Source organism: Curtobacterium sp. BH-2-1-1, assembly GCF_001806325.1.
Classification (GTDB): Bacteria; Actinomycetota; Actinomycetes; order Actinomycetales; family Microbacteriaceae; genus Curtobacterium.
In genome coordinates, this window is record NZ_CP017580.1 from 1700579 (window position 1) to 1924878 (window position 224300).

228 protein-coding genes, 2 tRNA genes and 4 pseudogenes (2 of these 234 running past the window's edge) are annotated in these 224300 nt (G+C 70.7%); 142 read left to right on the forward strand and 92 right to left on the reverse strand.

The genetic code is table 11. The features are described from left to right. Positions 1–1646 carry the 3' portion of a protein kinase gene (locus tag BJK06_RS08020; RefSeq protein WP_070417456.1) on the forward strand. Its footprint begins 112 nt before the window's first position, so only the last 1646 of its 1758 coding nucleotides appear in the window; the start codon falls outside the window, past its left edge; the stop codon is at positions 1644–1646. A 199-nt stretch (positions 1647–1845) separates the two neighbouring features. After that, positions 1846–3564 carry a Stk1 family PASTA domain-containing Ser/Thr kinase gene (gene pknB, locus BJK06_RS08025; protein ID WP_258027748.1) on the forward strand — a complete coding sequence of 573 codons (1719 nt, stop codon included), beginning with the start codon at positions 1846–1848 and terminating at the stop codon, positions 3562–3564. A 148-nt stretch (positions 3565–3712) separates the two neighbouring features. Here pknB and BJK06_RS08030 read toward each other — a convergent pair whose 3' ends face one another. Next, positions 3713–4357 carry an aminodeoxychorismate/anthranilate synthase component II gene (locus tag BJK06_RS08030; protein WP_070417458.1) on the reverse strand — a complete coding sequence of 215 codons (645 nt, stop codon included), beginning with the start codon at positions 4355–4357 and terminating at the stop codon, positions 3713–3715. A gap of 82 nt (positions 4358–4439) precedes the next feature. Between BJK06_RS08030 and BJK06_RS08035 the strand changes: the two genes are divergently transcribed. Beyond that, a complete protein-coding gene (locus BJK06_RS08035; RefSeq protein WP_070417459.1) occupies positions 4440–4694 on the forward strand; it encodes a cell division protein CrgA in 255 nt (84 codons plus the stop codon). A gap of 357 nt (positions 4695–5051) precedes the next feature. Here BJK06_RS08035 and BJK06_RS08040 read toward each other — a convergent pair whose 3' ends face one another. Further along, positions 5052–5906 carry a rhomboid family intramembrane serine protease gene (locus BJK06_RS08040; protein ID WP_070417460.1) on the reverse strand — a complete coding sequence of 285 codons (855 nt, stop codon included), beginning with the start codon at positions 5904–5906 and terminating at the stop codon, positions 5052–5054. Positions 5907–5914: 8 nt separating this feature from the next. After that, complete coding sequence (locus tag BJK06_RS08045) at positions 5915–6454, reverse strand: peptidylprolyl isomerase (protein ID WP_070417461.1); 540 nt, start codon at positions 6452–6454, stop codon at positions 5915–5917. Positions 6455–6571: 117 nt separating this feature from the next. Between BJK06_RS08045 and BJK06_RS08050 the strand changes: the two genes are divergently transcribed. After that, a complete protein-coding gene (locus tag BJK06_RS08050; RefSeq protein ID WP_083295136.1) occupies positions 6572–7144 on the forward strand; it encodes a hypothetical protein in 573 nt (190 codons plus the stop codon). Between the two features lie 503 nt (positions 7145–7647). Here the strand turns inward: BJK06_RS08050 and BJK06_RS08055 are convergent. The 10 genes from BJK06_RS08055 to dnaA form a co-directional block, all read right to left on the reverse strand. Then, positions 7648–7720: transfer RNA gene (locus BJK06_RS08055), tRNA-Ala, on the reverse strand. A gap of 32 nt (positions 7721–7752) precedes the next feature. Continuing rightward, positions 7753–7829: transfer RNA gene (locus BJK06_RS08060), tRNA-Ile, on the reverse strand. 76 nt (positions 7830–7905) lie between these two features. After that, positions 7906–8313, reverse strand: coding sequence for a DUF3566 domain-containing protein (locus BJK06_RS08065; protein WP_070417462.1), 408 nt, complete (start codon positions 8311–8313; stop codon positions 7906–7908). Next, positions 8306–10954 carry a DNA gyrase subunit A gene (gene gyrA / locus BJK06_RS08070; protein WP_070417463.1) on the reverse strand — a complete coding sequence of 883 codons (2649 nt, stop codon included), beginning with the start codon at positions 10952–10954 and terminating at the stop codon, positions 8306–8308. Before gyrA ends, BJK06_RS08065 begins: the two co-directional genes overlap by 8 nt. Positions 10955–11071: 117 nt before the next feature. Next, positions 11072–13075, reverse strand: coding sequence for a DNA topoisomerase (ATP-hydrolyzing) subunit B (gyrB, locus tag BJK06_RS08075; RefSeq protein WP_070417464.1), 2004 nt, complete (start codon positions 13073–13075; stop codon positions 11072–11074). Positions 13076–13207: 132 nt separating this feature from the next. After that, entirely contained in the window at positions 13208–13708 is a 501-nt protein-coding gene (locus BJK06_RS08080) for a DUF721 domain-containing protein (protein ID WP_070417465.1), read from the reverse strand. Further along, positions 13708–14958: a DNA replication/repair protein RecF gene (recF, locus tag BJK06_RS08085; RefSeq protein WP_070417466.1), complete on the reverse strand. Its 1251-nt coding sequence runs from the start codon at positions 14956–14958 to the stop codon at positions 13708–13710. The genes BJK06_RS08080 and recF overlap by 1 nt, the downstream gene beginning before the upstream one ends. A 30-nt stretch (positions 14959–14988) precedes the next feature. Beyond that, positions 14989–15876: a phosphogluconate dehydrogenase (NAD(+)-dependent, decarboxylating) gene (gnd, locus tag BJK06_RS08090; protein WP_099051919.1), complete on the reverse strand. Its 888-nt coding sequence runs from the start codon at positions 15874–15876 to the stop codon at positions 14989–14991. Between the two features lie 70 nt (positions 15877–15946). Then, on the reverse strand, positions 15947–17092 hold the full coding sequence (dnaN, locus tag BJK06_RS08095; RefSeq protein WP_070417468.1) for a DNA polymerase III subunit beta: 1146 nt from the start codon (positions 17090–17092) through the stop codon (positions 15947–15949). A 473-nt stretch (positions 17093–17565) separates the two neighbouring features. After that, positions 17566–19032, reverse strand: a complete 1467-nt coding sequence (gene dnaA, locus BJK06_RS08100; protein ID WP_070419317.1) for a chromosomal replication initiator protein DnaA — start codon at positions 19030–19032, stop codon at positions 17566–17568. 504 nt (positions 19033–19536) lie between these two features. Here dnaA and rpmH point away from each other — a divergent pair. From rpmH to BJK06_RS08140, 8 genes are all read left to right on the forward strand, one after another. Beyond that, positions 19537–19674, forward strand: coding sequence for a 50S ribosomal protein L34 (rpmH, locus tag BJK06_RS08105; RefSeq protein WP_058724833.1), 138 nt, complete (start codon positions 19537–19539; stop codon positions 19672–19674). A 39-nt stretch (positions 19675–19713) separates the two neighbouring features. Beyond that, positions 19714–20076 (forward strand): ribonuclease P protein component, encoded by a 363-nt coding sequence (gene rnpA, locus BJK06_RS08110; protein WP_070417469.1) that lies wholly within the window; start codon positions 19714–19716, stop codon positions 20074–20076. Then, positions 20073–20453, forward strand: coding sequence for a membrane protein insertion efficiency factor YidD (gene yidD / locus BJK06_RS08115; protein ID WP_070417470.1), 381 nt, complete (start codon positions 20073–20075; stop codon positions 20451–20453). Before rnpA ends, yidD begins: the two co-directional genes overlap by 4 nt. Before the next feature lie 8 nt (positions 20454–20461). Continuing rightward, the gene (yidC, locus tag BJK06_RS08120) at positions 20462–21436 is read left to right on the forward strand and encodes a membrane protein insertase YidC (protein WP_070417471.1); all 975 of its coding nucleotides are present in this window, start codon (positions 20462–20464) and stop codon (positions 21434–21436) included. Continuing rightward, positions 21437–21952, forward strand: a complete 516-nt coding sequence (locus BJK06_RS08125; protein ID WP_175473651.1) for a R3H domain-containing nucleic acid-binding protein — start codon at positions 21437–21439, stop codon at positions 21950–21952. It abuts the gene before it with no gap. Further along, entirely contained in the window at positions 21949–22593 is a 645-nt protein-coding gene (gene rsmG, locus BJK06_RS08130; protein WP_070417472.1) for a 16S rRNA (guanine(527)-N(7))-methyltransferase RsmG, read from the forward strand. The genes BJK06_RS08125 and rsmG overlap by 4 nt, the downstream gene beginning before the upstream one ends. 81 nt (positions 22594–22674) lie before the next feature. Then, on the forward strand, positions 22675–23568 hold the full coding sequence (locus BJK06_RS08135) for a ParA family protein (RefSeq protein ID WP_070417473.1): 894 nt from the start codon (positions 22675–22677) through the stop codon (positions 23566–23568). Continuing rightward, entirely contained in the window at positions 23568–24548 is a 981-nt protein-coding gene (locus BJK06_RS08140) for a ParB/RepB/Spo0J family partition protein (RefSeq protein WP_070417474.1), read from the forward strand. Before BJK06_RS08135 ends, BJK06_RS08140 begins: the two co-directional genes overlap by 1 nt. A 915-nt stretch (positions 24549–25463) precedes the next feature. On the opposite strand, the gene BJK06_RS08145 is transcribed toward BJK06_RS08140, so the two are convergent. The 6 genes from BJK06_RS08145 to BJK06_RS18915 form a co-directional block, all read right to left on the reverse strand. After that, positions 25464–26099 (reverse strand): YdcF family protein, encoded by a 636-nt coding sequence (locus BJK06_RS08145; RefSeq protein ID WP_308447485.1) that lies wholly within the window; start codon positions 26097–26099, stop codon positions 25464–25466. A 10-nt stretch (positions 26100–26109) separates the two neighbouring features. After that, positions 26110–27072, reverse strand: coding sequence for a D-alanine--D-alanine ligase (locus BJK06_RS08150; RefSeq protein WP_070417475.1), 963 nt, complete (start codon positions 27070–27072; stop codon positions 26110–26112). A gap of 46 nt (positions 27073–27118) precedes the next feature. Next, a complete protein-coding gene (locus BJK06_RS08155) occupies positions 27119–28423 on the reverse strand; it encodes a PLP-dependent aminotransferase family protein (RefSeq protein WP_070417476.1) in 1305 nt (434 codons plus the stop codon). 168 nt (positions 28424–28591) lie between these two features. Then, a complete protein-coding gene (gene trxA, locus BJK06_RS08160; RefSeq protein ID WP_017887828.1) occupies positions 28592–28918 on the reverse strand; it encodes a thioredoxin in 327 nt (108 codons plus the stop codon). Positions 28919–28981: 63 nt separating this feature from the next. After that, positions 28982–29980, reverse strand: a complete 999-nt coding sequence (gene trxB, locus BJK06_RS08165; RefSeq protein WP_070417477.1) for a thioredoxin-disulfide reductase — start codon at positions 29978–29980, stop codon at positions 28982–28984. 79 nt (positions 29981–30059) lie between these two features. Continuing rightward, entirely contained in the window at positions 30060–34064 is a 4005-nt protein-coding gene (locus BJK06_RS18915; protein ID WP_219810666.1) for a DUF6049 family protein, read from the reverse strand. Positions 34065–34188: 124 nt separating this feature from the next. Between BJK06_RS18915 and BJK06_RS08175 the strand changes: the two genes are divergently transcribed. The 16 genes from BJK06_RS08175 to BJK06_RS18200 all read left to right on the forward strand — a co-directional run bounded on the left by BJK06_RS08175 (position 34189) and on the right by BJK06_RS18200 (position 52796). Next, entirely contained in the window at positions 34189–35625 is a 1437-nt protein-coding gene (locus BJK06_RS08175; RefSeq protein WP_070417478.1) for a CCA tRNA nucleotidyltransferase, read from the forward strand. A 159-nt stretch (positions 35626–35784) separates the two neighbouring features. Then, a complete protein-coding gene (rpsF, locus tag BJK06_RS08180; RefSeq protein WP_070417479.1) occupies positions 35785–36162 on the forward strand; it encodes a 30S ribosomal protein S6 in 378 nt (125 codons plus the stop codon). A gap of 3 nt (positions 36163–36165) precedes the next feature. After that, the gene (locus BJK06_RS08185) at positions 36166–36735 is read left to right on the forward strand and encodes a single-stranded DNA-binding protein (protein ID WP_070417480.1); all 570 of its coding nucleotides are present in this window, start codon (positions 36166–36168) and stop codon (positions 36733–36735) included. Between the two features lie 47 nt (positions 36736–36782). Beyond that, positions 36783–37040, forward strand: a complete 258-nt coding sequence (rpsR, locus tag BJK06_RS08190; RefSeq protein ID WP_017887834.1) for a 30S ribosomal protein S18 — start codon at positions 36783–36785, stop codon at positions 37038–37040. 14 nt (positions 37041–37054) lie between these two features. Next, positions 37055–37507 (forward strand): 50S ribosomal protein L9, encoded by a 453-nt coding sequence (gene rplI / locus BJK06_RS08195; protein ID WP_069712629.1) that lies wholly within the window; start codon positions 37055–37057, stop codon positions 37505–37507. A 559-nt stretch (positions 37508–38066) separates the two neighbouring features. Beyond that, positions 38067–39434 carry a replicative DNA helicase gene (gene dnaB / locus BJK06_RS08200; protein ID WP_070417481.1) on the forward strand — a complete coding sequence of 456 codons (1368 nt, stop codon included), beginning with the start codon at positions 38067–38069 and terminating at the stop codon, positions 39432–39434. A gap of 216 nt (positions 39435–39650) precedes the next feature. Next, positions 39651–40427, forward strand: a complete 777-nt coding sequence (locus BJK06_RS18920) for a DUF6414 family protein (RefSeq protein ID WP_219810667.1) — start codon at positions 39651–39653, stop codon at positions 40425–40427. Beyond that, positions 40417–41592, forward strand: a complete 1176-nt coding sequence (locus BJK06_RS08210; protein WP_070417482.1) for an AAA family ATPase — start codon at positions 40417–40419, stop codon at positions 41590–41592. Before BJK06_RS18920 ends, BJK06_RS08210 begins: the two co-directional genes overlap by 11 nt. A 397-nt stretch (positions 41593–41989) precedes the next feature. Further along, a complete protein-coding gene (locus tag BJK06_RS08215) occupies positions 41990–43267 on the forward strand; it encodes an ImmA/IrrE family metallo-endopeptidase (protein ID WP_070417483.1) in 1278 nt (425 codons plus the stop codon). 7 nt (positions 43268–43274) lie between these two features. Further along, positions 43275–43820: a hypothetical protein gene (locus BJK06_RS08220; protein WP_070417484.1), complete on the forward strand. Its 546-nt coding sequence runs from the start codon at positions 43275–43277 to the stop codon at positions 43818–43820. Positions 43821–46338: 2518 nt separating this feature from the next. Then, positions 46339–46929: a TnsA-like heteromeric transposase endonuclease subunit gene (locus BJK06_RS18195; protein ID WP_070417486.1), complete on the forward strand. Its 591-nt coding sequence runs from the start codon at positions 46339–46341 to the stop codon at positions 46927–46929. After that, positions 46926–47126, forward strand: a complete 201-nt coding sequence (locus BJK06_RS08235; RefSeq protein WP_070417487.1) for a hypothetical protein — start codon at positions 46926–46928, stop codon at positions 47124–47126. Before BJK06_RS18195 ends, BJK06_RS08235 begins: the two co-directional genes overlap by 4 nt. Positions 47127–47131: 5 nt before the next feature. Continuing rightward, the gene (locus BJK06_RS18545) at positions 47132–47290 is read left to right on the forward strand and encodes a hypothetical protein (protein WP_156794804.1); all 159 of its coding nucleotides are present in this window, start codon (positions 47132–47134) and stop codon (positions 47288–47290) included. Positions 47291–47418: 128 nt separating this feature from the next. Beyond that, complete coding sequence (locus BJK06_RS08240) at positions 47419–49620, forward strand: DDE-type integrase/transposase/recombinase (RefSeq protein ID WP_070417488.1); 2202 nt, start codon at positions 47419–47421, stop codon at positions 49618–49620. A gap of 19 nt (positions 49621–49639) precedes the next feature. After that, a complete protein-coding gene (locus tag BJK06_RS08245; RefSeq protein WP_083295138.1) occupies positions 49640–50863 on the forward strand; it encodes an AAA family ATPase in 1224 nt (407 codons plus the stop codon). Position 50864: 1 nt separating this feature from the next. Then, complete coding sequence (locus BJK06_RS18200) at positions 50865–52796, forward strand: TniQ family protein (RefSeq protein WP_083295139.1); 1932 nt, start codon at positions 50865–50867, stop codon at positions 52794–52796. 577 nt (positions 52797–53373) lie between these two features. On the opposite strand, the gene BJK06_RS18550 is transcribed toward BJK06_RS18200, so the two are convergent. Continuing rightward, complete coding sequence (locus tag BJK06_RS18550; protein WP_156794805.1) at positions 53374–54309, reverse strand: hypothetical protein; 936 nt, start codon at positions 54307–54309, stop codon at positions 53374–53376. A gap of 234 nt (positions 54310–54543) precedes the next feature. Here BJK06_RS18550 and BJK06_RS08260 point away from each other — a divergent pair, with 234 nt between their 5' ends. Then, entirely contained in the window at positions 54544–55401 is an 858-nt protein-coding gene (locus tag BJK06_RS08260; protein ID WP_070417492.1) for a metallophosphoesterase, read from the forward strand. A gap of 15 nt (positions 55402–55416) precedes the next feature. Next, the gene (locus BJK06_RS08265) at positions 55417–55737 is read left to right on the forward strand and encodes a MerR family DNA-binding protein (protein ID WP_156794806.1); all 321 of its coding nucleotides are present in this window, start codon (positions 55417–55419) and stop codon (positions 55735–55737) included. 98 nt (positions 55738–55835) lie between these two features. Here BJK06_RS08265 and BJK06_RS08270 read toward each other — a convergent pair whose 3' ends face one another. Beyond that, positions 55836–56189 carry a metalloregulator ArsR/SmtB family transcription factor gene (locus BJK06_RS08270; RefSeq protein ID WP_070417494.1) on the reverse strand — a complete coding sequence of 118 codons (354 nt, stop codon included), beginning with the start codon at positions 56187–56189 and terminating at the stop codon, positions 55836–55838. A 116-nt stretch (positions 56190–56305) separates the two neighbouring features. Here BJK06_RS08270 and BJK06_RS08275 point away from each other — a divergent pair, with 116 nt between their 5' ends. The 11 genes from BJK06_RS08275 to BJK06_RS18555 all read left to right on the forward strand — a co-directional run bounded on the left by BJK06_RS08275 (position 56306) and on the right by BJK06_RS18555 (position 66725). Then, positions 56306–57694, forward strand: a complete 1389-nt coding sequence (locus BJK06_RS08275) for an FAD-dependent oxidoreductase (RefSeq protein ID WP_070417495.1) — start codon at positions 56306–56308, stop codon at positions 57692–57694. Between the two features lie 5 nt (positions 57695–57699). Beyond that, entirely contained in the window at positions 57700–59097 is a 1398-nt protein-coding gene (locus BJK06_RS08280; RefSeq protein ID WP_070419322.1) for an arsenic transporter, read from the forward strand. Between the two features lie 20 nt (positions 59098–59117). Next, positions 59118–59534: an arsenate reductase ArsC gene (locus BJK06_RS08285; protein ID WP_070417496.1), complete on the forward strand. Its 417-nt coding sequence runs from the start codon at positions 59118–59120 to the stop codon at positions 59532–59534. Between the two features lie 20 nt (positions 59535–59554). After that, positions 59555–60949 (forward strand): FAD-dependent oxidoreductase, encoded by a 1395-nt coding sequence (locus tag BJK06_RS08290; RefSeq protein ID WP_070417497.1) that lies wholly within the window; start codon positions 59555–59557, stop codon positions 60947–60949. A gap of 12 nt (positions 60950–60961) precedes the next feature. Continuing rightward, positions 60962–61363 (forward strand): low molecular weight phosphatase family protein, encoded by a 402-nt coding sequence (locus tag BJK06_RS08295; RefSeq protein ID WP_070417498.1) that lies wholly within the window; start codon positions 60962–60964, stop codon positions 61361–61363. Then, positions 61360–61878, forward strand: coding sequence for a GNAT family N-acetyltransferase (locus BJK06_RS08300; protein WP_070417499.1), 519 nt, complete (start codon positions 61360–61362; stop codon positions 61876–61878). The genes BJK06_RS08295 and BJK06_RS08300 overlap by 4 nt, the downstream gene beginning before the upstream one ends. 811 nt (positions 61879–62689) lie before the next feature. After that, on the forward strand, positions 62690–63250 hold the full coding sequence (locus tag BJK06_RS19165) for an HIRAN domain-containing protein (protein ID WP_156794807.1): 561 nt from the start codon (positions 62690–62692) through the stop codon (positions 63248–63250). After that, the gene (locus tag BJK06_RS08305; RefSeq protein WP_070417500.1) at positions 63247–64494 is read left to right on the forward strand and encodes a hypothetical protein; all 1248 of its coding nucleotides are present in this window, start codon (positions 63247–63249) and stop codon (positions 64492–64494) included. Before BJK06_RS19165 ends, BJK06_RS08305 begins: the two co-directional genes overlap by 4 nt. A 218-nt stretch (positions 64495–64712) precedes the next feature. Beyond that, positions 64713–65615 (forward strand): TIR domain-containing protein, encoded by a 903-nt coding sequence (locus BJK06_RS08310; RefSeq protein WP_070417501.1) that lies wholly within the window; start codon positions 64713–64715, stop codon positions 65613–65615. A gap of 1 nt (position 65616) precedes the next feature. Continuing rightward, positions 65617–66087: a hypothetical protein gene (locus BJK06_RS08315; RefSeq protein ID WP_070417502.1), complete on the forward strand. Its 471-nt coding sequence runs from the start codon at positions 65617–65619 to the stop codon at positions 66085–66087. Between the two features lie 113 nt (positions 66088–66200). Then, positions 66201–66725 (forward strand): phosphoribosylamine--glycine ligase, encoded by a 525-nt coding sequence (locus BJK06_RS18555; protein WP_156794808.1) that lies wholly within the window; start codon positions 66201–66203, stop codon positions 66723–66725. Positions 66726–67097: 372 nt separating this feature from the next. Here BJK06_RS18555 and BJK06_RS08320 read toward each other — a convergent pair whose 3' ends face one another. Beyond that, complete coding sequence (locus BJK06_RS08320; RefSeq protein ID WP_070417503.1) at positions 67098–67313, reverse strand: hypothetical protein; 216 nt, start codon at positions 67311–67313, stop codon at positions 67098–67100. Positions 67314–67414: 101 nt separating this feature from the next. Here BJK06_RS08320 and BJK06_RS08325 point away from each other — a divergent pair, with 101 nt between their 5' ends. The 3 genes and pseudogenes from BJK06_RS08325 to BJK06_RS18210 all read left to right on the forward strand — a co-directional run. Continuing rightward, positions 67415–68077 carry a hypothetical protein gene (locus tag BJK06_RS08325; protein WP_070417504.1) on the forward strand — a complete coding sequence of 221 codons (663 nt, stop codon included), beginning with the start codon at positions 67415–67417 and terminating at the stop codon, positions 68075–68077. Between the two features lie 182 nt (positions 68078–68259). Beyond that, a complete protein-coding gene (locus BJK06_RS08330) occupies positions 68260–68625 on the forward strand; it encodes a hypothetical protein (RefSeq protein ID WP_070417505.1) in 366 nt (121 codons plus the stop codon). 87 nt (positions 68626–68712) lie between these two features. Then, positions 68713–68901: pseudogene (locus BJK06_RS18210) on the forward strand (DNA/RNA non-specific endonuclease); the annotation flags it as partial. A gap of 337 nt (positions 68902–69238) precedes the next feature. On the opposite strand, the gene BJK06_RS08335 reads toward BJK06_RS18210, so the two are convergent. Together BJK06_RS08335 and BJK06_RS08340 are read right to left on the reverse strand one after the other, a co-directional pair. Further along, positions 69239–69808: a GNAT family N-acetyltransferase gene (locus BJK06_RS08335; protein ID WP_070417506.1), complete on the reverse strand. Its 570-nt coding sequence runs from the start codon at positions 69806–69808 to the stop codon at positions 69239–69241. A 101-nt stretch (positions 69809–69909) separates the two neighbouring features. Next, positions 69910–70893 (reverse strand): aldo/keto reductase, encoded by a 984-nt coding sequence (locus BJK06_RS08340; protein ID WP_070417507.1) that lies wholly within the window; start codon positions 70891–70893, stop codon positions 69910–69912. A gap of 90 nt (positions 70894–70983) precedes the next feature. Here BJK06_RS08340 and BJK06_RS08345 point away from each other — a divergent pair, with 90 nt between their 5' ends. Continuing rightward, the gene (locus BJK06_RS08345) at positions 70984–71391 is read left to right on the forward strand and encodes a MerR family transcriptional regulator (RefSeq protein ID WP_070417508.1); all 408 of its coding nucleotides are present in this window, start codon (positions 70984–70986) and stop codon (positions 71389–71391) included. Positions 71392–71447: 56 nt separating this feature from the next. Here BJK06_RS08345 and BJK06_RS08350 read toward each other — a convergent pair whose 3' ends face one another. Next, positions 71448–71843, reverse strand: a complete 396-nt coding sequence (locus BJK06_RS08350) for an NUDIX domain-containing protein (protein ID WP_181015165.1) — start codon at positions 71841–71843, stop codon at positions 71448–71450. Positions 71844–71952: 109 nt separating this feature from the next. On the opposite strand from BJK06_RS08350, the gene BJK06_RS08355 reads away from it, so the two are divergent. Further along, a complete protein-coding gene (locus BJK06_RS08355) occupies positions 71953–72855 on the forward strand; it encodes a S9 family peptidase (RefSeq protein ID WP_070417510.1) in 903 nt (300 codons plus the stop codon). A gap of 40 nt (positions 72856–72895) precedes the next feature. Here the strand turns inward: BJK06_RS08355 and BJK06_RS08360 are convergent, their stop codons facing one another. From BJK06_RS08360 to BJK06_RS08385, 6 genes are all read right to left on the reverse strand, one after another. After that, positions 72896–73351, reverse strand: a complete 456-nt coding sequence (locus BJK06_RS08360; RefSeq protein WP_070417511.1) for an anthrone oxygenase family protein — start codon at positions 73349–73351, stop codon at positions 72896–72898. Positions 73352–73517: 166 nt separating this feature from the next. Further along, positions 73518–73898, reverse strand: a complete 381-nt coding sequence (locus BJK06_RS08365) for a hypothetical protein (RefSeq protein WP_156794810.1) — start codon at positions 73896–73898, stop codon at positions 73518–73520. A 414-nt stretch (positions 73899–74312) separates the two neighbouring features. Further along, positions 74313–75272 carry an NAD-dependent epimerase/dehydratase family protein gene (locus BJK06_RS08370; protein WP_070417513.1) on the reverse strand — a complete coding sequence of 320 codons (960 nt, stop codon included), beginning with the start codon at positions 75270–75272 and terminating at the stop codon, positions 74313–74315. Positions 75273–75280: 8 nt separating this feature from the next. Continuing rightward, positions 75281–76258: an alpha/beta hydrolase gene (locus BJK06_RS08375; RefSeq protein WP_070417514.1), complete on the reverse strand. Its 978-nt coding sequence runs from the start codon at positions 76256–76258 to the stop codon at positions 75281–75283. Between the two features lie 133 nt (positions 76259–76391). Continuing rightward, on the reverse strand, positions 76392–77360 hold the full coding sequence (locus BJK06_RS08380; RefSeq protein ID WP_070417515.1) for a hypothetical protein: 969 nt from the start codon (positions 77358–77360) through the stop codon (positions 76392–76394). Next, positions 77357–78907, reverse strand: a complete 1551-nt coding sequence (locus tag BJK06_RS08385) for an MFS transporter (RefSeq protein WP_156794811.1) — start codon at positions 78905–78907, stop codon at positions 77357–77359. Before BJK06_RS08385 ends, BJK06_RS08380 begins: the two co-directional genes overlap by 4 nt. Positions 78908–79019: 112 nt before the next feature. Here BJK06_RS08385 and BJK06_RS08390 point away from each other — a divergent pair, with 112 nt between their 5' ends. Next, positions 79020–79451, forward strand: coding sequence for a VOC family protein (locus BJK06_RS08390; protein ID WP_070419323.1), 432 nt, complete (start codon positions 79020–79022; stop codon positions 79449–79451). Between the two features lie 6 nt (positions 79452–79457). Here the strand turns inward: BJK06_RS08390 and BJK06_RS08395 are convergent, their stop codons facing one another. Further along, positions 79458–79907: a MarR family winged helix-turn-helix transcriptional regulator gene (locus BJK06_RS08395; protein ID WP_070417516.1), complete on the reverse strand. Its 450-nt coding sequence runs from the start codon at positions 79905–79907 to the stop codon at positions 79458–79460. A gap of 60 nt (positions 79908–79967) precedes the next feature. On the opposite strand from BJK06_RS08395, the gene BJK06_RS08400 reads away from it, so the two are divergent. Then, entirely contained in the window at positions 79968–80336 is a 369-nt protein-coding gene (locus tag BJK06_RS08400; protein WP_070417517.1) for a VOC family protein, read from the forward strand. Between the two features lie 40 nt (positions 80337–80376). Further along, a complete protein-coding gene (locus BJK06_RS08405) occupies positions 80377–80616 on the forward strand; it encodes a hypothetical protein (RefSeq protein WP_070417518.1) in 240 nt (79 codons plus the stop codon). An 18-nt stretch (positions 80617–80634) separates the two neighbouring features. Here BJK06_RS08405 and BJK06_RS08410 read toward each other — a convergent pair whose 3' ends face one another. Next, the gene (locus BJK06_RS08410; protein ID WP_070417519.1) at positions 80635–81255 is read right to left on the reverse strand and encodes a copper resistance CopC family protein; all 621 of its coding nucleotides are present in this window, start codon (positions 81253–81255) and stop codon (positions 80635–80637) included. A 67-nt stretch (positions 81256–81322) separates the two neighbouring features. Beyond that, positions 81323–81844 (reverse strand): MarR family winged helix-turn-helix transcriptional regulator, encoded by a 522-nt coding sequence (locus BJK06_RS08415; protein WP_229084766.1) that lies wholly within the window; start codon positions 81842–81844, stop codon positions 81323–81325. Between the two features lie 60 nt (positions 81845–81904). On the opposite strand from BJK06_RS08415, the gene BJK06_RS08420 reads away from it, so the two are divergent. The 3 genes from BJK06_RS08420 (at position 81905) to BJK06_RS08430 (ending at position 84692) form a co-directional block, all read left to right on the forward strand. Then, positions 81905–83122 carry an FAD-dependent monooxygenase gene (locus BJK06_RS08420; protein ID WP_070417520.1) on the forward strand — a complete coding sequence of 406 codons (1218 nt, stop codon included), beginning with the start codon at positions 81905–81907 and terminating at the stop codon, positions 83120–83122. Positions 83123–83217: 95 nt separating this feature from the next. Then, entirely contained in the window at positions 83218–83748 is a 531-nt protein-coding gene (locus BJK06_RS08425) for an AAA family ATPase (RefSeq protein WP_070419325.1), read from the forward strand. Then, positions 83745–84692, forward strand: a complete 948-nt coding sequence (locus tag BJK06_RS08430) for a helix-turn-helix domain-containing protein (protein WP_070417521.1) — start codon at positions 83745–83747, stop codon at positions 84690–84692. Before BJK06_RS08425 ends, BJK06_RS08430 begins: the two co-directional genes overlap by 4 nt. Positions 84693–84709: 17 nt before the next feature. Here BJK06_RS08430 and BJK06_RS08435 read toward each other — a convergent pair whose 3' ends face one another. Next, positions 84710–85096 carry a MerR family transcriptional regulator gene (locus BJK06_RS08435; protein WP_070417522.1) on the reverse strand — a complete coding sequence of 129 codons (387 nt, stop codon included), beginning with the start codon at positions 85094–85096 and terminating at the stop codon, positions 84710–84712. A gap of 86 nt (positions 85097–85182) precedes the next feature. Here BJK06_RS08435 and BJK06_RS08440 point away from each other — a divergent pair, with 86 nt between their 5' ends. The 3 genes and pseudogenes from BJK06_RS08440 to BJK06_RS08450 form a co-directional block, all read left to right on the forward strand. Further along, positions 85183–85884 (forward strand): SDR family oxidoreductase, encoded by a 702-nt coding sequence (locus BJK06_RS08440; RefSeq protein ID WP_070417523.1) that lies wholly within the window; start codon positions 85183–85185, stop codon positions 85882–85884. 201 nt (positions 85885–86085) lie between these two features. Then, a complete protein-coding gene (locus BJK06_RS08445) occupies positions 86086–86616 on the forward strand; it encodes a hypothetical protein (RefSeq protein ID WP_070419326.1) in 531 nt (176 codons plus the stop codon). Positions 86617–86741: 125 nt separating this feature from the next. Then, positions 86742–87176 (forward strand): annotated as a pseudogene (locus BJK06_RS08450) (DUF6611 family protein); the annotation flags it as partial. Here BJK06_RS08450 and BJK06_RS08455 read toward each other — a convergent pair. The 7 genes from BJK06_RS08455 to BJK06_RS08485 all read right to left on the reverse strand — a co-directional run bounded on the left by BJK06_RS08455 (position 87124) and on the right by BJK06_RS08485 (position 91645). Continuing rightward, positions 87124–87828 (reverse strand): alpha/beta hydrolase, encoded by a 705-nt coding sequence (locus BJK06_RS08455; RefSeq protein WP_070417525.1) that lies wholly within the window; start codon positions 87826–87828, stop codon positions 87124–87126. The pseudogene BJK06_RS08450 and the gene BJK06_RS08455 overlap by 53 nt on opposite strands. Next, the gene (locus BJK06_RS08460) at positions 87825–88568 is read right to left on the reverse strand and encodes an SDR family oxidoreductase (protein WP_219810668.1); all 744 of its coding nucleotides are present in this window, start codon (positions 88566–88568) and stop codon (positions 87825–87827) included. The genes BJK06_RS08455 and BJK06_RS08460 overlap by 4 nt, the downstream gene beginning before the upstream one ends. Before the next feature lie 45 nt (positions 88569–88613). After that, the gene (locus BJK06_RS08465) at positions 88614–89261 is read right to left on the reverse strand and encodes an SDR family oxidoreductase (RefSeq protein WP_070417526.1); all 648 of its coding nucleotides are present in this window, start codon (positions 89259–89261) and stop codon (positions 88614–88616) included. A gap of 113 nt (positions 89262–89374) precedes the next feature. Further along, positions 89375–90136, reverse strand: a complete 762-nt coding sequence (locus BJK06_RS08470; protein WP_070417527.1) for an ABC transporter permease — start codon at positions 90134–90136, stop codon at positions 89375–89377. Then, positions 90136–90930, reverse strand: a complete 795-nt coding sequence (locus BJK06_RS08475; protein ID WP_070417528.1) for an ABC transporter ATP-binding protein — start codon at positions 90928–90930, stop codon at positions 90136–90138. Before BJK06_RS08475 ends, BJK06_RS08470 begins: the two co-directional genes overlap by 1 nt. Next, positions 90927–91295 carry a DUF1048 domain-containing protein gene (locus tag BJK06_RS08480; RefSeq protein ID WP_070417529.1) on the reverse strand — a complete coding sequence of 123 codons (369 nt, stop codon included), beginning with the start codon at positions 91293–91295 and terminating at the stop codon, positions 90927–90929. Before BJK06_RS08480 ends, BJK06_RS08475 begins: the two co-directional genes overlap by 4 nt. Positions 91296–91297: 2 nt before the next feature. Continuing rightward, the gene (locus tag BJK06_RS08485) at positions 91298–91645 is read right to left on the reverse strand and encodes a PadR family transcriptional regulator (protein WP_070417530.1); all 348 of its coding nucleotides are present in this window, start codon (positions 91643–91645) and stop codon (positions 91298–91300) included. A 129-nt stretch (positions 91646–91774) separates the two neighbouring features. On the opposite strand from BJK06_RS08485, the gene BJK06_RS08490 reads away from it, so the two are divergent. The 3 genes from BJK06_RS08490 (at position 91775) to BJK06_RS08500 (ending at position 94506) form a co-directional block, all read left to right on the forward strand. After that, positions 91775–92263, forward strand: a complete 489-nt coding sequence (locus tag BJK06_RS08490; protein ID WP_070417531.1) for a DUF4126 family protein — start codon at positions 91775–91777, stop codon at positions 92261–92263. Further along, entirely contained in the window at positions 92260–93432 is a 1173-nt protein-coding gene (locus tag BJK06_RS08495) for an FAD-dependent monooxygenase (RefSeq protein ID WP_070417532.1), read from the forward strand. Before BJK06_RS08490 ends, BJK06_RS08495 begins: the two co-directional genes overlap by 4 nt. A gap of 102 nt (positions 93433–93534) precedes the next feature. Continuing rightward, positions 93535–94506, forward strand: coding sequence for an NAD(P)-dependent oxidoreductase (locus BJK06_RS08500; RefSeq protein WP_070417533.1), 972 nt, complete (start codon positions 93535–93537; stop codon positions 94504–94506). A 2-nt stretch (positions 94507–94508) separates the two neighbouring features. Here the strand turns inward: BJK06_RS08500 and BJK06_RS08505 are convergent, their stop codons facing one another. The 3 genes from BJK06_RS08505 to BJK06_RS08515 are packed head-to-tail and all read right to left on the reverse strand — an operon-like array spanning position 94509 to position 96771. Further along, the gene (locus BJK06_RS08505; protein WP_258027732.1) at positions 94509–95699 is read right to left on the reverse strand and encodes an MFS transporter; all 1191 of its coding nucleotides are present in this window, start codon (positions 95697–95699) and stop codon (positions 94509–94511) included. Then, a complete protein-coding gene (locus BJK06_RS08510; protein WP_070417535.1) occupies positions 95696–95902 on the reverse strand; it encodes a hypothetical protein in 207 nt (68 codons plus the stop codon). The genes BJK06_RS08505 and BJK06_RS08510 overlap by 4 nt, the downstream gene beginning before the upstream one ends. Further along, entirely contained in the window at positions 95899–96771 is an 873-nt protein-coding gene (locus BJK06_RS08515) for a helix-turn-helix domain-containing protein (protein ID WP_070417536.1), read from the reverse strand. Before BJK06_RS08515 ends, BJK06_RS08510 begins: the two co-directional genes overlap by 4 nt. Positions 96772–96858: 87 nt before the next feature. On the opposite strand from BJK06_RS08515, the gene BJK06_RS08520 reads away from it, so the two are divergent. Further along, entirely contained in the window at positions 96859–97743 is an 885-nt protein-coding gene (locus BJK06_RS08520) for an aldo/keto reductase (RefSeq protein ID WP_070419328.1), read from the forward strand. Between the two features lie 78 nt (positions 97744–97821). Here the strand turns inward: BJK06_RS08520 and BJK06_RS08525 are convergent, their stop codons facing one another. Both BJK06_RS08525 and BJK06_RS08530 read right to left on the reverse strand, forming a co-directional pair. Next, positions 97822–98700: a helix-turn-helix transcriptional regulator gene (locus tag BJK06_RS08525; RefSeq protein WP_070417537.1), complete on the reverse strand. Its 879-nt coding sequence runs from the start codon at positions 98698–98700 to the stop codon at positions 97822–97824. 95 nt (positions 98701–98795) lie between these two features. Further along, complete coding sequence (locus BJK06_RS08530; RefSeq protein ID WP_070417538.1) at positions 98796–99947, reverse strand: sorbosone dehydrogenase family protein; 1152 nt, start codon at positions 99945–99947, stop codon at positions 98796–98798. A gap of 130 nt (positions 99948–100077) precedes the next feature. Here BJK06_RS08530 and BJK06_RS08535 point away from each other — a divergent pair, with 130 nt between their 5' ends. Both BJK06_RS08535 and BJK06_RS08540 read left to right on the forward strand, forming a co-directional pair. Continuing rightward, a complete protein-coding gene (locus BJK06_RS08535) occupies positions 100078–101313 on the forward strand; it encodes a multidrug effflux MFS transporter (RefSeq protein WP_083295147.1) in 1236 nt (411 codons plus the stop codon). After that, positions 101310–101975 carry an SDR family oxidoreductase gene (locus BJK06_RS08540; RefSeq protein WP_070417539.1) on the forward strand — a complete coding sequence of 222 codons (666 nt, stop codon included), beginning with the start codon at positions 101310–101312 and terminating at the stop codon, positions 101973–101975. Before BJK06_RS08535 ends, BJK06_RS08540 begins: the two co-directional genes overlap by 4 nt. Before the next feature lie 126 nt (positions 101976–102101). Here the strand turns inward: BJK06_RS08540 and BJK06_RS18815 are convergent, their stop codons facing one another. The 5 genes from BJK06_RS18815 to BJK06_RS08565 all read right to left on the reverse strand — a co-directional run bounded on the left by BJK06_RS18815 (position 102102) and on the right by BJK06_RS08565 (position 108187). Then, complete coding sequence (locus tag BJK06_RS18815) at positions 102102–102899, reverse strand: SGNH/GDSL hydrolase family protein (protein WP_070417540.1); 798 nt, start codon at positions 102897–102899, stop codon at positions 102102–102104. A gap of 131 nt (positions 102900–103030) precedes the next feature. Continuing rightward, positions 103031–105868, reverse strand: a complete 2838-nt coding sequence (locus BJK06_RS18560; protein WP_070417541.1) for an ABC transporter permease — start codon at positions 105866–105868, stop codon at positions 103031–103033. Further along, positions 105865–106596, reverse strand: coding sequence for an ABC transporter ATP-binding protein (locus tag BJK06_RS08555; protein ID WP_070417542.1), 732 nt, complete (start codon positions 106594–106596; stop codon positions 105865–105867). Before BJK06_RS08555 ends, BJK06_RS18560 begins: the two co-directional genes overlap by 4 nt. Beyond that, the gene (locus tag BJK06_RS08560; protein ID WP_070417543.1) at positions 106593–107171 is read right to left on the reverse strand and encodes a PadR family transcriptional regulator; all 579 of its coding nucleotides are present in this window, start codon (positions 107169–107171) and stop codon (positions 106593–106595) included. Before BJK06_RS08560 ends, BJK06_RS08555 begins: the two co-directional genes overlap by 4 nt. Positions 107172–107305: 134 nt before the next feature. Continuing rightward, positions 107306–108187: an aldo/keto reductase gene (locus BJK06_RS08565; RefSeq protein WP_070417544.1), complete on the reverse strand. Its 882-nt coding sequence runs from the start codon at positions 108185–108187 to the stop codon at positions 107306–107308. 86 nt (positions 108188–108273) lie between these two features. On the opposite strand from BJK06_RS08565, the gene BJK06_RS08570 reads away from it, so the two are divergent. Beyond that, entirely contained in the window at positions 108274–109194 is a 921-nt protein-coding gene (locus BJK06_RS08570) for an endonuclease/exonuclease/phosphatase family protein (RefSeq protein ID WP_156794813.1), read from the forward strand. A 121-nt stretch (positions 109195–109315) separates the two neighbouring features. On the opposite strand, the gene BJK06_RS08575 is transcribed toward BJK06_RS08570, so the two are convergent. From BJK06_RS08575 to BJK06_RS08590, 4 genes are read right to left on the reverse strand one after another with little or no spacing between them, the layout of a single operon-like run. Further along, complete coding sequence (locus BJK06_RS08575; protein ID WP_070417546.1) at positions 109316–109897, reverse strand: YdeI family protein; 582 nt, start codon at positions 109895–109897, stop codon at positions 109316–109318. Positions 109898–109941: 44 nt separating this feature from the next. Continuing rightward, positions 109942–111480, reverse strand: a complete 1539-nt coding sequence (locus BJK06_RS08580; RefSeq protein WP_181015167.1) for an FAD-binding oxidoreductase — start codon at positions 111478–111480, stop codon at positions 109942–109944. Then, on the reverse strand, positions 111477–111713 hold the full coding sequence (locus BJK06_RS18820; protein WP_070417548.1) for a hypothetical protein: 237 nt from the start codon (positions 111711–111713) through the stop codon (positions 111477–111479). Before BJK06_RS18820 ends, BJK06_RS08580 begins: the two co-directional genes overlap by 4 nt. Then, positions 111710–112297, reverse strand: coding sequence for a thioesterase family protein (locus BJK06_RS08590; RefSeq protein WP_070417549.1), 588 nt, complete (start codon positions 112295–112297; stop codon positions 111710–111712). The genes BJK06_RS18820 and BJK06_RS08590 overlap by 4 nt, the downstream gene beginning before the upstream one ends. Before the next feature lie 130 nt (positions 112298–112427). On the opposite strand from BJK06_RS08590, the gene BJK06_RS08595 reads away from it, so the two are divergent. Continuing rightward, positions 112428–113414, forward strand: coding sequence for an aldo/keto reductase (locus tag BJK06_RS08595; RefSeq protein ID WP_070417550.1), 987 nt, complete (start codon positions 112428–112430; stop codon positions 113412–113414). A gap of 221 nt (positions 113415–113635) precedes the next feature. Here the strand turns inward: BJK06_RS08595 and BJK06_RS19030 are convergent, their stop codons facing one another. The 4 genes and pseudogenes from BJK06_RS19030 to BJK06_RS08610 all read right to left on the reverse strand — a co-directional run bounded on the left by BJK06_RS19030 (position 113636) and on the right by BJK06_RS08610 (position 116034). Continuing rightward, complete coding sequence (locus tag BJK06_RS19030; RefSeq protein WP_070419330.1) at positions 113636–113899, reverse strand: hydroxyisourate hydrolase; 264 nt, start codon at positions 113897–113899, stop codon at positions 113636–113638. A gap of 123 nt (positions 113900–114022) precedes the next feature. Beyond that, positions 114023–114433 (reverse strand): annotated as a pseudogene (locus BJK06_RS19035) (2-oxo-4-hydroxy-4-carboxy-5-ureidoimidazoline decarboxylase); the annotation flags it as partial. A 206-nt stretch (positions 114434–114639) separates the two neighbouring features. Then, positions 114640–115122: an FBP domain-containing protein gene (locus tag BJK06_RS08605; protein WP_070417551.1), complete on the reverse strand. Its 483-nt coding sequence runs from the start codon at positions 115120–115122 to the stop codon at positions 114640–114642. Between the two features lie 180 nt (positions 115123–115302). After that, a complete protein-coding gene (locus BJK06_RS08610; RefSeq protein ID WP_070417552.1) occupies positions 115303–116034 on the reverse strand; it encodes a class I SAM-dependent methyltransferase in 732 nt (243 codons plus the stop codon). Positions 116035–116072: 38 nt separating this feature from the next. On the opposite strand from BJK06_RS08610, the gene BJK06_RS08615 reads away from it, so the two are divergent. Beyond that, positions 116073–116309 carry a hypothetical protein gene (locus BJK06_RS08615; protein WP_070417553.1) on the forward strand — a complete coding sequence of 79 codons (237 nt, stop codon included), beginning with the start codon at positions 116073–116075 and terminating at the stop codon, positions 116307–116309. Positions 116310–116327: 18 nt separating this feature from the next. Here the strand turns inward: BJK06_RS08615 and BJK06_RS08620 are convergent, their stop codons facing one another. The 3 genes from BJK06_RS08620 to BJK06_RS08630 all read right to left on the reverse strand — a co-directional run bounded on the left by BJK06_RS08620 (position 116328) and on the right by BJK06_RS08630 (position 119735). Continuing rightward, entirely contained in the window at positions 116328–117233 is a 906-nt protein-coding gene (locus BJK06_RS08620) for a helix-turn-helix transcriptional regulator (RefSeq protein ID WP_070417554.1), read from the reverse strand. A gap of 169 nt (positions 117234–117402) precedes the next feature. After that, positions 117403–118662 (reverse strand): hemolysin family protein, encoded by a 1260-nt coding sequence (locus tag BJK06_RS08625; RefSeq protein WP_070417555.1) that lies wholly within the window; start codon positions 118660–118662, stop codon positions 117403–117405. An 83-nt stretch (positions 118663–118745) separates the two neighbouring features. Next, positions 118746–119735 carry a M23 family metallopeptidase gene (locus BJK06_RS08630; RefSeq protein ID WP_070417556.1) on the reverse strand — a complete coding sequence of 330 codons (990 nt, stop codon included), beginning with the start codon at positions 119733–119735 and terminating at the stop codon, positions 118746–118748. 162 nt (positions 119736–119897) lie between these two features. Here BJK06_RS08630 and BJK06_RS08635 point away from each other — a divergent pair, with 162 nt between their 5' ends. Continuing rightward, the gene (locus BJK06_RS08635; RefSeq protein ID WP_070417557.1) at positions 119898–120392 is read left to right on the forward strand and encodes a hypothetical protein; all 495 of its coding nucleotides are present in this window, start codon (positions 119898–119900) and stop codon (positions 120390–120392) included. Between the two features lie 3 nt (positions 120393–120395). Here the strand turns inward: BJK06_RS08635 and BJK06_RS08640 are convergent, their stop codons facing one another. Both BJK06_RS08640 and BJK06_RS08645 read right to left on the reverse strand, forming a co-directional pair. Beyond that, the gene (locus BJK06_RS08640) at positions 120396–122087 is read right to left on the reverse strand and encodes a sodium:proton antiporter (RefSeq protein WP_070417558.1); all 1692 of its coding nucleotides are present in this window, start codon (positions 122085–122087) and stop codon (positions 120396–120398) included. Positions 122088–122115: 28 nt separating this feature from the next. Next, a complete protein-coding gene (locus tag BJK06_RS08645) occupies positions 122116–122481 on the reverse strand; it encodes a hypothetical protein (RefSeq protein ID WP_139201798.1) in 366 nt (121 codons plus the stop codon). Positions 122482–122671: 190 nt separating this feature from the next. Here BJK06_RS08645 and BJK06_RS08650 point away from each other — a divergent pair, with 190 nt between their 5' ends. Then, positions 122672–124882 (forward strand): NADP-dependent isocitrate dehydrogenase, encoded by a 2211-nt coding sequence (locus BJK06_RS08650; protein ID WP_070417560.1) that lies wholly within the window; start codon positions 122672–122674, stop codon positions 124880–124882. Positions 124883–125030: 148 nt separating this feature from the next. On the opposite strand, the gene BJK06_RS08655 is transcribed toward BJK06_RS08650, so the two are convergent. Then, positions 125031–125486 carry a DUF3817 domain-containing protein gene (locus BJK06_RS08655; RefSeq protein ID WP_070417561.1) on the reverse strand — a complete coding sequence of 152 codons (456 nt, stop codon included), beginning with the start codon at positions 125484–125486 and terminating at the stop codon, positions 125031–125033. A gap of 89 nt (positions 125487–125575) precedes the next feature. Between BJK06_RS08655 and BJK06_RS08660 the strand changes: the two genes are divergently transcribed. Both BJK06_RS08660 and BJK06_RS08665 read left to right on the forward strand, forming a co-directional pair. Further along, positions 125576–126352, forward strand: coding sequence for a ThuA domain-containing protein (locus BJK06_RS08660; RefSeq protein WP_258027733.1), 777 nt, complete (start codon positions 125576–125578; stop codon positions 126350–126352). After that, positions 126349–127479, forward strand: a complete 1131-nt coding sequence (locus BJK06_RS08665) for a GAF domain-containing protein (protein ID WP_070417562.1) — start codon at positions 126349–126351, stop codon at positions 127477–127479. Before BJK06_RS08660 ends, BJK06_RS08665 begins: the two co-directional genes overlap by 4 nt. Before the next feature lie 70 nt (positions 127480–127549). On the opposite strand, the gene BJK06_RS08670 is transcribed toward BJK06_RS08665, so the two are convergent. Continuing rightward, the gene (locus tag BJK06_RS08670; protein ID WP_070417563.1) at positions 127550–127975 is read right to left on the reverse strand and encodes a hypothetical protein; all 426 of its coding nucleotides are present in this window, start codon (positions 127973–127975) and stop codon (positions 127550–127552) included. A gap of 90 nt (positions 127976–128065) precedes the next feature. Here BJK06_RS08670 and BJK06_RS08675 point away from each other — a divergent pair, with 90 nt between their 5' ends. From BJK06_RS08675 to BJK06_RS08710, 8 genes are all read left to right on the forward strand, one after another. Continuing rightward, positions 128066–128728, forward strand: coding sequence for a ScbR family autoregulator-binding transcription factor (locus tag BJK06_RS08675; protein ID WP_070417564.1), 663 nt, complete (start codon positions 128066–128068; stop codon positions 128726–128728). A 129-nt stretch (positions 128729–128857) separates the two neighbouring features. After that, entirely contained in the window at positions 128858–129736 is an 879-nt protein-coding gene (locus tag BJK06_RS08680; RefSeq protein WP_070417565.1) for an aminoglycoside phosphotransferase family protein, read from the forward strand. Positions 129737–129796: 60 nt separating this feature from the next. After that, positions 129797–130408 carry a hypothetical protein gene (locus tag BJK06_RS08685; protein ID WP_139199256.1) on the forward strand — a complete coding sequence of 204 codons (612 nt, stop codon included), beginning with the start codon at positions 129797–129799 and terminating at the stop codon, positions 130406–130408. Next, positions 130405–131100: a DinB family protein gene (locus BJK06_RS08690; RefSeq protein WP_070417567.1), complete on the forward strand. Its 696-nt coding sequence runs from the start codon at positions 130405–130407 to the stop codon at positions 131098–131100. The genes BJK06_RS08685 and BJK06_RS08690 overlap by 4 nt, the downstream gene beginning before the upstream one ends. A gap of 208 nt (positions 131101–131308) precedes the next feature. Continuing rightward, on the forward strand, positions 131309–131956 hold the full coding sequence (locus tag BJK06_RS08695; RefSeq protein ID WP_070417568.1) for an ABC transporter permease: 648 nt from the start codon (positions 131309–131311) through the stop codon (positions 131954–131956). Continuing rightward, a complete protein-coding gene (locus tag BJK06_RS08700) occupies positions 131943–133211 on the forward strand; it encodes an ABC transporter ATP-binding protein (RefSeq protein ID WP_070417569.1) in 1269 nt (422 codons plus the stop codon). Before BJK06_RS08695 ends, BJK06_RS08700 begins: the two co-directional genes overlap by 14 nt. Beyond that, entirely contained in the window at positions 133208–133969 is a 762-nt protein-coding gene (locus BJK06_RS08705; protein WP_070417570.1) for an ABC transporter permease, read from the forward strand. Before BJK06_RS08700 ends, BJK06_RS08705 begins: the two co-directional genes overlap by 4 nt. Beyond that, positions 133966–135063: a glycine betaine ABC transporter substrate-binding protein gene (locus BJK06_RS08710; RefSeq protein WP_083295151.1), complete on the forward strand. Its 1098-nt coding sequence runs from the start codon at positions 133966–133968 to the stop codon at positions 135061–135063. Before BJK06_RS08705 ends, BJK06_RS08710 begins: the two co-directional genes overlap by 4 nt. 165 nt (positions 135064–135228) lie before the next feature. Here BJK06_RS08710 and BJK06_RS08715 read toward each other — a convergent pair whose 3' ends face one another. Beyond that, entirely contained in the window at positions 135229–135858 is a 630-nt protein-coding gene (locus BJK06_RS08715; protein ID WP_070417571.1) for a TetR/AcrR family transcriptional regulator, read from the reverse strand. 80 nt (positions 135859–135938) lie between these two features. Between BJK06_RS08715 and BJK06_RS08720 the strand changes: the two genes are divergently transcribed. From BJK06_RS08720 to BJK06_RS08730, 3 genes are read left to right on the forward strand one after another with little or no spacing between them, the layout of a single operon-like run. Further along, positions 135939–136667: an ABC transporter ATP-binding protein gene (locus BJK06_RS08720; RefSeq protein ID WP_070417572.1), complete on the forward strand. Its 729-nt coding sequence runs from the start codon at positions 135939–135941 to the stop codon at positions 136665–136667. After that, complete coding sequence (locus BJK06_RS08725) at positions 136664–137941, forward strand: ABC transporter permease (RefSeq protein WP_070417573.1); 1278 nt, start codon at positions 136664–136666, stop codon at positions 137939–137941. The genes BJK06_RS08720 and BJK06_RS08725 overlap by 4 nt, the downstream gene beginning before the upstream one ends. A 26-nt stretch (positions 137942–137967) precedes the next feature. Next, positions 137968–138495, forward strand: coding sequence for a GNAT family N-acetyltransferase (locus BJK06_RS08730; RefSeq protein WP_070417574.1), 528 nt, complete (start codon positions 137968–137970; stop codon positions 138493–138495). Positions 138496–138527: 32 nt separating this feature from the next. On the opposite strand, the gene BJK06_RS08735 is transcribed toward BJK06_RS08730, so the two are convergent. Then, positions 138528–138803: a hypothetical protein gene (locus BJK06_RS08735; RefSeq protein WP_070417575.1), complete on the reverse strand. Its 276-nt coding sequence runs from the start codon at positions 138801–138803 to the stop codon at positions 138528–138530. Positions 138804–138906: 103 nt separating this feature from the next. Here BJK06_RS08735 and BJK06_RS08740 point away from each other — a divergent pair, with 103 nt between their 5' ends. The 10 genes from BJK06_RS08740 (at position 138907) to BJK06_RS18570 (ending at position 146439) form a co-directional block, all read left to right on the forward strand. Further along, a complete protein-coding gene (locus BJK06_RS08740; RefSeq protein ID WP_070417576.1) occupies positions 138907–139578 on the forward strand; it encodes a hypothetical protein in 672 nt (223 codons plus the stop codon). Positions 139579–139943: 365 nt separating this feature from the next. Further along, complete coding sequence (locus BJK06_RS08745; protein WP_070417577.1) at positions 139944–141389, forward strand: NAD(P)/FAD-dependent oxidoreductase; 1446 nt, start codon at positions 139944–139946, stop codon at positions 141387–141389. Between the two features lie 2 nt (positions 141390–141391). After that, a complete protein-coding gene (locus tag BJK06_RS08750; RefSeq protein ID WP_070417578.1) occupies positions 141392–141835 on the forward strand; it encodes an SRPBCC family protein in 444 nt (147 codons plus the stop codon). A gap of 122 nt (positions 141836–141957) precedes the next feature. Beyond that, positions 141958–142467 carry a hypothetical protein gene (locus tag BJK06_RS08755; RefSeq protein WP_156794814.1) on the forward strand — a complete coding sequence of 170 codons (510 nt, stop codon included), beginning with the start codon at positions 141958–141960 and terminating at the stop codon, positions 142465–142467. Between the two features lie 247 nt (positions 142468–142714). Further along, positions 142715–143446 (forward strand): bifunctional 2-polyprenyl-6-hydroxyphenol methylase/3-demethylubiquinol 3-O-methyltransferase UbiG, encoded by a 732-nt coding sequence (locus BJK06_RS08760; protein ID WP_070417580.1) that lies wholly within the window; start codon positions 142715–142717, stop codon positions 143444–143446. Beyond that, positions 143443–145251 carry an alpha/beta fold hydrolase gene (locus BJK06_RS08765; protein ID WP_070417581.1) on the forward strand — a complete coding sequence of 603 codons (1809 nt, stop codon included), beginning with the start codon at positions 143443–143445 and terminating at the stop codon, positions 145249–145251. Before BJK06_RS08760 ends, BJK06_RS08765 begins: the two co-directional genes overlap by 4 nt. Further along, a complete protein-coding gene (locus tag BJK06_RS08770; RefSeq protein WP_070417582.1) occupies positions 145248–145850 on the forward strand; it encodes a hypothetical protein in 603 nt (200 codons plus the stop codon). The genes BJK06_RS08765 and BJK06_RS08770 overlap by 4 nt, the downstream gene beginning before the upstream one ends. After that, positions 145847–146014 carry a hypothetical protein gene (locus tag BJK06_RS18565; protein WP_022905510.1) on the forward strand — a complete coding sequence of 56 codons (168 nt, stop codon included), beginning with the start codon at positions 145847–145849 and terminating at the stop codon, positions 146012–146014. Before BJK06_RS08770 ends, BJK06_RS18565 begins: the two co-directional genes overlap by 4 nt. Before the next feature lie 71 nt (positions 146015–146085). Beyond that, the gene (locus tag BJK06_RS08775) at positions 146086–146244 is read left to right on the forward strand and encodes a hypothetical protein (protein ID WP_156794815.1); all 159 of its coding nucleotides are present in this window, start codon (positions 146086–146088) and stop codon (positions 146242–146244) included. 30 nt (positions 146245–146274) lie between these two features. Continuing rightward, positions 146275–146439: a hypothetical protein gene (locus tag BJK06_RS18570; RefSeq protein WP_156794816.1), complete on the forward strand. Its 165-nt coding sequence runs from the start codon at positions 146275–146277 to the stop codon at positions 146437–146439. A gap of 145 nt (positions 146440–146584) precedes the next feature. Here the strand turns inward: BJK06_RS18570 and BJK06_RS08780 are convergent, their stop codons facing one another. After that, positions 146585–146947, reverse strand: a complete 363-nt coding sequence (locus BJK06_RS08780) for a hypothetical protein (RefSeq protein ID WP_070419333.1) — start codon at positions 146945–146947, stop codon at positions 146585–146587. Between the two features lie 231 nt (positions 146948–147178). On the opposite strand from BJK06_RS08780, the gene trpS reads away from it, so the two are divergent. Then, positions 147179–148219, forward strand: coding sequence for a tryptophan--tRNA ligase (trpS, locus tag BJK06_RS08785; protein WP_181015168.1), 1041 nt, complete (start codon positions 147179–147181; stop codon positions 148217–148219). On the opposite strand, the gene BJK06_RS08790 is transcribed toward trpS, so the two are convergent. Further along, entirely contained in the window at positions 148200–149021 is an 822-nt protein-coding gene (locus tag BJK06_RS08790; RefSeq protein WP_070417585.1) for a shikimate 5-dehydrogenase, read from the reverse strand. The genes trpS and BJK06_RS08790 overlap by 20 nt on opposite strands. Positions 149022–149156: 135 nt before the next feature. On the opposite strand from BJK06_RS08790, the gene BJK06_RS08795 reads away from it, so the two are divergent. After that, the gene (locus BJK06_RS08795) at positions 149157–149348 is read left to right on the forward strand and encodes a PspC domain-containing protein (RefSeq protein WP_070419334.1); all 192 of its coding nucleotides are present in this window, start codon (positions 149157–149159) and stop codon (positions 149346–149348) included. A gap of 34 nt (positions 149349–149382) precedes the next feature. Beyond that, the gene (locus BJK06_RS08800; RefSeq protein WP_070417586.1) at positions 149383–150756 is read left to right on the forward strand and encodes an L-serine ammonia-lyase; all 1374 of its coding nucleotides are present in this window, start codon (positions 149383–149385) and stop codon (positions 150754–150756) included. An 18-nt stretch (positions 150757–150774) separates the two neighbouring features. Here the strand turns inward: BJK06_RS08800 and BJK06_RS08805 are convergent, their stop codons facing one another. The 5 genes from BJK06_RS08805 to BJK06_RS08825 are packed head-to-tail and all read right to left on the reverse strand — an operon-like array spanning position 150775 to position 155531. After that, a complete protein-coding gene (locus BJK06_RS08805; protein WP_070417587.1) occupies positions 150775–151611 on the reverse strand; it encodes a class II fructose-bisphosphate aldolase in 837 nt (278 codons plus the stop codon). Next, entirely contained in the window at positions 151608–152606 is a 999-nt protein-coding gene (locus BJK06_RS08810; protein WP_070417588.1) for a 1-phosphofructokinase family hexose kinase, read from the reverse strand. Before BJK06_RS08810 ends, BJK06_RS08805 begins: the two co-directional genes overlap by 4 nt. Continuing rightward, positions 152603–153751 carry an N-acetylglucosamine-6-phosphate deacetylase gene (gene nagA, locus BJK06_RS08815; protein WP_070417589.1) on the reverse strand — a complete coding sequence of 383 codons (1149 nt, stop codon included), beginning with the start codon at positions 153749–153751 and terminating at the stop codon, positions 152603–152605. The genes BJK06_RS08810 and nagA overlap by 4 nt, the downstream gene beginning before the upstream one ends. Continuing rightward, positions 153748–154653: an ROK family protein gene (locus tag BJK06_RS08820; RefSeq protein WP_070417590.1), complete on the reverse strand. Its 906-nt coding sequence runs from the start codon at positions 154651–154653 to the stop codon at positions 153748–153750. The genes nagA and BJK06_RS08820 overlap by 4 nt, the downstream gene beginning before the upstream one ends. Then, a complete protein-coding gene (locus tag BJK06_RS08825; RefSeq protein ID WP_070417591.1) occupies positions 154653–155531 on the reverse strand; it encodes an SIS domain-containing protein in 879 nt (292 codons plus the stop codon). Before BJK06_RS08825 ends, BJK06_RS08820 begins: the two co-directional genes overlap by 1 nt. 132 nt (positions 155532–155663) lie before the next feature. On the opposite strand from BJK06_RS08825, the gene BJK06_RS08830 reads away from it, so the two are divergent. The 15 genes and pseudogenes from BJK06_RS08830 to BJK06_RS08900 all read left to right on the forward strand — a co-directional run bounded on the left by BJK06_RS08830 (position 155664) and on the right by BJK06_RS08900 (position 171676). Further along, positions 155664–156452 carry a DeoR/GlpR family DNA-binding transcription regulator gene (locus tag BJK06_RS08830; RefSeq protein ID WP_070419335.1) on the forward strand — a complete coding sequence of 263 codons (789 nt, stop codon included), beginning with the start codon at positions 155664–155666 and terminating at the stop codon, positions 156450–156452. A 160-nt stretch (positions 156453–156612) separates the two neighbouring features. Then, entirely contained in the window at positions 156613–157827 is a 1215-nt protein-coding gene (locus BJK06_RS08835; RefSeq protein ID WP_070417592.1) for a Gfo/Idh/MocA family protein, read from the forward strand. 22 nt (positions 157828–157849) lie between these two features. Continuing rightward, complete coding sequence (locus BJK06_RS08840) at positions 157850–159175, forward strand: sugar ABC transporter substrate-binding protein (RefSeq protein ID WP_070417593.1); 1326 nt, start codon at positions 157850–157852, stop codon at positions 159173–159175. Positions 159176–159347: 172 nt separating this feature from the next. Continuing rightward, positions 159348–160175, forward strand: a complete 828-nt coding sequence (locus BJK06_RS08845) for a carbohydrate ABC transporter permease (protein WP_258027734.1) — start codon at positions 159348–159350, stop codon at positions 160173–160175. Next, positions 160172–161032: a carbohydrate ABC transporter permease gene (locus BJK06_RS08850; protein ID WP_070417595.1), complete on the forward strand. Its 861-nt coding sequence runs from the start codon at positions 160172–160174 to the stop codon at positions 161030–161032. The genes BJK06_RS08845 and BJK06_RS08850 overlap by 4 nt, the downstream gene beginning before the upstream one ends. Continuing rightward, positions 161029–161940, forward strand: a complete 912-nt coding sequence (locus BJK06_RS08855) for a hypothetical protein (RefSeq protein WP_070417596.1) — start codon at positions 161029–161031, stop codon at positions 161938–161940. Before BJK06_RS08850 ends, BJK06_RS08855 begins: the two co-directional genes overlap by 4 nt. Next, positions 161937–162179, forward strand: a complete 243-nt coding sequence (locus tag BJK06_RS08860) for a hypothetical protein (protein WP_070417597.1) — start codon at positions 161937–161939, stop codon at positions 162177–162179. The genes BJK06_RS08855 and BJK06_RS08860 overlap by 4 nt, the downstream gene beginning before the upstream one ends. A 91-nt stretch (positions 162180–162270) precedes the next feature. Next, positions 162271–162420 (forward strand): annotated as a pseudogene (locus tag BJK06_RS08865) (YegP family protein); the annotation flags it as partial. Between the two features lie 55 nt (positions 162421–162475). Further along, entirely contained in the window at positions 162476–164161 is a 1686-nt protein-coding gene (locus BJK06_RS08870) for a bifunctional 3'-5' exonuclease/DNA polymerase (RefSeq protein WP_070417599.1), read from the forward strand. A gap of 95 nt (positions 164162–164256) precedes the next feature. After that, positions 164257–165447 carry a Fic family protein gene (locus tag BJK06_RS08875; RefSeq protein WP_070417600.1) on the forward strand — a complete coding sequence of 397 codons (1191 nt, stop codon included), beginning with the start codon at positions 164257–164259 and terminating at the stop codon, positions 165445–165447. A gap of 41 nt (positions 165448–165488) precedes the next feature. Then, on the forward strand, positions 165489–166295 hold the full coding sequence (locus BJK06_RS08880) for a phosphatase PAP2 family protein (RefSeq protein ID WP_070417601.1): 807 nt from the start codon (positions 165489–165491) through the stop codon (positions 166293–166295). 10 nt (positions 166296–166305) lie between these two features. Next, positions 166306–167937: a serine/threonine-protein kinase gene (locus BJK06_RS08885; RefSeq protein ID WP_070417602.1), complete on the forward strand. Its 1632-nt coding sequence runs from the start codon at positions 166306–166308 to the stop codon at positions 167935–167937. Between the two features lie 47 nt (positions 167938–167984). Continuing rightward, positions 167985–171149 carry a GH92 family glycosyl hydrolase gene (locus BJK06_RS08890; protein ID WP_258027735.1) on the forward strand — a complete coding sequence of 1055 codons (3165 nt, stop codon included), beginning with the start codon at positions 167985–167987 and terminating at the stop codon, positions 171147–171149. 34 nt (positions 171150–171183) lie between these two features. After that, on the forward strand, positions 171184–171414 hold the full coding sequence (locus BJK06_RS08895) for a hypothetical protein (RefSeq protein WP_070417603.1): 231 nt from the start codon (positions 171184–171186) through the stop codon (positions 171412–171414). Between the two features lie 46 nt (positions 171415–171460). Beyond that, complete coding sequence (locus BJK06_RS08900) at positions 171461–171676, forward strand: hypothetical protein (protein ID WP_156794817.1); 216 nt, start codon at positions 171461–171463, stop codon at positions 171674–171676. A gap of 93 nt (positions 171677–171769) precedes the next feature. Here the strand turns inward: BJK06_RS08900 and BJK06_RS08905 are convergent, their stop codons facing one another. The 4 genes from BJK06_RS08905 to BJK06_RS08920 all read right to left on the reverse strand — a co-directional run bounded on the left by BJK06_RS08905 (position 171770) and on the right by BJK06_RS08920 (position 174756). After that, a complete protein-coding gene (locus tag BJK06_RS08905) occupies positions 171770–172282 on the reverse strand; it encodes a GNAT family N-acetyltransferase (RefSeq protein WP_070419337.1) in 513 nt (170 codons plus the stop codon). Positions 172283–172305: 23 nt separating this feature from the next. Next, entirely contained in the window at positions 172306–173244 is a 939-nt protein-coding gene (locus BJK06_RS08910) for an aldo/keto reductase family oxidoreductase (RefSeq protein ID WP_156794818.1), read from the reverse strand. A gap of 126 nt (positions 173245–173370) precedes the next feature. After that, positions 173371–173982: a hypothetical protein gene (locus tag BJK06_RS08915; protein ID WP_070417605.1), complete on the reverse strand. Its 612-nt coding sequence runs from the start codon at positions 173980–173982 to the stop codon at positions 173371–173373. 18 nt (positions 173983–174000) lie between these two features. Next, the gene (locus BJK06_RS08920; RefSeq protein WP_070417606.1) at positions 174001–174756 is read right to left on the reverse strand and encodes an SDR family NAD(P)-dependent oxidoreductase; all 756 of its coding nucleotides are present in this window, start codon (positions 174754–174756) and stop codon (positions 174001–174003) included. Between the two features lie 35 nt (positions 174757–174791). On the opposite strand from BJK06_RS08920, the gene BJK06_RS08925 reads away from it, so the two are divergent. Next, the gene (locus BJK06_RS08925) at positions 174792–175601 is read left to right on the forward strand and encodes a putative RNA methyltransferase (RefSeq protein ID WP_083295155.1); all 810 of its coding nucleotides are present in this window, start codon (positions 174792–174794) and stop codon (positions 175599–175601) included. Between the two features lie 7 nt (positions 175602–175608). Here BJK06_RS08925 and BJK06_RS08930 read toward each other — a convergent pair whose 3' ends face one another. Both BJK06_RS08930 and BJK06_RS08935 read right to left on the reverse strand, forming a co-directional pair. Next, complete coding sequence (locus BJK06_RS08930) at positions 175609–176112, reverse strand: hypothetical protein (protein WP_070417607.1); 504 nt, start codon at positions 176110–176112, stop codon at positions 175609–175611. A gap of 50 nt (positions 176113–176162) precedes the next feature. After that, on the reverse strand, positions 176163–176570 hold the full coding sequence (locus BJK06_RS08935) for a VOC family protein (protein ID WP_070417608.1): 408 nt from the start codon (positions 176568–176570) through the stop codon (positions 176163–176165). A 61-nt stretch (positions 176571–176631) separates the two neighbouring features. Here BJK06_RS08935 and BJK06_RS08940 point away from each other — a divergent pair, with 61 nt between their 5' ends. The 7 genes from BJK06_RS08940 to BJK06_RS08970 all read left to right on the forward strand — a co-directional run bounded on the left by BJK06_RS08940 (position 176632) and on the right by BJK06_RS08970 (position 185644). After that, on the forward strand, positions 176632–177576 hold the full coding sequence (locus BJK06_RS08940) for a YafY family protein (RefSeq protein WP_070417609.1): 945 nt from the start codon (positions 176632–176634) through the stop codon (positions 177574–177576). 227 nt (positions 177577–177803) lie between these two features. Then, on the forward strand, positions 177804–177893 hold the full coding sequence (gene kdpF / locus BJK06_RS08945) for a K(+)-transporting ATPase subunit F (protein WP_070417610.1): 90 nt from the start codon (positions 177804–177806) through the stop codon (positions 177891–177893). Then, on the forward strand, positions 177893–179578 hold the full coding sequence (gene kdpA, locus BJK06_RS08950; protein ID WP_070417611.1) for a potassium-transporting ATPase subunit KdpA: 1686 nt from the start codon (positions 177893–177895) through the stop codon (positions 179576–179578). The genes kdpF and kdpA overlap by 1 nt, the downstream gene beginning before the upstream one ends. Positions 179579–179589: 11 nt before the next feature. Further along, positions 179590–181704 carry a potassium-transporting ATPase subunit KdpB gene (gene kdpB, locus BJK06_RS08955; RefSeq protein ID WP_156794819.1) on the forward strand — a complete coding sequence of 705 codons (2115 nt, stop codon included), beginning with the start codon at positions 179590–179592 and terminating at the stop codon, positions 181702–181704. Continuing rightward, complete coding sequence (gene kdpC / locus BJK06_RS08960; protein WP_070417613.1) at positions 181701–182309, forward strand: potassium-transporting ATPase subunit KdpC; 609 nt, start codon at positions 181701–181703, stop codon at positions 182307–182309. Before kdpB ends, kdpC begins: the two co-directional genes overlap by 4 nt. A gap of 121 nt (positions 182310–182430) precedes the next feature. Then, on the forward strand, positions 182431–184923 hold the full coding sequence (locus BJK06_RS08965) for an ATP-binding protein (RefSeq protein WP_070417614.1): 2493 nt from the start codon (positions 182431–182433) through the stop codon (positions 184921–184923). Between the two features lie 13 nt (positions 184924–184936). Continuing rightward, complete coding sequence (locus BJK06_RS08970; protein WP_070417615.1) at positions 184937–185644, forward strand: response regulator; 708 nt, start codon at positions 184937–184939, stop codon at positions 185642–185644. Here the strand turns inward: BJK06_RS08970 and BJK06_RS08975 are convergent. Continuing rightward, complete coding sequence (locus tag BJK06_RS08975; RefSeq protein ID WP_258027736.1) at positions 185628–186500, reverse strand: LuxR C-terminal-related transcriptional regulator; 873 nt, start codon at positions 186498–186500, stop codon at positions 185628–185630. The two genes, BJK06_RS08970 and BJK06_RS08975, sit on opposite strands and share 17 nt — an antisense overlap. Positions 186501–186610: 110 nt before the next feature. Here BJK06_RS08975 and hxlB point away from each other — a divergent pair, with 110 nt between their 5' ends. From hxlB to BJK06_RS09010, 7 genes are all read left to right on the forward strand, one after another. Further along, complete coding sequence (gene hxlB, locus BJK06_RS08980) at positions 186611–187171, forward strand: 6-phospho-3-hexuloisomerase (RefSeq protein ID WP_070417616.1); 561 nt, start codon at positions 186611–186613, stop codon at positions 187169–187171. 11 nt (positions 187172–187182) lie between these two features. Next, positions 187183–187821, forward strand: coding sequence for a 3-hexulose-6-phosphate synthase (gene hxlA / locus BJK06_RS08985; protein ID WP_070417617.1), 639 nt, complete (start codon positions 187183–187185; stop codon positions 187819–187821). 67 nt (positions 187822–187888) lie between these two features. After that, positions 187889–188977, forward strand: a complete 1089-nt coding sequence (locus BJK06_RS18825) for a bifunctional GNAT family N-acetyltransferase/class I SAM-dependent methyltransferase (protein WP_083295156.1) — start codon at positions 187889–187891, stop codon at positions 188975–188977. Further along, complete coding sequence (locus BJK06_RS08995) at positions 188974–189714, forward strand: alpha/beta hydrolase (RefSeq protein WP_070417618.1); 741 nt, start codon at positions 188974–188976, stop codon at positions 189712–189714. Before BJK06_RS18825 ends, BJK06_RS08995 begins: the two co-directional genes overlap by 4 nt. 130 nt (positions 189715–189844) lie before the next feature. Then, complete coding sequence (locus BJK06_RS09000) at positions 189845–190612, forward strand: HAD family phosphatase (RefSeq protein WP_070417619.1); 768 nt, start codon at positions 189845–189847, stop codon at positions 190610–190612. Positions 190613–190690: 78 nt separating this feature from the next. Next, positions 190691–193201, forward strand: coding sequence for a glycoside hydrolase family 65 protein (locus tag BJK06_RS09005; protein ID WP_070417620.1), 2511 nt, complete (start codon positions 190691–190693; stop codon positions 193199–193201). A 105-nt stretch (positions 193202–193306) separates the two neighbouring features. Continuing rightward, on the forward strand, positions 193307–194074 hold the full coding sequence (locus BJK06_RS09010; protein WP_070417621.1) for an SDR family NAD(P)-dependent oxidoreductase: 768 nt from the start codon (positions 193307–193309) through the stop codon (positions 194072–194074). 30 nt (positions 194075–194104) lie between these two features. On the opposite strand, the gene BJK06_RS09015 is transcribed toward BJK06_RS09010, so the two are convergent. Both BJK06_RS09015 and BJK06_RS09020 read right to left on the reverse strand, forming a co-directional pair. After that, entirely contained in the window at positions 194105–194491 is a 387-nt protein-coding gene (locus tag BJK06_RS09015; RefSeq protein ID WP_070417622.1) for a VOC family protein, read from the reverse strand. Beyond that, on the reverse strand, positions 194488–195003 hold the full coding sequence (locus BJK06_RS09020) for a DUF1697 domain-containing protein (RefSeq protein ID WP_070417623.1): 516 nt from the start codon (positions 195001–195003) through the stop codon (positions 194488–194490). Before BJK06_RS09020 ends, BJK06_RS09015 begins: the two co-directional genes overlap by 4 nt. Positions 195004–195123: 120 nt before the next feature. Between BJK06_RS09020 and BJK06_RS09025 the strand changes: the two genes are divergently transcribed. Genes BJK06_RS09025 through BJK06_RS09035 form a run of 3 tightly spaced genes read left to right on the forward strand, consistent with a single transcriptional unit; the run spans position 195124 to position 196409 of the window. Next, positions 195124–195552, forward strand: a complete 429-nt coding sequence (locus BJK06_RS09025) for a hypothetical protein (protein WP_083295157.1) — start codon at positions 195124–195126, stop codon at positions 195550–195552. A gap of 3 nt (positions 195553–195555) precedes the next feature. Further along, positions 195556–195897 carry a hypothetical protein gene (locus BJK06_RS09030; RefSeq protein WP_070417625.1) on the forward strand — a complete coding sequence of 114 codons (342 nt, stop codon included), beginning with the start codon at positions 195556–195558 and terminating at the stop codon, positions 195895–195897. A 44-nt stretch (positions 195898–195941) separates the two neighbouring features. Beyond that, on the forward strand, positions 195942–196409 hold the full coding sequence (locus BJK06_RS09035) for a hypothetical protein (protein WP_070417626.1): 468 nt from the start codon (positions 195942–195944) through the stop codon (positions 196407–196409). 18 nt (positions 196410–196427) lie between these two features. Here BJK06_RS09035 and BJK06_RS09040 read toward each other — a convergent pair whose 3' ends face one another. Continuing rightward, the gene (locus BJK06_RS09040) at positions 196428–197900 is read right to left on the reverse strand and encodes an NCS2 family permease (RefSeq protein WP_070417627.1); all 1473 of its coding nucleotides are present in this window, start codon (positions 197898–197900) and stop codon (positions 196428–196430) included. A gap of 145 nt (positions 197901–198045) precedes the next feature. Between BJK06_RS09040 and folE the strand changes: the two genes are divergently transcribed. The 5 genes from folE to BJK06_RS09065 all read left to right on the forward strand — a co-directional run bounded on the left by folE (position 198046) and on the right by BJK06_RS09065 (position 201754). Continuing rightward, positions 198046–198669, forward strand: a complete 624-nt coding sequence (gene folE / locus BJK06_RS09045) for a GTP cyclohydrolase I (RefSeq protein ID WP_258027607.1) — start codon at positions 198046–198048, stop codon at positions 198667–198669. Next, positions 198666–199604 (forward strand): dihydropteroate synthase, encoded by a 939-nt coding sequence (gene folP, locus BJK06_RS09050; RefSeq protein WP_070417628.1) that lies wholly within the window; start codon positions 198666–198668, stop codon positions 199602–199604. Before folE ends, folP begins: the two co-directional genes overlap by 4 nt. Continuing rightward, on the forward strand, positions 199601–200368 hold the full coding sequence (locus BJK06_RS09055) for a pyrimidine reductase family protein (RefSeq protein ID WP_070417629.1): 768 nt from the start codon (positions 199601–199603) through the stop codon (positions 200366–200368). Before folP ends, BJK06_RS09055 begins: the two co-directional genes overlap by 4 nt. Positions 200369–200457: 89 nt before the next feature. Further along, positions 200458–201111: an HAD-IA family hydrolase gene (locus tag BJK06_RS09060; protein WP_070417630.1), complete on the forward strand. Its 654-nt coding sequence runs from the start codon at positions 200458–200460 to the stop codon at positions 201109–201111. Between the two features lie 100 nt (positions 201112–201211). Further along, positions 201212–201754 (forward strand): type 1 glutamine amidotransferase domain-containing protein, encoded by a 543-nt coding sequence (locus BJK06_RS09065; RefSeq protein ID WP_070417631.1) that lies wholly within the window; start codon positions 201212–201214, stop codon positions 201752–201754. Between the two features lie 161 nt (positions 201755–201915). Here the strand turns inward: BJK06_RS09065 and BJK06_RS09070 are convergent, their stop codons facing one another. Further along, positions 201916–202485: an MOSC domain-containing protein gene (locus tag BJK06_RS09070; RefSeq protein WP_258027608.1), complete on the reverse strand. Its 570-nt coding sequence runs from the start codon at positions 202483–202485 to the stop codon at positions 201916–201918. A 110-nt stretch (positions 202486–202595) separates the two neighbouring features. Between BJK06_RS09070 and BJK06_RS09075 the strand changes: the two genes are divergently transcribed. From BJK06_RS09075 to BJK06_RS09095, 5 genes are all read left to right on the forward strand, one after another. Then, positions 202596–204155, forward strand: a complete 1560-nt coding sequence (locus BJK06_RS09075) for an AlkA N-terminal domain-containing protein (RefSeq protein ID WP_070419343.1) — start codon at positions 202596–202598, stop codon at positions 204153–204155. Next, a complete protein-coding gene (locus BJK06_RS09080) occupies positions 204152–204664 on the forward strand; it encodes a methylated-DNA--[protein]-cysteine S-methyltransferase (protein ID WP_070417632.1) in 513 nt (170 codons plus the stop codon). Before BJK06_RS09075 ends, BJK06_RS09080 begins: the two co-directional genes overlap by 4 nt. A gap of 159 nt (positions 204665–204823) precedes the next feature. Next, a complete protein-coding gene (locus BJK06_RS09085) occupies positions 204824–205642 on the forward strand; it encodes an alpha/beta fold hydrolase (RefSeq protein WP_070417633.1) in 819 nt (272 codons plus the stop codon). Positions 205643–205659: 17 nt separating this feature from the next. Continuing rightward, positions 205660–206541: a hypothetical protein gene (locus tag BJK06_RS09090; RefSeq protein ID WP_070417634.1), complete on the forward strand. Its 882-nt coding sequence runs from the start codon at positions 205660–205662 to the stop codon at positions 206539–206541. Between the two features lie 144 nt (positions 206542–206685). Beyond that, positions 206686–208161 carry an amino acid permease gene (locus BJK06_RS09095; protein WP_070417635.1) on the forward strand — a complete coding sequence of 492 codons (1476 nt, stop codon included), beginning with the start codon at positions 206686–206688 and terminating at the stop codon, positions 208159–208161. A gap of 157 nt (positions 208162–208318) precedes the next feature. On the opposite strand, the gene BJK06_RS09100 is transcribed toward BJK06_RS09095, so the two are convergent. Further along, positions 208319–209053 (reverse strand): LysE/ArgO family amino acid transporter, encoded by a 735-nt coding sequence (locus tag BJK06_RS09100; RefSeq protein WP_070417636.1) that lies wholly within the window; start codon positions 209051–209053, stop codon positions 208319–208321. 69 nt (positions 209054–209122) lie between these two features. Here BJK06_RS09100 and BJK06_RS09105 point away from each other — a divergent pair, with 69 nt between their 5' ends. After that, the gene (locus BJK06_RS09105) at positions 209123–210046 is read left to right on the forward strand and encodes a LysR family transcriptional regulator ArgP (protein ID WP_070419344.1); all 924 of its coding nucleotides are present in this window, start codon (positions 209123–209125) and stop codon (positions 210044–210046) included. On the opposite strand, the gene BJK06_RS09110 is transcribed toward BJK06_RS09105, so the two are convergent. Then, positions 210028–210573, reverse strand: coding sequence for a TetR/AcrR family transcriptional regulator (locus BJK06_RS09110; RefSeq protein WP_083295158.1), 546 nt, complete (start codon positions 210571–210573; stop codon positions 210028–210030). The two genes, BJK06_RS09105 and BJK06_RS09110, sit on opposite strands and share 19 nt — an antisense overlap. Positions 210574–210689: 116 nt before the next feature. Between BJK06_RS09110 and BJK06_RS09115 the strand changes: the two genes are divergently transcribed. The 4 genes from BJK06_RS09115 (at position 210690) to BJK06_RS09130 (ending at position 216676) form a co-directional block, all read left to right on the forward strand. Next, positions 210690–211724, forward strand: coding sequence for an aldo/keto reductase (locus BJK06_RS09115; protein WP_070417638.1), 1035 nt, complete (start codon positions 210690–210692; stop codon positions 211722–211724). Between the two features lie 344 nt (positions 211725–212068). Beyond that, positions 212069–213829, forward strand: coding sequence for a glycosyltransferase (locus BJK06_RS09120; RefSeq protein WP_070417639.1), 1761 nt, complete (start codon positions 212069–212071; stop codon positions 213827–213829). Further along, positions 213826–214566: an HlyD family efflux transporter periplasmic adaptor subunit gene (locus BJK06_RS09125; RefSeq protein ID WP_070417640.1), complete on the forward strand. Its 741-nt coding sequence runs from the start codon at positions 213826–213828 to the stop codon at positions 214564–214566. Before BJK06_RS09120 ends, BJK06_RS09125 begins: the two co-directional genes overlap by 4 nt. 4 nt (positions 214567–214570) lie before the next feature. Next, positions 214571–216676, forward strand: a complete 2106-nt coding sequence (locus BJK06_RS09130; RefSeq protein WP_070417641.1) for a glycosyl hydrolase — start codon at positions 214571–214573, stop codon at positions 216674–216676. Positions 216677–216700: 24 nt separating this feature from the next. On the opposite strand, the gene BJK06_RS09135 is transcribed toward BJK06_RS09130, so the two are convergent. After that, on the reverse strand, positions 216701–217480 hold the full coding sequence (locus BJK06_RS09135) for a DNA-formamidopyrimidine glycosylase family protein (RefSeq protein ID WP_070417642.1): 780 nt from the start codon (positions 217478–217480) through the stop codon (positions 216701–216703). 20 nt (positions 217481–217500) lie between these two features. Beyond that, entirely contained in the window at positions 217501–222285 is a 4785-nt protein-coding gene (locus tag BJK06_RS09140; protein ID WP_070417643.1) for a DEAD/DEAH box helicase, read from the reverse strand. A 170-nt stretch (positions 222286–222455) separates the two neighbouring features. Here BJK06_RS09140 and BJK06_RS09145 point away from each other — a divergent pair, with 170 nt between their 5' ends. Beyond that, on the forward strand, positions 222456–223094 hold the full coding sequence (locus tag BJK06_RS09145; RefSeq protein WP_070417644.1) for a PadR family transcriptional regulator: 639 nt from the start codon (positions 222456–222458) through the stop codon (positions 223092–223094). A 140-nt stretch (positions 223095–223234) separates the two neighbouring features. Here the strand turns inward: BJK06_RS09145 and BJK06_RS09150 are convergent, their stop codons facing one another. Continuing rightward, positions 223235–223852, reverse strand: a complete 618-nt coding sequence (locus BJK06_RS09150; protein ID WP_070417645.1) for an alpha/beta hydrolase — start codon at positions 223850–223852, stop codon at positions 223235–223237. 85 nt (positions 223853–223937) lie between these two features. Here BJK06_RS09150 and BJK06_RS09155 point away from each other — a divergent pair, with 85 nt between their 5' ends. Then, positions 223938–224300, forward strand: the 5' portion of a protein-coding gene (locus tag BJK06_RS09155; RefSeq protein WP_070417646.1) for an NUDIX hydrolase family protein. Its footprint extends 180 nt past the window's final position; only the first 363 of its 543 coding nucleotides appear in the window; it begins with the start codon at positions 223938–223940; its stop codon lies off the right edge, out of view.

Genomic DNA, 224300 nt, shown 5'->3' on the forward strand with positions numbered 1-224300 from the left:
CCGTCGCACTCAAGATCCTCAAGGACGAGTACCTCGGCGACCCGGGCTTCCTCGAGCGCTTCCGCGCCGAGGCCCGTCACGCTGCGCTCGTCAACCACGAGGGCATCGCCAACGTCTTCGACTACGGCGAGGAGGACGGCAGCGCCTACCTCGTGATGGAGCTCGTCCCCGGCGAGGCGCTCTCGACCATGATCGAGCGGGAGCACACGCTGCCGGTCGACAAGGTCCTCGACATCGTCGCGCAGACCGCGAACGCCCTGCAGGCCGCGCACGCCGTCGGGCTCGTGCACCGCGACATCAAGCCGGGCAACCTGCTCATCACGCCGGACGGCCGCGTCAAGATCACCGACTTCGGCATCGCGCGCATCGCCGACCAGGTGCCGCTCACCGCGACCGGACAGGTCATGGGCACCGTCCAGTACCTCTCGCCGGAGCAGGCGAGCGGGCACCCGGCGTCGCCGTCGACCGACATCTACTCGCTCGGCATCGTCGCGTACGAGTGCCTGGCGGGCCGTCGCCCGTTCACGGGCGAGTCGCAGGTCGCGATCGCCATGGCGCACATCAACGAGCAGCCGCCGGCGCTCCCGGGGGACATCCCGGAGCCGGTCTCCGCCCTCGTGATGTCGTGCATCGCCAAGAAGCCGGCCGACCGTCCGGCGACGGCGGCGAACCTGGCCCGTGCGGCGCAGGCGCTCCGCCGTGGGGACGTCGCGGCCGCCACCGTCGCCGTGCCGGCCATCGCCGCCGGCGGCACCGTGGCGTTCAACCCGCCGCAGACGCCGGGGAACGACGCTGCGACGGCGCTCATCGGCACCCAGGCGGGTGCGGCCACGGGCGGTCCGGGCACCCCGGGCTCGCCGGTCGACGGCGAGGACGAGGAACCGAAGAAGAAGCGCGCTTGGATCTGGTGGGTCGTGGGCATCGTCGCGGTGCTCATCATCGCCGGTGTGGTGATCGCCTTCGCGGTGACGAGCAACGGGAACGGCGGCGCCGACCCCTCGCCGTCGCAGTCGTCCGCCAAGCCGACACGCTCCCAGACGCCGACGCCGAGCGCGACCCCGACCGAGACCCGCGTGACCGTGAACTCGGCGGACTTCGTCGGGCTGTCGGTCGCCGACGCGCAGGCCAAGCTCGAGGCGCTGAACCTCACCTCCCGCGTCGAGGACGGCGACCCCGCCCCGAAGCCCGAGCAGGCGAACACCGTCCAGTCGATCAGCCCCACCGGCAGCCTGGCGCCCGGCTCGCTCGTCGTGCTGCAGCAGTACACGGCGCAGCCGACGGTCAACCAGCCGAACTCGGCGTCCCCGGGTGCGGTGTCCGCCGACGGCGTGGTGACCTTCAGCTGGGCGGCGGCGACGTGCCCGACCGGGTACACCGTGTCGTCGTACGCGTACACGATCACCGGCGGCAAGGACGCCTCGAGCCAGACCTCGGGCACGCTCGACGCCGACCACCGATCGGTCACCGTGCAGATCGACAAGATCGACACCTCGGCATCGCTGAGCTACACCGTGACGTGCGGCAACCTCGCGGCGTCGGCGGCGTCCGAGGCCGCGTCGAGCGACGCCTGGCAGGCCGCGGACGAGCCGACGACCGACCCGACCGACGGCAACAACCCGAGCGCTGGCCCGCAGGACGGCAACTGATCGACCCCCGGACGGGGGCTCGCGACACCGTTGCGTAACGGTTCGGTCGAGCCCCCCGTCACCAGCGTCTCACCAGCGAAGCCTGCCGTACACTTGCCCGGACGGACATTCGGAGGAGTACGTGCCAGAAGGTGTGACCGCGGGGATCACCCTCCTCGCCAACCGCTACGAGATCGGTGACGTCATCGGTCGGGGCGGCATGGCCACTGTGCATCTGGGCAACGACACCCGGCTCGGACGCAAGGTGGCAGTGAAGCTGCTGAAGCCCAGCCTCGCCAACGACCCGGCGTTCCGCACGCGCTTCCGGCAGGAAGCCCAGGCGGCCGCCCGCATGGCCCACCCCACCATCGTCCGCGTCTACGACGCCGGCGAAGAGACGGTCACCGAGACCTCCGGTGCCGAGGTGCAGGTGCCCTTCATCGTCATGGAGTACGTCGAGGGCCGTCCGCTCTCCGACATCATCGGCGAGGGCCCGGTCGCCCCGGACGAAGCCGTGCGCATCACCGAGGGCATCCTCACCGCGCTCGAGTACTCGCACCGTGCCGGCGTCGTGCACCGCGACATCAAGCCCGCGAACGTCATGGTGACGCACTCCGGCCAGGTCAAGGTCATGGACTTCGGCATCGCCCGCGCCATCACCGACACCTCCGCGACGGTCGCCCAGACGACCTCGATCCTCGGTACCGCGTCCTACTTCTCCCCGGAACAGGCCCGCGGCGAGACCGTCGACGCCCGTACCGACGTCTACTCCACCGGTGTCGTGTTCTTCGAGCTGCTCACCGGCCGCCCGCCGTTCCTCGGGGACACCCCCGTCGCTGTCGCGTACCAGCACGTCAGCGAACAGCCCGTCGCGCCGTCGTCCCTCATGCCCGAGGTCTCGCCGGCGCTCGACGCGGTCACGCTGCACGCCCTGGTGAAGGACCGCACGCGCCGCTACCAGAACGCGGCGGAGTTCCGGACGGAACTGCAGCAGGCCGCGGCGGGCAAGGTCCCCGCGTCGACCCGCAAGCTCCAGCAGCAGGCCGCCCACGATGCCTCGACGGTGCTGTTCGGTGTGAACCCCCGGACGACCTCGAACCCCGCGGTGGCCTTCCGCGAGCTCGACGACGACACCGCCGAGCACCGCCCGCAGCGCACCCAGAACCGGCCGCCCGTCGCCTGGATCTGGGTCGGCATCATCCTGACCGCGGCGGTCATCGTGGCGGTCGTGTTCTTCGTGGCGAACCTCGGTCCGGGCAAGCCTCCCGTCACGTCCTCGGTCAGCGTGCCGAACGTCGTCGGTGCGACCTACGACTCCGCGGCCTCCGCGCTCGGCAAGAAGGACCTCGTCCCCGTCAAGGTCGAGGAGAACTCCGACGACGTCGACCGGGGATCGGTCATCCGCACCGAGCCCGGCTCCGGCACGAACGTCGCGCGCAAGCAGAACGTCCGCGTGATCGTCTCGCTCGGCCCCGAACAGGTCGCCGTCCCGGACCTCGCGGGGCAGGCGCAGGACGCTGCGCAGAAGACCCTCGAGCAGGCGGGCTTCGCCGTCGGTGCGATCAACTCCGACTACTCGCCCGACGTGCCCGAGGGGACGGTCATGAGCACCGACCCCGCCGCTTCCTCGCAGCACACCAAGGGCACGGTGGTGAACCTGACGGTGTCGAACGGCAAGGTCGAGTTGCCGAACGTCACCCAGCAGCCGTTCTCCACGGCGAACGCGACCCTCGCCCAGCTGGGGCTGAAGGTCACGCCGGCGCCGTCGTACTCGTGCATCGGTGGCACCGTGACGCAGCAGAGCGCCCCCGCCGGCGACATCGCGCAGGGCAGCACCGTGACGCTCACGTACTGCGCCGGCTCGGCGCAGCCCTCGCAGCCGCCGGCGACGGATGCACCCGCCGACGGTGGCAAGGACGGCGGCGACGACGGTCAGTGATCTGACCGCGTCCTGACGGATGCTCCGCGGCAGGGGTGCGCCGCGCCTCCCGTCCGTCGTCGTGTCAGGCTGCCTTCCCGGAGGCGCGGCTCGACCCCGCCACGTCCCGACCGTCCCGCAGGGCGGTCACGTCAGTGGCGCGCCGCTGTCAGGCCCGGTGGGCCGCGATGAGCGGGTTCAGGCCCGCAGCGCGTTCTGCTGCACCGGCGAGGCCGGTCGTCTCGAGCCAGTTTCCGACCATCCGGTAGCCGCCCTCGGTGAGGACCGACTCCGGGTGGAACTGCACGCCGTACACGGGGTGCTCGCGGTGCTGCACGCCCATGATGACGCCACCACCGGTCCGGGCGGTCACGGTGAGCTCGTCGGGGACCGTGCCGTCGACGATCGCGAGCGAGTGGTACCGCGTCGCCGTGAACGGGTGCGGGACGCCCGCGAAGAGGGGGCTGTCGTCGTGGTCGACCTGCGAGGTCTTGCCGTGCATGAGTTCCTCGGCGTGGGTGACCGTCGCACCGAGCGCCTCGGCGATGGCCTGGTGGCCGAGGCACACACCGAGCAGGGGCTTGTCCGCGGCGATGGCGGCGTGCACGGTCTCGACGGAGACGCCTGCGTCCGCGGGCGTCCCGGGGCCGGGGGACAGCAGCACACCGTCGTACTCGGCGATGCGGTCGGCGATCTCGGATGCGGGGAAGGCGTCGTTCCGGACCACGTCGGTCTCCGCCCCGAGCTGCTGCACGTAGCCGTTCAGCGTGTAGACGAAGCTGTCGTAGTTGTCGACGACGAGGATCTTGGTCATGGTCGGTTCACCGTACTCGTGGGGGATGTGTGCGGCGGGCTGAGAGGCTTCCCACACCCGCGGTCACGGTAGGATACCGGCCATGGCCAAGGACAAGGACCGCACCAAGCCCGCCCGGACGACCCGAGCCGACTCGGTCGACACCGCGGGGGACCAGCCGAACCCCGTGTGGTTCAAGCCGGTCATGTTCGGTTTCATGCTCATCGGCCTCGCCTGGGTGATCGTCTTCTACATCTCGAACACGACGCTGCCGGTGCCGTCCCTCGGTTCGTGGAACATCCTCATCGGCTTCGGCATCATGTTCGTCGGCTTCCTGATGACCACGCGCTGGCGGTAGCACCCCGGCCACACACCTCTCGACGCCCGTCGCACCTGCTGGTGCGGCGGGCGTCGTCATTCGTGCCGTTGTCCACAGTGCAGTCGCCCCGCCGTGGCCCTTGTCCCCACCTCCGCGCGCGTTCTCCACAGTTCTCCACACTCTCCACACACCCATCCACACCCCCGTCCCGGAGTTATCCACAGCGGACTCCACAGTGGGGATAATCACATGCGTGTAACTCACCGCGTTCTCCACAGCTGTGGACAACTCAGTCGTGCACGTGTGGAAAAGCCCCCGGGGACGCACGAACGCCCCCGCCGCTGAGCGACGGGGCGTCCGGTGGTGCTGCTGTGCGGCTGTGCGGCTGTGCGGCTGTCAGCCGATCGTCACCGCGTACCCGACGGCGGTCAGGGCGATGCCCACGACCGCGGCGGCCACGAGCAGTGCGATCTGCAGCGAACGCTGGCGGATGTTGCGGGTCCGTGCGAACACGAACCCGACCACGAAGCCGCCGATGATCCCGCCGACGTGCGCCTGCCACGAGATGTTCGTGCCCGGCAGGAACCCCACGACGAGGTTGAGTCCCATGATGACCAGCAGCTGCACGGCGTTGTTGCCGAGACTGCGCTGCAGGACGAAGAACGCCGCGAACAGCCCGAAGATCGCGCCGGACGCTCCGACCACCCACGTGCCGGGGGCCAGGAACGTCACGAGCATCGACCCGAAGATCCCGGTGATGAAGTAGAGCGCCAGGAACCGCCACGCCCCGAGCATGTTCTCGAGCATCCGGCCGAAGATCCACAGCGCCCACATGTTGAACAGGATGTGGAAGAGGCCCGAGTGCACGAAGAGCACCGTCACCGCTCGCCACGGCTGCGAGGGCAGGAGCAACGAGTTGTAGGCGAACAGGTTCGTGAAGAACCCGCCCGAGACCTGGTCGAGCAACCAGATCGCGACCGAGACGGCGACGATCACGACCGTCGCCTTCTGGTCGAGCATGGCGAAGCGCCGCCGGGCGACCGTCAGGCCGCTGGGGCCTCCGGACGCCCGACGGTTCGCCTGGAACTGCGCACGCTGCTCGCGCACGCACTCAGGGCAGTGCACCCCGACCGCCGCCGGCGTCTGGCACTCCGGGCAGATCGTCCGCCCGCAGCGCTGGCAGAGCACGAAGCTCTGCCGGTCCGGATGCCGGTAGCAGGTGTTGTTCGGGTTGTACGCCTGATCGGTCACGTGGTGGCTCAGACGTCCTCGACGTCGATGCTCTGGATGACGACGTCCTCGAGCGGCTTGTCACGGCCGTCGGTCGCCACACCCTCGATCGCGTCGACGACCGCGCGGGACTCGTCGTCCGCGACCTCGCCGAAGATGGTGTGCTTGCCCTGCAGCCACGGCGTCGCCACCGTGGTGATGAAGAACTGCGAGCCGTTGGTGCCGCGGCCACCCTGGATGCCGGCGTTCGCCATGGCGAAGATGTACGGGTTCTGGAAGGTGAGCTCCGGGTGGATCTCGTCGTCGAAGCGGTAGCCCGGTCCGCCGATGCCCTGACCGAGCGGGTCGCCGCCCTGGATCATGAAGTCCTTGATGATGCGGTGGAAGACGACACCGTCGTACAGCTTGTCGGTCGAGACCTTGCCGGTGCCGGGGTGGGTCCACTCCTGCTTGCCCGTCGCGAGGTCGACGAAGTTCTTGACGGTCTTCGGAGCGTGGTTGCCGAACAGGTTGACGCGGATGTCGCCCTTGTTCGTGTGGATCGTTGCGACAGCGGTGTGCAGAGACATGTTCCGATTCTCGCATGTACTGCTGACGGTCAGACGGATCACACAGGTGAGGCTCCGTGACCTGTCAGGCACTGCGGTGGCAGGATGGGGGTCACGCCGTTCCGATGGAGGTACCAGATGACGACGATCGAGATCCCGCGCAAGCGCCGGAAGCAGATCAAGAAGCTCAAGGGCCAGACCGCCTCGCTCCTCGGCGAGCAGCGCAAGGTCCTCGAGCACGCGAACGCGATCCTTGCGGAGGCGCGGTCCCACGCCGTGGACACCGCTCGCAAGGACATCGCTCCGCGAGTGCAGAACGCGATCGACAACGGCATCCGTCCGGCTGTCGCCACGGGGGTGCACGCTGCCACGAGCGCAGCGCAGAGTGCTTCGCACCGCTTCCAGTCCGAGGTCGTCCCCGGACTCGTCGCGACGGCGGGCTCAGTCCTCAGCGTGGGTGACCTCGCGAAGGACCCCCGCGTCAAGAAGATCGTGAAGAACGCCCAGAAGAAGGGCAAGAAGGCCAAGAAGGCAGCGGAGAAGTACGTGCCGCACCAGAAGAAGGGCATCGGCTTCGGCGGTGTCGCGCTGATCGTGGTCGGTGTCGTGGCCGTGGCGGGCGCCGCCTACGCCGCGTACCAGACGCTCCGCGCGGACGACGACCTGTGGGTCGCCGACGACGCTGACACGGCGGAGAAGCCTGCCGCCTGACCTCCCGGTTCGCACGAAGGGCCCCGGCACGCGCCGGGGCCCTTCGTCGTCCGCGGTCGGAGCGGCGAGCGGGCAGAATACGTCCCGTTCACCGCGCCGAAGCGGCCGTTCGTGCCCACTCGGCGCCCGACGCACGGCATGTCGTGCCCACTCACCGGCCCGGCGACGGACGGGAGGCGCGGGTCGGCCCCGCCCCGCGCCTCCCGTACGCCGTCGCGTTCGGCCCACCCCGCCACCCGGCGAGGTCGCACAACCCAGCACGCACGTCCGCCGGGGTCCACCCGGAGCCGTGTCGCGGTCGCACGACGCACCACTCACGTCCGCCGAGGTCCCACGAACGGCCGTTCAGCCAGCGCGAGATGCCACAATCGGCAAACCTCGAGCCCGCAAGAACGTCGCGCAACGGAACCGATCGCGGAGCGGCGCGCCGAAGGCGCAGACGAACACGACGACCAAGCGAGGCGAAGCGAGGAACGAGCGGAGCATCGCTCACGCCGAGGGAGTGGAGCCTGGGAGAATCGAACTCCCGACATCCTGCTTGCAAAGCAGGCGCTCTACCAACTGAGCTAAGGCCCCGTGACACCCATCGTACGGAGTGTCGGAGGAAGTGGTGGGGCTACAAGGACTTGAACCTTGGACCTCTTCGTTATCAGCGAAGCGCTCTAACCGCCTGAGCTATAGCCCCTCAGACCGGATGAAAGCCTACCGTACGGATCTCGCAGAACGAAATCGAGACGGTCGGCCCATCCGGCCCGGGTGTGTCAGTTGTTCGTGAAGCCGACGAGCAAGCCGCCGGTGATCCGCACACTGAGGTTGTAGAGGACACTCACGATGGCGCCGAGCACGGTGCCGACGACCACGTTGAGGATGCCCACGACGATGGAGAACCCGAGCACCTGGCCCAGCGAGAACTGGTCCATGATCGAGTAGTTGTTCTGCCCGGTGACGTCCTTCAGCAGGGCGTCGATCTGGGTGAAGACACCGGTCTGGTTCAGGATGACCCACACCAGCGCGGTGGCGACGACGATCACGATCGAGCCGGCCAGGGCGATGAGGAAGCTGAGCTTCACCATCGACCAGAAGTCGACGTACACGAGCCGCAGCCGCACCTGACGGGTGCCGACGGGCCGCTTCGCCTTCTTCTGGAGCTTCTCGGCGACACTACTCATTGCTTGACTGGTCCTCTCCGGCCACGGTGTCCGTGGGCACTGTGTCGGCGGGGTCGGCGGCCGCTTCGTCCGGGCTGACCGTCTCCACCGGGCCCGCAGGCTCGATCTCGGCGTCGTCCTGGTCGTCCAGGTTCCGCTCTGTGTTCCGGGCCACCGCGATGATCCGGTCGTTCTCCGCGAACCTCGCGAAGACCACACCCATCGTGTCGCGACCCTTGGCGGGCACCTCGGCCACGGCAGACCTTACCACCTTGCCCGATTGCAGCACGACGAGCACCTCGTCGTCCTCGCCCACGATGAGAGCACCCACAAGGTCGCCTCGGTCAGCGGCCAGCTTGGCCACCTTGATGCCGAGACCACCACGGCCCTGCACGCGGTACTGGTCGACCGACGTGCGCTTGGCGTAGCCGCCCTCGGTCATGACCCAGACGTAGCCGTCGTCCGAGACGACCCGGGCTGCGAGCAGCGAGTCGTCGTCGCGGAAGGACATGCCCTTCACGCCGGAGGTCGATCGACCCATCGGGCGCAGGGTGTCGTTCGTCGCGGTGAAGCGCAGCGACATGCCGTGCTTCGACACGAGCAGGAGGTCGTCGTGCTCGTCGACGAGGAGTGCCTGCACCAGGGTGTCGCCGTCGCGCAGGTTGATCGCGATGATGCCGCCGGTGCGGTTCGTGTCGTACTCGGTGAGCGGGGTCTTCTTCACGAGACCGTGCGCCGTGGCGAGCACGAGGTACTGCGCCGCCTCGTAGTCGCGGATGTCGAGCACCTGCTGGATCTGCTCGTCCGGCTGCATGGCGAGCAGGTTCGCCACGTGCTGACCCTTGGCGTCGCGGCTGGCCTCCTGCAGCTCGTAGGCCTTGGCGCGGTAGACCCGCCCCTTGTCCGTGAGGAAGAGGAGCCAGTGGTGCGTCGTCGTCACGAAGAAGTGCTCGACGATGTCGTCGGCGCGCAGCTGCGCACCCTTGACCCCGCGTCCGCCGCGGTGCTGCGACCGGTAGTTGTCGCTGCGCGTCCGCTTGACGTACCCGCCGCGGGTGATGGTGACGACCATCTCCTCTTCGGGGATGAGGTCCTCGATGGACATGTCGCCGTCGAAGCCGAGCAGGATCTCGCTGCGGCGGTCGTCGCCGAACCGCTCGACGATCTCCTCGAGCTCGTCGCCGATGATCGTGCGCTGACGGGTCTCCGACGCCAGGATGTCCTGGAAGTCGGCGATCTTGCGCTCGAGCTCCTCGGCCTCGTCGTGGATCTTCTGCCGCTCGAGGGCGGCGAGACGACGGAGCTGGAGCTCGAGGATCGCGCGCGCCTGGATCTCGTCGACGGACAGCAGGTCCATCAGACCGGTGCGGGCCTCTTCGACGTCGGGCGACCGGCGGATGAGCGCGATGACCTCGTCGAGGGCGTCGAGCGCGGCCAGGTAGCCACGGAGGATGTGGGCGCGCTTCTCGGCCTCGCGCAGCCGGAACTGGGTGCGGCGGACGATGACGTCGATCTGGTGGTCGACCCACGCCGAGATGAACCCGTCGAGCGCGAGGGTGCGGGGCACGCCGTCGACGATCGCGAGCATGTTCGCGCCGAAGTTCTCCTGCAGCTGCGTGTGCTTGTACAGGTTGTTGAGGACGACCTTGGCGACGGCGTCGCGCTTGAGCACGATGACGAGACGCTGACCGGTACGACCCGAGGTCTCGTCGCGGATGTCCGCGATGCCGGCGAGCTTGCCGTCCTTCACACCCTCGGCGATGCGGATCGCGAGGTTGTCGGGGTTCACCTGGTACGGGAGCTCGGTGACGACGAGGCAGGTGCGGCCCTGGATCTCCTCGACGTTGACGACCGCACGCATCGTGATCGAGCCACGACCGGTGCGGTAGGCGTCCTGGATGCCCTTCGTGCCGAGGATCTGCGCCCCGGTCGGGAAGTCCGGGCCCTTGATCCGCTGCATGAGCGCGCCGAGGAGCTCTTCACGCGTGGCGTCGGGGTGCTCGAGCGCCCACTTGGCGCCCGCAGCGACCTCGCGCAGGTTGTGCGGCGGGATGTTCGTCGCCATGCCGACCGCGATGCCGACGGAGCCGTTGACCAGCAGGTTCGGGAACCGTGCCGGCAGGATCGCGGGCTCCTGCGTGCGACCGTCGTAGTTGTCCTGGAAGTCGACGGTGTCCTCGTCGATGTCCCGGACCATCTCCATGGCGAGCGGCGCCATCTTGGTCTCGGTGTACCGCGGGGCAGCGGCGCCGTCGTTGCCCGGGGAACCGAAGTTGCCCTGGCCGAGCGCGAGCGGGTACCGGAGCGACCACGGCTGCACCAGGCGGACGAGGGCGTCGTAGATCGCGCTGTCGCCGTGCGGGTGGAACTGCCCCATGACGTCGCCGACGACGCGCGAGCACTTCGAGAAGGCCCGGTCGGGACGGTAGCCGCCGTCGAACATCGCGTAGATCACGCGGCGGTGCACCGGCTTCAGTCCGTCACGGACCTCGGGCAGGGCACGACCGACGATGACGCTCATCGCGTAGTCGAGGTACGAGCGCTGCATCTCGAGCTGCAGGTCGACCTGCGAGATGCGGTCACCGGAGACGACGATGTCCCCGCTGTCGCCGTGGACGATCTCGGGCTGCTCGTCGGCGCCGTTCTCGTTGTCGTCAGCCATGTGGCTTCGTTCCCTTTCTGGACAGCCTGGAGGCTGTGGTTCCGTCAGTCGCGCCGGGCGCGACCACAGGTGGTCAGGACTGGTCCGCGCGGCTCACGCCGCGCCTCCAGGCCAGGATCAGATGTCCAAGAACCGGACGTCCTTCGCGTTCTGCTGGATGAACTGGCGACGGGACTCGACGTCCTCACCCATCAGCGTCGCGAAGACGCTGTCCACCGCGGCGGCGTCCTCGAGCGTGACCTGCAGGAGCGTCCGGGTGTCCGGGTTCATCGTGGTGTCCCACAGCTCCTTGTAGTCCATCTCGCCGAGACCCTTGTAGCGCTGGATCCCGTTGTCCTTCGGGATGCGCTTGCCGGCGGCGAGGCCGGCCTGCATCAGGGCGTCGCGCTCCCGGTCGCTGAACACGTACTCGTGCGCCGAGTTCGACCACTTCAGGCGGTAGAGCGGCGGCTGCGCGAGGTACACGTAGCCGCGCTCGATGAGCGGCCGCATGTAGCGGAACAGCAGGGTGAGGAGCAGGGTCGTGATGTGCTGGCCGTCGACGTCGGCATCGGCCATCAGCACGATCTTGTGGTAGCGGGCCTTGTCCGGGTCGAAGTCCTCGCCGATGCCGGCGCCGAACGCCGTGATCATCGACTGGATCTCCTGGTTGGCCAGGGCACGGTCGAGGCGGGCCTTCTCGACGTTGAGGATCTTGCCGCGCAGCGGCAGGATCGCCTGCGTCATCGGGTTGCGACCCTGCACGGCGGAACCACCGGCGGAGTCACCCTCGACCATGAAGATCTCGGAGACCGTCGGGTCCTTCGACTGGCAGTCCTTGAGCTTGCCGGGCATGCCGCCCGACTCGAGGAGGCCCTTGCGACGGGTGGTCTCGCGCGCCTTGCGTGCGGCGAGACGGGCCTGCGAGGCCTGGATCGCCTTGCGCACGACGTCGCGGGCCTGCGTCGGGTTGCTCTCGAACCAGTGGGTGAGCTCGGTGCCGACGACGCGCTGGACGAAGCCCTTCGCCTCGGTGTTGCCGAGCTTGGTCTTCGTCTGCCCCTCGAACTGCGGTTCGCCGAGCTTCACGGAGATGACGGCCGTCAGTCCTTCGCGGATGTCGTCACCCGTGAGGTTGTCGTCCTTCTCCTTGATGATCTTCGCCTCGCGCGCGTACTTGTTGACCAGGTACGTCAGCGCCGCGCGGAAGCCCTCTTCGTGGGTGCCGCCCTCGTGCGTGTTGATCGTGTTCGCGAAGGTGTGGACGCTCTCTTGGTAGGAGGTGTTCCACTGCATCGCGACCTCGAGCGCGATCTTGCGCTCCGGGTCCTCGGCCTCGAACCCGATGACGTCCGGGTGCACCAGGTCGGCCTTCTTCTGGGCGTTGAGGTACTCGACGTAGTCGGCGAGCCCGCGCTCGTAGAGGAAGGAGTCGTGCCGTGCCTCTTCACCCTCGGCCGGGGTGCGCTCGTCGGTCAGGGTGATCCGCAGGCCCTTGTTGAGGAAGGCCATCTGCTGGAAGCGCGTGCGCAGGGTCTCGTAGTCGAAGACGACGGTCTCGAAGATGTCGGCGTTCGGCCAGAACGTGATCGTGGTGCCGTGGCCGTCGTCTTCCTCGTCCTTCGACAGGGGCGCGACCGGGACACCGTCGGTGTAGCTCTGGCGCCAGACGTGGCCCTGCTGGCGAACCTCGACGTCGAGCTCGGAGCTCAGCGCGTTGACGACCGACGAACCGACGCCGTGCAGACCACCGGACACCGCGTACGCGCCGCCGCCGAACTTGCCGCCGGCGTGCAGGACGGTGAGCACGACCTGGACGGTCGAGACGCCCTCGGCAGCGTGGATCCCGACGGGGATGCCACGGCCGTTGTCGACCACGCGGACGCCGCCGTCTTCGCGGATGGTGACGTTGATCGTGTCGCAGTAGCCCGCGAGCGCTTCGTCGACGGAGTTGTCGACGATCTCCTGCACGAGGTGGTGCAGACCGCGGGGACCCGTCGACCCGATGTACATGCCCGGACGCTTCCGGACGGCTTCGAGTCCCTCGAGCACCTGGATCTGGTCTGCGCCGTACGCTGGATCGCTCTGCGGGGTCGCCTCGCCGGACGAGTTCTGTCGGTCGTCGTCAGATCCGGATGTCATTCGAAGGTGCTCCTGCCTGCGCGCGGAACACCCGCGCACTGCACCTCTCAGTCTACCGCAGGACCCCCTCCTCCGAGGGCGGATTCCGGCCGTGGACGGCCTTTTTTCGTCCTCCCGGACGATTTCGTCGCCCTACCCGTAAGTGTCGCGGGGACCGCGCCCCTGAACCGTCCTGGGACCGCGTTTCCAGGTGGGGGCGTCGGGGCCCGAAACCCGGATCGACTGCACCCCCGCCTCGGGGTGCCGCTCGGCGATGGTCGTCGTGACGGTGCTGCGCATCAGTCGGAGCTGGGTCGCCCAGGCCGTCGAGTCGCACCGGATGACGAGTGCACCGTCATCGATGGTCACGGGTCGGGAGTGCTTCGCGAGTTCCTCGCCCACCACGGCGGGCCAGTCCACGAACAGCTCGGACCGGGCGAGGGGCTCGGTCCAGCCCAGTTCCTGCGCGAGCGAACCGACGACGTCACCGAGTCCGGCGGGCTCGCGACCGCGACCGTAGGGCACGGAGTCGGGGTCGAGTCCCTTCATACGGCGCCGGCGCGCGTCGACGCCGCGCTTCGAGGGGTCGCCGAAGACGGCGCGGAGGTGCCGGTAGACCCGTGAGGGCTCGGTGGGTCTCGACGGCTTCGGCATCAGAGGCCCGCTCCGGTCGGGTCGGCTTCCGCCCGGTGGTCGTCCGGTTCTTCGGTCGGACTGGAGGCGCGGCTCGACTCCGCCTCGTCGGTCACGATCGTGCCAGCTTCGATCCGGACCGTGTGCGCGGCCAGCTGCTCGGGCACGTCACCGAACACCGCCGCGGTGATGAGCACCTGCTCGTAGTCGGCAACCGCCCCGGCCAGGCGTTCCCGGCGCGACTCGTCGAGTTCGGCGAACACGTCGTCGAGGATGATGATCGGATCCCCCAGGCTCGACTCGGCGCGGAGGATCGACGCACTGGCCAGCTGCACGGCGAGCGCGAACGACCACGATTCCCCGTGACTGGCGTAGCCGCGGGCAGGTAACCCGTTCAGCTGGAAGAGGACGTCGTCGCGGTGGGGACCGACGAGCGTCAGGCCGCGGTCGAGCTCGTCGCGTCGACGCCGTTCGAGTGCCGCGCGGAACGCATCGGCAGCCGCGGTGACGGTGACCGGCTCGTCGGGTGTCCCGAGGACGGGATCCGTCGCGGCCGCGTCCTCCGGGTCGCCGCCGCGGACGCTCAGGACGCCGGTGATCGACGCCTCGTGCCGTTCGCCGGCGACGGTCGCGTAGGCCTCGGCCACGAACGGGGCGAGCCGCCGGGTGAGGTGGTCACGGGCGGCGATGATCTCGGCGCCGAAGGCCACGAGACGCTCGTCCCAGACGTCGAGCGTCGCGAGCGAACCCGCCTTCGCACCGGTCGCCCGGGCCGACTTCAACAGGGTGTTGCGCTGCCGGAGCGTCCGGTCGTAGTCGGCGAGGACGCCCTGCATGCGCGGGGCGATCTGCCCGAGGAGCTCGTCGAGCATCCGGCGTCGGCCGGCCGGTTCGCCCCGGACCAGCGCGAGGTCCTCGGGAGCGAAGAGGACGCTCGTGCAGTAGCGCGGGAGCTCGCGGGGCTTGATGGCCGAGCGGTTCACCTGCGCCCGGTTCGAGCCGGTGCGGTTGATCTGGACCTCGGCGAGGATGCTGCGGTCCTCGTGCGCGAGCCGAGCGCGGACGATCGCCGCGTCGCAGCCCTGCCGCACGAGTGCCGCGTCCGTCGGGACCCGGTGCGATCCCAGGGTGGAGAGGTAGCCGATCGCCTCGACGAGGTTGGTCTTGCCCTGTCCATTCCGGCCGACGAACAGGTTCGGCCCGCGTGCGAGGTCGACCTCGGCCTCCCGGTAGTTCCGGAAGTCCGTGAGTTGCAGGTGGTCGACGTGCACGCGGGCCGTGGCCGGGTTGCCCCGGTTGGACTACGCCTTCTTGACGGCGTGGCCGCCGAACTGGTTGCGGAGCGCCGCGACGGCCTTCATCGTCGGGGACTCGCTGCCCTGACGCGAGACGAAGCGGGCAAACATCGCCGCGGAGAGCGCGGGCATCGGCACCGCGAGCTCGATCGCCTCTTCGAGGGTCCAGCGACCCTCGCCCGAATCGTCGACGTAGCCCTCGAGCTCGTCGAGCTTCGGGTCCTCGTTGATCGCGAGGACGAGGAGGTCGAGCAGCCAGGAGCGGACGACCGTACCGCGCTGCCATCCGGCGAAGACCGCCGGGACGTCGTGGACGATGTCCTTGGCCTCGAGGAGCTCGTAGCCCTCGCCGTAGGCCTGCATGATCGCGTACTCGATGCCGTTGTGGACCATCTTCGCGTAGTGGCCCGCGCCGACGCCGCCGGCGTGCGAGAAGCCCTCTTCGCGCGGGCCCTCGGGACGGAGCGCGTCGAAGACCGGCATGGCGAACTCGACGTCCTCGGGGGCGCCGCCCACCATGAGGCCGTAGCCGTTGTCCTTGCCCCAGACGCCACCGGAGACGCCGGCGTCCATGTAGCGGATGCCCTTGGCGTCGAGCTGCTTGGCGTGCACCTCGTCGTCGAGCCACTTCGAGTTGCCGCCGTCGATCACGAGGTCGCCCTCGCTCAGGACGTTCGACAGGTCGGTGATCACGTCGTCGGTGATCTTGCCGTGCGGGACCATGACCCACACGAGCTTCTTGCCCTCGGGGAGCGCCGCGGCGAGTGCGCCGAGGTCGGCGACGTCCGAGACGGCGGGGTTCGCGTCGTAGCCGGTGACCTCGATGCCTGCGTTGCGGAGACGGGCACGCATGTTGTTGCCCATGCGACCGAGGCCGACAAGACCGATGTGCATGATTTCCTCTTCTGTTCGTCGTCGCGCTGATGCAGGGATGGCGCGTCAGCGCAGTGTTCGGCTGTTGCGCTTACCGCAGCAGGAGATTGGGCTGCAGCAGGTACCGGTATCCGTCCGCGGCCGGGGCCTCTTGCGAGGTCTGCCCGGTGATGAGCACCGGGCCCGGCTTGTTGGGGTTCTCCGTCTTGGTGAAGGAGATCCGGACGAACTCGGAGTGCACCGCGTTCAACCCGTCCAGGAGGAAGGCGGGCTTCAGCGAGACCACCGTTTCCTCACCGGTCAGCAACGCACTGATCGACTCTGACGCCTGCGCTTGTTCGGAACCGATCGCTTCGAGCGTGAGCCCGTCGACCGTGAAGGAGAACCGGAGGGCGGCTTCGCGCTCCAGGACGAGGGAGACCCGTCGGACCGCCTCGACCAGTTCCGCGGTGTTGATCACCGCGTGGTCCTGGACGGTCTCGGGGAAGAGCCGGCGGACCGGCGGGTAGTTGCCCTTGATGAGCAGCGACGTGACGGTCTTGTCGTCCGCGTGGAACGCGATCAGCTCGCGGTCGGACGAGCCGCTGATCGACACCGAGACGGTGGATGCCGAACCGAACGTGCGGCCCACCTCTTGCAGGGTGCGGGCCGGGACGAGCGCGTGCAGCGGGTCCGACCCGACGCGGCCGGAGTCCCACGCGATGGTGCGGACGGCGACGCGGTAGCGGTCCGTCGCGATCAGCGAGAGGTCGTTGTCGCCGACTTCGAGCTGGACGCCGGTGATCACCGGGGTGACGTCGTCGCGGCTGGCGGCGACGGCGACCTGGGACACGGCTTCGGAGAAGGCGTCGCCGGGGATGACGCCGGTCTGCTCGCCGATCTCGGGGAGCGTCGGGTACTCCTCGACCGGCATGGACAGCAGCGTGAAGTGCGCCGACCCGCAGGTGACCGAGATCTTGGAGTCCTCGGTGGTGAAGGTGACCGGGGCGTTCGGCAGGCGGCTCGCGATGTCGTTGAGGAGCCGGCCGGAGACGAGCACCGTGCCGGGGTCGTCGATCTGCGCGGCGATGGACGTCTGCGCCGAGACCTCGTAGTCGAACGACGAGAGCGTGAGTCGATCGCCGTCGGCGTGGATGAGGACGCCCGAGAGGATCGGGAGGGTCGTGCGCTGTGGGAGGAGCTTCACCGCGAAGGAGACGGCTTCGGAGAAGACGTCCCGGTTGACCTCGAACTTCACAGCTGGAACCCCTGTCGATCGGTTGGACTGTCCGGCCGCCCCATTGTGGCACAGCCCGGCGAGGCCCGGATTTCTTGTCATCCCGCCGTCCACAAGGTTGGCCCGCTGAGATCAATCGTTAACCAGGAGTAATGGTGTTAACGCCTGTGCACACTGTGGATAACCCTGTTAACACCGCTTGTCCACAGGGAACTACACACGTGTGAGTTGTGAGCGGAGTGTGGGCGGCGTCTGGATGAATGAATCTCATCTATCCACTTCCATCCCCAGTCTCCACAGGTGGCCCCTCCGCTGTGAACAACCGACCGGCGTGTCCTCCACAGTTATCCACAGGCTTTCCACACTGTGTGAAGTCCGGCGCATGGAACCGTCTCAGATGGTGGATGCGCGCGGAAGCAGTCCGATCTGACGGTCGTCAGCCGCGCCTCCAGGGCCGTACCAGATGTGCGCAGTGCGACGCAACGCGACGTGCGTCAGCGGTAGCGGCGGTCCTGCTTGATGCGGCTGGTCAGCTCCGTGACCTGGTTGTAGATCGAGCGACGCTCCTTCATGAGCTCCGCGATCTTCTTGTTGGCGTACATGACCGTGGTGTGGTCCCGGTTGCCGAAGAGCTGTCCGATCTTCGGCAGCGACAGGCTCGTCATCTCACGGCAGAGGTACATCGCGATCTGCCGTGCCGTGGCGATCGCCTGCGAGCGGGAGGACCCGTAGAGGTCGTCGACGGAGAGCTTGAAGTACTCCGCGGTGTGGTTGATGATGTCCGTCGGCGCGATCACGTTGTCGTCGTCGAGCGTGATGAGGTCCTTGAGGACCGTCTGCACCAGGGCCATGTCGACGGCCGTCCGGTTCAGGCTCGCGAACGCCGTCACGCGGATCAGGGTGCCCTCGAGCTCGCGGATGTTGCTCGACACCTTCGACGCGATGAACTCGAGGATGTCGTCGGGCACCTGCAGGTGGTCGGACTGCGCCTTCTTGCGGAGGATCGCGATGCGGGTCTCGAGGTCCGGCGCCTGGACGTCCGTGATGAGGCCCCACTCGAAGCGGGAGCGCATCCGGTCCTCGAACCCGGTCAGGTGCTTCGGTGCGACGTCCGACGTGATGACGACCTGCTTGTTGTGGTCGTGCAGCGTGTTGAAGGTGTGGAAGAACGCCTCTTGCGTGGAGTCCTTGCCCTGCAGGAACTGGATGTCGTCGATCAGCAGGATGTCGATGTCGCGGTACCGCTGCTGGAACTGGTTCGACCGGTTGTTCGCGATCGAGTTGATGAAGTCGTTCGTGAACTCCTCGCTGGACACGTACCGCACCCGGATCCCCGGGTAGAGGCTCTCGGCGTAGTGGCCGATCGCGTGCAGGAGGTGGGTCTTGCCGAGGCCCGAGTCGCCGTAGATGAAGAGCGGGTTGTAGGCCTTCGCCGGCGCCTCGGCCACCGCGACCGCCGCCGCGTGGGCGAAGCGGTTCGACGAGCCGATGACGAAGTTGTCGAAGTTGTACTTGGGGTTGAGTCGGGACTCGGGGCGACCGCTGGTCCCCGGGGAGTCGATCTGGCTCGGGACGAACGGCGCCTCGATGTACTGGCGGGGGGCCGCACTCTGCTCGACGGCTTCCTGCACCGGCTCGGCGTACTCGGGGACGTTGCTGGTGACCTGCGTGTCGACCCGCGGCTCGGACGCCATGTCCGGGTTCACCGTGATGGCGAAGTTCGCGACGGTGTCGTCACCGATGCGGGAGACGGCCTCGGTGATCGGGATGCGGATCCGCTGCTCGAGCATGCCGCGGGTGAGGTCGTTCGGCACCTCGAGGTAGAGGGTGCCGGCGAGCACGCCCTTCGGCTCGACCAGGTTGAGGAAGCCGTGCAGCTGCGGGGTGATGCGGTCGTCCTCCGAGAGGAGTCCGAGGACGGATGACCAGAGGTCCTCGACGGGGTCGGCCGGCATCGTCATGTCGCGCTCGTCTCCTGATGTCGTGTCGTGCTCGTCGCTGGTGCTCGTCTGCACTGGGTGTCCACCGCCGCCGGACGGACCGGCGCAGCGTCGACCGCCGGATCGTTCCTGGCGGGTCGTCGTGAGTCCGGGTGGCATCGTCGACGTCCCGGACGCGTGTCGTCCCGCATGGTGGTCCACAGGGTTGTCCACAGTCTTGTCCACGACCGGCGCGAGCCGCACGACGAGGGGAATCCCCCGTCGTACCGGGCCGCTGGCCGGTCGATCTCCCCACTGTAAAGGACTCGAGCGCGTCGTACCGAACGCACGTTTTCCCCAATGTGGATAATGAACGTGCGCACCGCTCCCGCGGTCGGGTCGACGACGGCGTTTGACCTGCTCGCCCCTGTCACGTACCGTTAACCAGTTGACTGCGGCCGTTCGGTCGCGCCCATCTGCGTCGTTCGGCACCGAGCGACTACACATACGTGACGGCTCGCCGCGAGCAGCCGTGTGGAGAACATCATGAGCAAGCGCACCTTCCAGCCGAACAACCGCCGCCGCGCCAAGAAGCACGGCTTCCGCGCCCGCATGCGCACCCGTGCCGGCCGCGCCATCCTGGCCGCACGTCGCGCCAAGGGCCGCACCGAGCTCAGCGCCTGATCAGGCTCCCCGCCTGATCTCGTCCTCCGGTACCGACTCGTGTTGGCCCGCGCCAACCGGATCGTCCGAGGTGACGACTACCGGTCCGTCGTGCGTCGTGGTCGCAGAAGCGCCACGGCGCACGCCGTCGTATCGGTGGTTCGTCGCACCTCGGACGACCCGTCGAGCGGTACCGGTCCGACACGGTTCGGGTTCATCGTCGCGAAGACGGTGGGCAACGCCGTGACCCGGAACCTGGTCAGGCGTCGCCTCAAGGCGATCGCGCACGGACTGCTCGCCGACATCCCCGTCGGCTACGACGTGGTGGTCCGCGCACTGCCAGCCGCTGCGCAGGCCGGATGGCCTACCCTGCTCGAAGACGTCTCGCGCTCCTGTGCGCGTGGTGTGGAGAAGGCAGCATGAACCGCAACCTGTGGACCCGGCTCGCCTGGGCCGTCGCGTTGCTCCCGCGCAACGTGTGCGTCATCGTGCTGCGCGCCTACCGTGCCGTGATCTCACCGCTCTACGGCAACGTCTGTCGGTACCACCCCTCGTGCTCCCGGTACGCGCTCGAGGCGATCCAGCAGTACGGCGTCGTCCGCGGATCCGCCATGGGTGCATGGCGCATCGCACGGTGCAACCCCTGGGCAGCCGGGGGCATCGACGACGTCCGTGCACGGCGTCGCCCCTACGACGTCAACCGGTTCGGGTTCGTGCTCGCACCGTCCCAGCCGCAGCCGCAGCCCACGGGTGGTTCCACCCTGCCGGTCCTGCTCCCCCAGCGCACTCGAAAGGCGTGACAGTCCCCATGGACCTCGGATTCATCGGAACGATCCTCTGGCCGCTCAAGTGGGTGGTCTCGGCCATCCTCGTGGGCTTCCACTGGATCTTCGAGAGCATCGGCATGGACCCCGGAGCCGGCATCACCTGGGTGCTCTCCATCATCTTCCTGACCTTCGTGGTGCGCGCCGCGCTCATCCCGATCTTCGTGCGCCAGATCAAGTCGCAGCGCCGCATGCTCGAGGTGGCGCCGCAGCTCAAGAAGATCCAAGAGAAGTACAAGGGCAAGAAGGACCAGTTCTCGCGTGAGGCCATGAGCCGCGAGACCATGGCGCTGTACAAGGAGACCGGGACGAACCCGCTGAGCTCCTGCCTGCCGCTGCTGATCCAGATGCCGATCTTCTTCTCGCTGTACTCGGTGCTGCACGAGGCGCAGATCAACAAGACGGGCATCGGCCTGCTCACGAACGACCTCGCCGCGTCGTTCGGCAACGCATCGCTCTTCGGCGCTCCCCTGCACGAGACGTTCACGAACGCCTCCGGCTGGGAGGTCCGGGTCATCGCCGGCGTCATGATCGTCGTGATGACCGCCTCGCAGTTCATCACCCAGCTGCAGCTCGTCGCGAAGAACATGTCGCCGGAGACCAAGGAGTCTCCGATGTACCGCCAGCAGAAGATGATGCTGTACATCCTCCCGCTGGTCTTCGTCATCTCCGGTCTGTCGTTCCCCCTCGGCGTCATGTTCTACTGGCTCGCCTCGAACGTCTGGACGATGGCGCAGCAGTACTTCGTCATCCGCAGCATGCCGACCCCCGGTTCCGAGGCCGCACTCGCCCGCGAGGCACGTCTCGCGAAGAAGGCGCAGCGTCGCGGTGCCGCCACCCCGGTCCTCGCTGAGGCCGGCGCCGGGGCCGGTGCCGCCGAGATCGAGGCCGTCCGCGTGACGACCCAGCGGCAGCAGCCGGTCGGCAAGAACCGTGCCAAGAAGAACGGGAAGAAGTAAGTGACCGAGCAGGACACCGCGGACGCCGTGGACACCACCGTCGACACGTCGACCGCGACCGTCGACGACGACGCCCGCGACGAGGCCGACATCGCGGCGGACTACATCGAGGAACTCCTCGACATCTGCGACCTCGACGGCGACATCGAGATCGAGGAGCGTGCGGGTCGCGTGTACCTGTCCGTCACGGACGAGGGCGACGCGCTCCGCGTGCTGTCGAAGCCGGACACCGTGTCGGCCCTGCAGGAGCTCACGCGCATCGCCGTCCAGGCCGAGACCGGCGAGTTCAGCAGGCTGATCCTCGACGTCGGCGGCTCGCGCGATGCCCGTGCGTCCGAACTGCAGCGGCTCGTCGACACCGCCATCGAGCGCATCGAGGCGGGTTCGACCACGGCTGCACTGCCCGCGATGTCGTCGTACGAGCGCAAGCTGGTCCACGACTTGGTTGCCGAGAAGGGCTTCCACTCGGAGTCCGAGGGTGAGGGTCGGGACCGCCACACGGTCGTCACCCGATGACCGAGACCGCGCCTCCCGTCCTCGAGACGGAGCCGGCGGCTGCTGCGACGCTCTTCGGCGATCGACTCGACCTGGCGCGTTCCTTCACGCACGAGCTTGCTCGACGCGGTGAGGAGCTCGGCCTGATCGGCCCGCTCGAGCTGCCGCGGTTGTGGACGCGACACATCCTCAACTCTGCGGTGCTCGCTCCACTCCTGGAGGAACGGGGCCGGGTCGCGGACGTCGGTTCCGGTGCTGGACTCCCCGGCTTGGTGCTCGCGATCGCCCGGCCGGACGTTCACCTCACGCTCATCGAACCGATGGAACGGCGAGTGGATTGGCTGACGTCAGAGGCCTCGCGCCTCGGCCTCGACAACGTCGAGGTCGTCCGTGCCCGTGCTGAGGACGTCGCCGAGGACATCGTGGTCGACCAGGTGACTGCGCGGGCCGTCAGCGCGTTGTCGAAGCTGATCCCCCTGACCGTGCCCCTGGTTCGATCCGGTGGCCAGCTCATCCTGATGAAGGGCGCCCGCGTCGAGGACGAGATGGAGAAGGCCCGAAAGGTCATCCTCCGGAAGCGTCTCGCCGATGTCGAGGTGCTCGAGCTCGGAGTCGGTGTGGTCGAGGAGACCACGCGCGTCTTCCGGGCTACAGTTGACTGACGCTGCGGCTCGGGCCGGTTCGACCGGCCACCAGTGGCTCCGCGTTCCACGTGAAACACCGAACCGGGGAAGAGGCACTCGTTGAGTTCATCGACCGATTACGACGCGTCGACACCGCTCGCCCGTGAGATCGCTGATCTGAACCGTCGCCGCCGTGCGATCGCGACGCAGCAGTTCCCGCTGCCGCCGAAGACGCGTGTCTTCACGGTGTCGAACCAGAAGGGTGGCGTCGGCAAGACCACCACCACGGTCAACCTCGCCGCTGCGTTGGCGCACGGCGGAGCGCGCGTGCTGGTGATCGACCTCGACCCCCAGGGCAACGCCTCCACGGCGCTCGGTGTCAACCACCAGGCCGAGGTCCCGAGCATCTACGACGTGATCGTCGACGAGGCACCGATCGCCGACACGGTCCAGCGCTCCCCCGAGTCCGACACACTCTGGTGCGTCCCGGCCACGATCCACCTCGCCGGCGCCGAGATCGAACTGGTGTCGCTCGTCGCACGCGAACAGCGACTGCGGACCGCGCTGGACCACTACCTCGAGTCGCTGGACGAGCCGTACCACTACGTGTTCATCGACTGCCCCCCGTCGCTCGGGCTGCTCACGATCAACGCCTTCGTCGCAGCGCGCGAAGTCCTGATCCCGATCCAGTGCGAGTACTACGCGCTCGAAGGGTTGAGTCAGCTGCTCCGGAACATCGAGCTCATCGAGCGGCACCTGAACCCGAACCTCGCGGTGTCGACCATCCTCTTGACGATGTACGACAGCCGGACGAACCTCTCCAACCAGGTCGCAGCAGACGTGCGGGAGCACTTCGGCGAGCAGGTGCTCGAGGCCGTCATCCCCCGATCCGTCCGCGTCAGCGAAGCCCCGAGCTACGGGCAGAGCGTCGTTGCGTACGACGTCAACTCAACCGGCTCGCTCTCCTACCTGGAGGCGGCAGCCGAGATCGCAGCACGAGGAGCGCAGCACTGATGGCACCGAAGCGAACTGGACTCGGACGGGGCATCGGAGCCCTCATCCCGACGGCGTCGGAGCAGCAGGACCGTCCCGTCGACGTGTTCTTCCCGACCGGCGGATCGCCGGCGTCCGCGCCGCTCGTCGACGGTGCGACCGCAGAGGAGCTCGTCGCGGTTCCCGGCGCGCGTCTGGCGAACCTGAACCCCCTCGACGTCGTGCCGAACGCGCAGCAGCCGCGCAAGGAGTTCCGCGAAGAGGAACTGCAGGAACTCGTCCACTCGATCCGCGAAATCGGTGTCCTGCAGCCGATCGTCGTGCGCCCGATCGCAGACGCCGCTGGGACCGAGCCGCAGTACGAGCTGATCATGGGCGAGCGCCGACTCCGCGCCACCAAGGAGCTCGGGCTGAGTACCATCCCCGCCATCGTCAAGGACACCCCTGACGATGCGATGCTCCGCGACGCCCTGCTGGAGAACCTCCACCGTGCGAACCTCAACCCGCTCGAAGAGGCTTCGGCGTACCAGCAACTCCTGGCGGACTTCGGGATCACGCAGGAGCAGCTCGCCCAGCGGATCGGCCGTTCGCGTCCGCAGATCACCAACACGATCCGACTGCTGCGCCTCCCCTCCCCCGTTCAGCGGCGTGTGGCAGCTGGCGTGCTCTCGGCCGGACACGCACGTGCGGTCCTCGCTGCTCCTGACGCCGAGGCCATGGAGTACCTCGCCGAGAAGATCGTCAACGAGGACCTGTCCGTCCGGGCGGCCGAGTCGATCGCGCAGCAGCTCGCGGCTAAGACGCCGGTGAAGCCCAAGGCGGAGCCGTCCAAGCGGCAGGTGCACTTCAACGACCTCGCGGAGCGGCTCGGGGATCGGTTGAACACGCGGGTCAAGATCGCTGTCGGGGCGCGGAAGAGCTCGGTGACGATCGACTTCGCGAACGGGGATGACCTCAACCGGATCCTCGGGGAGCTCGGTATCGAGGACGTCGCGGGCTGACGTTCGGCCGTCTTCTGCCGCGAAGGTCTCTGTACGGCGCTGTGCGGCCGCCTGCCGGCTCGCCGGCGTCGCCGGGTCCGTGGGCTTGTCGGCGGGTCTACTGGGCCCTGAGTGAGCCTGCTGTGGCCTCTCGGGTACCCCGTAGTTCGGGGGCCCGGTCGTGCAGGCAGCGTTTCACGTGGAACATCGAGTCGAAGCGCCAAGGGTGGTTCGTGTCGGCCAGCGGACGCCGTTCTGTCCGATCGTGGCGCCGTGCTCGCGCCCACCGGAGCCGTCAGACCGAGCGACCTCGCTCCTGCACGGCGCGGCCAGGAGCGGCCAGGCGTCGAAATCAGTGGCTCGCGTGTCCCCGCCGTGGCGGTCATCCGGGCCATGCAGTCGCGGTGGGGCAGTGGAGCGGCTGCCGCGCGTATCGAATCCGACCTCGAGCCGAGCTGCACGTTCGTACGCTTATGGGTGGCGGGAGACATTGAGACGGGATGTCGGATGACCCGCAAGATACCGCGCGGAGTTGGTCCCCGGGTTTCCTTCTCGGCATTGGCGCGATCCGTGATGGGCCGGGCGCTCGGGCCGGGCTGCTCCCCCCATTGGGTGATGAGCTGCGAACGATCTTCTCGGCGCTTGGCATGGAGCCCTGGTCTTTGAGTCGCTGCGAAAGGCTCCAGTTCGAGGGCGATGAGATGGGTGCGGGCCAACCGAAGGAACCGTCTCCATCATGCGTCACGGCCGTACGCAGGGATCCGCACCCGTCCCGGCTCGCATGGAAACGAGGGCTGTGGCCCCGGGCTGGCTCACTCTGTGTGCGGCCCTCGGGCGGCGAGTGCGGGTCGCGGAGAGGTCGATACTGGAGGCCGCAATGTCTCCCAAGTGTCGTCCGCGCAGGTTTGGGCGAATGTTCCACGTGGAACGGGTGGATCAGGCCGGAGGTTTCACGTGGAACACGGCACGAAGCTTCCACAGCCCGACGGCAGCGAACACCGGCTTCAGCAGGCTCATCTCTCCGAACCGGTAGTCATCGGCAGCCACGAGCCGCTCAGCGAGCTCCGGTCGCTGACGCCCGAGGTAGATACGCGCCTTCTCAGCGTGCAACCCGTTCGATGCGAAGGCGACCCGGTCCGCCGACTCAATCCACGGAAGTGCGTTCCGGACGTTCTCCCACGTCGAACGACTGTCCGGCTCGATCGACACAGGACCATCCCAGCCGAGGGAGTTCTCGATGTAGTCGCGGAGCAGCACAGCCTCCGCGACCGTCCCGCGCACCGCTCCCCCACTGCAGAGGATCCGAGCAGGAGCGCCGGCTGCGCGAGCCGACCGTGCTGTGCGGACAGCGATCCGACCCCGCCACCGATTCACGACGTTGATGCGATGACCCCGATTGCCGAACCCCAGGACGACGACGAGCCCCGTGGAGCCCGTCGTTGGTCGTGCAAGACGTCCAGCACGACGCGCGCCCCGCCAATGCACGGCTTCGCCTGCGGCCAGGGTCACGAGGCCCACGGCCGCCAGGACGGGGGCGAGGGATGTTCCACGTGGAACGTGTCGGCGCCCCACGATCGCGGTGTCAGGCCCGGTGGTCGCGGATCGCCTGCTCCGCGAGCTCGGCGTAGGTCCATCCCAGGTCGAAGCCCGACGCGGAGAGGGCCTGCGGCACGAGAGAGGTCTCGGTGAGCCCGGGGAGGACGTTCGCCTCGAGGAACCAGGGCGTCCCAGCGGCGTCGACGATGAGGTCGACGCGCGAGATGTGCCGCAGACCGAGGGCCTGGTGGGCTGCCACGGCGGCGGAGGACGCAGCAGCCGCGAACTCCTCGGACAGGCGGGCCGGCGTGTAGAAGGTGGTCTCGCCGGCGTTGTACCGAGCCTCGAACCCGTAGATGCCGCTGCGTGGGACGATCTCGACGGCGGAGAGCGCCACCGGACCGTCGCCGGTGTCGATGATGCCGACCGCGACCTCGGTCCCACGGATGAGCTGCTCGACCACGACGTCGTCGCAGTACGTGTACGCGGTGACCATCGCGCGCGGCAGGTCGTTCACGTCGTCGACGAGGGTGACGCCCTGGGCGCTGCCGCCTCGGGCCGGCTTGACGGCGAGTGGGACCGGGTGCTCGACCGCGATGCTCTCGAGGACGCCGACCGCGCCGAGCTCCCGGAAGACGTCGTGCGAGAGCGTGACCGAGCGAGGGGTCCGGACGCCCGCCCGCGCGACCAGCGCCGAAGCGGTGGGCTTGTCCCATGCCAGCCGGGCCGACGTCGAACGTGAGCCGACGAACGGGATGTCCAGCGCCTCCAGGATGCCCCGCAGGGCGCCGTCCTCACCAGAGGCGCCGTGCAGAGCCGGCCACACGACGTCCGGGCGGCTCTCCCGCAGGGTCGGCAGCAACGAAGCGTCTGCGTCGCGGAGGTCCACCTGCCAGCCGTACCCGGTCAGCGAGTCGGCCACACGGCGACCGGACCGCAGGGAGACGTCACGCTCGTGCGAGATCCCTCCCGCGACGACGACGACGTGACGGCGGGTGAGCTCGGCCATGCGGATGGACCTCCGGTACTGCGGGTGGAACGGTGAAAAGTGCTGATCAGGAGATGTTCGGCGGCGGCGCGCTCACCGACGATGCCGGTCGGACGACCGCGTTGGGCCGCGTCGCGGACCCGAAGGTCTCGACCAGCTCGAGCTCGTCGTTGACGACGTTCGCGAGCCGCTTCACGCCGACGCGGATCTGCTCCGGCGTCGGGTAGCAGAACGACAGGCGGATGTGACCGCCGCCGCGTCCGTCGGCGTAGAAGGCCGTCCCCGGGGTGTACGCGACGAGTTCCTTGACCGCCCGCGGCAGCATCCCCTTGGAGTCGAGCGTCTCGGGCAGGGTCAGCCAGACGAAGAACCCGCCGTTCGGCTTCGTCCAGGACAGGTCCGGCAGGAACTCCCCCAGCGCGGACAGCATGGCGTCACGACGCTCGGCGTAGAGGCCCCGGAAGGTGTCGACCTGACCCTTCCAGTCCGCGGCGTCGAGGTAGGCGTTCACGACGTACTGGCCGAAGGAGTTCGGCGCGAGGACGGCCGACTCGTTGGCGAGGACGAGCTTCTCGCGGATGGCGTGCGGTGCGAGGGCCCAGCCGACGCGGAAGCCCGGCGCGAGCGTCTTGGAGAACGAGCCGAGGTAGACCACGCCCTCTTCGTCGATCGATCGGATCGCCTGTGGCGCCGGCTCGTCGAACCAGAGGAGGCCGTAGGGGTTGTCCTCGAGCACGAGGATGTTGTTCGACCGACAGATGTCGAGGATCTCGATGCGACGCTCGCGGCTGAGGGTCACACCGGCGGGGTTGTGGAAGTTCGGGATCGTGTAGAGGAACTTGATCCGCTTGCCCTGGGTCCGAAGGTTCGCGATCGCTTCGCGCAGCGCTTCGGGGACGAGACCGTTCTCGTCGGTGGTGACGTGCACGGTGTCGGCCTGGTACGACCGGAACACTCCGATCGCACCGACGTAGGACGGCGACTCGGCGAGCACGACGTCACCCGGGTCGATGAAGAGTCGGGTGACGAGGTCCAACGCGTGCTGCGACCCGGTGGTGACGACGACGTCCTCGGCGCTGGCACGGATGCCCTCGAGGCTCATCACGTCGACGATGTGCTCGCGCAGGGACCGCAGGCCCTGTCCCCCGCCGTACTGGAGCGCCATGGCGGCGTCCTCGGCCATCACACGGTCGAGGGAGCCCGTGACGAGCTCACGCGGCAGCGCGGAGACGTACGGCATGCCGCCGGCGAGCGAGACCACCTCGGGCCGCGACGCGACGGCGAACAGGGCTCGGACCTCGGAGGCGCTCAGCCCGGCGGTGCGCTGAGCGTAGGAGTCGTACCAGGGGTCGAGGCTGTTGCCGTTCGTCATCTTGGCTCCGTTCCAGCGGGACCTGCCCGCCACTCACATTCCCGCCACACTACGACATCGACCCCGGAAACCCGGGCCCCGCGACGGGGCCGATCCTGAACCAGTGGCCCGGGAACGCGAGCGGCCCCGCACCCGGTGGGGTGCGGGGCCGCTCGGTGGGGCAGGTGCCTACGCGAGGAACTCTGCGAGGTCGGCCTCGAGCGCCGGCTTCGGCTTCGCGCCGATGACGGTCTTGACGACCTCGCCGCCCTTGAAGACCTTCATCGCCGGGATCGAGGTGATCTGGTAGTTCATGGCCGACTGGGGGTTGTCGTCCACGTTGAGCTTCACGATCTCGATCTTGCCGGCGTGCTCTTCGGCGATCTGGTCGAGGATCGGCGAGACCGCGCGACACGGGCCGCACCACTCGGCCCAGAAGTCGACGAGGATCGTCTTGTCGGACTTGAGGACCTCGTCCGAGAAGGTGGCGTCGGTGACTGCCTTGGCGTTGGACATGTGTGCTCCTTCGAGAAGTCGATCAGTGGGTGCAACGCCCGGAGCGCTGCGGTATTCCGTGGATCAGGCGTGGGCGGCTTCGACGTCGACCGTGACGGGCGACTCCGGGGTCACGCCCTCGGCGGGGCCGGTCAGCGCGTCGTCGAGCTCGGCGAGGTACTTCTCTGCGTCGAGCGCCGCGACGGTGCCGGAGCCGGCAGCCGTGATCGCCTGGCGGTAGGTCGGGTCGATGACGTCACCGGCGGCGAACACGCCGGGCAGGTTCGTCTTCGAGGAGCGACCCTGGACCGCGATCGTGCCCTCGGGGGCGATGTCGATCTGGCCGTGGATCAGGTGCGTGCGCGGGTCGTTGCCGATCGCGATGAAGAGGCCGTCGAGGGCCAGTTCGCTCTCGGTGCCGTCCACCGTGTCGCGCAGCGTGACGCCGGTCACCGCGGAGTCACCCGTGATGCCGGTGACCTCCTTGTTCCACGCGAACTCGATCTTCGGGTCGTTCATCGCCCGGTCCTGCATGATCTTCGACGCGCGCAGGGTGTCCTTGCGGTGGATGACCGTCACCTTGTCGGCGAAGCGGGTGAGGAACGTGGCCTCTTCCATCGCAGAGTCGCCACCGCCGACGACGGCGATGTTCTTCTGGCGGAAGAAGAAGCCGTCGCAGGTCGCGCACCAGCTGACGCCGTGGCCGGACAGCCGCTCTTCGTCGGCGAGGCCGAGGTGGCGGTACGCCGAGCCGGTCGCGTAGATGACCGCGAGGGCCTCGTACGTCTCGCCGGAGCCGACCGTGACCTTCTTGACGTCACCGGTGAGGTCGACCGACACGGCGTCGTCGTACAGGACCTCGGCGCCGAACTTCTCGGCCTGTTCCTGCATCTTGATCATGAGGTCCGGGCCCTGGATCCCCTCGGGGAAGCCCGGGAAGTTCTCGACCTCGGTCGTCTTCGTGAGCTCGCCGCCGGTCTCGACGCTGGAGGCGACGATCAGGGGCTTGAGCTCCGCGCGTGCCGCGTAGATGCCGGCGGTGAACCCGGCCGGGCCGGAACCGATGATGATGAGCTGGCGCATGCCTCGCTGCCCTTCCGTAGATAGCTGACCGGGTCAACACATGCTACCGGCGTGGCATTCCGCATCACCCGGGAGCGCGTCAGCGACCGAGCCGCTTCCGCAGGATGTCGACGGCGCCCCTGATCTCGCCGTTCTTCGCGACGACGAGCGCCCCGAAGTAGACGAGCACCATCACGGCGCCGGTGAGGGCGATGGTGATCAGTGCGCCGGAGACGTCGGACATCGCGAAGCCGTCGGCCGAGAAGCCGCCGAAGAAGTTGACGACGACGAGCCCCACGACGCCGGAGATGAGCGCGGCGATGACGAACTGCACGTGCGACCGGGTGACGATCGGCCCCTCGATGCCGTTCAGACGCTTGCGGACGAGGACGAGCGCGATGATCGTCTGCACGGTCCCCGCGACGGTCGTGCACACCGCGATCGAGACGCCGATCACGTTGCCGGGGAAGGTCGCGACGGCGAGGGCGCCGATGACGAAGAGCACCGACTGGACGCACTGCATCAGGAACGGCGTCCGGTGGTCGTGCAGGGCCCAGAACACCCGCTGGATGATGAAGAGCATGCTGAACAGCACGAGACCCGGCATGTAGGCCCACAGGACCTCGGCCATCGCCTGGGTGTGGTCGAACCGGTTCTCCCAGATCCGGGCGAACGGCATCGCGAGCACGATGAGCGCGACGCTCGCGAACACGGTGAACAGGCCGACGATCCGCAGGGAGAGCGAGAGGTTCCGGCGCACTGCTCCGAGGTCGCCGCGTTCGGCGTCGTGGCTCATCCGCGTGAAGTACGCCGTCGCGATGGAGACCGCGATGATCGAGTGCGGGAGCATGAAGAGCAGCCACGTCGTGCCGAGGGTGGCGATGCCGGCGCCCCCGGCGAGCGACGCGACGCGGGACTGCACGATGCCGGCGAGCTGCGTCACGAGGATCATCGCGAAGAGCCACCCGGCGGCCGTCCCGGTGGAGCGCAGCCCCACCCCGCGCCAGCGGAAGTCCGGTCGGAAGGTCAGTCCGGCACGCCGCCAGAAGAACGGCAGGAAGGCGGCCTGCGCGAACACGCCCAGCGACGCGCTGCCGGCGAGGACGGCGATCTTGATCGCCGTCCACCCCTCGGTGGAGGAGTTGACGTCGCGACCGCCGAACAGCGCGATGAAGACGATCAGTCCAGCGATCGCGATGACGTTGTTGAGCAGCGGCGCCCAGGTGAAGGGCCCGAACACCTGCTTCGCGTTGAGGACCTCGCCGAGGAGCGAGTACATCGCGTAGAAGAGGATCTGCGGCAGGCACCAGAACGCGAAGGCGACGGCGAGGTCGGTCTGCGCGTCGGTGAAGCCCTTGCTGTCGCCGGACGCCTGCTGGCTGTACACGGAGACGAGGAACGGTGCGAGGAGCGTCGCGACGATCGCGATGACGACGAACACCGACCCGCCGAGCGTCACGATCTTGTTGACGTAGGCCACCCCGCCGTCGGTGTGCTGCTTCATCGAGCGGACGATCTGCGGGATGAGCACGGCCGACAGCAGGCCGCCGGCGATGAGCGCGTAGATGTTGTTCGGCAGCTGGTTCGAGATGCCGAAGGCGTTCGCAGCGTCGGAGCCGGTGTTGCCGATCGCGAAGGCGAGGACGAACGTCTTCGCGAAGCCGAGGATGCGCGACAGCATGGTGCCGGCGGCGAGCATCGCGCTGGCACGGCCGAGACTGCGCTCGGCGGCCGGCTCCGCGTCGACGGACGGCTCGGGCTGGGTGGCGCTGATGGTCGGCTCCTCGGGGTCGGCTGTCGGTGCGTCGCGCACCGCGGTGTCGGACTGGAGGAACGGTGCACGCCCGTCGTGCGGCGATGCGGCGGGCACGGGGTCCCCACCGACCACCGGCTGGACCTCGAGCAGCCGGTTCGGGTCCTCGTCGTCGTCCTCGTCGACGTCGCCGTTCCGGCGACGGCGACGCTTCCGGATGCTCCGGAAGATGCCGAACCCGAAGATCGCGACGAGCGCCACCGCCGCGGCCGCGGTGATCACGGTCTCCCACTGCGCCTGGACGTTCAGCTCGACGGTGGCCGGGGTCGCGATCTTCACCCCGGTCGGACTCGTGAGGGAGAGGGTCAGGTTGACCTTGCCGTTCGCGACCGACTGGACCGGCACCGTCGTGCGGGTGGAGGAGTCCGGCTGGATCTTCACCTCGATGTCGTTCCGCACCACCCGCAGCGCGGAGTTGGACGGCTGCACGGACAACAGCACCGTGACCGGGAAGTCGGAGCGGTTCCGGATGGAGATCGGCAGCGAGGACCGGTCGCCGAGCAGGGTGAGGCTGCTCGAGTCGGGGATGCTGATCTGCGAGGTCTTGCCCGCCCAGTTCGCGACCTGGGCGTCCACGGCGGTCGCGAGGCCGTCCGTGTCGGTGCGCCAGGCGTTCGAGGCCAGGGCGAGCAGCCGGAGTCGAGCGGGCGCGGTCAGGTCGGTCGGGGTGTCCAGCGCGGACGCGAACCCGGCGAGGTCCTGTTCGCCGTCCACCAGTCGCTGCAGCTGGTCGATGCGGGCGTCGCCGTTCGTCCCGGCGGACAGCGTGAGGGAGCCGGCCGTCGCGGAGGCCGCGGTGGAGAGGTCTGCCGGGGCGACCCAGGCGGTGTCCTCGAGCGCGTCGAGGGCCTGGCTCAGCCGCGCGGAGTTCGTCGGCCAGTCCCGACCGAGGGTGAGCAGGATCGGTGCCTCGGCGGTGCCCGCGCGGGCGGAGGTGGCGAGCGTCGCGGTGAGCTCGGACATGGCCGTCGACCACTCCTGCTGGCTCGACGCGGTCGCGGCGGTGCGGAGCAGGGCGGACATCGACTGGTCGGACACGAGGACGTGTTGCCCGGCGATCTGCTCGGACGCGGCGATCGTCGTGTCCGCGCCGGCCGACGTGTTGCCGCTCGACACGATCGTCGTCTTCGAGCCGGCCTTCGCGAGCGCCGGCAGGTCCGCCGCTGTGACGGTGCCGTCCGACGGCCAGGCGATCCCGTCCATCGAGTAGGGGAAGTCGAGCAGGGAATCGGTGGTGGGCAGCGTCGCGGGTGCCTCGTCGTCCGTCCCGGGGTCGGCGGTGGCGTCGTCGGTCGGTGACGTCGAGGCGGAGGGGTCGGCCGTCGGGCTCTGCGGATCCGACGTCGGGGTCGGGGTCGGGGTGGACGCGCCGGGGAAGTTCTGCTGCTTGATCTCCTGGTCGAGGGAGATCGGCGAGAGGACCCCGTCGGCTCCCGCTTGCCGGAGGCCGGTGACGTCGGCGTCGGCGTACGGGAGCGCGAAGGTCTCGTTCCGGAGCGACTCGAGCCGGTCCAGCCACGCGGTCGCCGACGACGGTGCGTTCTCACCGAGGATCCGGATGGACGCGATGATCCGCGGGTCGATCGCGACGGCGACGTTGTGGTCCTCGGCGGCGTCGAGCTGCTGGGTGAGCGTGCCGTCGACGGCGGTCGCTGAGGCCAGGACGCCGGCCGTCAGGACGCCCTGGTTCGTCGCCGGGACGGTGATGGGCATCGCGACCGAGACGCTCACCGGCGTCTGGTCCGTCTCGGGGTACCAGGTGATCGCGGACCGCGCCACGGCGTAGGTGTCACCCGCCGTGTACTCGGCGGCGATGCGTCGGGCACCGAACGACGAGTACCCGCCGAGGGCGACGTTGCCCGAGACGATCTTCACCGAGCCGAGCGTGACGGATCGGTGTGCCGGGACCGCCGGGACGTCCACGGAGTCCATCGGGGCGCCGAGGTAACCGGTCGTGCTGGTGTCGGCGAGCCAGTCGGAGAGGACGTCGCGCGTGCTCACGGAGCGGAAGATGTCGAGCTCCGCGGTGCCGGCAGGGACGTCCGCGTCGGTGTCGTTCGTGACCGTGACGGAGAGCTCGAGGTCCTCGTCGCGCTGGACGATCCCGCGGTTCGCCGGCGCGATCGTGATCGTCGTCCGGCCCTGCTCGGCGGCCGCGGGGTGTGCGGCGTGCGTCGTGGTCGTGGAGGCCGTCGTGGCGAGTGCACCGTCGGCCGCAGCGGGCGCGACGACGAGGCCGAGCGCGACGAGGGCCGACGCGGCGGCGGCGAGCGTGGTGCGGAAGATCTGCATGCTGGAGGGGCCACGGGGTCGGTTCGGGCCGTCCACGAGTGTATGAGGCCCGACCATGAACGCTCCCGTGCGCGCGCACGTTGTGGAGAACTCAGACCTGCGATCTGGGAGGATGAGGACCGTCATGCAGTCCGTTGCCCAGGCCGTCGAGCGACTCGACGCACTCGCCGCCACCGAGCCCGTCGCCATCCTCGCTCGGGCCTTCGCCGACGCCGGACACGAACTGGCCCTCGTCGGTGGGCCCGTCCGCGACGCCTTCCTCGGGCGTGCGGTCACCGACCTCGACTTCACCACCGACTCCCGTCCGGACGACATCCTGCGGATCGTCGGACCGATCGCGAGCAATACCTGGGACGTCGGTCGGCAGTTCGGCACCATCGCCGCGCGGGTGGCCGGCGAGCAGGTCGAGATCACCACGTACCGCAGCGACGTCTACGACGGCGAGACCCGCAAGCCCGAGGTCGCGTTCGGCGACACCATCGAGGACGACCTGCTCCGCCGCGACTTCACCGTCAACGCGATGGCGCTCCGGTTGCCCGCGCGGGAGCTCGTCGACGTGCACGGCGGCGTCGAGGACCTCCTCGCCGAGCGCCTGCACACGCCCCAGGCCGCCCGGGTCTCCTTCCGCGACGACCCCCTGCGGATGATGCGCGCCGCCCGGTTCACCGCGCAGCTCGGCTTCACGGTCTCGGACGAGGTGCGCGAGGCCATGACGGACCTGGTCGACTCGATCGACATCGTCTCCGCCGAGCGGGTCCGCGACGAACTGGTCAAGCTCCTGAACACGGACGAACCGGTGGACGGCGTACGTCTGCTCGTCGACACCGGGCTCGCCGAGCGCTTCCTCCCCGAACTGCCGGCGATGCGGCTCGAGATCGACGAGCACCACCACCACAAGGACGTCTACGAGCACTCCCTCACGGTCCTGACGCAGGCGATCGGCTACGAGGCCGAGCGGCACCCCGGCGACGCCCCCGACACCGTGCTCCGACTCGCAGCGCTCCTGCACGACATCGGGAAGCCCGCGACCCGCAAGCTCGAGCCCGGCGGCGCCGTGAGCTTCCACCACCACGACCTCGTCGGCTCGAAGCTCGCGAAGAAGCGGCTCCGTGCCCTGCGCTTCGACAACGACACCATCGCCGCCGTCAGCCGCCTGATCGAGCTGCACCTCCGCTTCTTCGGCTACACCGACGGCGCGTGGACCGACTCCGCCGTCCGTCGCTACGTCCGGGACGCCGGCGACCAGCTCGAACGCCTGCACGAGCTCACCCGCTCCGACGTCACCACCCGGAACCGCCGCAAGGCCGACCGGCTCGCCTTCGCGTACGACGACCTCGAGGACCGGATCCGGGAACTCTCCGAGCAGGAGAAGCTCGACTCGATCCGTCCGGACCTCTCCGGCGACGACATCATGCGCATCCTCGACATCCCGCCGGGGCGTGCCGTGGGCGAGGCCTACCGCTTCCTCCTCGAGGTGCGGATGGACGAGGGCCCCCTCGGGTCCGACGATGCCGAAGCGCGCCTGCGCGACTGGTGGGCCGCCCGCGACGCGACCGCCTGACGGACGCGATCGGTTCTGCACAGCCGGTGGCGCGCCTCCAGGCCGTCCGCTAAGCTTGCCGGGTTGTCCGCACGCACACTGCGTGGCAGGACACATGCATCAACCCTCCTGCCCCGAGAACTGCTCGGGGCCGCTGAGACCAGAGGAGGTGGGTTCCGCATGCACCAGTACGAACTGATGGCGATCCTCGACCCCGAGATCGACGAGCGCACCGTCGCTCCCAGCCTGGACAAGTTCCTCGCTGTGATCCGCAACGACGGTGGCACCGTCGACAACGTGGACGTCTGGGGCCGTCGTCGTCTCGCCTACGAGATCGCGAAGAAGTCCGAGGGCATCTACGCCGTCGTGGACTTCACGTCCACCCCCGAGGCCGCCAAGGAGCTGGACCGTCAGCTCGGCCTCTCCGAGGCCGTGCTCCGCACGAAGGTCCTCCGCGCCGAAGAGGGCATCGCGCAGGTCGCCGCCCAGAAGCAGCGCGACGAGGCCCGCGCGGCCCGCAAGGCCGCCAACGCAACCGCGACCGCGAGCGCCGAGTAACCCGTGGCCGGCGAAACCGTCATCACGGTGGTGGGCAACCTCACCGCGGACCCGGAGCTGCGGTACACGCAGAACGGGCTCGCCGTGGCGAACTTCACCATCGCGTCGACTCCTCGCACGTTCGACCGTCAGGCGAACGAGTGGAAGGACGGCGACGCGCTGTTCCTCCGTGCGAGCGTCTGGCGCGAGTTCGCCGAGCACGTGGCGGGCTCGCTGACGAAGGGCTCGCGCGTCATCGCGCAGGGTCGTCTCCGTCAGCGCTCGTACCAGGACCGTGAGGGCCAGCAGCGCACGAGCATCGAGCTCGAGGTCGACGAGATCGGCCCGTCGCTGCGCTACGCGACCGCGCAGATCACCCGTGCTGCGGGTGGCTCCGGCGGCGGTCGTGGCCAGGTCGGTGGCGGCAACGCCCCGGCGGGCAACGGCGGCAACGGCGGCGGCTGGAACAACAACGGCGGCGGTCAGTCGGACGCGCCCTGGTCCCCCCAGGGTGGCCAGCAGGGCGGCAACGCACAGTCGAACGACGTGTGGAGCACCCCGGGCGGCACGTACGACGACGAGACCCCGTTCTGATCCTCCGCGGTTCAACGGACACAACTTCCACTTCTTAAGGACAAACAATGGCTGGAAAGAGCACCGGCGATCGCCGGAAGCCTCGCGGTAAGGGCGGCAAGAACGCCGCTCCCGCGAAGTCGATCAAGGTCGGCGTCATCGACTACAAGGACGTCGCGACCCTTCGCAAGTTCATCTCGGAGCGTGGCAAGATCCGCGCCCGTCGCATCACCGGCGTCTCCGTCCAGGAGCAGCGCCTCATCGCCCGTGCCGTGAAGAACGCCCGTGAGATGGCGCTCCTCCCCTACGCCGGCTCCGGCCGCTGATCGGAGGTCGACACATGTCGAAGCTCATCCTCACCCACGAGGTCTCCGGCCTCGGTTCCGCCGGTGACGTCGTCGACGTCAAGAACGGCTACGCCCGCAACTACCTGATCCCGCAGGGCTTCGCTGTCGCGTGGTCCAAGGGCGGCGAGAAGCAGGTCGAGTCGATCCGTGCGGCACGTGCCGCTCGCGAGCTCGCCACCATCGAAGAGGCACAGGACCTCAAGATGAAGCTCGAGAACGCGACCATCAAGCTGACCGTCAAGGCCGGCAAGGACGGTCGTCTGTTCGGCTCCGTCCGTCCGGGCGACGTCGCTGACGCCGTCCAGGCGCAGGGCGTCGGCTCGCTCGACAAGCGCAAGGTCGAGGTCCCCGCGACCATCAAGACCGTCGGTGACCACGAGGCCACCGTCCGTCTGCGCGAGGACATCACTGCCGTGATCTCGCTCCAGGTCGTCGCCGCCAAGTAACACTGGCTGCGGTCTTCCGCTCACGACGGGCGGGTCTCCTCCGGGAGGCCCGCCCGTCGTCGCGTTCCGGGGTCGTCGGTGGCGGTTCCGACCCAGGAGGCGCGGCTCGTCCCGCGCTGACCGGTTACTTCTCAGACAGGGTCGCGCTTGCTGGGAACGGCTTGGGAAAGTTGTCCTCAGGTTTCCGTTTGTCAACTGTTTTTACACAGGCGCAACGGTCGGATCGGCAACCTTCAATGCGTACTTGAACCCCACTTCTCCACACATGGTGTGGAACACGAAACCCCAGGTCAAGCAGTCGAAAGTGTGTTCCCCAGCCCAGTTGTCCACACCCCTGTCCACAGTTGTCCACACAGCATCCCGGCGTGTTCCGCAGGCTCTCCACAGAGTTATCCACAAGGCCGTTTGCTGGGGATAACTCTGTCCCCGTAGCTTGGCCCAGCGACTCGGCGATGTCGGTCGCCCGGGGTAGAACAGGGACGGTCGGTTCGTCACGGCCGCCGTCGGCGGACCCGTCGCAGCCACTGGACGAGCCGCCACTGAACAAAGAGGAGCAAGTGTGTCGATCGCGCATCTCGAACCCGCGCCGCAGGACTACGCGGATCGTGGTGGCGCGGAACGCACTCCCCCGCACGACATGCTCGCCGAGCAGTCGACGATCGGCGGCATGCTCCTGTCGAAGGACGCCGTGGCCGACGTCATCGAGACCGCTCGTGGCGTGGACTTCTACATCCCCAAGCACGAGGTCATCTTCGACGCGATCCTGTCCCTCTATTCGCACGGTGAACCGACCGACGTCATCGCCGTCACCGACGAGCTGACGAAGACCGGCCTGCTGTCCCGCGCCGGCGGCGCCGAGTACCTGCACAGCGTCACGAGCATGGTGCCCACCGCAGCGAACGCCGGGTACTACGCGGCGATCGTGGCGGAGAAGGCCGTGCTGCGCCGCCTGGTCGACGCGGGCACCCGCATCGTGCAGATGGGCTACGCGTCCGAGGGTGAGGTCACCGACCTCGTCAACAGCGCCCAGGCCGAGGTCTACAACGTCGCCGGTGGTGTCCAGACCGAGGACTACGTCCCCCTCACCGACGCCATCTCCGCCGCCCTCGACGAGATCGAGGCTGCGAAGGGGCGCGACGGGCAGATGACCGGTGTCCCGACCGGCTTCGCCCAGCTCGACGGCCTCACGAACGGCTTCCACCCCGGGCAGCTCATCATCATCGCCGCCCGACCGGCCCTCGGGAAGTCGACGCTCGCGCTCGACCTCTGCCGCGCGGCCGCCATCAAGCACAACGAGACCGCCGCGTTCTTCTCGCTCGAGATGGGTCGCGCCGAGATCGCGATGCGTCTGCTCTCCGCCGAGTCCAGTGTGCCGCTGCAGAACATGCGCAAGGGCACCGTGGACTCCCGCGACTGGACGACGATCGCGCAGACCCGTGGTCGGATCAACGACGCGCCGTTCTTCATCGACGACTCCCCCAACATGACGCTCGTCGAGATCCGGGCGAAGTGCCGGCGCCTCAAGCAGCAGCACAACCTCCGCATGGTCGTCATCGACTACCTGCAGCTCATGACCTCGGGCAAGAAGGTCGAGTCCCGCCAGCAAGAGGTCTCCGAGTTCTCACGTGCGCTGAAGCTCATGGCGAAGGAGCTCCAGGTCCCCGTCGTCGCACTGTCGCAGCTGAACCGCGGTCCCGAGCAGCGTGCCGACAAGAAGCCCCAGATCTCCGACCTGCGTGAGTCCGGGTCGATCGAGCAGGACGCCGACATGGTCATCCTGCTGCACCGCGAGTCGGCGTACGAGAAGGACAACCCGCGGCAGGGTGAGGCGGACCTCATCGTGGCGAAGCACCGCAACGGGCCGACGGACACGATCACGGTGGCGTTCCACGGGATGTTCTCGAGGTTCGTGGACATGCCGCAGTAACGCGTTTGTCGTGCGAGCGCTCACGGGAGGTGTCGGATTCGCAGCAATACTGTCGCGAGGGTCCAAGTTGACGGTAGCTCCGTCGCTAAAACGGTCTTGCCGCTCGATCAGTAGTTGCCCCGAGACATTGCGTGCAGTGCGGCAGATCCGACGCGGCGGCTCGATCGCTCGCTTCGGGAGGGCGTCCGTCCGATCCATCCACGACCGAGAAGGCCGATGAACAGAACCGCGCAGCAGCCCAATCAGATGATCAAAGTCGTCTACTTCGACGAGCAGTCGGCGTCCGACTACCTCGACATCACCGCCGGGGGCAAGGAAGTCACGACCAGCGAAGCCGTAAGGAAGCGGATGGCCGCGACGGAAGCGAAGGTGAGCGCGAAACTCGTCGCCAAGCTCAGCTGGCTCCCGTTCCTCGGAGCGTCAGCAGACGTTGGTGCCGGAGTGAGTGTCGCTCAGTCGAACCAAGGCATCCTCTCCAAGACCCTGTCGAATACGATCCTCACCGACTACCTCGAACAGATGGTGGAAGACGACCGGATCGAGCAGCTTGACGGGATCCGCGTCAGCGCGCCCGAGGGATCCATGGCGCACACGAAGATGTTCACGCCGTACTTGATGATCATGGATACCAAGGGATCAGGAGTTGACCTGGCGCGGCTTGATGAAGCACTCGCTACCGCGAAGGGCTACTACGAGATGCTCGGTCAGAGCGTGCAGCGCACGGAACGCTGTGTGCTGCGGTTCAACCTGCAGGCGTTCCGAAACAATTACGGCCTCACCGATCTGGCACGGATGCAGTTGGTGTTCCACGGGGTTCTCGTCGGCACGACGGACGAAGCGTCGCTGTCGATGGAGGCCGAAATGTCGCAGCAGTCCCCGGTGCCGCCAAAACTGACGGCGGAGGACATCATCGACGACGCAGCAGGTGACACCAGCGTGGCGCGACTCAAGGTGTTCGACGTGATCTTCGCGGGGGTGCAGCATGGCAGCTGATGTCGAAGTCGTCATCTGCTACGGCCCACTCGACTGGTTCACCGGCATCCTCGACGGTGAGGACCACGAGAGCTTGCTCACCCTGATGCTCGAAGAGGACACGGTGCGCCGGCAGTTGGTCGTCACGAATCCTTCTGCTGAGCCAGCAGTCGCCGACGTCCCGCCGCGACCGGCACTGGTGTCGATGACGTCGGGCGAGTACGCGAGCTTGCGAGAACATGTCATCACGAACTTCGCGTGGGAAGTGAGCCGGCTCAACCCTAGGAAGCTGGTCGTTCAGAACCCACCGGCGCCAGTTCGGGATCAACTGCAGAGGACCTTTCCAACCACGACCGTCGAAGAGTTCACCTACCCAGCGCTGACCGTTGAGCAGCTTCTGCAGATTCACGATAACTTCGATTCGGCAGTGGTCGGCCAGACGCAGGCGAAGGCTCAGCTCCTTTCGGCACTGTACAAGCTGACGACGCCCGGTCGGACAGCCCCGGTCGTGGTCATGTTCTACGGCCCATCGGGAGTCGGGAAGACCGAGACCGCCCAGTTCGTGAACAGAGTCGCGAAGGGCACACTGCTCCGCAAGCAGTTCTCAATGTTTCACTCGGAGAAGTTCGCGTCGTACCTTTTTGGTGCCTCCCACTCCGAGCCCTCACTTGCCCGCGACCTCCTTGACCGGGAGCCTGGCGTGATCCTCATCGACGAGTTCGACAAAGCCAACCCGATGTTCCACAGCGCCTTCTACGAACTGTTCGACGGCGGCGCGTTCGAGGACAAGAACTACCGGGTCAACGTCGGGCCCGCGTTGATCGTGTGCACCTCGAACTGGGCAACTGAAGCCGAGGTTCAGGAGGCGCTTGGCGACGCGCTCTTCTCCAGATTCGACGCAGCGATTGAGTTCACCACGCTGACTGAGGTGGAGACCATCACCGTGATCGATCGGATGATCGACAGGCGGTTTGACAAGTCATCAGACCCGCGGATGGCGGATCTGAACTCCGAAGAACTCCGCGGCAAGCTGCACCGAGCCGCGACACAGTCCCCGAACATCCGCCAGCTCGCGAAATTGGTCGACGAGGTGATCGCCAGGTCGCTCGTGCGCAATTTGCTCGCAGCCTCTCGTCAAGCTGCCGACGACGACCCGAGGGACGGCGTCCCGCCGCCCTCGGACTGACAGCCGCAGGCCCTGCATGCCAAGGGCGACAGTCCGCCGGCGTGCATGTGGGTATCCCCGCTCGGATTTCGACGCTGACCCGGCGCATCACGATGCGCGTGGTCCCCACAAGTCGAGGGCGATCCAAGCTCGAGGATCATGCGGATGCAGACTCGCCAAGATAGGCGCCTCGGTGCCGGTGATGCGTCGTTGGGGCGATGTCGTGGCACCCGGCCCTCTCGTGTGTGCCGCAGGCAAGCAGCTCTCCCACTGCTTCTGTCCGAGGAAGGTGCGAGTCGTCGGACTACCGGGATCGCGAAGGTGGCGGTGAGACAGACACGACTAGCAGTGCGCGAGCAAGGGGGGTAGGTTGCACTGGGTTGCGGAGGCGGGGCCGCCAGGTCCGAGCGAAGCGGACGTGCAGTTTCCGATTTCGAAACTGTGGTACTTTGACCGCATGTCTGATTTGGGTGCCTCGATCCGGGCCGCCCGCGTTGCGATCGACCTGGAAGCCCAGGATCTCGCCCAGCGGCTCGGCATGACGAAGTCCCAGATATCAAAGATCGAGTCGGGAGACCGGGCGGTCAAGGCTGGCGAAGTCATCGACATCGCAGAGGCGCTCGGGGTGTCGCCGATGGCGCTGCTCCGGCCGTCGTCGACCTCAGCGCAGGTGGCGTTGGCGGCGCGAACGGTGGAGTCCACCTCTGTTCAGAGCAGCCCTCTCATGGATCGCCTCCGGGGGCTCGTGGACCTTGTTGAGCTGATGCCGACTGCGCCACGGTCGCGAGGCGCTTGGTTGTCGAAGCCACCCGCGCAGATCGATCAGGCGAATTTTGTGAGGTCCTCGTCAGCTCTCGCCCAATGGGCGCGACTGTCGCTCGGCCGCGTCGAAGCCGGAGCCTCGCGCTTCGCGTCTCTCGCGTCGGCTCTGAGCAAGAACCTCGGCGTCGACGTCCTCGTCGAGCGGTTCCATGATCCGGCCACTGGTGAGCCCGATCCAGTACTTGGCGGTGCCGTGGTTCACGACGAGCTGCATCTGATAGCAGTGAACGCGACGTCGATCAGATCACGAGCGCTGTTCACACTCGCGCACGAACTCGGACATGTTCTGCAAGGCGACGGTGTGCGTGTGTCCCAGGACGCGAATTTCGCTGCAACCTCCCCGGAAGAGCGGTTCGCGAACGCTTTTGCGGCGGCCCTGTTGTTGCCAGACGACGAGGTGCACGCGGTGCTCGCCACACATGGCCAGTATCTCCCCGACACAGTCGCGGCCATCATGCGCGATTACGACGTGTCGAAGCAGACAGCTGTCTATCGACTCCACAATCTCGGGCTGATGAACTGGCAGAACCGAGACCGGCTCCTGAACTTTCGCCCTTACGAATTCGCTGGCATCATCCGCGACCCCGGTCTGAGCGACTATGCGACCCGTGGCGGCCGCGATTATCTCGCAGACCGAGTGGTCCAGCCCGATTCGATGATCGAACGCGGCATCGCGGCATACACGGCCGGGATCATCGGCTCGGCGCCACTAGCGAGTCTTTTGGGTATTTCGGTCGAAGAAGCCATCGATCTGCACGGTGGCACCGCCCTAAACGAGCAGGTCAATGAACTCGCGTCGGTTGACCCGACGGTGCTGATGGCCGCCGAGACGGCAGAACCACTCCCCGACGCATACGAAGACACGCCCGCCTAGGTCAGCCGTGCCCTTACCCTCCGAGACCTCTGTCATCTACGACACGGTCACTCTCCACCACTTCGCTGCAGCTGACCGCTTCGACATCCTGCGGGAACTGCACATGCACCGGCCAATCCCCCGTTGGGTGGCATCCGGAAAGAACGAGGTGGAGGACGGCCTCAACCACATCGACTCCAGGCAACGCAGCCAGCTGATTCTCGCGCAGACATGGTTCGACGTACCGGGCGACGCCGATGCGGCGGAGACCCTCGAACTCCAGATCGCAATCTCCGAACCCGGCGAGTTGCAGAAGTACAAGAAAAAGAACCTGGGTGAGGCCGAAGCTATCGTCCTCGCGAAGGCGACCGGCGCAATCCTCGTGACCGACGATAACGGTGCTTACGACTTCGCATCGAAAGCGCAGCAGCTCGGACCAGGCCGAGTCTTCGACGCGTGCCAGTTGCTTGATCAAGCGGTCATCGATGGGTACATCGTTGATGGTGTGCGGTGGGACGTCCATCGTGCGGTGCGGGACGCTAACCGCGAGATGCACTGCAAATGCAAGTTCTAACCGGCCCGTAGGACGGTGTTCTGGAGCCCCTCTCGGGCTTAGACGCAGGGCGGACGCCTGCGGGTGAACAGGGTCACCGCGGAGAGCTGCTTCTGAAGCAGGAGGAGCGGGGTGCCGCATCGACAGCATCCAGCCTCAACGGCACCCCTGCGGTGACACGCGCACCGCCAACGCCCCGAGAACCCGCCGGTCGCGCACCGGAAGCGGGAGGAGCGTCTTGCACCAAAGAGTAAACGCTTGAAGGCCCAGGGGCAAGCCATAACAGTACCCTGACCTGGGGTTTTCTGTCACAGCGGTCGTTGCGACGCAGGCGCGGCTGGGCTAACTTGTGGGCAACAAAAATCGCGGACGAGCCAAGGCTCTCCGCTGAATATTGGGGCCCGGGATAGCAGCCCGGGTGACGCTCTGTTGAGTTTGCGGATGGTCGATCCAGTCCGGATCTTGCCATGCCCTCACGAGGGAGGCAAGACGAGTCACCGCAATCGATACGGAGTCACCATGCCTCGCTTCCGCAAGCCCCTCACTGACCAGCAGCGCGCGCTCATCGCGCGGATTCACACTTCCGCCGTTGAGCGAGAGCGGCAGGCGACGGAGTACCGGCGCATGTTGTGGGAGCTGCACCTTTCTGGCCTCTCCATCAGGCACGTGGCGGACGAGGTGCCAGAGTCGCCCGGGACCGTGTTCAAGTGGTTGCATCAGGAGCGCGACCGTCAAGGCGAGCGCACACCCTGAGAGCGTCGACAGTCGCGACAGGCCTATCGCCCTACGTCTCGTCACGCTGACGGTCAACCAGCAGGCGCTCACCCTGCCCTTTGGAGCCGGAAACGGCGTGGGGAGCGCTTGTACAGCGAACCGCCGGTGGACCCGAAGTGCCCAGTGTTCGGGACCGCCGAGGACAGTGCTGCAAGCGGCGTACTCCATCCAGAGGGGCGGGTCGGGACGAACTCGCCATCTCATGGCAGCGCACGGGACTGAGCCCATACGGATGACGCGTCTTCCGGTACGCGCGGCTCCGCCCCCTGCCCGCGCATAGACATGGCGCGGGCCCCGAAGCGGTCAGCAACGGCGTGATCGACGTACTAGGGCTGAGATACGGCCCGTGTCCGCCGTACAACGTTCAGGAACCGAAGGAGCACCACCATGAACAGCACGTCCACCTACTCGTTCAGCGTCGAGCACGAGGGCCAGCGTGTGACCATGCCGCTGCTGTCGAAGGTACCGGGGGCACGACGTCGCTCGTGGTCCGCATCGCCGGTGTCACCGTCGGCGTGGCTAGCGTCGCGTTCCCGCTGCTCACGCAGACGAGGCGACGACGACCGTCAAGAAGCGATCCATCACGAGGAGCTGGGCCGGCCCGTTGCTCGTTGGAGCGAAGCTGCGCTCGCATCACCTCACATCGTCAGGCGGGCTCGCACTTGCTCCCCTCGCCGGAGGCGCCTCCTGTCGGCAACAAGCGGACCTGTGCTGTGGTGCGATCTGCACCGGGGCCCTCCTGCTCAGGTGGGTCGGCTTCCCAATCGGTGGACAGTTTCGCCGTCGCGAAGCGACTTCCTCGCCGGCAAAAGCAATCCGCGTTGCGAGCGCGAGCGTGAGCGCGAAGCCCGTCGGTAGCCACCGACCCACCTCGGAGCGCGCTGCGACGAAGAGAGAACGCCGCGCTCGCACTCCTGGGGAGTGCACCCGTCCGCCAAAGCAGGGAGATTAGTGAAATGCATAACTGCGCCTTCACCAGTGACGTGCCTCTCGCGCCCTTCGCCGGGGGGTGTTGTTGATGGCAACTTAAGCGCTCACCAATCAGATTGCTGGAGGAAAGCACTTTGTTCCAGTAGTCTTAGTGTAGCGATTGGGCCTATCTGGAATACCCCGAAAAGCAGTTCTACATAGTAGATTGAATGGATGATATCTACTTTTGGGTGGCTTGCTGGGGCCACGATCTCATCCATATTCGTATTGCATTGGTAGGCGCGCGGAGGTATCGTTCGAGGCGTGATGCGAAAGCGTTAGCATCACGGCAGCAAGCTGACGGGAACCCGTCGTGGCTGCCTGAGAATCATGCCGTCGCTCATGTCGGTGCCCGCACCACTCGCCATGCGCACAAGTCGAGGAGAAGCCAATGAACAGCCGCCGAAGGGCGGGCGGAAGCAACGACAGTCGGACGAAGAAACGCCCGGCGAGAATTAGTGGTTCTCGTTACCGGGCGTCCTCCAGATCCTGCGATCGGATCATCTGGAAGGATACACCCGAACAGTCATTCGGGCAAGAACTGAATGAATTGTCGTGCGCTTTCACCGCGCCACCCCGACGTACCCATGGATCAGGTCGGGACGCTCAGATCACGACTTTCCTACGGCCCTGGTATGGGCCCTCTCAGCGGCGTCTCACCATGAGTGAGCTTCGTGCTGGCCCAGTCGCGTCCGTCTTCGTCGACGGTGTGCCCGGGGCGGTGCCCCTCGTGGAACTCACCGCTGATCTCATCGCACGAGGGTCGCCCGTTCGTCGACCTGGTCGGCACTCGGACATGCCGAACAAGCCGGGAACGTACTTCGCCAGTACCAATGAGGACCTCGTGCAGTATGACTCGCAGCTCGAAGCCGAGTTCTTGCTCTTCGCTGACCAGGACCCCAACGTCCTGCTCATCCGGTCCCAGCCGTTCAGCGTTTGGGCTGTCGTCGATGGGAAAGTGCGTAAGCACACTCCCGACTTCGCTCTACTGTGCCGCGACGGGACGGTGCGCATTGTGAATGTGAAGCCACTCCGCCGCATCGTTCAAGCGGACGTCCGTCACCTGCACGAGTGGGTTGAGCGCACAGTGGCCCAGGCGGGGTTCCTGCATGAGGAGTACGCCGGGGCGCCTCGAACAGTTTTACGGAATCTTGCCTTCCTCTCCGGCGCGCGAGTGGAGATGTGGATGCAGAAGTACCCCGTCAGCGATGTCCTCGATGCATGGCGGCCGGGAGACACCATGGGCCGTCTGGAACGGCGACTGTCCCCCACGCTGCATCGCGCAATCGTGCGGCCCTGCATCAGGAACCTGCTCTGGCGCTCCCAGTTCACGACCGATCTGACCCAGCCGCTCGGCAGCCTCAGCGCATTGGAGCGTTCAACATGAAGACGAACCACGTGATGAAGTACACGCCCTCGGGCTCAGCTTCGGCTGACGCGAACAACTCGATCGAATCGAGCACCATCATCCTCGCCTTCGTCGACCCGGACACCGGTTCGCCCTACCGCGCGCTCATCACGCTTGAAACCGACACGTACTCTCGCGCTGTAGTGGCGCGCACGGTGCGACGACTCCGACCGTGAACCGCATGAACGGCAAGGCCCGCTTCGAGGAGCAGTTCAGCCGCACCGCCCGGCTCCTAAGCGAGCTATACGAAGGCTGGGCGGCCCCGACGGTCGAGGCACCCGCAGAGGTGTCCATCGCCGAGCTTCGCCGTGTCATCTCTGACTGGATCGTTCAGCACTGACACGCCAGTTAGCCCGCCGGTCGAGACCGGCGTCCCATGCGTCACGCCGACGCGTCCCCTGCACTTGAAGACGCACCCGCGCCCAACCGACGTTTGGCGCGCGTCCAACAAACCAACGGAGCAATCCAATGTCTCGAACCATCCCCCTCGGCAACGGAACCAAGATCGAGCGTGAAGGGAAGCGGTGGACCATCGAGGGCTTCGGCCCGAGTGTTCGTCTCCGCGGCCCACGCGGGGTCGTCAAGGAGGACCGCCTCACTGACATCCTCGCCGATAGCAACTTCGTCGGCATCGAAAACGAGGAACGCCAGCCTCTGTGGCGATCGTCCCTCGCCTTCGACTCGCTGCCAAAGACGCAGCGAGCCTCCGCGGTCGCGCAAGTCGAGTTCTGGAAGCCGCACGTTAACGAGGTGCTGACCGGGTTCGCCTCCGGAAGCGCAGAAGCGCGCCGTCCCGGTGAGCCGCGCGAGCAGTACGACCCAGCACGGCCGCTTGGCCAACGGCTGCGCTCGAAGGCGAAGGAAGTGCAGAAGAGCACTCGAACCATCGAGCGCAAGATCGCTGGCCTCCAGAACGAGGGTGACATGGGTCTCGTCGACGCCCGACTCCTCAAGCCTCAGCGCTGGTTCGAGTCCGTCGATCCACGTTTCCGCGACGCACTCCGAGCCGAGATCGACAAGGCGCGAGAGCCCGGACGGTCACGGCTCACCCGCAGCGCGCTCATCAGCAACGCAATCGACGCCCTCGAGGTCGAGCACCCCAGCGTGCGGTGGCGCAGCGATCCGCTGGCAGGGACGAAAGGCAGGCTGCCGTCGACAGCTACCCAGTACCGACTCTTGGAAGCGCTCGGAGCAGGAGCGGTAACCCGCCTCAGCAATAAGACGAAGAGTTCGCACTCGAACCGACCGCGCGGACGCTACGACTACTCGCGACGTGCCTCCCGGCCCGGGGAGCGTGTGCAGACGGACACCACCATCGTCGACGTTATGTGCATCGACCGTCTCACCGGGCGTCGCTTCCGGCCAGAGATGACCGCAACTCTTGACGAGTACACGGGCTGCATCCTCGGATTCGTTCTTCGCGAGACGACAACTCAGGAGGACGTCGCGGCAGTCATCGCACAATCAGTCCGACCGCAGCCAATCGACCCTGATTGGACAGCGCCAGCCGAATGGCCCTACCACGGCATACCGGGGTCCCTACGGCTTCCGTTCAAGCCGACGAAGCCCAACGCTCCCGTGATGCTTCCAGAGAAGATCGTCATCGACAACGGCGCCCCATTCGCCAGCCACTACATCACGTACGTCTGCGCACAGCTCGGCATCTCTCTGGAACCCACCCGCCCCTACCGCGGCGTTGAAAAGCCGAAGATGGAACGGTACTGGCTCACTCAAAAGACCGGCCTGCTCCAGTTCCTGCCCGGATACACGTCCGGCTCCGTCGACGGGCGCGGCACGAAGGTCGACGACGACGCCGTCCTGTTCGTCGACGAACTGGCCGACATCATCAGAGAGTGGATCGCACGCGTGTACCACCTGCGGCCCCACCGTGGACTGCGGCTGCCTGGAAGCCAGCGGAGCGGCGCAAGCCCGTACGAGATGTACTGCGCCGGCATCGAACGCGCAGGAATGATCGTCGCTCACCCCGACCCCGACCTCTGGCTGCGGATCCTGCCAGCGAAAGGACGACGGGTCAGTGAAAAGGGCATCTCGCTCCGTGGCCTCATCTACGACTCTGCACTCCTCGCCGAGTACGAGGGCGTGGATGGTCCCGAGCCCGGCGGCAAGTGGCGGTTCCACTACGAGCCCGGAGACGCTCGACAGATCTACTTCGAAGCGGCAGACGGAAAGTGGCACGAGATCCCATGGGTGCTGCGGGACCAGGACGACCAGCCCTTCAGCTTTGAGGCCGTCGAGTGGACGCGGAAGCAGCTCTCCAGCCAGCGCTGGGTTCGCGACTTCGACAAGGAACTTCGCCTGATCCTCCGCAAGTGGCGAACCGAGCTGCCCGAGGACGCCAGCGCTCGGCGGCTCGCGACGCGCATGGACATGTTCATGCGCGCGCTCACCGAGAACCCGGACAGGCCCACAGCCGGCGCTGTCATCAACTACTTCGGCGAACAGAACACAACCGACGCCGAGCCGCCCATCGACAGCCGAGACCTCATCCCCGACGAAGACGACGACCCGATCGTCGACTACTCGAACACCGAATTCGACCTCGACGCCGAGCCGACACCGGACGACTTCTACGCCCAAATGCTCGACGACCTCGACGACGGCGACTACACCGACCTTCCAGCACGACCCCTCATCGGCATCAACAACTGAAAACGACAAGGAGCACACCATGAGAACCGAACACGCACGACTGAACCACGTGAACTGGGTCCGCCTCGTTCGCGGAAACCCCTACGAGCGGCCCGAGTCGCGCACCCTCGCCACACTTCACGGCCTCAACGACGAGGAACGCGAGGCCTACAACGACCGCCGCGCCGACTGGCACGCCAACTTCGGCGTGATCAAGACCCCTCAGCTGGTGCGCGCCCACAGCCAGCTCGGTGAGATCGTCGCCGCAAACCAACACGTCGGCGATCGAGTCCGCGGCGCAGCCGTCGTCGACGCCCCACCCGGGCTCGGAAAGACCACAATCGCGAACAGCTACGCGTTCCGGTACTGGGCCAAAGAGATGCGTCGCGGCCTCCCCGATGACACTCGCTTCGACCGGATCCCCGTCATCAAGGTCGGCCTAAAAGCCAACGTCACAACGAAGTGGCTCACCGAACGCATGTGCAAGTTCATGGGTCTCCCAACCACCGGCACCGAAACCGCCCTGCACGACCGCCTCCTCGACGCCACGGTGGGATGCGAGACCAGACTGATCGTCATCGACGAGATCCAGTTCCTGAACTTCGCCGGCAAGGAGGGCCGCAAGATCCACAACCACATCAAGTTCCTCGCTAACGAACTGCCCGCTACCTTCTTGTTCGTCGGACACTCCATCCGCGCGACCACTGCCCGCTCAAACGCCGCCATCCAGGACGCCGCCCGGGACCAGACGGACTCACGGTGGACTTACGTGGACGTCCACCCGTTCCAGGTCGGAACGGAAGAAGGCCGGCAGGCGTGGCGGTCCTTCCTCCTGACCGTAGAGAGCAAGCTGGTCCTCGCGAGCCTGAAGCCCGGAATGCTCGCCGATGGCCTCGCGGACTACGTCTACGCGAGGACTCTCGGCCGAATGCAGCACATCACAAGCCTCATCGTTCGAGGCTGCGTGCGAGCTATCGACAGCGGCGAGGAGCAGCTCACCCGAGACCTGTTGGACAACATCAAGCTCGAGAAGCTCGTCGACGACGGTCGAATCAGCCGAGTCGCCGGAGCCGACCGAGGCGTGTACGACCTCGCATCCCACAAGCCTCGAAACCTCCCCCGCACCACGCCCCGCGCACCTCGCGCAACAGCCAACGTGGCAGGCGGAACGACCCCAGCAACCAAGCTCACGCCGCCAGCCCGACCGAAGCCAGTGAGGAAGTCCGGTCCAGAATCTAAGCGTCCAGGCAGCAAGGCACGCTGACGTGGCAGAGTTTCACGAGCGGGCGGCCCGGTTCCCGGGCCGCCCGCTCCCCATCCCCGGGGAATCAATCCACAGTTGGCTGCGTCGGTACGCGTGGATGTTCCGCAGCAGCCACGCTGAACTCCTAAACGCGATGGACCTGACGGCCTCGGAACGCCGGAAGAACGCCCAATGGCGTGGACGTATCCCTGATTCGGTTTCGGAGAAGCTCGAGTCGCACACAGGAGTGCACCGAGATGTTCTGCACGCGATGACGCTGCAGCGGTTCCACAGACGATTTGTCGAAGTACGCGCGGATGGCGCTGTAGCGCGCAAGCACTGGGCACGCGGCAGCGGAACCCGGTACTGCCCCTCATGCCTCAACGAGCACGATGGCGCGTTCCAGAACGACTGGCAACTCGCAAGCACCTTCCTCTGCATTAGGCACAACACGCTCCTCGTCGACGGCTGCCAGGACTGCCATCTCGAGCAATACGTCCTTCCCCCAGGCGCCGCTGCGCTCAATCCGATGCACTGCGCCAGCCGAAGGGTTGGTGAGGGGCCGTGCGGAAGCTACCTTCCCGCGCACTTCGCTGAACCTGTCCTTGCAAGCTCCCCACTGGTCACCGCGCAGCAGTTCATCAACGATCTTGCTTCCTCAGCTGACGCAAGCGAAGCGCGCGCCGCCCTCCTCAACCTTGAGGGCGTCATGCACGGAATCCGGAAGGGGGCCAGCATCGAAGCGATCGCCGAGCACGCTGACCTCGACCCAGGAGAGCTAAGAGGTCTTCAACCGGAGTCCTCCAGAGCCCAACGCCCGAGCAGTGCACTCGACTACGGCGCTCTCGCGGCGTGGGCAGTACCCCTCGTGACCGCTTCCGAGTCTGACGTCCGCGCCGACTACCGGAGGCTGGTGCTGCACTACGACTGGGCAGCGCTCGACGAGCACTCAACAACCGGCTTCGGATCGCCTGAGCACCTCACAGCCAGGTGGTCACCGCAGCTCCTGCCGCAGACTCGAACACGACTTCTCCGAGCGGTCGACACGCACCTGACCCTCATGCAGCGTCTCCAACACGCCACAACAGTCGACGCGCCGACACGTGCGGCCCAGCCAATGATTGCTCCTGCGATGTGGCCCGCGTGGGCAGTCGCACTCGACACCGGCGGCTCCTACACCGAGTCCGCGTTCCGGACAGCGATGTCCGCCGCGCTCGCACTGGTGGGCACCAGAGAGGAGCATCCAGGCGCGAAGGTAAAGTACAGGCCGTTCAAGGAAGCTGTCCGTCCCGAGCTATTCGACGACGATCACCTTACGGACCAACTCCGCCTCCTCACCCAGCTCGCGATCCGACTACAGCCAGCCGCAGCGGAAGCGATCAACTACCCCGAACGCGCCAACGCGATCTTCCGAACGCCGCTCCTTCCGGATCACGCGTGGAAACGCATCGCGAACCACCTGCGCATCCCGCCAGGGGGAGCGACCCGGGCGTTGATGGCGCGCCGGTACGCATACAACCGAATGACCGGCTCGACGGGCTCCGCCTATCCCGAGAAATGGTCTCGCCAGCGCGCCGACGACAGCAACCTCTATTCCAATTTCTGTCTATCGATGACGTCCGAATTACAAGCAGCGATCGACCAGTACCTGCGGTCATACCTTCGCCAGCTGCGCATCGGCGGACCGGTCACCAGCACGCCGGCCGTCGACCTCCTCAACGGCGCCGTCCCCGGCCGGGCTCTCCGCGACATCGATCTCTCCAAGTTGCACGCGCTTCTGGACGGCGGAGAGCGCCGCATCGGCGTCTTGACCAGTGAGCTGCAGCGGACCGAGATCCACGTGCGAGCAGCCGTCGATACATTCCCGCTGTCAAGTGCGACGGTCTTCAACGCCGGACCTCTCGACTGGCCGTCGCTCCCGGCACGCCGTAGAGCACGAGCGTCCGCCGCATGAGACGTTCGCGCAGTAGGCCGGTACGGCCGAGATCTCAGGGCGCGCGGACGTGCGCGGCGCTGTTCAGCGATACCGTCGGCTGTCCAGGTGTCCGAGGACCCGATCGGGATCTCGCCCTAATCGGAGCCAGTCACGGGGACTGAACGCTTGTCCGCCGTCCAACAGACCACCCTGCACTGTGCCCATGAAGCCACTCAGCACCGCAGCGGACATGCCAGCAGCTCGCTCACATATCTCGGGGACGAACGGGATCATGTCGTCTCCCGTGAACTGCCACCCTGGAAACAGCCGGAGGCCATCGACTGTGAATGCGTGGATTTCGTTCTCGCGAACCCGTCGCTCAAGTTCACCGCGGTCGATCGTCAACGCCTCGCAGACCTCAGATGTCTCCTGCGACGCCGCGATTAGCTGCACCAGAGACCATTTCACTGCGTTCGACACGCTCGCAGAGGCGTACGCGTTCGCCCGGGTCGATCGTTCCGCTGGGTCCGCATGCTCCCTACCGGTTACCGCTGGCCGACCGCCTGTCCGTTCGAACGCCTCGTCAGCGGGAGTGCACGGCAGATCAGTCATCTTTCTAGCTCCTGTACTCGTCGTACCAATCGCGAAGAACATCGGTATTCACCCAGTCAGGATGGCGCTCCCGTACGCGTCTCACGTGATCGGCGTTACTCCACCATTCGTCGCCGTACCGTCCGCGAGAGGGCCTGGGCCAACCCCCCACCATCAGCATTAGGCGTTCATAGATCAGATCCGCGTTCCAGCGTTGGTCTGTCCACCCGTTCTTCTCCGCCACCACCCTCAGGTGGTACGTCAATAACTCGTAGCGGATCGGGTAGAGCCTCCACATTGCGTCGCGCAGCGCCACGGCAACGTTGTCGAGATCGCCCGTCGCGTCGTATGCCCAGGCGAGCGTGGCTTCCGGACAGAGGTACGGGTAGCCGCCGACCCAGCGGACGTCGGGGCGATCGACTTCGCGGGTGATCACTTGGACGTCGTCGTCTGACCGCACGCCGGCGACTGCAACGGGCACGAGAATCTCTGGGCCCCAGCTGATGTCGTCAAGTTCCCAACGAGCGCAGGCTCCTCCGCCGCCGATCACGGCGATTGCCCGGTCCGATCCACGATCGCGAACTGTTCGCTGACGTAGCGTCAGTCGCGGTTCAAGAGCGAGCCATCTCGCCTCGGCTTCGAGCGCTTGATCGCCGATTGGAATCCGGTTAACTGCTACATGAACCCACACGTTCGAGCGCACGCTGAGGAGTTCCCCGACGTCCGTCAGCCGGCGGAGCCCCAGCTCAGCGGTCACCCAACCGTGGATCCGAGCAACCTGCTCACGCGTGACCAGGCCGTCCTGGTCAGCGGCGAGAGCGACCACTAGTGGCCGAATCTTGTCCGCGGCTTGACGGCGCTTCGCGCCCTGGGCACGCACACCGAGGCGCAGCGGCCGCGAGCGAAGGCGCAGACTTGACGTCCCTCGCCGTGGGCGGGGCGCGTCGTTTGGATCGCTCATGCGGTGACCATAAGCCAAGACGGGGTGACACGGAATAGCGTCCGGCCGAATTGGTACAAAACTCAAGGCAATTGCGTACTCTGGTCGCGCGCGCATGCTTGAGTCACGCTTGCGTTCGTTGGGTGCAAATATGCGTACTTTGTTCGCGATCTCTGCCCCATCCGAGGGTCGGTCTTTCATTCGCGCTTCGAATGTGCCTATTCTGACGCTTTCCTCAATCGAGAGGAGTGGGCGATGGCAAGGGAACCCGTAGGTGAGAATCGACGACTGGCCGAGCGCTTCGACGCCGACTCGGACGAGTGTCTGATCGTTATCGCGGGCGACTGGCACTCGGACCTCGTGCACCTCACCGACAACGTTCCCCGGCTGCTAGACGAAGGCTTTTCGGCAACCGCAGCACGGCCCACGACCCTGCTGCACGTTGGCGACTTCAACATCACGAACGGCTCTCGCGCCAACAAGCAGTTCCTGCTTCGTGCGGCCGAACTAGCGTCCGAACGACAGATGCGGATCCTCATCACGCCCGGCAACCACGACAGCTGGTCCCGCCTGGAATCGAGATCTGACTTCGCGCGAAGCGAACCCACCCGCCTCCGCGATGGCGTCTGGGTGCTTCCACGCGGCTACCGGTTCCGCATCGGCGGTAAGACGATCCTCTCCTTCGGAGGTGCCGGTTCGATGTCCCGTCCCCCGAATAAGGAGGGACTGACCTGGTGGCGAAGCGAGATGCCGACCGACGCAGACGTGGATGCAAGCATCAGTCGAGGGCGCGCCGACATCGTGATCACTCACGAAGCGCCCCTCGGCGGCACTGTGCGCGTCGACCGAAAGCTCGCCACGTTCCCGCTCCGGAGCGCCGCCGACCGCGACTACACCGCGCTCGGGCGGGATCGCATCGCACGCCTCTGGCGCGGCGTCGCACCGACGCTCCTCTTCCACGGGCATCACCATCTTCAGGCCGAAGGACATCTCCACGACGGCCGCTCGGTGTACGCGCTCAACCAGAATGGCGAGCCCGGCAACCTCGTGTCGGTAGACCTCGAGACGATGCGAGTCCGGTGGCTAGACGGCGCGAGCCCGCTCGGAGGTTGAAAGTGGGAATGGCGCATGCGAATCGTTCCGCCCACCTGTGAGCAGCTCTGCTCTGTGTCGCTGATCTTGCTGCGGTCCGTGTCGGGTCAGGTGGTGCCGATGACGAGGGTGCTGCAGGCGGCTTCGACGACGTTGTTGGTGATGACGTCGATCGGCCTCTCCCTCGTCGACGTCGCCGCGCACCTCGTTGCGGTCGATACCCGTTCCTGCACGGACGTCCACGACACGATGTGTCCTGTCCTCGCCCGATGTCTTCAGGAGATCGACGACAAGATCGCCCGCCTGCAGCAGCTCCACGGGCGGTTGACGCAAGCGGAGCAGGACTTCGCGGAATGACCGGACTGTGACGAGCACTGCAGCGCGCATTGCGTCATCGCCGACGGCATCGGGGCAACTGCTTGGCGTTCCGGAGAAGGCAACCGCGCGGCCGAGGGTTAGCGCGTCGGTGCGGTGATGAGGCCCGCGAGGGTGTGGAGCGCGCCGGGGACGAGGGAGAAGTACGCCCAGGTACCGCGCTTTTCGCGGTGCAGGATCCCGGCATCGACGAGGACCTTGAGGTGGTGCGACACGGTCGGCTGCGACAGGCCGAGCGGTTCCTGCAGGTCACACACGCACGCCTCTGCCCCGTCGTGCGCGGCCACCATCGAGATCAGCCGGAGCCGTGCCGGGTCCGCGATCGCCTTGAGCGACTTCGCCAGGACCTCCGCGGACGCTTGATCCATCGCCTCCGTCGTGACGGGCGAGCAGCACGCCGTGACGTCCTGGATAGGAAGCAGCTCGATTGTCATGGGCTCATCCTCCCACGGACTTCGACACGCGTCTATATTTGCGTTCATCGATATCGACGTGCTTCGATGTACGCGCCGGATCTCGGCTCCCGCTCGATCCGTGAAGGACCAGCCTGATGACTCACCTCCTCGCCGTCGGCGGCAGCGACGCCGGCATCGCCGCAGCGCTTCGGGCCCGTGAACTCGACCCGTCGACGGATGTGACGGTGGTGCTCGCGGACGAGTTCCCGAACTTCTCCATCTGCGGCATCCCGTACTGGGTGTCCGGTGACGTCGCCACGGAAGCGTCCCTCGCGCACCGCACCCGCGCCGACCTGGAAGGCGCTGGCATGACCGTCCGCTCCTCAACCTGGGCCTCCGCCGTCGACGTCGACCGCCGCCGCCTCACCGTGACCAGTCCCACCGGGGACGAGGAGATCTCCTACGACGAGCTGCTGATCGGCACGGGCGCTGAACCGGTCCGCCCGGCAGGGGTGCCGTTTGGAGAACCGGGCATCCACCTGCTGCACTCGATGACTGATGCGGAGCAGGTCGTCGCTGCCCTCGAGCTGCTGCCGGCGGGGAGCCGGGTGGCGGTGGTCGGTGCCGGCTACATCGGCCTGGAGATGACCGAAGGGCTCGTCGCCCGTGGGTTCGACACGACGCTGATCCAGCGTGGCCCGGAAGTGCTCTCTACCCTCGACCCGGAGCTCGGGTCCCTCGTCACCGCCGAGGTCCGCCGCCACGGCGCAACCGTTCTGACCGGTTCCACCGTCACTGGGATTACGCCGGCAGGCGGTGGGCAGTGGCGCGTCGCCACCAGCTCCACGTCCGGTGACGCGGAGGGCACGTTCGCGCTCGTCGTCGTCTGTGTCGGGGTCCGCCCGGTCACGGGCCTTGCCGTCGCTACCGGCGTGCAGCTCGGGCAGGCCGGTGCGATCGTCGTCGACGAGTCCATGCGCACCGGGGTGCCGCACGTGTGGGCTGCCGGCGACTGCGTCGTCACCCACCACCGGCTCCTCGGCACTACCTGGTTGCCGCTCGGGACGACAGCGCACAAGCAGGGCCGGGTCGCCGGGGAGAACATGCTCGGCGGTTCGAAGACGTTCGCAGGTTCGGTGGGGACGCAGGTGGTGAAGGTGTTCGATCTCGTCGCCGCCCGCACCGGCCTCCGCCAGCACGAGACCGGCCCGCTCGAGGTGTCGCCGCTGACGCGGGTGACGGTGGCGGATGACCACAAGCGGTACTACCCGGGCGCCGTCCCGCTGACGATCAGCGTCACCGGCGACCAGGCCACCGGTCGGCTCCTCGGTGCGCAGATCGTCGGGCAGCGGACCGCGGAGATCAGCAAGCGTATCGACACGTTCGCCACCGCCGTCCACGCAGAACTCACCGTGGACGACGTCATCGATCTCGACCTCTCCTACACGCCGCCGCTCGGGTCCCCGTGGGACGCCGTGCAGGTCGCCGCGCAGGGCTGGGAGCGCGCCGCCGCCGCAACGAACCAGGCTGCGGTGGGCGCCTGATGGTGATGGCTGTGGTCGCTGCGGCGATCTTCGTCGCGACGCTCGTGGTGGTGATCTGGCAGCCCAAGGGCTTCCCGATCGGCTACACCGCGCTCATCGGCGCCGTCATCGCCCTCGCCACCACCGTCGTCGGCCTCTCCGACATCCCGACCGTGGTCGGGATCGTGTGGAACGCGACGCTGACGTTCGTCGCGGTGGTGCTGATCTCGTTGATCCTCGACGAGGCAGGGTTCTTCGAGTGGGCGGCTCTCCACGTCGCCCGTTGGGGCCGCGGCAACGGCCGGTTGCTGTTCGTCCTCATCGTGGGCCTCGGCGCCGTCATCGCCGCGGTGTTCGCCAACGACGGGGCCGCGCTGATCCTCACCCCGATCGTCGTCGGGATGCTCCGAGCCCTGAACATGCCGCAGAAGGCAGCGCTGGGGTTCATCCTCGCCACCGGGTTCATCGCGGACACCGGCAGTCTGCCGTTGGTGGTGTCGAACCTGGTCAACATCGTCTCCGCCGACTACTTCCACCTCGGCTTCGCCGAGTACGCCGCCGTCATGATCCCCGTCGGCATCGTCTCCGTCCTCGCGTCCCTCGGGATGCTGCTGGCCTACTTCGGCAAGAGCATCCCGAAGCGGTACGACGTCCTCGCCCTCACCAGCCCGGCCGCCGCCGTGAAAGACCGGGCGACGTTCCGCGCCGGCTGGGTCGTCCTCGCGCTGCTGCTCGTCGGCTACTTCGCCGCCGACCCACTCGGTGTGCCCCTCGCGGCCGTCGCTGGCGTCGGGGCGGTCGTGATCGTGCTCGTTGCCGCCCGGCAGCCCGCGTTCCTCTTCGCCCGCGCCCAGGCCGCACCGGTCCTGGTCACCACCGGTGGCACCGCCACCGTCCGTGCCGCCGGTGGCGGTGCAGGGGCGCCGTCGGGGCGGGTGATTCCGGTGTGGAAGACGATCCGGGAGGCGCCGTGGCAGATCGTGCTGTTTTCCATCGGCATGTACCTCGTCGTCTACGGCCTCCAGAACCAGGGCCTCACCGACCACCTCGCGAAGCTGTTCGACGTGTTCGGTGACCGCGGGGTGCTCGTCACGGCGCTCGGCGTCGGGTTCACCATCGCGATCCTCGCGTCCCTGATGAACAACATGCCCACCGTCCTCATCGCCGCCCTCGCCATCGGCGGTGCCGGCGCGACCGGGCTCACGCACGAGGTGATGGTCTACGCCAACGTCATCGGCTCCGACCTCGGCCCGAAGATCACCCCCATCGGGTCCCTCGCGACCCTGCTGTGGTTGCACGTGCTGGAGAAGAAGGGCATCCACATCGGGTGGGGGCAGTACTTCCGCACCGGCATCGTCCTCACCGTCCCCGTCCTCGCCGTCACCCTCGCCGCCCTCGCCGGCTGGCTCACCCTCATCCACTGAACCCGAAAAGGCACACACCCATGAGTGACAAGCCCACGATCCTGTTCGTCTGCGTCCACAACGCGGGACGCTCCCAGATGGCCGCCGGCTACGCCCAGGCCCTCGGCGGCGACCGCGTCGAGGTCCTCTCCGCCGGCAGTGCGCCGAAGGACCAGATCAACCCGATCGCGATCCAGGCGATGGCCGAAGACGGCGTCGACATCGCCGGCAACCAGCCGAAGATCCTCACCACCGACGCCGTCCGCGACTCCGACGCCGTCATCACCATGGGCTGCGGCGACGCCTGCCCGGTCTTCCCGGGCAAGCGGTACGAGGACTGGGACCTCACCGACCCCGCGGGCCGCGGCATCGAGGACGTCCGCCCCATCCGGGACGACATCAAGCACCGCGTCCAGACGCTCCTCGCCGAGCTGCTGCCCGCCGAAGCAACCGCGTAACGACCAGGAAGCCGCAGATCATGACGCTCACCCTCACCGTCCCACCCCGGACCGACGCGGACCGCCTCACCGGACTCCCCGTCGCGGTCATCGGCGCCGGCCCCGTCGGCCTTGCCGCCGCCGCGCACCTCCTCGAGCGCGGCCTCGACGTCGTCGTCTACGAAGCTGGGCCGACCGTGGGGACGAGCGTCCGCGCCTGGGGACACACGCGGCTGTTCTCCCCGTGGCAGTACGTCATCGACCCTGCCGCGCAGCGTCTCCTGGAAGCCACCGGCTGGGAAGCGCCTCGGGCGTCGTCTCTGCCCACCGGCCAGGACCTCGTCGACACGTACCTGGCACCGCTGGCTGCGACCCCGCAGCTCGCCCCGGTGATCCATTACGGCACCCGCGTGGAAGCGTTGTCCCGGCAGGGCATGGATCGCACCCGTTCCACCGGCCGCGCCGACACCCCGTTCCTGCTCCGCCTCCACACCGCCGACGGTGCGCAGGACGTCACTGCGCGTGCGGTCGTCGACACGTCCGGCACCTACACGTCACCGAACCCGCTCACTGCTGCTGGGCTCGCACCCGCCGAGGATCTCGGCGACCGGGTCGTCCACGCACTGCCTGACGTCCTCGGTGCCGACCGTGCCCGGTTCACGGGGAAGCGGGTCCTCGTCGTCGGTGCCGGCCACTCCGCCGCCAACACGCTCATCAAGCTCGCCAGCCTCGCGAAAAACGTGCCCGGCACAACGCTGCTGTGGGCTGTCCGGAACGCCGGCACCGCCCGGCTCGGCGCGGACGCCGCCGACGGGCTCGCCGCCCGCGGGCAGCTCGGTTCCACCGTCCACGGGCTCGTCGAGTCCGGTGAAGTGCAGCAGATCGCCTCGTTCGAGATCGACGACGTCCGACCCGACGGCGACCAGGTCACCGTCACCGGCCGCCGAGCTGGCGAGCCCTTCGCGGTGACGGTCGACGTGATCGTGAATGCGACCGGGTTCCGGCCCGACCTCGACATGCTCCGTGAGATCCGCCTCGGCCTCGACGTCATCGTCGAAGCGCCCCGAGCCCTCGCGCCGCTGATCGACCCGAACCTGCACTCCTGCGGCTCCGTGCCCCCGCACGGTGTCGCTGAGCTGGCGCATCCGGAGCCGAACTTCTTCATCGCCGGGATGAAGTCCTACGGCCGCGCGCCCACGTTCCTACTTCTCACCGGCTACGAACAGGTCCGCTCGATCGCCGCGGAGCTGGCCGGTGATCATCAAGCCGCCCGAGACGTGCAGCTCGTGCTCCCCGAGACCGGCGTCTGCTCCACCGGCGTCGGCGGCTCGTCCTCCTGCGACGTCCCGGCAGCAACGGACCAGGCCGCCAGCGACTCGTCCTGTTGTGCAACGCCCGCCCCGGCCGTTCCCAGCAGCTCCTGCTGCACGAACTGAACCGGGCCCCGCATGACCGACAAGCCCACCGTGCTGTTCATCTGCAAGCACAACGCCGGCCGCTCCCAACTCGGCGCCGCCCTCCTGGAACTCGGCGCCGACGACCGCTACACCGCCACCTCCGCCGGGATCAGCCCCGCTGACGAGGTGAACCCGTCGATCGCCGCAACCGTCGCCGAACTCGGCCTCGACATCAGCGGCCGCACCCCACGGAAGGTCACGCCGGACCTGCTTGATGAAGCCGACGTGGTCGTGCTGATGAAACCCGGGCTGGACCTGCCCGGAACGCCGAGCGGCCGAGTGTTGCAGTGGTCGTTCCCGGACCCGGACCCGGACTCCTGGTCCCCTGATGACGTCCGCCCCATGCGTGACGCCGTCGCCGCCCGCATCCAGGAGGAGCTACTGCACCCATGACTGACCCCTCGGTCACCGTCCGGTCGATGACCGCCGCAGACTGGACCTCCGTGGAGGCGATCTACCGGGAAGGGATCGCCACCGGGAACGCAACGTTCGAGGCGGAACCGCCGACGTGGGAGGCGTTCGATGCGGGGAAGCTGCCCGAGCACCGGTTCGTCGCCGTCGACGGTGACGAGGTTCTCGGCTGGGTGGTGGTCTCCCCGACCTCTGCTCGGCCGGTGTACCGGGGCGTCGTCGAGCACTCCGTGTACGTCGGGGCCGCGGCGCGGGGCCGCGGCGTCGGACACGTCCTTCTCGACGCTCTCATCGAATCGACGGAAGCGGCCGGCATGTGGACCATCCAGTCCGGGATCTTCCCCGAGAACACCGCTTCCCGCACCCTTCATGCCCGCCACGGGTTCCGCGAACTCGGCACCCGAGAACGCATCGGCCTCATGACGTTCGGCCCGTGGGCCGGGCAGTGGCGCGACAACGTCCTCGTCGAACGCCGAAGCGACCGGGCTGGAACTTGAAGCCGTGCCGCCTCACTCCTACTGAGCATCGCGCTCTTGCGACCGTGCGGATGCATCAGACACCCCGAGAGCAGGCGGCCTCGCGGAAACGTACCTGGACCGCACCGTCAGCACCTTGAGTCTCTCCGGCAACTCGGCCTACGCTTCAACCACAAGTAGCGGACCGAGCACGTGCTCGTCCGCGGGTTGAACAGGGGCCCGAGTTGCGTTCGAGCGGCATTCCTTGGAGTTCGTCGCTGAGTTACTACGCGCTGCGCTGCGCTGCACCTTCCCCTGAATCCGGAGCGCTTGCTGCGTCACGTCATCGAACTCGGTGCCGAAGACGGCTGGTCGGGCCAACTATCGCAGACTCATTCGCCGAGCTGATCGCCCTCGCCGTCGGATGGCCGGACCTTCGCCCAGTCGACACAGCCTCGACCTGGGCAAGCGTTCGTGAACACGTCGAGCAGCTGCGTACGTACACCACCAGAGCGGGAGGACCGAGCAAGGTCAGACGTCAGAAGGGCGAGCCGGTTTCAACAATGGTCAAACCTTGGCGTAGGGCGACGCGCTACTCCAGCGTGCGGACGCGACCAAGACAGCGAGCCAGCGAGACAACGCGACGTAAGCAAGACGTGTCCAGTGCTTCAAGATCACTCCGGTCTGATTCAAGTGCTTCCGGCCGAAAACGGACATCTCTGACGCAGGTCACCGATTGTAGATATTATAGATTCCAACGTAAGTGAGACCCGCTCGATGACGATTGAGCTGCCGCCCGTGCGACCTCATCGGGGTCTTGGCGGACAGCCGGCGCCACCGTAGGTTGTCTTCCATGGGGGCTCTTCTTGTACTCGCTTGCTTGTGCCTCATCGGTGTCATCGCGGGACGAGCGCTCTGGCGTGCCACCGACCGGCTGAAACCTCCGCTCGATCCACCGGACCCGACGTCGCCGTCTCGACCAGCAACCGCAGGTGCACACCGTCCTCAACGGCCAAAGGCGACGCGACCTAGCCCGCTGCCGCCCGACTTCGCTGATGCTCTCGACCTGCGACAGCTGTCAGCTGGCCGACATCGGGTGAAAGGTACTTTCGCCTACGTCCCAGCCGGCCGCCGACGCGATGTTGGCGGGATTGAGTACTGGCTCGTCCGGGAGCCGAGCAACCCCCACGACTCGAACGCCGTTGCCGTTTGGGACACGACGCGCAAGGTCGGCTACATCTCTGCTGCGAAGGCAAGTCTGTTGGCCCCGGAACTTGATCGGGTTAACGCGCCCGCGTTCCGAGTGAACGGCGAATCGTCAGCAGACAAGATTGCGCTGCACGTCCATTTGCCTCACATCAAGGGCGTCCGAGCGCTTCAGATCAATTCTTCGACGAAGGGAGACACCGAATGATTATGCGCTTCTCGCTTCGCTGCGTCGGCTGCGAGACGGCCTTCACGGCACGCGTCGGGGTCTCTCCGACCGATCTGACGCGCTTTTACCTGCTCTGCCCGACCTGCGGGCTCCCCATCCACGGTCGGTCGACCGGGCAGGAGCTTGAACAGCTGCGGGTCGAGTTTGATGACGCCGAGAAGATCGCCGGTGATGGAACCGATCAGCCCGTGGTGACAATCGACCCAAGCGTTCCAGCGCGCAGCGACGCCGATTGGAACAGTGGATTTGGCTCTTTCACGATGATGACCTTTCACTTCCTGCTGGGAGACGAGGTGAGTGAGTACTTCGACGACGTGGGCACGGCTGAGACTGCAGCGCTAGAGGGCTGGAAGAGCGTACGCCGCATCGGGAGGTACTACCTCGACGGCTCTTGGGTCTTCTTTGACAAGATCGGGCGTGAGACCTTTCCCGATTGGGAGCCAAAGACGACCGACCATGAACGAGCCGCCCGAGTGTTCCGCGCCGTGGGAGCAGTCACCGAGCAGGTGGTTGGTTCCCGCGCAAACCGGACGGCAAAGTTCATGGAGCGGTACCTGCTCAAGCACCGAGCCGCACTGCGGACGCCCGCCTACGTGGAGCTTCTGCAAGCCGATCTCGCTGAGGGACGGATCGGTACCCTGCAACGCGATGTTTTCGCGCAGGTCGATACCTTCTTGAGGTCGTATGACGCTTGGTCGCTCGGCCGGCTCCCACGGTTCCTCACTGAAGCCAGCAAGGCAAGCCTTGAAGACCTGACGCTCTTTCGTGATGACTTCACTCAACTCAGAGACCTGTACCAGCAGGGCTTCGAGCTGGTCTGCAAGACAACGCGGTACATGGTTGCCGCGCAGAACACCATCAAACGCGGAGACCCGAACGACTTCGGAACCGCCACCCCAGCCGGAGTAGGAGAGAAGCAGCGCCCCAAGACGCTCAAGGCTTTCGACAAACTCCCCAACGCATCTCGGCTCGCCTACGCCGCCATCGTCCCAGGCTGGGAGGGGATGACGGAGCTGCTGAACAACCGCACGCGCAATGCCATCGGCCACGCCACAGCACATCACGACCTCCGCACCGGCACGATCGTCAGCGACGTCGATCCGTCCGGCACCCAATACCTCGACTTTGTCGGTCACGTCTTCGACGTGTTCGACGCCCTCGCAACAGCGATGCAGGTGATCGGGCGCGTCCGCGTCTCTGCATCTCCCAACCCGTACGTCTGACCGTCGGACGCTGGCCTTGCAGCACACCACGACCGTCGTTGCTGCTGCCCGCATCGGTCCTCGGGCCCTGAAAGTCGGCCCCGACCTCCTAGTCGCCGGATAGTTCGACGCGCGCAGCGCTGCGCTTCAGGGGTTTACTCGCCGTTGCCCCTCACGAACCCATCGACAAGGCCGTGTGCCGCATGAGAGTTTGTCGCTCCTGCGATTAGAGTCCAGATATGGCAGGAACTGAAAGCACCACCGACCCGCGCAAGGTGTTCGTGATCCACGGCCGCAACGACTCAGCGCGGCGTGGGCTGTTTGATTTCCTTCGAGCAGTTGGCCTTGACCCGATCGAATGGGCCGAAGCGCTCGCGTTGACGGGTAGCGCGTCTCCCTACATTGGCGACGTTCTCGACCATGCGTTCGGGGTCGCTCAAGCGGTCGTCGTGTTGCAAACACCCGACGATGTAGCACATCTCCACGAGTCGCTGGCGGAACGCGCTGATGATCCTGAGACCCAACCGCAGATGCAACCGCGGCCGAACGTACTGTTCGAAGCCGGCATGGCCATGGGGCGGAGCCCGGAACGAACGGTGCTTGTCGAACTCGGGCACGTCAAGTCCTTCAGTGATGTGCACGGACGGCACTCAGTTCGTCTGAACAACACGGTGGGTAAACGTCAGGATCTCGCCAACCGTCTGCTCACCGCGGGCTGTGCGGTTAAACTGAGCGGGACCGATTGGCACGAGGCCGGCGACCTCACTCCGCCGGCCTCGCCGGGGAATGGCCTTCCCCTGGGTAAGAAGCTTCCCTCCAGCGCGACCAATGGAGAACCGAGGCTGTCGGCGACCCTCCGCGTCCGCGGTGGCAACAAGCTAAGCGACATCATCGTCACCAACCACGGTCCGGGTGACGTCCACGACCTCAACGTGCAGCCCGAAGACGAGGGGCAGCACTTTCACCACGAAGACGGAGTCTTGCCCGTACCTCGGTTGCCCGCTGGCAAGTCGGTGGTTGCGTTGCAGAGGATGCCGCCGGCCCTGACCGACTCGCACGCGCCGTACTTCACGCTTCGGATCATCGGCAAGACTGCCGATGGCACCCCCATCGAGCAAGACGAGTTCGTGAGCGAGAGCTGACATGGAGATCCCGTTCTCGTTGCCGCTAGACGGCGACGGTTTCCTCCGGCGGGCTTGCCCAAACTGCTCGGGCGAGTTCGCTTGGCATTCGGGTCCCGCCAACGCCGAAGCTGAGAACCAGCCATCCGCATCGCAGTACTACTGCCCATACTGCGGCGCGCCGGCTGACGTGGACGACTGGATGACAGAGGAGCAGAAGGAGCACATCCAGGCCATCGGCATGAACGCTGCGATGAACGAAGTGAACGAGCAATTCGATGACCTGTTCCGGCCGATGAACAGCAAGTTCCTCAAACTCACCAGAACCGGATCATTCGACGTGCCAGACGCGCCGCTGCCGCTGACGGAGCGCGATGATTCGGAGGTTTCGACCGTCGTGTCCTCCCCCTGCCACTCCTGGGAACCGGTGAAGGTGCACAACACCGCTGCACCGCTCCACTGTCTCATTTGTGGCGCCGCGTACAGCCTCTAAGGAGGCCGACTCTCGCGCAGCGGGCTCAGGACTGAGCCGGGAATCCTTTAACAGCACCATCGCGGCACCGGCGAGGGCCTGGGCGCTGCACGCGTCGCTACGGAAGGACAGCAGTGAACATCGCATTCGCCGCACTGATCGTCTCTGCGCTGAGCTTGCTCACCGGAGCCGCCGCCCTCGGCTGGCAGATCTCAAGCTGGCACTACGACGGTCGACGTGTGAGGGTCCGACTCCTCCATGGTGGAATCGGCACTGCTACAGCCGTGGTCGGCAAAGTCGGCCGCGACGGCCGCCCGAAGGACCTTTCAAGCGCCATCGACCAAGGGCTTGTGGCGCGCGAAGTGATTGGCATAGCTGTCACCAACGTGGGTCGTGCACCTGTCCGGATCGATCGCTACAGCCTCCACCCAGTGGGAGGGCCAGTGTCCCTCACGCCACACGGAGACGCGGTCGGGCCAGAGCTGCCCTTCCGGTTGCCGCCTGGAGAGACAGAGACCTGGTATGCCTACGCCGACGACGCCCGCCGGCTGACGCACTCCGCTCACAGCATCGGGCACATCACATCACGACGCTTCTACATGTCAGTCGAACTCGGCACAGGGGACACGAAGAGAACGAAACGCGAAGTTCGCATCTGATCAGGGCAAAGAAGATTCGACACGTACCCTGAGAAACGCAGCGGCCAACTCACATGAGAAAGGCCGCTCCGCCGTGACCGCTTTCGACAGCCCCCATGAGAAGGAGCATGTCGCCGCGCACACGACTTGTCTCCTTCGCACACAACTCGTCGCCGTCCCGCGCGGGCTACAGTCGCCCCGGTCTTTCCGCACAATCCCGAGACCTGGCAGCTCGCGCGACGCGTCCGTATGACGCGCCTTCACTGCGAAGGATCGCGGACCACGTATTTGAGACGAAGGCTGCCGGCAGCTAGCGCGTGTAGGACGACCTCAGATGCAGTGGCCTCGGCCGCGGCAACGGGCTCAGCGCAGCCGAGTCCGGCAGCCGATCGGCTATCGGCCGCGCTGCTCGTCGCTTCGTCGTCGCCACTCTCCGCCGGCGTAGGCGAGCGTGTAGAGCCCGGCGATGGTGAGTGGCGAGATCGCCAGGAAGACCAACATCGAGTCGACGAGGAACAACAGCAGCGCAGCGACACCGAGAAGAACGACACCCACGAGGACCAGCGTCCACAGCGGCAGCCGTCGGCCAAGCCGCTCGCGCTTCGTCATGATGCCGAAGCTACCCGTGAGACCACCCCTCAGGCGTCCCGTTGAGCGATCGGCTGTCCGTGCTGCTCCTTCTCGATGTGACGGGCCGATAGCGTGACGAGATGGCAACCGGCGTGAAGTACGACTCGCTCTGGAAGGAAGCGCACCGGTCCTTCAACAGGGGCACCCTCCGCGTGGGCCACGCGCCTGTCGACGGCGACGCACGCTGGGGTCTCAGCCTCGTCCTGCTTCCCCCGGCGCACATCGCAGACGCCGTGAGCGCGGCCGCCGCTGGAATTGGCAGCCTCTACGCCGGCACGCACCACATCTACAACGCCGCCGACCTGCACCTGACGGTCACGAGCCTGGAGCCATACCGCGACAAGGTCGCGCAGACGACAATCGAGCACTACGTCGATGCGGTCGAGCGTGCCCGGGATTTGCTGGAGGTCAACGTTCGGCTGGTTGGGCTCGGTGGCTCGCCTTCCGGCGTCTTCGTTCAGGGCTCCGACGACGAGACGCTGCTTCCGATCCGGCGACAGATGCGTCAGGCAGCGGCGGACCTACACGACGGCGTCGCGCCGCCAATGGCGTTCGTTCGAGACACCGCACACATCTCCATCAGCGTCCACCGCGAAGCAGTCCCCGAACCTTGGGCGGCCGAATACGTGCAGCGGCACAGGCGCACTGGGTTCGGCGACATCATGGAAGCCACGGTCGCGCTCGCGCGATATCGGGCAACAGAGCACTCGATGAGCGTCGAAGTCCTTCACACCGTCCGGTAGCCGATCGGGTATCGGACGCGCTGTCCTGTTGCTACGGCTGCCGGCATGCGAGACAGTCGCGTCATGTTTGGGCCTGAACGAACCGAGTACGACTTCTCGGTGTGGAACTGGCTTTACGGCCCGAAGGTTGAGCGTTTCCCCGGGAAGCGATCGCGCGGCTCGAGTCCGAAGGTCTCGTCGAGATGGCCGCGAACCGGTACACCCGCGTCGCCAGCCTCTCCGGCGCGGCGCACGACCAGGCGGCCATGCTCCTTGCCGCGCTGCACGCGTGGGCGATCGAGCATGCCGGCGACGCGGCCTCCGATGCGCGGAAGACCGCCGCCGCCGCTGCGGGCAAGGTCACCGCGGGCGTCGACGCGCACGATGTCGATGCGTACCGGAGCCTTCAGGATGCTGTCGCGGTGCTCATCGTCGGGTTCGACAACCCGCTCTACTCGGCGACTGAGGTGGCGGTGCGCGGTCGGGTGAAGTTCCATGCCGCTGCTGCTGACGCGAACATCGACTGGGACGCGGCGGCTGCAACGGTAGGTGCCCTCGCCAAGATCTGATCGACGCCGGTGTGATCATCGGGTACTCGGTCAGCGTCGGTTCTGAAGCCCTCGGCTACGCCGTGCGGTTGCCGCTCGTCCTCGGCAGTGGGGGTCAGCACCGTGCTGTTCGGGCCCTCGAGGAAGCTGGCTGCGGCGACAGCGGTGAACGTCGACGGCGCCACGCTGGTCGACCTGGGCCGTTCCGACGCCTGGCATCTCGATTCCCGGGTACCTGCAGCGCAGCAAGCAGGTCCGCAAGTGTACGCACGCAACGACCTCGATCGTGGGCACCTCACCCCGCAGCCCTGACCGTTAGCGGATCCGCTACCGGTCAGGGTCGAAGGCGAGAACGTGGGTACCCGACTGCGGCGCTCACCAGGATGACCAGGGCGCAGCCGAGAGTGATCCACCCGAACACGCCAGGGGTGTTGCTCGCGAGGAGCACGACTGAGACTGCCCCGAACACGAGTCCGAGCAACAGGAACACCAGCCATAGCGCATTCGGTCGGCTCATACCAGCAACCTAGCTGTCGCCCGTCGTGAAGGTTCGTCCGTCGCGGAACGCGTCCGATAGCCGGTTGGCTACCGATCGCCGACCCGGTCGTCGGTGGTAGTTCCGGTGGAGGATCGGCTACCGGACGGTTCGAGTGGTAGCCCACTCGCGATCGAGCATGGCGTACTGGTAGCCATCGACCCAGCCCAGGTCGGCGTGCCAGGAGTCCTCGACGCTGTGCTGCTCACGTCGCATGCCGTTCTTCTCGAGGACGCGGGCTGAGGCGATGTTGTCGGCGTTGCAAGTCGCTGTGACGCGTCGGAGCCGGAGCACGTCGAACGCTGCGGTCAGGAGACCGCGGACCAAGTCCGTTCCGAGTCCGCGTCCTGCGAGGTCGGGTTGCAGCATGTATCCGATGACCCCTTGTGTGCCTTGGGGCATCCCTGGTTGCCCCAAGCCGTCGACGACGTCGAGGAACCCCAAGCCGGCGACCCGGCCGTCCAAGTCAGCGATGCACGAGTAGTCGGTGTCGCTGTCGGGGATGCTCGCCCACTCTTGGGCGTAGACGTCCGGGTCGACGGAGGTGCGGAGCATGAACCGATTGACAACCGGGTTGTTCCGAAGCGCGACGAGCGTGTCTGCGTCCTCGGGCCGAGGGTCGCGGAGGAGGAGGCCGGCGCTCCGAGCGGGCCAAGGAGAGCTGTTCACGCTGTCATCCTCCCAGGAGCCCGGATCGGCGGCCGATCGGCTACCGGACAGCAGAAGAGACCCGCGGCACTTCCTGGGTACTGCGGGTCGCTCTGGCTGGATCAGCCCCGATCTCGTGCCATTCCTGCCTCGGTGTTGCGTGTGCCGACAGCGACGCCGTGCGGGGAGGCAGCTTCGATGCGGTCGAGGTCGCTCGTGGTGAGCACCACGTCAGCAGCGGCGACGTTCTCCTCGACTCGTGACGCTTTGGTCGTGCCCGGGATCGGGACGGTGCCGACTTGGATCAGCCACGCCAGCGCGAGCTGCGCGGTCGTCACACCCTTCTCGTCAGCGATGACCTTCAGCGCCTCGACGACGCGCAGATTCGCGTCGATGGCTTCGTCGGAGAACCTGGGGAGGTGCCGCCGCGCATCTCCTTCGGGGAGGTCGTCCTTCCGAGTGACGGTGCCCGAGAGGAACCCACGTCCGAGCGGCGAGAACGGCACGAACCCGATCCCGAGCTCCGCGGCGGTGTCGAGGACACCATTGTGTTCGGTGTCGCGCTCGAACAGGCTGTACTCGGACTGGATCGCAGTGATCGGGAATGTCGCGTGTGCACGGCGCAGGGTCTCGGATGAGGTCTCGGAGACGCCGATGTAGCGGGCCTTACCAGCGGTGACCGCTTCAGCCATCGCGCCGACCGTGTCCTCGATCGGCACGTTCGGGTCGGCTCGGTGCAGGTACCAGAGGTCGACATGGTCGGTGCCGAGGTGACGGAGGGACCTGTCGATCGCTCGACGCGCATGTTCTGGGGACCCGTCGAGTCCGATCGGGGTGCCGTCGTCGGTGAAGTTGGTGGCGAACTTCGATGCGACGACCACACGGTCCCGATCCCCGCCGAGCACGCGTCCGAGGAGCTTCTCGTTCTCGAACGGCCCGTACGCCTCCGCGGTGTCGAACAGGGTGACCCCGAGGTCGAGGGCCCGTCGGATGGTGTCCACGGAGCCCGCTTCGGTCGCGCCGCCGTAGTAGGCACTCATACCCATGCACCCGAGGCCGAGCGCGGACGTGACGAGGCCCTGGGAGCCGAGAGGGATCTGCTGCATGCGTGTTCTCCGTTCGTCGCCGGGAGCACCCGGACGCCGTCGACCCTCCACCCTGGTGTGCACACCATGTCAAGTGGAAGACTCGGCCTCATGCTGCTTCCCGAGGTCCACGTCAACGAGCCGGTCACGATCAGCGCCGCCGCGGACCTACTCGGCATCACGGTCGACACGATCCGGTACTACGAGAAGGAAGGGATCGCACCGGCAGCGGAGCGCGGTCCGGATGGGTGGCGGCGGTACGACACGGCGGCGCTGAGCTGGCTGGCCGGGACGGTGATGCTCCGCGGCACCGGGATGAGCATGCAGGAGATGCGCGAGTACGCGGCCGCGTACCGGGCCGGCGCTGACGACGTCGCACGGCTCGCGCTCCTCGAGCAGCACCACGAGGCCGTCCTCGCCCGGCAAGCCGAGGTGTGGCGACACCTCGCGGCACTGGAACGGAAGATCGCGGCATACCGCGAAACCATCGCCGTGAGCGACACCCACTCGACAATGTGACCCCTCGCCCGGACACGACAGACGACAGTCGATGCCCCGTCTCGATGGACGATCGGCTATGGAGACGGATCCGATAGCGGCCGCCACGCGCTCAACACGAGGTGTACTGCCTGTCGCGCTTCGTCAGGAACAAGCCGTTCCTCGTCGAGTGACGTTGCGGCGATCCAGCTCGGGTCGTACTCGTTATCTGCCGACGCACGGCGCAGCTCAGGCCCTCCGAGCGACACCTCCGTGGAGGTCACTCGCACCGCAAAGTATGCGGCGGGCACGTCGCGGTCCACGGGAACGTCGAGCAGATCGCCCACGTCGCCTTCGAGCCCGGTCTCTTCGAGGAGTTCACGGAAGCAGGCCTCGCGCAGGTTCTCGCCCTCTTCGACGCCGCCTCCGGGGAGCACGCAGTAGCTCCGACCGTCCTTGCGTCTCTTGATCACCAGCACCTGCTCATCGAGCACGACGACTGCGGCTGACCGAATACGCATGATCTCAGTTCACCATCCACCGCCTCGATCCGGCAGGCGTCACGACGTCCGATCGGCCTCCGGGCGCTGGTAGCGTCCAGAGATGGCGCAAGCGATCGGGGGTTCGGCTCGCTCGAAGGTCCGCGAGCTGCTCGCGATCCCGGCGCCGGAGTCGATCCACCCGACGGCGGTCCGCCGTTCGCTGCTCCACCGCGAGGGGTCGATCTGGAGCGAGGGCATTGAGCTCGACACCCTCGACGGTGACACGATCCCGTGCCTCCTCCTCACGCCGGATGATCCCGCCGGCGTGGACGTCATCGCCGTTCACCAACACGCGGGGGCGTTCACGGTCGGCAAGAGCGAGCCGGCGGGGCTGACGGGCGACCCGGCACTCGCCTACGGTGCAGCGCTCGCGAGTGCCGGAGCGCGGGTGATCCTGCCGGACCTCGTCGGGTTCGAGGCGCGACGACGCGACTGGACCGACGACCCCGCCGCGGACGAACGGCTCGACGCATGGTTCCGGGTGTCGAACGGCAGCAGCCTGCAGGCGAAGCACACGCGCGACATCGCAACGGTGACGAGCTGGATGCAGGACACGGGTGCGGTCGGCACCGACCTCGGGATCATCGGGCACTCGCTCGGCGGTCAGGTCGCGCTGTTCTCCCTCGCTGTCGACCCCCGCCTGACGCGGGGCGTCGTGAGCTGCGGCATCGGGACGCTGGCCTCGTTCGAGTCGGAACGCATTCGCCACAATCCCGCGTGGTTCGTTCCGGGGCTCACCGGGGCCGGCGACGTTCCGCTGGTCGCCTCAGCCGTCGATCAGCCCGTCTTCGTCGCCGCCGGACGTGACGATCGCCTCTTCCCGCTCCACGGCGTGCATCAGGTCCTCGAAGCGTTCCGCCCAGGCATCCTGACCACCGAGGTGTTCAACGGCGGACACGCGATGCCGGCGCTCGTCTTGGACGCGGCCGTCCGGCACCTGCTCGGAGAGCGGGTCGACGACTGACCTGCTCACACCGTCCGGCCGCTGATCGACCGGCCCTCCGTCACGCCCCGATCTGCACGGCCCCGATCGCGGACAGCACGAACGCCACGATCGCCGCGCTCGACCGGACCACGTCGATCCGCTCCCACCGCACCACGACCCGCTTCCAGTCCGCCGGCGGGTCGAGCGGATCCCAGTCGTTGACCCTGATGTTGATCGGGACCGTACCGAGGAACGACGCGAGGACGAACACCCCGAGCGCCACTGCGGCTGCCACTCGCCACCCGAGCCCGTCGCCCGCGCCGGCGACGACCAGGACCGCGACCGTGGCGAGCACCGCCGGCACCATCAGCATCGGTACGACGACCTTGAGCGACTTGACGAGCGCGATACGCGTGCGGAGGTGCGCATCGTCCGGCAGGGAGGCCATCGCCGGTTGGACGCCCCATCGCACGATGAACTCCTCGCCGGCGAGGAGACCGACGAGGACGAGCTGCACGACCAGGACCACGTTCACGGACCACAGCCTCGTCCGAGCCACTCACACCACGCTGACGTGGCGCTCACACAGGTTCGACAGAACCGTCATCGGTGCCTGGGAGCCGCGACGGCGCGCATTCGACCAGGAAACGGAACAGGAGCGGCCCCGCTGCCTGCGGGGTCGCTCCTGTTGACCGTGGCTCTTACGACTGCGCGACGCAGACCTGCTTGACGCTCGTGACGTGGCCCGTCGAAGCGCCGATCTGGAACGTGTACGTGTGGTACCCGGAGTTGTAGCTGTACGAACCGCTCTTCGTGACCACGCGGATCAGGTTCGTTCCGGCCGAATTGCGGTCTGGTGAACCGAAGATGTGGACTTCACCCGTGCTCGTCCAGTTCAACTGGGCGGCCTTGTTCCCGCACCCGATGGTCAGGAGTGACCCGATCTTCTCGGCGTGTGCCGGACCTCCGGTGAACAGGGTGGCGGTGACGAAGGCCACGGCGACCAGCAGGAGAACGCCGAATCGCTTTCGACCGGTAAAGGTCGACGTCGTTTCTCGGGAGATTTGGCTGGTGATGTTCATGTTGCCTCATTCACTTCCGCTCGGGGATTCCCCGAAATGCCTTCGGGATCCCGTTCGGACGCTAACACCGGCAAGATGCGGTCGACAGTCCGCTGTTCTGTGGACTGCAATTCCTGGAGCATTGCGTATAGGGTCTCCGCCACAGCCGCAGCAACGTTCCTCGGGCACGATGGAGCGGCACCGCTGACGATCGGGGGGACCGTGCAACAACGCTGTGACCAGTGCCGAAGACCCATCCAGGGTGAGCCGGTCCGGACGGCCACACGGACGCTGTGCGACGGGTGCGGGACGACCTTCCTCGGGCTGGCTGCCGGAACGATGGCCGGCAACGGCGACGTCGGGCAGTCGATCGCGACGGCCGGCTGGTTCGAGCGACTGCGCCGCCGGAAGCGGGACTGACCACCGCGACCGAGGTCAGCGGACCGCTGCGAGCACCGCCGCCTCCTCGGCCGCCCCGAGCCCCGCCCGCCGCGGCCGCTCCACCCCACGCGCCCGCTCGTCGTCGAGCACCCCAGCGAGGGTCTCCGTCAGCGGACGACTCCGACCCCCGGCATCGTGGAACGCCCGCGCAGACCGGTGCATCAGCGCCGCATCGGAGTGCGGAAGCCACAGCGGCAGCGACCTCGGCCCCGCCCAGTACCGCACGTCGTGGGCGAGTAGCACGTCGTCCTCGACCTCGACGAGCTCGCCGTCGAACCTCGTGGCTTCGACGGCCAGGCGGAAGAAGTCCCGCATCGGCACGACCTCGCCGACGGCGTTCACGACCCCGGAGTGACCCGTCCGCCAAGCACGTCCGACCCACGCGGCCAGGTCCGCGACGTCGATGACCTGCACGGAGCGCCCTTCCGACGTGGGGACCAGCACCGGCCCGGGTCGGCTGACCCGGGCGGGCCAGTACCCGAACCGGTCGCTCGGGTCGCCCGGGCCGACGATGAGGCCGGGTCGTGCGACGAGGAGCCGCGATCCGAGTCGGTCCGCGCTGCTCCGCTCGGCGGCGACCTTGGCGTCCGCGTACTGCGTCAGGTCGACGGGTTCGACGACCTCGGCGGTCTCGTCCGCGCCCGGTTCGTCGTTCCGGGCGTAGACCGAGGTGGTCGAGACGAGCGTCCAGTGCGCGGCGGAGTCCGCGAGCGCGTCGAGCGCGGGACGGACGAGGTCCGGATCGGACGAGAGTTCGACCACCTCGTCCCACGCGCCACGCACGGGTTCGTAGGCACCGTCCGCACGACGATCGGTGCGGACGAGTCGGGCGCCGTGCGGGACGTCACCCGTCGCACCGCGTGCGAGGCAGGTGACCTCGACGCCGTCCTCGAGGAGGTCCCGGACGATCGCACGTCCGAGCCATCCGGTCCCACCCAGCACCAGTGCCCGCATGGACCCATTCAACCGTGGTCGACACCGAGCGTCCGGCTCGTCCACCCGGCCAGCGCGGCGGTCGCCGTCCTCGAGATCGTGGCGTCGGGCAGCATGCTCGTGAAGCCGTGGAAGGCTCCCGGCCACACGTGCAGCTCGGCGTCGACGCCCGCCGCCCAGAGTCCGCTCGCGAAGGCCACGGTCTCGTCGCGGAAGACCTCCGCGCTGCCGCAGTCGATGTAGGTGCGCGGGAGTCCGGCGAGGTCCGTCGCCCGCGCGGGAGCGGCGTACACGGACACGTCGTCGGTGGCGCGTCGGCTGCCGAGGTAGGCGTCCCAGCCGAACCGGGTCAGCTGGCGGTCGGCGACGCCGACACCGTCGATCTGCACGGTGGAGACGGTCTCGTCGCGGTCGTCGAGCATCGGCGACACGAGGATCTGGGCCAGCAGCGACGGCCCGCGACGGTCCCGGGCGAGCAGGGCCGTGCCCGCTGCGAGGCCGCCGCCGGCGCTCTGCCCGGCGATGACGATGCGGTCCGGGTCGATGCCGAGCTCCTCGGCGTGCTCGGACACCCACACGAGCCCGGCGTAGCAGTCCTCGACCGGGAACGGGTCCGGGTACTCGGGCGCGAGGCGGTAGTCCACGCTGATGAGCACGACGTCGTGGACCAGCAGCCAGTCGTCGTAGGAGTCGAGGTTCCCGAGGTGGTGGCCGAACACCATGCCGCCCCCGTGGATCGTGTAGACGCCCGTGGTCGTGCCGGTGCGACCGATGCGCTGGATCACCGCGAGGTCGATCGGGTCGCCGCCGTGACCGGGCACGGTGATGCGTCGACGCTCGTACCCGCGGGCGTGCAGCCGTGCATCGAGTTCGGCCTCGGTGACGTCGAGCTGCCGCATGTGCGGCAACACCTCGGGCGTGATGGTGACGGGGCCGCGCGCTGCGAGGGCGTCGAGGAACGGCACGAGTTCGGGGTCGAACGGCGGGCGGGTGATGACTTCGGACACGGGTGCACTCCTTCGATGAAGAAGTGGCGACCCCCGTGAGCCGCGTGTGAGTACCCGGCAGCCGATGGGGCGCGGGCCTTTTCCCTCTGCGCCCGACGATAGCGCATCCCCGACGGGTGCCCACCCACGCCGATCAGGTCGGTCGGTGCTGCTCCGCGTACCGACGCGCACGACCGATCCGCCGTACCGAGAGCGGGATCGCCCAGGCGAGCACGACGACCATCGCGACCAGGAAGACCACGGGCAGCAGCCCCAGGTCGCCACGGACCGCGGACGACACGAACTGGAACGCGATGGCGACGTACAGCAGGCCCGTGAACACCAACTGGAACTGCAGGGCGAGCGGCACGATCCGGGCGTACCGGACCGCTCCGGCGCGGTCGGCCTCGCCGAGCGGGAGCTCCTTGCCTCGCAGCACCACCTTCGCGTACCGCTGCAGGCGGCCGATGTCCCGCCCGCCACTGTCGCGGAGCGCACGGTTCAGCGGGAGCGCCACGACGATCGCGGCCATCGCCGTCGCGGTGAAGGTCAGCTGGCCGCCGAGCAGGACGACCTGGAGGAGCGCGCCGCCTCGGTCCGAGAAGGCCGCCAGGATCGTGACCCCGATCGTGCAGACCACCGCGGCGATGACGAAGGTCGTCGCGATCGAGCGCACCCCGCGCCGCACCAGCCCGGTGCCGGGGATGTCGTCGCCCTGGTCGGTGATGGGCGGCTCCGAACGCCGGAAGAGTGCTCCGAGCGGGCGGGCGACGGCGAGGAGCACCCCGGCCCCGACGACGAGCAGCACCGGCACCCAGAGGGGCGCCTGCGCCGACAGAGCCGTCAGCACGAAGACCACGGCGGCCACGACGTCGACGGCGGCGACGACCGCCGAGACCCGGAACAGGGAGCGCTGGCTCTCGGGGGACGAGCGGTGGTCGTAGTAGGCGGCGAAGGCCCCGACGAGGACCGGTCCCATGACGACGAGCGGCGTGCAGACGGCCGCGGCGACGAGCCACCCGTGCGCCGCGCTCCCGAGCTCGAGCGCCACGAGCAGCCCGCCGCCGAGGGACAGCGCCGTCGCGACGACGATCGTGGCGATGTACAGCAGGACCCGGATCACACCGTCGCCTCGGTCCCCCGGATCCGCCCGACGACGACGTCGACGATCCCCGCGAGCAACGCCGCCGCGACGAACCCGAGCGCCACGCCCAGTCCGAGCGGCAACCCCTGCGCGTAGTCGCCCTTCGAGCTCGCGAGCGCCGAGTAGAAGATGCTGCCGACGGCGGCGATCCCGATCGCGGACCCGACGCGCGCACCGACCTGGATGAGCCCGCCGGCCGAGCCGCCCTGCTCCACCGGCACCTCGGACAGCGTGAGCGTCTGGTTCGGCGAGATCGTCAGTCCGGAGCCGACACCGGCGACGAGGAGCGGTACGACGAGCCACCATCCGAGGTCGGACCGGTAGTGGTTCGCGACGACCCAGATGACCCCACCGAGGCCGATCAGGACCAGTACGGTCCCGACGACGATGAGCTGTCGGCCGAACCGCGAGACGACGCGACCGCCGATGGTCGACGCGACCCCGGACCCGATCGCGAACGGCACGGACGACAGGCCGGCGAGCAGTGCGGAGTAGCCGAGGCCGGACTGCAGGGCCAGCGTCAGGACGAAGAACAGCGGCGTGAACCCGGCGAAGTACAGCGTCGCGAGGCCGACACCGAGCGAGAACGACCGGCGGCGGAACAGCCCGATGTCGATGACGGGCTCCTTCGACCGCGCGTACCGCCGCTCCCACAGCACGAAGAGTGCGCCGAGCACGACGGCGGCGACCACGAGCCACCACTTCGCCGTGCCCTTCCACTCCTGCGACTGCACGAACGGCAGCAGCAGGGCGACCACCGCGGCGCCGAGCAGGACGATCCCGACCGGGTCGAAGTCGTGCTTCCGGCCGCGTTCCACCCGGCTCGCCGCCGGCAGGTAGCGGAAGGCCAGGAGGATCGTGACGAGTCCCACGGGCAGGTTCACGAAGAAGACGAACCGCCAGCCGTTCTCGGTGCCGAAGGCCGTGATGAGCAGACCACCGACGAGGGGGCCGATCGCCGTGGCGATGCCGACCGTGGCGCCGAACAGCCCGAAGGCGGTGCCGCGCTCCTTCCCGCGGAACAGCTGCTGGATGAGCGCCGTCACCTGGGGCGTGAGCAGACCACCGGCGAGGCCCTGCACCAGCCGCGCGACGACCAGGACGATCCCGTTCGGGGCGAAGCCGCAGAGCGCGCTCGCGAGGGTGAACAGGCCGACCCCGATGACGAACATGCGCCGGCGGCCGGAGGCGTCGCCCAGTCGACCGCCGGGGACGAGCAGGAGCCCGAACGACAGTGCGTAGCCGGACAGGATCCACTGCACGGCCTCCGGGGTGGCCCCGGGGAGTCCGGACGAGATCGACTGCAGCGCGACGTTGACGATCGACACGTCGAGCAGGACGATGCCGCCGCCGAGCAGGCAGATGACGAGGGCCTTCCACCGGTTCGGGTCCGGCTGGTCACCGGATCCGGCGTCGGAGTGCTCGGATCGCTCGGGGGGCGCGGCGGTGGCCGCGTGGTGCGCATCGTGGTGCGCGACGGTGGGAGCCGCGTCGGGCTCGGCGGGGAGTCGGTGTTCGGGTGCCATGACGCTCTCACGCTAGGCCGCAGCGGAGGCGCTGGTCCGGCGAGCACGGATCTTGTCCACACCTTCAGGAGGCGCGGTGCGGGTCCGGTACGCCGGCTGGCAGCATGGCCTGGTGACGACCGTCCCGGACCCGGCCCTCGTCCCCGAGCTCCTCGTCACCGACGTGGACGCGAGCATCGCCTTCTGGTCCGGCCTGTGCGGGTTCACCGTGGCCTACGCGCGTCCCGAGGAGCGGTTCGCCTACCTGACGCTCGGGTCGGCGCACGTCATGCTCGAGCAGGCCGGGGTCGGTCGGAACTGGCTCACCGGGCCGCTCGATCGACCACTCGGCCGCGGGATCAACCTGCAGATCGGTGTCCCGGACGCGGACGTCGTCGCGGCGTCGCTCCGTGCCGGCGGTGTGGAGCTCTTCATGCCGGCGGAGACGCGCTGGTACCGCGTGGGCGACGAGGAAGCCGGGGTGCGGCAGTTCCTGGTGACCGATCCCGACGGGTACCTGCTGCGCTTCCAGTCGTCCACGGGGCGTCGACCGGTCGCGCCGTAGCGCGACTCACGCGTCGTCGCGCAGCGACCGCACCATGCTCCGCAGTGCTCGGAGCGCCGCGCCCTGCTCGTCGGCCGACATCCCGCTGAGCATCCGGACCTCGACGCCGCGGACGGCTGCCGAGGCCTCGGCGAGCCGCTCCCGCCCGAGCGGGGTGAGCTGGACCGGCAGCGCCTTGCCCACCGGGGCTTCCGATGCGCGCGACACCGAGCCGTCGCGTTCGAGCGCCTGCAGCAGGACGTTCATCGACTGCCGCGTCACGAACGCCCCGCGCGCGAGGTCGGAGTTCGACGACCCCGGGCGCTGCGCGAGCAGCTCGAGGCACGAGTAGTGCGTGACGGTCATGCCGAGCGGGCGCAGGACCGACTCCATCGCGGTGCGGAGCGCGCTCGCGGCCTCCTTGAGCAGGTACCCGAGGGACGTGTCCAGGTCGATGCCGTGTCCGTCTTGACGCATGTCAGTAGTCTGACATAGGTTCGTCCGTGTCAGATAACTGACACCAACGAAGGAGACCCCATGCCCGTCACCGGCCCCGACTTCATCTCGCTGCAGACCCGCGACCTCGATGCATCCCAGGCGTTCTACGAGCAGTACCTCGGCCTCGTCCGGTCGCAGGCGGGTCCGCCGCACGCGGTGGTCTTCGAGACCACGCCGATCGCGTTCGCCCTGCGCGACCTCGTGCCCGGCACCGACCTCGACGCCGTGGCACAGCCGGGCATCGGCGCGGCGATCTGGCTGCACGCGACCGACGTCCAGGCGATCCACGACGCGTTGGTCGCCGACGGCCACCGGATCGTCTCGGCGCCGATCGACGGGCCGTTCGGTCGGACGTTCACCTTCGCCGACCCGGACGGGTACCAGGTGACGCTGCACGACCGCGCCTGACGCCCTGGCACGGGCGGACCGGACGGTCTACGGTGTCGCCATGAGCGACGACGCCGGGGACGAGCAGCTGTGGCGATCGATCGTCGGGCGGCCGGCGCTCTGGATGGCCGTGGCGTGGACCGCCCTGGGCGTGGTGTGGCTCGTGTTCGCCGCGGTCGAGGGCGGCGACGACGCGTGGCGGTGGATCATCGGTGCGGTCTGGATCGCACTCGGCGTCGGCCGGATCGCCGTCGCGGTCTGGGACCGGCGGCACCACCGTGGGCGGTACGCCGGGCGCTGACCGGCGGCGCGGCTCGTGTCAGTCGTCGTCGGGGGTGGTCCGGCGACGGGCGACCAGCAGGACGGCGACGAGCGCGGCGGCGACCACGACCGCGATCCCGCCGAGGACCCACGGCGTCGCCCCGGGCCCGGACGATCCGGTCGCGGCGCTGGTCGCACCGGCACCGGCACCGGCATCGGCTGTGGCGCTCGGCGTCGGGGTGCCCGCGCTCGGGCTCTGCGACGGTCCCGTCGCCGTCGCCGTCGGGGTCGGGGCCGGTGCTCCGGTCGACGTGAACCGGTAGCTCCCCGAGATCGGGTGTCCGTCCACCGAGACGCTCCGCCAGGTCACCGTGTACGAGCCGGCAGCCGTGAGGTCGGCGGCCGTGCGCAGCGTGCTGCCGTCGACGTCGACACTCCCCGCGCCGACCTCGGCGCCGTCCGGGCCGGTCACGCTGACGACGATCCCGGACTCGAGCCCGGCCAGCGGCGGCTCGGAGAACGTGAGTGTGACCTGGTCGAGGTCACCCCCGACCGTCGTGTCCGCAGCGGGTGCGGTCGAGGCGAGGACGTCGTGGGCGGACGCGGGGGCAGCCGTGACGAGGACGAACGCCAGGGCGACGGCCGACGCGGCGGTGGCGAGCGGGGCACGGAAGGGCACGGTCCATTGTCGCCGATCCTGACCGGACGCACAGGACGTCGGCCCGGACGACGGACCCCGCGACGGCTCAGTCCATCGCGTCGTCGTAGACCCCGATCAGCCGGTCGAGGAAGGTCTGCACCGTCGCACGCTCCGCGGGGTCCAGGTCGTCGACGATGCCCTCGATGCCCTCGATGAGCGGCAGCACGAGGTCGTACGCACGGTCCGAAGACTGCTCTGCCGCCGTGACGACGAGCTTGCGTCCGTCGCTCGGGTGCCGTTCCCGTCGGACGTGCCCGGCGCCCTCGAGCCGGTTCAGGACGAGCGTCATCGCGGCGGTCGAGATCTCGAGCCGACGGGCGAGCTCGGTCGGGGTGGCCGGCCCGGTCGCGATGAGGTGGTCCATCGCCTCGAGTCCCGCCGCGTCGACCGACAGTGCCGCGGCGAGGTGCCGCTCGAAGCGCTGCTGCCGGACACTGACCTGCTGCACGCGGGACCGGATGTCGTCGTCGGGGAGCGATCGCCCGTCGCGTCGCGCCGTCGCCCGGTCGTGGCGGTCCTGCCGGTCGTCGGGGCGGTCGGTCGCTGGGTGCTGGTCGTCGTTCGGCACGTCCACCATGGTAGTCGTGTACATTGCCAATCTCATTGGTAATCAACGACGTGGGGGACCATGACCGATCACACCCGCGGACGCGTGCTCATCTCCGGCGCGAGCATCGCCGGCCCGGCGCTCGCCCACTGGCTCCACCGCTTCTCGTTCGAGACGGTCGTCGTCGAGCGGGCGCCGTCCCTCCGCACCGGCGGGCAGAACGTCGACGTGCGCGGAGCCGGGCGTGAGGTCGCGCGCCGGATGGGCATCGAGGACGACATCCGCGCTGCCACGACGGGCGAGGTCGGCACCCGGTTCATCGGTCCGAGCGGCCGGACGATCGCGGCGTTCCCGGCGGGGACCTCGGACTCCGGCGGGGCCACCGCCGAGCTCGAGGTCCTGCGCGGTGACCTCGCGCGGCTCCTCGTCGACGGGACGTCCGACGCCACCGAGTACCGCTACGGCGACCGGATCACCCGCATCGACCAGGACGACGACGGCGTGACCGTGGGGTTCGAGCACGGCCCGGACGACCGGTTCGACCTGGTGGTCGCGGCGGACGGCATCGGATCGAGCACCCGTCGGCTGGTGTTCGGCGACGAGCCGGAGATCCGGTCGCTCGGGCTCGAGACGACGTACGGCACGATCCCCCGGACCGCGGCGGACGACGACTGGTGGCGCTGGTACAACGCACCGGGTGGCCGGTCGATCACCCTCCGCCCCGACCAGCACGGGACCATCCGCGCGGCGATGTCGGTCGTGACGGACCGGAAGCGGGAGCGAGCCGGCTCCGAGCGCGGCGACCTCGATGCGGTGCGCCGCCGCCTGCACGCGGTGTTCGGCGACGCCGGGTGGGAGGCCGAGCGGGTCCTCGCGGGGTTCGACCACTCCGAGGACCTCTACTCCGAGGCGATCGGACAGGTCCACGCCCCGCGCTGGTCGGACGGCCGGGTGGTGCTCCTCGGGGACGCCGCGTACTGCGCCTCGCCGGTGAGCGGCATGGGCACGAGCCTCTCGCTCACCGGTGCCTACGTCCTCGCCGGGGAGCTCGCCGCCCACGTCCACCACCGTGACGCCCTGCGCGCGTACGAGCGCATCATGCGCCCGTACGTCGCGAAGGCGCAGCAGCTGCCGCCGGGCACGCCGCGGATCGCGAACCCGAGGTCCCGGCTCGGGATCGCGGCCTTCGGCGCCGCCGTCCGCGTGGCGTCGCTGCCCCTCGTCGGGCGCCTCGGCGCCCGCTTCGCCACCCCACCGGCCGAGGCGATCGACCTGCCGGACCACGCGCACCTCGAGTGAGCCGGTGGCGGACGGGAGGCGCGGTGCGGGCCCGCCACGCGCCTCCCGTCCGTCCCGTCCTCCCGTCCCGCAGCGATGTGCGCTACGGTCCGGTCATGATCGTCTGGATCAACGGGACGCACGGCGTCGGCAAGACGACCACCAGCAGGCTGGTGCAGCCGCTCCTGCCGGACGCTCGCGTGCTCGATCCGGAGAAGGTCGGCGAGACCCTCATGGACGTCCGGCCCCCGCTGCCCGAGTCCGGCGACTTCCAGCACTGGGACCCCTGGCGACCGCTCGTCGTCGAGACCGCCCGGCAGGTCCTGGCCTTCGCGGGCGGCACGCTCGTGATGCCGCAGACGGTCCTCGTCGAGCGGTACTGGCGGGAGATCGCGGACGGGTTCGCGGCGCACGGGATCCCGGTCCGGCACTTCGTGCTGCACGCGGAAGAGGAGACCCTGCGGGACCGGATCCAGAACGACGCCGTGGTGGGGCCGTCCACGTTCCGGTCCAGCCGCGTCGAGCCGTACGCCGAGGCGGCACGCACCTGGCTGCACGCCGCGGCCGAGGTCGTCGACACGACGGAGACCCCGCCCGAGCAGGTGGCACGGAACATCGCCGACGCGGTGCTGCAGGTCGCACGGTGAGCGCCTTCGTGCAGCGGTCGCAGTGGTCGGTCGTGACGTCGGAACCGGCGGACGCGGCGGAGCTCGTCACGCGGATCCCCGACGTCCGACGGGCCACGGTCGAGGGTGCGCCCTCGGGGTTCTCGTTCGAGGAACGGCGCCGTGGCTCCGAGCTGCTCTCCCTCGTGTCGATGGCGAGCACCGGCGTCGTCGAGGGAACGGTCGAGGCCGAGTCCGCGATGGTCCTGTTCTGGCTGAAGTCCGGCAGCGGTGCGGTCGACGGCGACGGGGTGCCCACCGGCCGTCCGGTCCTGTTCCGCCACGACCCGCAGCAGGTCCGGTGGGACGGGTTCCAGCTCGACCTCATCCGCATCGACCGGACCACGGTGGAGCAGGTCGCTGCCGAACGCGGCGCCTGGCAGCCGGGGCCGATCGAGTTCCAGCCGCACCACATCCCCGAGGGGCCGACGCTCGCCGCCTGGTGGTTGATGGTGCGCGCGGTGGCGGCCGACGTGCTGCGCGGTCCGGAGGAGGTCACCGAGGAGCACGAGCGCGAACTGACCCGCTTCGCGGCGGGCGGCCTGCTCACGGCGGTCCCGCACTGGCCGGTCGGGCAGGACCAGCCCCGCACGGCAGCGGCGGCACGGTTCGCCCGGGCCGAGGCGTACCTGCTCGAGCACGCGACCGAGCAGATCACCGTCGAGGACGTCGCGGCGGCTGCGGGCCTGAGCATCCGCGGGCTGCAGGACGCGTTCCGGCGCCACCACGGCATCACGCCGACGACCTACCTCCGGCGCATCCGACTGCTGCTCGCCCGTGAGGGCCTGGAGTCCGGGGACGACCGGAGCGTCGGGGACGTGGCGCGGGACTCGGGCTTCGCGCACCTCGGACGGTTCGCCGGCAGCTACCGCGACGAGTTCGGGGTGCTGCCCCGGGAGACCTGGCAGGCCGCGCGCCGCCGCTGAACGGCGCGGCCCGCTGATCACGCCGCCAGCGGCTGGTCCCGCAGCGCCGGGCAGTGCTCCGGCGTCGGGTGCTCGGTGATCGCGATGACCTCGTCGAGCCGGTCCCGAGCGGCCTCGAGCTCGGCGAGCTGCGCCGTGATCCGGTCCCGCTCGGCGACGAGGAGCGCGAACGACTCCGGCGTCGCCACCCCCGCGTCCACGCAGGGCAGCAGCTGCACGATCGTGCGGCTCGGCAGCCCGGCGGCGAAGAGCTGCTGGATGAGCTGGACCCGCTCGACGGCGGGCACGGCGTAGGAGCGCTGGCCGCTCGCCGTCCGTCCGGCCGGCAGCAAGCCCTGCTCCTCGTAGTACCGGAGCGACCGCACGCTCACGCCGGTCGCCGCAGCGAGGTCTCCGATGCGCACGATCTCCTCCTTGCACCTGACATCGATGTGAGGTCTTAGCGTAGCCGAGCCGCTGCGGGAGGTGCCCGTTCGGCAGGAGGAACACCATGGACATCGCTGGATCGGTCGCACTCGTCACGGGCTCGAACCGGGGCATCGGACGACGGTTCGTGCAGCAGCTGCTCGAGCGCGGCGCCGCCAAGGTCTACGCCACGGCCCGGCGCCCCGAACTGGTCGACATCGAGGGGGTCGAGGTGCTCCCGCTCGACATCACCGACCAGGCGTCCGTCGCGGCGGCAGCGGCTGCGGCGTCCGACGTGACCCTGCTCGTCAACAACGCCGGGATCACCACACAGGGCTCGCTGCTCACGGACGACCTGACCGACGTGCGGCGGGAGATGGACACGCACTTCTGGGGCAACCTCGGGATGGTCCGGTCGTTCGCGCCGGTGATCGAACGCAACGGCGGGGGCGCGATCGTGAACGTCCTGTCGGCGCTGTCCTGGTTCGCGTACCCGGGCTCGGGCGGGTACGCCGCCGCCAAGGCCGCGGAGTGGAACATGACGAACGCCGTCCGCCTCGAGCTGACCGGCCGGGGCATCAGCGTCCAGGGGCTGCACCTCGGAGCCGCCGACACCGACATGATGGCCGGGTACGAGGGGCCGAAGGTCGACCCGGCCGAGGTCGCCCGGCTCTCCCTCGACGGTGTGGAGCGGGGCGCGGCGGAGGTCGTCGTGGACGACTGGAGCGCCGGGGTCAAGGCGTCGCTCGCCGAGGCGCCCGAGCGGTTCTACGCGCAGTTCGCGTGATGCGGCCAGCGTGACCAAGAGACGGACGGGAGGGACGGTGCGGGCCCGCACCGCGCCTCCCGTCCGCCGCTCCGCACGTTCCGCGCGCTCGTCGCGTCCTCCGCGCTCGCCGCGTCAGGACCGTGCACGGGATCAGACCGAGGGCGTCAGCGATCCGTCAGGACGCCGTCCGCACGGCCGCCCCCGCCGGATCGTGGAGTGGTGACCCTGACCGCGATCCTCCCGACGCTCCGCGCGTCCCTCCCCGATCCCGTGGACCCGACCCTCTGGCCCGCCCACACCGAACCCACGACCGGCGACGTCCTGGTCGCAGCCGTGTCGATGGTCCGGCTGGCCGAACTCGCCGGCACCCCGTGCGTGCACACCGCCGAGCAGGCACCGCCCCGCTACCGACCCCGCACGTGGACGCCGGGCGAGGTGAGCGTCGCCGTGGCGTCGGTCCTGCGCGTGCGGCTCCCCCGGACCGGTGTCGTCCTCCTCGAACTCGACGCGGTGCTCCCCCGGTTCGCCGTCCTCGACCAGGTGCGGCTCATCGGCCGGGTGAGCACGGCGGCCCCGACCGGGACGTACGTCCTCACCCCGTGCACCGGCGCGGAGGACGGTCCCTTCCACCGGCTCCCGGCCCCGTTGCCCGCGGACGTCCGCGAGGGCGACCTGCTCTGCTTCCCCTGCGTGACCGCGATCCGGCACCGCGACGTCGTGGTGCCGGTCCGTGCCGAGGTCGTCCGGTGAGCGCCGTCTCCGACCTGCGCGCACGCGTGGTCGACGGCCCGCACGTGTGGGGCCGGTACTCCGTGCGCCCCGTCGACCGGACGATGTGGAGCACGAGGACCCTCGTCGTCTAGCCGCCTGGTACGACCCGCCGCGAGCGTGCGGTGCTCCGCGCGTGGTCGGCGTGGCCGGCCGTGGGGGCACTGCTGGCGATCGCCGTGATGGCCGCGCTCGCTCCCCGCGCCGCCCTCGGGACCGTCGCCGCCGTCGGGGTGTACGCGGGTGGCTTCCTGGTGCTCGGGCGGGCCGCCCGTCGACTCCGTCCCGGTGTCCGGACGCTGACGGTGACGACCTTCCACGGCACCGGGCGACCCGAGGTGCACGGGGACGTCCGGTTGCTCGGCGCCTCGCTCGACGCGTTGACCGTGCCGGAGCGGGCGCTCCGTGCCGGTGCGATCCGACCGGTGGACTTCGAGTCGATCTGGGCCGACGTCTGGGACGACCTGCCGAGCGGCCCGCGGTCCCGGGTCAGTCGCGCAGGAACGCCTCGAGCTGCCGGGCCACGAGGTCCGGTCGGGTGATGAACGGGTGGTGCCCCGTCGGAAGTTCGACCGACCGGGTGGCCCGCGCCGCGTGCTCCCGCTGGAGTGCGACGGTCGTCGAGCGGTCCTCGGCGCACACCACCGCGGTGGAGTCCACGCCGGCCCACCCCTCGGCGCTCGTCGGGGTGCCGAACGCGCGGACGTCCTGCGAGGTGACCCGGTCCCACGCCGCCCGCTGCGTGGCGGCGTCGGCGTCCTGCAGGAACCGGGCGCCGAACGACCGCTCGTCGTACCCGTCGACGACGATCCGCCCGTCGGCGTCCGGACGCACCGCGACGGGGTCCGGCTCGCCGGACATGATCGACCCCTGCGACGCCCCGACGGGCGGCAGGTAGCTCGACACGAGCAGCAGGTGCCGGACCGCGGGGTGCGGGCCCGCCTCGGCGATCACCGTCCCGCCGTAGGAGTGTCCGACGACGATGGCGTCGGGGACATCGTCGAGCGCGCGGCGCAGTGCGGCGGCGTCCTCCTGCAGGCCGCCGCCGGTGTCGGTCTCCCCGCACGACGGCAGGGCCACGGCGCGGCTGGCGATCCCGGTCCGTTCGCGCAGCAGGTCGCCGGTCGGAGCCCACCACCAGTCGCCGTCACGGACGAGGGCGCCGTGCACGAAGAGGACCGTCGGGCTCGTCACTCCATCACCATCGCGGACATGCGCGTCATCAGGCCGCGGGGGACGAAGCGGTGCGCACTCGCCAGCACGGCGTTGCGCGCGCCGGAGACGACCGTGGGTCCGCCGGCACGGGCGAACGCCCGCAGACCGACGCGTGCGACCTCCTCCGCCGACTGCCGACCGCCCTCGAGGAACGACCCGCCGCCCGCGGCGTCGAAGAAGCCCGTCGCAGTGGGCCCGGGGCACAGGGCGAGCACCCGGACGCCCTGCCCGCGCGTCTCCTGCCAGAGGGCCTCGGTGAAGGACAGGACGAACGCCTTCGTCGCGCCGTAGAGCGCCATGTGCGGGGTGGGCTGGAACGCAGCGGTCGAGGCTACGGTCATCACGCCGCCGACGCCGCGGGCGAGCATGCCGGGCAGGTACGCCCGCGTCAGCCGGACCAGCGCGGTCTCGTTGAGCGCGATCTGCTGCACGATGCCGTCCTCGGGCTGCTCGGCGAAGGTGCCGTGCCACCCGACCCCGGCGTTCGCGATCAGGACGTCGACGCGGGTGCCGTCGAGGGCCGTGATCACCTCGTCGACGCCGTCGGCCGTCGCCAGGTCGGCCGGGAGCACCCGCACGCGCACACCGTGGCGTGCGTGGATGCCCGAGGCGACGGCGTCGAGCTTGTCGGCGGACCGGGCGACCAGGACGAGGTCGGCGCCACCCGCGGCGAGGCCCTCCGCCAGCGACTCGCCGATGCCGCCGCTCGCACCGGTCACGAGGGCCAGTCGGCCCCGGAACGGTTCGGGGTTCCGCGCCACCGCTCAGCCCGCCGTGCGGAGGAAGTCGGCGATCGGGGTGGAACCGGTGTTGAACCGGATCGTCCGGCCGATCGTCTCGTCGCCCTCGACCGCGTCGGCCACCACGTGCGCGACGTCGCCGCGCGGGACCTGCGTCGAGGAGCCGTCCCAGTCGACCGAACCCGTGGGCTCGTCGTCGGTGAGGGTGCTCGGCGCGACGACCGTCCAGCGGAGCCCCGAGTCGCGGAGGACGGCGTCGGCGATCATCTTCGACTGCGCGTACGCGAAGAAGTCGTCGTCCTGCGGCACCCCGTGGTCGAGGAGCGAGCCGGACCAGGAGACCATGACGTAGCGGTCGACACCGGCCTTCGCGGCACCCTGCACGGACAGGATCGCCGCGTCGCGGTCGATCGCCCAGGTGCGGTCCGCTGATCCGCCGCCGGCACCGGCCGACCAGACCACGGCGTCGTGTCCGTGGATGAGCTCGGCGAAGTCGGTGAGGGTCTGCTGCTGGATGTCGGCGACGTGCGGCTGCCCGCCGTGGGCGCGGATCTCGTCGGCCTGGTCGGGGTCGCGGATGACCGAGGTGACGGTGTGGCCGCGGTCGGTGAGGATGCGGGTGGCGAGGAGTGCGACCTTGCCGTGGCCGCCGAGGACGATGACGTTGCTCATGCGTCGGACGCTACTCGCGGCGGCTCAGCGCGCGAGGTGCGCGAGGTGCGCACCAGCGGACGGGAGGGACGGTGCGGGCCGGCACCGCGCCTCCCGTCCGGCAGCCGGTCGCGTCAGCCGACCCGTCGGCGCTGCACGAGGGTCGCGACGCCGAAGGCGGCCAGCAGGATGCCGACGCACCACGCGAGGGCCACCCACAGGTCCGCGTCGAGCGGCTGCCCGGCGAACAGCGCACGGATCGAGTCCACGATCGACGTCACCGGCTGGTGCTCCGCGAACCACCGGACCGGCCCGGGCATGGAGTCGGTCGGCACGAACGCCGAGCTGATGAAGGGCAGGAAGATCAGCGGGTAGGAGAACGCACTCGCGCCGTCCATCGACTTCGCCGAGAGCCCGGCGACGACCGCGATCCAGGTGAGCGCCAGCGTGAAGAGCACCAGGATCCCGAGCACCGCGAGCCACGCTCCGATGCCCGCGCTGCTGCGGAACCCCATGAGCAGGGCGACCCCGACGACCACGGTCACCGACACGGTGTTGGCGACGAGGGACGTGAGCACGTGCGCCCACAGCGACGCCGCCCGGACGATCGGCATCGACCGGAAGCGCTCGTCGATCCCGGCCTGCAGGTCGAGGAACAGCCGGTACGAGGTGTACGCCACCCCGGACGCCACCGTGATGAGGAGGATCCCCGGCAACAGGTAGTCGATGTACGGCGTGCTCCCGGTGTCGATCGCGCCGCCGAAGACGTACACGAACAGCAGCAGGAAGGCGATGGGCATCACGGCGGTGGTGATGATCGTGTCGGGGCTCCGGAGCACGTGTCGCAGCGAGCGCCCGGTCAGGACGGCGGTGTCGTGGATCGGGTGGGCGGACATCAGGCCACCCCCTTCGTGGTGTCGGCCTTCGTGGTGTCGGCGTCGGGACGGTGTCCGATGACGGCGAGGAAGACGTCCTCGAGCGTGGGGCGCTTCTCGACGTACTCGACCGTCGCGGGCGGGAGCAGTCGCTGGAGTTCGGCGAGGGTGCCGTCGGCGATGATGCGGCCCTCGTGCAGGATGGCGATCCGGTCGGCGAGCTGCTCGGCCTCGTCCAGGTACTGCGTCGTGAGCAGGACCGTGGTGCCGCTCGCGGCGAGGGCGCGGACGGCGTCCCAGACCTCGATGCGGGCCTCGGGGTCGAGGCCGGTCGTCGGCTCGTCGAGGAAGACCACCGACGGGTCGCCGATCAGGCTCATCGCGATGTCGAGCCGGCGGCGCATCCCGCCCGAGTACGTCCCCGCGCGGCGGGACCCGGCATCCGTGAGCGAGAACCGGTCGAGCAGCTCGTCGGCGATGCGCCCGGCGTGCCGGAGGTGCCGGAGCCGTGCGACGAGGACGAGGTTCTCGCGGCCGGTCAGCACCTCGTCCACGGCGGCGAACTGCCCGGTGAGGCTGATCGCCTCGCGGACCGCACCCGGATCGGCGGCCACGTCGTGCCCCGCGACCGACGCGGTGCCGGCGGTGGCCGTCGTCAGGGTCGCGAGGATGCGGATCGCGGTGGTCTTGCCCGCGCCGTTCGACCCGAGCAGGGCGACCACGGAGCCGGCCTCGACGTCGAGGTCGACCCCACGGAGGACGCGCAGGTCGCCGAAGGACTTCTCGAGCCCCCGGACCCGGATCGCCGCGGTCACGACGGCTCCCCGCCCGCATCGGCCGCCGCGATCGCGTCGACGAGGCGCTGCTGCTCCTTGCTGAGCCACGACCCGAGGCCGTAGTTCGCCTTGAAGTCCTCGGCGAAGGCGATCGGGTCGTCGCCGACCACCGCGCGGACGCTCGTGCCGTCGGCGGCGCTCTGCTCGAACAGGTCCGCGAGGTCGTCGAGCATGCGCATGAGCTGCTCGCCGTCGCTCGGGCCGGTGTACATGAGGTACCGCTCGATGCCGTCGACGGCGGTGCGGTGGCTCGTCGGCAGCGCTGCCGTGCGGGCCTTGTACTGCTTCCAGCGCTTCTTGTCGCCGATGAGCTTGGTCGTGATGTCCGAGATCGAGATCCCCATGATCAGTCCTGTCCGTTCGTGCTGCTGGTGGTGTGCCGGAGGTGGTCGAGCCGCTCGGCGAGGAAGGTCCACGCCCGCCAGAAGTCGTCGAGCTGCTCCTGCCCGCGGGCGTTCAGCGTGAACACCTTGCGGGGCGGGCCCTTCTCCGACGGGACCTTCTCGACGTCGACGAGGCCGCGCTGCTCGATGCGGACGAGCAGGGCGTAGACGGTGCCCTCGGCGATGTCGGTGAACCCCTGTTCCCGGAGCGAGGCGGTGATGTCGTACCCGTGGGCCGGGCGGCCGGCGAGCACGGCGAGGACGATCCCCTCGAGGATGCCCTTGAGCATCTCGGTCTCCTGCTTGGGCATGCGTGCCTCCTGCGGTCGGTGCCGTGTGTCGTGGTGCGCTGTACTCAGTGACGCTGACTACTGGTACATAGTAACGCTGAGTACCAGGAGCGCAAGAGTAGTTTCCGAACCGACACGACAGGAGCACCGATGAGCACGAAGAACGAGCAGCACACCCTGGTCCGCACCCTGGTCCTGGGCATCCTCAGCGGCGGCCGGAGCGCCACCCCGCTCGCCGTCATGGCACTGAACCACGACCGCTCCTCGCTGAAGGGCTCGTGGCAGGACTGGAAGGTCTTCAGCACGCCCCTCGGCCGTGGCGTCCTCGTCGCATCGGCCGTCGGCGAGCTCATCGGCGACAAGCTGCCGGGGACGCCGAACCGGATCTCCCCCGCCGGCCTCGCCGGGCGCGTGGCGTCCGGAGCGCTCGTCGGGGCCGCGCTCGGCACGACGGGCAGGCGCGACCTGCGCATCGAGGGCGCGATCCTCGGCGGCGTCGGCGCGATCGTCGGCAGCTTCGTCGGCTGGGGTGCGCGCAAGCTCGTCGGCGCCACGACCCGCCTCCCCGACCCGGTCGTCGCGCTCGCCGAGGACGCCGCGACCATCGCCGGCTCCGTCAAGGTGATCACCACCTCGTGACGGCACCGCGTCGGGCCCTCGTCACCGGCGGCAGCATCGCCGGGCTCTCCGCCGCCTACTGGTTGGACCGGACCGGCTGGGACGTCACCGTCCTCGAGCGCTCGGCGGGCTTCCGCACCGGCGGCCAGAACGTCGACGTCCGGGGCGTCGCCCGCGAGGTCCTCGACCGCATGGGGCTGACCGAGGCGATCCGCTCGGCCAACACGGGCGAGACCGGCACGGTGATCGTCGACGAGCAAGGTGACACCATCGTCCGGCTGCCCGACGACGACTCCGGCGAGGGGGCGACGGCGGAGCTCGAGGTCCTGCGCGGCGACTTCGCGGACGCGATCCGGCAGGCGCTGCCGGACCGCGTGCGCCTGGTCTTCGACGACGCCGTGGTCGCGGTGGACGAGGACGGCTCGGACGGACGACCCGTCACCGTCCGCACCCGGAGCGGTGCGACGCTCCAGGCCGAGCTCCTCGTCGTCGCCGAGGGTGTCCGCTCGAGCACACGCGACCTGCTCTTCACCGTCGAGCCCCGGCGGCTCGGCATCACGATGGAGTTCGGGACGATCCCACGGATCCCGTCCGACGACGACACCTGGCGCTGGTACAACGCCGTCGAGGGTCGACAGGTGCACCTGCGGCCCGACAACCACGGCACGACGAGGGCGATGCTCGCGTACACCAACGACGACGGCGAGGTCCCCGACCGGCGCGACCGCTACGCCGGCGCCGGATGGCAGACGGACCGGGTGCTCGACGGGTTCGAGCAGTCGGACGACGTCTACGTCGACGACCTCACGCGGATCCATGCCCCGACCTGGCACCGGGGTTCCGTCGTGCTGCTCGGCGACGCGGCCTGGTGCGTGACGCCGATGGGCGGCGGCGGGAGTTCGCTGGCGCTCACCGGCGGGTACGTCCTCGCAGCGTCCCTCGCCGATGAGTCCGACACCACCGCGGCCCTCGGGGCGTTCGAGGCGTGGATGCGGCCGCTCGTCGACCGGATCCAGACCATGCCGTCCGGGATCAAGCACTTCGCGTACCCGCAGACGAAGCTCGGTCTCACGGCGCAGCGCGCCGCGCACCACGTCCTGACCTCGCGCCCGGTGGCGCCCCTGATGGCGCGACTGACGCACACGGCGGACTCGGACCAGCCGCTCCCGGCCCTGGAGCCGACCCGCTGACGGACGGGAGGCGCGGTGCGGGCCCGCACCGTCCCTCCCGTCCGGCACAGGGGTTCCGTCCGGGCCTGCCACGCCCAGTCGCGTGCGCCTAGCGTGACCGGCATGCGCATCGTCGTCATCGGAGCCACCGGCCACATCGGCACGTTCCTCGTCCCCCGTCTCGTCCGCGCCGGTCACGACGTCGTGACCGTCACCCGCGGCAGCAGCACCCCGTACGCCGACTCCCCCGAGTGGCAGCAGGTCGAACGGGTCACCGCCGACCGCGAGCAGGAGGACCGCGACGGCACGTTCGGCGACCGGATCGCCGCACTCCGCGCCGACGCCGTCGTCGACCTCGTCTGCTTCACGACGTCATCCGCCGAGGCCCTCGTCACGGCCCTCCGCCGGAGCGGTACGCACCTCGTGCACTGCGGGTCGATCTGGCGTGCCGGGGTCTCGCACGTGCTGCCCGTCACCGAGGAGAACGCGACCGAGCCGTTCGGCGACTACGGCGTGCAGAAGGACGCGATCGCCCGGATGCTCAAGCGTGAAACTGCCGAAGGGGGTTTGGTGACGACCTCATTGCACCCCGGTCACATCAGCGGACCGGGCTGGATGCCCATCGGTCCGCTCGGCAACCTCGACCCGACGGTGTGGACGAAGCTGTCCGCCGGCGAGCCCGTCGAGGTCCCCGGCCTCGGTGCCGAGACGATGGCGCACGTGCACGCCGACGACGTCGCGCAGGCCTTCCAGCTCGCGGTCGAGCACCGGGACGCCGCGGCCGGCGAGGACTTCTTCGTCACGGCTCCGACGGCGCTCACGGCACGCGGGTACGCGCACCTGGTCGCGTCGTGGTTCGGCCAGGAGGCGCGGCTCGAGCCCGTCTCGTGGGACCGGTTCCGCGAGACCACGGCTCCGGAGCACGCCGGTGCGAGCTGGGAGCACCTGTCGCGCAGCCAGGTGTTCAGCACCGAGAAGCCTCGGCGGCTGCTCGGCTACGAGCCCGCCTGGACGGCCGAGGCGACGGTCCTCGACGCGTTCCGCTGGCTGGTGGAGCACGGCGAGGTGGACGTCGCGCGCCCCCTCGTCGTCTGAGGTCAGGCGCGGGCGGCGACCACCAGCCCGCGGTGGCGGTGGACCGCCCAGACCGTCAGGGCGAACCCGACCAGGACCGCGCCGCCCGCGGTGACCGCGGTCCACCCGCCGGCGTTCCAGAGCACCGAGGCGAGTGCCGAGCCGATCGCCCCGCCGATGAAGTTCGCGGTGACGAACGCGGTGTTGAGTCGGCTGCGCGCCGCCGGGTCGATCGCGAAGAGCCGGGTCTGGTTGAGGACGTTCGTCGCCTGCACACCGACGTCCAGCAGGACGACCGCGACGAGGACGACCACGATCGACCGCGCTCCGAGGCCCGCGACCACGAGTGAGACGAGCACGACGGCGATCGCCGCACCGGTCACCGGCACGGAGACCCCGCGGTCGTGCAGCCGACCGACCCGCTGCGCGGCGACCGCCCCGGCGAGCCCGGCCAGACCGACGAGCCCGATCGCGCTCGTGGAGTACCCGAACGGCTCGGCGCTGAGCAGGAACGTCAGCGCGGTCCAGAACATCGTGAAGACGGCGAACATCGCGGAGCTGATGACGAGGGTCACCCGCACGGCCCGGTGCGCGGCGACGGCACGGAACACCGAGGCGATGAGCGTCGGGTACCGCACCCGGTCGCGCCGGTCGAGCTCGGGGATCACCCGCCGGAGCAGCACGGCGAACAGCAGGGCCGCGACGGCGGCGACGACGTAGATCGCGCGCCAGCCGAACGCGTCCGCGACGAGCCCGCTGACCGTCCGCGACACGAGGATGCCGGTGAGCACCCCGGAGGCGATCGTGCCCACCACCCGCCCGCGGGCCGAGGGATCGGCGAGGTCTCCGGCCAGCGGGATGAGCAGCTGCCCGGCGACGGTGGTGAGGCCGACGAGCGCGAGCGCCACCAGCAGCACGGCGAACGACGGGGCCACGGCGGCGAACAGCAGCGCGACCGCGGACGCGACGAGCACCCCGGGGATCAGGCGTCGTCGGTCGAGCACGTCGCCGAGCGGCACCACGAGCAGGATGCCCAGCGCGTACCCGACCTGGGTGAGCGTGACGAGCAGCCCGGCGACCGCGGCGGACGTCCCGAGCGAGGACGCGATGTCGTCGAGGAGCGGCTGCGCCCAGTAGAGGTTGCCGACGGCCGCGCCCCCGGCGACCGCGAACAGCAGTGTGCGGGCGGGCGTCATCCCCGCACGGGCGGTCACGGACGCCGCCGGAAGAGCTCCGCGAGGTGCCACGGCCCCGGTGCGAGTCGGACGGCCGCCTCGGCGCGGATGCGGTCCTCGCGCGCGCGGTCGCGTGTGAGTTCCTCGATCTCGCGCTCGGCACGCAGGCGGAACCGGACGCGCTCGAGGAACGTCAGCGGCTCCGCGGGGCGGGCGGTCCGGATCGAGTCGGTCTCGCTCATGCGTCCTCCGTCTCCGGGACGGCGGCGACGGTGGTCGCCGCGAGGTTGGCGAGGAGCTGCAGGCGCTCCTCGGACGGCGAGCCGGGCTCCGCGCCGTAGACGATGAGCGTCAGCCCGGTGTCCGTGACGAGCTCCATCGTCTCGTACGTCAGGTCGAGGTCGCCGACCTCGGGGTGGTGCACGTGCTTGATGCCGGACCGGTGCCGCATCACGTCGTGCGCGGCCCAGCGCTGGCGGAACTCCTCGCTGCGGGTGGAGAGCTCCCCGATGAGGTCCGTCAGCCCGCGGTCGTACGGGGACCGGGCGGCCTCGGCACGGAGCACGGCGACCATGTCACCGGTCACGCTGTCCCAGTCGCGCCAGAACTCGCGACCGCGGGGGTCGAGGAAGGCGAAGCGCGCGGTGTTCGGGGTACCGGACGGGTCGAGGAAGAGTGGTGCGTAGACCGCACGGGCGAGGGCGTTGCCGGCCAGGAAGTCCGACCGGCCGTTCCGCACCCACGCGGGAGCGGTCATCGAGTCGAGCACCCGCTGCACGTTCGGCCGGACCTTCGACGTCGGGGTCTTCCGACGCGTCGTCGCCGAGGCGTTCTGCGCACGGGCGAGGTCGAACAGGTGCGCGTGCTCGGCGTCGTCGAGCCGGAGCGCCCGGGACAACGATCCGAGGACGCTCTCGGACACCCCGGTGAGGTTCCCCCGCTCGAGGCGGATGTAGTAGTCGACGCTCATGCCCGCGATGAGGGCGAGTTCCTCGCGGCGAAGGCCCTTCACCCGTCGCGCGCCGCCGAAGTCGGGCAGCCCGACCTGCTGCGGCGTGACGCGCTCGCGGCGGGTGCGGAGGAAGTCGCGGACTTCGTCTCTCGTGTCCATGTCCTCCACGGTAGGTCCGATCGACGGGTCGGAGCAGGGGCTGCTGGTACCCGTCAGGCCGGTCCGGGCGGTCGTAGCGTCGTGGACATGGACACACTCACCCTCAACAACGGACTCGAGATCCCCGCGATCGGGTTCGGCGTCTTCCAGAGCGCGCCGGCCGAGACGGTCGACGCCGTGCGCACCGCGCTCGAGACCGGGTACCGCCACATCGACACCGCCGCCGCGTACGGCAACGAGCGCGAGGTCGGCGAGGGCATCCGCGCCTCGGGTGTCGACCGCGACGAGATCGTCGTCGAGACGAAGATCTGGGTCTCCGACTACGGCCTCGACGAGACCCTGCACGCGTTCGACAAGGCGACCGGCAAGCTCGGCTTCGACCACGTCGACGTCCTGATCCTGCACCAGCCCGCACCCGACCGCTTCGAGCGGACCATCGCGGCGTACCGGGCGCTCGAGCGGCTGTACGCCGAGGGCCGAGTCGGCGCGATCGGCGTGAGCAACTTCATGCCGCACCACCTCCGGTCGCTCCTCGACGCCACGGACGTGATCCCGGCGCTCAACCAGGTCGAGCTGCACCCGTACTTCACGCAGCCGGACGTGCAGCGCGCCGACGCCGAGCACGGCATCCTCGACCAGGCGTGGTCGCCGATCGGCGGCATCACCTTCTACCCGGGTTGGGGCGACGAGCGGGTCAGCGTGCTCGACGACCCGACGATCCGGGCCATCGGCGAGGCGCACGGCAAGACCCCGGCGCAGGTGATGCTCCGGTGGCACGTGCAGCAGGGCCGCAACGCGATCCCGAAGTCCACGAACCCCGGGCGCATCGCCGAGAACTTCGACGTGTTCGACTTCGTGCTCTCCGACGACGAGCTCGCAGCGCTCGACGCCCTCGACACCGGTCGTCGCGGCGGGCCGGACCCGGACGGGACCGACACGAGCCGCTTCGAACGGGTGATCCCGGAGGCCTGACGCGACCCGGTGGGGCCTGGAGGCGCGGTGCGGGCCGGCACCGTCCCTCCAGTCCCGCAGGTGGCCGCGACCACCGCGTCAGACGCGCTCGCGCGCACGCTCCACGATGCGCTCCGTCGCCGCCCACGAGGCGAGCAGCCGCAGCGCGTCCGCCGTCGGGCTCCCGGGCGTCGCCGGGTAGATCGTCAGCGCGAGCCCCGGGTCCTCGGTGAGCTCGAGCGTCTGGAAGTGCAGCTCGAGCGGACCGACCACCGCGTGCCGGAACGACTTCACCCCCGCGTAGTGCCGCCGGACGTCGTGCGCCGCCCAGAGCGCGCGGAAGTCGTCGCTCCGCATCGAGAGCTCGCCGATCAGCGCCGCGAGCCCGGGGTCGTTCGGCGTCCGCCCGGCCTCGCGCCGGAGGATCGCGACGTTCGTGTGCGCCGCGCGCTGCCAGTCGAGGTAGAAGTTCCGTGCCTGCGGGTCGAGGAAGATGAACCGCGAGAAGTTGCAGGGCCGTGCGCTCGCCGCGACGAGGTCCGAGTGCATCGCCCAGCCGAGCGTGTTCGCGGCGACGATGTCCTGTCGGTTGTTGACGATCATCGCGGGGGCGTCGGCGATGGCGTCGAGCAGGTACTGGAGCTCCGGGCGCACCGCCGCCACCGGTGTGACCGCGGCGGCACGGCGGGGCGTGGCGTTCTGGTGGCGGGCGAGGTCGCGCAGGTGCTCGTGCTCGGCCGGGTCGAGGTGGAGCGCGCCCGCGATGGCGTCGAGCACGCTGTCCGAGACGCCCTGCAGGTTCCCGCGCTCGAGCCGGGTGTAGTAGTCGATGCTCACGCCGGCCAGCCGGGCGACCTCCTCGCGGCGCAGCCCGGTGACGCGGCGGCGGGTGCCGAACGTCTCGACGCCGGCCTGCTCCGGTGTGATGCGGGCGCGGCGACCGGAGAGGAAGTCGCGGGCTTCGTCGCGGTGGTCCATGCCGGTCACGGTACTTCGGCTGGGCGGGGGCGAGCGAGGTGCTGCCGGAACCCCCGTGCTGGGTCCTCGTGCTGGTCGGGGTCCGTCGGTCGGGCTCAGCTCGTCGCGAGCGGCACCGACACGATCCGGTCGTCGCCGTCCGTCGGGTCGCCACGCCCGTCGGTGTTGTTCGTGACGAACCACAGGGCACCCTCGGGACCCTCGAGCACCGTGCGGATGCGGCCGAAGTCCTCCGCGAAGTACTCGGTCGACGTCGAGGGGGCGTCGGCCGGCACAGCCCTGACGACCTCGCCCTGGAGGTTCGCGATGAACACCGTGTCGTCGATCACCGCCAGGCCGCTCGGCGAGGCGTCGTCGGTGGCCCACTGCTGCACGGGGTCGACGAAGCCCTTGCTCGTGCCGCCGGTACCCTCGACCTCGGGCCAGCCGTAGTCCCGGCCCTTCTCGATGACGTTGAGCTCGTCCCAGGTGTCCTGCCCGAACTCCGACGCGAACATCGTGCCGTCGGCCGTCCACCCCATGCCCTGCACGTTCCGGTGGCCGAGGCTCCACACCGGGGACCCGGGGAACGGGTTGCCGCCGGGGACCTGGCCGTCCGGGGTCAGCCGCAGGATCTTCCCCGCGAGCGAGTCCCGGTCCTGCGCGTCCGAACCGGTACCGGCGTCGCCGACGCTCGCGTAGAGCATGCCGTCCGGGCCGAACGCGATCCGCCCGCCGTTGTGGAAGCTGTTCGTCGGCAGCCCGTCGATCAGGGTCGTGGCGTCCCCGAGCGCGTAGGACCCGGCGCTCCCGGACAGGTCGTAGCGCTGGATGCGGTTGCCGTCGTCGCCCGTCGAGTACACGAACAGGTCGCCCTCGTGCAGCGCGAGTCCGAGCAGACCGCCCTCACCGCCGTGCCGGACGCCCGCGATCGTGCCGACCTCGCGCGTCTTCCCGGCGCCGGTCAGTTCGAGCACCGTCGCCGAGTCCCGCTCGCTGATCAGGGCGTCGCCGCCGTCACCGGTGCGGACCACCGACCACGGGGCGTCCAGTCCGGTGGCGATGTCGGTCGTCTCGCCCCCGGGCTCGAGCTGTCCGGCGGCGCTCGCCGCGGGGGTGGTGGCGCTCGAGGAGGGGCTGCTCGTGGCGGTCGCCCGACCCTCGAGCGTGCGGGCGTCGTCGTCGGTGCAGGCCGCGAGGACGAGGGCCGCGGCGGCGAACGCGCCGAGGGCGGACAGGGTGCGGCGGGTGCGAGCGGTGGTGTGCACGGTGGTCCTCCCGGGTCGTGGGTCGATTGCACACGCGGCGGTCGGGAATCCCCTGGGTGACGGGGGTTGCGGTGGAACCCCTGTCGGCAGGGACTCCCACCAGCGCACCGACCAGCCGTTCGATGGGTCCGTGCCCGCCACCGTGACCCCGCCCGCTCCCCCGACCACCCGCGCCGTGCCCACGGCCCTCGTCGCCGCCGTCGTGTTCCTCACCGCGGTCGCGCCGCTCGCGACCGACATGTACGTCACCGCGTTCCCGACCGTCGAGGCCGAGTTCCGCACGAGCGCCTCCGCCGTGCAGCTGACCCTCACGACGTTCTTCGCGGGCATGGGCCTCGGGCAGCTCGTCGGCGGACCGTTCTCCGACCAGCGCGGGCGCCGCCTGCCGCTGCTCGCCGGCACGCTGCTCGTCGTCGCGGCCTCGGTCGTGTGCGCGCTCGCCCCGTCGATCGGCGTTCTCACGGCGGCGCGCCTCGTGCAGGGGTTCGCGGGCGGGTGGGTGATGGTGATCGCCCGGTCGGTGGTCGTCGACCTCGCCCACGGCGCCCAGCTCGTCCGCGTCCTCAACGTCGTGATGGGCATCGGCGGGATCGCACCGGTGCTCGGGCCGCTGTTCGGCGCCGCGATCCTGGGGTTCGGTGACTGGCGGACCACGTTCTGGGTCCTCGCCGGCCTCGGGGTGCTCATGTGCGTGACCGCGGCCGTCGTCGTCCCCGAGTCCCTCCCACGGGACCGACGGCACGCCGGCGGCCTGCGCACGTTCCGGCTCGCGGCGCGGCAGGTCCTCGGCGATCGACGGTTCGTCGGCTACGTCGTCACCGCGTGTGCTGCGTTCGTCGGGGTGTTCGCGTACGTCGCGACCTCGCCGTTCGTGCTGCAGACCATGAACGGACTGTCGCCGACGGCGTACGCGATCGACTTCGCGGCGAACGCGGGAGCGATGACGATCGCGTCCCTCGTGGCCGCCCGACTCGCCGGCCGGGTGTCCACGAGACGCATCATCCTCGTCGGGCAGGCCTGCATGGGCGTCGCCGGCGCAGGCATGCTCATCGGCGCGATCTGGTTCGGGATGCCGCTGATCGTGGCCCTGATCGGCTTCTTCGTGCTCATGATCGGCAACGGGCTGGTCGTCACGAACGGTGGGGCCCTCGCATCGTCCGCCGTCCCCGCACACCCCGGGACGAGCTCAGCCGTGCTCGGTCTGGTTCAGTGGACGACGGCCGGCGTGACCGCTCCGATCGCGGGACTCGGCGGCTCGGACACCGCCGTCCCGATGGCCGTCCTCGTCCTCGGTGGCGCGCTCGTGTCGCTCTGGGGACTGCTCGTCCTCGCACGACCCCACACCACCGGAAGGACCACTTCATGACCACCATCGCCATCGTCGGAGCCGGCAAGGGCCTCGGCCTCGCCGTCGCCGAGCGCTTCGCCCGCGAGGGCTTCTCGATCGCCCTGCTCTCCCGCAACCAGGACCGCCTGGACTCCCTCGCCGCCGGCCTCCGGGAGCACGGGTACACCGCCGCCGGCTTCGCCGCGAACGTCCGCGACGGGGACTCCCTCCGCGGCGCCCTCGAGCGTGCGACCGAGCAGCTCGGGCCGATCGAGGTGCTGCAGTACAGCCCGCTGCCCGCCAAGGAGTACATGCGCCCGGTGCTCGAGACCACGGCGGAGGACCTCGTCGGTCCGATCGAGTTCTCGGTCTACGGCTCGGTCAACGCCGTCCGCCAGGTGCTGCCCGGCATGCGCGCGATCGGGCACGGCACGATCCTGTTCGTGAACGGAGGCAGCGCGGTGCGCCCGGGTGCTCGGGTCACCGGGACGTCCGTGGCGTTCGCGGGAGAGAGCGCCTACGCGCAGCTGCTGCACGACGCCGTCCGTGACGAGGACGTCCACGTCGGCCAGCTCATCATCCCGTTCGGCATCGACGACGGGCAGCCCGAGCACTCCGGTGCGTCGATCGCGGACCGCCTCTGGGCGATCCACACCGAGCGCGGTGCGTTCCGGACGTACGCCGAGCCGCTGCCCGAGTGACCGACTGACGGACGGGAGCGCGCCCCGCTCAGCGGCAACGCGAAGCGTTGCGCGGGGCGCGCCGACCGAGCCTGCGAGGGAGGAGGGCGGGCCCGCCCCTCCCGTCCGCCCCTGGTCGCGTATCGATCAGCGCGCGGCTCGCGTGATCGCCGTCGCCATCACGCGCGCGACGACGACGTTCGTCGCCGCGTCGCCGTGGATGCCGTCCGCCGACGCGCCCCGGACCCACGCGCCGTCCGCCTGCCGGAACCCGGCGAACGGGTCGACGTACGACCAGCCGTGCTCCGCCGCGTCGCGCTCCAGCGCCCGGCTGAGGACGAGCTGTCCCGCGCGGCGGTCGGCGCCCCACTGGCTCCAGGTCCAGTTCGACGGCGGGCCGGAGACGACGAGGACGTGCCGCGCACCGACCTTCCGGACGACGGCGTCCACGTTCGCGATCGTCGTCGCGGTCGGGATCGCCTGGTTCACGTCGTTCGTGCCGAGCTCGACGACGAGGACGTCCGCGTCCGGCACGGGGCCGATCTCGTGGAGGACCTCGTCGGACCGGTACCCGCTGTGCGCGTAGCCGCCGACGGCGTGGAACCGGGTGTCCGGCACGAGGTCGTGGAGCCAGGAGTCCGGCCGTGCCGTGATGGAGTCGCCCGCGTACGCGAAGGTGACCGCGCCGGACCGGTCGCCGGAGCCGAGCGCCCCGGTCACGGCGTCGTCCGGTGTGGCGGCACGGACAGCTGTTCCGCCGGCTGCGGCTCGGGTGTCCGCACGTTCGACCGGCGCGGCGGAGGCGCGACCCACGGACGGTGCGCGCTCGGCTGCGGCGGTGCTCGCCGACACGACGGCCGTGCCGACGACGAGGGATCCGCCGGCGACGAGGCAGGCGGCGGTGACGATGCTCGCGACGAGGGCGAGACGACGGGTGCGGGACACGACATCAGGTATCCCCCGGATCGGCCTGCCGTACCAGCCCCCAGACCTGGGGAACCGCGCCGCTGGCTGTGGGTCTTCGCGGCCGTTCCCAGCCGGCCGCCCCCGTCGGGTCCGGGACCCGCCGCGTCCGGTCACGGTGTGCGCCGCAGTGCCACGCGGTGGCGGCGGCCCGCGAAGACCCACGTCCCCGCGGTGACGAGCAGCGGCAGCCCGAGCCCGAGGAGGGCGAGCACGGGCCAGTCCGCCACGAACGGCAGGTGCGTGGTGCCGGCTGGTCCCGCCGAGAAGCGGAGGGTGAGCGCCCGGATGGGCAGCAGCCCGAGCAGCGTGCCGATCACCGCACCGACGGTCGTCAGGATCGCGGCCTGCCACGCGGACACCCGGCGACGGAGCACGGGTGCCGCACCGACCGCGTCGAGGACCTCGTCGTCGCGTCGGCCGTCCGAGCGGGCCAGCCCGATGGCGACGGCGGTCGCGCCGATCGTCACCGCCGCGGCGAGGGCGAGGACGATCGCCTTGACGATGCCCTGCGCGTCGACCGGACCGGCCTCGTACTGGAAGTACGGGCCGCCCCACCGTTCGCGGTCCGCGCCGCCGAGGCTCTGCCACGCCGAGGTCAGCTCGTCGGACTGTGCCGGGGTCAGGTCCGCGGACTGCTCCGTGACGAGCATGCCGTCCACCGCCGGGACCCGGTACCGCTCGGCGGTCTCGCGGGTCATGAAGACGCCGACCTGGATGCGGGGGGTCTGCACGTCGAGCACCGCGGGGATCGTCGTCGTGGCGTCCGGACGGGTCTTGGCCGTGATCGCGGGGCTGTTCGACGTCTGGTCGCGGAACGCGTCGATCCGGACCTGGCCGTCGTGCGCGTACTCCGGCCACAGGGCGACGGCGCGGCCCGAGGTGAGCGCGTCGCGGACCTCGGCGGACGGACGGTGTCCGGTGAGGACCGCGTAGTCGTCCACCGTGCCGGTCCAGATCTTCGGCGCGGAGCTGTCCTGCGACTCCAGGTAGCGCGAGCACGACGTGGTGTCGTTCGCGCGGCAGTCCGTGCGTCCCCAGTCGTGCAGGAGCGAGACCGTCGACGGCTCGTCGGTCGGCACGCCGTCCACGACGCCGAGGACACGCACCCGGTCGTGGTCGAGGACACCGGAGACGATCTTCGCCGCCTTCGCCGTGACGGAGGCGTCGTAGCCGCCGTCGCTGCCGTCCTCGTTCGAGAGCCAGACGTCGGCCGTCGCGACGCCCACGGCGGTGCGGTACTCGTAGTCGCGGACGAACTGCGCGTGCTCGGACGCACTCCACGTGATCGCCACCGAGGCCACGAACACGACGCTCATCACGCTCGCGAGCACCGGCACGGTCCGCACCGGGTTGCGCCGGGCGTCGCGGGCGGCGATGCGGGCGGAGAGCCCGAGCCGCGTCGCGGTCCTGGAGACGAGGGCGAGCAGCCACGGCGACGACATCGCGACCCCGAGCTGCATGAGGCACGGGCCGATCGCGACGCCGGCGCCGACGATCCAGGCGAGGTGGTCCTGCTGCACCGGGCGGTCGTTGAGGAGCAGCACGCCGGCACCGCACGCCAGGGTCATCACGGTTCCCGCGACGACGAGCACGGGGGCCCAGATCCGGCGGCGGCGCTCGGCGCGCGGGTTCACCGCCGCGGGCCGGAGCGAGCCGCGCAGTGCGGCGAGGACGTTCACCCGCGTCGCCGCACGGGCCGCGACGAGCGCCGACACGAGCCCCGCGAGGACGGCGGCGGCACCGATCGACAGGACCAGGCCGACCGGGACGTGCAGCCCGGGCCACGAGCCCACGTTGCCGTTGTCGGCCAGGTGGAACGCGAGCACGCCGACACCGGTGCCGAGCGCGACCCCGAGGACGGCGCCGGTGAGCCCGAGCACCAGCCCGGAGCCGGCGACGATCGACCGGACGAAGCGTCGGTCCCCGCCGACGCTCGTGACGATCGCGTACGAGCGGATGTCCGCCCGGGTCCCGACGAGGAACGCGGCACCGGCGAGCAGGGCGACCTCGAACATCGCGAAGACGCCGAGCAGCGCCATCGCCCCGAGGAACCAGCCGATCGGGCTGCTGAGCCCGGCGCCGTGCAACCGCTCGTCGGGCGGGTCGAGCACGACGGGACGCGACTGCACCGTGATCCCGTGGGCGTTGAGCGCGCGGATCTCCGACCACGTCGGGGCGTCCGAGGCCAGGTACACGGTGACGTCGAACGGCGCCGCGGCCGTGCCGGTCGTCGGCTGCGTGGTGCCCCACGGCACGAAGACGCCCTGCGCACTCGGGTCGGACGCGGCGTCGCGCATGGTGCCCGTGATCGTGAAGCGCTTCGTCACCGGGTCGGTCAGGTCGACCGTGTCGCCGATCGACGCGCCGAGTCGCTCGAGCGTCGCCGGGGTGACCATGAGCTCGTCACGGCTGGTCGGTGCGGCGCCGTCGAGCACGTGCCAGTGCCCGTCGAGGACCCGCGACCAGACCGCTCCCTCGACCGCCTGGATCCCGATCGGCCCCTTCGGCCCGGTCAGCACGATCTGCGCCGAGGTGACCGGGATCGACACGGCACCGGCGGGCACGTGGTCGAGGACGTCGGCGAACCGGGCCTCGCCGTCGGACTCCGCGACCGGGCTGTCCTTCGCGGACTCGGTGTACTGCCACTGCACGGGGTCCTGCCGCATGCCCGGGAGGTCCGGGCCGACGACCTGCATCTGCGCTGCCGCGTGCCCGAGGTCGTACCGCAGGCTCTCCGCCTGGGTCGGCTGCGTCGACTGCACGACGACCGACACCGCGGCGAACCCGGCGGTCGGGATGCCGATGAGGGCGACGATCAGCGCCGCCCGCCCGGCCTTCGCGAACGCCAGCCGGCGGCCCAGCCGGAGCGCCGGTCGCAGCGCGAAGGGCGTGCGGCGGTCACGCCCCGAGCGGGCTCCGGCGTCGGCGCGTCGCCGACGCGCGTTCACGAGGCGGTCCGGTCCGTGAGCGCCATCTCGACGCCCGAGTACACGGTCTCGTCCACGACGCGGCCGTCGCGGAGGAACACGATCCGGTCCGCCCAGGCCGCGTGCCGGGCGTCGTGGGTCACGAGCAGCGCGCCCGCCCCGGAGTCGACGTGCCGGCGCAGCATGCGGAGCACGACCTCGCCGGTCTGCGAGTCGAGGGCACCGGTCGGCTCGTCGGCGAGGACCAGCCGGCGCTCGCCGACGACCCCGCGCGCGATCGCGACCCGCTGCTGCTGGCCACCGGACAGGTCGTCCGGGAAGGCGTCGGCGCGATGCCCGAGCTCGACGTTCTCGAGCGCGAGTTCGGCTGCGCGCCGGGCACGGCTCGCCTTCCAACCGTCGAGCTCGAGCGGCAGCGCCACGTTCTCGACCGCGGTCAGCGAGGGGATGAGGTTGAAGTCCTGGAACACGAACCCGACGAGACGCCGACGCAGGGCGGCGAGGTCCTTGGCCGGCCGGTCGGACACGAAGTCGCCGTCGATGACGACCTCGCCGCTGGTCGGCGGCAGGAGCGTGCCCGCGCAGGCGAGCAGCGTCGACTTGCCCGAGCCCGAGGTGCCCATCACGGCGACCATCTCGCCGCGGGCGATGCGCAGGTCGATGCCGGCGAGGGCGGTGACGGCCTTCGCGCCGGAGCCGTACTGCACGCTCACGGCGTCGAGCTCGAGGAGCGGGGCGGCGGCGTTCACCGGGCGCTCCGCACGGTGGCGTCGGACGACTCGGCAGCGGCCGTCGAGTCCGGTGTCGGGGACGGTCGGTAGCGCGCGACGCTCGACTCCACGTGGTCGAGCCAGCGGACGTCGGCCTCGGCCTGGAAGAGCATCGACTCGAGCACGAGCGACCAGGCCAGGTCGTCCGCCGGGTCCGAGGAGCGCTTCAGCCGGGTCAGGTCCTGCAGGTTCCGCACGGCGGCGGCGCGCTGGACCTGCACGAGGCGCGGCACGTCGACGCCGGGCACCGTCACCGCCAGGGCGAACTTGATCGCGAGCTCGTCACGACCGCGCTTCGGCGGGACCGGCTCGCTGAACCAGCGTGCGACCTCCTCGTGACCCGCGTCGGTCGCCGTGTAGACGACGTGTCCGTCGTCGTCGGCGTCACCGCGGGCCACGAGGCCGTCGCGTTCCAGGCGGTCGAGCGTCGTGTAGACCTGGCCGATGTTCAGCGGCCAGCTGCCCCCGGTCCGGTGCTCGAACTCCCCCCGGAGCTGGTACCCGTAGCCGGGCCCGGCCACCAGCAGTGCGAGTACGCCCATCCGTACGCTCATGACGTCTTCCCCCTCGTTCCGTCCGCCTTGGACATACCGAGTATGCACATACCGCGTATGCGAGCGCAACCCCGAGACGTACTGGAGGCGCGGTGCCAGCTGGCACCGCGCCTCCCGTCCGTCACCGTGTCGCGTCAGTGACCCAGCTTCGACAGCTCCTCGAACTCGTCGTCGGTCAGCTCGACCGTCGCGCCCGCGAGGTTGTCCTCGAGGTGGGCGACGCTCGACGTGCCGGGGATCGGCAGCACCACGGGCGAGCGCTTCAGCAGCCAGGCCAGGGCGAGCTGAGCCGGGGTGGCGCCCTTGCGCTCGGCAATCTCGGTCAGCGGGGAGTCGCTGCCGGTGAGACCGCCGGTCGCGAGCGGGAACCACGGGATGAAGCCGATTCCCTGCTCGGTCGACCAGTCGAGGAGTTCCTCGGCGTCGCGCTTCTGCAGGTTGTACAGGTTCTGGACGGAGACGATCGTGGCGATCTCCTGCGCAGCCTTCACCTCGTCGACCGACACCTCGGACAGGCCGATGTGGCGGATCTTGCCCTCGTCCTGCAGCTTCTTCAGCTCGCCCACCTGGTCCTCGAGCGGGACCTTCGGGTCGATGCGGTGGAGCTGGAACAGGTCGATGCGCTCGAGGCCGAGGCGGCGGAGGCTCATCTCGGCCTCCTGGCGCAGGTACTCCGGGCGGCCGACGGGCGGCCACTCGTTCGGCCCGGTGCGGGTGAGGCCGGCCTTCGTCGCGATGACGATGTCGTCGCCGTAGGGGTGCAGCGCCTCGCGGAGCAGGTCCTCGGCGACGTAGGGGCCGTAGGAGTCGGCGGTGTCGAAGAAGTCCACGCCGAGCTCGACGGCGCGCTTGAGGACGCGGATCGCCTCGTCGTGGTCCTTCGGGGGTCCCCAGACGCCGGGGCCGGTGAGCTGCATGGTGCCGTAGCCGAGGCGGTGGACCTCGAGGTCACCACCGATGCGGAAGGTGCCGGAGGCGGCGGCCGGACGGTTCGTGGTGTCGGTGCCAGTGGTCATGTCCCCGGTCTACGCCTGCTTCGTTGCAGGTCTGGTGAACCGGTGTCCCCCGGGATCTGTCAGAAGCGGTTCCTATGCTCCTCGGCGTGCCCCTCCGCTCCCGCAGACGGAGTCCCGGCCGCTCGTTCGTCATCGGTGTCGTCGGGATCGCGTTGCTCGCCGGGATCGTCCTCCTCCTCGTCCCCGCCGTCCTGGGCGTCCTCGGGAGCTCGGGGTCCGTGATCGGCTCGCTGCTGCCGTGGCTCGCACTCCTGCTCGTCCCCGTCGCCGGTGCGGCACTCGGCACCCGGTCGAAGCGGCTCGCCGTGCTGTCCCTCGCCTTCGCCGCCGCCTGGGCCGTCGCGGTCCTGCCCGGCGTGCTCGCTCCCGGCATCTCGGGGTCGCCGCAGTTGACGGTCGTCACCGAGAACATCGAGGCCGCCAACCCCGACCCGGCCGCCACCGCGAGGTCGATCGCGGCGCGTGACCCGGACGTCATCGCGCTCGAGGAGCTCACCCAGACCTCGGGCACGGCGGTCGCGGGCGTCCTCGACGAGCGGTACCCGCACCACTACCGCGTCGGGTCGATCGGGGTGTGGAGCCGGACGACCCTGCGCGACGGCGAACCCCTCACGCTCGGCCTGGGCTGGGCCCGGGCGCTCCGGGTGACGGTCGACACCGGGGTCGGCGACGTCCGGCTGTACGTCGTGCACATGGACTCACTGCGGTTGGGCGGGGAGGACGGTCGGCCGCGGATGCTGGCGTCGCTCACCGAGGCGGTCCGCGACGACGAATCGGAGCGGCTCGTCGTCGCCGGGGACTTCAACGGCGGTGCGGCCGACCCGGAGATGCTCCCGCTGACCCGGATGCTCGACGAGGGCGGCGGGTTCGGGGCGACCTGGCCGGCGCAGTTGCCCGTCGTGCGGATCGACCACGTGTTCACCCGGGGGCTCGGGACGACGTCGACCGAGGTCCTGCCCGCGAACGGCAGCGACCACCGGGGCGTGCTCGTCGGCCTGCGCCGCTGACGGCGGGCGCGGGCGCCGTCGTCGGTGCGTTCGCGGTCGCCGGTGCGTCGAACCACGTTTCCGACGTCGAACCAGCCCGCGCGCCTGGTTCGACGTCGTCTTCGTGGTTCGACAGGGGCCGTCAGGGCTTCCGCGGGTACGGGGTCTCGCCCCGCTCGAGCCCGCCGACGAGCTTCGCGAGCCGGTTCTCCCGCGCCGTCGCACTCGGCGCGGTCGTGATCCGGTGGAGCACCGCGTACCGGTTCGTGGCGTCGAGTTCGGCGAACAGCGCTGCGGCCGCGGGAGCGGCGTCGAGCGCTGCCTGCAGGTCGTCGGGCACGGTGGCCGTCGCGGCACCGGCGTAGGCGCGGTCCCACCGGCCATCGCCCTTCGCGCGTTCGACCTCGGCCCGGCCCCGGTCGCGCATGCGCCCCGCGGACTCGAGGGTGGCGACGAGTCCGATGTTCCGCTGCGACCAGATCGACGCCTTGCGCCGCGGGGTGAACCGCTGGCGGAAGGTCGCGGTGTCCCGCCCGCGCTTCTGGCCGTCGATCCACCCGGAGCAGAGCGCTTCGTCGAGGGCCTGGTCGTAGGTCAGCGTCGTCGGCTCCGTGGTGCCCTTCTTCGCGAGGACGAGCCACACGCCGTCGGGGTCGTCCTCGTGCGCGTCGAGCCAGGCGCGCCAGGCAGCGGCGTCGGGGAGTACCAGGTCGTCCGCGTCCATGCGGTCATCGTAGGGCGGCCCACCGGCGTCCGGAGGGCCACCGCTCACACCCAGTTCGGCTGCGCCAGCACCCCGTCCGGGTCCACCTGCTCGGCGATCCGGTGCAGCCGCGAGGTGTTCACGTCGAAGTAGTCCGCCGGGTCCGTGATAGCCGCGTCGCAGTAGTTCGCGTACGCCGCGTCACCCCACGCCGGCCGCATCGCCTTGCGGAACCCCCGGACGTAGGCGTCGAAGGGTGCCGGGTCCGATCCGTCCGCGAACACGGCGGTGTACTGCACGGTCATGAGCGCCGACCGCCACGGGAACGCGGTGTCGGTCCGTCCGACGTCGGAGACGACACCGCCGAGGGCGTCGAGCGCGACCCCGCCCTCGAGGTTCCCCGCCACGTCGCCGGCCGCCTCGGCGTGGGCGACGAGCACGTCGATCTGGTCCTCGGACAGTTTCACCGATCCGATCGAGGACGTCGCCGCCTCGGAGACCCGCTGTGGCTTCCCCGCCAACGCGGACATCGCGGCACCGTAGGTGAGCTGTCGCGCGGTGTGGGCGAGCGGCTTCGCTCCGGTGGCGGCGATGAAACCGTCGACGGTGGTGTCGGCGCCGGTCTTCGAACCCGTCCACACACCCGTCACAGTGACCGTCGGGGCGGTGTGTCGGCTCCCGTTCAGCAGCTTGAGGGTCGACCACAGCTCCGGGTCGGCGGTGGGCGCCCAGTCCTGCCAGGCGCGCACGACCGCCGCGGCGGCCGACCACGCGAAGGTGATCGAGAAGAGCAGGACGCCGGGCGCGGCCTGGGTCCGGTACGTCAGTGCCGTCACGACGCCGACGGTCCCACCGCCCCCGCCGCGGCAGGCCCAGAACAGGTCGGGGTCGGCGGTCGCGGAGACCTCGTGCACGGTGCCGTCCGGCGTGACGACGGTCGCACCGGTGAGCTGGTCGCACGTCAGCCCGAAGGAGCGGACGAGCACACCGACCCCGCCGCCGAGCGTCAGGCCGCCGATCCCGACCGTGGGGCAGGACCCGGCGCCGATCGCCCGTCCGGCGGCGGCGAGCGTGGCGTAGACGTCGCCGAGCTGCGCACCGGGACCGATCGTCACGGTGCCGTCGTCGTGCACGTCGATGCCGTCGAGGTCCTGCGTGCTGATCACCAGCGACCGCGGGACGTCGGTGCCGCTCGCACCGCCCGCCGACCAGCCCGTGTACGAGTGCCCGCCGGAACGGAGCGCCACCGGTGTGTTCGTGTTCCGGGCGAAGGCCAGCCCGGCCTGGACGTCCGCGGTGCCGGCCGCGCGCAGGATGCCCTGCGGGTCGGCGTCGTCGTACCGGGGGTTCTCGACGAGCCGGGCGCTGTTCCACCCGTTCGACCCCGAGCGCAGCAGCCGTCCGGAGACCGCGGCGGCGAGGGCGTCCCACGAGTCGGGGCCGCCCGGTGTCGGTGACGCGGTCGGGGTCCCGGTGGGCTCGGGCGTCCTCGTGGCCGACGGGGACGGGGACGGCGCCGGTCGGCTGCACGCGGCTAGCACCCCGGCGATCCCGAGTCCGACTCCCCCGGCGAGCACCGCACGCCTGGTGGCGGGACGGGTCACGGTCCGGAGACCCCACCGCCGGCGCCGGTGACACCCGGGTGCGCGGCCTTCGACAGCCCCTCGGTCACCGAGTGCGCGGCCTCGGCGTCCGCTCGCGCCTGCGCCCCGAGCCGCGGGTCGGCCGGTCCGAGGTGCGCGAGGCGCTTCGCTCGTCGGTGGTTCTGCACCTCGAGCACGGTGATGACGGCGGCGATCAGCACCGCGACGCCGATCACGATCCACACGATGGTCATGACGTCCCCTCTCGTCCCGGGGTCTCGGACCCCGTGCCCGCGAGCGTACCCGAGCTGCTGATCCGGGTGGCCCCGGCCCACTCGTGCACCCACTCCGGCACCGACAGGTCCCGGTCGGTCGCGCCCGCGGCCTCGAGCAGTTCCGACGGGGACACCGTCCCGCCGGTGCGCAGCAGGAACCGTGCCTGCACCACGGCCCGTGCCACCACGGTCCCGCGGCGGACGAACGTCTGCTCCAGGTAGGCCGCGCGGTCGTCCATCCCGAGCACGCGGGTCACGAGTTCGAACCGCTGGCCGAGCGTCAACGACCGCTTGTAGGTGATCGTCTGCGCCGACACGACCGGGTACCAGCCGCGCTCGGCGATCGCGCCCCAGAACCCCGAGCGCAGCATGAGGTCGAGCCGCCCGAGGTCGAGCATCGACAGGTACTTCCCGTTGTTCACGTGCCGCAGCGGGTCGAGGTCGGTCAGGGTCACCCGGAACGGCGTGCGGACCTCGTCCCAGAGCGTCGGTCGCCGTCCGCCGATCGCGGGGTGGAGCCGGACGCGCAACTGGAGCAGGAACAGCCGGAAGTACAGGTTCACGCCACGATCACACCAGGGTCGGGCCACGAACGCGCGGAACCTTGGAGGAACCGCACGAACCGGCATTCCCGGCTGACGGGTCCGGTCAGTGCCTCCCTCCAACCGAGGGACCCGGAGTAGACCTGCACCCATGCAGACACGCAAGCTCGCAGACCTCGAGGTCGGCCCCGTCGGCCTCGGCACCATGGGCATGAGCGCCTTCTACACGGGCGCCGGCACCGACGACGACGAGTCGATCCGCACCATCCACCGCGCGATCGACCTCGGCGTCACCCTGTTCGACACCGCCGAGGCGTACGGCCCCTACACGAACGAGGACCTGCTCCGCCGGGCCCTCGGAGACCGCCGCGACGACGTCGTCATCGCGACGAAGTTCGGACTCATCACGCACACCGCCGGCGAGGAGACGCCCGCCACGGGCCGCGGCATCAGCTCCGCACCGGAGTCCGTGCGCGAGGCGCTCGAGGGCTCGCTCCGCCGCCTCGGCACCGACCACATCGACCTGTACTACCAGCACCGCGTCGACCCGGCCGTCCCGATCGAGGACGTCATCGGGCAGCTCGCCGGCTTCGTGCAGGAGGGCAAGATCCGCCACATCGGGCTCTCCGAGGCGAGCGCCGCGACGATCCGGAAGGCCCACGCGGTCCACCCGATCACGGCACTGCAGAGCGAGTACTCGCTGTGGACCCGGGACCCCGAGGGCGACGTGCTCGACACCGTCCGCGAGCTCGGCATCGGCCTCGTGCCGTACTCGCCGCTCGGCCGCGGGTTCCTGACGGGAGCGATCACGAAGCCGTCCGACCTGGACGCCGACGACTTCCGCCTGGCGAACCCGCGCTTCCAGGAGGAGGCCTTCGCCGAGAACATGCGCATCGTCGACGCCGTCAAGGAGATCGCGACCGAGGCCGGCGGGACCCCGGCGCAGGTGGCGCTGGCGTGGCTGCTCGCGCAGGGCGACGACGTCGTGCCGATCCCCGGCACGAAGCGGGTCTCGCGACTCGAGGAGAACGTCGGCGCAGCCGACCTCACCCTGACCGCGGACCAGATCGCGCGCCTGTCGGCGCTGCCGGTGCCGACGGGTGACCGCTACCCCGACATGTCGACCATCGGTCGGTAGACGCGACCGGATGACGGCCTGGAGGCGCGGTGCCAGCTGGCACCGCGCCTCCAGGCCGTCTCGGCGTGCGTCCCGGGCGTCGGTCCGGTGACGGACGCGTCCCACGCCCGTCATCCCGGCCCGGCGAGCGGGCGGAACATGCGCCGTTCGCCATCGGAGCCGTGCGTATTTCGCCCGCTCGCGGGCTGCGGGATGGGAAACATGCCCCGCGCGGCATGGGATCAGCTGCCTCGGTAGGTGCTGTAGGCGAACGGGCTGAGCAGGAGCGGCACGTGGAGGTGCTCGGTCCCGCCGACGGTGAAGGCCACGACGACGAACGGGTGGAACGTCGGTCCGCCGGCGGCGCGGTGGTACGCGCCCGTGTCGAAGCGCAGCTGGAGGTCGCCTCGCGGCAGGACGTCCGGCCCGAGGGCAGCGCGTCCGTCGGTGTCGGTCGTGCCGGTCGCGAGGACGTCGCCGTCGACGGTGCTCAGCACGAGGCCCATCCCCGCGGCGGGTGTGCCCCGGGTCGCGTCGAGGACGTGCGTGGTCAGCTGGGCGACGGCGAAGGTCGCGCGGATGCGGTGCAGTGCGATGTCCGCGAGGGCACCGGCGGCCTCGGCGACCTCCACGTCGGGATCGTTGCCGAGCCGCCGTCGGAGTTCGGCGAGGAGCTCCTCGGGCGTCCGGCCGGCGGCGCGCACGAGGAACACCCGGCCGAACCGCCGCTCGTACTCGACGTTCCCCGCGGCGATCGCCCGGGCGACGTCGCCGTCCGCGGTGCGCATGGCCGACTGCTCCCGGGTCGACGAGGCATCGCCGCCCCGCTCACCGATCCGCGGGTGCTGCGCGAGGGCGGCGTCGAGCTCGGCGGCGCCCCACCCCCGGGCCTCGGCGGCGGCACGCGCCAGGAGCGCGGCGACGGAGCCGTACGGTCGTCCGGCGGCGAGTGCGTCGGCCCAGGCCGGGACGGCCGCCCACCCGGTGGCCGTGGCGACCGCGTCGGCGACGGTCGCGTCGTCGAGATCGCCGATGTCCATGCCGCCACGCTACGGAACGCCCGTTTCACGGGAGTTACGCCGTGGTTACCCGCGCGAGGTGGCCGACGGTCCCGGAACGGTCGCCGCTGTGGGACGGGAGGCGCGGGTCGGGCCCGCACCGCGCCTCCCGAACCGCAGGTGCGCACCTCGACGACGTCTGCGCGCGCTGCACGCTGCGCACTCGTCGTCCGCGTGCGTGGTCGCGACTAGACCTCCGCGGCGAAGGACGCCGCGCGGAGCTGCAGGTCCTCGATCCGCTGCAGTCGTGCGGCCTCGACGTCGTAGCCCTCGTACGCGAGCGGCGGCGTCCGCCGGACGTTGCGCGAGCACTGGAAGTCCTGGCAGACGAGCGTGCCGACGGTGTTGCCGTTGCGACCCGCCTTGCCGGACCGCTTCGCGCTGTAGAACACGACGTCGTTCGGGAGCTTCACGTCCTGGCACCACGAGCACTGCGCCCGGGCACGGGGCGAGGCCTCGGCCTGCCGGAACAGGATGCCGACGAGGTCGCCCTCGAGGGTCGGCACGACGGCGTACGCGCGCCGGGCGAGCTTCGGGTCGCGCCAGCCGAGGTAGTCGAGCGCGTCCCAGTCGACGTTCTCGAGGTCGGCGGGCAGCGTGAGGTCGCCGGTCTCCTTGCGGGAGGCGTTGACGAAGGACGTGCGGATGGTCTTCTCGCTGATGGGCAGCATGGTGGTTCGCTCTCGGACGGGCCCGGGGCACGCGGACGCATGCCGCACCGGGCGGAGGGTTCAGGGTTCGATGACGGCGGCCGCACCGAACGGTGCGACCGGGGGCATCACGCCCTGATGTCGGCGAAACGGGCGCCGACCACCTCCTGGAAGCTCACCCGACCAGCCTACGTCGACGTGTCAAGCCGGGCGCGGCCGCGCGGTGAGGAGGACGAGCAAGCCCTCGAACGTCGGCTGCGTGCGGAGCGCGCCGTGGGCTCGGTCCCACTCGCCGGACTCGAGGGCCGTGCGGAGCGCGGCGACGGACCGCCGCGCGGTCATCTCGTCGACGGAGCTCCACGCCGAGTCGGCCCGTCGTGCGCCCGGGTCGAGGAGGCGTTCCGGCCGCGCGTAGTACGCCTCGGAGAACCCGTCGACGCACGTGAACGGGATCGGCAGACGCGTGGTCGTCACCGCGTCGTCGGCGAGGGCCGCCGCGATCCGGGCGAGCGCGGGGTACCGCCGGGCCTCGGTCGCCATGACCTCGGGGGCGTACTCGGCGAGCCAGAAGTCCTCGACACGGTCGGGGTCGCACGTCAGGATCACGATCGGGCCCCGCGTCACCCGGCGCAGCTCGGCCAGCCCACGCTCGAGGTCGCCCCACTCGTGCACGGAGAAGGTCGTCATCGCGGCGTCGAACGTGTCGTCGGCGAACGGCAGGTCCTCGGCGGTGGCGTCGATCGAGGTCACCTCGCGGTCGGTGGGCTCGTAGGACCCGGCGCCGGCGCCCACGTCGAGGACCGTCCGAGCGTCACCGAGGGCCTTCGCGATCGCCCGGGCGAAGGACGGCTCCGGCCGACGGTACTTCCGGTGGTCCTGACCGATGCGGGCGGAGTCGGCGTCCCCCGCTGAACCGTCCGTCGTCCTCGTCACGGCCCCAGCCTACGGACCGGGCCTGTTACGGTCGGGCCATGGTATCCGGGGGATTCGCCGTCGTCAGTGTCCTGTACATCGCGTTCGTCGTGGCGCTCGCCGTGCTGACGGTCGCGCTCATCGTGCTCGTGTTCGCCGCGATCCGCGTGCTGCGGCTGTCCGCGACGGAGCGGCAGCTGCGCATCGAGCGGCTGCGGTACGACGCCGCCGTCGGCGGCATCGACGACCACGGTGCCGGCCCGGACGAGACAGGTCCCGCGACCCCGACCGCCTGACCGTCGACGCGCGGGGGGTCAGTCGACCGACTCGGTCTCCGACTCACGCAGCGCCGCGTAGTGCTCGGCACGCTCGGTCGCAGCCCACGACCCGAGGAGCGCCAGGGACCGCTCGGACTCGCTGCCGGGCTCGGCCGAGTACGAGAACATCACCAGGCCCGGGTCCGCGACGAGTTCCAGCGCCTCGTAGTCGAGCCGGAGCTCACCGACGATGGGGTGCACGAGCCGCTTCTTGCCGGTGCGGTGCATCCGGACGTCGTGGGCGGCCCACCACGTGCGGAACTCCTCGCTCCGGGTCGACAGCTCACCGACGAGGGTCACGAGTCCGGGCTCGCACGGGTTCGAGACCGCGGCCGCACGGAGGATCGCCACCGCGTCCCGAGCGGTCTGCGCCCAGTCCGCGAAGAACTCCTTCGCCGCGGGGTCGAGGAACGTGAAGCGCGCGGTGTTCACCGGACGACCGGGGCCCGCGAACATCGGCGCGTACAGCGCGCGACCGAGCTCGTTCGTCGCGACCACGTCACCACGCTCGTTCCGCACCCAGGCGGGCGCTCCCGTGATCGAGTCGAGCAGCCGCTGCACACCGGGGCGCACGCGGGTCGGGACGTTGCGGTGCATCACCTTCACGCCGGCGTTCGCCAGGCGGGCGAGGTCCCACAGGTGCACGCGCTCGTCCTCGTCGAGCTGCAGCGCACCGGCGAGCCCCTCGAGCACGCTGTCCGAGACGCCCTTGAGCGAACCCCGCTCGAGCCGCGTGTAGTAGTCCACGCTGACGCCGGCGAGCATGGCGACCTCGTGCCGACGCAGTCCCGGCACCCGTCGGACACCGCCGCCGAACGACGGCATGCCGACCTGCTCGGGAGTGAGCCGCGCCCGCCTCGAGGACAGGAAGTCGCGGATCTCGTTGCGCACGTCGATACCCATGCGACGAGCGTACGTCCCGTGGCTGGTACCGCGGCAGGCCCTGCCCGTACCCGGGACGGGACGAGACGGACGGGAGGCGCGGGGCGGGTCCGCACCGTCCTCCCTCGCAGGCTCGGTCGGCGCGCCCCGCGCAACGCTCCGCGTTGCCGCCGAGCGGGGCGCGCCCGCGTCAGGCGGTTGCGTCGGCCGTGATGCTGACGCGCGCCACGCGGTGACCGTCCATGGCGGTCACCTCGAGCCGGTGGCCGCCGACCTCGACGACGTCCCCGACCTCGGGCACGCGGTCCAGCGCCACCTGCACCAGGCCGCCCACCGTCTCGTAGTCGCCGTCGGGGAGGGCCGGGCCGCCGTCGGCCACGAGGTCCTCGAGCACGGTCGCCCCGTCGACGCCGTCGTGCTCGGCCGCGGGCTCGTCGTACTCGTCGCGGATGCGTCCGACGAGGTCCTCGAGCAGCGCCTCGAGCGTCACCATGCCCGCGCTGCCGCCGTACTCGTCGACGACCAGGGCGATCTGGTGTCCCTCGGTGCGCATGTCCGCGATCGCACTCGACAGCGACTTCGTCTCGGGCAGCGCGAGCACCGGACGCACGAGGGTCGACACCGGTGCGGTGGGGTCCTCCGGGCGCAGCAGGTCCCGCAGGTGGACGAACCCGTCGACGTGGTCCCGCGTGCCGTCGGTGACGAGGTACCGGGTGTGCCCGAGGTCGATGGCGTGGTCGGTGGCCGCGGCGATCGAGGTGCCCGCGTCGATCGTGGACACGTCGTACCAGGGCCGCATCGACTCGCGGAGGATCCGGTCGCCCGCGTCGAGGGCGCTCCGGGCGATCCGGCGTCCCTGGGCGTCGATGGCGTCGTGGTCCTCGACGAGACCGCGGAGCTCCTCGGTGCTCATCGACTCGCTCCGGGCGTTCGGGTCCCCGCCGAGCAGCCGCACGACGGTGTCGGTCGACTTCGAGAGCAGCCAGATCACCGGGCGCATGAGCGTGGCGAACCGGTCGAGCGTCGGGGCGACGGCCATCGAGAAGCCCTCGGCTCGCTGCAGGGCGAGTCGCTTCGGCACGAGCTCGCCGAAGACCAGCGAGAGGTAGGCGATCACGAGGGTCATCAGCACCAGTGCCACCGTCTCGGCAGCACCCTGCTCGAGCCCGAGGCCCGTGAACAGCGGGGCGACGTCCGGAGCGATCGACGACGCGCCGTACGCGGCCGAGAAGAACCCGGCGACGGTCACGCCGATCTGCACGGCGGAGAGGAAGCGGTTCGGGTCGCGGCCGAGCTCGGCGACCCGCATCCCCCGGGACCCGCGGCGCTCGAGCTGCTGCAGCTGCGACTCACGGAGGGAGACGAGGGCGATCTCGGCTGCGGCGAACACGCCACCGACGAGCACGAAGAGCACCACGAGCCCGAAGGCGATCCAGGTGTCGGGTCCCATCAGCGGGCTGCCGGCTCAGATCGGCGACGGGCGGGCGGTCTGTGACAGTCGTCCATGCCTGTGAGCATGCACAGGGAACCTGATCAGGCGGTGAGGGAACGCCCGATGCGCGCTTCGAGCCAGGCTTCCGGGTCGATCGGCGTCTCGCCGTCCATCAGGACCTCGAGGTGGAGGTGCGCCCCGGTCGAGACCCCGGAGGAGCCGACCTTGCCGATGAACTGCCCGGCCTCGACGGTGTCGCCGACCTTCAGCGGCGAGGAGCCGGGGATCATGTGGCCGTAGAGCGTCGAGACCTCGCGCCCGTCGATCACGTGGTCGATGATCACCGCGGTGCCGTACGAGAAGTACGTGCCGGAGACCCGGACGGTCCCCGCGGCCACGGCACCGATCGGCGCGCCCATGCCCGGGTTGAAGTCGAGGCCCTGGTGGAGCGACGAGCAGGCGCCGCACGGAGCCGAGCGGTAGCCGAAGCCCGAGCTCATCCGTACCGGCCCGGGGAACGGCGACCGGACCTCGCCGCCGTAGGACACCGACGTGCCCGGGGCCCCGGCCGAACCGCCGCCGACCGTGAAGCCGTCGCGGTCGAGGGCGGAGGCGGAGATCGCCTGCGTCACGGCGTAGTCCTGCGTGCGGACGGAGGGTGCGAGGGTCGCGGTCGCCATCGAGGTGCCGGCGCTGGCGTGCGCGGGCATCGCGGACGCGGCGAACATCGCGAGGGCGGCGAGGGCGCTCGTGAGCGTCACGCTGCTGGCGCGGCGGGACCTGGAGGCGCGGGTCGCCCGGGCGACGGCGGGCACGCTGGGTGCGGGGCGACGGACGACGCGCTGGATGCGGGCGTCGACGTGCTCGGTCGTCGCACGCGCTGCGGCCGCTCGACGACCGGTGCGCTCGGGCTTCGGCGCGCGAGGCGGCGCGGGCGTGCGCTCGGCCTTCGGTGCGCGCTCGGGCTTCGGCGTCCGCTCACGGCGGGCCGGCTTGCGGGCTGCGGCGCGCTCGGCCTCGAGGGCGGCGCGACGGGACAGGTGCACCACCGGGGTGTCCGGGTGCTGGTCGAGTTCGCGTGCAGTCGTCATGGCCGCCCACCATTCTGCACGACTCTGTCGCTTTGTACAGGTCCTTTCGTGATCTCATCGTTACCGAAGTGCTGGGAGGCTGCTGATCCCACAGCCAGGCCCGGCCCCGGATGGCGCCCGATCAGTAGTGTCCGCAGTGAGCGAGCGGAAAGGACCCTCCACATGGCCCGAACACCGCGCGAGCGGCACGAACCGGTCGACCTGGCGTCGGCGCACGTCGTGCTCGCCGGGACGCAGGAGCTCCTGCCGGTGCTCCGGACCGCTGCCGTCCGGGCCGGGGTCGACGCCGCCCGGATGCGCGTGGTCGGGGTGGACGACCTGCCCGACCCCGAGGAGACCTGGGACGCCGAACTCGCGGTCATCGCGATCCGTCGGCCCGGTGACGACCCGGCGTTCCACCGTGCGCACGAGGCCGCCGAGATGATCGACCCGCTGCTCGCGCCGCACGCGGTCCGGATCGTCGTGACGGTCTCGGGGCTGACCCGGCTCGCGCCGAAGGTCGAGCGGACGCTGACGTCCGAGGTGCTCCACCAGATCGGCGCGGCGTCGGCACCGTCCGGGTTCGAGCGGCCGTTCCGGAACTTCCGGATGCGCGTGGGGCTCGCGGCCCTGAAGACCGCCGGCGTCCGGGTCTTCCGGGTGCGCATCGGCGAGTGACCGTCACCGTGCGGGAGCGCCCCTGAGCTCGAGGGCGATCTGCTCGGCGTCGAGGTTCTGCAGCATCGACTCGAGCACCTCGGCGTCGAAACTGCCGTCGTCGCGGGCGTCGAGGATCGCGGCGCGCTGCGCTTCGAGCACCGCCAGACGCCGGGCCTTCTCGCGCCCCATCCACGCCCGGAGTTCGGCGGGGTCGGCGGCCTCGAGCTCTTCCCGCGCGCGGGGTCCGGCCTCGCTCGTCCCGGGGACCTGCTCCGCCGCTGCCCGCATGAGCTCGAGGAGCCGCTTGCGTTCCTCGGTGTCCTGCGCGGCGGTGTCCGTCGTCGGCGCGGCGATGCGACGGAGGAGCGGCCCGATCGTCCCGCCCTGGACCACGAGCGACAGCAGGGCCACGGCGAACGCGACGAAGACGAGCAGTGACCGCTGGGGCGTGCCCTCGGGGAGCGTCTGGGCCGCCGCGACGGTCACCGCGCCGCGCATCCCCGCCCAGACCACCGCGGTGCCCTCCCGCCAGCCGAGCGGCGCCTTCGTGTAGTACGCGATGTCCGCCAGGGTGCGACGGACCCGCACCGCGAACCGGTCGAGTTCCCGTTCGGACGGCGCCCGGTTGCCCGGTCGGTGTTCGCGGATCACCTCGCTCATGGCGTCGCGGTCCTGCGCGTGCATCTCCGCGAAGCGGGTCTGCATCCGTTCGCCGCGCTTGGCGCTGGCGGACAGGGCGAGCAGCAGTGGCACGACGTAGGCGGCCCGGACGAGGACGGTGAGCACGAAGGCGCCGACGGCGATGAGGAGCGCCGGCCCGATCCCGGCGTGCTGGTCCTGCACGTCGCCGAGGATCGACGCGAGCTGCAGCCCCATCGTCAGGAACACGGCACCCTCGAGCACGAGCTCGATCGTCTGCCAGTTCTGGGCGTCCGACAGCCGGTGCCCCGGGGGGAGCCTGCGCGGGCCGACGATGCCCGTGAACAGCCCCGCGACGACGGCCGCGACGAGGCCGGACCCCTCGAAGTGCTCGGTCGGGATCGCGGCGACGAACGGCACCGCGAAGGACAGTGCCGTGTTCACCGCGGCGTTCGGCACCCGGGACCGCACCCAGACGTTGAGCCAGCCGACGAACCAGCCGATGACGACGGCGATCGCGACCGCCCGGGCGAAGTCCCCGAGTGCGCCCCAGAACGAGAACGACGCGCCCGCGGCGAAGATCGCAGTGCGGAGGAGCACGAGCGCGGTCGCGTCGTTGAGCAGCGACTCGCCGTCGAGGATCGAGATCGCCCGCCGTGACACCGAGGTCTGCTTGACGATCGAGGTCGCGACGGCGTCGGTGGGGCTGACGATCGCCCCGAGCGCGATGCCCCACCAGAAGCCCAGCCCCGGGACGACCCACGCGAAGAAGAGCCCGAGCACCAGGCTCGACGCGACGACGAGCAGGACCGACAGGCCGCTGATCGCGCCGAACTCCCGCCGGAAGTTCATCGACGGCATCGACACCGCCGCCGAGTACAGCAACGGCGGCAGCACCCCCGCGAGGATCCACTCCGGTTCGATCCGGGCGTTCGGGATCCACGGCACGAGGCTCGCGGCGACCCCCACCGCGACGAGGACGAGCGGCGCGGCGACCCCGATGCGCGGGCCGAGCACGGCAGCACCCGCGATGGCGACCAGGGCGACCACACCGATGACGAGGAGTTCGTTCACTCCCCCAGCGTGGCACCGTTCCGGGCGATCAGTCCCGGTCCGGCTCCGCGCTGTGGACAGCCGAGGCGTTGACGACGTGGTGTGGAGGAACGACGTGGGCGACGACCGCGACACTGCCGGCGGCCAGGACGAGCGCGAGCGTGCCCGCGGTCACGGCGGTCCCGATCCGCCGCAGCCGCGAGCCCGACCCACGGTCCCGCGGCGCGAAGCGGGCGAGCCCACGACGCGGCGTCGGACCGACCAACCACGGCCCGGAGCCGTCCTCGTCGTACGAGAACGGCCCGGACCCGTCCGGCGCGTACCGGTACGGCCCGCTGCCGTCCACGGCGTACGCCGAACGGAGGTCCTCCGCGGACCACCCGAAGTCCTCCGGTGTCTGCCGTGTCGTCGACATGCGCGCCTCCTGCGGTCGTGTGGTGCGGAAGACCACTCCACGCGACGTTCCTATGAGTCGACAGTGCGCCTCCAGGAAGCCATCCGAGCATCTGCTCACGCAGGCGACACCATGTATCTTGATGTCGAGACATCCCGTTGCGCGAGTAGCGTGGACGTACCGACGGTCGAACAAGGGAGTACCCGCCAGCATGGCCAAGATCATCTACACCCTCACGGACGAGGCGCCGTTCCTCGCCACCCACTCCTTCCTCCCGGTCATCCAGGCCTTCGCCGGCACCGCAGGTGTCGACGTCGAGACCCGCGACATCTCGCTCTCGGGCCGGATCATCGCCCAGTTCCCGGAGCGGCTCACCGCCGAACAGCGCCTGGACGACGCCCTCGCCGAGCTCGGGGACCTCGCGAAGACCCCCGAGGCGAACATCATCAAGCTGCCGAACATCTCGGCGTCGATCCCGCAGCTCAAGGCCGCGATCAAGGAGCTCCAGGCGCAGGGCTACGACCTGCCGGACTACCCCGACGAGCCGACGACCGACGACGAGCGCGACGCCCGCGCCCGCTACGACCGCACCAAGGGCAGCGCCGTGAACCCGGTCCTGCGCGAGGGCAACTCCGACCGCCGCGCGCCGCTCTCCGTCAAGAACTACGCCCGCAAGCACCCGCACCGCATGGGCGCCTGGAGCCACGACTCGAAGACGAACGTCGTGACGATGGGCACGGACGACTTCCGCTCGAACGAGCAGTCCTGGATCGCGCCCGCCGACGACGTCCTGACGATCGAGTTCGTCGGTGCCGACGGTGCGACCACGGTCCTCAAGCAGTCGATCCCCGTCCTCGCGGGCGAGGTCGTCGACGGCACGGTGCTGCACGTCCGGGCGCTCGAGGCCTTCCTGCAGGACCAGATCCGCGCGGCGCAGGAGCAGGGCATCCTGTTCTCGGTGCACCTCAAGGCCACGATGATGAAGGTCTCCGACCCGATCATCTTCGGCCACGTCATCCGTGCGTTCTTCCCGAGCGTCTTCGAGCGCTTCGGCGCCGACCTCGCCGCCGCCGGGCTCAACCCGAACGACGGCCTCGGCTCGATCCTCGCCGGGCTCGACGCCGTCCCGAACGGTGCGGAGATCAAGCAGGCGTTCGCGGACGGCATCGACGCGGGCCCCGAGCTCGCGATGGTCGACTCCGACAAGGGCATCACGAACCTGCACGTCCCGAGCGACGTCATCGTGGACGCCTCCATGCCCGCGATGATCCGCACCTCCGGCCACATGTGGGGTCCGGACGGCGAGGAGCACGACACCCTCGCGGTCATCCCGGACTCGAGCTACGCCGGCATCTACCAGGCCACGATCGAGGACTGCCGCGCCAACGGTGCGTTCGACCCGGCCACCATGGGCTCGGTGCCGAACGTCGGCCTGATGGCGCAGAAGGCCGAGGAGTACGGCTCGCACGACAAGACCTTCGAGGTCCCGGCAGCCGGCCGCGTCCGCGTGGTCACGAGCGGCGGCGAGACGGTCATCGAGCACGAGGTCGAGGCCGGTGACATCTGGCGCGCCTGCCAGACCAAGGACGTCGCGATCCGCGACTGGGTGAAGCTCGCCGTGACGCGTGCCCGTGCGACCGGTTCCCCCGCGGTGTTCTGGCTCGACGAGACCCGTGCGCACGACGCGAACCTCATCGGCCTGGTGCGGACCTACCTCGCCGAGCAGGACACCGACGGGCTGCAGATCGAGATCCTCTCCCCCGAGGACGCGATGCGCTTCTCGCTCGAGCGCATCCGCCGCGGCGAGGACACCATCTCCGTCACGGGCAACGTGCTCCGCGACTACCTCACCGACCTGTTCCCGATCATGGAGCTCGGCACCTCGGCGAAGATGCTCTCCGTCGTCCCGCTCCTCGGCGGCGGCGGCCTGTTCGAGACCGGTGCCGGTGGTTCGGCGCCGAAGCACGTGCAGCAGCTCGTCGAGCAGAACTACCTGCGCTGGGACAGCCTCGGCGAGTTCCTCGCCCTCGCGGTCAGCCTCGAGCACCTCGCCGGTGTGACGGGCAACGAGCGGGCGAAGATCCTCGGCGAGACGCTCGACCGTGCGACCGGCACGTTCCTCGACGAGGACAAGTCGCCGGGGCGCAAGCTCGGGTCGATCGACAACCGCGGCAGCCACTTCTACCTGGCGAAGTACTGGGCCCAGGAGCTCGCGGCGCAGACGACCGACGCCCAGCTCGCCTCGGCGTTCGCCGAGATCGCCGCGACGCTCGACGAGCAGGAGTCGACGATCGTCGAGGAGCTGAACAGCGTGCAGGGGCACCCGGCGGACATCGGCGGGTACTACCGTCCGGACGACGCCAAGACGAGCGCCGTGATGCGCCCGTCCGCCACGTTGAACGGGATCCTCGCCGCGCTGTAGACGCGGGACGCACGGACGGGAGGCGCGGTGCCGGCTGGCACCGCGCCTCCCGCCCGTCGTGTGGTCGCGACCCGGGCCGCGCTTCGTGAGCAGGAACGGTCGGGTCCGCATCACGAACCAGACCGTTCCTGCTCACGAAGGCAGCGCGTCAGCCGCGGGACGGGACGGGCGGGCCGGCGGCCAGCAGCGCCACGAACACCAGGGCGACGGCCACGACGCCGATGAGGATCGACACCGCCGGGTGCCGCACCACGAAGAACAGCAGGCGGTCCCAGAACCCGACGCGCCCCTCGGCACCACTGCGCCACGCACCCTCGAGCATCCCGCGCCGGGCCACGGCGACCTCGAACGGCACCGTCGCGTACGGCACGACGGCACTCGCCCACCCGAGCACGAGCGCTCCGGCCGACCACCGCTGGTTCACCGCGACGACGGTCGTCACGACGAGGTACGCCAGGAACACGAACCCGTGCACCCCGCCCCCGATCCGGACGCCCCAGTCGCCGGCACCGAGGCCGTACTTGAGCACCATCCCGGCGATGAGCATGGTCCAGGTCACGAGTTCGGCGACCGCGGCGGCGCGGAACAGGGAGCGGGGAGTCATGCGGACATCGTCGCGGACGCCTCCCGGGAAAGCCCCGACACTCCGGTGGTCGTATCGATTCGACGACCAGGCGGACTAGCGTGGGAGCCATGTCGACGCCGACCGAATCCCGTCCCCTGAACATCGTCGTCTGGAACGAGAACGTGCACGAGAGCCGGGGTGACGAGACCGTCGTCGGGCACTACCCCGACGGCATGCACACCGTGATCGCCGCCGCGCTCCGCGAGCACCACCCCGACGCGACCGTGAGCACGGCCACCCTGCAGGAGCCCGACCACGGCATCACCGCCGAGCGCCTGGCCACCACCGACGTCCTGTTCTGGTGGGGCCACGCCGCCCACGACGAGGTCAGCGACGCCGTCGTCGACCTCGTGGTCGATGCCGTGCACGCGGGCATGGGGCTCGTGGTGCTGCACTCCGGGCACTTTTCGAAGCCGTTCAAGCGCCTGATGGGCACGACCTGCTCCCTGAAGTGGCGGAACGACGGGGAGCGCGAGCTCGTCTGGACCGTGGCGCCCGAGCACCCGATCGCCGCGGGCGTCCCGCACCCGATCGTCATCGACCGCCAGGAGATGTACGGCGAGTACTTCGACATCCCGCGCCCCGACGAAGAGGTCTTCCTGTCGACGTTCGCCGGCGGCGAGGTCTTCCGCTCGGGCGTCGCGTACCGCCGGGGCCTCGGGAAGGTCTTCTACTTCTCCCCCGGTGACCAGGAGTACCCGGTGTACCACCACCCGGACATCCAGCGGGTGCTGTCGAACGCGGCCGCGTGGGCGGCGCCGGTGTCCGAGCGACGCGAACTGACCGCCGACCCCCACCCGCGGGACTGGTTCCTGGGCGAGGGTGCGGGTAGACAGGACGGGTGACCCACCTCGACGCCGCAGCGCACCGGTCGGCCGTGGTCGAGGCGCTCGGCGTCCTCGGCAGCGGCCCCGAGGAGCGCTTCGACCGCATCACCCGCATGACGCAGGAGGCCTTCGGGGTCCCGCTGTCCTTCCTCAATCTCGTGCACGACGGGCTCGTCACGGCGCAGTCCACGCAGGGCTGGCACCAGGGTTCGAGCGTGCCGGCCGAGTCGGTGTTCTGCGCCACCACGGTCCTCACCGACGAAGCGATCGTCGTGCCGGACACGATGCTCGACCCGCGGTTCGCCCACCTCGCCGCGGTCACCGAGCAGGGCATCCGGTTCTACGCGGGCGCGCCGCTGTCGATGCTCGACGGCACGCGCGTCGGCACGCTCTGCATCATGGACGCGACGCCGCGCACGCTGACGGCCGAGGACATCGACCTGCTCCGCGACCTCGCGCGCTGGGCGGAGCGGGAGCTCGGGCACACGATCGAGCGCGACCGGGTCCGGCGGGTCGTGGAGGGCCTCGTCCCCGGACCCGTCGAGGTCCCCGGGTACTCGCTGGAGGTGCTGACGCTCCCCCGCGAGGACTCCGGTGACGTCGCGGACTGGCGGGTCGCCGCAGACGGCCGCCTGCACTGCACCGTCGGAGCCGTCCCGGCAGCCGGTCGCGCCTCGGCACTGCTGGCAGCAGCGGTCCGGGCAGCCGTGATCGCGCGGACCGACGTCGACATGGAGACCGCGATCGTCGGCCTGGAGGCGCAGGTCGCCGCCGACCTGTCGGCTGCGGACACCGTCGGGTCGCTCTTCCACCTGCGGCTCGACCCCGCGTCGGGTCACGTCGTGTACGGGGACGCCGGGCACGGCCTCGCGGCCGTCGTGCGCGCGGACGGCTGTGCCGCGGTGCTCCGGTCGCACGACCTGCCGATCGGCTTACAACCGGACGGGACGCCGCGGACCCCCGGTGCGCTCGACCTCGCGTCGGGAGACCGCGTCGTGCTGTGCACCGACGGGCTGCTGGCCGCGGTCGGGGACCTCGAGACGCTGATCGGATGGGTGCGAGGCGCCGACGACACCGCGAGCCTGGTCGACCGGGTCCGGGGTGTCGCCACGGCCGGCACGCTCCTCGTCCTCACGCGCGACTGAGCGCGACGGACCGTCAGCGCCCGCGACCGACCCGCCCGCGCCCGCGACGGACCGCCAGCGCCCGCGGTCGTCAGCGCTGCGCGGGCTTCGCGGTCAGGGACACGACCAGCAGCGTCGCGAGCATCCCGAACCCGGCGAGCTCGATCCCGAGGCCGGCGAGCTGCCAGTAGGCGCTCCCCACGACCTGCGGCTGCGTGATCGACTCCGGCCACCACCCGTCGATGAGCGGGATCGACGCCGGGAACGGATCGAGGCCGAACACGACGAGCCCGCCGAGCAGGAGCACCACCCCGAGCGCCGCCATCGCGCCCCGCGACCCTCGGAGCATCCGGGCGACGAGCGCCGCGGCGATGCCGGCCAGCCCGACCACGGCGATCGCGAACGCCAGCACGACGACGGTCTGCGGCGCGAGCGCGACCCAGTCGAGCACGGCGATCGGCAGCAGCAGCCACCGACCCGTCCGTGCCCAGCGCACCGGGTTCCGCCATCCGTCCATGCCGGGAACCGTACGACAGCCGACCGGGGAGGTTCCCGGACGTCACCCGGACACCGCCTGGGACGGCCGCATCGGTACGCTTGCAGGATCATGGCGCAGGACGGTGGCACGCGGCAGCAGCGGGCGGTCGCCACCCGTGCCGCGATCCTCGACGCGGCAGCGGGCGAGTTCGACGAGCGCGGGTACCTCGGCACCTCGATGGACGCCGTCGCCGAGCGGGCCGGCCTCACCAAGGGTGCGCTGTACTTCCACTTCACGTCGAAGGCCGACCTCGCCGGCGCGGTGATCGCCCGGCAGCACGAGGTCTCCCGGCGGTACGGCGAGGCGGCGGCCGCCCGCGGGACGACCCCGCTCGAGGTGCTCATGTGGATGTCCCAGGGCCTCGCGTCGCAGATGATCGACGAGACCGTCGTGAGCGCCGGCATCCGTCTGTCCACCGAGGCCGCGACGGCGGACGTGGCCCGGCAGGACCCGTACGCCGACTGGATCGCCGTGGTGACCGACCTCGTCCGACAGGGCATCGACGCCGGCGAGGTCGACCCCGCGTGGGACCCGGAACTCGTCGGCCGCGTCGTCATCCCCGCGTACACGGGGGTGCAGACCGTCTCGGACGTCCTCGCCGACCGGTCGGACCTGTACGTCCGGCTCCGTGAGCTCTGGACGGTCCTGCTCGCGGCGATCGTCTCCGACCGGGTCCGCCCGGAGATCCCCCGGCTCGTCGCGCTCATCGCCCCGCTGCCCGACGACGCCTGACCCGACCGCCACGCGACGCGGGTCCCCCCATGGACACCCACGTCGCTGGTCCCTCGAGGCTACCGAGCGCCCGCCCCGCCCGGCTCTCCCCAGTTCACGGGTGTGCGCGCCCCCGGCTACCCTGACCCGATGGCCACCCCCGCCGCCGAGGTCGACGTCGACGTCCCGCTCGTCGCCGCCCTGCTCCGCGACCAGCACCCGGACCTCGCGGACCTCCCGCTCGCGATCGTGGCGAGCGGCTGGGACAACGTCGTGGTCCGGCTCGGCGAGCTGCTCGCCGTGCGGCTCCCCCGCCGGGCGGCCGCTGCGGCGCTCATCGAGCACGAGCAGCGGTGGTTGCCGGAGATCGCGCACCGGGTGGCGGCGATCGTGCCCGTCCCCGATCCGGTCCGCACCGGACGCCCGGCCCTCGGGTACCCGTGGTCGTGGAGCGTCGTCCGCTGGCTGCCCGGCACCCCGGCGGGCGAACGCGCCGGCGGCGTGCAGGTGGCCGAGGCGCTCGCCGCGTTCGTCGAGCTGCTGCACGTCCCCGCGCCGCCGGACGCTCCCGTGAACCCTGTCCGCGCGGTGCCGCTCGCCACGCGCAGCGACAGCGTCCTGACGCGACTCGCGACGGCGGACGTGCCCCGGGCCCGTGAACTCGCGGCAGTCTGGCGGACCGCGGCGGCGCTGCCCGCGTACGCCGGGCCTCCCGTCTGGGTGCACGGCGACCTGCACCCCTTCAACGTGCTCTTCGAGACGGCACCGGCCGGCGGGACCCGCCTGTCGGCGGTCGTCGACTTCGGCGACGTGACGGCGGGCGATCCGGCCGTCGACCTCGCCACCGCGTGGCTCACGCTCGACCGGGAGGCGCGGCGCACCTTCCGCACGCGCGTCGCGGCCGACGACGACACCTGGGAACGGGCGCGTGCCTGGGCCGTCTCGATCGGTTCGGCACTCCACCTGTCCGACGACCGCGCGTTCCGCGCCGTCGCACGCCGGGTGATCGGAGAAGTGCTGGACGACTGAGTCCGCGCGGGGCTATCGTGACCGCACCAATCCGTGCACGTGAAGATCGGAGGGGCCGTCATGACCCTCGAGTTCCGCGTCCAGCACGACGTCGCCACCGACGCCTCTCCCGTCCCGTCCACCCCGACCCGCACCGGCTTCCGCGGGCTCCTCGACCGGTTCTCCGCACGCCGTTCCGCTGCGCGCGACCGTCGCGTCGAGGCCCGGTTGCAGGAGCTGGACGACCTCGCCCGACTGCTCTCCGGGGCGCGCGGCGTCATCGAACGGGGGTGGATCCAGCACGCGTGGTTCGCGTACGTCGACGAGCACGGTCGGATGCGGAAGGCCTCCAGCGCCGCGGCGATGGACGTGCAGGGCCGCCCCCTCGTCGCCGCGTGCCTGGTCGGCTCCGTGGTCTCCGCTGCCGGTGGCCCGCACGCCGTGCACTCGCAGCAGGTCCAGCGCGCCCTCGACCTGGTGTGGCACGCCCTCGCCGTCGACGAGGGACAGCCGGTCCTCTGGTGCCCGGCGCCGGACGTCCGGATGGGACGGGTCCGCGACCTGACCAGCTGGAACGACGCCCCGGCGCGGAACTCCGGCGAGGTCGCCGGGCTCCTGCTCACCGCCGAACGGGTCGCCGTGCAGGAGTCGGAGCGCGTGCGCGAGCGTTCGGTGGCACGATCGAGGGCATGACGAGCGCCGACCCGGTCCCCGAGGTCCACCCCGCACCGGCAGCACCGACCATCGCCTCGAGCGGCGGCTCGATGCTGTCGGACGAGGGGTCGACGACCGGCATCGACGCCGAGGTCCTCAAGCGGACGCTGCACCGGTACCTGCAGAAGCACCGCGCGGCACTGGTCGCCAAGCTCGACGGGCTCGCCGAACGGCAGGCACGATGGCCGGTCACGCCGACCGGGACGAACGTGCTCGGTCTCGTGAAGCACGTCGCGGGCGTGCAGGCCATGTACTTCGGCGAGGTCTTCGGGCGCCCGTTGCCGGACCCGCCCGCCTGGCTCGAGTCCGAGGACGGCGACGACATGTACGCGACGCTCGACGAGACCCTGGACGACGTCGTCGCGTTCCACCACCGCAGCGCCGCGCACGCCGACGCCACGATCGAGGCGCTCGACCTCGACGCCCGCGGGGTCGTTCCCTGGTGGCCGGAGGACCGCCGGCGGGTGAGCCTGCACCGGATCCTCGTGCACATGGGGTACGAGACGGCCCGGCACGCGGGGCACGCCGACATCGTGCGCGAGATGCTCGACGGGCTCGCGGGCGACGGGGACGGCAACCTCGCCGAGAAGACCCCGGACGAGTGGGTCCTCTGGCGGGAGCACCTCGTCGACGTCGCCGAGCGGTCGGGACTCCGCGACCTCGGCGCATAGCCGACGACTGCTCGGGATCGTTACCGTTCTCCCAGGGTCGGGGCGCTGCACCTGTCCTGACCGGGTGTTTCCGGCTTCGCGGATCCGCGGGGAGTCGTTCCGGCACCCGTCCTCGGTTGTGCGGTGACCCGGCCCCCTGCGTAGGTTCGAACCCACTTGTGCCCCGACCCGTGGGCAGTTCGGCCGACCGGAGGGGAGCGTTCTGCGCGTGTTCCAGTACATCGGGGAGCGGTGGGACCAGATCTGGTTCGCGTCGTGGCAGCACTTCTCACTGGTCGTCCAGTGCACGGTGCTCGCGACGCTCATCGCCGTGGTCCTCGCCACACTCGTCTACCGCAGCGAACGGCTCACCTCCGTCGCGAACGGGGTCTCGGCGATCGGGCTGACGCTCCCGTCCTTCGCGGTCATCGGCCTGCTCATCGTGCCGCTCGGCTTCGGCGTCGTGCCGTCCGTGGTGACGGTCGTCTTCTTCGCGACGCTGCCGATCCTGCGCAACGCCGTCGTCGGCCTCGCCGAGATCCCGCCGACGGTCGTCGAGTCGGCGCGGGGCATCGGCATGAGCCGGTTCCGCACCCTGCTCCAGGTCGAGCTGCCGATGGCGTGGCCGATCATCCTCAGCGGTGTGCGGGTGTCCGCGCAGATGGTGATGGGCATCGCCGCGATCGCCGCCTACGCGCTCGGCCCCGGGCTCGGCGGCTTCATCTTCTCCGGGCTGTCCCGCCTCGGCGGTGCGAACGCCCTCTTCTCCGTGACGGTCGGGGTGGTGGGGGTCGTCCTGCTCGCCCTCGTCCTCGACCTGCTCCTCCTCGGCCTCGGCCGTCTGACCATCTCGAGAGGTATCCGTGTCCAGCACTGACTCCGCCACCACCACCGCTCCCGCCGGCGACGTCACCGGCCGCCGCATCCTGCTCGACGAGGTCACGAAGCGGTACCCCGGTCAGACGAAGCCCGCGGTCGACGGCATCACGCTCGAGATCCCGGCCGGCAAGATCGTCATGCTCGTCGGCCCGTCCGGCTGCGGCAAGACGACCACGCTCAAGATGATCAACCGCCTGATCGAACCGACCGAGGGACGCATCGTCGTCGGTGAGGACGACGTCACGGGGATCGACGCGGACGAGCTCCGTCGCCGCATGGGCTACGTGATCCAGGCCGGCGGGCTCTTTCCGCACATGACCGTGGCGGCGAACATCGCGATCGTCCCGAAGATGCTCGGGTGGTCGAAGGAGAAGATCGCGGCCCGCGTCGACGAGCTCCTCGACCTCGTCTCGCTCGACCCCGACACCTACCGCGACCGGTTCCCCCGCGAGCTCTCCGGCGGCCAGCAGCAGCGCGTCGGCGTCGCCCGGGCGCTCGCCGCGGACCCGCCCGTCCTGCTCATGGACGAGCCGTTCGGCGCGGTCGACCCGATCACCCGCCAGCGCCTGCAGGACGAGCTCCTCCGCATCCAGGAGGAGCTGCACAAGACGATCGTCATCGTGAGCCACGACTTCGACGAGGCCGTGAAGCTCGGCGACTGGATCGTGATCTTCACCGAGGGTGCCCACATCGTGCAGTACGACACCCCGGAGCGGATCCTCGCGGAACCGGCGAACGAGTTCGTCGAGAACTTCATCGGGTCCGGCGCCGGGCTCAAGCAGCTCACGCTGAACCGGGTCCGCGACGTCGAGCTCGCCCCCGCGGTGACCTGCTCGCCGGGCGAGGAGGCGAAGGCCGTGCTGCAGCGCATGCAGGAGGCCGGTGGCCACGGGCACGCCGTCGTCGTCGACCGCCGACAGCGTCCGATCGGGTGGCCGACGCGTCGTCAGCTCGAGCGGCTCGACCGGATCCCGGAGGGCATCGAGCCCGACCTGCCCGTCGTGGGCGGGGCCGCAACCCTGAACGACGCGCTCGACACCATGCTCGTGTCGAGCGCCGGCGCCGCACTCGTGACCGGCCGCGGCGAGGCGTTCCAGGGCGTCATCACCGTCGAGACGGTCATGGACGCGATCACCCGGTCGCGCGCCGCCGCCGCCCAGGAGCAGGCCTACACGCCGGTCGGGACGAACACGAACCCGATCGAGACCATGCCGTCGTCGCCCGTGGTGGCGACCAGCGGGGAGGACCTGTGAGCGCGGTCGCCGCCGGGGCGGGGACGGGCAGCCGCACCGGGTGGAAGGGGCTGCTCGTGCAGCCGATCGCCATCCTCGTGGTGCTCGCCGGGTTCGCGGTCTGGCTCGCCACGGCGGACCTCACGCCGACCGAGCGCACCACGCTCAACCCGGCGGACATCCTCGCGCTCACCGGGCAGCACCTCGTGCTGACCCTCGAGTCGACCGTGCTCGTGCTCGTGATCGGCATCCCGCTCGGCGTCCTGCTCACCCGCGGGCCGCTCCGTCGTGCGAGCGTGTACGTGCTCGCCGTCGCCAACTTCGGGCAGGCGGCCCCGGCCGTCGGGCTCATCGTGCTGCTCGCCGCGTGGCTCGGCCTGAACTCGTGGTCGGCCGTCGTCGCCCTCGTGCTCTACGCGATCCTGCCGGTGCTCCGGAACACCATGATCGGCATCCAGAGCGTCGACTCGCGGTTGGTCGAGGCCGGGCGGGGCATGGGCATGAGCGCGTTCAGCGTGCTCATGAAGGTCGAGCTGCCGCTGGCCGTGCCGGTCATGCTCTCCGGCATCCGCACCGCGCTGGTGCTGCTCGTCGGCACCGCGAGCCTGGCGACGTTCGTCGGCGCCGGTGGCCTCGGACTGCTCATCACCACGGGCGTGAACCTGTTCCTGCCGAAGGTCCTCGTCTCCGGGGCGCTCCTCGTGGCGCTCCTCGCCCTGTCCATCGACTGGATCGGCCGCGTGGTCGAGACGGTCGCACGACCGAAGGGACTCCGATGACCCACGACGCCCCGAACGCGACCCACGACGCGCCGAACGCGACCAACCACGCGCCGCGCGCCGATCTGCGGGGCGCACGCCGCGCCTCCCGTCCGACCGTCCGTCGCCGGGTCGCGACCGCCACCGCCGTGGCGGGCGCGGCCGCCCTCGTGCTGACCGGCTGCGGCCTGCAGCCGGCGACGTCCTTCGTCCCCGCCGCGGACCCCGGTTCGATCCAGCGCATCGACGACCTGCCGGACGGCGCGCACATCACCGTGACCTCGAAGAACTTCACCGAGCAGCTGGTGCTCGGCAAGATCGCCGTGCTCGCCGCGAAGGCCGCCGGGTTCGACGTCACCGACGAGACGAACGTGCCGGGCAGCGTCGCCGTCCGCGAGCTGATGACCTCGCACGGCGCCGACTTCACCTACGAGTACACGGGCACGGCCTGGCTGACCTTCATGGGCCACAGCGAGGGCATCCCGGACAAGACCGAGCAGTGGGAAGCGGTGAAGCAGGAGGACGCCGGCAACGGCCTCACCTGGCTCGAGCCGGCGCCGATGAACAACACGTACGCCTTCGCCGTCCGCGACGAGGCCGTGTCGGAGCTCGGCGACATCAAGACCCTCTCCGACATCACGAAGCTCCCCGTCAGCGATCGCACGTTCTGCGTCGAGTCCGAGTTCAACTCCCGTGCCGACGGCTTCAAGCCGATGCTGAAGAAGTACGGGCTCGAGCTCGGCGGCTCGGGCGACAACGGCATCCCGACGAAGAACGTCAGCATCCTCGACACCGGCACGGTCTACACCGCGACCGATCGTGGCAAGTGCAACTTCGGCGAGGTCTTCACCACCGACGGCCGCATCAAGTCGCTCGGGCTCACCGTGCTCGAGGACGACAAGGGCTTCTTCCCGGCGTACAACGTCGCGCCCGTGCTCGACTCGGCGACGCTCAAGGAGTACCCGCAGCTCGAGGACGTCTACGACCAGATCTCGCCGAAGCTCACGGACGCCGTGCTGCAGGAGCTGAACCGGCAGGTCGACGTCGAGGGTCGCGAGCCCGCCGACGTCGCCTTCGACTGGATGGTCAAGGAGGGCTTCATCACGAAGCCGTGACGCGGGCGCGCGCCGCGCGGCGCCGCGCCGTGCTCGCATCGTGAGCAGAAATGGTCGGGTCCCCGAGCGGCACCCGACCATTTCTGCTCACCATGCGACGGACGGGAGGCGCGTGATGCGACGGACGGGAGGCGCGTGGCGGCCCCGCCCCGCGCCTCCCGTCCGCTACTGGCCCGTGATGCGGGCCGCGGTGTCGCGGATCGTCGCGACCACCCGCGCGCGGACCTCCTCCGGGTCCGACCCCTCGTGGCGCGCCGAGCTCCGCAGCCCGGTCATGCACATGCCGAGCAGCATCTCGGCCGCCTGGGGCGTGGCCGCGTCTGGACCCCAGGCCGGGTCCCGCTCGAGGATCGTCCGGACCGCGCCCGTCATCGCCTCGGCGACCGTGGTCATCCGGGAGACCTGGCGGCGCATGAGCTGCGGGAAGCGCACGATCACCTCCTTCCGGGCGAGCCGCTCGTGCTCGTCACCGAAGGACTCCCCGAACACCAGGAACGCCAGGTCCACCACGGCCTGCGCCGCGGGCTCCCCCGCGACGGCGGCCAGGTGGGCGTCGAGCGTCTCGGGCGTGAGGTCGAGCTCGATGTGCCCGAGGACCGCGTCCTCCTTGCTCTCGAAGTAGTTGAAGAACGTGCGCGGGGAGACCTCGGCGCGCGCGGCGATCTGCTCGATCGTGGTGCGGTCGATGTCCTGTTCGAGTGCGAGGGAGCGTGCCGCCTCGGCGATCCGGTGCCGGGTCTCGAGGCGTTTGCGGTCGCGGAGGCCCATCTCGGAGGCGGGCGCGGTGTCGGGCATGGCCCGACTGTAACCGGAACGTCACATCGTTTACAGCAAACGCAAACTTGCAGTCGTGCAGCGGACAGTACGGTGGGCGCATGACCACTCCCGTGCTCGAGGCTCGTGGCCTCGCCAGGACCTACGGCCGCGGCGCGACGCGGTTCGACGCGCTCAAGGGGGTGTCGCTGCAGGTGAACCAGGGCGAGAGCCTCGCGATCGTCGGCAAGTCCGGCTCCGGGAAGTCCACGCTCATGCACCTCCTCGCGCTGCTCGACAAGCCGTCGGCGGGCCAGGTGCTCCTCGACGGCACCGACGCCGCGACGCTCAGCGCGCGGCAGGTGAACCGCACGCGGAACAGCACCTTCGGGTTCGTCTTCCAGCAGTTCTTCCTCACGCCGAAGACCTCGGTGCTCGAGAACGTCGTGCTCCCGTTGAAGATCGCCGGCGTCTCCGGTGCCGAGCGGAAGCGCCGGGGCATGGCCGCACTCGACGCCCTCGGCCTTGCCGACAAGGCGAAGAACGACGCCAACGACCTGTCCGGCGGGCAGAAGCAGCGCGTGGTCATCGCGCGTGCACTGGTCGGGGAGCCGAGCGTCATCTTCGCGGACGAGCCGACCGGCAACCTCGACACGAACACGGGGCAGGTGGTCGAGGACATGCTCTTCGGGCTGCAGCGCGACCGGGGCATCACCCTCGTGGTCGTCACCCACGACGAGGAACTCGCCGAACGCTGCGACCGGCGCGTCAACGTGCGCGACGGACTCATCGTGGGTGGGAGCGACGATGCCGTCGACGCGCCGGCCACCCACGGAAGGCACTCCGCATGAACGTCCTCGACCTCTTCCGCACCGCGGTCGCGAACACCTTCCGGTCGAAGCTGCGCACGACGCTGACGGTCATCGCGATCTTCATCGGCGCGTTCACGATCACCCTGACCTCGGCCATCGGCACGGGCGTCAGCAACTACATCGACACCCAGGTGGCCTCCATCGGCGAGACCGGGTCGCTGACGATCACCAAGGCCGTCGAGTCGTCGACCGACTCCGGGCCGGCGAAGTACGACCCCGACGAGTCGAGCCAGAGCGTGGACCGCGGGCCGGCCTCGTTCGCGTACCTGTCCCAGTCCGATGTCGACAAGATCACGGACGTCTCGGGGGTGAAGAGCGTCCGCCCCGCCGTCGCACTGAGCACGAAGTGGGTCGAGTACGACGGGAAGGGCAAGTACGTCGTCGACATCGCCGCCAACGCCGGGGAGCTCGACGCCGACCTCGCGGCCGGGAAGCAGCTCGACGACGCGTCCTCCGCCGGCAACCAGGTGCTCCTGCCCACGAACTACCTGGAGAACCTCGGGCTCGGCAGCGCGAAGGCCGCCGTGGGCAAGGAGCTGACCGTCGCGGTCGACGACTACCAGGGCAAGGAGCACACCCTGACCGCCACGATCGCGGGGGTGCAGAACGAGTCGCTGTTCGGCGGCGGTGCCGGTGCGAACGCCGCGCTCACCGACGCGATGCAGGCCGCGCAGGAGACCGGCAAGCCCTCGTCGATCGCCACCTCGTACGCCAGCGCCACCGCCACGCTCGACAGCGGTGCGTCGGCCAGCAGCGTGAAGAGCGCCCTGTCGAAGGACGGCTACACCGGGCAGACCATCCAGGACCAGCTCGGCCAGTTCCAGACGGTCATCAACGGCATCGTCGGCGTGCTCAACGCCTTCGCCGTGATCGCGCTCGTCGCGGCCGGGTTCGGCATCATCAACACGCTGCTCATGAGCGTGCAGGAGCGCACGCGTGAGATCGGCCTGATGAAGGCGATGGGCATGGGCGGCGGGAAGGTCTACACGCTGTTCTCGCTCGAGGCCGTGTTCATCGGGTTCCTCGGCAGCGCGATCGGTGCGGGCGTGGCGATCCTGCTCGGCACGGGGATCTCGAACGTCCTCGCCGGGACCGTCCTCAAGGACCTGCCCGGGCTGCAGATCATGCAGTTCGCGCCGTCCTCGGTGATCACGATCATCCTCGTGGTGATGTTCATCGCCTTCCTCGCGGGCACGCTGCCGGCGCGTCGGGCGGCCCGGCAGAACCCGATCGAGGCGCTCCGGTACGAATAGCGGAGCGCGTGCCTAGTCTCTGAGGGGTGGCGGCGTTCGGACGGGACCTCGGGGACGGGTACACGCTGACGCTGCGCGACCTCACCACCGTCCGGCCGCTGCACGAGCTCGTCGTCGCGAACGCCGACCGGCTCCGTGCCGCGGAGCCGTGGGCGTGGCAGGAGCAGACCGTCGAGACGATCGGCCTGCACACCGAGCACCTGCTCGGCCAGTACGCGATGGACCGCGCGCTGCCCTGCGTCATCCGGCAGGACGACCGGGTCGTGGGTGCCGCCTCGCTCGCCTTCGACCCGTACCTGGGGCAGGCATCGCTCGGCTACTGGGTGGACGCGGGCCAGGAGGGACGGGGTGTCGCCCGGCGCGCCGCCACCGTCCTCGTCGGGGTGGCCCGGGCGCGGGGCGCCGCGCGTGCCGAGATCCGGACGGCGGTCGACAACGTGCGCAGCCGGGGCCTCGCCGAGCGGCTCGGCTTCACGCACGAGGGCACCCTGCGGAGCGCGATGCCCCTGGGGCCGGTGCGGGTGGACGTCGCCGTGTACGGCCTCGTGTTCTGAGCGGGCAGCCCCGGGGCCCAGGGCCGACCGGGTCAGCGGCCCTGCGTCGCGCCCGACCACACGGCGAACGCGCCGCCCACCACGAGCAGCACGAGCAGCAGGATCCACACCGCCAGTGCGACGAGGTTCATGAAGATCCCCCACCCGGCACGCCCGCGGGCGAACGGTTCGCGGCTCCGCGAGGCGACGCCGAGGCACAGCCCGACGATCGGCGCGACGAACGTCCAGCCGGCGAGCAACGAGCAGACGCCGAGGACGAGACTCGCCGTGCCGAGCCCGGTGCGGGGGGATTCCGAGTACGTGACCATGCACCCGACGCTACGGGTCCGTGGGAGGCGGGTCGTCCCTCCAGGGCCTGATCCGGGTCCACCTGCGGACGGATGGTCACCGGACGCCGGTATCGTCGACTGCATGGCCTTGTTCGGACGACGCAGCAAGCACGACGTGCGCGACCGACCCGTCAGTCAGGTCGAACTGAAGCGCGCCGTCGACGAGGGCTTCCTCATCGCGAAGGCCGCGGTCACCATCGCCGTGGGCAACCGGATCATCACGAACGCCCTCCGCGACGAGGGGTACTTCGACCACGCCGTCATCGCCGACGCCGCGCGCGAGGAACTCCACCGCATGGCCGAGGAACAGCGCGGCGACGCTGCCCGGATGCGCGAGATCCGCTCGAGGTCGAGCAAGCAGAAGGGCCGTTCGCGGCACCAGCACGACTACCGCCGCGGTGACGACCTCAAGCTCCGCACGCGTGAGGCGACGTACGAGCAGCTCGCGACGATGCTCGACAAGCGCCGGGACGACCAGGGCTTCGTCGACGGCATCGTCCTCGCCGCACGTGCCCGCGCCTGGGACGACATCGGAACGACCGTCGTCGGGCGGCTCGGGTGGGCGCAGCGTCCGGCGGACGACTACGAGGTCGGGCGGGACGACCGGCTGCAGCAGATGCTCGACGAGGACTTCGCGGCGCTGCTGGCGGAGCACCCGGTGGGATCGACCCCGGTGGACGCCGACGAGCCCTACGCAGCGGACGCGGGCGACGACGGGTCGGACCCGGCGGACCCGGACGCGGCGCGCGTCTGACCGGACCGGCCATCGGAGCGCAGCGATCTCGACGGCGTTGCGGCCCGTCGCTGGCAACCGGCCCGCGCCTGATGCCCGGCGCCTCGGTTCACGCGCTGTGGCTCGGAGCGGATCTGCTGAAGTCGTCCGCGCCGTGACCGTTCCGGTTCGCGGATCACGGGGCCCGCGAACCGGAACGGTCATCTGCAGAACCGGGAACGGCCGTGGAACGGACGCGATGACGGGCTGCACGCGGGGGGCGTGGCAGACCCGCGCCTCCAGGGCGCCGAACGGTGCGGGGCGCGCCTCGATCACCGTTCGCCGTGAGGGGGAAGCGGGCGCGCTGCCCGAGACGGCGCGCAGCAGCGGTCCCTAGGCTCGGGGGCATGGTGGATGCGGTGGTCGTCGGAGCCGGACCGAACGGACTCGCGGCGGCGGTGACGCTCGCGCGTGCCGGGCTGTCGGTCGAGGTCGTCGAACGCGCCGACACGATCGGCGGTGGTGCCCGGACCGCCGAACTCACGCTGCCCGGGTTCCTGCACGACGTGTGCTCCGCCGTGCACCCGATGGCGCTGCAGTCCGAGTTCTTCCGGCGCTTCCGCCTCGAGGACCGCATCGAACTCCGCTTGCCCGAGGTCCAGTACGGGCACCCGCTCGACGGCGGCCGTGCCGGGATCGCGTACCAGGACCTCGCGCGCACCGCCGAGTCGCTCGGCATCGACGGCCCGGCGTTCCGGCAGCTCATGGCCCCCCTGTCCGGCAACGCCGACCAGGTCGCCGACTTCGCCACCGGCGCCCTGCTGCACGTCCCACGGCACCCGCTGAGCGTCCTCCGGTTCGGGTTGCGGGCGCTCGAGCAGGGCACGAGTGCGTGGAACCTCCGTTTCCGCGACGAGGTCGCCCCCGCCATGGTCTCCGGCGTCGCGGCCCACTCGATCCAGCACATGCCGTCCCTCTCCACGGCCGCCGCCGCGCTGTCCCTCGGCGCCTACGCGCACGCGCGGGGCTGGCCCGTCCCGATCGGCGGCAGCCAGGCGATCGTCGACGCGCTCGCCGCCGACCTCGTCGCGCACGGCGGCCGGATCGAGACCGGGCGCGAGGTCCGCTCGCTCGCCGACCTCACCCCGGCCAAGGCGGTGCTGTTCGACACGAGCGTCCCCGGGATGCTGCGGATCGCCGGGAAGCAGATCCCGACGCCGCGACGGGGTGCCCTCCGGCGCTTCCGGTTCGGCAACGCCGCCGCGAAGGTCGACTTCGCGCTCTCCGACCCGGTCCCGTGGACGAACGAGGCGCTCCGCCGCGCCGGCACGGTGCACATCGGTGGGACCCGCGCCGAGATCGCGGCCGCCGAGGGCGCGGTCGCACGCGGCCAGCACGCCGAGCGCCCGTACGTGCTCGGCTCGGAGCCCACCGTGATCGACCCGAGCCGCGCGCCCGCGGGCAAACACGTCTTCTGGGCGTACGCGCACGTCCCCTCCGGGTCGGACGTCGACCAGACCGAGGCGATCACGCGGCAGATCGAGCGGTTCGCGCCCGGCTTCCGCGACACCGTCCTGCAGTCGAGCAGCCGCACCGCGGTCGAGATGGGCGCGTACAACCCGAACTACGTCGGCGGTGACATCGCCGCGGGTGCCGCGAGCTTCTGGCAGCTGGTCAAGCGCCCGGTGCTGTCGTCCGACCCGTGGCGCATGGGTGGCGGCATGTACCTCTGCTCCGAGGCGTCCGCCCCCGGCCCCGGTGTGCACGGCATGGCCGGCTGGCACGCGGCCCGGAGCGCCCTGCGGCACACGTTCGGGCTGCCCGAGCACGTCGATCTCACACCGGAGGACTGACCATGGCGAAGAACGTCCGCATCCTGCACTGCCGCCCGGAGGACGTCTTCGACGTGCTCGCGGACGGCTGGCTCTTCACGACGTGGGTCGTCGGCGCCTCGCGGATGCGCGGGCAGGACCCGGGCTGGCCGGCGGTCGGCACCCGCCTGCACCACTCGTTCGGCGTCTGGCCGCTCGTGATCGACGACGTGACGACGGTCCTCGAGTGGGACGCCCTGCACCGCATGGTCATCCAGCCGAAGGGGTGGCCCCTCGGCGAGGCCCGGGTCGAGCTCGTCGTCGAGGAGCACCGCCGTGGCTGCAAGGTAACCATCGTGGAGAACGCCGTGGCGGGGCCGGGCGCCTGGGTGCCGGACCTCCTCATGCAGCCGATGATCTGGATCCGCAACCGCGAGACGCTGCGGCGGCTCGGCTGGGTGGCCGCGGGTCGCGTCGCGACGTCCTGAGGGACGGGAGGCGCGGCGCGGGCCCGCACCGCGCCTCCCGTCCGTCCTGTGGTCGCCTCGGCACCGGCCCCGCGAACGGGGACGCTGTGGCGGGGTCCTGGGTCCGCCAGACTGACCGGGACATGCCCGCTGCACCCGACCACCGCCCCCTCCGGCCCCGACGCGCGACCCTCGTGGTCGGCCTGGCGCTGATCACCGCGACCGCCGTCTCCGGGTGCTCGCACCGAGCCGAGCCCGTGGGCCTCGACGATGCGTTCCCGGACTGGGCGAAGGGCGTGCAGGACCGCTGGGCGGGACAGCCGGGCGAACTCGGCAGCGGCACCGGCTCGAACGACTCGTCGAGCCGACTGTCCCTCGGTACCGGCGAGGATGGGGCACCTGCCCGGGTGAGGGTCTCGATCACGTGCCAGGGCGACGGCACCGTCCACATGGCGGTGTGGGCCGGCCGGATCGTGGACGGGGCCGAGAGCGGCAAGCGGCTCGCCTCGGGCGAGATCCGGTGCGGACACGACGAGGACCTGTACCTGCGCACCCGGAGCGAGTACGTCACCATCGGTCCGACGTCCGGGGACTCGACCGTCGGCTGGTACGCGGCCACCTACAGCGACCTCGCGGCGACTGCCGCCGACTGACCGCGGGCCGGGGTACACACCGGTCCGCCGCGTGCCCGACCGACCCGATCCGGTGCGCATCCGCCTGCTTCCCCGAGCTGGTGCGGTTCGACGCGGCGCACGCGCCGGGGTGGGGTGCCGACCGGACCTGGCGAACGCCTCCGAGCAGCCTGAGCGATCGTCGGGACTCGTGGGACTGAGCGGACGTACAGGCCTACCGTCCCTCGGTGTCGGGCCGAGGGAGCCCGGCGCCGAGGGGGGTCGGGTCGTGCAGCACACGTACGGGCAGCAGTTCGCGGAGATCTACGACGACGTCTTCCCGCCGGACCCGGGCCTCGTCGAGGTGCTCGCTTCCAGCGCACCGGCGACGGCGCTCGAGCTCGGCGTGGGGACCGGCCGCGTGGCGATCCCGCTCGCGCAGCGGGGCATCACCGTCACCGGCGTCGACCTGTCCGCCGAGATGCTCGACCGGTGCCGCGACGGCGCCGACGACGCCGGCGTCGACCTCGACCTGGTGCAGGGCTCGATGACGGACCTCCGCCTCGGACGGCGGTTCGACCTGGTCTTCTGCGTCTGCGCGTCCATCTCGATGCTGCTGACCCGCGAGCACCAGCGCGAGACGCTCGCCACCGCGCGGGACCACCTCGCCGACGGTGGCCGCCTGGTCGTCGAGACGCACAACCCGGACGCGGTGCTCGGCCTGCACGGCGGCCGTCGTCGTGAGACCTGGTTCGTCCCTCACCCGGGCGCCGGCCGTGGTCTGCAGACCTACGCGACCCTGGACGAGCCGACCGGACTCTGGCAGGTGAGTCACCTGTGGCACGACGGCGGACGGACGACCATCGGGAACGAGGTGAGCCTCCTCACACCGGTCGAGGTCCTGACGGGCCTCGGTGCGGAGCTCGGGCTCGCCGTTCGGTCCGTGACGGGCGACCGGGACGGCGGTCCGGTGACGCCGGAGTCCCCCACGTACACGGTCGAGTTCGAGGTGGCGTCGTGATCGGGTTCGTGGACCGCGTCGTCCGCAGTGTCGTCGACCGGTCGGCCGACCGCGGGAACGTGCTCGCCGCGACCGAGCGGGCCTCCGCGCTCGTGGTGCTGATGGGGAGTCTCGAGCACCTCGCGAACGCGGACAACCGCCGGACGGGCGGCCTGAACGACTGGACCCTGCTGCGGGGCTCCGCGCTCGTCCGCAACGAGCGACTGCGCCGCGTGCTCGACCGCGTCTACCGGCCCCGGGTGGTGACCGCGATGCACGGGCTCCGGGTGGCCGCCGCCCTCGTCCACCTGTCCCCGGTCCGCGACCGACGCGTCCGCGCCGCGGCGTCCGCCGTCACGGTGCTCACCGGCTACGCACTCGGGCCGCTGCACCACAACGGCGGCGACGGCAGCGACCAGGCGGCGTTCTTCACGCAGGCGCTGTCGGGTGTGGCCCGGGCCTCCGGACGACCCGCGACGGTGGACACCGCGCTGTGGGCGGTCGCGAGCCAGGCGACCCTGTCGTACCTCGTGTCGGGGTGGGTGAAGCTGATGGGTGAGCCCTGGCGGAACGGCTCGGCGCTGCTCGGGGTGATGCGCACGCGGACCTACGGTTCGGAGTGGGTGTGGCGGGTCCTGCGTGACCGGCCGGCACTGGCGCGGGTGGGCGAGGTCGCCACGCTCGTCCTCGAGTGCGCGTTCCCGATCGTGTTCGTGCTCGGCTCGAGGAGGCGCGTGGCGTACCTCGGCGCGATCGCCGGGATGCACCTCACCATCGCCGCGACCATGGGACTCGGTCGGTTCCTTCCCGCGTTCCTCGCACTGCAGCCCGCGGTGCTCTACGTCGCCGTGGACCGTCGATCGGTCGTGCCGCGTCGTCACGACGGGTTCCCGTGGGTCCTCGGCGTGATCGGGGCCACGGTCGGGACGCAGGCCGTGGTCCGGCAGGTCGTGGACGCCCGGCGCAGTCGACGTCCCCGTGCCGGGCAGACCGCGGTCGAGACGCCCGCCGGATCGCGTCTGGCCGTGCGGTACCGGCCGGCGACCTCGGGCCCGGGTGCACCCCTGGTGGTGTTCGAGAACTCGCTCGTCGCGGTCCAGGAGTACTGGGACCCGATCATCGAGGAGCTCGGCGGCGACGTCGCCACGCTGACGTACGACCGTCCCGGAACCGGGGCGAGCACGGCTCCCGGTGCGACGCTCGCCACCTACGCGGAGGACCTCCGCTTCCTCGTCGGCCGCCACGCCGGGGACGGACCCCTCTGGCTCGTCGGGCACTCGTTCGGCGGGCACCTGCTCCGACGCCACGCGGCCGAGCTCGGGCGCGACGTCGCCGGGGTGGTCCTCCTCGACCCGACCACCGGTTTCGTGGACCGACCCGACGAGGACGTCCTGACCGCCGTCCGGTCGCTCACCGACGGCTTCCCGCTGATGGAGTGGTCCCTGCGGACCGGCTGGGGATGGCTGCTCGACGCCACGACCTGGGCGATCCCCGCACGCCAGGGACGGACCGACGACCTGAGCCCCGTGTACCGGAACGCCCGACTGTGGCGCACCGGCCGTGCGGAGTGGCAGGCGGCGGAGCCGGACCTCGTCGCCGACCGACCCGGTCGCCGCATCCCCGAGGGTGCCGACGTGCTCGTCGTCACGGCGAGCACGAGCGACGAACTCCAACCGGCCGTGAGCGCCGCGCACGAACGCGTCGCGCACGAGCACGACGGTCGCCGCGAGGTCGTCCGGTCCACCCACGACGGCCTGCTCGTCCACCCCGGACCGGTCCGACGGGTCGGTGCACTCGTCCGCGAGGCGATCGGGGTGGACCGATGAGCCGCCGCAGTGACGGTCGGGCCCTGCCCCTCGCGATCGGCCTCGCGCTCTGGATCATCGCGACGGTCATCGGCCAGCACCCGAACCGTCGGTTCGACCGGGTCCGGCAGGTCGACACCGCCGCGCTGCTCATCCCGAACTGGCGCTTCTTCGCACCGATCCCCGCCTCGATGGACTTCGAGCTGCTGCACCGGTACCGGCAGGACGACGTGGTCAGCGAGTGGACGCGGACCAAGGACGTCGCAGCACGCCGGCTCCGGCACATGCTGTGGTTCCCGGACCGGCGGGTCGACAAGGGCCTGTTCGACGTGGTCGGACGGTTCCTGGTGGCAGCGGAACAGCTGCCGGACGGGTACGAGACGGGCGCCGACTACCGCGCGCTGCTCGCCTTCGTCCGCCGCGTCGTCGCCGCGCAGACCGGTGGTCGCGCCGATGCCGTCCAGTTCGCGATCGTCCGCACGGGCGGTCACGACGACAGCGTGCCCGTCGAGGAGCTCTTCGCATCCCGACGGGAACCCATGCACGACGGGGACGGCCCCCGTCGGCAGCCGGACGCCGCCTCCGCAGCGTCCGCACGACCGAAGGAGGAGACCAGATGAACGCCAACACACGGACCGCGCTGTGGTTCGCAGCACCCGTCGTGCTCATCGCCATCGCGGTGGCGATACTCCTGTTCGACCTGCCCGGCTTCGCGTGGCTGTCGGTCCTGGTCGTGCTCGGCATCGCAGCCGCAGTCTTCGTCGTCTCGGCACGACGAGAGTGACCTCGGCCCACCGGGCCGGGAACCGGGCCCAGCGCCCGACCATCACCATCGCAGAACGGAAGGAATCCAGCATGACCACCATCGCCGACATCGCGTTCGACAGCGACCGCGGGCAGCGGTTCGCACCGGAGCAGCCCCTCGCCGCGACCCCGCTCGCAGCGCTCGCCGCCACCTCGGTCTTCACGGGTGCGGTCGCCGCGTACGCGGTCGAAGAGGCCGTCGGGAACTGATCAGCAGGACATCGAGGAAGGAACCAGCGCATGCAGCAGACACGACAGCTCGACGCCGTCCCGTTCGACAGTGACGAGGCGACCACGTTCCGTGGTCTCCGTCCCGTCGCGGCCACCCCGGCAGCGGTGGCCTGGGCCGGCGCCGTCGTGGCGGCGGCCGGGGTCGGTGCCGCCATCGGGGACGCCGTCGACTGACGGAGCCGCGTGACGGCGCCGGTGGGCGCCGTGTGCGGGCAGGACGGAAGGCGCGGTGCCGGTCGGTACCGTGCCTTCCGTCGTGGACGGTGCGCGATCAGGGCGCGGGTGCGGCCGCGGGTGCGGGGTGCGGGTGTGCTCCGCGCTACGGCCGGGTGTCGACGAGCGCGACGAAGCGGCTGCCGATGCCCTCGACCTCGTGCCGGGTGAAGCCCGCGACGGGGTCCGGCGCCTGGTAGGGCTCGTGGTAGTCGCACATCAGGTGGTCCCAGTCGGGCCACCACTTCTTCGGACGTGCCTCTTCCGCGAAGCCGCAGACCACGCACTCGAGACGGACCCAGACCTTCTTGGTGCCGGTGCGGTTGGCTCGGGACTGCACGAGCCAGGCGGGCGGGTCCTGCTCGATCGCCGTGAGTTCGGCCTCGCTGAGGTGCGAGGGAATCCCGTGCCGGGTCGCCATCTCGAGGGAGATGTCGAGCCGGACGGCGGCGTCACGTCGGGAGAGCATCCGACCAGCGTAGAGCGCCGACATCGAGCGGTGGGGACGGGTGTCGCTGCGCCGACGCTCGCGCTACGATCCCGACATGCGTTCTCCTCGTTCTTCGTGGTGGCTGCGGTAGCAGCCTCCTGACGCATGGTCGCGGGCTGCACGGCAGCTCCCAGACCGCAGGACCGTCGTGCAGCCCTTTCTCTCGAGAGGGCAACTCCAGTGGACACGTTCACCGCCACACAACACCGCATGCACGACCTCGACGCCCGCATCCGGGCGCGACCGGACCGGTTCCGCGTCCTGACCGGCGAACGGCCGACCGGTCGGCTGCACCTCGGGCACTTCTTCGGCACGATCGCCGAGCGCGTCGCGCTGCAGCGGCGCGGCGTCGAGACCTTCCTGGTGCTCGCCGACTACCAGGTCATCACTGATCGGGACACCGCTGACCACGTCGCCTCGAACGTCCGCGAGGCGGTGCTCGACTACCTCGCAGCCGGACTCGACCCGGCCGCGACGACGGTCTTCACGCACTCGTCGGTGCCGGCGCTGAACCAGCTGCTGCTGCCGTTCCTCAGCCTCGTCACCGAAGCGGAGCTGCACCGCAACCCGACCGTGAAGGCCGAGGTCGCGGCATCCGGTCGCGCGCTCAGCGGCCTGATGCTCACCTACCCCGTCCACCAGGCCGCGGACATCCTGTTCTGCAAGGGCAACCTCGTCCCGGTCGGGAAGGACAACCTGCCGCACGTCGAGATGACACGGACGATCGCTCGGCGGTTCAATGACCGGTTCGGCGCGCTGTTCCCCGAGCCGGAACCGCTCGTCACGACGTCCCCCGAGGTCCCCGGTGTCGACGGCCGGAAGATGAGCAAGAGCTACGGCAACGCCATCGCGCTCGGCATGACCGACGACGAGACCGCGGACGTCATCCGACGGGCACGCACGGACGGTGATCGGCACATCACCTTCGACCCCGAGCGCCGGCCGGGGGTCGCAGCGCTCCTCACGACCGCGGCACTCTGCACGGACTCGACCCCGGAGGCGATCGCCGACGAGATCGGCTCAGCGGGCGCGGCGGCGGTGAAGCGTGTCGCGGTCGAGGCGGTCAACGAGCGCTTCGCCGCGCACCGACGCCGTCGTGCCGAACTCGCTCGCGACCCGTCGATCGTCACAGCGGTGCTGGCGGCCGGGAACCGTCGGGCGAACGAGATCGCCGAGGCGACCCTCGACGAGGTCCGCACCCTGATGGGCATGCGGTACACCGACGAGCCGATCAGGCCTCGCTGCGACTGAACTCGCTCGCCCGGCGGACCTGGTCGTCCGTCAGCGCGACGCCCGTGTACCGCTCGAACTGCCGCGCCGCCTGCAGCGCGATCACCTCGGCACCGGTGATGACCTGCTTGTGCGCGGCGCGACCGGCGCGGATCAGCGGGGTCTCGGACGGGAACGCGACCACGTCGAACACGGTCGTCGCCGCCCTGACGCGATCCTGGTCGAAGGCGAGCGTGTCCTGCTGGTCGCCGCGCATGCCGAGGGGCGTGACGTTCACCAGGACGTCGGTGACCGGCGCGTCCCGCTCGTCGGCGACCCACTCGTACCCGGACTGCGCCGCGAGGGCCGGCCCCGACTGTTCGTTGCGTGCGACCACGGTGAGGTCGTCGAACCCGGCACCCCGGAACGCCGCCGTGACCGCCTTGGCCATGCCGCCGGAGCCGCGGAGCAGCACGCTTGCGGACGGATCGACGGCGTGCGAGGCGAGCAGCGACGCGACTGCCTCGTAGTCGGTGTTCGACGCCGTGAGGACGCCGTCGTCGTTCACCACGGTGTTGATCGACTCGATCGCCGCCGCGGACTCCTCGACGACGTCGACGAGCGGGATGATCGCTTCCTTGAAGGGCATCGAGACCGAGCAGCCGCGGATGCCGAGTGCCCGGATGCCGGTCACCGCGCCGGGGAGGTCGGTCGTGGTGAACGCCTTGTAGACGAACTCCAGCCCGAGCTCGTCGTAGAGGAAGTTGTGGAAGCGAGTGCCGATGTTGCTCGGTCGAGCGGCGAGTGAGATGCAGACCTGCATGTCCTTGTTGAGGATGGGCATGTGGTCAGTCTCCCATGGCAGCAGGGATGGAGCGGTCCACAACAGCCATATGTGGAGGGGGTGGGGTTGTCCCCACCACGGATGCGGGTGTCCCCCGGATTCGATGTCGGATCGATCCTCCGTACCGTCGACGACATGAACACACTCATCCGCCCCCGCACCGGCCGCCTCCTCGCCGGGGTCTGTGCCGGCATCGCCGACCGGTTCGGCTGGTCCCGCACCCTCGTCCGCATCGCCTGGGTCATCCTGAGCCTCTTCCCGGGGCCGCTCTGGATCGCCTACGTCGTCCTCTGGATCCTCATGCCGAACCAGGGCTCCCGGCGCTGATCCCCCACCCGTCCGGACGGGTTAGTGTGGCGGGGTGCCGGTCTCCGTCTTCGATCTGTTCAGCATCGGGATCGGTCCGTCGAGTTCCCACACCGTCGGACCGATGCGGGCCGGACGTGCCTTCGCCGCCCGCGTGGCCGAGGCTCCCGTCGCGACGATCGCCGTCGACCTCTACGGCTCCCTGGCCTCGACCGGCCAGGGCCACGGGACGCTCGGCGCGGTCGTCGCCGGCCTGATGGGGTCCGACCCCGAGACCGTGGACCCCGACGCGATGACCCGATCGCTCGCCGAGCTCGAGGAGACCGGCGTGCTCCGGCTCCAGGATGGGGCGAGCGTCCCGTTCCGGCTCGCCGACATCGTGCTCCACCCGCTGACGATGCTCCCCCGCCACCCGAACGCCATGCGGCTCCGCGCCGCCGACGCGTCCGGGGCGACCATCGCCGAGGAGACGTACTACTCGATCGGCGGCGGCTTCGTCACGAACGACTCCGAGGGGGACGTCGCCGAGACCGCGATCCCCGTCGACGACGCCGTGCCGTACCCGTTCTCGAGCGGCGCCGAGCTGCTCGCGGCCTGCGCGGCGAGCGGTCTGCCGGTCAGCGGGGTCGCACTCGCCAACGAGACCGCCACGCGCAGCACCGACGACGTCCGGGCCGGCCTCCTCCGCATCCACGGCGTCATGGAGTCCTGCGTCGAACGGTCCGTCGAACGCTCCGGCACGCTCCCGGGCGGGCTCACCGTGCGACGCCGCGCCGCGAACTGGTTCGAGCAGCTCACCGCCGACGACCCCGGGCACGACCCGCTCTTCGCGATGGAGTGGGTGAACCTCATGGCGATGGCCGTCAACGAGGAGAACGCCACCGGTGGGCGAGTGGTCACCGCGCCGACGAACGGTGCCGCCGGCATCATCCCCGCCGTCCTGTACTACGCGCTCACCTACGTGCCGACGGTCACGACGGCGAACCGCGACGACACCGTGGTGCGCTTCCTGCTGACCGCGGGCGCCGTCGGTTCGATCTACAAGGAGCGCGCGTCGATCTCCGGCGCCGAGGTCGGCTGCCAGGGCGAGGTCGGATCGGCGGCGTCGATGGCCGCCGCAGGGCTCGCCGAAGTGCTCGGAGGAACGCCCGAGCAGGTCGAGAACGCCGCCGAGATCGCCATGGAGCACAACCTCGGGCTCACCTGCGACCCGATCGGCGGGCTCGTCCAGATCCCGTGCATCGAGCGGAACGCCATCGCCGCGAACAAGGCGATCAACGCGGCGCGGATGGCGCTGCGGGGTGACGGCGTGCACCACGTGTCGCTCGACCAGGTCGTCGAGACGATGCGGCAGACCGGCGCCGACATGTCCACGAAGTACAAGGAGACCGCGATGGGCGGGCTCGCGGTGAACGTCCCGCTCTGCTGAGCTCCGCCCTCGGGCGGGTCAGCCGTGCAGCAGCGTCAGCAGCCGGGCCGTCTCGGTGGCGATGGCGTCGCGCCCTGCGGAGACGTACTTGCGGGGATCGACCACGTCCGGACCTTCGTCGAGCACCGCTCGCAGGGCCCGGGTGAAGAGGCCGTTCAGGTGCGTGGAGATGTTGATCTTCGTCATGCCCGCCCGGACGGCTGCCCGCAGCTCGTCGTCCGACAGCCCCGAGGAGCCGTGCAGGACGAGCGGGACCGGCACCGTGGCGCGGAGCTGCTCGACGAGCGTCCGGTCCACCGACGCCTCGCGCGTCTGCATCGCGTGGGACGTCCCGACGGCGACCGCCAGTGCGTCCACACCGGTGTCGGCGACGAAGGCAGCGGCGTCGTGCGGATCCGTGCGCACACCGGGAGCGTGCACGCCGTCCTTGCCGCCCACCTCACCGAGCTCGGCCTCGATCGCGACCCCGGCGTCGTGGCACCGGACTGCCAGTCGGCGGGTGGCCTCCACGTTCGCGGCGAAGTCGAGGTGCGATCCGTCGTACATGATCGAGTCCACCCCGAGGTCGATGCCGGCGAGCACGAGCTCGGGGTCCTCGATGTGGTCGAGGTGCACGAGGACCTCGACGTCCGCGGACCGCGCGATCGCCGCGGTCGCCGTCGTGATCGGGGCGAGGCCGCCGTGGTAGCGGACGCAGTTCTCGCTGATCTGCAGGACCACGGGGAGCCCCGCTCGCTCGGCGCCGGCGACGATCGCCTCGGCGTGTTCCAGCAGCACCACGTTGAACGCCCCGACGCCGCGGTGTGCGGTCCGTGCGGCGTCGAGCAGTCCGGTGAGGGCGAGGTCGGTGATCATGCGTGGCTCCAGGTCGGGTCGGAGGGTCGTGTGCCGGACCGGGCACCGTCGTCGTCCGCGAGGAACCGGCGGACGGCGTCGACGTCGACCTCGCCGGCGACGGGCCGGAGGACGGCGGCGGCGCCGAACGCGGCAGCGGATCGGAGCGCGGCGTGGTCGACGCCAGGCGTGGACGGCGCGGTCGTGGTCGGACTCGTCGGGCCGTCGGACGACCCGCGCAACAGCGCGGCGAGGAGCCCGGCGGTGGCCGCGTCGCCGGCACCCGTGGGGTTACCGGAGACTCCGGGGACGGCGCGCACCTCGGTGACCCCGGTGCGCGTGTGTGCCGCCAGACCGGCCGCGCCACGGGACACCACGACGGCGCCCGCGCCACGGTCGAGCAGCTGCAGGGCGCCGCTCCGCTCGTCGTCGGCACCGGTCGCCTCGAGGAGTTCGTCGCGGTTGGGCTTGCAGATCGTCGCCCCGGCGTCGGCGGCCGCGAGGAGCGCACCACCCGGACAGTCGACGAGGCTCGGCACCCCGCGCATCCGAGCGGCGGCCACCCAGTCCGCGACGACGCCCGGATCGGCGCGGTGCGGCAGGGACCCCGAGACGACGAGGAACTCGACGTCGCCGTCGAGCTGCTGACCGATCACGTCCGTGACGGCGACCCACTCGTCGGTGGTCACCTCGGGTCCGGGCTCGCCGAACATCGTCGGGTGCTCGACGTCGTCGACGACGGTGACCGTGGTGCGGGTCTCCCCCGTCACCGCGATGTCGACGTGCGTGAGACCGAGGGCGTCGAGGCCGTCGGCGATCCACCGACCGGGAGCCGCGCCGAGCGGCAGGACGGCGCGGGACGGGATCCCGACCGCGTCGAGCACCCGCCCGACGTTGAGGCCCTTGCCACCCGGACGACGGGCGAGGTCCAGGACGCGCTGCGTCGTCCCGACGTGCTGACGGGCGACACGGTAGGTCACGTCCACCGCCGGGTTGGGCGTCACGATGAGGATCACCGGTGCACCGCCGCGGTCGTCCGCAGGTCGAGGACGCGCCAGGGCTCCGACCGCGCGGCACTGCTGGGGCCCTCGTCGATCACGAGCAGGTCGGCGGGAGCGCCGACCGAGAGCGGCGCCGGGAGGCCGAGCAGGCGTGCCGGTCGCGCCGACGTCGCCGCGACGACCTCGGGCAGCGGGGTGCCACCGTCGAGGAGGCGTCGGGCGGCGTCCCGCACGGTGATGGTGCTGCCGGCGAGGGACGAGCCGTCGGTGAGCAGCGCGACGCCGTCACGGACCGAGACCGCCGAACCCGCGATCGCGTGCTCGCCGTCGCCGCAGCCCGTGGCGGCCATCGCGTCCGAGACGAGCACGAGGCGGTCCGGCGCGGCTCGCCGCACGAGTTCGACCGCCGCGGGATCGAGGTGGTGCCCGTCGACGATGCACTCGACCAGGACACGGTCGTCGGTCAGGGCGACGCCGACCGGGCCCGGCCGTCGGTGGTGCAGTGGAGGCATGCCGTTGAAGAGGTGCGTGACGAGGGTGGCACCGGCGTCGATCGCTGCGCGCGTCTCGTCGGCGGAGGCATCGGTGTGGCCGATCGCGACGACGACGCCGGCGTCGACGAGGCGGCCCACGGCGTCGATCGCTCCGGGGAGTTCCGGTGCGAGCGTGACGATCCGGAGCGCGCCGTCCGCCGCTGTGAGGAAGTCGTCGAGCTCCGCCGGGTCCGGTGCGTGCAGGAGGTCCGACCGGTGGGCACCGCGGCGCGCGGGTGACAGCCACGGTCCCTCGAGGTGGAGCCCGGCGAGCGTGCCCTCGGCGACGAGGACACGGAGGCGTCCGAGTGCTGCGCGCGTCTCGGCGACCGGGCCCGTCGCGACGGACGCGATGAGCGACGTCGTCCCGCGTGCGCGGTGGTGGCCCGCAGCGAGCGCGGCACCGTCCGTCGTGGCCGTGGCGAAGTCGTGCCCGAGCGCCCCGTGGGCGTGCAGGTCGACCGCCCCCGGCAGCAGCGTTCCCTCGATCGTCACCGCGGTGTCGGTCCGCGGGGGCGTCCCGGATCCGCTCTCGAGGACCGTACCGGCGTCGTCGACCGCCAACCACCCGTCGTGGAGGTCGTGCGTCGCGGTGAGGATCCGCCGCGCACGCACCAGGGTGCTCATGCGTGCACCTCGGCGTCGAGCGCCGTGCGCGCCATCAGCCCGGCACCGATGGCACCGGCGGCATCGCCGTGCCGTGCCGGGGCGAGGACCGGGACGCGCAACCCCGGGAGCCGTTCGACGAGGGCCGTCCGGAGCGGATCGAACAGCAGCGGGCCGGACTCGGCCAGTCCCCCGCCCACGATGATCGTGTGGCAGCCGGCGACCGTCGTGGTCCACGCCAGGGCGTCCGCGAGCACGTCGATGCACTCGTGCCAGGCCGTGGTGGCCACCGGGTCCCCGGCGCGGACGCGGAGCATCGCCTCGTGTGCCGAGGTGGAGCCCGACCGACGGGCGACTCCCCCTGCGGACGCGATCTCCTCGACGCGGCGCCCCGCGTGCGGCCCGGCGGGGATCCGGACCTGTCCGATCTCCCCCGCCCAACCGCCGCCCCCGACGACCACGCCGTCGACGACGAGGGCACTCGCGAGTCCGGTGCCGACCGGGACGAAGGCGACGGAACCACGGGTGAGCGCCGGTGCCGCGCCGGAGGTCTCCGCCAGGGCGCCGGCACGCACGTCGTGTCCGAAGGCCAGCGGGACGTCGATCCCCCGTGCGGCGAACTCGGCCCGGACCCGGTCCCGCACCGGGACGTCCCGCCACCCGAGGTTCACCGCGAGGACGACGGTGCCGGCCCCGTCGTCCACGACACCCGGCGTCACGAGGCCCACCGCATCGAGGTCGCCACGGCGCAGCGCCCGTTCGGCGAGCTCCGCCACGACGGTGGCGAGCATCGTCGCGTCGGTGTCGCCGCGCGGCGTCGGGACGCGGGTCTCGTCGAGGACGAGTCCGTCGGCGCCGGTCAGTCGGGCCTTGATGCCCGTGCCGCCGACGTCGACCCCGAGCACCGCGCCTGCACCGCGCATCAGGTGAGGATGACCGAACGGGTGAGCGAGCGGGGGTTGTCCGGGTCGAGGCCGCGTCCCTCGGCGAGGGCGACCGCGAACCGGTGCACCACGACGAGCCCGGCGATCGGGTCGAGGTCGTGCTGGACGAAGCGCGCACCGGTCGCAGCGACCTCGTCCGCGAGCCCCTCCGGCGCGGTTCCGAGCGACCAGACGAGTCGGCCGGGCTGGGCGATCGCGATCGGACCGTGCCGGTAGTCCATGGCGGGGTAGGACTCCGCCCAGAACTGCGCTGCCTCGCGCGTCTTGAGGGCGGCCTCGAACGTGAGGCCGACCGCCGGACCGCGGCCCACGAAGGTGACCTGCTCAGCATCGAGGAGGTCGTCGATCGGGAGGCCGAGGGCGGTCTCGGCCTGTGCTGCGAGGGCGTCCACGTCGTCACCGATCGACGCACGGAGGAGCGCGAGCGTGGTCGTCGCGAAGCGCGTCTGCACGACCGAGCGCTCGTCGGCGAAGGGCAGTGCCACGACGACGTCGGCGACGGCGGCGGCCGGGCTGTCCGGGACCGCGGTGACGAGCACGGTGCGTCGGCCGCGCAGGGCCTGCAACAGGTCCACGATCTCGGTCGTGGTGCCGGACCGGCTGATCGTCACGACCCGGTCGTAGTCGCGGCCGATCGGGTACTCCGAGCCGGCGAAGGCGTCCGTCACGCCCAGGCCCGCCTGCTCACGGGCGACGGCGTAGCTCATCGCGATGAACCAGCTCGTCCCGCAGCCGACCACGGCCACGCGTTCTCCGGGCTGGGGGAGCGACGCCTCGAACGACGAGAGGAGCGCGGCGGCAGCGCGCCACGTCTCCGGCTGCGACGTCAGTTCTGCGCTCACGAAGGTGTCGGTCATGGGTGCCTTCCGGTCCGGTTCGATCCGGGTGATCGATGATGAGGAAGCGTAGCGAGCGATCGTGCGCGATGGAAGAGCAAAACGTCATTCCCGATCATCAGGGATGCGCGGTGACGCCATAAGATGGCCGACATGACCCCTCAACAGCGGCTCAACGCCCTGCTCGAACTGGTGAGCGAACGCGGCAACGTGTCGATCGCCGAGATCGGGGAGCTGCTCGGGATCTCGCCCGCGACCGCCCGACGCGACCTCGCGACGCTGGCGGACCAGCGCCTGGTCACCCGCACCCACGGCGGTGCCGCGGCGCTCGGGGCAGGCTACGAACTGCCACTGCAGTACAAGATCGCCCGTCAGGCCGAGGCGAAGACCGCGATCGCCCGCGCCGCCTCGCGGCTGGTGCAGCCCGGCGACACCGTCGGGTTGAACGGGGGGACGACGACGACCGAGGTCGCCCGTGAGCTCGGCAAGAGCGAGCGCTTCACCCGGGCGGACGGCGAGTACGGGGTGACGATCGTCACCAACGCGTTGAACATCGGGTACGAGCTGTCGGTCCGCGCCAACGTCAAGATCGTGGTCACGGGCGGCGTCGCGCGGCGGCAGTCCTACGAGCTCGTGGGCCCGCTCGTCCGGGACACCCTGGACGAGTTCGCGCTCGACGTGGTCGTGCTCGGTGTCGACGGGCTGAGCGGCCAGTACGGCGCCACGACCATGCACGAGGGCGAGGCGGAGGTCAGTCGGCACTTCGCGTCCGTCGGGCGCCGGGTGATCGTGGTCGCCGACTCGACCAAGATCGAACGGGCGACCTTCGCGCGGATCTGTCCGCTCGACCGGATCGACGCACTCGTCACCGACCAGCCCGTCCCGTCGGCGTTCGCCGCGGAGCTCGCCAGTGCCGGTGTGGAGCTCGTCGTCGCCGACTGAGCGGACGAGTCCTCCGGGGGACTCCCCGGCGTAGGTCTGTGCACGACGTTTCGATCGTGTAAAACCATCCACACCCTCCCCATGAGCGTTCGTTGAGCGCCTATTGTGCATTCATGATCGATTCGGCATCATGGGCGTCACAATCACGCAAGGGAGCGAGATGAGCATGGGTGACGCGTTCACAGGACGACCACTACGGGTCGGCATCGTCGGCATGGGGCAGCGTGCGGCGATCGCCCGCCACGTGGCCGAGGCGGCTGCCGCCGCTCCCGACCTGGAGGCGCGGGTCGTCGCCGTCGCCGAGGTCACCCAGCAGGGGCGCGAGCGTGCCCGGGCCGAGTACCCGGACGCCCTCGTCGTCGAGCACCACGGGGGACTCGTCGGGGTCGTCGACGCGGCGATCGTGACGACCCCCGACTGGACGCACGCCGCGATCGCGATCGACCTGCTCCGCGCCGGCATCGCGGTCTACCTCGAGAAGCCCATGGCCATCACGGTCGAGGACGCCGACGCCGTCCTCGACACCGCGGCGGAGACCGGCACGCCGCTGTACGTCGGGCACAACTTCCGTCACGCCGCGGTCGTGCGGCTGATGCGCGAGATCGTCGACCGCGGGGAGATCGGCCAGGTCAAGGCGGTCTGGTGCCGGCACTTCGTCGGCAACGGCGGCGATTACTACTTCAAAGACTGGCACGCCGACCGCACCAAGGTGAACTCCCTGCTCCTGCAGAAGGCCAGCCACGACCTCGACGTCATCCACGCGCTCGGCGGAGGGGACACCGCGCGGGTCGTCGGCATGGGGTCGCTGTCGGTCTACGGCGACGTCACCGACCGTCGCGACCGCAGCGGCGAGCTCATGGGGGACTGGTTCTCCCTCGACAACTGGCCGCCCCTCGAGCAGACCGGGTTGAACCCCGTCGTCGACGTCGAGGACGTGTCGATGGTGATGATGACCCTCGACAACGGTGTGCAGGCGAGTTACGAGCAGTGCCACTTCACGCCGGACTACTGGCGCAACTACACGGTCATCGGGACCGAGGGACGGCTCGAGAACATCGGCGACACCGGCGGTGGCGTCGTGAAGGTCTGGAGCCGTCGTCGCGGCTGGGACGTCGCGGGGGATCGCGAGTACCCGATCGACGGGGTCGCCGCCGGCCACGCCGATGCCGACCTCCTCACCATGACCGAGTTCCTCCGGCACGTCGCGCTGGGGGAGCCGACGACCCTCGCGCCGATCGCGGCCCGTGCCGCCGTCGCCGCAGGAGCGCTCGCGACCCGGTCGCTCCGGAACGGCTCCGTCCCCATCGACGTCCCGCCGCTCGCGGCCTCGACGATCGCCCACTTCACCGACCCCACCCCGGCCGTCACCCGCTGACGGACTCGCGAAAGGACACCCGATGCACGCACCCACCTCTGCCAAGGGCCGCGGCCGTCGCCGTGCGCTCCTCGGCGCCGTCGCCGCGATCGGCGCAGCCGTGCTCCTCGCCGGCTGCAGCACGTCCTCCGGCGCCTCCAGCGCCGGTGGCGACTACGAGAAGGCCGCCAAGGACACCAAGGCGACCCTGACGTACGCCGTCTGGGACGAGAACCAGGTCAAGGCGATCAAGGCGAACCTCGAAGGCTTCAACGAGGAGTACCCGGACATCAAGGTCAACGTGGACGTGACCCCGTTCGCCAGCTACTGGACGAAGCTGCAGACCCAGGGCTCGAGCAACACCCTGCCCGACGTGTTCTGGATGAACGGCCCGAACTTCCAGCTCTACGCGGCGAACGGCAAGCTCGCGTCGATCACCGGTGAGGTCGAGGCCGGCGCGATCGACCCCGCGAAGTACTCGTCCGCCCTCAACGACCTGTACACGTACGACAAGACCCAGTACGGCGTCCCCAAGGACTTCGACACCATCGGCGTCTGGATGAACAAGGCGCTCTTCGAGAAGGCCGGGGTCGCCATGCCCTCGAAGGACTGGACCTGGGACGACTTCCAGAAGACCGGAGCCGAGCTCTCCGAGAAGCTCACGGCCGACGGCGCGTACGGCGCTGCCGGCGGCATGGACGGGCAGACCACCTACTACGACACGATCTTCCAGGCCGGTGGGAACGTGATCGACGCGGACGGCACGAAGTCCGAGTACGACACCGCCGCCGCCGAGGCCGGGCTGCAGTTCTGGACCGACCTCATCGCGTCCGGGGCGTCGCCCTCGATCAAGCAGCTGACCGACACCACCGCCGACCAGTGGTTCACCTCGGGCAAGCTCGCCATGTACCAGGGCGGCAGCTGGTTCCGCTCCGCGTTGACCGGCACCGACCTCGAGAAGGACGTCGTCGTGTACCCGCTCCCCAAGGGCAAGGAGCAGGCGACGGTCATCCACGGTGTCTCCAACGTCGTGTCCGCGAACACGAAGAACAAGGCCGCCGCACAGGCGCTCCAGGTCTACCTCGCGAGCAAGCAGGCCCAGCAGCAACAGGGCGACATGGGTGCGGTGATCCCGGCGTACGAGGGCACGCAGAGCGCCTTCACGAAGACGATGCCGGACGCCGACCTGCAGGTCTTCCTCGACGCGGTGGACTACGCCAAGCCGCTCCCGGTCTCGAAGAACACGGCGGCGTGGAACACCCTCGAGACGAACCTGCTGCCGAGTGCCTTCGACGGATCGACCCCGGTCGACGACGTGGCGAAGCAGCTCGCGCAGAAGATGGACGCCGCCCTCACCAAGGAACAGTGAGCCCCACACCGTGACGATCCACACCGAGCGACACCCGACCTCGGACGCCCCGGCCCGGACGCAGCGCGCGTCCGGGCCCGGGGCCCCGGGCTCCCGGCGTCCGACCGCCGGCACGACCAGACCTCGGGCGCACCGGACCGACGGGTTCTGGCCGTGGCTGTTCGTCCTCCCGTTGCTCGTCGGCGTCGGGACGTTCTACATCTGGCCGATCATCCAGACGTTCTGGTACTCCTTCACCACCTGGGGTGTGTTCGGCGGCGCCACCTTCTCCGGCATCGCGAACTACGTCCGGCTGGTCTCCGATCCGCAGCTCTACCAGTCGCTGCTCAACACGGTGATCTACACGGTGATCGTCCTGCTCGGCATCCCCGTGGCGGTCTGGCTCGCCAGTCTGCTCAACACCCCGGGCCTGCGGTTCGCGCAGTTCTACCGTGTGCTCTTCTTCCTGCCCTACGTCGCCATGCCCGCCGCGATCGCACTCGTCTGGCGGATCATGTTCAACGGCGACTACGGCATCGTGAACTGGTTCATCGGGCTGTTCGGGATCGACGGGCCGTACTGGATCTCGACGCCCGGCTTCGCACTCGTCGCGGTGAGCCTCGTCGGGCTGTGGTCCTCGCTCGGGTTCTCGATGATCATCCTCGGTGCCGGCCTCAAGGACATCCCGCCCGAGCTGTACGAGGCAGCCGAGCTCGACGGCGCCTCTCGCTGGCGGCAGTTCCGGTCGTTGACGGTGCCGCTCCTCAGCCCGAGCATCTTCTTCGTGGTGATCGTCACGACCATCTCGAGCTTCCAGCTGTTCGACCTGCTCTACGCGATCCTCGGCAGCACCAACCCGGTGATCCCGAAGACGATGTCCCTCGTCTTCTACTTCTACAGCGCCGGCTTCATCGACAACGACAAGGGCTTCGCGGCGGCGATCGCGATGGTGATCTTCGTCCTCATCGGCATCGTCACGCTCGTGCAGTTCCGGTTCCAGCGGAAGTGGGTCCAGGCATGACCGCCACCGTCACACCGACCAGGACCGGCCGCCGGCCGGGGCGCCGCGGCGGCAGCCACTGGTGGATCCACGTCGTCCTCGGCGTCGGCGGGTTCGTCATGGCGTTCCCGTTCCTCTGGCAGATCATCATGTCCCTGTCGACGAACGCGCAGGTGCAGTCCGTCACACCGACCTTCTGGCCGGGGGAGCTGCAGTGGCAGAACTACGCGCAGGTGTTCGAACGCCTGCCGTTCCTGAGCCAGCTCGGGACGTCGGTGATGGTCACGATCACCCGGACGCTCGCGCAGATCGTGCTCTGCACCCTCGCCGGCTACGCGTTCGCCCGCATGCGGTTCCGCGGCCGGGCGATCCTGCTCGCGATCGTCCTGTCGATCCTGCTCGTCCCGTCGCAGGTGTACCTGATCTCCCAGTACCAGATCGTGCAGGGGCTCGGATGGTTGGACACCCTGATGGGCATCGTCGCACCGGGGCTGTTCAGTGCCTTCGGGACGTTCCTGATGCGGACCGCGTTCCTCAACCTCCCCCCGGAGCTCGAGGAAGCCGCTCGGATGGACGGCGCGAACCCGTTCCAGACCTTCTGGCGCATCATGCTGCCGTTGGCCCGCCCGTCGATCAGCGTGCTGGCGATCACCACGGTCCTCTGGTCGTGGAACGAGCTGCTCTGGCCGCTCGTCGTGTCGACCCGTGCCGAGGACATGCCGCTCGCCGCAGGCCTCGCGACCCTCTCCAGCGACCGCACGATCGACTACCCCGTGCTCATGGCCGCGAGCCTCATGGCCATGGCACCGGTGCTGATCATGTTCGTCGTGCTGCAACGCCGCGTGATCGACGGCCTGGCCGCGTCCGGACTGAAGTGACGCCCGACCACGACCGGCCCGAACCCGACCGGCCCGGCCGCGACCGGCTCGACCGCGACCGGCCCGACCACGACCGGATCGTGCACGACGGGACCGAGCTCCTCGCCGCGGCGATCGGAACCGTCCCCGACCCAGGAGAGCTGGCCGCCGCACTCGAATCGACCGTCCACGGCCTGCCCGACAGCGCGATCGTCCACGTCCTCCGCGCCGTCCGACCCCGGACGGCGGCCTGGCTCCGTGCCCACGGCGCCTCGGCCGACCAGGCGGCCGACAGCATCGCGGACGTCGACCGCAAGCTCGCGCGGTACGGCCTCCGGGGAACCGGCCTGGACTGGTTCTGCGCGGTCCTCACCGCCCGCGTGGTGACGGTGGGGCGCCTCCAGTTCGAGATCGGCGACACGGCGGCCGACGGCTCCGCGGCCTGGGGCGTCCACGTCCCCGAGACGGGTCCCCTCGACGCCCTCGCGTGCGACCGATCGTTCGACGAAGCGCCCGCGATCCTCCGTGCCGTGGCACCGGCGCACGTGGCCGGCTGGTGGCAGTGCCGCTCATGGATCCTCGACCCCGGGCTCGCCGACGTGCTCGGCCCGGACGCGAACCTCGTACGGTTCGCCCGCCGCTTCGAACTGGGACCGCCCTCGTCCGGTGACGCCGCCGAAGGGGACGGCGGTGTCGCGAAGTTCGTCCTCGGCACGACGCTGCCCGACGCCCGCGCGGCGGTGTCACGCGGGTCGATCCCCTCCGGCCGCCTCGCCGCCGGGGTCGCAGCCCGGTGGCGGTCGGGCGAGCACTGGACGGCCCGCACCGGGACGATCCGGGTCGCCGACCCGGGGCGACCGCCCGGAGCGCGATCGTCCGGAGCGGCCCGACCCGGTGCCAGCACCCCGGGCGTACCGTCCCTCCCATGACGAAGCCCGACCGCGACCACCTCGACGACGGTGTCGACATGTCCTTCGAAGAACGCCGCCAGGACACCTTCCGACGCATGTCCGGCTCCGACGAGCACGACGCCGACCCACGGGTCGAGGTGTCCCGCGCCGAGGACGGCGACGTCCGCATCGACGTCTCCGACAGCGCCGCGGTCCGCCCCGGCGGCGGGACCTCGCAGCGACCCCGCGGTGACGGGGACGCGAACACCGCGGATTGAGGCTTCCGCGATCCGGTCCCGGCCAGGAGCGTGCGGAGCAGACCGCGTTCCGCGGACAACGGGCACCATCGGATCGACGCGAGGAGTCGACATGGCCGGCAAGTTCGAGATCTGGACCGACGCCAAGGGCGAGTACCGCTTCCACCTCAAGGCGGGCAACGGCGAGGTCATCGCCACGTCCGAGGGGTACGCCTCGAAGGCGGGTGCGAAGAACGGCATCGCCTCCGTGCAGCAGAACGCGCCCGGCGCGGAGGTCGTCGAGCTCGACTGACGGTGGCGCACGGCATGATCGTTCCGTGCACCTCGTCCTCCGCCGCGTCGACGGCGGCGTCCTCGCGACGCCCCTGACCGACGCGGGGACCGCAGACGGCGAGCCGATCCGGGTGGACGAGCCGCGCCTCCCGGCGTTCGTCGCATCCCGGGACGCGCCCGACGTGCGCTGGGTGTGGGACGACACCGCGCGCTGGTACCCGGCCGTGCTCGCGGCCGGCGGCCGGGTCGGGCGCTGCATCGACCTGCGCCTGTGCCGCCGCATCCTGCGATCGGCCCTCGCGGCACGGGACACCGCGCTCGCCGCCGCGCCCGTCGACGCGTGGGATGCCGCCGTCCAGGAGGCGCGGGTCACCCGCCCGACGCACGCCCGCCTCTTCGACGACGCGCTCTTCGACGTGTCGCCTCCCGACGACGAGCTGGACCCGGTGGCAGAGCTGCGGGCGCAGCTCGACGCGGTCGCGTCGTCGACCGCGCCGGGTGCGCTGCGGCTCCTGGTGACGGCGGAGTCCGCCGGCGCGCTCGTGGCGGCGGAGATGCTCCACGCCGGGCTGCCCTGGCGCGCCGACGTGCACGAACGACTGCTCGAGGACGCGCTCGGACCGCGGGTGCCGTACGGCGTGCGCCCTCGGCGGCTCGAGGAGATCGCGGCCGTCGTGCGCGAGCGGCTCGGTGACCCGTCGCTCAACCCGGACTCGCCCGCCGACGTCCTGAAGTCCCTGCGCCGGGCCGGCCTCATGGTCACGAGCACGCGGAAGTGGGAGCTGCAGGAGATCGAGCACCCGGTCATCGAACCGCTGCTCGAGTACAAGCGGCTCGCGCGGTTGCTGACCGCGAACGGTTGGGCCTGGCTCGACGAATGGGTGCACGACGGTCGGTTCCACCCGAAGTACCTGGTCGGCGGGGTCGTCACCGGGCGATGGGCGGCCGACGGCGGGGGAGCGATGCAGCTGCCGAAGGGCATCCGCGCCGCCGTGGTCGCGGACGACGGGTGGAAGCTCGTGGTGGCCGACGCGGCGCAGCTGGAGCCCCGGGTGCTCGCGGCGATGGCCGGCGACCGGGCGATGGCGGCGGCCGGCGACGGGCGCGACCTGTACGACGGCGTCGTGGCCTCCGGCGCGGTCGAGACCCGGCAGCAGGCCAAGGGCGCGATGCTCGGCGCGATGTACGGGGCGACCCAGGGCGAGGGCGGGCGGCTCGTCCCGCGGCTCGAGCGGGCGTTCCCTGCTGCCCTCGGACTCGTCAGCCGGGCAGCCCGGGCGGGGGAGCGGGGCGAACCCGTGACGACCTTGCTCGGCCGGACGTCACCGGTGCCGGACGCCTCCTGGTTCGCGGCGCGGAACCAGGCCTACACGGTCGAGGGGACGCCGGCGATGCAGCGGGCGGTGGAGTCGCGGGCACGGAGCTGGGGGCGGTTCACCCGGAACTTCATCGTGCAGGGCACCGCTGCCGAGTGGGCGCTGGCGTGGATGGGGTCGTTGCGCTCGCGGCTCGCCGAGCGCTTCCGGGGGCCGGTGACGGACGGCCCGCACCTGGTGTTCTTCGTGCACGACGAGATCGTGGTGCACACCCCGGCCGAGCACGCCGAGTGGGTGGCCGAGCAGATCCGGGCCGCCGCTGCCGATGCCGGGCGACTGCTGTTCCGCGACTTCCCGGTGGTGTTCCCGCTCTCGGTGGCGGTCGTCGACGACTACGGCGCCGCGAAGGACTGACGAAGACTTGAACCACCTGGCGATGATGCAAGTACCAGGCTTGTTGATTGAACATGTTCTCTCGTGATTCAAGTCCTGGAGCCTAAACTCGTCAGGTGAACATCGCCCGCTTCCGCGACAGCCCGCTCGGTGCGCTCGTACCGGTCGGCGGTGTCGACGGTCGCACCGGCTTGCGGTACGACCACTTCGGTTTCTCGCCGCACCCGCTCGGGGATGCCCCACCGCTCAGCGGGAGTACCTGGGCCGCTGTCTCGCGGGCGAACCGTGCGCTGGGCCGGCTCGAACAGGGCGCCGTCCTGCTTCCGAACCCCGGGATCCTCCGCCAACCGACCCTCCGACGCGAGGCACAGAGCACGTCAGCGCTCGAGGGGACGTTCGCGCCGCTGGACGACGTGCTCGCAGCCGAGGCGGTCGGGGGGAGCGGGCGCTCGGCTGCCCTGTCCGAGGTGCTGAACTACGTCGAGACCGCCGAGCGGGCCTTCGACTGGGTCGCGACCGCGCCGGTCACCCTCGGTCTTCTGGAGGAACTCCAGGGGCTGCTCGTCCGCGGCACGGCTGCCGACACCGGGCAGGCAGGACGCGTCCGTGAGGTCCCGGTCGCGATCGGCACCCGTGGTGGCGGCATCGAGGACGCGCGGTTCGTCCCGATGCCACCCGGTACCGGGCTGCGCGCGGCGCTCACGGACCTCGTGCACTGGATCGAGGATGCCGGCGATCGGCAGGAGGATCCGGTCCTCGCAACGGCGATGGCGCACTACCAGTTCGAGACCATCCACCCGTTCAACGACGGCAACGGTCGGCTCGGTCGGCTCCTGATCGTCCTGCAGCTGATGCGTGCGGGAGTGCTGACCGAGCCGCTCCTGAGCGTGTCCCCGTGGTTCGAGGCGCGGAGAGAGCGGTACCAGGACCACCTGGCCGAGGTCAGCGCGTCCGGGGACTGGGACGCCTGGGTGCGGTTCTTCGCCGATGGCATCGAGCAGTCGGCGATCGACACCGGCACGCGCATGACCGAGCTGCTCGCCGTCCAGGCCGAGTACCGCGAGCGCATCCGCGCGAGCGGCGGACGCGGGATGGTGCTGGAGATCGCTGACTTCCTCATCGGTACGCCGTTCGTCTCGATCCCGATGCTCGCAGCGGCGACGGGCAGGACGTACCAGGCCGCGAGCAACGCCGTGGCGAAGCTGTGCGAGCTGGGCATCCTCAGCGAGGTGGAGCGCCAGGGGATCAGGGTCTTCCGCGCGTCGAACGTCGTGGCCGTCACGATGCGTCCACCGGCACTCCGCTGACCTCCCGCACCCGCACACCGGGACTCGGGCAGGGTGGGTCGATGCAGACCGATCACCCCGAGGCCCCCGACCAACGCGTCGGCGACGTCGACCTCACGACGTGGCGCACCCGCGCCGGCCGGGCGTCCGCCGACGGCTGGGCAGCGCTCGGCCACCGATGGGGTGCGCTCCCGCTGCTCGTGGTCACCCTCGCGATCGGCATCGGGGTCGCCGTGACCGCGACCTGGGCGGCCTCCGAGGTATACGACGCCGTGCGCGAGGCCGACGACGTCGCCGTGCTCGACCGCCCCGTGCTCGACTGGATGCTCACGCTCCGGTCGCCGACGGCCGACACCCTCGTGACCTGGTGGACGGACGTCGCCGGCACCATCGGGATGCCGATCGTCGCCCTGGGGTTCCTCGTCGGGTTCACGATCCAGCGTCGTGCCTGGACGCCCCTCGTGCTGCTCGTCGCGGCCGCGGGCGGGTCCCTGCTCATGACGGTCGCGGGCAAGGACCTCATCGGCCGTGCCCGGCCGCCGCTGCGCGATGCCGTCCCGCCGTACGAGCACTCGCCGTCGTTCCCGTCCGGGCACACGCTCAACGCGACCGTCATCGTCGGGACGATCGTCTACCTGCTGCTCCTCCGGCAGTCGAAGCTCGTGACCCGGGTGCTGACGATCGTCGCCGGCACCTTCTTCGTCGTCTCGGTCGGCATCTCGCGGGTGTTCCTCGGCCACCACTGGCTGACCGACGTCCTGGCGGCGTGGGCGCTCGGCCTCGCCTGGCTGGCGTTGGTGATCACGGCGCACCGCCTCTACCTCACGGCGCTCCGCCGCGGTGCGCGACCCGTCAGGTCGTCCCGGTAGGTTGCCCCGCATGGAAGAACGGGTCTTCGGCGGTCGGTACCGCGTCACGGGAACGCTCGGGCACGGTGGCATGGCCTCCGTCTACCGGGCGGTCGACGAGCAGCTCGGGCGTGAGGTGGCGGTCAAGGTCTTCCGCATCGGAGCGGTCGACCACGGCGAACGCGCCCGTGCCGAGGCGGAGATCCAGACCCTCGCGGCACTCCGCAGCCCGGCACTCGTGACCCTGTACGACGCCGCGCTCGACGACGTCGACGGCGACTCGTACCTCGTGATGGAACTCGTCCCGGGCAGCGACCTCGCGACGCGACTGCGCGAGGGGCCGCTCGACCGTGCCACCGCCGCCGGTGTCGGGGCGCAGGTCGCGGACGGCCTCGCGGCGGCGCACGCGCAGGGCATCGTCCACCGCGACGTGAAGCCGGCGAACGTGCTGCTCGAGAGCGACGGCGTCCACGTCAAGCTCGCCGACTTCGGCATCGCCCTGCTGCGGGACGGCGCCCGGGCCACCCAGACCGGCACGGTGATGGGCACGGCGGCGTACATCGCACCGGAGCAGGTCCTGGCGCAGCCGATCACCGGCAAGGCCGACGTGTACGCGCTCGGCCTCATGCTCCTCGAGGCGCTCACCGGCAAGCAGCCGTTCCCGGGCAGCGCGGTCGAGTCCGCGACCGCTCGCCTCACCCGCGGTCCGGAGATCGACCCGCACCTGCCCACTGCCTGGCGCACGCTCCTGCACGTCATGACCGCGCAGGACCCGGCGGACCGGCCCTCCGCGGCCGAGGCGGCACAGCGACTCCGTGCGCTCGGCCACGACGACGCCGCTCCGGCCACGCAGCTCCTCCCAGGCGGTCCCGGCACGGTCACGCCGGCCGTGGCGGGTGCGGCGGCCGGTGCCGCGGCGGCGGGCGCTGCGGGTGCCGCCCGTGCGGACGAGGCGACGCAGGCGATGCCGGCGAGTCGCGCCTCCGGGGCCGACGACGCCACGCGAGCCATGCCGACCGCGCAGTCCGGCGGCGCCGACGACGCGACGCGCGTCCTGGACGCGCAGCGGCCGAACGCTTCCGACGACGTCGCGACCACGGTGCTCGGCGCGCAGGGTGGCCGCAGTGCGGACGGCGCGACCGGAGCGGTCGGCCGTGCCGGAGGCCCCCGTGGCCCGGTCGCGGCACCCCCGGCCCCGGCGCCGGACGACCGACCCCGGCGCCGACGCGGGCCGATCATCGCCGCCGTGGTGATCGGTGTGCTCGTGCTCGCCGGCATCGTCGTCGCCGTGTTCGCCCTGAACGGGGACGACGCCTCGACGCCGGCACCGACCGAGTCGAGCTCGCCCTCGACCGACGACCAGCAGCCGAGTGAGCCGGCGGAGCAGCCGTCCGAGCCGGCGGAGCAGCCCTCCGAACCGGCCGAGCAGCCGTCCGAACCCGCACAGCAGCCGTCCGAACCGGCCGAGCAGCCGTCCGAGCCGGCACAGCCGAGCGACCCGGCGGACGACCCCTCGGTGGGGCCGCAGCCGTCGAGCCCGGCGTCCAACCCCGTGCAGGCTCCGCAGGACGGCGCCGACCCGGCCGTCGACACCAGTGGTCCGGGCGGCTCCGACTCCGGCCCCGGGAACTCGGCGAACGCGCCGGGGCACAACCGGGGCTGACACGCCGAGGGTTTTCCTCCAGACGGTGGACCAAATACGCTGGGCCGGTGCGAGAACTGCAACGGAGCGGTGGCCCGACGACGGCCGTCGCCGCGCGGAACGGTGTCGGCTTCGGTTCGGCGGAGGGCTGGCTGGTCGAACGACCCGCGGGTGAGCACGTCGCCGCCGCGGTCGTCCCCGGGTTCGCCGGTCGGACGATCGAGTCGGGTGACGAACTCTCGTGGGTGTGGTTCCCGGAGCGCGTGCTGCCGGACGGTGCGACGGAACCCACCGAGGACGACCTGCCGCACTTCTGGGACGCGACGGCGTTCGCGCTCGACCTGGTCTGCACCGACGGCACGCGGCTGAGCGACGCGGCGCGCGACCAGTACGGCGACGCGCTCACGCCCGAGGCGCAGGACGCAGCGCGCAAGCAGTGGGTCGACCAGTGGAACCGTCGGGCGGTGGACCTCACCCCGCTCGCAGGCCGGGTCGTCGACCGCCTGGAGGCGCGGCTCGGCTCCGCCCCGCACCCCACGACCGCAGACGGGTCGCGCCCGCACCTCCGCGGCTGGCTCGACGCCGTCCGCATCGGTCCCGCGCGTCCCACCCCGCGCACCCCGCTCGACCACGTCCGCACGACCCGCGGCACGCAGGCGTCCTCGCGGTTCTCCCGCGGCAACAACGCCCCGCTGGTCGGCATCCCGCACGGCGGGGTCTTCGGCCTGCCCATGACGGACGCCTCGAGCAACCGCTGGCCGTACGCCTACCAGGAGCATGACCGCACCGACGCGACCGGCCGGGTCCGCCCGGCGATCCAGGCCTTCGCGACGAGCCACATCCCGTCACCGTGGATGGGGGACCGGGGCGTCTTCCAGGTCATGCCCTCCCCGCTCGACACCCCCGACGTCGACCGTGCAGCCCGTGCCCTCGGCTTCGACCACGACGACGAGCAGGACGGCCCGCACCGCTACCGGGTCGACCTCGACGAGGGCGTCACGGCCGAGATGACCGCGGGGGAGTTCGCCCTCGGCTTCCGGTTCACCGGCACCCGGAGCATCGTGCTCGACCACCACGGCCGGATCTCGGACGTCTCGGTGACGGTCACGGACGGCACCGCCGTGGTCGAGGCCCTGCTCGACGACCGTCCGGGCACCCCGCCCCACTTCGTGCACGTCCGGGTCCCCGGGGTGACCGCCGACCACACCACCGTCGGCGAGCAGCAGCTCCGCGGCTGGTTGTCGCTGTCCGACCAGGCCGAGGGCACCGACGTGCTGCTCGGGATCTCCACGGTCTCGTTCGAGGACGCCCGCGCGAACCTCGACGCCGCCGGCCCCTTCGACACCATGCGCGCCCGTGCTGAGCAGCTCTGGACGGACGAACTCGCCACGCTCTCCGTCGAGGGTGCGACCCCCGACCAGCTGACGAGCCTGTACTCGGGGCTCTACCGCCTGTTCCTCTACCCGAACCGTGCCGGCGAGACCGCGCGCGACGGGGTCCCCCGGCACCGCTCCCCGTACGGCTCCGTGCAGGCCGAGCCGATCCGCGACGAGCCCGGACTCGAGGTCGTCGACGGGCCGTTCACCACCACGAACGGCTTCTGGGACACCTACCGGACCGCCTGGCCGCTCCTCGCCCTGCTCACCCCGGACACGGCGGGCGACCTCGCGCAGGGGTTCGTCGAGCACCACCACGACGGCGGGTGGACGCCCCGGTGGAGTGCCCCCGGCGCCGAGGACTGCATGACCGGCACCACGAGCGACACCGTCTTCGCGGACCTCGCGGTGAAGGGCGTCACCGGGTTCGACCTCGCGCAGGCGTACCGCAGCGCACTGCGGAACGCGACCGTCCCGCCGCGCGACGAGCGTGTCGGACGCAAGGGGAGCCTCCCGGGTGCCTTCCGCGGCCACGTCGACACCGCGACCCACGAGGGGATGAGCTGGACCCTCGACGCGGCCATCAACGACTGGGGCCTCGCCGTCATGGCGGGCCTGCTCGCCTCGCGTGCCCGGACACCCGCCGACCTCGCCCGCTACGAGGCCGAGTCGGAGTGGTTCGCCCGTCGGTCCCTGCAGTACCGGAACGTGTTCGACTCCGAACGGGGCTTCTTCATCGGGCGCGACCCCGACGGGTCGTGGCGGGTCGGCACCGAGTTCGACCCGCGGGACTGGGGCGACGACTACACCGAGACGAACGCGTGGGGGACCGCCTTCACCGCTCCGCACGACGGCGCCGGCGTCGTCGACCTGCACGGCGGCCCGTCCCGCTTCGACGCCGCGCTCGACGCGTTCTTCGCCACCCCGGAGACCGGCGCGACCGTCCGCTCCGGCTCGTACGGCTTCCCGATCCACGAGATGACCGAGGCCCGCGACGTGCGGATGGGGATGCTCGGGCTCTCCAACCAGCCCGCGCACCACATCCCGTTCTTCCCGATGTTCACCGGGCGGCACGACGAGGCGCACCGCATCGTCCGCGAGGCGCTGCAACGGCTCTTCGTCGGGTCCGACCTCGGGCAGGGCTACCCCGGCGACGAGGACAACGGCGAGATGAGCGCCTGGTACGTCTTCGCGGCGATCGGCCTCTACCCGCTGGCGCCGTCCACGGGCACCTACGTCCTCGTGCCGCCGTCGGTCCGCAGGACGGTGTTGCAGCAGCCGGGAGGCACGCCCACCGTCATCGAGGTCGCCGACGGCTCCGAGGGCGCGTACGTCGCGTCGGTGACGGTCGACGGCGCACCCTGGACGTCGGTGAGCATCCCCCACTCGGTGGTGGTGTCGGCATCGCGGATCGTGTTCACGCTGTCGCCCGAGCCGCAGGGCTGGGCATCGGACACCTGCCCGGTGTCCGCGTCCGACGTGCACGGGTACCGGGACACCCCCGTCGACGTGCTGCCGGTCGGCCTGTCGTCCGCCGACCTCTCGTCGCCCGCCTCGTCGCTCGTCGACGACACCGGGCGGACGGTCACGGCGCTCGCCGCCGGGACCTCGGTGTCGTTCGACGTCCCCGACGTCCCGACCTCGCTCTACACGGTCACCGCGGCGGAACCCGGGGTCCACTCGTGGGAGGCCGCGCTCGGGGACACCCGCGTCGCCGTGCAGGACGCGGTGTTCGACTGGGCCGGGCAGACCCGGGTGTTCCGGTTGCAGGGCTCCGGGACGGCCTTCACGTTCACGGCCGTCTCCGACCTGCCGCTCACCCAGCTCGAGCTGATCGCGGCGGACGGACAGCGTTGACCCGCCGTTCACCGGGCGGGGGCATGCTCGGCCCATGTCGATGAGCACACCCTTCGATCCCGAACAGGACGGCCGCTCGATCCCCGTGGACGGCTCCGACGAGGACGAACTGCAGATCGAGGAGGACCGCGGCGCCGACGTCGGCGAGGACTCCGCCGACCCGAGCGTCTCGCCGGTCCGTCACGACGACGAGGACGAGGCCGGCGGCGGCCCGGTGTTCCGCCGACCGCAGGCCGGAGACCGCCTGCACCCGGACGATCTCTGACGCGTTTCCAGGGCGATTGCCAAGCGGACCGGGCATGCTCGGGCGCATGTCGATCGCGAACTCGTGGGACCCGTCCGGTGGCCGTGCCATCCCCGAGGACCAGGTGAAGGAAGACGGCCTCGAGCTCGACGAGGAGTCGGCCGCCGAGCTCGGCATCACGTTCGACGTCGTCGGCGGAGCGTCGGCCGACCCCGCGGGGGTGTCGCCGGTGGACGTGGCGGTCCCGAGCGCCCCCACCCGCGCCGACGTCGACGCCGACTGAGGCGTACCGGGTCGAATCGCGCATACCTGGTCAGGAGTTCTGACCAGGTATGCGCGAAACGTCCTTGCATCGCGAGCGTTCTGGGAAAGAACCTCAGCGCACGCGGTACTTGAACCCGAGGTGCGAGCCCGTGAACCCCAGCCGCTCGTAGAACCGGTGCGCGTCCGTCCGGTCCGCGTCCGAGGTCAACTGCACGAGCGGCGTCCCGAGTTCCCGGGCGGCGACGTCGACCACCCACCGCATCACCGCGCTGCCGATCCCGCCCGAGCGCACGCCACTGCTCACCCGGACGGCCTCGACGAGCAGCCGGGCGGACCCACGCCGGGCCATCCCGGGGATCCGCGTGAGCTGCAGCGTGCCGACGACGACGTCCCGCTCGTCCGTCACGACGAGGAGCGCGTTCGCCGGGTCCTCGACGATCGCCCGGAGCGCGGCGGCGTACAGCGGCTCGTCCTCCGGCGCGGCGACGTCCCCGCGTGCGGCACTGATCGGGTCGTCCGACAGCAGCGCCATCAGGGCGTCGAGGTCGTCGGGCGAGGCGTCCCGGACGGTGACCGGGCCGGAGCGGGCGACGAGGGGGACGGGCAGGGTGAGGTCGTGGAGCACGGGTCCCACCCTGCCCGATCCGCTCAGGGGACGGTGTGCCCCGCGGCGGTGAACACGCGGTACCACTCCTCGCGCGAGAGCACGACGTCCGACCCGGCGGCAGAGTCCCGGACTCGCTGCGGGTTCGTCGTGCCGAGGACGACCTGGAAGTGCGCCGGGTGGCGGGTGATCCACGCCACGGCGATGCCCGTCGGGGTGACCCCGTGCGCGGCCGCGAGCTCCTCGAGCACGTCGTTCAGCTCGGCGTAGTGCTCACGGTCGCCGAGGAAGACGCCGTCGAAGAAGCCCTTCTGGAACGGCGACCAGGCCTGCAGCGTGATGTCGTTGCTGCGCGAGTGGTTGAGGATGTCGTTGTCGCGGTCGATCGACTGGTCGAGGCCGCCCATGTTCGCCGTGACGCCCTGCGCGATGACGTTCGCGTGCGTGATGCTCAGCTGCACCTGGTTGAACGCGAGCGGCTGCCGCACCGAGCGGCGCAGCAGGTCGACCTGCCCCGGCGTGTGGTTCGAGACGCCGAAGTGGTGGACCTTGCCGGCGGCGTGCAGCTCGTCGAAGGCCTTCGCGACCTCTTGCGGCTCGACGAGGGCGTCGGGGCGGTGCAGCAGGAGGACGTCGATGTGGTCGGTCTGCAGTGCCGTGAGGGACTCGTGCACGGACTCGATGATGTGCTCGTACGAGAAGTCGAAGTACGCGCCGTTCGGGGTCGGGCGGATGCCGACCTTGGTCTGCAGCACGATCTCGGCGCGCTCGGCGGGGGAGAGGGTGACGGCCGAGCCGAAGCGCTCCTCGCAGCCGTGCCACCCGCCGTACACCGCGGCGTGGTCGAACATGGTCACGCCCGCGTCGCGCGAGGCGCGGTAGAGCGCGCGGATGTCCTCGTCGCTCATGTCGTTGATCCGCATCAGGCCGACGACGACGTCGGAGGCGGTGAGGTCCGTCTGTGGCAACTCCAGTGTCTTCACGCCCTCGATCCTGCCATCGGCGTGCCCGGGCAGGCAGGCCCTGTCCGTACCGGCATCGGCGCGAGCGACGGACGGGAGGCGCGGCTCGGCCCCACCACGGACGTCGCGGCCGTCAGGTGGTCCGGTTCAGGGCACCAGGACCGCGAGCACGCCGGTCCCGTCGGACCAGCTGCCGGTGAGCGTGCGGCCTGCGGGCAGCTCCGCCCCGACGACACGGGCGACGACGAGCGTCCCGTGGTCGGTCGCGACGGAGGTCAGGGCGCCGGAGGTCTGCGCGTCCACGGCCGTCACGGTGCGGGAGTCGGCGTCGGACCCGCTGCCCGATGCCGTCCCCTCGGCGCCCCACGCCCCGGATCCGTCGGCGCGCTCGAGGGTGGCCTCGTGCCCGCCCGTGGCGATCGCCCGGCGCAGGACGTCGGCGTACACCGGGTCGCCCACGGCGTCGTAGACCCAGCGTCGTCCGAGCACGGAGTGGTCCATCTCGGTCACGAGGAAGGCCTCGGCACCGTCGAGCGGTGCGCCGCGGTAGGTCAGCGGTGCCTGGAGCACCCGGCCGTCCGTGGTGCGCACGAGCACTGTCTCGACGCCGACCTCGCCCGCGGGGTCGTCGAACCGGAACTTCCCCGCGATCGCGAGGTCGTCGCCGGCGGACACCCCGCTCCAGGGCTGGTCCGGCAGCCAGGCGGCGAGCGCCTCGAGCTTCGACGGGCGGAGTTCTGCACGGTGGATGACGGCCATGCCCCGACCGTACCGGGGTCAGTGCACGGAGAACCCGCCGTCGACCGCGATCGACTGCCCCGTGACGTACGCCGAACCGGGTCCGGCGAGGAACACCGCGGCGGCGGCGAAGTCCGAGGCGAGCCCGTTCCGCCCGACCAGGGTCCGTGCCGCGAGGGCGGCGACGGTCGCGGGCTCGGCACTGAGCCGTTCGTTGAGCGGGGTCCGGACGAAACCGGGGACGAGGACGTTGGAGGTGACCCCGTGCCCGGACCAGGCCTCTGCCTGGGACCGGGCCAGCGCCTCCAGGCCCGCCTTCGAGACCCCGTACGCGCCGCTGGCGGCGAAGGGCCGGTGCGCCTGCTGGGAGCTGATGCCGATGATCCGGCCGTACCCGCGAGCGGCCATGCCGGGCGCGAGCCGCTGCCCGAGCACGAACGGCGCGTCGAGGTTCACGGCCATCGTGGCGTCCCAGGTGTCCTCGTCGAGGTCGGCCATGGCCGGCCGCAGGTTGATCCCCGCGGAGTTGACGAGCACGTCGACATCGCCCGCAGTGTCGGCGAGGGCGTGGGCTCCGGCGCGCGTGGACAGGTCTGCGACGATGCCGTCGGCCGAGCCACTCGCCTGCCGGATCGCAGCGACGGTGGCGTCGATGGTCGCCGCGGTCCGGGCCGCGACGAGCACGTGCGCGCCGGCGTCCGCGAGGGCGGTGGCGATCGCTCGCCCGATGCCGGAACTGCCTCCCGTCACCAGGGCGGTGCGTCCGTCGAGGCCGAAGAGCTGCTGCAGCGACATCCGGCCAGGCTAGCGAGGCCCCGTACGCTGGGCCGGTGCGTGACGACCTGCTGCCGATGCTCGCCTGCCCCGTCTGCGCCGAGCCCCTCGGCCGAGTCGACGGCGGCCAGGTCGGCTGCACCACGGGCCACCGGTTCGACGAGGCCAAGCAGGGGCACCTCACGCTGCTGCCCGCGAAGCGTCGTGCGCTGACGGCGGACACGCCGGAGATGGTCGACGCCCGACTCCGCTTCCTGGGGCGCGGGCACTACGCGCCGGTCGAACGGGCGGTGGCCCGGGCGGTCGCCTCCGTGGACGTGCCCGGTGTCGTCCTCGACGTCGGGTCCGGGCCGGGCACGTACCTCGCGCACGCGCTCGAGGCCGTCTCGCGGCTCGGGGTCGCACTCGACCTGTCCGCGGTCGCGATCCGACGGGCCGCTCGCATCCACGAGCGTGCGGGGGCCGTCGTCGGGGACGTGACCGAGCGCCTCCCGGTCGTCGACGGCGCAGCCGCGGTCGTGCTGGACGTCTTCGCGCCACGCAACCAGACGGAGTACGCCCGTGTGCTGCACCCCGAGGGCCTCCTCGTGGTGGTGACCCCGCGCACCGGACACCTGGCGGAGCTGGCCGAGGCGACGATCACGGTGGACCCCGAGAAGGAACGGCGGCTGCACGACTCCCTCACGCCCGCGTTCGAGCAGCGTTCGGCCGAGGACCTCACGTGGACGATGGAGCTGTCCGCCGAGGACGTCCACGACGTGGTGCACATGGGGCCGAGTCACCACCACGTCGACCCGGGGCAGGTGTTCGCGCCGACGAGCGTCACCGCTGCCGTGACGGTCAGCACGTGGAGTCCCGCGCGCTGACCGCCCGTCACCGCGGTCGCCGCCGTGCGGTGTGGGACCGTCCGCGCGCGCGGTCGACCGCGATCCCGATCCGGGCGAGCAGCAGCACGGCGCCGACACCACCCGCGCCGATCGGGGTCACGAACAGGCCGAGGTCCGTCCCCGGCAGCCGCCACCAGTCGATCGACCACGCGGCGACGACGGCGAACGCCAGCAGCAGTCCGGCTCGCCACCACCAGCGCCCCGGCAGCCGTCCAACGCCGAGCGCGGACAGCACCAGGAGCGCCCAGCACCCCTCCGGCGCGAAGGACCGCGGGTCGTTCGTCCCGCAGGTGGACACGGCGCACTCCCACCGGACCTGGTCGGCCACGCCCGCGTACCAGCGGAACAGCAGCACGGCCGCGACGAGGGCGAGGAGCGCCACCGGCGGGCCGGCCCAGCGCCACACCCGGCCGAACCGGGAGCGGCGTCGACGCGCGGCCACCCACCCGTCGCCGAGCTCGTAGCCGGGCATCGGACGGAACTCGGGCATGCCGGCACGCTACCGGCGGTCGGATTTCGTGGGGAAGTGGCTCGGAAACGTCACGCGACGTCGAGCGCCCAGATGACGCCGAAGCGGTCGCGGAGCTGCCCGGCCAGCGGTGCCCAGGCCGACGGACCGAGCTGCTGCCGGATCTCGGCCCCCTCGGACAGCGCCGCCCAGTACCGCTCGAGCTCGGCCGCGTCGTCACCGTGCACGTACACGTAGAACGCGTTCGTGCCCTGGTCCCACGGCTGCCCCGGCCAGACGTCGAAGGCCATCACGCGCAGCCCGGCGTCGGTGGCGACCTGACCCCAGACGATGCGGTCGGCCCAGTCCGGCTCGTCCGAGGCGCCCATCGCGCCGTAGGTCATGGACGCGACCTCGCCGCCGAAGACCGAGGCGTAGAAGTCGAGGGCCGCGCGGGCCTGTCCGTCGAAGTTGAGGTGGGTTGTCGTTTCGATGCTCATGGGACCAGCATCCCGGGCATTGCGGTCAGATCCTGTCCGCTTCTCCACCGATACTGGAGGCATGTCCGGACCGTCCTCGCGCATGCTCGCGCTGCTCTCGCTGCTGCAGGTGCACCGGGACTGGCCCGGCGACGAGCTCGCCGGACGGCTCGAGGTCAGCCCGCGCACGCTCCGCCGCGACGTCGACCGGCTCCGCGGCCTCGGCTACCGCGTGGAGGCACTGCGCGGCCCGGCCGGCGGGTACCGGCTGGCAGCGGGTGCGGACCTGCCCCCGCTCCTGTTCGACGACGACCAGGCGGTCGCGATCGCCATCGCGCTCGCCGTGGCGCCCGCGTCCGGCGCGGACATCGCCGAATCGGCCGCCCGTGCGCTCGCGACGGTGCGGCAGGTGATGCCCGCGCGTCTGCGCACACGGGTGGACGCGATCGACGCGGTCACCTCGGCCGGTCGCACCCCCGTCGACCCGGAGGTCCTCGTCGCGGTGAGCGAGGCCGTCCACCTCGGCGAGGTCCTCCGCTTCGGGTACGGCCCCGACGAGACGCCCCACCGGGTCGAGCCGCACGCGGTGGTCGCCCGGAACGGCCGCTGGTACCTGCTCGACTGGGACCTCGACCGCGACGACTGGCGCACCCACCGCGTCGACCGCATCACCCCGCGGATGCGGACGCGCGTGCCGTTCGCACCGCGTCCCGCGCCCGGTGGCGATCCGGCAGCGTTCGTGGCCGCGCGGTTCAAGGGGTCCGACCGCGAGGACGTCTGGCCGTGCACCGGCACCGCCGTCCTCGAGGTGCCGGCCGAGACCGTCGCGCCGTACCTCCCCGACGACGCCGTGCTCGAGCCGCTCGGCCCGGACCGGTGCCGTCTCACGCGCGGCTCCTGGTCGTGGGAGGGCCTCGCGGCGGCGTTCGCCGGTGCCACCGCGGACTTCACCGTCGAGGGGCCCGACGAACTCCGTGCGGCGACTGCCGTGCTCGCCGAGCGGCTGGGGCGAGCGAGCGGGCGTTAGTGACGCGCATGCGTGTGTCAGGAGCGCGTCAGGAAACCGTTAGGGACGGGTCTGGAGGTGCGGTGCCGGATCCAGCATCGGTTCGGCACCACACGTGGTGCCGTCCGCGTCGCCCGGCGCGGACCCCGTGAACCTCTGGAGTCCCTCGTGTTCGACGTCTTCGTCGTCGCCGGTGTCCTCGCCGTGTTCGGCGTGGTGTCACTCATCGCCAAGGCGGTGGAACGGCTGTGATCGTCATCACCATCGCCGCCGCCGTCCTCGGCGTCGCCTCGCTCGTGTACCTCGTCTGGGCCCTCGTGCGCCCGGAGAAGTTCTGATGAGCACCGCGGACACGTGGGCCGGGATCGTCCAGGTCGCCACGCTCGTGCTGCTGCTCGTCGTCGCCTACCGGCCGCTCGGCGACTGGATGGCGCGGGTGTTCACGCCGACGCGGCACAGCCGGATCGAGCGCGGGGTCTACCGGGTGATCGGCGTCGACCCCGACGCTGAGCAGTCGTGGCCCGCGTACCTGCGCGGCGTGCTGCTCTTCAGTGCCGTGGGGCTGCTGCTCGTGTACCTCCTGCAGCGCATCCAGGTCGTGCTGCCCGGCGACCTCGGGCTGCCGAACGTCGGGCCGTCGCTCGCGTTCAACACGGCGGCGTCGTTCGTCGCGAACACGAACTGGCAGTCGTACTCGCCCGAGGTCACCGTCGGGTACACGGTGCAGATGGCCGGCCTCGCGGTGCAGAACTTCCTCTCCGCGGCGGTCGGGCTCGCCGTCGCCGTGGCGCTCGTCCGCGGCTTCGCCCGTCGACGCTCCGGCACGCTCGGCAACGTCTGGGTGGACGTCGTCCGCGGGACCGGCCGGCTCCTGCTGCCGGGTGCGTTCGTGTTCGCGATCGTGCTCGTCGCCGGTGGTGTCATCCAGTCGTGGGGGAGCGGCACCGACGTCACGACCCTGGTCGGCGGGACGCAGCACATCCCGGACGGGTTCGTCGCCTCGCAGGAGGCCATCAAGGAACTCGGCACGAACGGCGGCGGCTACTTCAACGCGAACTCGGCGCACCCGTTCGAGAACCCGCAGGCGTGGACGAACCTCGTCGAGGTCTTCCTCATGCTCGTCATCCCGTTCTCGCTGCCGCGCACGTTCGGCCGCCTGGTGGACGACGACCGTCAGGGCTACGCGATCCTCGCCGTGATGGGCGCGATCTTCCTCGTCTCGCTCTCGGTGATGTCGATCGCCGAGCTCGGTGGCGGCGGCAGCGCGACCCACGCCGCCGGGGCCGCCATGGAGGGCAAGGAGGTGCGGTTCGGCATCCTCGGCACGACGCTCTTCGGGACGACCTCGACCGCGACGTCGACCGGCGCCGTGAACGGCATGTTCGACAGCTTCACGCCGATCGGCGGGATGATGGCGCTCGTCAACATGATGCTCGGCGAGGTCACCCCCGGCGGCGTCGGCTCCGGGCTGTACGGGATGCTCGTGCTCGCGGTCATCACGGTGTTCATCGGCGGGCTGCTCGTCGGTCGGACCCCCGAGTACCTCGGCAAGAAGATCCGGGCCCGCGAGATGACCTTCGCGTCGCTCTACATCCTCGTCACCCCGACCCTGGTGCTCCTCGGCACCGGCCTGTCCCTGGTGCTCCCGGGCGTCCGCGAGCAGGTCGTCGGCACGTCGATCTTCAACCCGGGCAACCACGGCCTGTCCGAGCTCCTCTACGCCTTCACCTCGGGCGCGAACAACAACGGCTCGGCGTTCGGCGGCCTGACGGCGAACACGACGTGGATGAACTCCGCGCTCGGCGTCGTGATGCTGCTCGGCCGGTTCGTCCCGATGGTGTTCGTGCTGGCGCTCGCCGGGTCCCTCGCGACCCAGGACCGGGTGCCGGAGACCGTCGGCACGCTGCCCACGCACCGGCCGCTGTTCATCGTCCTGCTCGGCGGCGTCGCCGTCGTCGTGACCGCACTCACCTACTTCCCGGTGCTCGCACTGGGACCGCTCGCAGAAGCCCTCGCCCGATGAAAGCCGATACCATGACCACCGCGACCTCCGAGCACGAGGCGACCAGCGCCTCCAGGCCGGCCACACGCTCGTCCGCCTTCGGACCCCGTCAACTCGTGGCGGGCCTCCCGGGTGCCCTGCGCAAACTCGACCCGCGACTGATGTGGCGGAACCCCGTCATGTTCATCGTCGAGGTCGGCGCCGCGCTGACGACGGCAGCAGCCGTCGTCGAGCCGTCCGCGTTCACCATCGCCATCGCCGTGTGGCTCTGGCTCACCGTCGTCTTCGCGAACCTCGCGGAGTCGGTGGCCGAGGGCCGGGGCAAGGCACAGGCCGACACGCTGCGGAAGACCCGCTCGACCACGAGTGCCCGTCGGGTGCTCCGGTACGACCGGTCCGACGCGGCGGCGACCGGCAACGAGACCGAGGAGGTCGCGTCCGTTGACCTCGCCAAGGGCGACGTCGTGGTCGTCGTCGCGGGCGAGGTGATCCCGGGCGACGGCGACGTCGTGGACGGCATCGCGTCCGTCGACGAGTCGGCCGTGACCGGTGAGTCCGCCCCGGTCATCCGCGAGTCCGGCGGCGACCGGAGTGCCGTCACCGGCGGCACCCGGGTGCTCTCGGACCGCATCGTCGTGCGCATCACGTCGACCCCCGGTGAGACCTTCATCGACCGGATGATCCGGCTCGTCGAGGGTGCCGCCCGGCAGAAGACGCCGAACGAGATCGCGCTGAACATCCTGCTCGCCTCGCTGTCGATCGTGTTCGTGATCGTCTGCCTGACGATGCAGCCGATCGCCGGGCTCGTCGGGGCGACCGTGAGCGTGCCGGTGCTCATCGCCCTGCTCGTCTGCCTCATCCCGACGACGATCGGTGCCCTGCTCTCCGCGATCGGCATCGCTGGCATGGACCGACTCGTGCAGCACAACGTCCTGGCGATGTCCGGCCGTGCGGTCGAGGCCGCCGGGGACATCACGACCCTGCTGCTCGACAAGACCGGGACGATCACGTACGGCAACCGTCGGGCGTCGCGCGTGGTGCCGGTCCCCGGTGTCACGGAGCCGGCCCTGATGGAGGCGGCCGCCCTGTCGTCCGCCGCGGACGGGACCCCCGAGGGGCGGTCCATCGTCGACCTCGCCGCGGGAGCGGGCGTCGCCCCGGACCTCCCCGCCGGTGCCGTCGAGGTGCCCTTCACCGCACAGACGCGCATGTCTGGCGTGGACCTGCCCGACGGCAGCTCCGTGCGCAAGGGTGCCGCGTCGGCAGTGCTCGCCTGGGCTGCAACCGGCTCAACTAGTGTTCCCGAAGCGGTCGCGCAGGCCATCGACGCCACGGTGGTCGAGGTCTCGGACCAGGGCGGAACCCCGCTCGTCGTCGGACGCCGCGCACCCTCCGGTGCGGTCACGCTGCTCGGGGTCGTCCACCTCAAGGACGTCGTCAAGGACGGCATGGCGGCACGGTTCGCCGAGCTGCGCGAGATGGGGATCCGCACGGTGATGATCACCGGCGACAACCCGCGCACCGCGAAGGCGATCGCCGCCGAGGCCGGTGTGGACGACTTCCTCGCCGAGGCCACCCCCGAGGACAAGCTCGCCCTGATCCGCAAGGAACAGGAGGGCGGCAACCTCGTCGCGATGACCGGTGACGGCACGAACGACGCCCCGGCCCTGGCGCAGGCGGACGTCGGCGTGGCGATGAACACCGGGACGACCGCGGCGAAGGAGGCCGGCAACATGGTCGACCTCGACTCGGACCCGACGAAGCTCATCGACGTCGTCCGGATCGGCAAGCAGCTGCTCATCACCCGCGGGGCGCTCACGACGTTCTCGATCGCGAACGACATCGCCAAGTACTTCGCGATCATCCCCGCGATGTTCCAGATGGCGTTCCCCGGGCTCGCCGCGCTCAACGTCATGGGGCTGCACAGTCCCGCGTCCGCGATCCTCAGCGCAGTCATCTTCAACGCGCTCGTGATCGTGGCGCTCATCCCGCTGTCCCTCCGTGGCGTCGCCTACCGCGCTGCATCGGCATCGTCGATCCTCGGCCGGAACCTGCTCCTCTACGGGCTCGGCGGCGTGGTCGTCCCCTTCATCGGCATCAAGCTCATCGACCTCGTGGTCGGTCTCATCCCGGGGTTCTCCTCATGACGTCTGCATCTCGTTCCTCGTTCCGCTCACTCGGGGTGGCCGTCCGGCTCACCCTCCTCAGCACCGTGGTGCTCGGCATCGCCTACCCGCTCGCGGTGTGGGGCGTCGGCCAGGCCGCGTTCCACGACCAGGCGAACGGCTCGATGGTGACGTCGTCGGACGGCACCGTCGTCGGGTCGTCGCTCATCGGGCAGTCGTTCGACGGCCGCGGAGCCGACCGGTGGTTCCAGTCGCGGCCGAGCGCCGCGGGGGAGAAGGGCTACGACGCCGGGGCGTCGAGCGGGTCGAACCTCGGGCCCTCGAACCCCGACCTCCGCAAGGCGATCGAGGAGCGCAAGGCCGCCGTCGCGAAGGCCGACGGGGTCCCCGTCGCCGACGTGCCGGCGGACGCGGTGACGGCGTCGGGCTCCGGCCTCGACCCGGACATCAGCCCGGAGTACGCGCTGCAGCAGGTGTCCCGCGTGGCCGCTGCGCGGGGGATGTCGGAGTCGGCGGTGCGCACGCTCGTGGAGCAGCACACCGAGGCGCGGCAGCTCGGGTTCCTCGGGGAGCCCGTGGTGAACGTGCTCGAGCTGAACCTGGCGCTCGCGAAGGCGTCGGCGTGACCCGTGGCGCGGATCGCTCCCGCACAACCGAAGTCACACCGAACCGCGCGGAACCGCGGTTCGCACGGACTTTGGTTGTGCGGGCGCTCCCCGCACCCCTCGGACGCGAGAGGATGAGCACGTGAAGCGCGGGAAGCTGCGGGTCCTGCTCGGTGCGGCGCCCGGTGTCGGCAAGACGTTCACGATGCTCGAAGAGGGGCACCGACTGCGCGCCGAGGGCCGGGACGTGGTCGTCGCCGTCGTCGAGACCCACGGCCGTGCCGCCACGGCCACACTGGTCGACGGGCTCGAGGTCGTCCCCCGACGCATCGTGGAGCACCGCGGCGTCCAGCTCGACGACCTCGACCTCGAGGCCGTGCTGGCCCGCCGGCCCGACATCGCGCTCGTCGACGAGCTCGCCCACACCAACGCGCCCGGCAGCACGAACGAGAAGCGCTGGCAGGACGTCGAGGCGATGCGGGACGCCGGGATCGACGTCATCTCCACCGTGAACGTGCAGCACATGCAGTCCCTCGGCGACGTCGTCCGCGAGATCACCGGCACCGTCCAGCGCGAGACCGTCCCGGACGCCGTGGTGCGCGCGGCGGACCAGATCGAGGTGGTCGACCTCGCCCCGGCGGCGCTCCGCGAGCGGCTGTCCGACGGGCTCGTCTACCCGGCGACCCGGATCGACGCGGCGCTGTCGAACTACTTCCGGCTCGGCAACCTCACCGCCCTGCGCGAGATCGCCCTGCTCTGGCTCGCCGACGAGGTCGACGACGCACTCAAGGCCTACCGCGCCGAGCACGGCATCGACCACCGGTGGGAGACCCGGGAACGCGTCCTCGTCGCCCTGACCGGCGGTCCCGAGGGCGAGACCCTGCTGCGCCGGGGCGCCCGGATCGCCGCCCGCAGCGCCGGCGGCGAGCTCGCCGCCGTGCACGTCACGACGAACGACGGCCTCCGCGAGCGCCACCCGGGGGCGCTCGGGAAGCAGCGCACCCTGCTCGAACAGCTCGGCGGGACGTACCACCAGGTGGTCGGCGACGACGTGCCGACCACCCTGGTGCGGTTCGCGAAGTCGATCGACGCGACGCAGATCGTCATCGGGGTGAGCCGCCGCAGTCGGCTCGCCGCGGCGATCACGGGCCCGGGCATCGGCAACACCGTCATCCGCGAGTCCGGCGACATCGACGTCCACGTCGTCACCCACGAGCGGGCCGGCGGTGGCTTCGCCCTGCCGAGGCTCGGCGGCAGCCTGTCCCGCGGCCGGATCGTCGCCGCGTTCGTGCTCTCCCTCGTCGCCGGTCCACTGCTCACCTGGCTGCTGTCGTTCAGCACCGACCCCGACTCGATCACCGTGGACGTGCTCGCCTACCAGCTGCTCGTGCTCGTGGTGGCGCTCGTCGGCGGGATGTGGCCGGCCGTCTTCGCCGCCGTGCTGTCCGGGCTGAGCCTCGACTTCTTCTTCGTGCAACCCCTGCACCGGGTCACCGTGCAGCAGCCGTGGCACCTGGTCGCCCTCGTCATGTACGTCATCAGTGCCGTGCTCGTGAGCTTCGTCGTCGACCGCTCGGCCCGTCGCTCGCGAGCTGCCCGCCGCGCCGCCGCCGAGTCGGGCCTCCTGATGGGGATCGCCGGCAGCGTGCTCCGCGGCGACGACGCCCTGCAGGCGCTGCTCGACCGGACGCGCGAGGCCTTCGGCTTCGCCGGCGTCCGGATCCGGCAGGGCGACGAGGTGCCGGCCACGTCCGGGACGTTCGGCGAGGCGCCGGACGCCGCCACGTCCCTCCCGTCCGGCGCCGTCCTGGAGTTCGCGGGCGCCCCCGACGACCCGACCCAACGACGACTGCTGCGCGTCGTCGAGCAGCAGCTCGACGCCGCCGTGGAGCACCGCGACCTCACCCGCGCGGCCGTCGACGCCGAGCGCATCGCGGCGGTGGACCGGGTGCGGAGCGCGATCCTCGCGGCCGTCGGCCACGACGTGCGGCGGCCGATCGCGGCCGCCTCGGCGGCCGTGCAGACGCTGCGGGCGCCGGACATCGAGTTGTCGGCGGACGATCAGGAGGCGCTGCTCGCCACCGCCGACGAGAGCCTGCGTCAGCTCGCGGTGCTGTTGGCGGACCTGCTGGACGTCAGTCGCGTGCAGGCCGGGGTGCTCGCCGTGACGCCGGTGCCGCTCGCCCTCGAGACGGTGGTCGCCCCCGCGCTCGACGAGCTCGAGCTCGGTCCGGACGACGTCGACCTCGACCTGCCCGCCGACCTCCCGCCGGTGCTCGCCGACGCCGTGCTGCTGCAGCGCGTCGTCGTGAACCTGCTCGCCAACGCCGTGCGGTACGCCCCGGAGGACACACGGGTCCGCATCGCCGCGAGCGCGTTCGGCGGCGGCGTCGAGCTCCGGGTGGCCGACCACGGCCCCGGCATCCCGTCGGACCGCGTCGACGAGGTGTTCCAGCCGTTCCAGCGCCTCGGCGACACCGACAACGACACCGGACTCGGACTCGGACTGGCCCTCGCCCGCGGGTTCACCGAGGGCATGGGCGGCACGATCGAGGTCGACGACACCCCCGGCGGCGGACTCACCGTCGTGGTGCGGCTGCCGATCGCCGGACACCTGGGAGTGGAGATCCGATGAAGGGCCGTGCGCGATGAAGGTCTTGATCGCCGACGACGACGTGCAGCTCGTCCGGGCGCTCGCCGTGACGCTGGCCGCCCGCGGGTACGACGTCGTCACCGCCCGGGACGGCCGGGCCGCGATCGACGCGGTCATCACCGAGCGGCCCGACCTCGTGCTGCTCGACCTCGGGATGCCCCGGCTCGACGGCATCGGGGTGCTCGAGGGCATCCGGGCCTGGTCGCAGGTCCCGGTGCTCGTGCTCTCCGGTCGGACCGACTCGTCGGACAAGGTCGACGCGCTCGACGCCGGCGCGGACGACTACGTCACGAAGCCCTTCCAGATGGACGAGCTGCTCGCCCGACTCCGGGCGCTCGGCCGACGGCAGGTCGCGGCAGCTTCGGCCGCGGGTGCGACGCCCTCGGTGTCGATCGGGGACCTCGTCGTCGACCTCGTCGCGAAGCAGGTCACGCCGCCGTCCGGTCCGGCAATCCGACTGACCCCGACCGAGTGGCGGTTGCTCGAGGTCCTCGTGACGAACCCCGACCGGCTCATGACGCGCGAGATGCTCCTCACCGACGTGTGGGGACCGTCGCACGGCAACGACTCCGGGTACCTGCGGTTGTACATGGCGCAGCTGCGGCGGAAGCTCGAGCCGGACCCGGGACACCCGCGCTACCTGGTGACCGAGTCGGGCATGGGCTACCGCTTCAGCCCCGCCGGGATCACGCCCGGGAGCTGACCGCGGCGAGCTCCGCCCGGGTCCGCGCGCCGAGCTTCCGGAGCAGGTTCGCCACGTGGTACTTGACCGTGTTCGGGCTGATCCCGAGCCCATCGGCGATCTCCCGGTTGCCGATCCCGGTGGCGACGAGCCGCAGCACGTCCTGCTCCCGCGGCGTGAGGTCGGACGCCTCCGCCGACACCGGCGTCCCCGCCGGCGGGTCGAGCGGGATCGCGATGTCGAGCACGGACCCCCAGCCCGCAGTGGACGCCACGTGCAGTTCGCCGTCGAGGGTCGCGACCCGCTCGGCGATCGGCCGGACGGTGTCGTCGTGCACGTCGAGCGTGCCGGCTCCGTCGTCGCGGAGCTGCATGAGCAGGTTCCGGCCATCGCAGTCCCACTGGATACGGACGCGCCGCGCAGCTCCCTCGTCCACGAGGGCGAGCACCGCCGTCCGCACGATCGCCCGGGCGCTGTGGGCGACGTCGCCGGGGAGTGCTCGACCGGTCGCCGGCGGTTCCACGAACTGCACGTCGAGGTCCCCGAACCGGACGAGCGGACGGAGGTCGGCCCGGAGCCGCGAGAACGCCCCCGTGACCGGTTCGAGCAGGGCTCCGCGCTGCCGGTCCGTCACGGTCCGGAGGTCGACGAGTGCTGCCGACGCGATCTCGACGGCCTCGGCACGGGCGGCCGCGTCGCCCACGCGCGGCGACCGGAGCACGGCGAGCACCGACTCCAGGGTGAGTGCGTGCCGGTCCGCCTGCTCCGCGACGGTGCGCGCGTGGTCGGCGGCGGCGAGGCGTCCTGCGGGGTCGCGCCGCGCCTCCTGGACGGCCGACGGAGCCGCCGCCCCGTCGTCGCGCACGTTGTCGGTCACGTGACCAACCGTACGACTCCCACCCGAGCGGGTGGGGCCACCCGATCGGATGGGGACCCCGCCGTGTCGGGTAGCGGCGGCGGACCCGCGTCCCGACCACGATCGTTGGCATGCCCGCTGACACCGTGACCGACGCCCTCGCCCTGATCGTCCGCGAGTCCGCCGACCTCGCCGAGACGGTCCGGGGTGACACCGATGCCGCGCTCGAGCTGCTCAGCGGTGCCGAGCGCGTGTTCGTCCACGGGGCCGGCCGTTCCGGCCTCGCGCTGCGGATGACGGCCATGCGGCTCATGCACCTCGGACTCGACGTGCACGTCGTCGGCGAGGTGACGACCCCGGCCATCCGGACGGGGGACGTCCTGCTCGTCGCGAGCGGCTCCGGCACGACCACCGGCATCGTCCAGGCGGCGCGCACCGCGGTCGACGTCGGCGCTGACGTGCTCGCCGTGTCGACGACCGACGACTCGCCGCTCGGCGCGCTCGCCGCCGTCACCCTCGTCGTCCCCGCCGCGACGAAGACGGACCGGTCGGGCAGCGCCTCCGAGCAGTACGCGGGCAGCCGCTTCGAGCAGGCCGTGGTCCTGCTCGGCGACGCACTCTTCCACGCCCTGTGGACCCGGAGCGGACGCTCCGCCGACGACCTGTGGCCCAGCCACGCCAACCTCGAGTGAAAGGCACACCCATGCAGATCCAGTTCGCCATCGACACCCTCACCACCGAGGCCGCGCTCGACCTCGCCGCGAAGGCAGCCCCGAGCGTCGACGTCCTCGAGCTCGGCACGCCGCTCATCAAGAGCGCCGGGCTCTCCGTCATCACCGCGATGAAGGAGGCCCACCCGGACAAGACCGTGTTCGCCGACCTCAAGACCATGGACGCCGGCGAGCTCGAGGCGGACATCGCGTTCGCCGCGGGCGCCGACCTGGTCACCGTGCTCGGCGTCGCCGGGGACTCCACCATCGCGGGCGCGGTCGCCGCTGCCGAGAAGCACGGCAAGGGCGTCGTCGTCGACCTCATCGGCGTCGCGGACAAGCCCGCCCGGGCCCGTGAGGTCGTCGCCCTCGGCGCGCAGTTCGTCGAGGTGCACGCGGGACTCGACGAGCAGGCCGAGGAGGGCTTCACCTTCTCCACCCTGCTCGAGGCCGGCGAGGCCTCCGGCGTCCCCTTCTCGATCGCGGGCGGCGTGAACGCGTCGTCGATCGCGGCCGTGCAGGCGTCCGGAGCGATCATCGCCGTCGCCGGGAGCGCCATCTACAGCGCGGACGACGTCGCAGCAGCGGCGGCGGAGCTGCGTGCGGCCGTCACGGAGGCCGCGGCGGTCTGATCCGGTCCAGGAGGCGCGGGTCGGCCCGGCAGGGTCGGCTCGCACCCGCGGGCGGTAGCGTCGGGGCGTGACGATCGCGCTGCGCCGGGTGACGGCGGACGACTGGGAGACCTGGCGTCCGGTCCGGCTCGCGGCGCTCGCGGACGCTCCCGAAGCCTTCGGGTCCACGCTCGCCGACTGGGCCGACGCGCCCGAGCACCGGTGGCGGACACGGCTCTCGATCCCCGGAGCGCTCGACCTGCTCGCCCACGCCGAGGACGACTCCGTCGTCGGCATGGCCAGCGGCGTCCCGGGCGAGGACCCGGGCACCGCCGAACTCATCTCGATGTGGGTCGACCCCGTCGCCCGCGGCCGAGGGGTCGCGGCCGCGCTCATCCGTGCGGTCGCGACCTGGGCCGCGAGCGCCGGGGCCGACACCCTCGAGCTGTCGGTCATGCCGGACAACGCCACTGCCCGTCGCACGTACGAGCGCTGTGGCTTCACCGCGGCCGACGAGCCCGGTGACCCGCTGCCCGACGGTCGGCACGAGGTCGTGATGCGTCGTGACCTCGCCGCCGAGCGCACGCTGGACGCCTACGAGCGTGCTGCCGACCGCTACGCCGAGCGCACCGACGACCACCGTGCCGGGCTCGTCGACGACCTGCTCGCACTCGTCCCGGTCGGGGCGCGGGTGCTCGAGCTCGGGTCGGGCCCGGGGCGTGACGCCCTCGCGCTCGAGGCGGCCGGACTCGTCGTCGACCGGACCGACGGAGCGCGGTCGTTCGTGGACGCGCTGCGGTCCGCGGGGCACGAGGCGCGCCTCGTCGACGTGCGCTCGGACGCGTTCGGCGGCCCGTACGACGCCGTGTTCGCGAACGCCGTGCTGCTGCACGTCGGTCGGACGGAGCTCGAGGGCGTCCTCGTGCGGCTCCGCGACGCCGTGCACCCCGGCGGTGTGCTGGCCGCCACCGTGAAGCTCGGCGGCGGCGACGCGTGGAGCACGCGGAAGCTCGACCTCGCGCGACACTTCACCTACTGGACGCCAGGACCCCTGGCCGAGGTCGTCACCCGTTCCGGCTGGACCGACGTCGACGTCCGTGAGACCACGCGCCCGGGTGCCGACGAGCGCTGGCTCACCGTCACCGCCCGACGCCCGCAGGAAGCAGGGAGACCATGAACCGAGCACTCCGCTGGACCGCGTGGGTCGTCGCCGTGATCGTGCTGATCGCGGTGGTGTTCCTCGTCTGGGCGAACATCGTCATGCAGGGCACCCGGAGCGCGGCGCTGCAGGTCTGGCGGGACGACCGTGTGGCCGTCCGGGACGCCGGGGACGCCGTGGTGATGACCCCGACCGGCACCGCGAACGGCGCGGGCATCGTGTTCATCCCGGGCGCGAAGGTCGATCCGTACGCGTACATGGCGACGTTCCGGCAGGTGGTCGCCAGCGGGACGACCGTCGTCATCACGAAGCCGACGCTGCACCTCGCCTTCTTCGACACCCGCCCGCTGTCGACGTTCGAGTCCCACGCCCCCGACGTCCGGTCCTGGGCGGTCGGCGGGCACTCGCTCGGTGGCGTGCGCGCGTGCCAGCTCGCGCCGGACGCCGACGGGCTGCTCCTGCTCGGCAGCTACTGCGCGAACGACATCAGCAAGTCGTACATCAGCGTGCTCAGCGTCTCGGGGTCGCGTGACGGGCTCTCCACCCCCGAGAAGGTCGACGCCGCGCGGCACCTGCTGCCGTCGAACGCGATGACGGTCGAGGTGCAGGGCGCGAACCACGCCGACTTCGGTGCGTACGGTGCGCAGCCCGGGGACGACACCGCGACGATCTCGCGGACCGACGCCCGGCAGCAGATCGGTTCAGCGATCGAGGAGTGGGTGCGGACGCTGCCGTCGGGCGCTGCGCTGCGCTGAACCTCCTGCACAGCGAACGAGTGTGTGAACTCTTTCCACAGGGGCCCGGCGCGCCTGAACGCCGGTCCTGGAGCGGTCCTAGACTCGTCCGGAAGCAACGTCGACGACCCCGTCCCCCGGAGGGCAGCACATGACGACGCCGGACCGGCGCACACCCGCGCGACTCGCTGACCAGCGAGCGCTCCTGTTCGACCTGGACGGTGTCCTCACCCCCACCGCCGACGTCCACATGCGTGCGTGGAGCCGGCTGTTCACGCCCTACCTCGCCCAGCACGGCGTCGCTCCGTACACGGAACAGGACTACTTCGCGTACGTCGACGGCAAGCCCCGGTACGACGGGGTGCGTTCCCTGCTCGAGTCCCGCGGCATCGACCTGCCGCAGGGCACCCCGGACGACCCGCCGGACGCCGACACGGTGTGCGGGCTCGGCAACCGGAAGAACGCCGAGTTCACGGCCGAGTTGACCGAGCACGGGGTGGATCCCTACCCCGGTTCGCTCCGGTTCCTCGTCGCCGCCATCGACGCCGGGTTGTCCGTCGCCGTCGTGTCGAGCTCCGCCAACGCCGTGCAGGTGCTCCGCACGGCCGGCATCCTCGAGCGCTTCCCCGTGGTGGTCGACGGCCTCGTCGCCCGCGAAGACGGTCTGGCCGGCAAGCCCGCGCCCGACACCTACCTCGACGCCGCGAGCCGGTTCGGCCTGACCGCTGCCGAGTGCGTCGTTGTCGAGGACGCCACGAGCGGGGTCGAGGCGGGACGGAACGGTGCCTTCGGGCTCGTCATCGGCGTCGATCGCGGAGCCGGGGCCGACGCGCTCCGGGCGCACGGTGCCGACGTCGTGGTCGGCGACCTCGACGAACTCGTCGACGAGCTGCCGGAACCGGCCACGAGCACGACGTAGGCGAAGCGGCCGGGGCGATCCACGCCTCCAGGCCCTCCCGACCCTCCCCACGAACACCCTCCTCCCCCACGGAGCACCATGAACCCCATCACCTCCGACCCGCTGGACCGCGTCCGCTACCCGATCGACGAGTGGGCCCTCGTCGAGACCGAGTACGCGCCCGACGAGCAGGGCGTCGCCGAGACGAACTTCGCCGTCGGCAACGGGTACCTGGGCCTGCGCGGCAACCTCGACGAGGGTCGTGGCGGCGTGCAGTACGGCACGTACATCAACGGTTTCCACGAGACCTGGCCGATCCGCCACGCCGAGGACGCCTTCGGCTTCGCGAAGACCGGGCAGACGATCATCAACGCGCCCGACGCCAAGGTGATCCGCCTGTACGTCGACGACGAACCGCTCGTCCTGGCCGAGGCGGACATCCTCCGGCACACCCGGCGGCTCGACTTCCGGGGCGGGTACCTGTTCCGCGAGACCGAGTGGTCGACGCCGTCGGGCAAGCGCGTGCTCATCCGGTCGCGGCGGCTGGTGTCGTTCACCGACCGACACCTGGCGGTCATCGACTACGAGGTGACCGTGCTCGACGCGGACGCCTCGATCCTGCTGTCGAGCCAGATCCTCAACCGGCAGGACGTGCAGGACGAGTACCACGCGGGGATGCGTGCGGCGGCGAACGCGTTCGACCCGCGCAAGGCCGAGGCGTTCACCGAGCGGGTGCTCGAGCCGAAGCTCAAGCGCAGCACCGGCGGCCGTTCGCTGCTCGGGTACCAGGCGGCGAGCTCGGGCATGACGATCTGCGTCGGCGTCGAGCACCACCTCGAGACCGAGAACAGCTGGGACGAGTCCTCGTCGATCGAGGACGACCTGGCGAAGCACGTCTACCGCGTGCAGGCGCGCGCCGGGCAGCCGATCCGCCTGACGAAGCACGTGGTCTACCACACGTCCCGCGGGGTCCCGGCGCGCGAACTCGCCGACCGCTGCGAGCGGACCCTCGATCGCTCGCGTGCCGAGTCCGTCGACGCGGCCTTCGCGCGGCAGGCCGAGTGGATGGACGACTTCTGGGCGCGGAGCGACGTCGAGATCGTCGGGCAGCCCGCGCTCCAGCAGGCCGTCCGGTGGAACCTGTTCATGCTCGCGCAGGCCACGGCCCGGACCGACGGGCACGGCATCGCGGCGAAGGGCGTCACGGGCTCCGGGTACGGCGGCCACTACTTCTGGGACATGGAGATCTACGTCCTGCCGTTCCTGTCGTACACGGCGCCGATCGTCGCCCGGAACGCCCTGCGGTTCCGCTACAACATGCTCGACGCGGCTCGGTCCCGCGCCCGCGAGCTGAACCAGCACGGCGCGCTGTTCCCCTGGCGGACGATCAACGGCGAGGAGTCCAGCGCCTACTACGCCGCCGGCACCGCGCAGTACCACATCGACGCGGACATCGCGCATGCGCTCATGCAGTACGTCCGCGCCTCGGACGACCGCGAGTTCCTCAAGCGCGGTGCGATCGACATCCTCGTCGAGACCGCCCGCCTGTGGGAGGACCTCGGGTTCTGGCGGTCGAACGGCGACAAGAAGTTCCACATCGACGGCGTCACCGGTCCCGACGAGTACACGACGGTCGTCGACGACAACCTCTACACGAACGTGATGGCTCGGGCGAACCTGTGGTTCGCCGTGAACGCCTGCCGCGAGCTCGCAGCCGACGACCCGGAAGAGTACGAGCGCATGGTGCGGCGGACCGGGCTGCAGGCGCAAGAGGTGACCGACTGGGAGCACGCGGCCGAGTCGATGGAGATCCCGTTCGACCCGCACCGTGGCATCCACCCGCAGGACGCCCAGTTCCTCGACAAGGAACTCTGGGACCTCGACAACACCCCCGAGAGCAAGCGCCCGCTGCTGCTCCACTACCACCCGCTGGTGATCTACCGGTTCCAGGTCCTCAAGCAGGCCGACGTCGTGCTCGCGCTGTTCCTCCAGGGGCACGAGTTCACCGCTGCCGAGAAGCGTCGCGACTTCGACTACTACGACGCCCTCACGACGGGCGACTCCACGCTGTCGGCGGTCGTGCAGTCGATCATGGCGGCCGAGGTCGGCTACCACGACCTCGCGTTGCAGTACTTCCAGACGGCGCTGTACGTCGACCTCGCCGACCTGCACGGCAACACGACCGACGGGGTGCACATCGCCTCGACGGGCGGCATCTGGGGCGCGGTCGTGAACGGGTTCGGCGGCATGCGGGACCACGGCGGCCGGATGACCTTCAACCCGCGGCTGCCGAAGGACTGGGAGCGGATCACCTACCGCCTGACGGTGCGCGGATCGCGTGTGCGCGTCGACCTCGAGCAGGACGCCATGACCTTCACGGTCGAGACGGGCTCCGGGTTCACCGCGTGGGTGCACAACCAGCAGTGGGACGTCACCGCCGGCGAGCCGACCGTCGTGCCGCTGCCGCACCAGGGCCCACGGATGTCCGGGCGCGCGCCGACGACGGCCGACATCCAGGGCACCCTCCGTGCCGACGGATCGGTCGTCACGGCGTCGATCCCGACGATCTCGCTCGACCGCGACCTGGAGCCGGACGACACGACCGCCTGACACCCTCCGAACGCGCCCAGGCGGGTGCGGGCACCATGGCTCGCCGTGCCCCGCTGGGCCGATGGCGTCTCCCCGGGCACGGATCGTGCAACGAGAGGAGACACCATGGGCAACCGGTTCGAGGGCAGGGTGGCGATCGTCACGGGTGCCGGGTCCGGCATCGGCGAGGCGACCGCGCGGGCGTTCGTCGACGAGGGCGCGTCCGTCGTCCTGACCGACAGCGTCGACGAGAAGGTGCGAGCGGTCGGCGACAGCCTGCCGAGCGACCGGGTCGTGGCGCTCCACGCGGACGTCGCGAGCCCGGCCGACTGGCAGCGGGTCGTCGACACGGCCATCGAGCGGTTCGACCGCATCGACGTGCTCGTGAACAACGCCGGCACCTTCAGCTCCGGCGACATCACGGACATCACGCCGGACGAGTGGCACCGCGTGATCGAGACCGACCTCTCCAGCGTGTTCTACGGCACCCGGGCGGCGCTGCCGTTCCTCCGTGCCACGAAGGGGTCGATCGTGAACACCTCGTCGGTATCCGGCGAGGACGCGGACTGGCGGATGAGCCCCTACAACGCGGCGAAGGGCGGGGTCTCGAACTTCACCAAGGCCGCCGCGCTCGACAACGGGCAGTTCGGCGTCCGCGTGAACGCCGTGGCGCCGGGGCTCGTGTGGACGGACCTCACGCAGGACCAGGCGGAGGACGAAGAGCTGCAGGAGAAGTTCGAGGAGCGGATCGCCCTCGGCCGCGCGGGTCGTGCGCACGAGGTCGCGGCGGCCGTGCTGTTCCTGGCGAGTGACGCGGCGTCGTTCATCACCGGGGCGATCCTGCCGGTCGACGGTGGCACCACCGCGAGCAACGGGCAGCCGCCCCAGTCCTGAGCGTGGCTGTCCGCGGCCGGTCGTCGCCGCTCAGTCGGCGACGAGTTCGACCTTGAACCGTTCGGCGTCCTCGAGGAACGCCGCGTGGTGGTCCGGCCCGCCGGCGTGCGGATGGCGGTCCTCGTAGAGGCGTCGCCATCCGTGCGCGGGCGCGGCCGCCCAGATCCGGGCCACGTCGTCGGTGCCACCGGCGTGGAACGCGAGGTGGCTCAGGCCCGGGCGTCGTCGATCGTGCTCGCCCGGCAGCGGAGCGGTCTCGAGCACGACGTACAGGTCGCCGAGCCGCCAGCTCCGCCCGTCGGGCCAGCGCTGGAAGGGCTCGTGGCCGAGCTCGGTCAGGAGCCAGTCCCACGCGGGACCGGACGCGTCGAGGTCGGCGGTGCGCAGTTCGACGTGGTGCAGACCACCCCGGCTCACAGGAGCTTCCGGAGCGTGTTCGCGTTGCGGGTCGTCGTCGTCCGCTTGAAGCGTGCGGCACCGGCCCGCTTGGCGAACACCGTGTCTGTGCTCGACCCCTTCGGGCACGACCAGTAGACGACTCCTGCGCCCCGGGCGACGCGCTCGACGGACTCGTCGACCTCGAGGTCGGCCAGCAGGTCGTCGAGGGCGTCCTCGTCGGAGCCGAACACGACGTAGTCGTGGTGGTCCTCGGCGGCGGGGAACGGGAAGCCGTCCACGACGGCGGCGAGGTCGTCGTGGGGGACGAGCACGATCCAGGCGTCGTATCCGAAGCGGTCTCGGAGCGACCGCTCGATGTCGGTCTTCAGGGCGGCGGCCGTGCCGTCCGAGCCGAACACCACGTTCCCGGAGGCGAGGACGGTCCGGACGTCCTGGTAGCCGCGTTCCCGGAACAGCGCCGCGAGTTCGGCGCTCCTGATCGTGATCCCGTTGACGTTCACCCCGCGCAGCAGCGCGACCCACCTGGTCATGCCCGAACCGTACCGCCCCCGGCCGACCCCTGGCCACTTGTGTTCAGAACGCGTTCTGAATAGCCTTGATCCGTGACGATCCTCGCCCCTGCTCCCGTACCGTCTCGGCCTCGTCGCGCGGTGCAGTCCTCCGACCTCTCGCGCCATGCGAAGGAGGTGTTCGCCGCGGCCGAGCAGGAACCGCTCGAGGTGACCCGTCGCGACGGCAAGCCGCTCGTGCTGACGACGAAGGAGCGCTCGGACGACGACGAGGCCGTGCTCGACATCGCCGCGCAGCTCATCGCCGCGGTGACGATCAACGAGCAGTTGCCGCTGCACGACCGTCTGGCGATCCCCTACCCGTGGCTGAAGCTCCTGAGCCGCGCCGATCAGCAGCGGTTCGCGAAGGAGATCGTCGAGGTCGCACGGGGTTCGTTCTCGCTGCGGCAGCCGCGCCGGCTCCTGCTCGAGATGCAGGCATGGCGGAACTCCGCCGAAGCCATCGCCGCCGGCTGGGACACCTCCGAGGTCGAGGTGACCGACAGCCCCGTCGTCGTCGAGAAGCCCTGACGGGTGGCCCGTCGTTCCGGCGTGGTGCGGCCGGTCCGCACCACCGAGTACACGATCGTCTTCGGGAACCGAGCAGCGGAGCAGGGATGGCGGGACGTCGTCGCCACGCAGCGGAACGCCGTGGCGGCAGCATGGGAACGCCTGACGACCGACCCGCTGACCGAGGACCTCGCGTGTCACGCGCTCCGTGGTGAGCTCGGGTCCGTGACGCACTCCGGGCGGGTGTGGGTCCGCCGGCAGTACGAGCTGCGTCGCGGTGCTCGGCTGTGGTTCACGGTCGACGAAGCGCAGATGGTCGTCCATCTCCTCGCGGTGCACACGCACCACCCGAACGCCACGAAGTGAGGCACCTCGGAGCGGTGGGAGCAGCGGTCCGGTAGACGGGACCCATGACGAACGACGCACCGCACGACGACGCACAGGGCCCCGACGAGCAGCACCGCGTGCCCGAGGGGGTCTCGGACGCCACGGTCGAGGCGCTCGGCACCCTGTCGGCAGCGGTCGAGGTGATCGAGCACGCCCGCGGACTGCTCTACGGGTTCCACCGACTGACCGGGATGGCGGACCTGAACCTCGGCGAGGCCGTCGAGCAGCTCCGGGACGCCGGCCACACCGAGCTGGCGGACCGCATCGACTCGGAGCTCGTCGGACGCAACGTCATCGCCGGCCGGTGGACGTTCCAGGTCGTCGAGGACTACGACGACGGGTACTACGCCCTCGCGAAGGAGCTCGAACGGACCGCGCGGGACGAGCTCGTGCAGGGACGCAAGCACCTGTTCGAGGCGGGCATGAAGGAGGACCGGCGCTCCCGGGGCCGACGCCACCACGAGGCGACGCCGGCCGACCTGGCGGACTGAGGCCGCGCCTCCCGCGCCTCAGCCGACGCCGAGCAGCACCTCGAGCGGCCCCCGCGCGAAGTACAGCAGGAAGCCCGCCGCCACGACGTACAGCAGCCACGACACCTGACGGCCGCGACCGGACAGCAGCTTGATGAGCACCCAGCTGATGAACCCTGCACCGATGCCGTTCGCGATCGAGTAGGTCAGCGGCATGATCACGATCGTCAGGAACGCCGGCAGCGCCGCCCCGAAGTCGGTCCAGTCGATGTCCTTCACCTGCGCCACCATGAGCGCACCGACGACCACGAGCCCGGCGGCTGCTACCTCGAGCGGGACGACCTGCGTGAGCGGCGTGAGGAACATCGACGCCAGGAACAGCAGACCGGTGACGACGGAGGCCATGCCGGTCCGGGCGCCCTCGCCGATGCCGGCGGCGGAGTCGATGAACACGGTGTTCGACGACACCGAGGCGCCACCACCCGCGATCGCGCCGGCACCCTCGACGACGAGCGCCGACTTCAGGCGCGGGAAGGTGCCGTCGGGGTTCGCGACGCCGGCGGCCTTCGCGAGGCCGGTCATCGTGCCCATGGCGTCGAAGAAGTTCGTGAAGACGAGGGTGAAGACGAGCATCGACGCGGCGATGGGGCCGATGCGGGTGAAGGCGCCGAAGACGTCCGCGTGGCCGACGAGCGACAGGTCGGGCACCGCGAACAGCGCGGAGGGCAGCCCCGGCGCGTTGAGGTTCCAGCCGGTGGGCGAGTCGACCGAGATCGGTACCTTGAAGATCGCCTGCAGGATGATCGCGATGACCGTGGTCGCCACGATGCCGATGAGCAGGGCGCCCCGGACCTTGCGGGCCATCAGCGTGCCGATGATGACGAGGCCGATCAGGAAGACGATGGTCGGCAGCGCTGCGATGGAGCCGTCCTCGCCGAGCTGCAGCGGCGGGGAGGCGTTCTTCGTGGTGCGGACGAACCCGGAGTCGACCAGGCCGATGAACGCGATGAACAGACCGATGCCGACGGTGATGGCCGCCTTGAGCTGCGCCGGCACGGCCGTGAAGATCATCGTCCGGATGCCCGTCAACGCCAGGATCACGATCACGACGCCGTTGATGACGACGAGGCCCATCGCCTCGGCCCAGGTGACCTGGTGCACGACGCTGACGGCGAGGAACGAGTTGATCCCGAGCCCCGCGGCGATGCCGAACGGCAGGTTCGCGATGAGGCCCATCGCGATCGTCATGAGCCCGGCGACGAGTCCGGTGGCCGCGGCGACCTGGGCGTTCTGCAGCCAGCCGCCGAGGACGTCCTGCGGCGCCTGGTCCTGGCTGAACCCGCCGAGGATGAGCGGGTTGAGGATGACGATGTAGGCCATCGTCACGAAGGAGACGAGGCCGCCCCGGATCTCGCGGGGGATCGTCGATCCGCGGTGCGTGATGGAGAAGAAGCGGTCGAGGCCGGTCGCGAAGCGGTTCCGGGGCGTGGTGTCGGTCTGCGGGGCGCTCACCGAACAAGCTTAAAGGGCGCTGGGTTTCCGGCACGTCACAGCTTCCTTCCAGGGGATTTCCTGGAGGCGCGGCTCGCCTCGACGGGGTACGTCACGCCCGGTGGCCGGTCGCGTTCTGCGGCCAGGGCTGGTGTTGGATGGACGAGTGAACCAACGTCTGGACCGTGCGCGCATCGAGTCCGCCGTGCGGGAGCTCCTGCTCGCGATCGGCGAGGATCCCGACCGCGCGGAACTCGCCCGCACGCCCGCTCGTGTGGCCGAGTCGTACGCCGAGTTCTTCTCCGGCATCGGGACGGACGCGGTGGCGATCGCCCGCGACGGCACGGTCCACGCCGAACCGGGCGACCGCGGGCAGCTCGTCATCGTGCGCGACGTGAAGTTCCGGTCCGTGTGCGAGCACCACCTGCTCCCGTTCCTCGGTGTGGCGCACCTCGCGTACGCGCCGGGGGACCGGCTCATCGGCCTCGGCACGCTGTCGCGCGTGCTCGACGCGGTGGCCTCCCGTCCGCAGCTGCAGGAGCGGCTCGGCGAGCAGGTCGCAGCGACCATCGCCGAGGGGCTCGGGGCCGCCGGCGTCCTCGTGGTCCTCGACGCGCAGCACCAGTGCGTGACGACCCGTGGGGAGCGGCAGACCGGGTCGACGACCGTGACCGTGGCAGCGACCGGCACCCTGGCCGAGGCCGCCGGTCGGGCCGAGGCGATCGCCCTGATCGGTGCCGGTGCCGGTGCCGGCGCGGACGTCGGAGCCGGCCGCGGGGCGGACGCGTGACGACCGAGCGAGGCGGGGCGCGCCAGGGCCCTGCTGCCACCGCACCCGGGTGGGTCGTCCCCGACCTGCGCGAGCCCGTGCGCACCATCGGCCGCCGGACCTTCGACTTCGACCACCGCATCGCCGTCATGGCGATCGTGAACCGCACGCCCGACTCGTTCCACGACCGCGGCGCGACGTTCGCACTCGACCGTGCCGTCGAGGCCGCCGTGCACGCGGCCGAGCAGGGAGCGGACTGGGTCGACATCGGCGGCGTGAAGTTCGCGCCGGGGCCGGAGCTGCCCGCCGCCGACGAGATCGACCGCGTCGTGCCCGTCGTCCGGCAGCTCGCGCAGGAGTCCGACGTGACGATCAGCGTCGACACCTTCCGGCCCGAGGTCGCCGCAGCGGCCATCGAGGCCGGTGCGAGCGTCGTCAACGACACGACCGGGCTGTCCGACCCCCGGATGGCGGCCGTCGTGGCGGACTCCGACGCGACGATCGTGATCACGCACTCGCTGGCGGAGCCCCGTCGTCCGCTGCCGGCCCCGCCGCAGTACGGCGACGTGACGACCGAGGTCGTCGGGTTCCTGCGCGAGCGGGTCGACCGGGCCCTCGCGGCTGGCATCCCGGAGTCGCGGATCATCGTCGACCCGGGGCACGACCTCAACAAGAACACGGTGCACACGCTCGAGCTCACCCGACGCCTGCCCGAGGTGGTCGCGCTCGGCTACCCGGTGCTCGCGGCGGTCTCGAACAAGGACTTCGTGGGGGAGTCGCTCGGGCGTCCCCGCGGTGAGCGACTGGCGGGGTCGTTGGCGGTCGCGACCGTGAGCGCGATGCTCGGCGCGCGGATCGTCCGGATGCACGACGTCGCCGAGAGCGTGGACGCGATGCGCATGGTCGAGGCGACGCTCGGCTGGCGGGCACCGGTGGAAGCGCGGCACAACACGTGAGCGTCCTCCCGCCGTCGATCGCCGACCTGTCCGACGACGAGCTGCTCGAGCTGTACACGGCGGGGGCGGTCGCACCCTGGCTGCGCGTGAACTTCGTGACGACGCTCGACGGCTCGGCGACGGCCGCGGGCGACGGGGTCTCGGGTTCGCTCGGCGGGCCGGACGACCTGCGCGTGTTCGACCTGCTGCGCCGGGTGGCCGACGCGGTGCTGGTGGCCGCGGGGACCGTCCGTGACGAGGGCTACGGGCCGATGGTGCTGCACGACGCCGACGTGGCCTGGCGGCGGGCACACGGGCTGTCAGACCACCCGGTGTTCGCGATCGTCTCGGGCTCGCTGTCCCTCGACCCGGCGTCCCGGGTGTTCACCGAGGCGCCGGTGCGTCCGATCGTCCTCACCTCGACGACCGCAGCGTCGTCGCCCCGGGCCGCGGCGCTCGCGGCGGTCGCGGACGTCGTACCGTGCAGCTCCGACGACGACCCGGACACGGTCGACCCCGTCACCCTGCGGGACGCCCTGGTGTCGCGCGGCTTCGGCACGGTGCACTGCGAGGGCGGACCGACGTTCTTCGGGGCGCTCGTGGCGGCGGACCTCGTGGACGAACTCACGCTGACGGTCGACCCGTCGCTCGAGGGTGGCGCCGGCCCACGCATCACCCACGGCGGTTCGCTCGACCTCCGGCGCTTCCGGCCGGCCCACGTGCTCCTCGGGCGTGACGGTGTGCTGCTCACCCGGTACCTGCGGGCACCCGACCCCGGGGAGTGACCGGCACCGCGCGCCGGACCCCGGCGAGTGACCGGCACCGGGTGCCGGACCCCGGCGAGCGACCGGGGTGGCACGCTAGGGTCGGGCGCGTGATCGACATCGTGGCGTCCGGGGTGCTCTTCGACATGGACGGGACGCTCGTCGACTCGACCGCCGTGGTCGAGGCGACCTGGACCCGGTTCGGCGTCGAGCACGGCATCGACCCCGCAGAGATCCTCGCCTTCTCGCACGGCCGCCAGGCGATCAGCACGATCCAGCGCTTCCTGCCCGACCTCGACCACGACGAGCAGCTGCGGATCGCCGCCGGGCTCGTCGCCGAGGAGCGCGAGAGCATCGAGGGCATCTCGGAGGTCCCGGGCGCCGGGGCGTTCGTGTCCCGCCTGGTCGACGCCGGGGTGCCGGTCGCGATCGTCACGAGTGCGCCCCGCGACCTCGCGGTGGAGCGGATGCAGGCCGCCGGGGTGCACGTGCCCGAGGCGCTCGTCGCCTCCGAGGACGTCGAGCACGGCAAGCCGCACCCGGACGGGTACCTGCGCGGTGCGGCGCTGCTCGGTGTCGACGCCGCCGACTGCGTGGCCTTCGAGGACGCACCCGCCGGGCTCGAGGCCGCCATCGCCTCTGGGGCGACCACGGTCGTCGTGGGGACGCTCGAGGCCGACGTCACCGCGGGGTTGTACCGGGTGGGCGGCTACGACGGCATCTCCGTGGAGCGCGAGGGAACGGCCTTCCGCATCCGCGGCTGACCCGACCGCCGCCCACGGCTGTCCACCTGCGGACGCTTCCAGCGCTCCCCGACGACGCTGGTCGTGCGGCCGGAACGACCGGGCCGCGGAAGGAACGACCATGGCAGCACTCGACGGCAAGAAGATCCTCGTCATCGCGACGAACTACGGCGTGGAGCAGGACGAGATCGTCGTCCCGATCGACCAGCTCCGCGAGCGCGGCGCGACCGTGACGGTGGCGGCGCAGGAGACCGGGGCGATCGCGACCCTCGTCGGCGACAAGGACCCGGGCCAGCACGTCGACCCGGACACCACCATCGCCGGTGTCAACGCCGGCTCGTTCGACGCGCTCGTCGTCCCCGGGGGCACGATCAACGCCGACACCCTCCGCACCGACCAGCAGGCGGTCTCCCTCGTGCAGGCGTTCGCGGAGGCCGGCAAGCCCGTCGCCGCGATCTGCCACGGGCCGTGGACCCTCATCGAGGCCGGTGTCGTGTCGGGGAAGACGATCACGTCGTTCCCGTCGCTGCAGACCGACGTGCGGAACGCCGGGGCCGAGTGGGTCGACCAGGAGGTCCAGGTCGACGGCGGGCTCATCACCTCGCGGAACCCGGACGACCTGCCGGCGTTCGTCGACGCCATCGAGTCCGCACTGACCGCCTGACCGGCACTGCGCCCACTCGCGATCGAGTCCGCACTGACGGCGTAGGAGGCTGGGCCGAGTCTCGGCTCGGCGGACTCGGCGTGGGCTGCGGCAGCGCGAAAGAGTCCGCGGGCCCGAGTCTCGGCACGCTGGCGCGGCGAGCGCGCCGCGCGCGCCGCGCGTCAGGGGAGCGCGACGGGGCGGGCCGTGCGGAGCACCGCGGGACCGAGGGCGAGGACGCCGTCGGACTCCGGGTCACACCGCACCCCGCCCCGCCCGCGCATCGCCCGGAACGCCCCCGGGGCCACCTCGTGGTCCATCCAGGCGCACGGGTTCGCCGGCCGGTACCCGCGGAAGCGGACCACCCCCTGCCCGGAGTCGAGGGAGAACGGCTCGCCCCGGAGCGCCTCGACGTCCACCCCGCGGAGGAACACGTTCCGCCGGGTCGCGACCGGGTCCACGGCCGCACCGAGTTCGGCGGCGACGGCGTCGAGCCCCTCGAGACCGATCACGGTCACCGAGGCGTGCACGTGCGCCCGCGACGCGAAGTACCGGTCGCCGACGATCCCGAGCCCCGCGCGCAGCTCGACGCGCTCGCGCAGGTCGTCCGGCTCGTCGTCCAGGGCGGGCAGCGCCCCGTCCGCCGGTCGCCCCTCGTACCGGTGCCGCCGGGACACCAGCAGCAGCGCGATCTCGACGTCGGTCCGGAAGGGCAGGTCGCCGGAGCCGGCCACGTCGTCCACGTCGGTCACGCATCCCACGCTAGCCGCGCCTCCAGGCCGCCGTCCCCGCGCCGACGGACGTCCGCTGCCCTGTCTGATTTCCGCCAGTCGATGTCGGTGAGCCGTGTCAGGCTGTGGGCATGTCCACCGCACCAGACGCACTGCACGCCGAGCGCTACCGTGTCGTCGCCTCCCGCGATGCCCGGTTCGACGGGCAGTTCGTCACCGCCGTGCACTCCACCGGTATCTACTGCCGCCCGTCGTGCCCGGCCCGGACGCCCCGGGAGTCCGGCGTCACCTTCTACCGCACCAGTGCCGCCGCGCACCTCGCCGGCTTCCGCGCCTGCAAGCGCTGCCTGCCCGAGGCCACACCGGGCAGCCCCGAGTGGGACCTCCGCGAGGACGTCGCCGGACGCGCCATGCGCCTCGTCCTGGACGGCGTCGTCGAACGCGACGGCGTGCCCGGCCTCGCCGCCCGCGTCGGGTACTCCGAGCGGCAGCTCAACCGCATCATGACCGCCGAGCTCGGTGCCGGGCCCAAGGCGCTCAGCCGGGCGCACCGTGCACAGACCGCGCGGACGCTGCTCACCTCGTCCGACCTGCCCGTCGCGGACGTCGCGTTCGCCGCCGGGTTCGCGAGCGTCCGCCAGTTCAACGAGACCGTGCGCGAGGTCTTCGCGGTCACGCCGACCGAGCTCCGCGCACGCCGCACGCTCGAACCGGTCGCGGACGGGGCGCTGCACGTGCACCTGCCGGCGCGCGCGCCGTTCGACGCGCAGGGGCTCCTCGACTGGCACGCGCTGCACGCACTGGCGGGCATGGAGCAGGTGGAGGTCGACGACACCGGGCGGGTCACGTCGTACGGACGGGTGCTCGACCTGCCAGGAGGCGCGGCCTGGTTCAGCGCCTCGGCTTCCGTCCCCGGGGCGGCCGGGCGGGGGACCGGGATCGACCTGCGCGTGCGGGTCACGGACCTCTCCGACCTCCCGACGCTCGTGGCGCGGGTGCGCTCGTACTTCGACCTCGACGCCGATCCGGAAGCCGTCGACGCCGTGCTCGGCGCGGTGCCCGAGCTGGCCGACGCCGTCGCCCGGGTCCCCGGCATCCGGCTGCCCGGCGCCGTGGACCCGCACGAGATCGTCGTCCGGACCCTCATCGGCCAGCAGGTGTCCGTCGCGGCGGCCCGGACGGCGCAGACGCGGTTGGTCGCGGCGCTCGGTGCGCCCGTACCGTCCGCGATCGCGCCGGACGGCCTGCTGTTCCCGTCCGCCGCCGTCATCGCGGCCCGCGGGCACGAGGTGCTCCGTGGCCCGGCTGCCCGCGTCGACACGATCCTCCGGGTGGCCGCCGCGCTCGCCGACGGGTCGCTCGTGGTCGACGGCGGGCAGTCGCTCGACGAGCTGCGCGCCGGACTCCTCGCGGTGAAGGGCATCGGGCCCTGGACCGCCGACTACGTGGCGCTCCGGGTCCGCCACCATCCGGACGTCTTCCTCCACAGCGACCTCGCCGTGCGCAACGGTGCACAGGAACTCGGGCTGCCCGGTTCGGCGCGCGAGCTCTCCCTATGGTCGGAGCAGGTGGCGCCGTGGCGGAGCTACCTCACGATGCACTGCTGGCGACCGATCATCGACCGCGCGACGGCGACGACCGGTGCGACCCACATGACCGCGGCTCCGGCCGCCCGGAAGGACGAACGATGACCGATGCGACGATCCAGACGCTGGACACCCCCGACGGCCCCTTCACCGTGCTCGAGGACACCGAGGGCCGTGTCCTCGCCTCGGGCTGGACGGACGACGCGGAGCGCATCCTCGCGCGCCTCGCCGACCGGCACCGGCCGGAACGCGTGGTCGACGGGCGGGTGGCCTCGGCGGACGCCGTCGACGCGTTCTACGCGGGCGAGGTCGAGCACGCGATGCAGGTGCCGGTGCGTCAGTTCGGCACCGAGCTCTTCGCCGAGGGGTGGCGGCAGCTCCGGTTGATCCCCGCCGGTGGGACGTTGACCTACACCGGGTTCGCCGCCGCGATGGGGCGACCCGACGCCGTCCGGGCCGCGGCGAGCGTGTGTGCGCGGAACGCCCCGGCGCTGTTCGTGCCGTGCCACCGCGTGCTGCGGACCGACGGCACGCTCGGCGGCTTCGCGTGGGGGCTCGACGTGAAGCGGTCCCTGCTCGAGCGGGAGTCGGTGGGCACGACGGCCCTGGTCTGAGTCGAGAGCGGCCGGACCGGTGTTCTCCCCCTGGTTGCGGGTGTCGACGCGGGGGCACGGGGCTGTCATGCTCGACACAACCGACCCGCCAAGGACCAGACCCGAAGGACCCCACGCGCGCCAGCGGCGCACCGCGGTCGACCCACCTTCGAGGACCCCATGGACCAGCACGTCGACCGCACGGTCGTCTCCGCGGACGGCACGGTGCTCGCCGTGTCCGACGCCGGGACGGGCCCCGCGCTCGTCGTCGTCGGCGGGGCGTTCGACCACCACGGCACCCCGTTCGTCACCGGCCTGACCGCGGCCCTGCAGGACCGCTACCGGGTCATCACCTACGACCGACGCGGCCGCGGCGCGAGCGGCGACACCGACCAGTGGGCGATCGAGCGCGAGGTCGAGGACCTCGCGGCCGTCGTCGCCGACGTCGAGGGCCCCGTCACGGCGGTGGGCCTCTGCGTGGGCGCGGGCGTGGTGCTGCACGGCCTCGCGGGCGGGGTCCGACTCGACGCCGCCGTGCTCTGGGAACCGCCCTACCGCGCCACCGTCGACCCGCACGCCGACGACGTCGTCTTCGCGGACGTCCTCGACGAGCACGTCGCGGTCGGGCGTCGCGCCCAGGCCGTCCGGGCGTTCCTCGCGCACGTCCTCGGCGTCCCCATGGGCCAGATCACCGCACTCCGGCTGAAGGGTGCGCTGTGGCGGTCCCTCGTGGTCGACGCGCACGTGCTGAGCCGTGACGTCCGGGTCCTCAACGGTCTCGCGATCCCCGAGCGGGTGGCTGCAGCCGTGGGCGTGCCCGTCCTCGTCGCGGCCGGTGGTGACGGCCTCGAGTGGATGCGGCAGGCGGCCCGGGCGGTCGTCGAGGCCGTCCCGGGATCGGAGTACGCCGAGGTGCCGGGGCAGGGACACGTGCCCGCGCCCGTGGCCCTCGGCCAGCTGCTCGACCGCTTCACCGCGCGGACGGCCGCACGGCGCTGACCACCGGGGCTGCAAGGATGGTCGTCGTGAACGCACCTCGCCTCGGACTCCTGCTCGACGTCGACGGGCCCATCGCCAGCCCCGTCTCGCGCACCATCGCGATCCCGAGCATCATCGAGGACCTCGTCGCGCTCGCGGCCGAGGGGATCCCCGTCGTGTTCAACACGGGGCGGAGCGACGCCTTCATCCGGCAGGAGGTCGTCGGACCGCTGCTCGCCGGCGGTCTCGCGGCGGGCGGCCGCGTGCACGCCGTGTGCGAGAAGGGCGCCGTCTGGTGCTCGATCGGCCCGCAGTACGAGGGCGGCATGGGCGAGCTGACCGTCGCCGAGGACCTGGCGCTGCCGCGGGACTACGCCGACGAGATGCGCGAGCTCGTCCGCGACGAGTACGCCGACCTGGTCTTCTTCGACGAGACGAAGCGCGCGATGGTCTCGATCGAGCAGCGCGTCGAGGTGCCGAACGCCACCTACCTCGCCCGCCAGCCGGAGTTCGACGCGAAGGCCATGGCCGCGCTCCAGCGCCGCGGGCTCGGGGTCCGCCGGCTCGACGACGTCCGCCCCGACGCCGACGGTGCCGTGCAGTGGCGCATCGACCCGACGATCATCTCGACCGACGTCGAGTCCGACCGCAGCGGCAAGGACATGGGCGCCGAACGGTCGCTCGAGCTCCTCGCGCAGGACGGCGAGCTGCCCCTGGCGTGGCGGACGATGGGCGACTCCCGGAGCGACTACGCGATGGCGGACTGGCTGCACGCGAACGGCCACGAGGTGGCGCACGTCGACGTCCGCCCGTCCGACGGGGTCCCGGCGACGCCCTACCCGGTGCTCACGGCACCCGACGGCGTGATCCACGACGACGCCGGAGCGCGCTTCCTGTCGGACTGGCGCCGGTCCGTCTGAGCCGAGCCGCGCCTCCCGGGCCCCGGACCACGCGCAGTCGCGGGCCGCGCTGCCGGGCCACACCCGTCCGCGGTGTTTGCGTGTCGGGGTGGTACACCAGTAATGTCGCGGGGTCCGCCGCCAGCCGATGACGGGATCCACCCCATGGCACAGAAGCTCCGCATCAAGTCGATCGAGGCCTCACTGGCCGACTCCGAGGAGCAGGGCCGGTCCCTGAAACGCTCCCTGAAGACGTTCGACATCGCCGCGATGGGGATCGCGGTCGCCGTCGGCGCCGGCATCTTCTCGGTCGGTGCGAACGCCGCCGCGAACTTCGCCGGGCCCGGCGTCATCATCTCGTTCCTGCTCGCCGCCGTCACCTGCGGCCTCGCGATCATGTGCTACGCCGAGTTCGCCTCGACGATCCCCGTCGCCGGCTCCGCGTACACGTTCACCTACGCCACGATGGGCGAGCTGCTCGCCTGGATCGTCGGGTGGGACCTCATCCTCGAGACCCTCACCGCCAGCGCCGTCATCGCGAAGTACTGGGGCATCTACCTCAGCACCGCGTTCGAGGTGTTCGGCGTCGACCTGCCGAGCACGATCCAGCTCGGGCCGATCCCGTTCACCTGGGGCCCGGTCCTGATCGTCGGCATCTTCACGGTGCTGCTCGCGTTCGGCACCCGCCTGTCGTCGCGGGTCTCGGCCGTCATCACGGTCATCAAGGTCGCCATCGTCGTGTTCGTCATCGTCGCCGGTGCGTTCTTCGTCAAGGCCGCGAACTTCACCCCCTTCATCCCGCCGGCGTCGCCCGCCCGCGGCTCGGAGGGGAGTGTCTGGACCCAGTCGCTCGTGTCCTGGTTCACCGGCTCGGAGCCCGCCCAGTACGGCGTCTTCGGCCTGCTCGCCGCGGCCTCCCTCGTGTTCTTCGCGTTCATCGGCTTCGACGTCGTCGCGACCAGCGCGGAGGAGACCGAGAACCCGCAGAAGACCCTGCCGCGCGGCATCTTCATCGGCCTCGGCATCGTGACGCTGCTCTACGTCGGCGTCAGTGTCGTCATCACGGGCATGGTGTCGTACCAGCGCCTGGCCGAGGAGAAGACGCCGTCGCTGGCATCGGCCTTCGACATCGTCGGACTGCCGTGGGCCGCCGGCATCATCGCGATCGGCTCCCTGATCGGTCTGACCACGGTCGTCATGGTGCTGCTGCTCGGCCTGTCCCGCATCGTCTTCGCGATGAGCCGTGACGGCCTGCTGCCGCGCTGGTTCTCGAAGACGAACGAGAAGACGCAGACGCCGGTGCGCGTGCAGGTCGTCGCGGGTGTCGTCGTCGCGCTGCTCGCCGGCTTCACCGCGGTCGACAAGCTCGAGGGCATGATCAACATCGGCACCCTGTCCGCGTTCGTGCTCGTGTCGATCGGGATCATCGTGCTCCGTCGTTCGCGTCCCGACGCGCCGCGTGCCTTCCGCGTGCCGTGGTCGCCGGTGCTGCCGATCGTCTCGGCGGTGCTGTGCTTCTGGTTGATGTTGAACCTCGAGGTCGAGACGTGGCTCCGGTTCGTCATCTGGCTCGTGGTCGGGTTCGCGATCTACTTCGGGTACAGCCGTCGCAACAGCCGGGTGGGCAAGGGCCTGCAGTAGCGCGGGCGCGCGCTCTGGCGCCGGCGCTGGCGCGGGCGCTGGCGCTGGCGGGCGGGTCGAACCACGTTTCCGACACCGAACCACGCGCGGGGGCTGGTTCGGTGTCGGAAACGTGGTTCCACGCGGGCGTGGGCGCGGCCACCCGCCGCGCGCCGCGTCAGGCGCCCAGTGCGAGCGCCGCGCCGAACCCGAGCATGACGAGCGCGACGAGCCCGTCGAACACGCGCCACGTCAGCGGCTTCGCGAACAACGGTCGCAGCAGCCGTCCGCCGAACCCGAGCGCGCCGAACCACAGGCAGCTCGCGAGGACCGCCCCCACCGTCCACCACCACCGCTCCGCCGGCCCCTGCTGGTTCGCGACGGACCCGAGGAACACGAGCGTGTCCAGGTAGACGTGCGGGTTGGCCCACGTGAACAGGAGCATCGTCACGACGGCCGTCCGCAGGGTGACGGTGCGGTCGGTTCGTCGGGGTCCTGGAGGCGCGGTGCGCGTCCGTCCCGCACCCACCGTCGCTGAGATGTCCCGTCTCGCCGCCGCGGTCGCCACCGGCACGCCGTCGTCCGCCGCCGCCGACTCCACCCGCATCGCCGCGCCGGACGGCCACAGCGCCCGCCGAGCCGCGAGCACCCCGTAGGTCACCAGGAACGCCGCACCGACGAAGCGGATCACCACGAGCGCCACCGGGAACCGCTCGACCACGACCCCGACGCCGAGCACCCCCGCGAGGATCAGCACGGCATCCGAGAGCGCGCAGACCACCACCGCGGCCGCGACGACCCGCACCGACGAGGTCACCGCGAGCCGGAGCAGGTACGTGTTCTGCACACCGATCGCCACGATGAGCGCGAGCCCGGTACCGAGGCCGGCGAGCAGGGGGAGGAGTGTGGTCACGGTCCGACCGTACGGCCGCGGCCACGTGCAGTACAGCTCACGTTCCTGATGCTGCGTAAGCTCACCTGCATGCCACGACTGCAGCGCGAACACCTCGAGACCCTGCTCGCCGCGGTCGACCACGGGACGCTCGACGCCGCGGCCAGAGCACTGTCGATCACGCCTTCGGCGGTGTCGCAGCGGATCAAGTCGATGGAGCAGCAGGTGGGCCGGGTGCTCCTGCAGCGGACGACGCCGGTCCGCCCGACCCCCGACGGCGAGGTCGTCCTCCGTCACGCACGACAGGCCCGGCTGCTCGACGAGGAGACCACCCGGGCGCTCGGCGGCGGCGACTCGGTCGTCCCCTCGATCCCGCTCGCGGTGAACGCCGACTCGCTGGGCACCTGGTTCCTCGACGCGCTCGCCCTCGTGCGTGCCGACACCGAGGTCGTGTTCGACCTCCACCGCGAGGACCAGGACCGCACCGCCGAACTCCTCCGCGCGGGCACGGTGATGGCGGCGGTCACGGCCGAGGCCGAGCCGGTGCAGGGGTGCTCCTCGGTGCCGCTGGGGATCGACCGGTACCGGGCCGTCGCCTCCCCGTCGTTCGTCGCCCGGTACCTGCCGGGTGTCGACAGCGAGCAGCGGATGACACGGCTCCTCGACCGGGTGCCCCTCGTGGACTACGACCGCGACGACGACCTGCAGCAGGGGTACCTGCGGCGGGTGCTCGGCCACGCACCGTCCGGGCCGCGGCACTTCGTCCCGACCTCGGCGGACTTCGCCCGTGCGGTGTCGCTCGGCTTCGGTTGGGGGATGCTGCCGGAGGCCCAGTGCCTCGATGCCCTCGACCGGGGTGACCTCGTCGAGCTCACTCCCGGGCGTCGGGCGGACGTGGCGCTCTGGTGGCAGCGCTGGAACCTGGCCTCACCGCTGCTCGAGCGCGTGACCGAGGCCGTCCGGGCGACCGCGGCCGAGCGGCTCCACCCCGCCGGTCAGGCCGTCGCGCGGTAGCGGAGCCCGTCCACGAGCAGCCCGACGAGCAGCTGGCTCTGCTCGATCGTCGGAGCCCCGTGGCACAGGTCGGCCACCGCGTGCAGGAGCTGCTGCGCGTCGACGTCGGGGCGGATCGTCCCCGCAGCCGCCGCGGCGTCGAGGAGTCCACCGAGGGCGCCACCGAGCCGCGCGAGGAAGTAGTCCGGCAGCGCCTCGAACGCCGGGTCGCCCGAGTGCAGGGCGGCGGCGAGCCCGCGCTTCGTCGCGACGAACTCGGTGAACCGCTGCAGCCACAGGGCGAGCGCCTCGTCGGGAGCGTGCGCGGCGGCGAGCTCGTCCGCGGCGGCCGCCGTCGACTCGACCGCCCGCTGGAACACCGCGACGACGAGGTCCGAGCGCTGCGGGAACCGCCGGTACAGCGTGCCGACGCCGACCCCGGCCCGGTCCGCGATCAGCTTCGCGGGGGCGTCCACCCCGTCGGTCGCGAAGACGGCCTTGGCGGCGTCGGTCAGGGCGTCGGCATTGCGTCGGGCGTCGGCGCGCACGGAGTCCTCCTCTTGCGTAAACGGAAAGTCATTCCGTATAGTTCCGGAAGAGCGTTCCACTTCGGGCCACGATACGGCACCGACACCCGGGACGCCATCGACAGGAGGAACCGCACATGCAGTACCGCACCCTCGGCCGCACCGGCATCCAGGTCAGCCCCTTCGCCCTCGGCGCCATGATGCTCGGCACCGACGGCAGCATCGGCAACGGCGACGAGCAGGACTCGATCCGCATCGTCCACCGCGCACTCGACGCGGGCATCAACTTCATCGACACCGCCGACCGCTACTCGCAGGGCGGCTCCGAGGAACTGCTCGGCAAGGCGCTCGCCGGCCGCCGGGACGACGTCGTCATCGCCACCAAGTTCAACGGCCCGATGGGCGACGACCCGAACCGGCGCGGCAACTCCCGGCGGTGGATCACGCAGGCCGTCGAGGGGTCGCTGCGGCGCCTCCGGACCGACCACATCGACCTGTACCAGGCGCACCGACCCGACGACACGGTCGACCTCGAGGAGACCCTGTCCGCCCTGACCGACCTGATCCGCAGCGGCAAGGTCCGGGCGATCGGCAGCTCGGACTTCCCCGCGTCGATGCAGGTCGAGGCGCAGTGGACGTCGGAGCGCCGCGGGCTCGAGCGCTTCCGGACGGAGCAGCCCACGTACTCGATCCTCAACCGCGGCATCGAGCGCGAGGTCCTCCCGGTCGTCCAGCGGTACGGCATGGGGTCCCTCGTGTGGAGTCCCCTCGCCGGCGGCATGCTGACCGGCCGCTTCCGGAAGGGCCAGGACACCGACCTCGCCCGCGCGACCATGTTCCGGCACAACCGCGACGAGCGACGGATCGACGCCGTGGAACAGGTGGTCGCACTGTCCGAGGAGACCGGCATCCGGATGACCCACCTCGCGATGGCCTTCGCGATCGCGCACCCCGGCGTCACGAGCGCCCTGATCGGCCCGCGCTCCGTGGAGCAACTCGACGACCTGCTCGCCGGCGCCGACGTGGTGCTCTCCGACGAGGTCCTCGACCGCATCGACGCGATCGTCCCGCCGGGCACTGACGTCGGACGGCTCGACCAGCAGTACCAGCCGCCGGCCGTGCTCGACGCCACCCTGCGCCGACGCCCCGCCGCGGGACGCTCCGCGGCCTGACGTCGCGTCGGGGGCGGCCGCTTGCGGGAAACCGCACGATCGCCGCCCCCGAGACTTGTTCACACGTTCGTCACGAACCAGCACCACCGTCGGACCTACGCTCGCAACACCGACGGCGACGGGCCGTCGACAGCACGACCGCACCACGACACGACACACCGAACACCGCGACCGCACCCACGGTCGCGAGCACCGCCGGCGCAGGATCCCTAGTCCCTCGCCGGCCGGACCTCCCGAGGGTCCGGATCCATGTCGCCGCAGCCGCCGACGCCCGTCTCACGATGCGTCGGCGCCTGCGCTCGACCACGCGTGAGTCCTCTCCGAACCCGACAGGAGACCACGCCATGTCCGCACCACCCGACGTTCGTCGTACCCAGACGCCACTCCGAGCACCAGAGGCGACCGACGAGCTGCAGTCCTTCGACTTCCAGCTCCCGGCCCCGCTCACGCCGCGCGACCGCGAGCGCGCCCGACGTCGCCGGCAGACCGAGCCGGTGCCCTACGTCCGACCGCGTGCCGAGAGCCGGGCGCACAGCCCCGTGATGGTCCTCATCGTGCTCGTCGCCACGCTCGGCGTGATGGCGTACGCGGTGTTCCTCCTCGACCCGGCGAACCGGGGCGACTTCCTGCCGTACGGACTCGTGATCGTCGCCGAGAGCGTGCTCGTGGGGCAGGCGCTCCTGTCCATGTGGACGATCCTGTCCGGCGGCTCCGACCCCCGGGACTTCGCGTTCCACCACACCCAGGACACCCTGTTCGACCGCGACACCATCGCCCGCAGCGGCGCCGCCGACCAGCCCCACCGCTGGCCGATGCACGTGCGCGGACGCCGGGTGGACGTCGACGTCTTCATCACCGTCTACGGCGAGGAGCTCACCAAGGTGGCCGCGACCGTGCAGGCCGCGGTGGCCATGCGCGGTGAGCACCGCACGTGGGTGCTCGACGACGGGCGGAGCGACGAGGTGCGGGCGCTCGCCGAGGAGCTCGGCGCCCGGTACGTCCGTCGGCTGTCGTCGCACGGCGCGAAGGCGGGCAACATCAACCACGCGCTGACGCTCGCCAAGGGCGACTACTTCGCGGTCTTCGACGCGGACTTCGTGCCGAAGCCGGACTTCCTGTTCGAGACCGTGCCGTTCTTCGCCGACGACGGGATCGCCTTCGTGCAGACCCCGCAGTCGTACGGCAACCTCCACAACCTCGTCTCGCGGGGTGCCGGCTACATGCAGACGGTGTTCTACCGGTTCATCCAGCCCGGCCGGAACCGGTTCAACGCGGCGTTCTGCGTCGGGACGAACGTCATCTTCCGCCGCGAGGCCATCGACGAGATCGGCGGCATGTACACCGACTCGAATTCCGAGGACGTCTGGACGAGCCTGATGCTCCACGAGCGCGGCTGGAAGACCGTCTTCATCCCGATGACCCTCGCCGTCGGCGACGCCCCGGAGACCATCGAGGGCTTCACCAAGCAGCAGCTCCGGTGGGCCGCGGGCGGCTTCGAGATCCTGCTCACGCACTTCCCGTTCCGCCCGAAGCACCGGCTGACGATGGACCAGCGACTGCAGTACCTCGTCACCGCGAGCTTCTACCTGACGGGCATCGTCCCCGGCCTCCTCCTGCTCGTGCCGCCGCTCGAGATCTACTTCGACCTGCGCCCGATGAACCTGACGATCGGGGCCGGCGAGTGGGTGCTGTTCTACCTCGGCTTCTACGGCGCGCAGGTGCTCCTCGCGTTCTACGCCCTCGGGTCGTTCCGGTACGAGACGCTCCTGCTCGCCGCGGTCTCGTTCCCGATCTACGCGAGCGCGCTCTGGAACGTCGTCTGCGGCAAGGAGCAGGCGTGGCACGTCACCGGCGCCTCCCGTGGTCGGACGCCCTCCCCGTTCAACTTCATCGTCCCGCAGGTGCTCGTGTTCGTGTTCCTGGCGTTGACGAGCGTCGTGGCGGTCTGGCGTGACCTCGACAACGGGCAGCTGACGCTCGCGACGGCCTGGAACACCACGAACACCCTCGTGTTCCTCGCGTTCATCATCGCCGCGTTCCGCGAACAGGCGCGGAACCGCGTGACGGACCGGCTGACCGCGATGCTGGACGGGGTGACGGCATGACCTGGACGAACCGACTCCGGCTGTTCGCGGGACTCATCGTGGTGCTCGTCGTCGTGGCGGCGTTCACGCTCGTCTTCAACCAGCGGCAGAGCGCCGTGGCGAGCACCTCGGCGGCGATCGCCGCGCAGGAGTACGCCGTCGGCACCGACTACGGCGGGACCGTCACCGAGGAGTACGTCGAGGAGGGCGACACCGTCCGGAAGGGCGACCAGCTCCTGCAGGTGCAGAGCCTCCAGCTCGCGCAGGACATCCGGAAGGGCGTCGTGGGCGCGAACACGCAGACGAGCGCGTACGACATCGGCGCCGACGGCTTCATCACGTTCAAGGCCGAGGTCTCCGGCACCGTCGCCAAGGTCGACGTGAAGACCGGCGGATACGTGCAGGCCGGCTCCGAGCTCGGCACGATCCACAAGGAGGACAGCCTCTTCGTCACCTCGAGCTTCATCGTGACGGCCCGGGACTACGGGCGGATCCGGAACGGCGCCGCGGTCGACCTCGTGCTCCCGAACGACACGACGATCCGGGGGACCGTGAAGAGCGTCAGCGTCGAGACCAACGACCAGGGACAGGCGAAGACCACGGTCGACGTCGAGAGCCCCGAGCTCTCCGCGTCGCCGTCGAGCGGGATCACGAGCCCCGGGACGCCGGTGGACGCCACCCTGCACCTGCGGGACGACGGCCGGCTCGCGGGCGTCACGGACCTCGTCCGTGACTTCGCGCGGCAGATCGGACTGTAGCCCCATGCTCCGGCTGCCTCGGTCTGCCCGTCGCGACCAGGCGCCGGACGCGCGCCGTCGGGTCGGCGTGCGCCGTGCCTCCAGGCTGTCCACCAGCGTCACCGTCGTGACGGCCGTCGCGATGCTCGTGACCGCGTGCACCGGTCCTGGAGGCACGGATCACCCCGGCGAGACCACCTCGCCCACCACGAACGGGGCGGCACAGGCGCGCGCGGTCGCCGCTCTCGGCGACGTCGCGTCGTCGAAGGCGGGCGCGATGCGCCTCGCCGACGGCTTGCTGGCGCCGACGAACCGCTGGTTCTCGGGACTCGTCTTCGGCGCGGCACCGCAGCCGGTGTTCCCGAGCCCGATCTCGTGGCAGGTGACCGACGACGGCTTCGCGGCCGGGCTCCCCACCGTCACGGCCACCGAGAAGACCATCGCCGGCGGCACGACGCAGCAGGTCGGACTCGACCTCGGTGCGACCTCGACCCTGGTGTCCGACTACGACTCGGTGTCCGTGACCGTCGAGCACCGTGACGGCTCCACCGTCCTCGGGCACACGGTGGTCGCCGAGGGCTCGCCGCTCGTGACGTACACCGCCGCGCGTGCCGGCACCGTCACCGCGACCTCGCCGATCGACGGCACCGGGGACGGTACCGGGACCGTCACCAGCGGTGGCCGGACCTGGCAGCTCGTCGTCCGCGACGGGACGATCGACGGCGACACGATCGACGTGCGGTCCGGCGGCAGCGTCGTGCTCCTGCCGGTCCCGGACGGCGCGACCGCGGCACAGACGGCCCGGCTCGTCGCCGCCGCCCGTCCGCTCACGGGGGTCGCGCTCGACCGCAGCGCCTCGCGGGGGAAGCAGCGCACGACGCTCACGTACGACTTCGGCTCCGGCGACCGGGGCGTGCTCGTCCCGCAGCCGGGGCAGGGCACGACCGGCCTGGAGTGCACCGGCCTGCACTACGAGACCGTCCAGGGACCGGCCCCGGTCTGCACCGGCACCGCCCTGCGGTTCGCGGTCGACACGGTCCGGCCCTCGGACACCCTCGACCTGTCGGGGCTGTCGTCCGCGGAGCGAGCGGCGCTCGTCACCCAGGTCCGCGCCGACGCTTCCACGGTGGATGCCTCGTCGTACGCCGCGGACAGCTACGGCGGTGGGAAGGACCTGTACCGCGTCGCGAACCTGTACCGGCTCGCGACGCAGCTCGACCTCTCGTCGGTGGCGGACGCGCTGAAGACCTCGGTCGTCGACGAGCTCGACCAGTGGTTCGACCCCGCCGGGTGCGGGACCCGCACGGCGCGGTGCTTCGCCTACGACCCCACGCTGCACGGGCTCGTCGGGCAGGAGGCCTCGTTCGGCTCCGACGAGTTCAACGACCACCACTTCCACTACGGCTACGTGCTGTCCGCAGCCGCCGTCCTCGCCGCCGACGACCCGGCGCTCGTCAGCCGGTGGCGGACCGTGGCCGACCTCGTCGCGGTGGACATCGCCTCGCCGGAGGCCACCGCCTCGTTCCCGGCGCTCCGCGTCTACGACCCGTACGCGCAGCACTCGTGGGCGTCCGGGTTCTCGCCGTTCGCGGACGGCAACAACCAGGAGTCGTCGTCCGAGGCCGTCTCGGCGTGGAACGGCGTCGCGCTGTGGGGAGCGGTGTCGGGGTCGTCCTCGGGGTCGTCGTCGCTCCGGTCCGTCGGGACCTGGCTGCTCTCCAACGAGGCGGCTTCGGCCGCACGGGACGTGCTCGACCCGGACCTCTCCGCGTTCCCGGAGTTCCGGCACCGGGTGGTCTCGCTGACCTGGGGCGGCAAGCGCGACCACGCGACCTGGTTCAGCGCCGCGGCGGCCGCGCCCGCGGGGATCGAGCTCATCCCGATGCCGGCCGTGGCGGCCTCGTACGTCGATGCCGGCGGTTCGGCGCAGATCCGCCGGGTGCTGGCCGAGGCCGTGCCGGACGGCAGGTACGACGTCCAGTTCGGCGACTACCTGCTCATGTACCGGGCGCTGGCGTCGCGGGCCGATGCGGCCACGGCGCTGCGGGAGGCGCGGGCGTTGCCGGACGCGGTGGTCGACTCGGCGAACTCACGGTCGTACATGCTGGCGTGGATCATGTCGCGCGCGTAGCGCCGGCGCGGTGGCCGCGCCCCGTCAGGTCTGGCAGCGCGGGCACCAGTAGGTGTCGCGCAGGGTCAGCTCCGACTCACCGAGCTCCCCGTACCGGATCGGCGTGCCGCAGCGCAGGCACGGCTTCCCCGCCCGGCCGTACACCCAGAAGCGCCGACCGGGCCGATCGACCCCGGTGGTCACACGGGCACTGCGGTCACGGTTGGCGAGGATGAGCCGGCTCGCCAGGGCGATCATCCGCGCCGGGTCGTGCACCTCGCGCACCGGACGGGTCGGCAGGACACCGCGCAGGAAGCACAGTTCGTTCCGGTAGACGTTCCCGAGGCCGGCGAGCACCCGCTGGTCGAGCAGTGCGAGGCCGACCGGACGATCGGGGTCCCGCGTCAGGTTCGCCAGCGCGAGGTCGGCGTCCCAGTCGGGTCCGAGCAGGTCGGGGCCGAGGTACCCGACGATCTCGGACTCCTGGTCGCGGGGGACGACCTCGAGCACCCCGAGCGCGAAGCCCACCGTCGAGACCTCCGCAGCGTCGAGCACCACCCGTGCCTGGTGCGCCGGGCGACGCCAGCGGTCCCCGGGCGCGTAGACGTCCCACCGCCCCTCCATCTTGAGGTGCGAGTGCACGGTCAGGTCGCCGATCCGGTGCAGCAGGTGCTTGCCACGCGGGACGACCTCGTCCACCGTGCGGCCGACGAGGTCGAGCGTGGCGAACGCCGGCACCCGGAAGTCGCTGCGGGTGAGGACCTTCCCCGCCAGTGCGGCGTGGAGCCGACGGGCGGCCCGGAAGACGGTGTCGCCCTCAGGCACCGGGCACCCCCGTCGTGCGCTCAGACACGGAGACGCAGCCCCTGCGGCGTGGCGGTGAAGCCGACTTCGCGCAGCGCCGAACCGAGCGGCGTCTCGAGGACGAAGTCGCCGTCCACCCGCTCGACCGAGAGCTTCCGCAGGCCGCTCCGCACGGTCGCGGCGATCGACGCTGCCGCCACGGCGAGGTCCGCCGGGTCGTCGGTGAAGGTCAGCACCGACTTGCCACCGCGTTCGACGTACACCGCGAGGTGCCCGTCGACCGTCGTGACGAGGGCGCCCGCCTTGCGCCCGGGCCGGTGCCCGCGGCCCGGCGTCTTCGCGGGAGCGGAGTCGGCGGGCGCACCGGAACGACCAGCGGGACCGTCGGCGCTGCCCGGACCGTCGTCGTCGGGCCCGGCGGCAGTGTCGGACGGCCACGGCAGCGATGCCCCGTACGCGTTCGCCGGGTCGGTCGCCGCGAGGGTCAGGGCATCACGCGATCGGTCCGGATCGGCCCGTTCGTCGTCGTCGATGTCGCGCGCGTACGTGCGGAGCCGGTCGACGGTGGGCCCCGTCGCGAACTGCGCGGCGCCGAGGCCCTCGACGAAGTAGCCCCGGCGTGCCCGGCCGGACTCCTCGAAGCGGGAGAGCACCCGGTACACGCCGGCGAACCCGCCCCGGACGCCCTCGACCTGCACGGCGCCGCGGGTGACGACGCCGTACCGCTCGAGCAGCTGTTCGGCGGTCGCGGCGGCACGGACGGTCGCGTCGGACTCGGCGAGGGGGAGCAGGGACCATCGGCCGCCGACGGACGGCGGGCCGGACTGGGTCGGCATCGTCGGCCGACGACGGCCGCGGTACGCCCGTGCGCGGGGTGCGCTCGAGCTCTTCGCCTTCCCGCCGAGCATCGCGCGCAACGGCGCGAAGGTGTCGTTCGTGATCTGTCCGGCCCACACCAGGTCCCACAGTGCGGTCGACAGGGCGGCGTCGTCGGTGCTGCCCACGGCCTGCCCGAGCTGCCGGAAGAAGTACGCGCCGCCGCCCGCGAGCGCACCGAGCACGTCCCGCTGGAGCTCGGTCGTCTCGTCGCCGGAGGGCTCGGCCAGGGTCGTGGCCGCGGTGTCGGCGAGGTGCAGGCGGATCCAGCCGTCGTTGCCCGGCAGGGTGCCGCCGCCGGACCAGAGGACCTCGCCCGTGGCGGTGAGCTCGTCGAGCATGCTCGGCGCGTAGTCGCCGACGCGTGCCGGCAGCACGAGGGTCTCCCACGCGCTCGCGGGCAGTGCCACCCCGGCGAGCTGGTCGACGACCTGGAGCACCCCGTCGACGCCGCGCAGCCCACCGCGGGTGCCGGCGGTCCGGACGTGCTGCCACGCGGGCAGGAACCGCGCGAGGGCGTCCGGCGCGACCGGCTCGACCTCGTGCCGGAGCGCCGCGAGCGACTTCGTGCGGATGCGGCGGAGCACCTCGGCGTCGCACCACTCCGCACCCTGGCGATCGGGACGGAACTCGCCCTCGACCACGCGACGGTCGGCGACGAGGCGGCGCAGGGTGTCCTGCACGACGGCGATCCCGAGCCCCAGCCGTCCGGCGGCGTCCTGCGCGGAGAACGGCCCGTGCGACCGGGCGTACCGGCCGACCAGGTCGCCGAGCGGGTCGGCCACCGGTTCGACGAACGCCGTCGGCACGCCGATCGGCAGGGGCACCCCGAGGGCGTCGCGTAGGCGGGAGGCGTCCTCGATCACGGCCCAGCGGGTCGCGCCGGCGTGCGAGAACGCGAGCACGCGGCGGTCTCGCTCGAGCGCGGCGAGCACGGTCTGCACCTCGGTCGTCGCTGCGGCGCGGTCGTCCGCCTCCGCCAGCCAGCTCCGGTCCACGATCTCGTCGAGGTCGAGCGCGCCCACGAGCCGCAGGACGTCGACGATCCCCTCGGCGTCGCGCGCCCGGCGGTCCGGCGAGAGCCGCTGCAGGTCACGCTCGACCGAGGCGATCACCGCCGGGTCGAGCAGCTCGCGGAGCTCGGCACGACCGAGCAGCTCGCCGAGCAGCGTCGAGTCGAGGGACAGTGCGGCCGCCCGACGCTCGGCGAGGGGGGAGTCCCCCTCGTACATGAACGCGGCGACGTACCCGAAGAGCAGCGAGCGCGCGAACGGCGACGGCGTCTCCGTCTCGGTCTCGACCAACCGGATGCGCCGGCCCGCGATGTCGTCGGCGATCCCCAGCAGGGCGGGCACGTCGTACACGTCCTGGAGGACCTCGCGCACGGTCTCGAGCACGATCGGGAAGGTCGGGTACTTCTGGGCGACCTCGAGCAGCTGGGAGGCCCGCTGCCGTTGCTGCCAGAGCGGGGACCGCTGCCCGGGGTTCCGGCGGGGCAGCAGGAGCGCCCGCGCGGCGCACTCACGGAAGCGCGCGGCGAACAGCGCCGACGCCCCGACCTCGTCCGTCACGAGCGCTTCGAGGTCGTCCCGCTCGAACACGAACAGGTCGGCGCCGGGAGGCTCGGCATCGGTCTCGGGGATGCGCACGACGATCCCGTCGTCGGCGGCCATGGCGTCGCCGTCGATCCCGTGGCGCTCGCGGAGTCGTGCGGCGACCGCCAAGGCCCACGGCGCGTGCACCTGCATGCCGTACGGCGAGTGCAGGATGAGCCGCCAGTCGCCGAGCTCGTCACGGAAGCGCTCGATCACGAGGGTCGTGTCGTTCGGCACGTGTCCGGTCGCGGCGCGCTGGTCGCGGAGGAAGGTGAGCAGGTTCGTCACGGCCCGTTCGTCGAGCCCGCCGGCGGCGACCCTGGCGCGTGCGTCGTCGTCGGAAGCCCCCTCGACCTCGCGCACGAAGGCCCCGGTGGCGCGGCCGAGTTCCGCGGGGCGACCGATGCCGTCGCCCTTCCAGAACGGCACGCGGCCCGGCTGCCCGAACGCGGGGCTGACGATCACCCGGTCGTGGGTGATCTCCTCGATGCGCCAGCTCGTCGCACCCAGCGCGAAGACGTCACCGACGCGGGACTCGTAGACCATCTCCTCGTCGAGCTCGCCGACGCGCGAGGCCTTCTCGCCGACCATGAACACGCCGAACATGCCGCGGTCGGGGATCGTCCCGCCGCTGGTGACCGCGAGCCGCTGGGCACCCGGACGCCCGGTCAGGGTGCCGTGCACGCGGTCCCACACCAGGCGCGGGCGGAGCTCGGCGAACTCGTCGCTCGGGTAGCGCCCGGTCACGAGGTCGAGCGTGGCCTCGAACGCGGAGCGGGGCAGACCGCTGAACGGGGCGCTCCGCCGCACGAGCTCGAACCAGTGCTCGACGTCGACCGTGTCGATCGCCCCCGCTGCCACGGTGTGCTGCGCGAGCACGTCGAGCGGGTTCGCCGGCACCGAGATCGACTCGATCTGCCCGGCCACCATCCGCTCGACCGTCACGGCGCTGTTCACCAGGTCGGCGCGGTGCTTCGGGAACAGCACGCCGCGCGAGATCTCGCCGACCTGGTGCCCGGCGCGACCGACGCGCTGGAGACCGCTCGCGACCGAGGGTGGCGCCTCGACCTGCACGACGAGGTCGACCTCGCCCATGTCGATGCCGAGCTCGAGCGAACTCGTCGCGACGACGCAGCGCAGTCGACCGGACTTCAGGTCGTCCTCGATGATGGCGCGCTGGTCCTTCGAGACGGAACCGTGGTGGGCGCGGGCGAGCACCGGCACGGCGGCGTCGGAGCCCCCGCCACCGGTCTGCCCGGACGCGCCGATCACCTGCGCCGGGGGCCGCTTCGTGCCCTGCGGGGCGACGGCGTGCGCCGAGGTCCGTGCCGGCGACTGCGGACGCCCGCGCGCGACCGGCAGCCCGTCGTCGGCGGGGGAGGCGCCGGCCGGCACCAGCGCCCCGTCGCCGACCGAGCCCGCCGCCGCGAGCACGCGTTCTTCGTGGATCTCGTTCAGCCGTGCCGTCAACCGCTCGGCCAGGCGGCGGGAGTTCGCGAACACGATGGTCGACCGGTGTTCCTCGACCAGGTCGACCACGCGTTCCTCGACGTGGGGCCAGATCGACCCGTTCGTCGGTGACTCGGTCGCGTCCGCACCGACGGGCGGTGCACCGAGCTCGGCCATGTCGTCGACCGGCACGACGACCCGCAGGTCGAACGTCTTCTGCGCCGGCGGGGCGATGATCGACACCGGTGCGCGTCCGCCGAGGAACCGCGCCACCTCTTCCGGGGGGCGCACCGTCGCCGACAGCCCGATCCGCTGCACGGGCTTCTCGAGCAGGTCGTCGAGTCGTTCGAGCGAGACCGCCAGGTGGGCGCCGCGCTTGGTGGACGCGACGGCGTGCACCTCGTCCACGATGACGGTGTCGACGTTCACCAGGGTCTCGCGCGCCTGCGAGGTGAGCATGAGGTACAGCGACTCCGGCGTCGTGATGAGGATGTCCGGCGGCTGCCGCAGCAGCTTCTGCCGATCGGACGACGGGGTGTCACCGCTGCGGACCCCGACCGTGACGTCGGGCGGTTCGAGCCCGAGGCGCCGCGCGGTCTGGGTGATGCCGACGAGCGGGCTGCGCAGGTTCCGTTCGACGTCGACGCCGAGGGCCTTCAGCGGGGACACGTAGAGCACCCGGGTGCGCTGCTTCGCGGGCGGACGGTCGGTCGAGCTGATGAGTCGGTCGATCGACCACAGGAACGATGCCAGCGTCTTGCCGGACCCCGTCGGGGCGATCACGAGCGCGTGCTGCCCGGTGGAGACGGCGTCCCACGCACCGGCCTGCGCCGGGGTCGGTGCAGCGAAGGCGCCGCGGAACCACTCCGCGGTGGCGGGGGAGAAGCGCTCGAGGACGTCCGTCATGGTCCGTCCCATCCTGCCCGCCACCACCGACAGCGGCCCGTGCGGACGTACCCCTTGACAGAGCGATAGTTACCGATCTATCGTTAATACATCGCGATACGACGAAGACGACTCCGGTCGGACCGTTCGCGAGCCGACTCAGCACGACGGAAGGACGCATCATGCGACCCATGCACAACGACTTCGACACCACCCAGCACCCGCGCGGCCCCCGCTTCGGCGGCCCGCGGCAGCACCACGGCGCCGGCTTCCCCGGTCGCGACCGCGGTGACCACGACCACGGCGGACGCGGCGGTTTCGGCCCCGGCTTCGGTCGCGGCTTCGGACCCGGCTTCGGCGGTCCGGGGTTCGGCGGTCCCGGCTTCGGCCGCGAACGCCGTCGCCGCGGCGACGTCCGCCTCGCGATCCTCGGCCTGCTGGCCGAGGGCCCGCAGAACGGCTACGCCGTCATCAAGACCATCGCCGAACGCACCGGCGGCGCCTGGAAGCCGAGCCCTGGTTCGGTCTACCCGACGCTCCAGCAGCTCGTGGACGAGGACCTCGTCGTCTCCACGGGTGACGGCCGGAAGACGCTCTTCGAGCTCACCGACGCCGGCAAGGCCGAGGCAGAGGCGAAGGCGGACGAGATCGCGGCGGCCTTCGACGCGCCGGGTCTCCCGGACTCGTCCCGCGAGTTCATCGAGGCGCTCCGGAAGACCATGGGCGTCCTGCACATGTACCGCACCAGCGCGACGGAGGAGCAGGCGAAGGCGGCGACCGCCAAGATCGACCAGCTCCGCAAGGACCTCCTGCAGATCCTCGCCGACTGAAGTCGGAACCCGTGACGGGAGGCGCGGTGCCAGCTGGCACCGCGCCTCCCGTCCGCATCGTGAGCAGCAATGGTCGGGTCCGCACGTCGGACCCGACCATGTCTGCTCACCAAGCGCGCCGCGGGACGCGCCGAGCGCGCCTACGCCCCGATGAAAGCGGCCACGTCCGCCAGCTCCGCTGCGGACACCGCGTGGGGCAGGCCCTCGTACGTGCGATCCGTGACGGTGGTGTTCGTCGCCGCCCACGCCTGCGTCCGGGCGGTGGCCTCGCCGGGGATCACCGGGTCGAGGTCGCCGTGCCCGAGGAACACCCGGGGCCGGACGGCGGCGACGGCCTCGTCACGGGAGTCCGTCACGCCCGGCACGACGAAGCCTGACAGCGACACCGCGAACGCGAACGCAGCAGGCCGTGCCCGGAGCAGCTGCAGCGCCATCGATCCACCCTGCGAGAACCCGAGCAGCCCGATCCGCGGGTGCTCGGCCGCGACCGAGTCGATCCACTCGAGGACACCGGCGACGGACTCGTCGACGGGCCCGAGTGCCGGGGAGCCCGGCGTCCCGAGCGGGTACCAGCTGTACCCCTGCCCGAACGGCATCGGCGCACGCAGCGACGCCATGGTCCACGAGGAAGGCAGCGCCGGGGCGAGTCCGAGCAGGTCGCGTTCGTTCGACCCCACCCCGTGCATCGTCACGAGCAGCGGGGTCCCCGCACGCTCGGAGGGGCTCCGGGTCCACTGCAGGGCATCGCGATCGATCATGTGGACGACAGTAGTTGACGCATCAACCATCCCCAACCCCCGCGCCTTCCGCCGAACTCGCCACAGTGACTGGTAGACACGGTGCATGGCCTCGCTGCGCACCCCCGACCCCGACTCCGGCTGGCTGTCCGACGAGGAGCTCGCGAACGTCCGCCGTCGACTGCCGATCTGCTACGTCGAAGCGGTGCCCGTCCGCACCGACGGCCTCGGCGTCGTCACCGAGGTGGGCGTGCTGCTGCGCGTCGCCCCGAGCGGTTCCATCGCCCGCACCCTCGTGTCCGGGCGCGTGATGTTCGGCGAGTCGATCCGGACCGCACTGTTCCGGCACCTCGAGAAGGACCTCGGGCCGATGGCGTTCCCGCAGCTGCCGTCGAGCCCGACCCCCTTCACCGTGGCCGAGTACTTCCCGCTGCCCGGCGCGTCCGTCTACACGGACGAACGGCAGCAC

Excerpts from the sequence above, each read along its gene's own strand:
- pknB (WP_258027748.1), top strand. The coding sequence starts at position 1,846 with ATGGCCACTGTGCATCTGGGCAACGACACCCGGCTCGGACGCAAGGTG.
- BJK06_RS08030 (WP_070417458.1), bottom strand. The coding sequence starts at position 4,357 with ATGACCAAGATCCTCGTCGTCGACAACTACGACAGCTTCGTCTACACG.
- BJK06_RS08035 (WP_070417459.1), top strand. The coding sequence starts at position 4,440 with ATGGCCAAGGACAAGGACCGCACCAAGCCCGCCCGGACGACCCGAGCC.
- BJK06_RS08045 (WP_070417461.1), bottom strand. The coding sequence starts at position 6,454 with ATGTCTCTGCACACCGCTGTCGCAACGATCCACACGAACAAGGGCGAC.
- BJK06_RS08050 (WP_083295136.1), top strand. The coding sequence starts at position 6,572 with ATGACGACGATCGAGATCCCGCGCAAGCGCCGGAAGCAGATCAAGAAG.
- BJK06_RS08065 (WP_070417462.1), bottom strand. The coding sequence starts at position 8,313 with ATGAGTAGTGTCGCCGAGAAGCTCCAGAAGAAGGCGAAGCGGCCCGTC.
- gyrA (WP_070417463.1), bottom strand. The coding sequence starts at position 10,954 with ATGGCTGACGACAACGAGAACGGCGCCGACGAGCAGCCCGAGATCGTC.
- gyrB (WP_070417464.1), bottom strand. The coding sequence starts at position 13,075 with ATGACATCCGGATCTGACGACGACCGACAGAACTCGTCCGGCGAGGCG.
- BJK06_RS08080 (WP_070417465.1), bottom strand. The coding sequence starts at position 13,708 with ATGCCGAAGCCGTCGAGACCCACCGAGCCCTCACGGGTCTACCGGCAC.
- gnd (WP_099051919.1), bottom strand. The coding sequence starts at position 15,876 with ATGCACATCGGTCTTGTCGGCCTCGGTCGCATGGGCAACAACATGCGT.
- dnaA (WP_070419317.1), bottom strand. The coding sequence starts at position 19,032 with ATGACGATGCCGGCCGACCCCGTCGAGGACCTCTGGTCATCCGTCCTC.
- rpmH (WP_058724833.1), top strand. The coding sequence starts at position 19,537 with ATGAGCAAGCGCACCTTCCAGCCGAACAACCGCCGCCGCGCCAAGAAG.
- yidD (WP_070417470.1), top strand. The coding sequence starts at position 20,073 with ATGAACCGCAACCTGTGGACCCGGCTCGCCTGGGCCGTCGCGTTGCTC.
- yidC (WP_070417471.1), top strand. The coding sequence starts at position 20,462 with ATGGACCTCGGATTCATCGGAACGATCCTCTGGCCGCTCAAGTGGGTG.
- rsmG (WP_070417472.1), top strand. The coding sequence starts at position 21,949 with ATGACCGAGACCGCGCCTCCCGTCCTCGAGACGGAGCCGGCGGCTGCT.
- BJK06_RS08140 (WP_070417474.1), top strand. The coding sequence starts at position 23,568 with ATGGCACCGAAGCGAACTGGACTCGGACGGGGCATCGGAGCCCTCATC.
- BJK06_RS08150 (WP_070417475.1), bottom strand. The coding sequence starts at position 27,072 with ATGGCCGAGCTCACCCGCCGTCACGTCGTCGTCGTCGCGGGAGGGATC.
- BJK06_RS08155 (WP_070417476.1), bottom strand. The coding sequence starts at position 28,423 with ATGACGAACGGCAACAGCCTCGACCCCTGGTACGACTCCTACGCTCAG.
- trxA (WP_017887828.1), bottom strand. The coding sequence starts at position 28,918 with ATGTCCAACGCCAAGGCAGTCACCGACGCCACCTTCTCGGACGAGGTC.
- trxB (WP_070417477.1), bottom strand. The coding sequence starts at position 29,980 with ATGCGCCAGCTCATCATCATCGGTTCCGGCCCGGCCGGGTTCACCGCC.
- BJK06_RS18915 (WP_219810666.1), bottom strand. The coding sequence starts at position 34,064 with ATGCAGATCTTCCGCACCACGCTCGCCGCCGCCGCGTCGGCCCTCGTC.
- BJK06_RS08175 (WP_070417478.1), top strand. The coding sequence starts at position 34,189 with ATGCAGTCCGTTGCCCAGGCCGTCGAGCGACTCGACGCACTCGCCGCC.
- rpsF (WP_070417479.1), top strand. The coding sequence starts at position 35,785 with ATGCACCAGTACGAACTGATGGCGATCCTCGACCCCGAGATCGACGAG.
- rpsR (WP_017887834.1), top strand. The coding sequence starts at position 36,783 with ATGGCTGGAAAGAGCACCGGCGATCGCCGGAAGCCTCGCGGTAAGGGC.
- rplI (WP_069712629.1), top strand. The coding sequence starts at position 37,055 with ATGTCGAAGCTCATCCTCACCCACGAGGTCTCCGGCCTCGGTTCCGCC.
- BJK06_RS18920 (WP_219810667.1), top strand. The coding sequence starts at position 39,651 with ATGAACAGAACCGCGCAGCAGCCCAATCAGATGATCAAAGTCGTCTAC.
- BJK06_RS08210 (WP_070417482.1), top strand. The coding sequence starts at position 40,417 with ATGGCAGCTGATGTCGAAGTCGTCATCTGCTACGGCCCACTCGACTGG.
- BJK06_RS18195 (WP_070417486.1), top strand. The coding sequence starts at position 46,339 with ATGCCGAACAAGCCGGGAACGTACTTCGCCAGTACCAATGAGGACCTC.
- BJK06_RS08235 (WP_070417487.1), top strand. The coding sequence starts at position 46,926 with ATGAAGACGAACCACGTGATGAAGTACACGCCCTCGGGCTCAGCTTCG.
- BJK06_RS18545 (WP_156794804.1), top strand. The coding sequence starts at position 47,132 with ATGAACGGCAAGGCCCGCTTCGAGGAGCAGTTCAGCCGCACCGCCCGG.
- BJK06_RS08240 (WP_070417488.1), top strand. The coding sequence starts at position 47,419 with ATGTCTCGAACCATCCCCCTCGGCAACGGAACCAAGATCGAGCGTGAA.
- BJK06_RS08245 (WP_083295138.1), top strand. The coding sequence starts at position 49,640 with ATGAGAACCGAACACGCACGACTGAACCACGTGAACTGGGTCCGCCTC.
- BJK06_RS18550 (WP_156794805.1), bottom strand. The coding sequence starts at position 54,309 with ATGAGCGATCCAAACGACGCGCCCCGCCCACGGCGAGGGACGTCAAGT.
- BJK06_RS08260 (WP_070417492.1), top strand. The coding sequence starts at position 54,544 with ATGGCAAGGGAACCCGTAGGTGAGAATCGACGACTGGCCGAGCGCTTC.
- BJK06_RS08265 (WP_156794806.1), top strand. The coding sequence starts at position 55,417 with ATGCGAATCGTTCCGCCCACCTGTGAGCAGCTCTGCTCTGTGTCGCTG.
- BJK06_RS08270 (WP_070417494.1), bottom strand. The coding sequence starts at position 56,189 with ATGACAATCGAGCTGCTTCCTATCCAGGACGTCACGGCGTGCTGCTCG.
- BJK06_RS08275 (WP_070417495.1), top strand. The coding sequence starts at position 56,306 with ATGACTCACCTCCTCGCCGTCGGCGGCAGCGACGCCGGCATCGCCGCA.
- BJK06_RS08280 (WP_070419322.1), top strand. The coding sequence starts at position 57,700 with ATGGCTGTGGTCGCTGCGGCGATCTTCGTCGCGACGCTCGTGGTGGTG.
- BJK06_RS08285 (WP_070417496.1), top strand. The coding sequence starts at position 59,118 with ATGAGTGACAAGCCCACGATCCTGTTCGTCTGCGTCCACAACGCGGGA.
- BJK06_RS08290 (WP_070417497.1), top strand. The coding sequence starts at position 59,555 with ATGACGCTCACCCTCACCGTCCCACCCCGGACCGACGCGGACCGCCTC.
- BJK06_RS08295 (WP_070417498.1), top strand. The coding sequence starts at position 60,962 with ATGACCGACAAGCCCACCGTGCTGTTCATCTGCAAGCACAACGCCGGC.
- BJK06_RS08300 (WP_070417499.1), top strand. The coding sequence starts at position 61,360 with ATGACTGACCCCTCGGTCACCGTCCGGTCGATGACCGCCGCAGACTGG.
- BJK06_RS19165 (WP_156794807.1), top strand. The coding sequence starts at position 62,690 with ATGGGGGCTCTTCTTGTACTCGCTTGCTTGTGCCTCATCGGTGTCATC.
- BJK06_RS08305 (WP_070417500.1), top strand. The coding sequence starts at position 63,247 with ATGATTATGCGCTTCTCGCTTCGCTGCGTCGGCTGCGAGACGGCCTTC.
- BJK06_RS08310 (WP_070417501.1), top strand. The coding sequence starts at position 64,713 with ATGGCAGGAACTGAAAGCACCACCGACCCGCGCAAGGTGTTCGTGATC.
- BJK06_RS08315 (WP_070417502.1), top strand. The coding sequence starts at position 65,617 with ATGGAGATCCCGTTCTCGTTGCCGCTAGACGGCGACGGTTTCCTCCGG.
- BJK06_RS08320 (WP_070417503.1), bottom strand. The coding sequence starts at position 67,313 with ATGACGAAGCGCGAGCGGCTTGGCCGACGGCTGCCGCTGTGGACGCTG.
- BJK06_RS08325 (WP_070417504.1), top strand. The coding sequence starts at position 67,415 with ATGGCAACCGGCGTGAAGTACGACTCGCTCTGGAAGGAAGCGCACCGG.
- BJK06_RS08330 (WP_070417505.1), top strand. The coding sequence starts at position 68,260 with ATGGCCGCGAACCGGTACACCCGCGTCGCCAGCCTCTCCGGCGCGGCG.
- BJK06_RS08340 (WP_070417507.1), bottom strand. The coding sequence starts at position 70,893 with ATGCAGCAGATCCCTCTCGGCTCCCAGGGCCTCGTCACGTCCGCGCTC.
- BJK06_RS08345 (WP_070417508.1), top strand. The coding sequence starts at position 70,984 with ATGCTGCTTCCCGAGGTCCACGTCAACGAGCCGGTCACGATCAGCGCC.
- BJK06_RS08355 (WP_070417510.1), top strand. The coding sequence starts at position 71,953 with ATGGCGCAAGCGATCGGGGGTTCGGCTCGCTCGAAGGTCCGCGAGCTG.
- BJK06_RS08365 (WP_156794810.1), bottom strand. The coding sequence starts at position 73,898 with ATGAACATCACCAGCCAAATCTCCCGAGAAACGACGTCGACCTTTACC.
- BJK06_RS08370 (WP_070417513.1), bottom strand. The coding sequence starts at position 75,272 with ATGCGGGCACTGGTGCTGGGTGGGACCGGATGGCTCGGACGTGCGATC.
- BJK06_RS08385 (WP_156794811.1), bottom strand. The coding sequence starts at position 78,907 with ATGGCACCCGAACACCGACTCCCCGCCGAGCCCGACGCGGCTCCCACC.
- BJK06_RS08395 (WP_070417516.1), bottom strand. The coding sequence starts at position 79,907 with ATGCGTCAAGACGGACACGGCATCGACCTGGACACGTCCCTCGGGTAC.
- BJK06_RS08400 (WP_070417517.1), top strand. The coding sequence starts at position 79,968 with ATGCCCGTCACCGGCCCCGACTTCATCTCGCTGCAGACCCGCGACCTC.
- BJK06_RS08405 (WP_070417518.1), top strand. The coding sequence starts at position 80,377 with ATGAGCGACGACGCCGGGGACGAGCAGCTGTGGCGATCGATCGTCGGG.
- BJK06_RS08420 (WP_070417520.1), top strand. The coding sequence starts at position 81,905 with ATGACCGATCACACCCGCGGACGCGTGCTCATCTCCGGCGCGAGCATC.
- BJK06_RS08425 (WP_070419325.1), top strand. The coding sequence starts at position 83,218 with ATGATCGTCTGGATCAACGGGACGCACGGCGTCGGCAAGACGACCACC.
- BJK06_RS08440 (WP_070417523.1), top strand. The coding sequence starts at position 85,183 with ATGGACATCGCTGGATCGGTCGCACTCGTCACGGGCTCGAACCGGGGC.
- BJK06_RS08465 (WP_070417526.1), bottom strand. The coding sequence starts at position 89,261 with ATGAGCAACGTCATCGTCCTCGGCGGCCACGGCAAGGTCGCACTCCTC.
- BJK06_RS08470 (WP_070417527.1), bottom strand. The coding sequence starts at position 90,136 with ATGTCCGCCCACCCGATCCACGACACCGCCGTCCTGACCGGGCGCTCG.
- BJK06_RS08480 (WP_070417529.1), bottom strand. The coding sequence starts at position 91,295 with ATGGGGATCTCGATCTCGGACATCACGACCAAGCTCATCGGCGACAAG.
- BJK06_RS08485 (WP_070417530.1), bottom strand. The coding sequence starts at position 91,645 with ATGCCCAAGCAGGAGACCGAGATGCTCAAGGGCATCCTCGAGGGGATC.
- BJK06_RS08490 (WP_070417531.1), top strand. The coding sequence starts at position 91,775 with ATGAGCACGAAGAACGAGCAGCACACCCTGGTCCGCACCCTGGTCCTG.
- BJK06_RS08500 (WP_070417533.1), top strand. The coding sequence starts at position 93,535 with ATGCGCATCGTCGTCATCGGAGCCACCGGCCACATCGGCACGTTCCTC.
- BJK06_RS08510 (WP_070417535.1), bottom strand. The coding sequence starts at position 95,902 with ATGAGCGAGACCGACTCGATCCGGACCGCCCGCCCCGCGGAGCCGCTG.
- BJK06_RS08515 (WP_070417536.1), bottom strand. The coding sequence starts at position 96,771 with ATGGACACGAGAGACGAAGTCCGCGACTTCCTCCGCACCCGCCGCGAG.
- BJK06_RS08520 (WP_070419328.1), top strand. The coding sequence starts at position 96,859 with ATGGACACACTCACCCTCAACAACGGACTCGAGATCCCCGCGATCGGG.
- BJK06_RS08525 (WP_070417537.1), bottom strand. The coding sequence starts at position 98,700 with ATGGACCACCGCGACGAAGCCCGCGACTTCCTCTCCGGTCGCCGCGCC.
- BJK06_RS08540 (WP_070417539.1), top strand. The coding sequence starts at position 101,310 with ATGACCACCATCGCCATCGTCGGAGCCGGCAAGGGCCTCGGCCTCGCC.
- BJK06_RS08560 (WP_070417543.1), bottom strand. The coding sequence starts at position 107,171 with ATGAGCGTACGGATGGGCGTACTCGCACTGCTGGTGGCCGGGCCCGGC.
- BJK06_RS08565 (WP_070417544.1), bottom strand. The coding sequence starts at position 108,187 with ATGACCACTGGCACCGACACCACGAACCGTCCGGCCGCCGCCTCCGGC.
- BJK06_RS08575 (WP_070417546.1), bottom strand. The coding sequence starts at position 109,897 with ATGGACGCGGACGACCTGGTACTCCCCGACGCCGCTGCCTGGCGCGCC.
- BJK06_RS18820 (WP_070417548.1), bottom strand. The coding sequence starts at position 111,713 with ATGACCATCGTGTGGATCGTGATCGGCGTCGCGGTGCTGATCGCCGCC.
- BJK06_RS08595 (WP_070417550.1), top strand. The coding sequence starts at position 112,428 with ATGCAGACACGCAAGCTCGCAGACCTCGAGGTCGGCCCCGTCGGCCTC.
- BJK06_RS19030 (WP_070419330.1), bottom strand. The coding sequence starts at position 113,899 with ATGGGCCTCGTGCTGAGCACCGTCGACGGCGACGTCCTCGCGACCGGC.
- BJK06_RS08605 (WP_070417551.1), bottom strand. The coding sequence starts at position 115,122 with ATGCTGCCCATCAGCGAGAAGACCATCCGCACGTCCTTCGTCAACGCC.
- BJK06_RS08615 (WP_070417553.1), top strand. The coding sequence starts at position 116,073 with ATGGTATCCGGGGGATTCGCCGTCGTCAGTGTCCTGTACATCGCGTTC.
- BJK06_RS08620 (WP_070417554.1), bottom strand. The coding sequence starts at position 117,233 with ATGGGTATCGACGTGCGCAACGAGATCCGCGACTTCCTGTCCTCGAGG.
- BJK06_RS08625 (WP_070417555.1), bottom strand. The coding sequence starts at position 118,662 with ATGGGACCCGACACCTGGATCGCCTTCGGGCTCGTGGTGCTCTTCGTG.
- BJK06_RS08630 (WP_070417556.1), bottom strand. The coding sequence starts at position 119,735 with ATGACGACTGCACGCGAACTCGACCAGCACCCGGACACCCCGGTGGTG.
- BJK06_RS08635 (WP_070417557.1), top strand. The coding sequence starts at position 119,898 with ATGGCCCGAACACCGCGCGAGCGGCACGAACCGGTCGACCTGGCGTCG.
- BJK06_RS08645 (WP_139201798.1), bottom strand. The coding sequence starts at position 122,481 with ATGTCGACGACACGGCAGACACCGGAGGACTTCGGGTGGTCCGCGGAG.
- BJK06_RS08650 (WP_070417560.1), top strand. The coding sequence starts at position 122,672 with ATGGCCAAGATCATCTACACCCTCACGGACGAGGCGCCGTTCCTCGCC.
- BJK06_RS08655 (WP_070417561.1), bottom strand. The coding sequence starts at position 125,486 with ATGACTCCCCGCTCCCTGTTCCGCGCCGCCGCGGTCGCCGAACTCGTG.
- BJK06_RS08660 (WP_258027733.1), top strand. The coding sequence starts at position 125,576 with ATGTCGACGCCGACCGAATCCCGTCCCCTGAACATCGTCGTCTGGAAC.
- BJK06_RS08670 (WP_070417563.1), bottom strand. The coding sequence starts at position 127,975 with ATGGACGGATGGCGGAACCCGGTGCGCTGGGCACGGACGGGTCGGTGG.
- BJK06_RS08675 (WP_070417564.1), top strand. The coding sequence starts at position 128,066 with ATGGCGCAGGACGGTGGCACGCGGCAGCAGCGGGCGGTCGCCACCCGT.
- BJK06_RS08680 (WP_070417565.1), top strand. The coding sequence starts at position 128,858 with ATGGCCACCCCCGCCGCCGAGGTCGACGTCGACGTCCCGCTCGTCGCC.
- BJK06_RS08685 (WP_139199256.1), top strand. The coding sequence starts at position 129,797 with ATGACCCTCGAGTTCCGCGTCCAGCACGACGTCGCCACCGACGCCTCT.
- BJK06_RS08690 (WP_070417567.1), top strand. The coding sequence starts at position 130,405 with ATGACGAGCGCCGACCCGGTCCCCGAGGTCCACCCCGCACCGGCAGCA.
- BJK06_RS08710 (WP_083295151.1), top strand. The coding sequence starts at position 133,966 with ATGACCCACGACGCCCCGAACGCGACCCACGACGCGCCGAACGCGACC.
- BJK06_RS08715 (WP_070417571.1), bottom strand. The coding sequence starts at position 135,858 with ATGCCCGACACCGCGCCCGCCTCCGAGATGGGCCTCCGCGACCGCAAA.
- BJK06_RS08720 (WP_070417572.1), top strand. The coding sequence starts at position 135,939 with ATGACCACTCCCGTGCTCGAGGCTCGTGGCCTCGCCAGGACCTACGGC.
- BJK06_RS08725 (WP_070417573.1), top strand. The coding sequence starts at position 136,664 with ATGAACGTCCTCGACCTCTTCCGCACCGCGGTCGCGAACACCTTCCGG.
- BJK06_RS08735 (WP_070417575.1), bottom strand. The coding sequence starts at position 138,803 with ATGGTCACGTACTCGGAATCCCCCCGCACCGGGCTCGGCACGGCGAGT.
- BJK06_RS08740 (WP_070417576.1), top strand. The coding sequence starts at position 138,907 with ATGGCCTTGTTCGGACGACGCAGCAAGCACGACGTGCGCGACCGACCC.
- BJK06_RS08745 (WP_070417577.1), top strand. The coding sequence starts at position 139,944 with ATGGTGGATGCGGTGGTCGTCGGAGCCGGACCGAACGGACTCGCGGCG.
- BJK06_RS08750 (WP_070417578.1), top strand. The coding sequence starts at position 141,392 with ATGGCGAAGAACGTCCGCATCCTGCACTGCCGCCCGGAGGACGTCTTC.
- BJK06_RS08755 (WP_156794814.1), top strand. The coding sequence starts at position 141,958 with ATGCCCGCTGCACCCGACCACCGCCCCCTCCGGCCCCGACGCGCGACC.
- BJK06_RS08770 (WP_070417582.1), top strand. The coding sequence starts at position 145,248 with ATGAGCCGCCGCAGTGACGGTCGGGCCCTGCCCCTCGCGATCGGCCTC.
- BJK06_RS18565 (WP_022905510.1), top strand. The coding sequence starts at position 145,847 with ATGAACGCCAACACACGGACCGCGCTGTGGTTCGCAGCACCCGTCGTG.
- BJK06_RS08775 (WP_156794815.1), top strand. The coding sequence starts at position 146,086 with ATGACCACCATCGCCGACATCGCGTTCGACAGCGACCGCGGGCAGCGG.
- BJK06_RS18570 (WP_156794816.1), top strand. The coding sequence starts at position 146,275 with ATGCAGCAGACACGACAGCTCGACGCCGTCCCGTTCGACAGTGACGAG.
- BJK06_RS08780 (WP_070419333.1), bottom strand. The coding sequence starts at position 146,947 with ATGCTCTCCCGACGTGACGCCGCCGTCCGGCTCGACATCTCCCTCGAG.
- trpS (WP_181015168.1), top strand. The coding sequence starts at position 147,179 with ATGCACGACCTCGACGCCCGCATCCGGGCGCGACCGGACCGGTTCCGC.
- BJK06_RS08790 (WP_070417585.1), bottom strand. The coding sequence starts at position 149,021 with ATGCCCATCCTCAACAAGGACATGCAGGTCTGCATCTCACTCGCCGCT.
- BJK06_RS08795 (WP_070419334.1), top strand. The coding sequence starts at position 149,157 with ATGAACACACTCATCCGCCCCCGCACCGGCCGCCTCCTCGCCGGGGTC.
- BJK06_RS08805 (WP_070417587.1), bottom strand. The coding sequence starts at position 151,611 with ATGATCACCGACCTCGCCCTCACCGGACTGCTCGACGCCGCACGGACC.
- nagA (WP_070417589.1), bottom strand. The coding sequence starts at position 153,751 with ATGAGCACCCTGGTGCGTGCGCGGCGGATCCTCACCGCGACGCACGAC.
- BJK06_RS08820 (WP_070417590.1), bottom strand. The coding sequence starts at position 154,653 with ATGCGCGGTGCAGGCGCGGTGCTCGGGGTCGACGTCGGCGGCACGGGC.
- BJK06_RS08825 (WP_070417591.1), bottom strand. The coding sequence starts at position 155,531 with ATGACCGACACCTTCGTGAGCGCAGAACTGACGTCGCAGCCGGAGACG.
- BJK06_RS08830 (WP_070419335.1), top strand. The coding sequence starts at position 155,664 with ATGACCCCTCAACAGCGGCTCAACGCCCTGCTCGAACTGGTGAGCGAA.
- BJK06_RS08835 (WP_070417592.1), top strand. The coding sequence starts at position 156,613 with ATGAGCATGGGTGACGCGTTCACAGGACGACCACTACGGGTCGGCATC.
- BJK06_RS08840 (WP_070417593.1), top strand. The coding sequence starts at position 157,850 with ATGCACGCACCCACCTCTGCCAAGGGCCGCGGCCGTCGCCGTGCGCTC.
- BJK06_RS08850 (WP_070417595.1), top strand. The coding sequence starts at position 160,172 with ATGACCGCCACCGTCACACCGACCAGGACCGGCCGCCGGCCGGGGCGC.
- BJK06_RS08860 (WP_070417597.1), top strand. The coding sequence starts at position 161,937 with ATGACGAAGCCCGACCGCGACCACCTCGACGACGGTGTCGACATGTCC.
- BJK06_RS08880 (WP_070417601.1), top strand. The coding sequence starts at position 165,489 with ATGCAGACCGATCACCCCGAGGCCCCCGACCAACGCGTCGGCGACGTC.
- BJK06_RS08885 (WP_070417602.1), top strand. The coding sequence starts at position 166,306 with ATGGAAGAACGGGTCTTCGGCGGTCGGTACCGCGTCACGGGAACGCTC.
- BJK06_RS08895 (WP_070417603.1), top strand. The coding sequence starts at position 171,184 with ATGTCGATGAGCACACCCTTCGATCCCGAACAGGACGGCCGCTCGATC.
- BJK06_RS08900 (WP_156794817.1), top strand. The coding sequence starts at position 171,461 with ATGTCGATCGCGAACTCGTGGGACCCGTCCGGTGGCCGTGCCATCCCC.
- BJK06_RS08915 (WP_070417605.1), bottom strand. The coding sequence starts at position 173,982 with ATGGCCGTCATCCACCGTGCAGAACTCCGCCCGTCGAAGCTCGAGGCG.
- BJK06_RS08920 (WP_070417606.1), bottom strand. The coding sequence starts at position 174,756 with ATGTCGCTGCAGCAGCTCTTCGGCCTCGACGGACGCACCGCCCTGGTG.
- BJK06_RS08930 (WP_070417607.1), bottom strand. The coding sequence starts at position 176,112 with ATGCCCGAGTTCCGTCCGATGCCCGGCTACGAGCTCGGCGACGGGTGG.
- BJK06_RS08935 (WP_070417608.1), bottom strand. The coding sequence starts at position 176,570 with ATGAGCATCGAAACGACAACCCACCTCAACTTCGACGGACAGGCCCGC.
- BJK06_RS08940 (WP_070417609.1), top strand. The coding sequence starts at position 176,632 with ATGTCCGGACCGTCCTCGCGCATGCTCGCGCTGCTCTCGCTGCTGCAG.
- kdpA (WP_070417611.1), top strand. The coding sequence starts at position 177,893 with ATGAGCACCGCGGACACGTGGGCCGGGATCGTCCAGGTCGCCACGCTC.
- kdpB (WP_156794819.1), top strand. The coding sequence starts at position 179,590 with ATGACCACCGCGACCTCCGAGCACGAGGCGACCAGCGCCTCCAGGCCG.
- kdpC (WP_070417613.1), top strand. The coding sequence starts at position 181,701 with ATGACGTCTGCATCTCGTTCCTCGTTCCGCTCACTCGGGGTGGCCGTC.
- BJK06_RS08970 (WP_070417615.1), top strand. The coding sequence starts at position 184,937 with ATGAAGGTCTTGATCGCCGACGACGACGTGCAGCTCGTCCGGGCGCTC.
- hxlB (WP_070417616.1), top strand. The coding sequence starts at position 186,611 with ATGCCCGCTGACACCGTGACCGACGCCCTCGCCCTGATCGTCCGCGAG.
- hxlA (WP_070417617.1), top strand. The coding sequence starts at position 187,183 with ATGCAGATCCAGTTCGCCATCGACACCCTCACCACCGAGGCCGCGCTC.
- BJK06_RS08995 (WP_070417618.1), top strand. The coding sequence starts at position 188,974 with ATGAACCGAGCACTCCGCTGGACCGCGTGGGTCGTCGCCGTGATCGTG.
- BJK06_RS09000 (WP_070417619.1), top strand. The coding sequence starts at position 189,845 with ATGACGACGCCGGACCGGCGCACACCCGCGCGACTCGCTGACCAGCGA.
- BJK06_RS09005 (WP_070417620.1), top strand. The coding sequence starts at position 190,691 with ATGAACCCCATCACCTCCGACCCGCTGGACCGCGTCCGCTACCCGATC.
- BJK06_RS09010 (WP_070417621.1), top strand. The coding sequence starts at position 193,307 with ATGGGCAACCGGTTCGAGGGCAGGGTGGCGATCGTCACGGGTGCCGGG.
- BJK06_RS09020 (WP_070417623.1), bottom strand. The coding sequence starts at position 195,003 with ATGACCAGGTGGGTCGCGCTGCTGCGCGGGGTGAACGTCAACGGGATC.
- BJK06_RS09035 (WP_070417626.1), top strand. The coding sequence starts at position 195,942 with ATGACGAACGACGCACCGCACGACGACGCACAGGGCCCCGACGAGCAG.
- BJK06_RS09065 (WP_070417631.1), top strand. The coding sequence starts at position 201,212 with ATGGCAGCACTCGACGGCAAGAAGATCCTCGTCATCGCGACGAACTAC.
- BJK06_RS09075 (WP_070419343.1), top strand. The coding sequence starts at position 202,596 with ATGTCCACCGCACCAGACGCACTGCACGCCGAGCGCTACCGTGTCGTC.
- BJK06_RS09080 (WP_070417632.1), top strand. The coding sequence starts at position 204,152 with ATGACCGATGCGACGATCCAGACGCTGGACACCCCCGACGGCCCCTTC.
- BJK06_RS09085 (WP_070417633.1), top strand. The coding sequence starts at position 204,824 with ATGGACCAGCACGTCGACCGCACGGTCGTCTCCGCGGACGGCACGGTG.
- BJK06_RS09090 (WP_070417634.1), top strand. The coding sequence starts at position 205,660 with ATGGTCGTCGTGAACGCACCTCGCCTCGGACTCCTGCTCGACGTCGAC.
- BJK06_RS09095 (WP_070417635.1), top strand. The coding sequence starts at position 206,686 with ATGGCACAGAAGCTCCGCATCAAGTCGATCGAGGCCTCACTGGCCGAC.
- BJK06_RS09105 (WP_070419344.1), top strand. The coding sequence starts at position 209,123 with ATGCCACGACTGCAGCGCGAACACCTCGAGACCCTGCTCGCCGCGGTC.
- BJK06_RS09115 (WP_070417638.1), top strand. The coding sequence starts at position 210,690 with ATGCAGTACCGCACCCTCGGCCGCACCGGCATCCAGGTCAGCCCCTTC.
- BJK06_RS09120 (WP_070417639.1), top strand. The coding sequence starts at position 212,069 with ATGTCCGCACCACCCGACGTTCGTCGTACCCAGACGCCACTCCGAGCA.
- BJK06_RS09125 (WP_070417640.1), top strand. The coding sequence starts at position 213,826 with ATGACCTGGACGAACCGACTCCGGCTGTTCGCGGGACTCATCGTGGTG.
- BJK06_RS09130 (WP_070417641.1), top strand. The coding sequence starts at position 214,571 with ATGCTCCGGCTGCCTCGGTCTGCCCGTCGCGACCAGGCGCCGGACGCG.
- BJK06_RS09140 (WP_070417643.1), bottom strand. The coding sequence starts at position 222,285 with ATGACGGACGTCCTCGAGCGCTTCTCCCCCGCCACCGCGGAGTGGTTC.
- BJK06_RS09145 (WP_070417644.1), top strand. The coding sequence starts at position 222,456 with ATGCACAACGACTTCGACACCACCCAGCACCCGCGCGGCCCCCGCTTC.
- BJK06_RS09150 (WP_070417645.1), bottom strand. The coding sequence starts at position 223,852 with ATGATCGATCGCGATGCCCTGCAGTGGACCCGGAGCCCCTCCGAGCGT.